198 protein-coding genes, 7 tRNA genes and 3 pseudogenes (1 of these 208 only partly in view) are annotated in these 229,596 nt (G+C 66.3%); 136 read left to right on the forward strand and 72 right to left on the reverse strand.

Features of this window, described 5'->3' with window-relative positions; genetic code table 11:
- From HWX22_RS31780 to HWX22_RS12890, 6 genes are all read left to right on the forward strand, one after another.
- The coding region (locus HWX22_RS31780; protein WP_208456476.1) for a hypothetical protein at nt 1-182 on the forward strand (182 nt) is incomplete at its 5' end.
- 106 nt (nt 183-288) lie between these two features.
- Nucleotides 289-726: a peptidase gene (locus HWX22_RS12870; protein WP_175915764.1), complete on the forward strand. Its 438-nt coding sequence runs from the start codon at nt 289-291 to the stop codon at nt 724-726.
- 264 nt (nt 727-990) lie between these two features.
- Nucleotides 991-1,695 carry a response regulator transcription factor gene (locus HWX22_RS12875; protein WP_006402120.1) on the forward strand — a complete coding sequence of 235 codons (705 nt, stop codon included), beginning with the start codon at nt 991-993 and terminating at the stop codon, nt 1,693-1,695.
- Complete coding sequence (locus tag HWX22_RS12880) at nt 1,692-3,053, forward strand: FecR domain-containing protein (protein WP_175915765.1); 1,362 nt, start codon at nt 1,692-1,694, stop codon at nt 3,051-3,053. The genes HWX22_RS12875 and HWX22_RS12880 overlap by 4 nt, the downstream gene beginning before the upstream one ends.
- A gap of 10 nt (nt 3,054-3,063) precedes the next feature.
- Nucleotides 3,064-5,451 (forward strand): CHASE2 domain-containing protein, encoded by a 2,388-nt coding sequence (locus HWX22_RS12885; protein WP_175915766.1) that lies wholly within the window; start codon nt 3,064-3,066, stop codon nt 5,449-5,451.
- A 37-nt stretch (nt 5,452-5,488) separates the two neighbouring features.
- Nucleotides 5,489-6,103, forward strand: coding sequence for a DUF4136 domain-containing protein (locus HWX22_RS12890; protein WP_059818000.1), 615 nt, complete (start codon nt 5,489-5,491; stop codon nt 6,101-6,103).
- Between the two features lie 59 nt (nt 6,104-6,162).
- Here HWX22_RS12890 and galU read toward each other — a convergent pair whose 3' ends face one another.
- Entirely contained in the window at nt 6,163-7,047 is an 885-nt protein-coding gene (galU, locus tag HWX22_RS12895; RefSeq protein WP_059818002.1) for a UTP--glucose-1-phosphate uridylyltransferase GalU, read from the reverse strand.
- Nucleotides 7,048-7,135: 88 nt separating this feature from the next.
- Nucleotides 7,136-10,003 carry a valine--tRNA ligase gene (locus HWX22_RS12900; protein ID WP_175915767.1) on the reverse strand — a complete coding sequence of 956 codons (2,868 nt, stop codon included), beginning with the start codon at nt 10,001-10,003 and terminating at the stop codon, nt 7,136-7,138.
- A gap of 214 nt (nt 10,004-10,217) precedes the next feature.
- Between HWX22_RS12900 and HWX22_RS12905 the strand changes: the two genes are divergently transcribed.
- Nucleotides 10,218-12,581, forward strand: a complete 2,364-nt coding sequence (locus tag HWX22_RS12905; protein WP_175915768.1) for a UvrD-helicase domain-containing protein — start codon at nt 10,218-10,220, stop codon at nt 12,579-12,581.
- A complete protein-coding gene (locus HWX22_RS12910) occupies nt 12,578-13,375 on the forward strand; it encodes a 5'-methylthioadenosine/adenosylhomocysteine nucleosidase (protein WP_175908202.1) in 798 nt (265 codons plus the stop codon). Before HWX22_RS12905 ends, HWX22_RS12910 begins: the two co-directional genes overlap by 4 nt.
- A gap of 66 nt (nt 13,376-13,441) precedes the next feature.
- Here HWX22_RS12910 and HWX22_RS12915 read toward each other — a convergent pair whose 3' ends face one another.
- The gene (locus HWX22_RS12915) at nt 13,442-14,680 is read right to left on the reverse strand and encodes an MFS transporter (RefSeq protein WP_059524136.1); all 1,239 of its coding nucleotides are present in this window, start codon (nt 14,678-14,680) and stop codon (nt 13,442-13,444) included.
- 398 nt (nt 14,681-15,078) lie between these two features.
- Here HWX22_RS12915 and HWX22_RS12920 point away from each other — a divergent pair, with 398 nt between their 5' ends.
- Together HWX22_RS12920 and HWX22_RS12925 are read left to right on the forward strand one after the other, a co-directional pair.
- Nucleotides 15,079-16,752, forward strand: a complete 1,674-nt coding sequence (locus tag HWX22_RS12920) for a methyl-accepting chemotaxis protein (protein WP_175915769.1) — start codon at nt 15,079-15,081, stop codon at nt 16,750-16,752.
- A gap of 196 nt (nt 16,753-16,948) precedes the next feature.
- On the forward strand, nt 16,949-17,977 hold the full coding sequence (locus HWX22_RS12925; protein ID WP_175915770.1) for an EpsG family protein: 1,029 nt from the start codon (nt 16,949-16,951) through the stop codon (nt 17,975-17,977).
- A gap of 36 nt (nt 17,978-18,013) precedes the next feature.
- On the opposite strand, the gene HWX22_RS12930 is transcribed toward HWX22_RS12925, so the two are convergent.
- Genes HWX22_RS12930 through HWX22_RS12945 form a run of 4 tightly spaced genes read right to left on the reverse strand, consistent with a single transcriptional unit; the run spans nt 18,014 to nt 22,911 of the window.
- On the reverse strand, nt 18,014-18,889 hold the full coding sequence (locus HWX22_RS12930) for an HlyD family secretion protein (RefSeq protein ID WP_047900486.1): 876 nt from the start codon (nt 18,887-18,889) through the stop codon (nt 18,014-18,016).
- 12 nt (nt 18,890-18,901) lie between these two features.
- Complete coding sequence (locus HWX22_RS12935; protein WP_011351756.1) at nt 18,902-19,105, reverse strand: DUF1656 domain-containing protein; 204 nt, start codon at nt 19,103-19,105, stop codon at nt 18,902-18,904.
- Complete coding sequence (locus HWX22_RS12940; protein ID WP_175915771.1) at nt 19,102-21,303, reverse strand: FUSC family protein; 2,202 nt, start codon at nt 21,301-21,303, stop codon at nt 19,102-19,104. The genes HWX22_RS12935 and HWX22_RS12940 overlap by 4 nt, the downstream gene beginning before the upstream one ends.
- Nucleotides 21,304-21,318: 15 nt before the next feature.
- Nucleotides 21,319-22,911, reverse strand: a complete 1,593-nt coding sequence (locus HWX22_RS12945; protein WP_175908210.1) for an efflux transporter outer membrane subunit — start codon at nt 22,909-22,911, stop codon at nt 21,319-21,321.
- A 157-nt stretch (nt 22,912-23,068) separates the two neighbouring features.
- Here HWX22_RS12945 and HWX22_RS12950 point away from each other — a divergent pair, with 157 nt between their 5' ends.
- Both HWX22_RS12950 and HWX22_RS12955 read left to right on the forward strand, forming a co-directional pair.
- On the forward strand, nt 23,069-24,010 hold the full coding sequence (locus HWX22_RS12950; protein ID WP_059818018.1) for a LysR family transcriptional regulator: 942 nt from the start codon (nt 23,069-23,071) through the stop codon (nt 24,008-24,010).
- Between the two features lie 125 nt (nt 24,011-24,135).
- Complete coding sequence (locus HWX22_RS12955) at nt 24,136-24,294, forward strand: hypothetical protein (RefSeq protein WP_175908214.1); 159 nt, start codon at nt 24,136-24,138, stop codon at nt 24,292-24,294.
- Nucleotides 24,295-24,349: 55 nt separating this feature from the next.
- Here the strand turns inward: HWX22_RS12955 and HWX22_RS12960 are convergent, their stop codons facing one another.
- The 4 genes from HWX22_RS12960 to wrbA are packed head-to-tail and all read right to left on the reverse strand — an operon-like array spanning nt 24,350 to nt 27,654.
- Nucleotides 24,350-25,177, reverse strand: a complete 828-nt coding sequence (locus HWX22_RS12960; protein WP_175908216.1) for a metallophosphoesterase — start codon at nt 25,175-25,177, stop codon at nt 24,350-24,352.
- 25 nt (nt 25,178-25,202) lie between these two features.
- Nucleotides 25,203-26,624, reverse strand: coding sequence for an FAD-binding oxidoreductase (locus HWX22_RS12965; RefSeq protein ID WP_175908363.1), 1,422 nt, complete (start codon nt 26,622-26,624; stop codon nt 25,203-25,205).
- Nucleotides 26,625-26,644: 20 nt separating this feature from the next.
- Nucleotides 26,645-27,037, reverse strand: coding sequence for a DUF2069 domain-containing protein (locus HWX22_RS12970; protein ID WP_059818024.1), 393 nt, complete (start codon nt 27,035-27,037; stop codon nt 26,645-26,647).
- On the reverse strand, nt 27,034-27,654 hold the full coding sequence (gene wrbA, locus HWX22_RS12975) for an NAD(P)H:quinone oxidoreductase (RefSeq protein WP_175908218.1): 621 nt from the start codon (nt 27,652-27,654) through the stop codon (nt 27,034-27,036). Before wrbA ends, HWX22_RS12970 begins: the two co-directional genes overlap by 4 nt.
- A 142-nt stretch (nt 27,655-27,796) precedes the next feature.
- Here wrbA and HWX22_RS12980 point away from each other — a divergent pair, with 142 nt between their 5' ends.
- Nucleotides 27,797-29,128, forward strand: a complete 1,332-nt coding sequence (locus HWX22_RS12980) for a YihY family inner membrane protein (protein ID WP_059818028.1) — start codon at nt 27,797-27,799, stop codon at nt 29,126-29,128.
- An 18-nt stretch (nt 29,129-29,146) separates the two neighbouring features.
- Here the strand turns inward: HWX22_RS12980 and HWX22_RS12985 are convergent, their stop codons facing one another.
- Nucleotides 29,147-29,464: an Mpo1-like protein gene (locus HWX22_RS12985; RefSeq protein WP_059524162.1), complete on the reverse strand. Its 318-nt coding sequence runs from the start codon at nt 29,462-29,464 to the stop codon at nt 29,147-29,149.
- Between the two features lie 157 nt (nt 29,465-29,621).
- On the opposite strand from HWX22_RS12985, the gene HWX22_RS12990 reads away from it, so the two are divergent.
- From HWX22_RS12990 to aroC, 3 genes are all read left to right on the forward strand, one after another.
- Nucleotides 29,622-30,083, forward strand: a complete 462-nt coding sequence (locus tag HWX22_RS12990) for a CBS domain-containing protein (protein WP_059524164.1) — start codon at nt 29,622-29,624, stop codon at nt 30,081-30,083.
- A 139-nt stretch (nt 30,084-30,222) separates the two neighbouring features.
- Entirely contained in the window at nt 30,223-32,157 is a 1,935-nt protein-coding gene (locus tag HWX22_RS12995) for an MFS transporter (protein WP_059524166.1), read from the forward strand.
- A 197-nt stretch (nt 32,158-32,354) separates the two neighbouring features.
- The gene (gene aroC, locus HWX22_RS13000; protein ID WP_059524168.1) at nt 32,355-33,455 is read left to right on the forward strand and encodes a chorismate synthase; all 1,101 of its coding nucleotides are present in this window, start codon (nt 32,355-32,357) and stop codon (nt 33,453-33,455) included.
- A 69-nt stretch (nt 33,456-33,524) separates the two neighbouring features.
- On the opposite strand, the gene HWX22_RS13005 is transcribed toward aroC, so the two are convergent.
- Nucleotides 33,525-34,595 carry a LacI family DNA-binding transcriptional regulator gene (locus HWX22_RS13005; RefSeq protein WP_059818029.1) on the reverse strand — a complete coding sequence of 357 codons (1,071 nt, stop codon included), beginning with the start codon at nt 34,593-34,595 and terminating at the stop codon, nt 33,525-33,527.
- 238 nt (nt 34,596-34,833) lie between these two features.
- Between HWX22_RS13005 and rbsK (HWX22_RS13010) the strand changes: the two genes are divergently transcribed.
- From rbsK (HWX22_RS13010) to HWX22_RS13020, 3 genes are read left to right on the forward strand one after another with little or no spacing between them, the layout of a single operon-like run.
- Complete coding sequence (gene rbsK / locus HWX22_RS13010; RefSeq protein WP_175915772.1) at nt 34,834-35,763, forward strand: ribokinase; 930 nt, start codon at nt 34,834-34,836, stop codon at nt 35,761-35,763.
- Nucleotides 35,764-35,821: 58 nt separating this feature from the next.
- Complete coding sequence (locus HWX22_RS13015) at nt 35,822-37,141, forward strand: MFS transporter (RefSeq protein ID WP_175908224.1); 1,320 nt, start codon at nt 35,822-35,824, stop codon at nt 37,139-37,141.
- 44 nt (nt 37,142-37,185) lie between these two features.
- Nucleotides 37,186-38,133 carry a dihydrodipicolinate synthase family protein gene (locus tag HWX22_RS13020; RefSeq protein WP_175915773.1) on the forward strand — a complete coding sequence of 316 codons (948 nt, stop codon included), beginning with the start codon at nt 37,186-37,188 and terminating at the stop codon, nt 38,131-38,133.
- A gap of 117 nt (nt 38,134-38,250) precedes the next feature.
- On the opposite strand, the gene HWX22_RS13025 is transcribed toward HWX22_RS13020, so the two are convergent.
- Nucleotides 38,251-39,924, reverse strand: a complete 1,674-nt coding sequence (locus HWX22_RS13025; RefSeq protein WP_175915774.1) for an electron transfer flavoprotein-ubiquinone oxidoreductase — start codon at nt 39,922-39,924, stop codon at nt 38,251-38,253.
- A gap of 178 nt (nt 39,925-40,102) precedes the next feature.
- Between HWX22_RS13025 and HWX22_RS13030 the strand changes: the two genes are divergently transcribed.
- Entirely contained in the window at nt 40,103-40,879 is a 777-nt protein-coding gene (locus tag HWX22_RS13030; protein ID WP_059533114.1) for an SDR family oxidoreductase, read from the forward strand.
- A 32-nt stretch (nt 40,880-40,911) separates the two neighbouring features.
- Nucleotides 40,912-41,343: a thioesterase family protein gene (locus HWX22_RS13035; protein ID WP_059533112.1), complete on the forward strand. Its 432-nt coding sequence runs from the start codon at nt 40,912-40,914 to the stop codon at nt 41,341-41,343.
- 110 nt (nt 41,344-41,453) lie between these two features.
- Here the strand turns inward: HWX22_RS13035 and HWX22_RS13040 are convergent, their stop codons facing one another.
- Nucleotides 41,454-41,999: a LuxR C-terminal-related transcriptional regulator gene (locus HWX22_RS13040; RefSeq protein ID WP_059447349.1), complete on the reverse strand. Its 546-nt coding sequence runs from the start codon at nt 41,997-41,999 to the stop codon at nt 41,454-41,456.
- Between the two features lie 223 nt (nt 42,000-42,222).
- Here HWX22_RS13040 and HWX22_RS13045 point away from each other — a divergent pair, with 223 nt between their 5' ends.
- Nucleotides 42,223-42,927: a CoA transferase subunit A gene (locus tag HWX22_RS13045; RefSeq protein ID WP_059533110.1), complete on the forward strand. Its 705-nt coding sequence runs from the start codon at nt 42,223-42,225 to the stop codon at nt 42,925-42,927.
- A 1-nt stretch (nt 42,928) separates the two neighbouring features.
- The gene (locus HWX22_RS13050) at nt 42,929-43,570 is read left to right on the forward strand and encodes a CoA transferase subunit B (RefSeq protein ID WP_059533109.1); all 642 of its coding nucleotides are present in this window, start codon (nt 42,929-42,931) and stop codon (nt 43,568-43,570) included.
- A 78-nt stretch (nt 43,571-43,648) separates the two neighbouring features.
- Here the strand turns inward: HWX22_RS13050 and HWX22_RS13055 are convergent, their stop codons facing one another.
- From HWX22_RS13055 to HWX22_RS13065, 3 genes are read right to left on the reverse strand one after another with little or no spacing between them, the layout of a single operon-like run.
- On the reverse strand, nt 43,649-44,362 hold the full coding sequence (locus tag HWX22_RS13055) for an SDR family oxidoreductase (protein WP_175915775.1): 714 nt from the start codon (nt 44,360-44,362) through the stop codon (nt 43,649-43,651).
- 38 nt (nt 44,363-44,400) lie between these two features.
- Nucleotides 44,401-45,411: a polysaccharide deacetylase family protein gene (locus tag HWX22_RS13060; protein ID WP_175915776.1), complete on the reverse strand. Its 1,011-nt coding sequence runs from the start codon at nt 45,409-45,411 to the stop codon at nt 44,401-44,403.
- A gap of 11 nt (nt 45,412-45,422) precedes the next feature.
- Nucleotides 45,423-45,980: an ester cyclase gene (locus tag HWX22_RS13065; protein ID WP_175915777.1), complete on the reverse strand. Its 558-nt coding sequence runs from the start codon at nt 45,978-45,980 to the stop codon at nt 45,423-45,425.
- Between the two features lie 138 nt (nt 45,981-46,118).
- On the opposite strand from HWX22_RS13065, the gene HWX22_RS13070 reads away from it, so the two are divergent.
- The 13 genes from HWX22_RS13070 to HWX22_RS13130 all read left to right on the forward strand — a co-directional run bounded on the left by HWX22_RS13070 (nt 46,119) and on the right by HWX22_RS13130 (nt 59,086).
- A complete protein-coding gene (locus tag HWX22_RS13070; protein ID WP_175915778.1) occupies nt 46,119-47,024 on the forward strand; it encodes a LysR family transcriptional regulator in 906 nt (301 codons plus the stop codon).
- Between the two features lie 131 nt (nt 47,025-47,155).
- Nucleotides 47,156-48,052 carry an alpha/beta hydrolase gene (locus HWX22_RS13075; protein ID WP_059818044.1) on the forward strand — a complete coding sequence of 299 codons (897 nt, stop codon included), beginning with the start codon at nt 47,156-47,158 and terminating at the stop codon, nt 48,050-48,052.
- A gap of 80 nt (nt 48,053-48,132) precedes the next feature.
- Nucleotides 48,133-48,486, forward strand: a complete 354-nt coding sequence (locus HWX22_RS13080; RefSeq protein WP_014897238.1) for a RidA family protein — start codon at nt 48,133-48,135, stop codon at nt 48,484-48,486.
- 39 nt (nt 48,487-48,525) lie between these two features.
- Nucleotides 48,526-50,760, forward strand: coding sequence for a bifunctional (p)ppGpp synthetase/guanosine-3',5'-bis(diphosphate) 3'-pyrophosphohydrolase (locus tag HWX22_RS13085; protein WP_059818046.1), 2,235 nt, complete (start codon nt 48,526-48,528; stop codon nt 50,758-50,760).
- A 97-nt stretch (nt 50,761-50,857) separates the two neighbouring features.
- Nucleotides 50,858-50,934 (forward strand) — tRNA-Val (locus HWX22_RS13090).
- A gap of 271 nt (nt 50,935-51,205) precedes the next feature.
- A complete protein-coding gene (thrS, locus tag HWX22_RS13095; RefSeq protein WP_059691822.1) occupies nt 51,206-53,113 on the forward strand; it encodes a threonine--tRNA ligase in 1,908 nt (635 codons plus the stop codon).
- Between the two features lie 49 nt (nt 53,114-53,162).
- Nucleotides 53,163-53,687, forward strand: coding sequence for a translation initiation factor IF-3 (gene infC / locus HWX22_RS13100; protein ID WP_071734130.1), 525 nt, complete (start codon nt 53,163-53,165; stop codon nt 53,685-53,687).
- Between the two features lie 190 nt (nt 53,688-53,877).
- On the forward strand, nt 53,878-54,075 hold the full coding sequence (gene rpmI, locus HWX22_RS13105; RefSeq protein ID WP_004191477.1) for a 50S ribosomal protein L35: 198 nt from the start codon (nt 53,878-53,880) through the stop codon (nt 54,073-54,075).
- 30 nt (nt 54,076-54,105) lie between these two features.
- On the forward strand, nt 54,106-54,465 hold the full coding sequence (gene rplT, locus HWX22_RS13110) for a 50S ribosomal protein L20 (protein ID WP_004192938.1): 360 nt from the start codon (nt 54,106-54,108) through the stop codon (nt 54,463-54,465).
- Between the two features lie 148 nt (nt 54,466-54,613).
- Nucleotides 54,614-55,627 (forward strand): phenylalanine--tRNA ligase subunit alpha, encoded by a 1,014-nt coding sequence (gene pheS, locus HWX22_RS13115; RefSeq protein ID WP_014897235.1) that lies wholly within the window; start codon nt 54,614-54,616, stop codon nt 55,625-55,627.
- A gap of 95 nt (nt 55,628-55,722) precedes the next feature.
- The gene (pheT, locus tag HWX22_RS13120; RefSeq protein ID WP_175915779.1) at nt 55,723-58,152 is read left to right on the forward strand and encodes a phenylalanine--tRNA ligase subunit beta; all 2,430 of its coding nucleotides are present in this window, start codon (nt 55,723-55,725) and stop codon (nt 58,150-58,152) included.
- A gap of 72 nt (nt 58,153-58,224) precedes the next feature.
- Complete coding sequence (locus HWX22_RS13125) at nt 58,225-58,611, forward strand: integration host factor subunit alpha (protein ID WP_006486093.1); 387 nt, start codon at nt 58,225-58,227, stop codon at nt 58,609-58,611.
- Nucleotides 58,612-58,672: 61 nt separating this feature from the next.
- Nucleotides 58,673-59,086 (forward strand): MerR family transcriptional regulator, encoded by a 414-nt coding sequence (locus HWX22_RS13130; RefSeq protein ID WP_175915780.1) that lies wholly within the window; start codon nt 58,673-58,675, stop codon nt 59,084-59,086.
- Nucleotides 59,087-59,164: 78 nt separating this feature from the next.
- Here the strand turns inward: HWX22_RS13130 and HWX22_RS13135 are convergent, their stop codons facing one another.
- Complete coding sequence (locus HWX22_RS13135; protein WP_175915781.1) at nt 59,165-61,375, reverse strand: hypothetical protein; 2,211 nt, start codon at nt 61,373-61,375, stop codon at nt 59,165-59,167.
- Between the two features lie 360 nt (nt 61,376-61,735).
- Nucleotides 61,736-62,548, reverse strand: a complete 813-nt coding sequence (locus tag HWX22_RS13140) for a tyrosine-protein phosphatase (RefSeq protein ID WP_244135224.1) — start codon at nt 62,546-62,548, stop codon at nt 61,736-61,738.
- Between the two features lie 398 nt (nt 62,549-62,946).
- Between HWX22_RS13140 and HWX22_RS13145 the strand changes: the two genes are divergently transcribed.
- The 3 genes from HWX22_RS13145 (at nt 62,947) to bamC (ending at nt 65,259) form a co-directional block, all read left to right on the forward strand.
- Nucleotides 62,947-63,660: a methyltransferase domain-containing protein gene (locus HWX22_RS13145; RefSeq protein WP_059818059.1), complete on the forward strand. Its 714-nt coding sequence runs from the start codon at nt 62,947-62,949 to the stop codon at nt 63,658-63,660.
- A 172-nt stretch (nt 63,661-63,832) separates the two neighbouring features.
- A tRNA-Pro gene (locus HWX22_RS13150) sits at nt 63,833-63,909 on the forward strand.
- 141 nt (nt 63,910-64,050) lie between these two features.
- Nucleotides 64,051-65,259 (forward strand): outer membrane protein assembly factor BamC, encoded by a 1,209-nt coding sequence (gene bamC, locus HWX22_RS13155; RefSeq protein WP_059691819.1) that lies wholly within the window; start codon nt 64,051-64,053, stop codon nt 65,257-65,259.
- 685 nt (nt 65,260-65,944) lie between these two features.
- Here the strand turns inward: bamC and HWX22_RS13160 are convergent.
- The 3 genes from HWX22_RS13160 to HWX22_RS13170 all read right to left on the reverse strand — a co-directional run bounded on the left by HWX22_RS13160 (nt 65,945) and on the right by HWX22_RS13170 (nt 67,556).
- Complete coding sequence (locus HWX22_RS13160; protein ID WP_059533081.1) at nt 65,945-66,202, reverse strand: hypothetical protein; 258 nt, start codon at nt 66,200-66,202, stop codon at nt 65,945-65,947.
- 136 nt (nt 66,203-66,338) lie between these two features.
- Complete coding sequence (locus tag HWX22_RS13165) at nt 66,339-66,617, reverse strand: hypothetical protein (protein WP_059701473.1); 279 nt, start codon at nt 66,615-66,617, stop codon at nt 66,339-66,341.
- Between the two features lie 222 nt (nt 66,618-66,839).
- Entirely contained in the window at nt 66,840-67,556 is a 717-nt protein-coding gene (locus tag HWX22_RS13170; RefSeq protein WP_059533077.1) for a YdcF family protein, read from the reverse strand.
- Nucleotides 67,557-67,713: 157 nt separating this feature from the next.
- Between HWX22_RS13170 and HWX22_RS13175 the strand changes: the two genes are divergently transcribed.
- A complete protein-coding gene (locus HWX22_RS13175) occupies nt 67,714-68,031 on the forward strand; it encodes a hypothetical protein (RefSeq protein ID WP_059510817.1) in 318 nt (105 codons plus the stop codon).
- A gap of 180 nt (nt 68,032-68,211) precedes the next feature.
- On the opposite strand, the gene HWX22_RS31980 is transcribed toward HWX22_RS13175, so the two are convergent.
- Nucleotides 68,212-68,463: a hypothetical protein gene (locus HWX22_RS31980; protein WP_059533075.1), complete on the reverse strand. Its 252-nt coding sequence runs from the start codon at nt 68,461-68,463 to the stop codon at nt 68,212-68,214.
- A 210-nt stretch (nt 68,464-68,673) separates the two neighbouring features.
- Nucleotides 68,674-69,060 (reverse strand): annotated as a pseudogene (locus tag HWX22_RS13185) (transposase); the annotation flags it as partial.
- A gap of 430 nt (nt 69,061-69,490) precedes the next feature.
- On the opposite strand from HWX22_RS13185, the gene HWX22_RS13190 reads away from it, so the two are divergent.
- The 9 genes and pseudogenes from HWX22_RS13190 (at nt 69,491) to truB (ending at nt 81,540) form a co-directional block, all read left to right on the forward strand.
- Nucleotides 69,491-70,393 (forward strand): LysR family transcriptional regulator, encoded by a 903-nt coding sequence (locus HWX22_RS13190; RefSeq protein WP_059691817.1) that lies wholly within the window; start codon nt 69,491-69,493, stop codon nt 70,391-70,393.
- 64 nt (nt 70,394-70,457) lie between these two features.
- Nucleotides 70,458-71,660 (forward strand): annotated as a pseudogene (locus tag HWX22_RS13195) (pyridoxal phosphate-dependent aminotransferase).
- A 272-nt stretch (nt 71,661-71,932) separates the two neighbouring features.
- Nucleotides 71,933-72,955 (forward strand): SMC-Scp complex subunit ScpB, encoded by a 1,023-nt coding sequence (gene scpB, locus HWX22_RS13200; protein WP_059701467.1) that lies wholly within the window; start codon nt 71,933-71,935, stop codon nt 72,953-72,955.
- Between the two features lie 60 nt (nt 72,956-73,015).
- Nucleotides 73,016-74,719, forward strand: coding sequence for a 23S rRNA pseudouridine(2605) synthase RluB (gene rluB / locus HWX22_RS13205; protein ID WP_175915785.1), 1,704 nt, complete (start codon nt 73,016-73,018; stop codon nt 74,717-74,719).
- Between the two features lie 417 nt (nt 74,720-75,136).
- A complete protein-coding gene (rimP, locus tag HWX22_RS13210) occupies nt 75,137-75,595 on the forward strand; it encodes a ribosome maturation factor RimP (protein WP_014897219.1) in 459 nt (152 codons plus the stop codon).
- A complete protein-coding gene (gene nusA / locus HWX22_RS13215) occupies nt 75,595-77,070 on the forward strand; it encodes a transcription termination factor NusA (protein ID WP_059533060.1) in 1,476 nt (491 codons plus the stop codon). The genes rimP and nusA overlap by 1 nt, the downstream gene beginning before the upstream one ends.
- 91 nt (nt 77,071-77,161) lie before the next feature.
- Nucleotides 77,162-80,083, forward strand: coding sequence for a translation initiation factor IF-2 (infB, locus tag HWX22_RS13220; protein WP_175915786.1), 2,922 nt, complete (start codon nt 77,162-77,164; stop codon nt 80,081-80,083).
- A gap of 112 nt (nt 80,084-80,195) precedes the next feature.
- Nucleotides 80,196-80,594 carry a 30S ribosome-binding factor RbfA gene (gene rbfA, locus HWX22_RS13225; RefSeq protein WP_059533054.1) on the forward strand — a complete coding sequence of 133 codons (399 nt, stop codon included), beginning with the start codon at nt 80,196-80,198 and terminating at the stop codon, nt 80,592-80,594.
- 13 nt (nt 80,595-80,607) lie between these two features.
- Entirely contained in the window at nt 80,608-81,540 is a 933-nt protein-coding gene (gene truB / locus HWX22_RS13230) for a tRNA pseudouridine(55) synthase TruB (RefSeq protein ID WP_175908262.1), read from the forward strand.
- 90 nt (nt 81,541-81,630) lie between these two features.
- On the opposite strand, the gene HWX22_RS13235 is transcribed toward truB, so the two are convergent.
- The 4 genes from HWX22_RS13235 to HWX22_RS13250 all read right to left on the reverse strand — a co-directional run bounded on the left by HWX22_RS13235 (nt 81,631) and on the right by HWX22_RS13250 (nt 86,563).
- Nucleotides 81,631-83,190, reverse strand: a complete 1,560-nt coding sequence (locus HWX22_RS13235) for a DHA2 family efflux MFS transporter permease subunit (protein WP_057924316.1) — start codon at nt 83,188-83,190, stop codon at nt 81,631-81,633.
- Between the two features lie 27 nt (nt 83,191-83,217).
- The gene (locus tag HWX22_RS13240) at nt 83,218-84,435 is read right to left on the reverse strand and encodes an HlyD family secretion protein (RefSeq protein ID WP_059701462.1); all 1,218 of its coding nucleotides are present in this window, start codon (nt 84,433-84,435) and stop codon (nt 83,218-83,220) included.
- 52 nt (nt 84,436-84,487) lie between these two features.
- A complete protein-coding gene (locus tag HWX22_RS13245) occupies nt 84,488-85,984 on the reverse strand; it encodes an efflux transporter outer membrane subunit (RefSeq protein WP_059691811.1) in 1,497 nt (498 codons plus the stop codon).
- Nucleotides 85,985-86,071: 87 nt separating this feature from the next.
- The gene (locus HWX22_RS13250; RefSeq protein WP_059691810.1) at nt 86,072-86,563 is read right to left on the reverse strand and encodes a MarR family transcriptional regulator; all 492 of its coding nucleotides are present in this window, start codon (nt 86,561-86,563) and stop codon (nt 86,072-86,074) included.
- A 346-nt stretch (nt 86,564-86,909) separates the two neighbouring features.
- On the opposite strand from HWX22_RS13250, the gene typA reads away from it, so the two are divergent.
- The 6 genes from typA (at nt 86,910) to HWX22_RS13280 (ending at nt 96,595) form a co-directional block, all read left to right on the forward strand.
- Complete coding sequence (gene typA, locus HWX22_RS13255; protein WP_059533039.1) at nt 86,910-88,736, forward strand: translational GTPase TypA; 1,827 nt, start codon at nt 86,910-86,912, stop codon at nt 88,734-88,736.
- Between the two features lie 317 nt (nt 88,737-89,053).
- Entirely contained in the window at nt 89,054-91,918 is a 2,865-nt protein-coding gene (locus tag HWX22_RS13260; protein WP_059818071.1) for a 2-oxoglutarate dehydrogenase E1 component, read from the forward strand.
- Nucleotides 91,919-92,054: 136 nt separating this feature from the next.
- Nucleotides 92,055-93,332 carry a 2-oxoglutarate dehydrogenase complex dihydrolipoyllysine-residue succinyltransferase gene (gene odhB / locus HWX22_RS13265; protein WP_059691809.1) on the forward strand — a complete coding sequence of 426 codons (1,278 nt, stop codon included), beginning with the start codon at nt 92,055-92,057 and terminating at the stop codon, nt 93,330-93,332.
- Nucleotides 93,333-93,413: 81 nt separating this feature from the next.
- Complete coding sequence (gene lpdA / locus HWX22_RS13270; RefSeq protein WP_057924323.1) at nt 93,414-94,844, forward strand: dihydrolipoyl dehydrogenase; 1,431 nt, start codon at nt 93,414-93,416, stop codon at nt 94,842-94,844.
- Between the two features lie 98 nt (nt 94,845-94,942).
- Complete coding sequence (gene zapE, locus HWX22_RS13275) at nt 94,943-96,040, forward strand: cell division protein ZapE (protein ID WP_059533030.1); 1,098 nt, start codon at nt 94,943-94,945, stop codon at nt 96,038-96,040.
- Nucleotides 96,041-96,184: 144 nt separating this feature from the next.
- Nucleotides 96,185-96,595, forward strand: coding sequence for a transposase (locus HWX22_RS13280; RefSeq protein WP_175908266.1), 411 nt, complete (start codon nt 96,185-96,187; stop codon nt 96,593-96,595).
- Between the two features lie 102 nt (nt 96,596-96,697).
- On the opposite strand, the gene HWX22_RS13285 is transcribed toward HWX22_RS13280, so the two are convergent.
- The 4 genes from HWX22_RS13285 to HWX22_RS13300 all read right to left on the reverse strand — a co-directional run bounded on the left by HWX22_RS13285 (nt 96,698) and on the right by HWX22_RS13300 (nt 102,234).
- On the reverse strand, nt 96,698-97,159 hold the full coding sequence (locus tag HWX22_RS13285; protein ID WP_059818074.1) for a DUF2147 domain-containing protein: 462 nt from the start codon (nt 97,157-97,159) through the stop codon (nt 96,698-96,700).
- Nucleotides 97,160-97,325: 166 nt separating this feature from the next.
- The gene (locus tag HWX22_RS13290; protein WP_175915787.1) at nt 97,326-99,011 is read right to left on the reverse strand and encodes a ShlB/FhaC/HecB family hemolysin secretion/activation protein; all 1,686 of its coding nucleotides are present in this window, start codon (nt 99,009-99,011) and stop codon (nt 97,326-97,328) included.
- 144 nt (nt 99,012-99,155) lie between these two features.
- Nucleotides 99,156-100,505, reverse strand: coding sequence for a collagen-like triple helix repeat-containing protein (locus HWX22_RS13295; protein ID WP_059818077.1), 1,350 nt, complete (start codon nt 100,503-100,505; stop codon nt 99,156-99,158).
- A gap of 40 nt (nt 100,506-100,545) precedes the next feature.
- The gene (locus HWX22_RS13300) at nt 100,546-102,234 is read right to left on the reverse strand and encodes a collagen-like triple helix repeat-containing protein (RefSeq protein WP_175915788.1); all 1,689 of its coding nucleotides are present in this window, start codon (nt 102,232-102,234) and stop codon (nt 100,546-100,548) included.
- A 667-nt stretch (nt 102,235-102,901) separates the two neighbouring features.
- Here HWX22_RS13300 and HWX22_RS13305 point away from each other — a divergent pair.
- The 14 genes from HWX22_RS13305 to HWX22_RS13370 all read left to right on the forward strand — a co-directional run bounded on the left by HWX22_RS13305 (nt 102,902) and on the right by HWX22_RS13370 (nt 116,778).
- Nucleotides 102,902-103,108 carry a Flp family type IVb pilin gene (locus HWX22_RS13305; RefSeq protein ID WP_059533012.1) on the forward strand — a complete coding sequence of 69 codons (207 nt, stop codon included), beginning with the start codon at nt 102,902-102,904 and terminating at the stop codon, nt 103,106-103,108.
- An 87-nt stretch (nt 103,109-103,195) separates the two neighbouring features.
- Nucleotides 103,196-103,696 carry a prepilin peptidase gene (locus HWX22_RS13310; RefSeq protein WP_175908272.1) on the forward strand — a complete coding sequence of 167 codons (501 nt, stop codon included), beginning with the start codon at nt 103,196-103,198 and terminating at the stop codon, nt 103,694-103,696.
- Complete coding sequence (locus HWX22_RS13315; protein WP_059533005.1) at nt 103,693-104,136, forward strand: TadE family protein; 444 nt, start codon at nt 103,693-103,695, stop codon at nt 104,134-104,136. Before HWX22_RS13310 ends, HWX22_RS13315 begins: the two co-directional genes overlap by 4 nt.
- Nucleotides 104,137-104,225: 89 nt before the next feature.
- Nucleotides 104,226-105,161 (forward strand): Flp pilus assembly protein CpaB, encoded by a 936-nt coding sequence (gene cpaB, locus HWX22_RS13320; RefSeq protein WP_059818082.1) that lies wholly within the window; start codon nt 104,226-104,228, stop codon nt 105,159-105,161.
- 64 nt (nt 105,162-105,225) lie between these two features.
- Nucleotides 105,226-106,557, forward strand: coding sequence for a type II and III secretion system protein family protein (locus tag HWX22_RS13325; protein WP_059532999.1), 1,332 nt, complete (start codon nt 105,226-105,228; stop codon nt 106,555-106,557).
- A gap of 60 nt (nt 106,558-106,617) precedes the next feature.
- Nucleotides 106,618-107,892, forward strand: a complete 1,275-nt coding sequence (locus HWX22_RS13330; RefSeq protein ID WP_175908273.1) for a fimbrial protein — start codon at nt 106,618-106,620, stop codon at nt 107,890-107,892.
- A 3-nt stretch (nt 107,893-107,895) separates the two neighbouring features.
- A complete protein-coding gene (locus HWX22_RS13335) occupies nt 107,896-109,263 on the forward strand; it encodes a CpaF family protein (RefSeq protein ID WP_059818084.1) in 1,368 nt (455 codons plus the stop codon).
- A complete protein-coding gene (locus tag HWX22_RS13340) occupies nt 109,256-110,248 on the forward strand; it encodes a type II secretion system F family protein (protein ID WP_059532993.1) in 993 nt (330 codons plus the stop codon). The genes HWX22_RS13335 and HWX22_RS13340 overlap by 8 nt, the downstream gene beginning before the upstream one ends.
- 4 nt (nt 110,249-110,252) lie before the next feature.
- Entirely contained in the window at nt 110,253-111,248 is a 996-nt protein-coding gene (locus tag HWX22_RS13345) for a type II secretion system F family protein (RefSeq protein ID WP_175915789.1), read from the forward strand.
- 18 nt (nt 111,249-111,266) lie between these two features.
- The gene (locus HWX22_RS13350) at nt 111,267-112,109 is read left to right on the forward strand and encodes a pilus assembly protein (protein WP_175915790.1); all 843 of its coding nucleotides are present in this window, start codon (nt 111,267-111,269) and stop codon (nt 112,107-112,109) included.
- A gap of 26 nt (nt 112,110-112,135) precedes the next feature.
- Nucleotides 112,136-112,462, forward strand: a complete 327-nt coding sequence (locus HWX22_RS13355) for a DUF3613 domain-containing protein (RefSeq protein ID WP_059818088.1) — start codon at nt 112,136-112,138, stop codon at nt 112,460-112,462.
- A gap of 11 nt (nt 112,463-112,473) precedes the next feature.
- Nucleotides 112,474-114,513 (forward strand): pilus assembly protein TadG-related protein, encoded by a 2,040-nt coding sequence (locus HWX22_RS13360; protein WP_244135221.1) that lies wholly within the window; start codon nt 112,474-112,476, stop codon nt 114,511-114,513.
- 110 nt (nt 114,514-114,623) lie between these two features.
- Nucleotides 114,624-116,015, forward strand: a complete 1,392-nt coding sequence (locus HWX22_RS13365) for a sigma-54 dependent transcriptional regulator (protein ID WP_059818091.1) — start codon at nt 114,624-114,626, stop codon at nt 116,013-116,015.
- 55 nt (nt 116,016-116,070) lie between these two features.
- The gene (locus tag HWX22_RS13370; protein ID WP_175915791.1) at nt 116,071-116,778 is read left to right on the forward strand and encodes a DUF2968 domain-containing protein; all 708 of its coding nucleotides are present in this window, start codon (nt 116,071-116,073) and stop codon (nt 116,776-116,778) included.
- 83 nt (nt 116,779-116,861) lie between these two features.
- Here HWX22_RS13370 and hfq read toward each other — a convergent pair whose 3' ends face one another.
- Complete coding sequence (hfq, locus tag HWX22_RS13375) at nt 116,862-117,455, reverse strand: RNA chaperone Hfq (RefSeq protein ID WP_175915834.1); 594 nt, start codon at nt 117,453-117,455, stop codon at nt 116,862-116,864.
- 293 nt (nt 117,456-117,748) lie between these two features.
- Between hfq and HWX22_RS13380 the strand changes: the two genes are divergently transcribed.
- A complete protein-coding gene (locus HWX22_RS13380; protein WP_175915792.1) occupies nt 117,749-118,030 on the forward strand; it encodes a PXPV repeat protein in 282 nt (93 codons plus the stop codon).
- Between the two features lie 27 nt (nt 118,031-118,057).
- On the opposite strand, the gene HWX22_RS13385 is transcribed toward HWX22_RS13380, so the two are convergent.
- From HWX22_RS13385 to HWX22_RS13400, 4 genes are all read right to left on the reverse strand, one after another.
- Nucleotides 118,058-118,972 (reverse strand): DUF1571 domain-containing protein, encoded by a 915-nt coding sequence (locus HWX22_RS13385; protein ID WP_175908276.1) that lies wholly within the window; start codon nt 118,970-118,972, stop codon nt 118,058-118,060.
- 29 nt (nt 118,973-119,001) lie between these two features.
- Complete coding sequence (locus HWX22_RS13390; RefSeq protein ID WP_059691796.1) at nt 119,002-120,756, reverse strand: AMP-binding protein; 1,755 nt, start codon at nt 120,754-120,756, stop codon at nt 119,002-119,004.
- 282 nt (nt 120,757-121,038) lie between these two features.
- Complete coding sequence (locus HWX22_RS13395) at nt 121,039-121,857, reverse strand: TetR/AcrR family transcriptional regulator (protein WP_175915793.1); 819 nt, start codon at nt 121,855-121,857, stop codon at nt 121,039-121,041.
- 216 nt (nt 121,858-122,073) lie between these two features.
- A complete protein-coding gene (locus HWX22_RS13400) occupies nt 122,074-123,294 on the reverse strand; it encodes an MFS transporter (protein WP_175915794.1) in 1,221 nt (406 codons plus the stop codon).
- A gap of 281 nt (nt 123,295-123,575) precedes the next feature.
- On the opposite strand from HWX22_RS13400, the gene HWX22_RS13405 reads away from it, so the two are divergent.
- The 3 genes from HWX22_RS13405 to HWX22_RS13415 all read left to right on the forward strand — a co-directional run bounded on the left by HWX22_RS13405 (nt 123,576) and on the right by HWX22_RS13415 (nt 126,612).
- The gene (locus HWX22_RS13405; RefSeq protein ID WP_175915795.1) at nt 123,576-124,118 is read left to right on the forward strand and encodes a GNAT family N-acetyltransferase; all 543 of its coding nucleotides are present in this window, start codon (nt 123,576-123,578) and stop codon (nt 124,116-124,118) included.
- A gap of 115 nt (nt 124,119-124,233) precedes the next feature.
- Complete coding sequence (locus HWX22_RS13410) at nt 124,234-124,860, forward strand: ParB-like protein (RefSeq protein WP_175915796.1); 627 nt, start codon at nt 124,234-124,236, stop codon at nt 124,858-124,860.
- Between the two features lie 24 nt (nt 124,861-124,884).
- Nucleotides 124,885-126,612 (forward strand): SulP family inorganic anion transporter, encoded by a 1,728-nt coding sequence (locus HWX22_RS13415; protein ID WP_175915797.1) that lies wholly within the window; start codon nt 124,885-124,887, stop codon nt 126,610-126,612.
- A gap of 32 nt (nt 126,613-126,644) precedes the next feature.
- Here HWX22_RS13415 and HWX22_RS13420 read toward each other — a convergent pair whose 3' ends face one another.
- The 6 genes from HWX22_RS13420 to HWX22_RS13445 form a co-directional block, all read right to left on the reverse strand.
- Nucleotides 126,645-127,595, reverse strand: coding sequence for a carbohydrate kinase (locus tag HWX22_RS13420; protein WP_175908284.1), 951 nt, complete (start codon nt 127,593-127,595; stop codon nt 126,645-126,647).
- Nucleotides 127,596-127,732: 137 nt separating this feature from the next.
- The gene (locus HWX22_RS13425) at nt 127,733-128,677 is read right to left on the reverse strand and encodes an ABC transporter substrate-binding protein (protein WP_059818101.1); all 945 of its coding nucleotides are present in this window, start codon (nt 128,675-128,677) and stop codon (nt 127,733-127,735) included.
- Between the two features lie 86 nt (nt 128,678-128,763).
- Entirely contained in the window at nt 128,764-129,801 is a 1,038-nt protein-coding gene (locus tag HWX22_RS13430; RefSeq protein ID WP_059532942.1) for a ribose ABC transporter permease, read from the reverse strand.
- Between the two features lie 40 nt (nt 129,802-129,841).
- Nucleotides 129,842-131,395, reverse strand: a complete 1,554-nt coding sequence (locus HWX22_RS13435) for a sugar ABC transporter ATP-binding protein (RefSeq protein ID WP_175915798.1) — start codon at nt 131,393-131,395, stop codon at nt 129,842-129,844.
- Nucleotides 131,382-132,629 carry an ROK family protein gene (locus HWX22_RS13440; RefSeq protein WP_175915799.1) on the reverse strand — a complete coding sequence of 416 codons (1,248 nt, stop codon included), beginning with the start codon at nt 132,627-132,629 and terminating at the stop codon, nt 131,382-131,384. Before HWX22_RS13440 ends, HWX22_RS13435 begins: the two co-directional genes overlap by 14 nt.
- 334 nt (nt 132,630-132,963) lie before the next feature.
- Nucleotides 132,964-133,050, reverse strand: a tRNA-Leu gene (locus HWX22_RS13445).
- Between the two features lie 416 nt (nt 133,051-133,466).
- Here HWX22_RS13445 and HWX22_RS13450 point away from each other — a divergent pair.
- Nucleotides 133,467-134,030 (forward strand): flavodoxin family protein, encoded by a 564-nt coding sequence (locus tag HWX22_RS13450; RefSeq protein WP_059532936.1) that lies wholly within the window; start codon nt 133,467-133,469, stop codon nt 134,028-134,030.
- A 198-nt stretch (nt 134,031-134,228) separates the two neighbouring features.
- On the opposite strand, the gene HWX22_RS13455 is transcribed toward HWX22_RS13450, so the two are convergent.
- The 3 genes and pseudogenes from HWX22_RS13455 to HWX22_RS13465 all read right to left on the reverse strand — a co-directional run bounded on the left by HWX22_RS13455 (nt 134,229) and on the right by HWX22_RS13465 (nt 134,963).
- Nucleotides 134,229-134,315 (reverse strand) — tRNA-Leu (locus tag HWX22_RS13455).
- Nucleotides 134,316-134,425: 110 nt separating this feature from the next.
- Nucleotides 134,426-134,566, reverse strand: a pseudogene (locus tag HWX22_RS13460) (aliphatic sulfonate ABC transporter substrate-binding protein); the annotation flags it as partial.
- A 310-nt stretch (nt 134,567-134,876) separates the two neighbouring features.
- A tRNA-Leu gene (locus tag HWX22_RS13465) sits at nt 134,877-134,963 on the reverse strand.
- 249 nt (nt 134,964-135,212) lie between these two features.
- On the opposite strand from HWX22_RS13465, the gene rnr reads away from it, so the two are divergent.
- The 6 genes from rnr (at nt 135,213) to HWX22_RS13495 (ending at nt 142,434) form a co-directional block, all read left to right on the forward strand.
- Complete coding sequence (gene rnr / locus HWX22_RS13470) at nt 135,213-137,675, forward strand: ribonuclease R (RefSeq protein ID WP_059532933.1); 2,463 nt, start codon at nt 135,213-135,215, stop codon at nt 137,673-137,675.
- A gap of 151 nt (nt 137,676-137,826) precedes the next feature.
- Nucleotides 137,827-138,570 (forward strand): 23S rRNA (guanosine(2251)-2'-O)-methyltransferase RlmB, encoded by a 744-nt coding sequence (rlmB, locus tag HWX22_RS13475; protein ID WP_059467602.1) that lies wholly within the window; start codon nt 137,827-137,829, stop codon nt 138,568-138,570.
- Nucleotides 138,571-138,673: 103 nt separating this feature from the next.
- Nucleotides 138,674-139,546, forward strand: coding sequence for an N-acetylmuramoyl-L-alanine amidase (locus tag HWX22_RS13480; RefSeq protein ID WP_175915800.1), 873 nt, complete (start codon nt 138,674-138,676; stop codon nt 139,544-139,546).
- 107 nt (nt 139,547-139,653) lie between these two features.
- Nucleotides 139,654-140,346, forward strand: a complete 693-nt coding sequence (gene rpiA, locus HWX22_RS13485; RefSeq protein WP_059818109.1) for a ribose-5-phosphate isomerase RpiA — start codon at nt 139,654-139,656, stop codon at nt 140,344-140,346.
- A 283-nt stretch (nt 140,347-140,629) separates the two neighbouring features.
- Nucleotides 140,630-141,346 carry a FadR/GntR family transcriptional regulator gene (locus tag HWX22_RS13490; protein ID WP_059691784.1) on the forward strand — a complete coding sequence of 239 codons (717 nt, stop codon included), beginning with the start codon at nt 140,630-140,632 and terminating at the stop codon, nt 141,344-141,346.
- A 101-nt stretch (nt 141,347-141,447) separates the two neighbouring features.
- Nucleotides 141,448-142,434 carry a Gfo/Idh/MocA family oxidoreductase gene (locus tag HWX22_RS13495; protein WP_175915801.1) on the forward strand — a complete coding sequence of 329 codons (987 nt, stop codon included), beginning with the start codon at nt 141,448-141,450 and terminating at the stop codon, nt 142,432-142,434.
- A 62-nt stretch (nt 142,435-142,496) separates the two neighbouring features.
- Here HWX22_RS13495 and HWX22_RS13500 read toward each other — a convergent pair whose 3' ends face one another.
- The 7 genes from HWX22_RS13500 to HWX22_RS13530 all read right to left on the reverse strand — a co-directional run bounded on the left by HWX22_RS13500 (nt 142,497) and on the right by HWX22_RS13530 (nt 147,859).
- Nucleotides 142,497-143,189, reverse strand: coding sequence for an amino acid ABC transporter permease (locus HWX22_RS13500; RefSeq protein ID WP_059818112.1), 693 nt, complete (start codon nt 143,187-143,189; stop codon nt 142,497-142,499).
- Between the two features lie 122 nt (nt 143,190-143,311).
- Complete coding sequence (locus HWX22_RS13505) at nt 143,312-144,106, reverse strand: cystine ABC transporter substrate-binding protein (protein WP_059691782.1); 795 nt, start codon at nt 144,104-144,106, stop codon at nt 143,312-143,314.
- A 102-nt stretch (nt 144,107-144,208) separates the two neighbouring features.
- Entirely contained in the window at nt 144,209-145,246 is a 1,038-nt protein-coding gene (locus tag HWX22_RS13510) for a quinone-dependent dihydroorotate dehydrogenase (RefSeq protein WP_059532916.1), read from the reverse strand.
- A 178-nt stretch (nt 145,247-145,424) separates the two neighbouring features.
- Nucleotides 145,425-146,255 carry an arginyltransferase gene (locus tag HWX22_RS13515; protein WP_175915802.1) on the reverse strand — a complete coding sequence of 277 codons (831 nt, stop codon included), beginning with the start codon at nt 146,253-146,255 and terminating at the stop codon, nt 145,425-145,427.
- 33 nt (nt 146,256-146,288) lie between these two features.
- Nucleotides 146,289-147,053 carry a leucyl/phenylalanyl-tRNA--protein transferase gene (gene aat, locus HWX22_RS13520; protein WP_059532910.1) on the reverse strand — a complete coding sequence of 255 codons (765 nt, stop codon included), beginning with the start codon at nt 147,051-147,053 and terminating at the stop codon, nt 146,289-146,291.
- An 11-nt stretch (nt 147,054-147,064) separates the two neighbouring features.
- Nucleotides 147,065-147,610 (reverse strand): NUDIX hydrolase, encoded by a 546-nt coding sequence (locus tag HWX22_RS13525; RefSeq protein ID WP_059532907.1) that lies wholly within the window; start codon nt 147,608-147,610, stop codon nt 147,065-147,067.
- A 172-nt stretch (nt 147,611-147,782) separates the two neighbouring features.
- Nucleotides 147,783-147,859 (reverse strand) — tRNA-Met (locus HWX22_RS13530).
- A 215-nt stretch (nt 147,860-148,074) separates the two neighbouring features.
- On the opposite strand from HWX22_RS13530, the gene HWX22_RS13535 reads away from it, so the two are divergent.
- Genes HWX22_RS13535 through HWX22_RS13545 form a run of 3 tightly spaced genes read left to right on the forward strand, consistent with a single transcriptional unit; the run spans nt 148,075 to nt 150,094 of the window.
- Nucleotides 148,075-148,572 (forward strand): heme-degrading domain-containing protein, encoded by a 498-nt coding sequence (locus HWX22_RS13535; protein ID WP_059524536.1) that lies wholly within the window; start codon nt 148,075-148,077, stop codon nt 148,570-148,572.
- 3 nt (nt 148,573-148,575) lie between these two features.
- Nucleotides 148,576-148,914: a multidrug efflux SMR transporter gene (locus HWX22_RS13540; RefSeq protein ID WP_034186989.1), complete on the forward strand. Its 339-nt coding sequence runs from the start codon at nt 148,576-148,578 to the stop codon at nt 148,912-148,914.
- A 31-nt stretch (nt 148,915-148,945) separates the two neighbouring features.
- A complete protein-coding gene (locus HWX22_RS13545; protein WP_175908296.1) occupies nt 148,946-150,094 on the forward strand; it encodes an enoyl-CoA hydratase/isomerase family protein in 1,149 nt (382 codons plus the stop codon).
- Between the two features lie 125 nt (nt 150,095-150,219).
- On the opposite strand, the gene HWX22_RS13550 is transcribed toward HWX22_RS13545, so the two are convergent.
- A complete protein-coding gene (locus HWX22_RS13550; RefSeq protein WP_059524561.1) occupies nt 150,220-150,648 on the reverse strand; it encodes a hypothetical protein in 429 nt (142 codons plus the stop codon).
- Between the two features lie 340 nt (nt 150,649-150,988).
- Here HWX22_RS13550 and ssuD point away from each other — a divergent pair, with 340 nt between their 5' ends.
- From ssuD to HWX22_RS13590, 8 genes are all read left to right on the forward strand, one after another.
- On the forward strand, nt 150,989-152,146 hold the full coding sequence (ssuD, locus tag HWX22_RS13555) for an FMNH2-dependent alkanesulfonate monooxygenase (protein WP_059818122.1): 1,158 nt from the start codon (nt 150,989-150,991) through the stop codon (nt 152,144-152,146).
- A 16-nt stretch (nt 152,147-152,162) separates the two neighbouring features.
- Entirely contained in the window at nt 152,163-152,975 is an 813-nt protein-coding gene (gene ssuC, locus HWX22_RS13560) for an aliphatic sulfonate ABC transporter permease SsuC (protein WP_175908297.1), read from the forward strand.
- Nucleotides 152,972-153,931 (forward strand): ATP-binding cassette domain-containing protein, encoded by a 960-nt coding sequence (locus HWX22_RS13565; RefSeq protein ID WP_175908298.1) that lies wholly within the window; start codon nt 152,972-152,974, stop codon nt 153,929-153,931. The genes ssuC and HWX22_RS13565 overlap by 4 nt, the downstream gene beginning before the upstream one ends.
- Nucleotides 153,932-153,988: 57 nt before the next feature.
- Entirely contained in the window at nt 153,989-154,204 is a 216-nt protein-coding gene (locus HWX22_RS13570; protein WP_006400187.1) for a molybdopterin-binding protein, read from the forward strand.
- Nucleotides 154,205-154,344: 140 nt separating this feature from the next.
- Nucleotides 154,345-154,542: a hypothetical protein gene (locus HWX22_RS13575; protein WP_059467585.1), complete on the forward strand. Its 198-nt coding sequence runs from the start codon at nt 154,345-154,347 to the stop codon at nt 154,540-154,542.
- Between the two features lie 54 nt (nt 154,543-154,596).
- A complete protein-coding gene (locus tag HWX22_RS13580; protein WP_059524526.1) occupies nt 154,597-154,851 on the forward strand; it encodes a hypothetical protein in 255 nt (84 codons plus the stop codon).
- Nucleotides 154,852-154,977: 126 nt separating this feature from the next.
- Nucleotides 154,978-155,964: a tRNA dihydrouridine(20/20a) synthase DusA gene (gene dusA, locus HWX22_RS13585; RefSeq protein WP_244135225.1), complete on the forward strand. Its 987-nt coding sequence runs from the start codon at nt 154,978-154,980 to the stop codon at nt 155,962-155,964.
- A gap of 59 nt (nt 155,965-156,023) precedes the next feature.
- Nucleotides 156,024-156,099, forward strand: a tRNA-His gene (locus HWX22_RS13590).
- Between the two features lie 277 nt (nt 156,100-156,376).
- Here the strand turns inward: HWX22_RS13590 and HWX22_RS32365 are convergent.
- The 3 genes from HWX22_RS32365 to HWX22_RS13605 form a co-directional block, all read right to left on the reverse strand.
- Entirely contained in the window at nt 156,377-156,619 is a 243-nt protein-coding gene (locus tag HWX22_RS32365; protein WP_347879475.1) for a hypothetical protein, read from the reverse strand.
- A 272-nt stretch (nt 156,620-156,891) separates the two neighbouring features.
- Nucleotides 156,892-158,160 carry an acyltransferase gene (locus HWX22_RS13600; RefSeq protein ID WP_175915803.1) on the reverse strand — a complete coding sequence of 423 codons (1,269 nt, stop codon included), beginning with the start codon at nt 158,158-158,160 and terminating at the stop codon, nt 156,892-156,894.
- Nucleotides 158,161-158,778: 618 nt separating this feature from the next.
- Nucleotides 158,779-159,243: a hypothetical protein gene (locus tag HWX22_RS13605; protein WP_059818131.1), complete on the reverse strand. Its 465-nt coding sequence runs from the start codon at nt 159,241-159,243 to the stop codon at nt 158,779-158,781.
- A gap of 317 nt (nt 159,244-159,560) precedes the next feature.
- On the opposite strand from HWX22_RS13605, the gene HWX22_RS13610 reads away from it, so the two are divergent.
- Nucleotides 159,561-159,968, forward strand: coding sequence for a hypothetical protein (locus HWX22_RS13610; protein ID WP_175915804.1), 408 nt, complete (start codon nt 159,561-159,563; stop codon nt 159,966-159,968).
- Between the two features lie 811 nt (nt 159,969-160,779).
- On the opposite strand, the gene HWX22_RS13615 is transcribed toward HWX22_RS13610, so the two are convergent.
- Nucleotides 160,780-161,523 (reverse strand): DUF695 domain-containing protein, encoded by a 744-nt coding sequence (locus tag HWX22_RS13615; RefSeq protein WP_059691771.1) that lies wholly within the window; start codon nt 161,521-161,523, stop codon nt 160,780-160,782.
- Nucleotides 161,524-161,726: 203 nt separating this feature from the next.
- Here HWX22_RS13615 and HWX22_RS13620 point away from each other — a divergent pair, with 203 nt between their 5' ends.
- Nucleotides 161,727-162,035: a phosphatidylserine/phosphatidylglycerophosphate/cardiolipin synthase gene (locus HWX22_RS13620; RefSeq protein WP_175915805.1), complete on the forward strand. Its 309-nt coding sequence runs from the start codon at nt 161,727-161,729 to the stop codon at nt 162,033-162,035.
- Between the two features lie 121 nt (nt 162,036-162,156).
- Nucleotides 162,157-162,630 carry a VOC family protein gene (locus HWX22_RS13625; RefSeq protein WP_059524512.1) on the forward strand — a complete coding sequence of 158 codons (474 nt, stop codon included), beginning with the start codon at nt 162,157-162,159 and terminating at the stop codon, nt 162,628-162,630.
- A gap of 76 nt (nt 162,631-162,706) precedes the next feature.
- Here the strand turns inward: HWX22_RS13625 and HWX22_RS13630 are convergent, their stop codons facing one another.
- Complete coding sequence (locus HWX22_RS13630; RefSeq protein WP_175911305.1) at nt 162,707-163,678, reverse strand: sensor domain-containing diguanylate cyclase; 972 nt, start codon at nt 163,676-163,678, stop codon at nt 162,707-162,709.
- Between the two features lie 82 nt (nt 163,679-163,760).
- Between HWX22_RS13630 and HWX22_RS13635 the strand changes: the two genes are divergently transcribed.
- Nucleotides 163,761-163,937, forward strand: a complete 177-nt coding sequence (locus tag HWX22_RS13635; RefSeq protein ID WP_175911306.1) for a hypothetical protein — start codon at nt 163,761-163,763, stop codon at nt 163,935-163,937.
- 33 nt (nt 163,938-163,970) lie between these two features.
- Entirely contained in the window at nt 163,971-164,189 is a 219-nt protein-coding gene (locus HWX22_RS13640) for a hypothetical protein (protein WP_175915806.1), read from the forward strand.
- Nucleotides 164,190-164,369: 180 nt separating this feature from the next.
- Here HWX22_RS13640 and HWX22_RS13645 read toward each other — a convergent pair whose 3' ends face one another.
- Together HWX22_RS13645 and HWX22_RS13650 are read right to left on the reverse strand one after the other, a co-directional pair.
- Nucleotides 164,370-164,993, reverse strand: coding sequence for a phospholipase D family protein (locus tag HWX22_RS13645; protein ID WP_175911310.1), 624 nt, complete (start codon nt 164,991-164,993; stop codon nt 164,370-164,372).
- Nucleotides 164,994-165,200: 207 nt separating this feature from the next.
- Nucleotides 165,201-165,671, reverse strand: a complete 471-nt coding sequence (locus HWX22_RS13650; protein ID WP_175911311.1) for a helix-turn-helix domain-containing protein — start codon at nt 165,669-165,671, stop codon at nt 165,201-165,203.
- 169 nt (nt 165,672-165,840) lie between these two features.
- Between HWX22_RS13650 and HWX22_RS13655 the strand changes: the two genes are divergently transcribed.
- Together HWX22_RS13655 and HWX22_RS13660 are read left to right on the forward strand one after the other, a co-directional pair.
- Nucleotides 165,841-166,278, forward strand: coding sequence for a PaaI family thioesterase (locus tag HWX22_RS13655; RefSeq protein ID WP_175911313.1), 438 nt, complete (start codon nt 165,841-165,843; stop codon nt 166,276-166,278).
- A 208-nt stretch (nt 166,279-166,486) separates the two neighbouring features.
- Entirely contained in the window at nt 166,487-167,539 is a 1,053-nt protein-coding gene (locus HWX22_RS13660; protein WP_175911314.1) for an NADP(H)-dependent aldo-keto reductase, read from the forward strand.
- 64 nt (nt 167,540-167,603) lie between these two features.
- Here HWX22_RS13660 and HWX22_RS13665 read toward each other — a convergent pair whose 3' ends face one another.
- Entirely contained in the window at nt 167,604-168,890 is a 1,287-nt protein-coding gene (locus HWX22_RS13665; protein WP_175915807.1) for an MFS transporter, read from the reverse strand.
- Nucleotides 168,891-168,925: 35 nt separating this feature from the next.
- Nucleotides 168,926-170,347 (reverse strand): M20 family metallopeptidase, encoded by a 1,422-nt coding sequence (locus HWX22_RS13670; protein ID WP_175915808.1) that lies wholly within the window; start codon nt 170,345-170,347, stop codon nt 168,926-168,928.
- A gap of 165 nt (nt 170,348-170,512) precedes the next feature.
- Between HWX22_RS13670 and HWX22_RS13675 the strand changes: the two genes are divergently transcribed.
- From HWX22_RS13675 to HWX22_RS13690, 4 genes are all read left to right on the forward strand, one after another.
- Nucleotides 170,513-171,466: a LysR family transcriptional regulator gene (locus HWX22_RS13675; protein ID WP_175915809.1), complete on the forward strand. Its 954-nt coding sequence runs from the start codon at nt 170,513-170,515 to the stop codon at nt 171,464-171,466.
- Nucleotides 171,467-171,530: 64 nt separating this feature from the next.
- Nucleotides 171,531-172,658: a tRNA 2-selenouridine(34) synthase MnmH gene (mnmH, locus tag HWX22_RS13680; RefSeq protein ID WP_175911317.1), complete on the forward strand. Its 1,128-nt coding sequence runs from the start codon at nt 171,531-171,533 to the stop codon at nt 172,656-172,658.
- On the forward strand, nt 172,655-173,713 hold the full coding sequence (locus tag HWX22_RS13685; RefSeq protein WP_175915810.1) for a permease: 1,059 nt from the start codon (nt 172,655-172,657) through the stop codon (nt 173,711-173,713). The genes mnmH and HWX22_RS13685 overlap by 4 nt, the downstream gene beginning before the upstream one ends.
- 223 nt (nt 173,714-173,936) lie before the next feature.
- Nucleotides 173,937-174,359: a hypothetical protein gene (locus HWX22_RS13690; RefSeq protein WP_059691758.1), complete on the forward strand. Its 423-nt coding sequence runs from the start codon at nt 173,937-173,939 to the stop codon at nt 174,357-174,359.
- Nucleotides 174,360-174,410: 51 nt separating this feature from the next.
- Here HWX22_RS13690 and HWX22_RS13695 read toward each other — a convergent pair whose 3' ends face one another.
- A complete protein-coding gene (locus HWX22_RS13695) occupies nt 174,411-175,244 on the reverse strand; it encodes an ABC transporter permease (protein ID WP_175915811.1) in 834 nt (277 codons plus the stop codon).
- A 6-nt stretch (nt 175,245-175,250) separates the two neighbouring features.
- The gene (gene nodI / locus HWX22_RS13700) at nt 175,251-176,165 is read right to left on the reverse strand and encodes a nodulation factor ABC transporter ATP-binding protein NodI (protein WP_244135223.1); all 915 of its coding nucleotides are present in this window, start codon (nt 176,163-176,165) and stop codon (nt 175,251-175,253) included.
- 330 nt (nt 176,166-176,495) lie between these two features.
- On the opposite strand from nodI, the gene HWX22_RS13705 reads away from it, so the two are divergent.
- A complete protein-coding gene (locus tag HWX22_RS13705; RefSeq protein ID WP_044843612.1) occupies nt 176,496-176,993 on the forward strand; it encodes a universal stress protein in 498 nt (165 codons plus the stop codon).
- Between the two features lie 90 nt (nt 176,994-177,083).
- Here the strand turns inward: HWX22_RS13705 and HWX22_RS13710 are convergent, their stop codons facing one another.
- From HWX22_RS13710 to lexA, 3 genes are read right to left on the reverse strand one after another with little or no spacing between them, the layout of a single operon-like run.
- Entirely contained in the window at nt 177,084-177,776 is a 693-nt protein-coding gene (locus HWX22_RS13710) for a DUF2939 domain-containing protein (RefSeq protein WP_175915812.1), read from the reverse strand.
- Between the two features lie 29 nt (nt 177,777-177,805).
- Entirely contained in the window at nt 177,806-178,144 is a 339-nt protein-coding gene (locus HWX22_RS13715) for a hypothetical protein (RefSeq protein ID WP_124497513.1), read from the reverse strand.
- A 26-nt stretch (nt 178,145-178,170) separates the two neighbouring features.
- Entirely contained in the window at nt 178,171-178,818 is a 648-nt protein-coding gene (gene lexA, locus HWX22_RS13720; protein ID WP_006754655.1) for a transcriptional repressor LexA, read from the reverse strand.
- A 264-nt stretch (nt 178,819-179,082) separates the two neighbouring features.
- On the opposite strand from lexA, the gene HWX22_RS13725 reads away from it, so the two are divergent.
- The 18 genes from HWX22_RS13725 to HWX22_RS13810 all read left to right on the forward strand — a co-directional run bounded on the left by HWX22_RS13725 (nt 179,083) and on the right by HWX22_RS13810 (nt 202,155).
- Nucleotides 179,083-180,120, forward strand: a complete 1,038-nt coding sequence (locus HWX22_RS13725) for a sulfate ABC transporter substrate-binding protein (protein WP_059818160.1) — start codon at nt 179,083-179,085, stop codon at nt 180,118-180,120.
- 137 nt (nt 180,121-180,257) lie between these two features.
- Complete coding sequence (gene cysT, locus HWX22_RS13730; RefSeq protein ID WP_175911320.1) at nt 180,258-181,154, forward strand: sulfate ABC transporter permease subunit CysT; 897 nt, start codon at nt 180,258-180,260, stop codon at nt 181,152-181,154.
- Nucleotides 181,151-182,098: a sulfate ABC transporter permease subunit CysW gene (gene cysW / locus HWX22_RS13735; RefSeq protein ID WP_175915813.1), complete on the forward strand. Its 948-nt coding sequence runs from the start codon at nt 181,151-181,153 to the stop codon at nt 182,096-182,098. Before cysT ends, cysW begins: the two co-directional genes overlap by 4 nt.
- A 13-nt stretch (nt 182,099-182,111) precedes the next feature.
- A complete protein-coding gene (locus HWX22_RS13740) occupies nt 182,112-183,170 on the forward strand; it encodes a sulfate ABC transporter ATP-binding protein (RefSeq protein WP_059818164.1) in 1,059 nt (352 codons plus the stop codon).
- An 80-nt stretch (nt 183,171-183,250) separates the two neighbouring features.
- Entirely contained in the window at nt 183,251-184,177 is a 927-nt protein-coding gene (locus HWX22_RS13745) for a CysB family HTH-type transcriptional regulator (protein WP_059524472.1), read from the forward strand.
- A 375-nt stretch (nt 184,178-184,552) separates the two neighbouring features.
- On the forward strand, nt 184,553-185,503 hold the full coding sequence (locus tag HWX22_RS13750; RefSeq protein WP_059818165.1) for a sugar ABC transporter substrate-binding protein: 951 nt from the start codon (nt 184,553-184,555) through the stop codon (nt 185,501-185,503).
- Between the two features lie 139 nt (nt 185,504-185,642).
- Nucleotides 185,643-187,256 (forward strand): sugar ABC transporter ATP-binding protein, encoded by a 1,614-nt coding sequence (locus HWX22_RS13755; RefSeq protein ID WP_175911326.1) that lies wholly within the window; start codon nt 185,643-185,645, stop codon nt 187,254-187,256.
- Nucleotides 187,253-188,272: an ABC transporter permease gene (locus HWX22_RS13760; protein WP_059524466.1), complete on the forward strand. Its 1,020-nt coding sequence runs from the start codon at nt 187,253-187,255 to the stop codon at nt 188,270-188,272. The genes HWX22_RS13755 and HWX22_RS13760 overlap by 4 nt, the downstream gene beginning before the upstream one ends.
- A 38-nt stretch (nt 188,273-188,310) precedes the next feature.
- Nucleotides 188,311-189,342 (forward strand): LacI family DNA-binding transcriptional regulator, encoded by a 1,032-nt coding sequence (locus tag HWX22_RS13765; RefSeq protein WP_175911328.1) that lies wholly within the window; start codon nt 188,311-188,313, stop codon nt 189,340-189,342.
- Entirely contained in the window at nt 189,339-190,268 is a 930-nt protein-coding gene (gene rbsK, locus HWX22_RS13770) for a ribokinase (RefSeq protein ID WP_175915814.1), read from the forward strand. Before HWX22_RS13765 ends, rbsK (HWX22_RS13770) begins: the two co-directional genes overlap by 4 nt.
- Nucleotides 190,269-190,545: 277 nt before the next feature.
- Complete coding sequence (locus HWX22_RS13775; RefSeq protein ID WP_175915815.1) at nt 190,546-192,285, forward strand: methyl-accepting chemotaxis protein; 1,740 nt, start codon at nt 190,546-190,548, stop codon at nt 192,283-192,285.
- 509 nt (nt 192,286-192,794) lie between these two features.
- Complete coding sequence (locus tag HWX22_RS13780; RefSeq protein ID WP_059524460.1) at nt 192,795-194,717, forward strand: PrkA family serine protein kinase; 1,923 nt, start codon at nt 192,795-192,797, stop codon at nt 194,715-194,717.
- Nucleotides 194,718-194,842: 125 nt separating this feature from the next.
- A complete protein-coding gene (locus HWX22_RS13785) occupies nt 194,843-196,111 on the forward strand; it encodes a YeaH/YhbH family protein (RefSeq protein WP_059524458.1) in 1,269 nt (422 codons plus the stop codon).
- Nucleotides 196,108-197,787, forward strand: coding sequence for a SpoVR family protein (locus HWX22_RS13790; protein ID WP_059691750.1), 1,680 nt, complete (start codon nt 196,108-196,110; stop codon nt 197,785-197,787). Before HWX22_RS13785 ends, HWX22_RS13790 begins: the two co-directional genes overlap by 4 nt.
- Before the next feature lie 235 nt (nt 197,788-198,022).
- Nucleotides 198,023-199,327 carry an MFS family transporter gene (locus HWX22_RS13795; protein WP_059524454.1) on the forward strand — a complete coding sequence of 435 codons (1,305 nt, stop codon included), beginning with the start codon at nt 198,023-198,025 and terminating at the stop codon, nt 199,325-199,327.
- 458 nt (nt 199,328-199,785) lie between these two features.
- Complete coding sequence (locus HWX22_RS13800; RefSeq protein WP_175915816.1) at nt 199,786-200,601, forward strand: ABC transporter substrate-binding protein; 816 nt, start codon at nt 199,786-199,788, stop codon at nt 200,599-200,601.
- Nucleotides 200,602-200,707: 106 nt separating this feature from the next.
- On the forward strand, nt 200,708-201,430 hold the full coding sequence (locus HWX22_RS13805) for an amino acid ABC transporter permease (protein WP_175911339.1): 723 nt from the start codon (nt 200,708-200,710) through the stop codon (nt 201,428-201,430).
- Nucleotides 201,431-201,432: 2 nt separating this feature from the next.
- A complete protein-coding gene (locus tag HWX22_RS13810) occupies nt 201,433-202,155 on the forward strand; it encodes an amino acid ABC transporter permease (protein WP_175911341.1) in 723 nt (240 codons plus the stop codon).
- A 110-nt stretch (nt 202,156-202,265) separates the two neighbouring features.
- On the opposite strand, the gene HWX22_RS13815 is transcribed toward HWX22_RS13810, so the two are convergent.
- Together HWX22_RS13815 and HWX22_RS13820 are read right to left on the reverse strand one after the other, a co-directional pair.
- Complete coding sequence (locus HWX22_RS13815) at nt 202,266-203,543, reverse strand: M23 family metallopeptidase (RefSeq protein WP_175911344.1); 1,278 nt, start codon at nt 203,541-203,543, stop codon at nt 202,266-202,268.
- A gap of 311 nt (nt 203,544-203,854) precedes the next feature.
- Complete coding sequence (locus tag HWX22_RS13820; protein WP_175911346.1) at nt 203,855-204,520, reverse strand: TetR family transcriptional regulator; 666 nt, start codon at nt 204,518-204,520, stop codon at nt 203,855-203,857.
- Between the two features lie 150 nt (nt 204,521-204,670).
- On the opposite strand from HWX22_RS13820, the gene HWX22_RS13825 reads away from it, so the two are divergent.
- From HWX22_RS13825 to HWX22_RS13890, 14 genes are all read left to right on the forward strand, one after another.
- On the forward strand, nt 204,671-205,858 hold the full coding sequence (locus HWX22_RS13825; RefSeq protein WP_175915817.1) for a MexX/AxyX family multidrug efflux RND transporter periplasmic adaptor subunit: 1,188 nt from the start codon (nt 204,671-204,673) through the stop codon (nt 205,856-205,858).
- A 19-nt stretch (nt 205,859-205,877) separates the two neighbouring features.
- Nucleotides 205,878-209,015 carry a multidrug efflux RND transporter permease subunit gene (locus tag HWX22_RS13830; protein WP_175915818.1) on the forward strand — a complete coding sequence of 1,046 codons (3,138 nt, stop codon included), beginning with the start codon at nt 205,878-205,880 and terminating at the stop codon, nt 209,013-209,015.
- The gene (locus HWX22_RS13835) at nt 209,012-210,478 is read left to right on the forward strand and encodes an efflux transporter outer membrane subunit (protein WP_175915819.1); all 1,467 of its coding nucleotides are present in this window, start codon (nt 209,012-209,014) and stop codon (nt 210,476-210,478) included. The genes HWX22_RS13830 and HWX22_RS13835 overlap by 4 nt, the downstream gene beginning before the upstream one ends.
- Nucleotides 210,479-211,313: 835 nt before the next feature.
- Nucleotides 211,314-211,826, forward strand: coding sequence for a fimbrial protein (locus tag HWX22_RS13840; protein ID WP_059524437.1), 513 nt, complete (start codon nt 211,314-211,316; stop codon nt 211,824-211,826).
- A 122-nt stretch (nt 211,827-211,948) separates the two neighbouring features.
- Nucleotides 211,949-214,402, forward strand: a complete 2,454-nt coding sequence (locus HWX22_RS13845) for a fimbria/pilus outer membrane usher protein (protein WP_175911378.1) — start codon at nt 211,949-211,951, stop codon at nt 214,400-214,402.
- A gap of 61 nt (nt 214,403-214,463) precedes the next feature.
- Nucleotides 214,464-215,165, forward strand: coding sequence for a molecular chaperone (locus HWX22_RS13850; RefSeq protein ID WP_244135226.1), 702 nt, complete (start codon nt 214,464-214,466; stop codon nt 215,163-215,165).
- A complete protein-coding gene (locus HWX22_RS13855; protein WP_175911379.1) occupies nt 215,162-216,184 on the forward strand; it encodes a fimbrial protein in 1,023 nt (340 codons plus the stop codon). The genes HWX22_RS13850 and HWX22_RS13855 overlap by 4 nt, the downstream gene beginning before the upstream one ends.
- Before the next feature lie 328 nt (nt 216,185-216,512).
- Nucleotides 216,513-217,181 (forward strand): RNA polymerase factor sigma-70, encoded by a 669-nt coding sequence (locus HWX22_RS13860; protein WP_059701243.1) that lies wholly within the window; start codon nt 216,513-216,515, stop codon nt 217,179-217,181.
- A 94-nt stretch (nt 217,182-217,275) separates the two neighbouring features.
- Entirely contained in the window at nt 217,276-217,518 is a 243-nt protein-coding gene (locus tag HWX22_RS13865; protein WP_059510746.1) for an MbtH family NRPS accessory protein, read from the forward strand.
- A gap of 45 nt (nt 217,519-217,563) precedes the next feature.
- Complete coding sequence (locus tag HWX22_RS13870) at nt 217,564-218,583, forward strand: TauD/TfdA family dioxygenase (protein WP_175915821.1); 1,020 nt, start codon at nt 217,564-217,566, stop codon at nt 218,581-218,583.
- On the forward strand, nt 218,573-219,424 hold the full coding sequence (locus HWX22_RS13875; RefSeq protein ID WP_175915822.1) for an ABC transporter ATP-binding protein: 852 nt from the start codon (nt 218,573-218,575) through the stop codon (nt 219,422-219,424). Before HWX22_RS13870 ends, HWX22_RS13875 begins: the two co-directional genes overlap by 11 nt.
- Nucleotides 219,421-221,514 (forward strand): Fe(3+)-hydroxamate ABC transporter permease FhuB, encoded by a 2,094-nt coding sequence (gene fhuB, locus HWX22_RS13880; protein ID WP_175915823.1) that lies wholly within the window; start codon nt 219,421-219,423, stop codon nt 221,512-221,514. Before HWX22_RS13875 ends, fhuB begins: the two co-directional genes overlap by 4 nt.
- On the forward strand, nt 221,511-222,311 hold the full coding sequence (gene fhuF, locus HWX22_RS13885) for a siderophore-iron reductase FhuF (protein WP_175915824.1): 801 nt from the start codon (nt 221,511-221,513) through the stop codon (nt 222,309-222,311). Before fhuB ends, fhuF begins: the two co-directional genes overlap by 4 nt.
- A gap of 41 nt (nt 222,312-222,352) precedes the next feature.
- Complete coding sequence (locus tag HWX22_RS13890) at nt 222,353-223,384, forward strand: iron-siderophore ABC transporter substrate-binding protein (protein WP_175915837.1); 1,032 nt, start codon at nt 222,353-222,355, stop codon at nt 223,382-223,384.
- Between the two features lie 214 nt (nt 223,385-223,598).
- Here HWX22_RS13890 and HWX22_RS13895 read toward each other — a convergent pair whose 3' ends face one another.
- On the reverse strand, nt 223,599-225,344 hold the full coding sequence (locus HWX22_RS13895) for a cyclic peptide export ABC transporter (protein ID WP_175915825.1): 1,746 nt from the start codon (nt 225,342-225,344) through the stop codon (nt 223,599-223,601).
- Nucleotides 225,345-225,615: 271 nt separating this feature from the next.
- On the opposite strand from HWX22_RS13895, the gene HWX22_RS13900 reads away from it, so the two are divergent.
- A protein-coding gene (locus HWX22_RS13900) for a non-ribosomal peptide synthetase (RefSeq protein ID WP_175915838.1) crosses the window boundary here: on the forward strand, nt 225,616-229,596 show its 5' portion. 5,709 nt of this gene lie beyond the right edge of the window; the window shows 3,981 of its 9,690 coding nt (coding positions 1-3,981); it begins with the start codon at nt 225,616-225,618; its stop codon lies off the right edge, out of view.

Genomic DNA, 229,596 nt, shown 5'->3' on the forward strand with positions numbered 1-229,596 from the left:
CGGTGTCGGTCAACTCGCGCGTGTCGGGCCAACAACAGGCTCTTTTGCATTGGAAACGCGCCGAAAGCGCTACGCAAGAGCCAGTGCAGACCCTCGTCCAGGCTCCTGTTCCATTGGAAAGCGCTCCTCTGACACCTCTGACAATTCTTAAACCTCGTCGCACGGTCGGCTACGTATACTGACCCGGCCGGTCGTCCGTCTCGGATGGATGCGCCGGCCACGGTACGTCATACGAGGCTGGCACGGGGGCCATGCCTGACGCTACCGTCGTACAAACGGGGAGAGGACATGTCCTTCAGACCAGGGACCATTCGAAATCCGTCCGCAGCGGAATGCGTCGCGCCCGCACGCGCGGCGGGGTTGAGCCGGATCGAGCTCGACCCGCAACGGGATCGCCACGCGCGTGCCGCGCTGGAGGCATATGCCGATTCGGCGGCGGCCGAGATGCCGTGGCTGGCCGAATCGCTCGACGAACGGCTGCGCGGCGCCGCGCAGGACGACGGCGCGGGCCTCACGTATTGCGGCGCAACGATCGAGCGCGTGTTCGATCTCGCGCAGACGTGGGCGGCGAGCCAGCCCGACTACGCGGCGCCGGCGTGGGAGCGCGTGCGCGGCCAGTTGGAGCGGATGCTGGGGCTGCCGGAGGCGTTCCCGGTCGCGCGGCTGCGGCGCCTGTCGACAGACGATCTGGCCGAGCCGAAGGCCGGCAAGGCGGGCCCCGACTAGGCGCGCAATCGCGCGACGGGAAGGATTATTCGAATAAAGGACCGTAGTCCGCGCAATTTCTTGGCGAATTTCATACTACTATGATGAAATCGCCGGTTCGTCCGTGCCCCGTTTTTGAGATATTTCCCCGGGGCGGCCGTGCCGCGCAGGTTGCGCGCTCGGCAAACGACGGCTCGCCGGCCGGTGTCAAAGGCCGCGCGCGTGCTGCGCGGGGTGAGCGCGGGGAGCTGAACTGGACGAATCGTTTTCGATTTGCGGGGTGCTATGAGAATTGCTGTACTGGATGACGATCCGGCCCAGACGGATTTCGTCAGTCAAACGCTGACGGCCGCTGGCCACACATGCTATGCGTTCAAGGAAGGCAAGGCCCTGAAGAAGCGTCTGCAGCGCGAGACGTTCGATCTGCTCGTGCTCGACTGGAACGTGCCGGACATGTCCGGCGAGGAAGTGCTCAAGTGGGTGCGTGCGAACCAGACCGAGCACAGCCTGCCGATCATCTTCATGACGAGCCGCGACGACGAGGCGGGGATCACGCAGATCCTCAACGCCGGCGCCGACGATTACGTGGTCAAGCCCGTGTCGGGCCCGATCCTGCGCGCGCGCATCGGCTCGCTGCTGCGCCGCGCGTATCCGGTCAACGCTGAGGCGACCGTTCGCGAGTTCGACCAGTTCCGCTTCGACGTGAACCTGAAGCAGGCGTACGTCGGCGACAAGGCCGTGAGTCTCACGCAGAAGGAATTCGAGCTCGCGCTGCTGCTGTTCCAGCACCTCGACCGACCGCTGTCGCGCGCGCATATTCTCGATCTCGTGTGGAAGCAGGCGACCGACATTCCGTCGCGCACGATGGACACGCACATCTCGATGCTGCGGACGAAGCTCGGCCTGCGGCCGGAAAACGGCTATCGCCTCGCGCCGATCTACGGCTACGGCTACCGGCTCGAGCGGGTCGGCCAGGGAGAACCGGAGTGACCCAGCGAATCACGCAGCGCACGGCGCGCTTGCGCGCGGTGGCACTGCATGCGGCGTGCGCGGTCGCGTTCGCGTTCGCGGCACAGCAGGCCGTCGCGCAGCCGCCTGCTGCCGTGGGCAAGACGGTCGTCTACCGCACGCAGGCCGGCGACACGTTGTACGACGTCGCCGCGCGCTACTTGCAGGGCTCGGACGACTGGCAGCTGTTGCAGCAGATCAACGGCGTGCCCGCGCCGAAGCGCCTGCAGCCGGGCATCGCGCTGAAGCTGCCCGTCGCGCGTCTGCGCAAGGAAAAGCTGACCGCGCGCGTCGTCGCGGTGCAGGGCACGGCCGAGCGCGCGTCCGGCGACGCATACGCGCCGCTCGTGAGCGATGCGACGCTCACCGAGGGCGACCGCGTGCGCACCGGCGCGAACGGCTTCCTGACGCTCGAACTGGCCGACGGCACGCACATGAGCCTGCCGCCCGACAGTCAGCTCAACCTGAAGACCTTGCGCCGCACCGTGCTGACCGGCACGCTCGATCGCGAATTCGAACTCACGCGCGGCTCGGTCGACAGCGAGGTCACGCACCTGAAGAAACGCGACGACCGCTTCCAGATCCGCTCGCCGTCGGTCGTGGCCGGTGTGCGCGGCACGCGCTTCCGCGTGAACTACGACGCCGCCGGCAACGCGGCGACGCGCGTCGAGGTGCTCGACGGCACCGTCGGCGTCGCGGGCAAGCAGCAGTCGGCCGATCCGACGCTCGTGCATGCGAACTTCGGCAGCGTCTCGACGTCGTCCGGCGCGGTCGGCGCACCGGTGCAGCTGCTGTCGGCGCCCGCGCTCACGCATCCCGACAAGGTGCAGGACGAGCCCGACCTCACGTTCGACATCGCGCCGCTCGAGCATGCGCACGCCTATCACCTGCAACTCGCGCGCGACGCGGGCATGCTGGAGCTGTTCAGCGAAACGCGCACCGTCTCGTCGCGCGCGGTGTTCCGCGAGGTGCCGAACGGTACGTACTTCGTCCGGATTGCCGCGATCGACGACAACGGCCTCGAGGGCATGCCGCACATTTACGCGTTCGAGCGGCGCCTGATGGGGCTCGACGCGACCGCGTCGCCCGGCCCGAACGGCTATGAGTTCCGCTGGTCGCCGAATGGCGCGAGCAACGATGCGCGTTATCGGTTCGTGCTGTCGCGCTCGAAGGACCTGAGCGCGCCGGTCGTCGACCAGATGGGCCTGCAGGCGCACAGGATCACGGTCGCGCACCTGCCGCCCGGCGACTACTACTGGGCGGTGACGGTCGAGGAGTTCGAAGGCGGCAAGTTCTATCAGAAGACGAGTCCGGTCAGCGCGTTCACGTTGTCGCGCTGACCCGCGGTGCATGAAAACCGACTCCGTTTCCCCGCGGCGGCGCCTCGGCCGCCGCTTCCTCATCGAGTGGATCGCGATCGGCTGCCTCGGGATCGCGGTGATCCTCGCATGCGCGTTCGGCCGGTTCTCGTCGAGCGTCGACGGGCTCATCTACGACCGGCTGCTGATGCTGCGCAGCCTGCCGTTGTCACCCGATGTCGTCGTCGTCGACATCGACAACCAGAGCGTGTCCGCACTCGGCCGCTGGCCGTGGCCGCGCAGCGTGCATGCGCAGCTGCTCGACACGCTGGCGCGTGCGCAGCCGGCCGCGGTCGTCTACGACGTGCTGTTTACCGAGCAGTCGCCGGAGGATCGCGCGTTCGCGGACGCAATGACCCGTGTGCCGACCTTCCTGCCCGTCTTGCTGAGCCCGGAGCAGGCGGACGGCACGCGCACCGTCGATCCGCCGGTGGCGGAGCTCTCGGCACGCACGATGGGGCTCGGCCACATCAATCTCGAAGTCGATCCCGACGGCATCGTGCGCAGCGTCGCGCTGTTCGAAAGCGACGGACGCGTGCGCTGGCCGCAACTGATGGTGCCCGTCTATCGTGCGATCCAGGCCGGCCGGCTGCATCCGGTCGGCGGTGTGCCCGGCGCGAATGCGCACGACCTGTCGCGCGACGCGAACGGCGAGGGCCGCTACCTGATCCCGTTCAGCCGCAATACGCCCGCCTATCCGACGGTGTCGTTCGACGACGTGCTCGAAGGGCGCGTGAAACCCGACGCGCTGCGCGGCAAGATCGTCGTCGTCGGCGTGACCGCATCGGGCCTCTTCGATCGCTTCGCGACCCCGGTGTCGGGGGACTTCGGCCCGCTCGCCGGCGTGTACATTCATGCGAACGTCCTCGACATGCTGGCCACCGGCAGCGCGATCCTGCCCGCGCCTCGCGACTGGCTCTTCGCCGCATCGCTGCTGCCGCTCGCCGTGCTGCTGGGCGGTTTCCTGATGCTGTCGCCGTGGCGCGCGCTGCTGCTGACGCTGAGCCTGGCCGCGCTCTCCGTCGTCGCGAGCCTGGCGCTGCTGTTCGAGGCGCGCGTGTGGCTGTCGCCCGCGCCGGCGATCTTCGGGCTGATCGCCGTCTACCCGATCTGGAACTGGCGGCGCCTGGAAATGACGATGTCGCACCTGCGCCGTGAGCTGCAGCGGCTGGCCGACGAGCCGCACCTGCTGCCCGAGGCGCCGCGCACGCGCAGCGTCGGCGGCGACGTGCTCGAACGGCAGATAGCGCTGATGGCGCAGGCCGCGCAACGCGTGCAGGACATGAAGCGCTTCGTGTGGGACAGCCTCGACAGCATGCCGGAGCCGATCTTCGTCACCGACCTGGCCGGGACCGTGCTGATCGCGAACCATGCGGCGAAGCGCTATGGGGCGCGCCTCGCGCTGCCGCTGCCGGAAGGGCGGCCGCTGCGCGCCGCGCTCGGCGAGTTGACCTTCATGAAGACCGTCGACGGCAACGCCGAACACGACGTCACGATCCGCGAACACTGGCCGGCCGCGCTCGACCCGACGCTCGGGGCCGAAGACGAAGCGATGGCGCGCGGCATCGAGGTGCGCGATCGCGACGGGCTCGACCATCTGTTACGCTACGCCCCGTGTACGAATGCGCAGGGCCATGTGACGGGCTGGATCGCCGGCCTCGTCGACGTAACCGAGCTGCATGCGGCCGAGCGGCAGCGCGAGGAGGCGCTGCACCTGCTGTCGCACGACATGCGCTCGCCGCAGTCGTCGATCCTCGCGCTCGTCGAGATCGAGCGCGATCGCGTCGAAACCGACGCGATGCGCGGGCTGCTCGCGCGGATCGAGCGGTATGCGCACCGTGCGCTGTCGCTCGCCGACGAGTTCGTGCAGCTGGCGCGCGCGGAGTCGCAGGCGTACCAGCTCGAACCGACCAGCCTCGTCGACGTGCTGATCGACGCGAGCGACGAAGTGTGGCCGCAGGCGCAGGCGAAGCGCATCCGCATCGAGACCGACGTCGGCGCCGACATGTGCTGGGCGCGTGCCGACCGCTCGCTGATCACGCGTGCGTTCGTCAACCTGCTGAACAATGCGGTCAAATACAGTCCGTCCGACACGGTGATCACGTGTACGCTGACGGTCGAGCATGCATCGAAGCGGATGTTCTGTACGATTCGCGATCAGGGGTACGGCATCGCGCCGGAAGATCAGCGGCATCTGTTCGAGCGTTTCAAGCGATTCCATGCGGGCGAGCGGCCCGAAATCTCGGGCTCGGGGCTCGGCATGGCATTCGTGAAGACGGTCGTCACGCGCCACGGCGGCAGCGTGACGGTCGACAGCGAAGTGGGTGTCGGCACCGCGGTGACGGTGTCGCTGCCCGCGATCGACGAGCCGTCCGCCTGACAGGGCCGGGCACGACGGCAGGCATTTGGGGGAAGTCATGAGAAAGGAATGGGCAGCGACCGCGCTCGCGGTGGCGCTGTTGACGGGTTGCGCCGGCGTCACGACCGGCGTGAGCGCGCTCGGGCAGCCGAACGCGTTCGAGTCCGGTTCGCACGACTACGAGCTCGTTCGCACGGCCGCTCAGGCCGACGATGCCGAATACCGGCAGATCGAGACGCTCGTGCGCGACGAGCTCGCGCACCGCGGCTTCGACGCGCAGCCTGGCCAGGCCGCGCGCTACCGGCTGTCGATCGCGTACGCGACGCAGCCGGCGTCGGTCGCGGCGACGGCCGACCAGTGCGGCGCGGCAAGCAGCGCGTGCGTGACCGTCGACGGGCCGGCGCCGTTCGCGCTGCCGTTCGCGGGCAGCGTGTATCGCCACGTGCTGACGCTGCGTTTCGTCGACGCGAAGTCGGGCGCCGACGTCTATCGCGTGTCGGCGTCGATGCGCGACCGCGATGCGGGCACGCAGCAGGCCGCGCCGACGCTCGTGAAGAGCGCGCTCGCGAAGCTGCCGTTCGAGCAGGGCGACGGCTGGCTCGTGAAGACGAAAAAAGACGACGCGGGCGCGATGCCGGGCGTCGTCTCGGTGAAGTCGGCCGCCGCGCGCTGACGCGCCGGCCGTGAGGTGAGGGCGGGCCGCCGCGCAGGCGAGGCCGGCCCGTGCCGCGTTCAGGCAGCCGGTTGCCCGTTGCCGCGCGCGCGCAGATACGCGTCGAACTCGGCGCCGACTTCCGGGTGGCGCAGCGCGAACTCGACCGTCGCCTTCAGGTAGCCGAGCTTGCTGCCGCAGTCGTAGCGCGTGCCCTGATACTTGTAGGCCAGCACCTGTTCGTCGGCGAGCAGCGCCTGGATCGCGTCGGTGAGCTGTAGCTCGCCGCCCGCGCCAGGCTTCAGCGCGCGCAGATGTTCGAAGATCCGCGGCTTCAGGATGTATCGGCCGACCACGCCGAGGTTCGACGGCGCGACTTCCGGTGCCGGCTTCTCGACGATCGCCGACATCTTGACGATCGATTCTTCCCACTCCTTGCCGTCGACGATGCCGTACGACTTCGTCTCCGACGGCGGGATCTCCTCCACGCCGATCACCGAGCTGTGATAGTGGTCGAACACGTCGACCATCTGCTTCATCACGGGCGGGTTGCCGTCGAGCAGGTCGTCGGCGAGGATCACCGCGAACGGGTTGTCGGCGACGAGCTTCTCCGCGCACAGCACCGCATGGCCAAGGCCGAGCGCTTCCGGCTGGCGCACGTAGAAGCAGTCGACATGGCTCGGCTTGATGCTGCGCACGAGCTCGAGCAGTTTCTCCTTGCCGCGCGCCTCGAGTTCGGCCTCGACTTCGTACGACTTGTCGAAGTGGTCCTCGATCGCGCGCTTGCTGCGCCCGGTCACGAAGATCATCTCCGTGATGCCCGCGGCGATTGCTTCCTCGACGGCGTACTGGATCAGCGGCTTGTCGACGACGGGCAGCATTTCCTTCGGGCTCGCCTTCGTTGCCGGGAGGAACCGCGTGCCGAGACCGGCAACGGGGAATACCGCCTTGGTGACTTTCAACATGATCGAACCTTTATTCCTGTAATCGACTTGTCAGACAGTCTTATGTTCACGTTCCGATTATAGTGAACGCAAACGACCTTACCGTTTGTTACGCAGGCAACCGATCGAGCTGAGCGCGCAGTTTTTCCAGCGTGCTCTGGAATTCGGCGACACGCTTCTGCTCCTGTTCGACCACGGCCGGCGGCGCTTTCGCGACGAACGCCTCGTTGCCGAGCTTCGCGTTGCACTTCGCGATTTCGCCCGTCAGGCGCGCGATTTCCTTCGACAGGCGCTCGCGTTCGGCCGCGACGTCGATTTCCACTTTCAGTACCAGCTTGTTCGGGCCCACGATCGCGATCGGCGCGCCGTGCGCGGCCTGGTCGAGCGTCGCTTCGTCGGCCAGGATCTGCACTTCCGACAGGCGGGCGAGGGCCTGGACGTACGGCGCGAACGAGCGCAGGCGCTCGGCGTCGCCGGCCGCGAGCAGCGGCACCTTGGTCGCCGGCGACAGGTTCATCTCGCCGCGCAGGTTGCGGCACGCGTCGACGATCGCCTTCAGGTCGGCCGCCCATTGCTCCGACGCCTCGTCGATCTTCTGCAGGTTCGCGACCGGATACGCCTGCATCATCAGCGACGCTTCGCCTTCGGCCTTGCCTTGCGGATAACGGCCGGCGAGCGGCGCGACCTTCTGCCAGAGCGCTTCGGTGATGAACGGGATGATCGGGTGCGCGAGACGCAGCACCGTTTCCAGCACGCGCAGCAGCGTGCGACGCGTCGCGCGCTGCTGTTCCGGCGTGCCGTTCTGGATCTGCACCTTCGCGAGTTCGAGGTACCAGTCGCAGTACTCGTCCCACACGAACTTGTAGATGCTGGTGGCGATGTTGTCGAAGCGGTAATCGGCGAAGCCCTTCGCGATGTCGGCCTCGGTGCGCTGCAGGAGCGACACGATCCAGCGGTCGGCCGCCGAGAAGTCGAGGTAGCCGCCGGGGCCGCAGTCGCCCGCGCCGCACACTTCCGGCTTGTCGGCGCCGCAGTCGTGGCCTTCGCAGTTCATCAGCACGAAGCGCGTCGCGTTCCACAGCTTGTTGCAGAAGTTGCGATAGCCTTCGCAGCGCGCGAGGTCGAAGTTCACGTTGCGGCCGAGCGTCGCCATCGACGCCATCGTGAAGCGCAGCGCGTCGGTGCCGAACGCGGCGATGCCGTCCGGGAATTCCTTGCGCGTCTTCTTCTCGATGGTGGCGGCCTGCTTCGGGTTCATCAGGCCCGTCGTGCGCTTCGCGACCAGCGTTTCGAGGTCGATGCCGTCGACGATGTCGATCGGGTCGAGCGTGTTGCCCTTGCTCTTCGACATCTTCTGGCCTTCCGCGTCGCGCACGAGGCCGTGCACGTAGACGGTGTGGAACGGCACCTTGCCGGTGAAGTGCGTCGTCATCATCACCATCCGGGCGACCCAGAAGAAGATGATGTCGAAGCCGGTGACGAGCACCGACGACGGCAGGAAGTGCTGCAGTTCAGGCGTGTCGTTCGGCCAGCCGAGCGACGAGAACGGCACGAGCGCCGACGAGAACCACGTGTCGAGCACGTCCTCGTCGCGCTTCAGCGCGCCGGCATAGCCCTTCGCGGCGGCCTGGGCGCGCGCTTCTTCCTCGTTGCGCGCGACGAACACCTCGCCGTTTTCGCCATACCATGCGGGAATCTGGTGCCCCCACCACAGCTGGCGCGAGATGCACCAGTCCTGGATGTTCTCGAGCCATTGATAGTAGGTGGTCGTCCAGTTTTCCGGCACGAACTTGATCTGGCCGTTTCGCACGACGTCGAGCGACGTTTCGGTGATCGACTTGCCCGGGTTGAACGTGCCTTCCGGTGCCGGCTTCGTCATCGCGACGAACCACTGGTCGGTCAGCATCGGCTCGATCACGACGCCGGTGCGGTCGCCGCGCGGCACCATCAGCTTGTGCGGCTTGACGGAGTCGAGGAAACCCTCCGCATCGAGGTCGGCGACGATCGCTTTGCGCGCGTCGAAGCGGTCGAGGCCGCGATACTGCTCGGGGCCGTTGTCGTTGATCTTCGCGTCGAGCGTCAGGATCTCGATCGGCGCGAGGTTGTGGCGCAGGCCGACCTGGTAGTCGTTGAAGTCGTGCGCGGGCGTGACCTTCACGACGCCCGTGCCGAACTCGCGGTCGACGTAGTCGTCGGCGATCACCGGAATCTCGCGGCCCGTCAGCGGCAGCGTGACGAGCTTGCCGATCAGGTGCGCGTAGCGCTCGTCTTCCGGATGGACCATCAGCGCGACGTCGCCGAGCATCGTTTCCGGGCGCGTGGTCGCGACGGTCAGTGAACCCGAACCGTCGACGAGCGGGTAGCGGATGTGCCACAGGTGGCCGTTTTCCTCTTCGCTCGCGACCTCGAGATCCGACACCGCGGTGAGCAGCACCGGATCCCAGTTCACGAGGCGCTTGCCGCGGTAGATCAGGCCCTGTTCGTAGAGCGTGACGAACACGTCGTGCACGGCGGCCGACATCTTGTCGTCCATCGTGAAATATTCGCGCGACCAGTCGGTCGACGCGCCGAGACGACGCACTTGGCCGGTGATCGTCGAACCGGACTGCTGCTTCCACTCCCACACGCGCTCGACGAACTTCTCGCGGCCGAGGTCATGGCGCGATACGCCCTGTGCGTCGAGCTGGCGCTCGACGACGATCTGGGTCGCGATCCCCGCGTGGTCGGTGCCGGGCACCCACAGCGTGTTCTCGCCGAGCATCCGATGGTAACGGGCGAGGCCGTCCATGATCGTCTGGTTGAACGCGTGGCCCATGTGCAACGTGCCGGTGACGTTCGGCGGCGGCAGCTGGATCGCGAAATCGGGGCGTGCCGGATCGAATGCCGGTGCGGCATAGCCGCGTTTTTCCCACTCCGGCCCCCATTGGGACTCGATGGTGTGGGGCTCGAAACTCTTCGCAAGCGTGCTGTCGCTCATGGTTGGAAATCTGCCGAAAAATGCGTGAATTGGATGCCGAATCTGACAATTATAAATGGATGCACATCGGCCAGCCATCGCTTGCCCGGGCGGGCGGGTCGCGGGGGCGCCCCAACGCGGGCGACGGCAGGCGTCGGAACGGATCGGAAACGGCATCGCGCGGCCGACTTATAATGGCGGGTCCGCATTTTTCTCGCACGTCCGCTGCCGCTCCATGCCCGATCTGCTCGCCAACCTGAACCCTGAACAATACGCCGCCGTCACGCTGCCGAACGAACCGGCGCTGATCCTCGCGGGGGCGGGCAGCGGCAAGACCCGCGTGCTGATCACGCGCATCGCGTGGCTGATCCAGCAGGGTTACGCGTCGCCGGCCACCGTGCTTGCCGTCACCTTCACGAACAAGGCCGCGCGCGAAATGATGGCGCGCCTGTCGGCGATGATGCCGATCGACACGCGCGGCATGTGGATCGGCACGTTCCACGGGCTGTGCAACCGGATGCTGCGCACGCACTGGCGCGACGCCGGCCTGCCGCAGACCTTCCAGATCCTCGACACGGCCGACCAGTTGTCGGCGATCAAGCGGCTGATGAAGGCGGCGAATGTCGACGACGAAAAATATCCGCCGAAGAACGTCCAGTACTTCATCAACAACGCGAAGGAGCAGGGGCTGCGTCCCGACAAGGTCGACGCGTCCGACAACTTCAACCGCAAGTTCGTCGAGCTCTACCAGGCGTACGACCAGCAGTGCCAGCGCGAGGGTGTCGTCGACTTCCCCGAGCTGCTGCTGCGCTGCTACGAGCTGCTCGCGTACAACGCGCCGCTGCGCGCGCACTACCAGGCGCGCTTCAAGCACATTCTCGTCGACGAGTTCCAGGACACCAACAAGCTGCAGTACGCGTGGCTCAAGATGCTCGCGGGCGGCGAGAACGCGATCTTCGCGGTGGGCGACGACGACCAGTCGATCTACGCGTTCCGCGGTGCGAACGTCGGCAACATGCGCGACTTCGAAGACGAATTCCGCGTGCGCAACCTGATCAAGCTCGAGCAGAACTACCGGTCGCACGGCAACATCCTCGACGCGGCGAACCAGCTGATCTCGAACAACTCGCATCGCCTCGGCAAGAACCTGCGCACCGACGCCGGCCACGGCGAGCCCGTACGCGTGTACGAGGCGAGCACCGATGCGCAGGAGGCCGGCTGGATCGTCGAGGAGATCCGCTCGCTGATCAACACCGGGATGTCGCGCAGCGAGGTTGCCGTGCTGTATCGCAGCAACGCGCAGTCGCGTGCAATCGAGCACACGCTGATGACGTCGGGCATCCCGTATCGCGTGTATGGCGGTCTGCGCTTCTTCGAGCGCCAGGAAGTGAAGCATGCGCTCGCGTACCTGCGCCTGATCGACAACCCGAACGACGACACCGCGTTCGTGCGAGTCGTGAATTTCCCGACGCGCGGGATCGGCGCGCGCTCGATCGAGCAGCTCGCGGACGCGGCGCGCCTGTACGACTGCTCGATGGCCGCGGCGATTCCGTACGTCACCGGCAAGGCCGGCACGAGCCTCGGCGCGTTCGCGAACCTCGTCGCGAAGATGCGCGCCGAGACGCAGCAGATGAGCCTGCCGGAGACGGTCGAATACGTCGTGCGCGCGAGTGGCCTCGCCGATTTCTACCAGGGCGAGCGCGAAGGCCAGGACCGCCTCGAGAACTTGCAGGAACTCGTGAACGCGGCCACCGCGTTCGTCAGCGAGGAAGGTTACGGGCTCGATGCGCCGGCCCGCTCGATTCCGCTGCGCGCGGGCGCGATCGCGGCGCCGGAGCTCGGCGTGGACGCGGACGATCCGACGGTCGACGTGCTCGATCCGGCGCCGCTCGGCGACCCCGCGCAGAACCCCGACACGATGACGCCGCTCGCGGGCTTCCTGTCGCACGCGTCGCTGGAAGCCGGCGACAACCAGGCGCAGGCTGGCCAGGACGCGGTGCAACTGATGACGGTGCACGCGGCGAAGGGTCTCGAATTCTCGGCCGTGTTCATCACCGGCCTCGAGGAAGGGCTGTTCCCGCACGAGAACAGCGTGCTCGAATCGGACGGTCTCGAGGAAGAGCGGCGGCTGATGTACGTTGCGATCACGCGCGCAAAGGAGCGGCTCTACCTGTCGTTCGCGCAAAGCCGGATGCTGCACGGCCAGACGCGCTACAACGTGCGCTCGCGCTTTTTCGACGAATTGCCGGAGCACGTGCTGAAGTGGCTCACGCCGAAGGTCGAGGCGGGTTCGCGCTGGGGCGGCCGCTCGGACAACGCCGGCTGGGGGCGCGACTGGTTCGCGCGGCCGGGCGGCGGCAGTCGCGAGCAGGTCGTCGATGCGGCGGTCTCCGCGTCGCTGCCGGCGTTCGCGAACAAGCAGCGCGCGGCCGACACCGGCTTCCGCATCGGCCAGCAGGTATTCCATACCAAGTTCGGCGAGGGGACGGTCACCGCGCTCGAAGGCAACGGCGCCGATGCGAAGGCGCAAGTGAAGTTCAAACGGCACGGCGAGAAATGGCTCGCGCTGGCGGTCGCCAAACTGCAGGCGGTGGAATGATGAGCATCGACATGGTTGAAACGGTATCGACGCGTCCGCTCGGCATTCTGGCCGCGCTGCCCGAGGAACTCGGCGACCTGATCGTCGCGATGCGCGCCGACGGCGTGATGAAGACGATCACGCTCGGCCGCCGCGATTATCACGTCGGCACCGTGCACGGCGCGGCCTGCGTCGTCACGCTCGCGCGGGTCGGCAAGGTCGCGGCCGCCGCGACGGTCAGCGCGCTGATTCACGTGTTCGGCGTGTCCGGCATCGTCTTCACCGGCGTCGCCGGCGGCGTGTCGCGCACGGTGCGCGTCGGCGACGTCGTCGTCGCCGATCTGCTGCTGCAGCACGATCTCGATGCGTCGCCGCTGTTTCCGCGCTACGAGGTGCCGCTGCTCGGCATCACGCGGTTCGCGACCGATGCGGCGCTGACGGCTCGCCTGAAGGCCGCATGCACGCTGTTCGTCGCCGAGGAGGGCGCGCGGTTCGCCGAGCGTTTCGGGCTGGCGGGTGCGACGCTGCACGGCGGGCTGATCATCAGCGGCGACCGCTTCGTGTCGAGCGAGCGGGAAGTCGTCGCGCTGCGCGACGCGCTGCCGGACGCGCTCGCGGTCGAGATGGAAGGCGCGGCGATCGCGCAGGTGTGCGCCGAGCACGACGTGCCGTTCGCCATCGTGCGCACGATCTCCGATACGGCCGACGATCATGCGACGCAGTCGTTCTCGCACTTCCTGTCGGCGATCGCGAGCAACTATTCGTCCGGCATCCTCAAGCGTTTCCTGACGCTGCATGCGACGACGGCGGCCTGAAGCCGCCGTCGTACTTTCCCTTCGAATCGGTCGACCGGCCGCGGCACACATGCCGCGGCCGGTTCGTCACGCCTTCTTGCGCCGGCTGCTTTCGAGGTTCGGCAGGAACACCGTCAGCACGCCGATCAGCGGCAGGAACGAGCACACCTTGTAGACGAACGTGATGCTCGTCGCATCCGCGAGCTGGCCGAGCACGGCGGCACCCACGCCGCCCAGGCCGAACGCGAAGCCGAAGAACAGGCCCGCGACCATTCCGACCTTGCCGGGCATCAGCTCCGTCGCGTAGACGAGGATCGCGGCGAACGCCGACGCCAGCACGACGCCGATGATCACGCTCAGCACGCTCGTCCAGAACAGGTTCGCGTACGGCAGCAGCAGCGTGAACGGCGCGACACCGAGGATCGACACCCAGATCACGTACTTGCGGCCGATCCGGTCGCCGACCGGCCCGCCGATCAGCGTGCCGGCCGCGACTGCCGCGAGAAACACGAACAGGTGGATCTGCGCGGCCTGCACCGACAGGTGGAACTTGTCGATCAGGTAGAACGTGAAATAGCTGTTGATGCTCGCGAGGTAGAAGTACTTCGAGAAGACCAGCAGCACCAGCACGCCGATCGCGGCGAGCACGCGGCCCTGCGACAACGTCGGATGGCCGGCCGCTGCGGCCTTTTTCTTCATCGACGGATGCTTCTTGTACCAGTGGCCGATCTGCGTGAGGACGACCATCGCGACGAGCGCGGCTGCCGAGAACCACGCGATGCTGTGCTGGCCGTGCGGAATGATCACCAGCGCGGCGAGCAGCGGCCCGAGTGCCGAGCCGGCGTTGCCGCCGACCTGGAACAGCGACTGCGCGAGCCCGTGCTGGCCGCCCGATGCCATCCGCGCGACGCGCGACGATTCCGGATGGAACACCGACGAGCCGCAGCCGACCAGCGCCGCCGCCGCCAGCAGCGTCGGGAAGTTCTGCGCGGCCGACATCAGCAGCAGCCCCGCGAGCGTGAAGCCCATCCCGACCGGCAGCGAATACGGCTTCGGCCGCTTGTCCGTGTACAGGCCGACGAGCGGCTGCAACAGCGACGCGGTGATCTGGTAGGTCAGCGTGATCAGGCCGATCTGCGCGAACGACAGCGCGAACTGGCTCTTGAGCATCGGATAGATCGCGAGGATCAACGACTGGATCATGTCGTTGAGCATGTGCGAGAAGCTGATCGCGCCGAGCACGGGGTAGACGGTACGCGGAGCGGGTGGGGCAGACGGCTGGGCTGCGGCTGTCGCGCCGGCGCCCGTATCGAGGCTGGTTTCCATGTGAGCTGAGCGAGTTGAGGTGGCGGGACGCGCTCTGATGGGGATCGGCGCGTTCGAATCGTTGTTGCGTCAAAGAAGTCTAATGTGGCGTATCGAGAATGTCAGGCCAAGTTTTGTCGCGATTCGGACATTGTTGTGACGATTCGGCCATGACGCCGTTTTTTGGCCAGGTATAACGCTGCGGCGCGTCTGCCTTTCGTGGCGGTCGCGCGGGACGAATCGGTGTTTGCCCGGACTCAAGGCGCGCCGATGGCGGCCGTAGAAGGACCAATGACATCACATGCGGCACCGGCCACGAGCCGGGCGAGCGCAGGGCGCGCGGCATGGCGGGCCAGCGCGGGAATGCCGGCCGCCGGAACCGACCTTTCCGGCGGCATGATCAATACGGGGATATATCGATGAAAGCAGCTTCATTGCATCCGCGGCCGGTTGCGGCCGCCGCCGCATCCGACGGAGCCGCCAGGCCAGCCGCACGGCGTGCGCGCGCAGCCCGGCGCGAATCCCGGCCGTGGACGGTCAAGGCGACGTTGCGCGCCGCGTTCGCGATCCTGCTGGCCGGCACGCTCGCGATCGGCGTGTTTTCGCTGTGGCAGATCAGCCGGCTGAACGCATCGATTGCGTCGGTCTACGAGCAGGGGCACGTCGCGAGCCGGGCGGCGGAGGAGGTGCGCGCCGAGGTGCTGCGCGCGAGCCGCGCGCAGAAGATGCTGCTGACCGCCACCACCGCGAAGGAGCGCGACGACCTGGGCGCCGAGGTCGGCGCGGGGCTCGCGTCGATCGGCCAGGCGCTCGCGACGCTGCAGCGATACGCGGATCCGGCCGATGCGGACGATTCCGCGCGACTGCGCGCATTCTCGATGGCGGTCGGCACGTGGAGCGGCCATTTGCGCGATTTCGTCGCGCTCGTGCAGGCGCAGCCGCTCGACCTGTCGCAGATGAACTGGCAGGTCGGCACGCAGGACGTGTCGCTGCTGGTCGAAACCGGCAAGCTCGAGAAACTCGTCGCGATGCTCGTGAAGACGCGCGGCGCGAAGTCGAAGGCGACGCTCGATGCGTCCGCAACGATCTTCTCGTCGTCGTTCGCGATGATCGCGGCGATGACGGCTGCGCTGATCGTGCTGGCGATCGCGATTGCCGAAGGGGTCGTGCGCCGCCTCGCGTCGCAGCTCGGCGGCGAGCCCGCGGAGGCGAAGGCGATCGCCGCCGACATCGCGCGCGGCGACCTCGCACGGCCGATATCGCTCGCCCGGCACGACCGCGACAGCATGGTGCGTGCGCTGTCCGACATGCAGACCGGGCTGGCGGCGACCGTCGGCGAGATCGCCGTCAGCGCCGAGGCGATCGCGGCCGCGTCCGGCGAGATCTCGACCGGCAACCTCGACTTGTCGCGGCGCACCGAGCAGCAGGCCGTCGCGCTCGAGCGCACCGCGGCCAGCATGGAGGAACTCACTTCGACGGTGCGGCAGAACGCCGAGAACGCGCGGCAGGCGAGCGCGCTCGCGGCCAATGCGTCGGCGGTCGCGGAGGCGGGCGGCGAAGTCGTCGGACGCGTGGTCGCGACGATGAGCGAGATCGACGACAGCGCGAAGAACATTCGCGACATCATCGGCACGATCGAGGGGATCGCGTTCCAGACCAACATTCTCGCGTTGAACGCCGCGGTCGAGGCGGCGCGCGCGGGTGAGCAGGGACGCGGTTTTTCGGTGGTCGCGGGCGAGGTGCGGCTGCTCGCACAGCGCGCGGCGACCGCGGCGAAGGAGATCCGTGGGCTGATCGGCGCGTCGGTCGAGCGCGTCGCGAACGGCGCAGCGCTCGCGCACGATGCGGGCCGCACGATGAACGACGTGGTGCGGGCGGTCAAGCGCGTGACCGACATCATCGGCGAAATTTCCGCGGCGTCGGACGAGCAGAGCGCGGGGATCGACGAGATCGGCCGCGCCGTCACACAGATGGATGCCGGCACGCAGCAGAACGCGGCGCTCGTCGAACAGGCGGCCGCCGCAGCGAACGCGCTGGACGAGCAGGCGCAGGCGCTCAAGTTGTTGGTCGGACGCTTTCGCATCGCGGCCTGAGCGTCGCATCGTCCCACTCCGTTGCGGGCCGTCCCGCCCGCGACGCGCAGGCTGGCGGGCTGCTGTCGATCGGTGACAAACCCGGCAGTCGGCCCGCGCGCAATCCCTTACAATGCGCCTCCACATAGCGGGGGCCAGAACCCGCGGCGCATGCGCACCGACTCCGGTGCGACCGCACGCCGAGCGGGTCACAACAATGACGATGACGATTTACCTGACGGGATACCTGTGGATGCTCGCGTCCGCGGCCATCGGCATGCGCACGCGCATGGCCGCGTGGCGATGGCTCGCGGCGGGCATCGCGCCGGCCGCCGCGTTCGCCGTGCTGCGGGGCCGGACGGGCACCGACACGGCGATCTACCTCGACATCATTACCGGCATCTGGAGCGGCAACCTGAAGGTCGTGCCGCGCACGCTCGAACCGGGTTTCGTCTGGCTCGTGCGCGCGCTCGCGTGGCTCGGGCACGATCCGCACATCGCGTTGGCGATCCTGTCGCTGCTGGTCGTCGTCGCGTGCGTCGCCGCGTTCGGCCGGAGCGCCGAGGACGCATGCGTGTTCGCCACGCTGATCTTTCCGTTGTTCTTCTACGACATGGCGATGAGCGGCGTGCGCTACGGCGTCGCGTTCTGCGTCGCGAAGCTCGCATCGGACGCATGGGCGCGCAGGCGGCACGGCGCGTCGTTCGCGTTCGCGGCCGCGGCGACCGTGATGCACGTGTCGGCGGCGCTGCTTGTCGTGCTGCTGCAGGTCGGGCGGTTGCGCATGCTGCGCTATGCGGGGCTGGCGGTCGCGATCGGCGGCGTGCTGTTCGCGATGCATCACGACGCGCTGCTCGCGAAGGTCGGCCTGTATGCGGCGTTCACGCCGCCCGCGCAGATGTCGGGCGGCGCGCCGCTCGTGCTTGCGTTGCTGACGCTCGCTGCCGGCTGGGTGCTGCTGGCGCGCATGCCGCGCACGCTCGTGTTTTTGTTCGTCTGCGAGATCGCGAGCTTCGCGCTCGCGCGGATCAGCTATGCGGGGCTGCGTTTCCAGTGGCTCGTGCTGTTCGCGATGGGCTGTCAGTTCGTGCCGCTGCAGCACGTGCCGGGGATCCGACGCCGGCACGTGATCGTCGCGCTGGTCGTGATCGGCGCCGTCGGCTTCGCGATGCGGCTGCGCAACATGCTCGGCGAATACGGGCTCGGCCCGTCGCCGTTCCTGCCTTACCGGTTCTTCTGGGAATGACGCGGCCGGGCGGGGCGCCGCCCGGCCAGCGTTTCATCACGACTTTTTCTGCTTGTCCGGATCGATGATGACCGTGCAGGTCGTGCCCGCCGACAGCACCACGTCGGCCGGCACTTCGTCGATGCGGATGCGCACCGGCACGCGCTGCGCGAGGCGCACCCAGTTGAAGGTCGGATTCACGTCCGCGACGAGGTCGCGGCTTTGCGGGTTGTCGCGATCGTAGATGCCGCGCGAAATGCTCTCGACGTGGCCCTTCATCACGCCGCCGCTCATCAGCCGCATCTCGGCCGGTGCGCCGACCTTCACGCGCGGCAGCTTGGTTTCCTCGAAGTAGCCGTAGACCCAGAACGAATGGCTGTCGACGATCGCGAGCTTCGCCTGGCCGGCCACCGCGTAGTTGCCTTTGAACGTCTGCAGGTTCGTGATGTAGCCGTCGACCGGCGCGACCACGCGCGTGCGTTCGAGATTGAGCTTCGCGGCGTCGAGTGCGGCGATCGCCTGCTGGTACTGCGCGTCGGCGCTCGATGCGCTGTGCGCGGCGTTCTCGCGGTTTTCCTTCGACACGACGAGCGCGTCAAGGTCGGCACGGCGGGCCGCGTCGTCGCGGCGCATCTGCAGTTCCGCGCGGCGGGCGGCGACGGCCGCCTGCGCCTGCTCGACCGCGATCTGGTAGTGCGACGGGTCGATCTGCATGATCAGGTCGCCCTTTTTCACGAGCTGGTTGTCATGCACGGGCAGTTCGACGATCGCGCCCGACACGTCCGGCGCGACGTTGACGATCTCGGCACGGACGCGCCCGTCGCGCGTCCAGGGATCGTCCATGTAGTGCACCCACAGCGAGCGCCCGATCAGGATCGCGACGAGAAGGATGACGGCGGTCGCGACGAAGCCGAAGAGTTTTCTGAGAATCATGATGGTTCGGAATCAACGGTAAACGGCAAGACTCAGTCCGCCGCAAATGCAGACGAGAAGGCACGCGCGGAACAGCGACGGGTGCCAGACGAGACGGTAGAGGCCCGTGTAGGCGAGCAGGCGGTCGACGGCCCAGGTCGCCAGCGCGCCCAGGACGAACATCAGGACCACCGTGGGCATGTAGGCATCGAGAATGGCGATTTCACGCGGCATCATGACGAGGCTCCTTGTTGGGGACGCACAGGGCGGTTGCGGTTGAGCGGCTCGAGCGGCGATTCCGGATCGAGCAGCGCCGTGCGTACGAAATGCAGATGACTCAGGATGCGCTGCAGCCGATGGCGCTCCTCGCGCGACGGCGTGAACGCATCGAGCGTCTGCCGGGTCGCGTCGATCGCGGCGTTGACCGCGTCGAGCGTCGCGTCGAAGCGCGCCGCGTCCGGCTTGCGGAACAGCGCGGACAGCGCGGTGCGCATCGTCTCGATCGCGCGTCGCCACGGCGTCGTCGGCGCATAGCGCGGGTCGGACGGCAGCGTCGCCAGCTCGGTGCGCAGGTCGAGCGCCGCGTTGCCCGTCTCCAGCACCGCGAACATCCAGCGCAGCGCGTCGCGCTGCACGTCGGGCTGGTCGGCCGACAGCGTGTGCGCCTGATACATCAGGTCGCGCGCGCCGCTCTCGAAGCGCGTGCGCAGTCCGGCAAGCCGTGCGTGGCACGCGGCGACCACCTGATGGCGCAGGTCGGCGAACAGCCGCTTCTTGAGCCACGGCGCGGTCGGCGGAAACAGCACCGCGAACGCGATCGCCGAGACGAGCATCGACAGCACCAGCGCGAGCGCATCGTTCATGAAGCTCATCGGGTCGTAGTGCGTGATGTTGTCGGGGCCGGCGAGGAAGCTGAAGAAGATCAGGTAGCCCATCCCGTAGCCCGCGAGCTTCGGCTTCATCGTCATGAAGATGCCGATCGCGAGCAGCGGCGCGAGGGCCGCGCACAGCAGCGGGAAGCCGTCGATGTGCGGGTAGATGCCGAACGTCAGCAGGAAGCCCGTGCAGACGGCCAGCGCGGTACCCATGCCCATCTGCGCGGACATCGCGGTCGGCCGCGGTGTCGACGACGCGAGCGCGCAGGTGGCCGCGGCCGTCAGCGTCATCGTCACGCCGCTCGGCCACGCGGTCTCGATCCAGAACCAGCCGAGCACCAGGATCACGGTCGCGGTGCGAATCGCCGCGATCACCATCGCCGTCACGTTGGTGCGCGGCTCGTAGCGCTCGATCCAGCGTTCGCGCTCGTGCGTCGCGGTCGACAGCGATGCATAGGTCGCCGCGTATTCGTGCAGATCCGTGATGAAGCGGTACAACAGCTCGGTGGCCGTGTCGAAGTCGAGCAGCGGAAAATCCGGCTGCGTCTCGAGCGCGGCGCGCGTCGCGCGGATGCGGCGCGGCAGCGCGTCGCGCCACGCGAGCAGCTGCTCGGCCGCGAGCGCGGCGTCGGCCGACGAGCGCACCGGTTCGCCATTGCGCGTCAGAAGTGGCGCGATCTCGCGGAAGTACGGCTCGATCGCATCGATCGCGGCCTGCGCGCCGGCCGCGCGCAGCCGGTTCATCAACTGATGCAGCGCGTGAAAGCGGCTCGATACGCTCATGAACTCGCTGTTCAGACGCGCGAGGCGGCCGCTGCGCATCCGCGTGTCCGGATCCTCGAATACGGCCATGCTGCGCGCCGCTTCGAAGCCGACCACGTCCGCGACGAAGCGCGTATGGATGGTTTCGATGTGCGCGCGGTCGAGCTGGCCCGACAGCGCCGCCGCGACGTAGTCGACGAAGCTGCTGAAGCGCTTGCGTACCGTCGTGCGCATCTGCTCGCCGGTGTACTGCGGAAACACCAGCGCGCTGACGACGCCTGCCGACACGATCCCGACCATTATCTCGGCGACCCGCGTCATCGCGCTCATGAACGCGCCGTCCGGGTGTTGCGATGCCGGCAGGCCGATCAGCGCGGTCGTGTAACCGGCGAGCAGGAAGCCGTAGCTGCGGAAGTTGCGGTTGCGCGCGGCGCCGGCCGTGCACAGCGCGACCCACAGCGCGACGGCCAGCAGGAACAGCTGCGGCTGCTGCGGGAACAGCCCGACGAACGTGAGCGTCGCGATCAGCCCGAAGATCGTGCCGGCGACCCGGTAGAAGCTCTTCGCGAGCACCGCGCCGCTTTGCGGCTGCATCACGATGAACACCGTGGTCATCGCCGTCTTCGGCGCCGGCAGGTCGAGCCGCATCGACACGCCGGTCGCGATGAACGCGGCAAGCAGTGCCTTGAACAGATAGAGCCACGCGGCGCCGTCGCTGCGGGCCCAGTCGCCGAACGCGGCGGACCAGGCCGCGAGCGGGCCGGCGGCATGTGTGGAAGCGGGGGAGGAGGCGGACATGGCGGTCGCTCCGCGTTACCGTGCGGCCGGCGCGGCGGTCGCGGCGGCGGTTGCGACCTGCGCGGGCCGGACGGCGGCCACGGCGGGCTTCGCACCCGATGCGGTGGCCGGCGCGGCGGCGCTCGCGGCGGATTCGTCGTGCGGCGGATGGCCGGCCTGAACGTCCGTTTCCGGCTCGACGCCGCCGCCGAGCGCAGCCATCAGCTGCGCGTGCGCGGCGAGGCGCTCCGCGTCGATGCGGGCTGCCGTCTCCTGCGCGCGCAGCAGCTGCTGTTGCGCGACCAGCACGTTCACGTAATCGGTCAGGCCGCGGCGGAAGCCTTCGCGCGACAGCTGGTAGCTGCGGTCGTTGGCGGCCACCGAGCGCGCGGCGTCCTTCTTCTGCGTATCGAGCGAGCGGATCCGCACGACCTGGTCGGCGATGTCCTTGAGCGCGCCGACGACCGTCTGGTTGTAGCGCTCGACGGCCTGGTCGTAGCCGGCGTCGGCCGCGCCGAGTTGCGCGCGCAGGCGGCCGCCTTCGAAGATCGGCAGCGACAGCGCGGGGCCGGCCGTCCAGCCGCCGTTCATCGCGCGCAGGAAGTCGGTGAACGGCGCGGTCACGCCGAAGCCGCCGACCGTCGCGAGCAGATCGATGTTCGGGTAGAACGCGGCTTTCGCGACATCGATGCCCCGTGCCTGCGCGTCGACCGTCCAGCGGGCCGCGACGACGTCCGGGCGGCGGCCGAGCAGGTCGGCCGGCATCGCGGACGGCAAGCCGGCCGGCGCGTCGAGCGACAGGCTCGGCCGCTTGATCGCATCGCCGGCGCCCGGGCCCTTGCCCGCGAGCGCGGCGAGCTGGTGGCGCGCGAGCTGGATCGCTTCTTCATAGCTGTCGATTTGGCGCTCGTAGTCGGGCAGCGTCGATTCGGCCTGGCTGACTTCGAGCTGCGTGCCGAGGCCGGCCTGCAGGCGCTTGCGCGCGAGATCGGCCAGCGAGCGCTGGCGTTCGAACGTTTCGTGCGCGAGATCGAGCAGCGCGTAGTTCATCGACATGCCGACATACGCGCGCACGACGTTGACCTCGAGCTCGAGCTTGGCCGCCCGTGCGTCGGCCGCGGTTGCATGCGCGGTGTCGAGCGCGCGCTCGGTCGCGTTCTTGTCCTTGCCCCACAGGTCGAGGTGGTACGACAGGCCGAGCGTGCCGGTGTTGTTCCACGTGTCGGTGTCGGCGAGCGGTCCGGGCCCGTAGTACACGTTGTCGGGCCAGTGCTGGCGCATCAGCGACAGGTTGCCGTTGATCTGCGGCAGTTCCGCCGAACGGGCCACGCGGGCCATCGCCTGTGCTTCGCGCACGCGGGCCTCGGCGGCCGCGAGGGTGGGGTTGCCGGCCTGCGCGGCGGCGATCCACGCGTCGAGTTGCGGGTCGCGGTACGCGCGCCACCAGTCGGACGCGGGCCAGCCCGCGTCGTGGTCCGCCGCGCGGATGGCGGCACCGGCATCGAGCGTGTTCGCTTCGATGCGCGCGGACTGCGGCTTGTTGTCGCCCATGCTCGCGCATCCGGCCATTATTAATGAGACTGCAAGAACCGCCAGTGCCAGCGTCCCTTTTGTTGCCGGAGACCGCACGATTTTCTCCCTTTCGGATATAGATGAGTCGGATGCGATTATATTTTTCAGTGATTCCTGAATAAATGGACAAGGGTGCAAGTCATTTTTACGAATCCTGAGATAATATTTGTTCGCCCCTGTGCAACAATCCCTCCGGATTCAAACGGGTAATGGGATGGATACGTTACAAAACATGCGGGTATTCGTCCGTGTGGTCGACGCGGGAAGCTTTACCGCGGCCGCCCAGCAGATGAATTCGACTACCGCCTATGCATCGCGCGCCGTGTCGGATCTCGAGGCGCACCTCCGCACGCGCCTCCTGAACCGGACGACACGCCGGATCGCGCTGACCGAGGCAGGCGAGCGCTACCTGCAGCGCTGCGAGCAAATCCTCGCGTACGTCGAACAGGCCGAAGCCGAAGCGGGCGACGCGCACGCGCGCCCGTCGGGCAAGCTGAAGGTCCATTGCTTCACGAGCCTCGGGCAGCACTACCTGGTGCCGGCCATCGCGCGCTATCGGCAGCGCTATCCGGACGTGCACGTCGAACTGACGCTCGCGCAGCGGATGCCCGACCTGCTCGACGAGGGGTACGACGTCGCGATCGTCGTGGGCCGCGACCTGCCCGATTCGGGGCTGGTGTCGCAGCGGCTCGGCGAGAGCTACAGCGTCGTGTGTGCGTCGCCGGGCTATGTCGACGCGCACGGCGTGCCGCGGACGCCCGCGGATCTCAAGCAGCACGTCTGTCTCGGGATGGTCGCGCCGGGCTTTCACTTCGACGAGTGGTCGCTGTCGGGGCCGCACGGCGACGAGGTGATTCCGATCACGGCGCCACCGTTCCGCGTGAACGTCGCCGAGGCGCTCGCGGTGGCCGTGCGGGAAGGGATGGGGATCGGCGGGTTGCCGCTCTATTCGGCGATCGGCGGGCTGCGCAGCGGACACATCGTGCGCGTGATGCCCGAATACCGGTCGCACGTGATGAACATCTACGCGCTGTATCCGTCGCGCCAGTACCTCGACGCGAAAATCCGCACCTGGGTCGATTTTCTGCGCGATGAGTTGCCGGCCACGCTCGAAGCCGACGAAGCCGCGCTCGCGCAGTTCACGGCTGCGACATGAGCGCGCGGTCGAGCCCGATCTGACGAGATTTGTCCTTCGCGCAACATTTTTTTACCCTCGGACGGCGGACAGTTTGATACTGTTCAAATCAGAGAGATTTGGATCTGCCCATACCCGGAGTCGCAATGGATACGCAACTGATGATCGGCCTTGGAGTTCTGCTTGGTGCGGCTGCCGCCGCCGCGGCGACGCGCGATCTGCTGCGCGCGATGAAGGCACGGATGAAGCCGGCGCCGGTGCGGGTACGCCCGTCGGCGAACGGATCGCGCCGCGCCGATCGCTGATCGGGCGGCCTTTCGGATCGGGAGGGCCGCATCACGCGGCCGGATGGCCCGGCGCTCAGCCGAGCTCGACCACTCTGTCCCACGCAAACGCGGGATTTTCCAGTTCGCCGGTGCGCCGGTGGATATAGCCGCGCGGGTTGCACACCACGCGCGTGCCGCTGTCGGTCACGTAATCGAATGAAGTATGCGTGTGGCCGTGGATCCACAGGTCCACGGGCGGCCGCACGAGTTCCGCCATGTCCGTGACGAATCCCGCCGACGCCAGGTCTTCCGCGTAACGCTCGGCGAGCGAGCGCAGGTGCGGCGCATGATGGGTGACGACGATCGTGCGGCCGTCGAACGGCGTCGCGAGCCGTGCTTCCAGCCACGCGCGGCCTTGCCGGTGCAGCGCGATCGCGTCGGCCGGCGTGAAATCCCGCTCCGGCGCTTCCGCCGCATGCAGTGCCGCATTGTGCGGCCACGTCACCTGGATCAAGCCCTTGAAATCGAGCATCACACGCATGCCGGCGTCGATCGCGCGTGCGATGCTCGCCTCGTCGGCGCCGAACAGCGAGAAATCGGACCACAGCGTCGTCCCCAGCACGCGAAAGCGCTGTGCCGGATCGACGTACACGCCGTTGTTCAGGTAATGCACGTTGTCGATCGCCTGCGCGGCGTCGCGCATCGCGGTTTCGAGCGCGCCGAATTCCCCGTCGTAGTACTCGTGGTTGCCCGGCACGTAGATCACCGGCACGTCGGGGGCGAACGTTTCGGCGGCCCAGCGCAGGCCTTCCGCGTGATTGTGGATGTCGCCGGCCAGCACGACGAGATCCGCGTCGGCATGTGCGATCGTGTCGGGCTGGTTGCTTTCGAGATGCAGGTCGGACAGGACGCGGACTCTCATGAACATCGCTCCGGGGTGGGGGGCTTCAGCGCAGGACCTTGCCGGGATTCATCAGCCCGCGCGGGTCGAGCGCGGTCTTCAGCGTGCGCATGAGCGCCGTTTCGACCGGCGACTTGTAGCGCTGGGCGTCGTCGATCTTCAACTGGCCGATCCCGTGCTCCGCGCTGATCGTGCCGTGGTGACGGTGCACGTTGTCGTAGACGATGCGATTGATCGGTTTCTGGAATTCCGCGAGGAACGCCTTCGGGTCACCGCCTTCGGGCGTCTGCACGTTGTAGTGCAGGTTGCCGTCGCCGAGGTGGCCGAACGTGACCATCCGCGCGCCCGGCGCGGCTTGCTGGATTGCTGCGTCGGTTTCGTCGATGAAGCGCGCGATCGACGAGATCGGCACCGCGATGTCGTGCTTGATGTTCAGTCCTTCGTCGGCCTGCGCGAGCGGGATGTGTTCGCGCAGGTCCCAGAACGCACGCGACTGCGCGAGATTTTCCGCGACCACCGCGTCGACCACGAGCCCGGCCTCGAACGCCTCTTCCATCAGTTTCTCGAACAGCGCGCGCGCATGCGTTTCGCTCTCGTTGTCCGACAGTTCGAGCAGCACCGTCTGCGCATGCGTGCGGTCGAACGGGTAGCGCAGTTGCGGATAGTGCTTGCCGACGAGCTGCATGCAGAAGTCGGACATCAGCTCGAAGCCGGTCAGCAGCGGGCCGGCCGCGCGCTGCGCGAGCGCGAGGAAGTCGAGCGCCGCGTGCGGCGACTCCAGCGCGGCCAGCGCGGTGACCTGCGCGGCCGGCAGCGGATGCAGCTTCATCACGGCGGCCGTGATGATGCCGAGCGTGCCCTCCGCGCCGATGAACAGGTCGCGCAGGTCGTAGCCCGTGTTGTCCTTGCGCAGACCGCGCAGGCCATCCCAGATCTCGCCCTGCGCCGTCACGACCTCGAGCCCGAGGCACAGCTCGCGCGCGTTGCCGTAGCGCAGCACCGCGGTGCCGCCCGCGTTGGTCGACAGGTTGCCGCCGATCGTGCAGCTGCCTTCGGCGGCGAGGCTCAGCGCGAACAGTCGGCCGCCTTCGCGGGCGCGTGCCTGCACGTCGGCGAGGATCACGCCGGCTTCGACCGTGATCGTGTTGTTGTGCGGATCGAGCGCGCGCACGCGGTTCAGGCGCGCGAGGCTCAGCACGGCCTGGCCGCCGCTTGCGTCAGGCGTCGCACCGCCGGCGAGGCCCGTGTTGCCGCCCTGCGGCACGAGCGCGACGCCATGCGTGTTCGCGAGCCGGACGAGCGCGGCGACTTCGGCCGTATCGGCAGGTTTGAGCACCGCGCACGCGCTGCCTTTGTAGCGGCGGCGCCAGTCGGTCAGGAACGGCTCGGTGTCGTGCGGATCGGTCAGCACGTAGATGGCGCCGATCGCGTCGCGGCAGGCGGATACGAAGGCTTCGGAAGAAATCATCACGTTCGGTCGCGTAAGGGTCAGGACGCGGCGCGCTGCCGCTTCGCCGCGCGCTTGAACGGCGCGACGTACACGAGCGCTGCCACGAAGAAGCCGACGGCGAGCGCGGTCTCGCACCAGCCGAGCGTCGCGGACAACCCGCGGTCGGACATGCCGCGCACGATGCCTTCGGCGAAATAGACGAGGATCAGCATGCTCGCCCACTGCATCGTATAGATGTTACGCCGCCACACGCCGGGCAGCGCGAGCGCGAGCGGCACGGCCTTGAGCATCAGCGCCGAGCCGCCCGGGCGCAGCGGCGCGAGCCACAGTTCCCACGCGAGCGACAACGCGATCAGCGCGACGAGGCACGTGGCCGCGGCCAGCGCGTAGCGCGGCCGGGCGGTGACGGCGGGGCGGGCGGGCGCGTTCATGCGGCTTCGGTGGCCTGGGCGGCGGACAGGGCGGCCGCCGCGCGGGCGAGCCGCACGCCGAGCGCGGCCGCGAGTGCCTTTTCGTCGGCCGACAGCCCTTCGGCCGCGCTGCGATCGTGCTGCGACACGTGCGATGCGCCGTAAGGGGTGCCGCCGGTGCGCGTCGTGCTGAGCGCGGATTCCGTGTACGGGATCCCGACGATCATCATCCCGTGGTGCAGCAGCGGCAGCATCATCGACAGCAGCGTCGATTCCTGGCCGCCGTGCAGGCTGCCGGTCGACGTGAACACGCAGGCCGGCTTGCCGGTCAGCGCGCCCGACAGCCATTGCGGGGTCGTGCCGTCGAGGAAATACTTGAGCGAGGCGGCCATGTTGCCGAAGCGGGTCGGCGAGCCGAGCGCGAGGCCCGCGCATTCCTCGAGGTCGCGGAGTTCCGCGTAGGGCGGGCCGTCGTCGGGGATGTCGGGGGCGGTGGCTTCGCAGACCGTCGAGACGGGCGGCACCGTGCGGATGCGGGCCTGCATGCCGGGCACGCTGTCGATGCCGTTCGCGATCGCGAGCGCGAGATCGCGCGTGGCGCCGTGACGGCTGTAGTAGAGGACGAGAATGTCTTTCATGGGCGGCGGAGCCGCGTGCGGCCGCGCGCATGCCCGGTGCAGTCGGCCCCTGCTGGATCGAGCGGCTATTATAGGGGCTGAAGTCGTCGCGCAGCGCGGCGGCGGCGCGCCATCGCGCGCGCCATCGAGAAGGAGAAGCCGTTTGCCGAAGTTGAGCGTCGATCTCGACACCCTCAAGCGCCTCGCGCAGTTCGCGGCCCGGCGCAGCGCCGAGGATCGCATCCCGCAAGTGGCGGGCAGCCTCACGTTCACGACGATGCTGGCACTCGTGCCGCTCGTGACGGTCGCGTTCGCGCTGTTTACCGCGTTCCCGATGTTCGCATCGTTCCAGATCTCGCTGCAGGGGTTCCTCGCGGATCACCTGATGCCCGCGCAGTTCAACGTCCAGATCTTCAAGTACCTGAACCAGTTCGCGTCGAAGGCCAAGGGGCTGACGACGGCCGGCCTGATCGCGCTCGTCGTCACGTCGGTGATGACGATGATGACGATCGAGTCCGCGTTCAACCTGATCTGGCGGGTGCGCAAGCCGCGGCCGTTCGCGCAGCGCGTGCTCGCGTACTGGGCGCTGATCACGCTCGGGCCCTTGCTGTTTGGCGTGAGCCTGTCGATCTCGTCGTACTTGTTTACGCAGTCGCTGGCGTTCACCGGCGCCGCGCCGTCGACGTCGATCGTCGAATGGCTGCTCGCATTCGTGTCGCTGCCGCTGACCGTGCTCGCGTTCACGTTGCTGTACGTGTATTTGCCGAACTGCACGGTCGCATGGCGCGACGCGGTGATCGGCGGGCTGTTCGCGGCCATCGCGTTCGAGCTCGCGAAGCGCGGCTTCGGCTATTACGTGCGGCGCATTCCGACTTATACGGCCGTATACGGCGCGTTCGCGGCGCTGCCGGTGTTCCTGTTATGGGTGTACCTGAGCTGGTTCATCGCGCTGCTCGGTGCGATGGTGGCGTCCGCGCTGCCGGCGATTCGCGTCGGCCAGTTCCATCGCATCCACTATCCGGGCAGCGACCTGCTCGACGCGCTCGAACTGCTGGCGAGGCTGGCCGAGGCGCGCGCGGTCGGCAAGGCGGGCTATACGGCGATGCGGCTCGCGACCATGTTGCGCTGCGACATGGAAACCGCGCAGCGGCTGCTGCTGACGATGGAGGAGCGGGAATGGATCGCGCGGCTGGAAAGCGGCGAACTCGCGCCGAGCTACATCCTGCTGGCGAATCCGGAGCACCTGACGCTGGCTCAGCTGTTCGACGTGCTCGTGATCGACCGCACGGAGCTGACCTACCAGCTCCAGCGCCGCCGCAGCCACGTCGAAGGGGCGGCATTGCTCGAGGTGCTGTCGAACGACCGGTTCGACGTATCGCTTGCGTCGCTGATCGCCGAGCACCGGCTCGCCGGCGTGCCGCCGGCGGAGACCGTGCCGGGGCCCGTGCCCGGCGGGGCGCCCGACCCGCACGCGCGGCCGCCGAAAACGGCGTGACGCGCCACCGGGCGGGCGTTACAGCGGGATCTTCCCGGTGCAGATGTCCTTGAACATCACCCAGTCGCCCATCAGGCTGTAGATCGGGTGCCGGAACGTGGCGGGGCGGTTCTTCTCGAAGAAGAAGTGTCCGACCCACGCGAATCCGTAGCCGCACACGACCGCCGCCGGCAGCCACGGCCAGTGGCCCGTCGCGATCGCCATCGCGACGCAGCCGATCACGCCGAGCGAGCCGATGAAGTGCAGCCGCCGCGACGTGAGGTTCTGATGTTCGTTCAGGTAATACGGGTAGAAGTCAGCGAAGCTGGCGAATTGATCCGTATGCGTATGCGCCATGGCCGTCTCCTCGGGCCGCTGTCGATGGAGTCATTGTGCGGCGGGCGGCTCGCGTCCGCAAGCGGGGCGGCCGCGCCGCGCGGGCCCGCGCTTTCCTTTTGACAGGCTTTCCGATAGGATCGAAAGCGGATTTGCATTCAAGCATGAGGGGACTACGATGCGCGTCAGCGATATTCTGAAAGTGAAGGGCAACACGCTGTTTACGGTGACGCCCGATAAGCCGCTGCGCGAAGCGGTCGATACGATGGCCGAACACGATATCGGTTCGCTCGTCGTGATGGAGTACGGCGATCTCGTCGGGATGCTGACGTTCCGCGAGATCATCCTGCGCCTCCACGTGAACGGCGGCGCGATCGGCGACGTGCAGGTGCGCAAGGTGATGGACGAGCCGCTCACGTGCACGCCGGAAACCGACGTCAACGAAGTGCGCCGGATGATGCTCGAGCGCCACGCGCGCTACATGCCGGTGCTCGACAAGAAGGTGCTGATGGGCGTCATCTCGTTCTACGACGTTGCGAAGACGGTCGTCGAGGCGCAAAGCTTCGAGAACCGGATGCTGAAGGCGTACATCCGCGACTGGCCGGAATCCGAATCGGAAGCCGAAGCGCAGAAGCCGTGAAACACGTCGCGCCCGGTGCCATGACGCGCGGGCGCTGCCACTCGGCGCACGGCGGCGCAGGTTCAGCCTGCGCCGCCGTTTTTTCGACAACAACACAAGGCCCGCGCAGCTTCGCCCAGACGATGCGCGCGTATTCCGCATGAGCGATCACACGCAAGTCTCTTCCGCGTCGCGCGGCGAACGGCGCGCCCACGCGTCGCAGTTCGACCTGTTGCGCCAGCGCCGTTTCGCGCCGTTCTTCACGACCCAGTTCCTCGGGGCTCTGAACGACAACGTGTTCAAGATCGGATTCACATCGCTCGTCACCTATCACACCGCGCGTTTCTCCGGCGTCGACGCGAAGACGGCCGCGTTCCTGATTTCCGCGATCTTCATTCTGCCGTTCGTGCTGTTCTCGGCCACATCCGGCCAGATCGCCGACAAATACGACAAGGCGACGCTCACGCGCTTCGTGAAGACCTTCGAGATCGTGCTGATGCTGGTCGGCGCGGCCGGCTTCGTCACGCACAGCGCGACGCTGCTGTATCTGTGCACGTTCATGATGGGGATGCACTCGACGCTGTTCGGCCCCGTCAAGTATTCGTATCTGCCGCAGCATCTCGGCGACCACGAACTGGTCGGCGGCAACGGCCTCGTCGAGATGGGCACGTTCATCGCGATCCTCATCGGTACGATCATCGGCGGAGCGGCCGCGGGCATCGAAGGCAACGGTGAACGTGTGCTGGCCGTCAGCGTCGTCGTCATCGCGCTCGCGGGACGGCTCGTCGCGCAGCGCGTGCCGCCGACGCCGGCGCCGCAGCCCGATCTCGTGATCAACTGGAACCCGTTCAGCGAGACGTGGCGCAACCTCGGGCTCGCGCGACAGAATCGCACCGTGTTCCTGAGCCTGCTCGGCATCTCGTGGCTGTGGTTCGTCGGCGCGACGTTCCTCACGTCGTTCTTCAATTTCGCGAAGGACGTGCTGTCCGCGAGCCCCGATGTCGTCACGGTCCTGCTCGCGACGTTCTCGGTCGGGATCGGCCTCGGCTCGCTGCTGTGCGAGCGGCTGTCGCAGCGGCGCGTCGAGATCGGCCTCGTGCCGCTCGGCTCGATCGGCATCAGCGTGTTCGCGATCGAGCTGTATTTCGCGAGCCGCGCGCTGCCGTCGCCCGGGCATCTGCTGTCGGTCGGGGAATTCCTGGCCGGCGCGCGCCACTGGCGCATCCTGGCCGACCTGTTCCTGCTCGCGATGTTCGGCGGCTTCTACAGCGTGCCGCTGTATGCGCTGATCCAGAGTCGCAGCGCGCCGACCCATCGTGCGCGGATCATCGCCGCGAACAACATCCTGAATGCGCTGTTCATGATCCTGTCGGCCCTGATGGCGATGGGGCTGACCAAGGCCGGCGTCGACATCCCGGGCCTGTTCCTCGTCACCGCGCTGTTGAACGTCGTGGTCGCGACGTACATCTACCTGCTCGTTCCGGAGTTCCTGCTGCGCTTCGTCGCGTGGGTGCTGGTGCACACGTTCTACCGGATTCGCCTCGTGCATGCGGAGCGGATCCCGGAAGACGGCGCGGCGGTGCTCGTATGCAACCACGTGAGCTACGTCGATGCGCTGGTGCTGGCGGCCGCGAGCCCGCGGCCGATCCGGTTCGTGATGGATCACCGGATCTTCAAGACGCGCTTCGCGAGCTGGGTGTTCCGGCATGCAAAGGCGATTCCGATCGCGCCGCGCCACGAGGATCCCGACATGCTCGCACGTGCGTACGACGCGTGCGAGGCCGCGCTGAAGGATGGAGAACTCGTGTGCATCTTCCCGGAAGGCAAGCTGACCAAGACGGGCGACATCAACACGTTCCACCACGGCATCACCGAAATCCTGAGCCGTACGCCGGCGCCCGTGATTCCGATGGCGTTGCGCGGGCTGTGGGGCAGCTATTTCTCTCGTCATACCGATGCGCGCATGCCGCGACCCATCAAGCGCGGCGTGATGAGCCGGCTGACGCTCGCGGTCGGCGAGCCGATCCCGGCCTCGGTCGCGACGCCCGAGGCGTTGCAAGCCGCGGTGACCGAGTTGCGCGGCGCGCGAAAGTGAGCAGGGGCGGGCCCGGCGGCTCGCGCCGGGCCGCCCGCGCGGCCGGCCCGTGTGGTCTGAACGGTTCACACGGCCCGCGGGCACGGGACGGCTGGCATAATAGCGGTTTACTTCCTTTTCTCGACCGGCAAACGATCGGCCTGCCAGCGGTCCCGGCAGCGCATCGGTTTGTCCAATTCTCTTTGGGCGGTTCCATCATGTCCGGCAATACCCTCGGCACGCTTTTCACTGTCACGACCTTCGGCGAATCGCACGGTCCCGCGATCGGCTGCGTGATCGACGGCTGCCCGCCGGGAATGGGGCTGACCGAAGCCGACATCCAGATCGAACTCGATCGCCGCAAGCCCGGCACCTCGCGGCACGTGACGCAGCGCCAGGAGGCCGACGAGGTCGAGATCCTGTCCGGCGTGTTCGAAGGCGTGACGACCGGCACGCCGATCGCGCTGCTGATCCGCAACACCGACCAGCGCAGCAAGGACTACGGCAACATCGTCGAGACGTTCCGACCCGGCCATGCCGACTACACCTACTGGCAGAAATACGGCATCCGCGACTACCGCGGCGGCGGTCGCTCATCCGCGCGCCTGACCGCGCCGATCGTCGGCGCGGGCGCGGTCGCGAAGAAATGGCTGCGCGAGCGTTTCGGCGTCGAGGTGCGCGGCTACATGAGCGGTCTCGGCGAGATCGACGTGCCGTTCGTCGACTGGTCGCACGTTCGCGAGAACCCGTTCTTTTCGCCGAACGCGGCGGTCGTTCCGGAGCTGGAAGCCTACATGGACGCGCTGCGCAAGGACGGCGATTCGATCGGCGCGCGCATCGACGTCGTTGCGTCCGGCGTGCCGGTCGGCTGGGGCGAGCCGGTATTCGACCGGCTCGACGCGGACATCGCGAAGGCGATGATGAGCATCAACGCGGTGAAGGGCGTCGAGATCGGCGCGGGCTTCGACAGCGTCGCGCAGCGCGGCTCGGTGCACGGCGACGAACTGACGCCGGCCGGTTTCGTCGGCAACCATGCGGGCGGTGTGCTCGGCGGGATCTCGACGGGGCAGGACATCACCGTGTCGATCGCGATCAAGCCGACGTCGAGCATCCGCACGCCGCGCCGTTCGATCACGAAGTCCGGCGAAGAGGCGACGGTCGAAACCTTCGGTCGTCACGACCCGTGCGTCGGCATTCGCGCGACGCCGATCGCCGAGTCGATGCTCGCGCTGGTGCTGATCGACCATGCGCTGCGCCATCGCGCGCAGTGCGGCGACGTCGAGACGCCGACGCCGAAGATCGCGGGCAGCGCGACCTGAGGCAGCGGGGCCGGCAAGCGCCGGCTCGATCGATTCGATGCGAAACGGGGCGCCTGAGGCGCCCCGTTTTCATTGAGCCGCCGAATTCGGCGGCGCGGCCGATTCGCGCACCCGCAGTTCCGGCAGTATCGCGTAACCGGGCCCGGTTTCGCCGTGCTCGAGTGCGTCGAGCAACGCGCGGGCGGCCTTGCGGCCGATTGCGTCGGTGTCGACCCACATCGTCGTCAGCGCGGGCCGGATCTCGCGAGCCAGCGCGACATCGTCGAAGCCGGTGATCGACAATTGCGACGGCACATCGAGGCCGATCGCCTGCGCTTCCAGCAGGGCGCCGAGCGCGAGTGCGTCGTTGCCGCAGATCACGGCCGTCGGGCGCGTCGCCCCGCTGTCGGCGATCGCGCGCAGGCTCGCGCGCCCGAACGCGATCGTGGCGGGGCCCTCATGCTGGTGGATCGGCCGGACCGCGAGCCCGCGCGCGGCGAGCGTGTCGTGGATGCCGCGCAGGCGGGCCTGCACACGGTCGTTGTCCGCCGAAGGCTGCATGATGATCGCGAAATCGCGATGCCCGAGGTCGAGCAGGTGCGTGGTCAGTCGTGCGAATGCCGCACGGTTGTCGAAGCCGATGCAGCAGTGCGGGCTGTCGTCGCGGTAAGCATAGGTGACGACATACGGCACCCGATGCAGGTCGAGCAGTTCGAATACTTCCGGCGGATAGGCTTCGCCGACCAGCGACACGGCTTCGACGCCGCGCGACAGCATCGCGCGCACCTGCGCGAGCGCCTGTGCCGGGTCGTAATTCGAGCAGCCCAGGAACAGCGTGATGCCGTGCTCGGCCATGACCGCCTGCATGCCCGCTACCTGCGACGCGAACACCTGGTCGTCGAGCGTCGGGATGATCGCACCCGTGATGTGAGTGCGCGTGGAGGCGAGTGCTCGGCCGGCCGCGTTGGGAATCCAGTTCAGCGCGCGTGCCGCGTCGCGCACGCGCTGCTGCACGTCGGCCGAGACCTTGCCGGGATCGTTGTACACACGCGAAACGGTCGCGGTCGACACGCCGGCGAGTTTCGCGACATCCCCGAGCACCGATCGGCCGCTGCCGCGGCGTGCGCGAGTCGTGCCGCCGCTGGATGAGGGCATACTCATCGGTCATCCTCGGGCGCGGCTGCCTCGCAGGCGTCGCGCGTGGTCAAAAACGCCATCGTTTACCCTCGATTCATCGTGGTCCCGCTTGCATTCCCGGTGACGCCTGTGCGAATGTAAGCGCTATCTTGATGCCATTCCGTATTATGTCAGACACAGGTTGCATCCGCATTGTGAAATTTTCGTCGACGATGGCCGCTCCGGCTATTTTGTTTGTCGCAAATGTAAGCGGTTACATCGAATGAAGAGTCACGCAAAGTCCCCTCGAATCGCGGTCGTCGGCAGCATCAACGTCGACCTCGTCACGCATGCGCCACGGCTGCCCGTGCCGGGCGAAACGCTGCTCGGCACGGCGTTCCGGACCGTTCACGGCGGCAAGGGGGCGAACCAGGCGGTGGCGGCGGCCCGTCTGGGTGCATCGGTCGCGATGATCGGCTGCGTCGGCGACGACGCGTTCGGGGCGCGCCTGCACGACGCGCTGGCGGCCGAACGCATCGACGTGGCGCACCTGCACCGGATCGACGGCGAGGCAACCGGCGTCGCGACGATCACGGTCGATGCGCACGGGGCGAACAGCATCGTGGTCGTGCCCGGTGCGAACGCGCGCCTCGATGCCGAATTGATCGACGAAGCGCGCGACACGATCGCCGGTGCGGCGCTGATGGTGTGCCAGCTCGAGGTGCCGATCGAGACCGTCGCGCGCGCGATCGGCAGTGCGATCGCGCATCGCACGCCAGTGCTGCTCAATCCGGCGCCTGCACGGCCGCTGTTCGACGCATTGCTGGCGCGGATCGACTACCTCGTCGTCAACGAAACGGAAGCGGAATCGCTGACCGGCATCGCCGTCGGCGACGACGCCTCGGCGGTGCGCGCCGCCGAGGCGCTGCGCGCGAAAGGCGTCGGCAACGTGCTGGTCACGCTGGGCGCGCGCGGCGTCTGCTGGCGCGGCAGCGCGGGGAACGGCCGCCATCGGGCCATGGCGGTGGTCGCCGTCGATACGACGGCGGCCGGCGACACCTTCGTCGGCGGATTCGCGGCCGCCCGGGCGAGCGGTGCGTCGATGGACGACGCGATCGCGTTCGGCCAGCGTGCTGCCGCGATCAGCGTCACGCGCCACGGCGCGCAGACGTCGATTCCGACACGCGAGGAAGTGGAGAGCATGGCGGTATAGATTCCGCGACGACGGAAGGCGCGGGCAGACACCCGCCTATGACATGGAGACATTCGAAATGAACGAAGACCAGGCTGTTCCGACTGCGCCGCCACGTATCCGGCGCGGACAACGTATCGCGCTCGCGCTGCTGATGGCGAGCGGAATCGTCAACTATCTCGATCGCGGCACGCTGGCCGTCGCGAGTTCGGCAATCCGGAACGATCTCGGGCTGTCGCTCTCGCAGATGGGGTTGCTGCTGTCGGCGTTCTCGTGGAGCTATGCGCTGTGCCAGTTTCCGGTCGGCGGGCTCGTCGATCGCATCGGGCCGCGCCGGCTGCTCGGCATCGGGCTGATCGTCTGGTCGTTCGCGCAGATGGCGGGCGGCCTCGTGTCCACCTTCGGCTGGTTCATCGTCGCGCGCATCGTGCTCGGCATCGGCGAGGCGCCGCAGTTCCCGTCGGCGGCGCGGGTGGTGAGCAACTGGTTTCCGTTGCGCGCACGCGGTACGCCGACCGGGATCTTCAACGCGGCATCGCCGCTCGGTACCGCGCTCGCGCCGTTGCTGCTGTCGGTGCTCGTCGCGTCGTTCGACTGGCGCTGGGCGTTCTTCATCACGGGGGCACTCGGTCTCGTGGTCGCCGTCGTCTGGTTTGCGTCGTATCGCGATCCGGCGCGTGCGCAATTGACCGCGGCGGAACGAGGGTATCTCGATGCCGATGCGCAGACGACCGTCGCGGCCCCCAAGCTGACCTTCGCCGACTGGCGCAGCCTGTTTTCGCACGGCACGACCTGGGGCATGCTGATTGGCTTCTTCGGTTCGGTGTATCTGAACTGGGTCTACCTGACCTGGCTGCCGGGATATCTGACGATGGAGCGTCACATGAGCCTCATTCGCACCGGGTTTGCGGCATCCGTGCCGTTCCTGTGCGGGTTCGTCGGTTCGCTCGTTGCCGGCTGGCTGTCGGATCTGGTGACGCGCCGCAGCCGCTCGCCGGTCGTGAGCCGGCGCAATGCGGTGGTCGTCGCGATGCTCGGCATGGTCGCGTTCACGATTCCGGCTGCGCTCGTGCAGAGCAATACGGTCGCGCTCGCATGCATTTCGGTCGTGATCTTTCTCGCCAATGCGGCATCGGCATGTTCGTGGGCGCTCGCGACGGCGGCCGCACCGCCGAGCCGTGTCGCATCGCTCGGCGCGATCCAGAATTTCGGCGGCTTCATCGGCGGTGCGCTCGCGCCGATCCTGACGGGTGTCATCGCGCAGAAGTGGTCGTTCGTGCCGGCGCTGCTGACCGCGGCGGCAATCGCCTTCGCCGGCGCGATGGCTTACCTGCTGCTGGTGCGCAAGCCGATTCCCGAGCAGTCCGCGAGTGCCGCGCGCGGAGCGCTGCCGGCCTGAGGCCGCCGGCTACCCCCTGTATTCACTGAAGGAAGGAGAAACAGATGCAATCACATCAGCAGGCGAGCACGACCATCGAAGGGATCGTGCCGGTGATGCTGACGCCGTTCGACGATGCCGGCGCAATCGACTACGCGGGCCTCGAACGACTCATCGAATGGTATCTGGCGCACGGCTCGGATGCGCTGTTCGCGGTCGCGCAATCGAGCGAGATGCAATTCCTGAGTCTCGCAGAACGTGCGGAACTTGCGCGTTTCGTGGTCGAGCGGGTGGCCGGGCGTGTGCCTGTCGTCGCGTCCGGGCACGTCAGCGAAGATCTGGACGCGCAGGTCGCCGAGCTGTGCGCCGCGGCGGAATCGGGTGCGCAGGGCGTCGTGCTCGTGACCAACCGCCTCGATCCACAGCGCAAGGGCAGCGCCGCGTTTCTCGATCATCTTCACAAATTGCTCGCCCGATTGCCGACGGATCTGCCGCTCGGCTTGTATGAATGTCCGGCGCCTTATCGGCGATTGCTGTCCGATGACGAACTGCGCGCGTGCATCGACACGGGCCGCTTCGTGATGTTGAAGGACGTGAGCTGCGACCTGGAGACGGTGAAGCGGCGCGTTGCGCTGGCCGCGGGCTCGCCGATGAAGATCCTGAATGCGAACGCCGCGATCGCATGGGATGCGATGAAGGCGGGCTCCGCCGGTTTCAACGGCGTGTTCACCAACTTCCATCCCGATCTGTATCGGTGGCTGCGCACGCAGGGCGACTCGGATCCGGTGCTTGCCGACGAGTTGTCGACGTTCCTGGTGCTCTCGGCGGTGTCGGAAGCGCTTGGCTACCCGGCGCTCGCGAAGATCTACCATCAACGGATCGGCACGTTCGGATCGATTCGCTGCCGTGCGATCGACTACGACGTGCGCGAGCGGTTCTGGGCACTCGACGCGGTGCTCGACAAGATCGTGTCCGGCACCGAGCATTTCCGTCGGCGGATTGCGGCGCGTTAGCGCCTCCGGTTCGGGGCGCGGTTCGGTGCGGCAATCGCGCGCCCGGTGGCGGGCAGGGCGGCGTCGAATGCTGACGGGACGAAAAAAACGCCGCGCAAGGCGGCGTTTTCCGGCAGGTTACATGTTCGGGTAATTCGGCCCGCCGCCGCCTTCCGGCGTGACCCACACGATGTTCTGCGTCGGGTCCTTGATGTCGCAGGTCTTGCAGTGCACGCAGTTCTGCGCGTTGATCACCAGCCGGTCGCTGCCGTCGTCGTTCTTCACGAACTCGTACACCGCCGCCGGGCAGAAGCGTCCCTCGGGCCCCGCGTACGTACGCAGGTTCACGTTCACCGGCACGTTCGCGTCCTTCAGCGTCAGGTGCGCCGGCTGGTTCTCCTCGTGGTTCGTGTTCGAGATGAACACCGACGACAGCCGGTCGAACGTCAGCTTGCCGTCCGGCTTCGGATACTCGATCGGCGTGCATTGCGACGCCGGCTTCAGCATCTCGTGGTCCGCATGCTTGTGATGCAGCGTCCACGGCACGTTGCCGCCCATCACCTTCTGCTCGAGCCCGACCATCAGCGTGCCGAGGTACAGCCCCTTGGCCATCCACTGCTTGAAGTTGCGCGCGCGGTACAACTCCGTATGCAGCCACGATTGCTTGAAGGCGTCCGGATACGCGTTGAGCTCGTCGCTCTGACGGCCGGCCTGCAGCGCGTCGAACGCGGCGTCCGCCGCCAGCATGCCGGTCTTGATCGCCGCGTGGCTGCCCTTGATCCGCGATGCGTTCAGGAAGCCCGCGTCGTCGCCGATCAGCGCGCCGCCCGGGAACACCGTCTTCGGCAGCGACAGCAGGCCGCCGGCCGTGATCGCCCGCGCGCCGTACGACACGCGCTTGCCGCCTTCGAGAAACGCGCGGATCGACGGATGCGTCTTGTAGCGCTGGAATTCTTCGAACGGCGACAGGTACGGGTTCGTGTAGCCCAGGCCCACCACGAAGCCGACCACGACCTGATTGTTGTCCATGTGATACAGGAACGAGCCGCCGTAGGTGTCCGACTTCAGCGGCCAGCCGGCCGTGTGGATCACGAGACCCGGCTTGTGCTTCGCGGGATCGATTTCCCACAGTTCCTTGATCCCGATCCCGTACGCCTGCGGATCGGCGTTCGCGTCGAGCTTGAACTTCGAGATCAGTTGACGGCCGAGGTGGCCGCGGCAGCCTTCGGCGAACAGCGTGTACTTCGCGTGCAGCTCCATGCCGAGCTGGAAGTTCTCGGTCGGCTCGCCGTCCTTGCCCACGCCCATGTTGCCAGTGGCGACGCCCTTCACCGAGCCGTCGTCGTTGTAGAGAATCTCGGCAGCGGGGAAGCCGGGGAAGATCTCGACGCCCAAGGCTTCCGCCTGCGCGCCGAGCCAGCGGGTGACGTTGCCCAGCGAGATCACGTAGTTGCCGTGGTTCTTGAAGTTGTCGGGCAGCGCCCAGTTGGGCGTCGTGACGGCGCTCTTCTCGGACAGGAACAGGAAGCGGTCTTCCGTCACCTCGACGTTCAAGGGCGCGCCCTGTTCCTTCCAGTCGGGGAACAGTTCGGTGATCGCGCGCGGGTCCATCACCGCGCCCGACAGGATGTGCGCGCCGATCTCGGAACCCTTCTCGAGCACGCACACGCCGATCTCGGTGCCTTTCTCGGCGGCCAGTTGCTTGAGCCGGATCGCCGCCGACAGCCCGGCGGGGCCGCCGCCGACGATCACGACGTCGTATTCCATTGATTCGCGCGGGCCGTATTGCTCGATGAGGCTTGCGGGGGTCATTGGCGTTCCTCTAACCGTTAGAATGCTTTTATTCGGGAGCGTATTGTCTGCGAAACGAAACGCTTGCCGCAACAGCATGCGCGTAGATTAGCACGATCGTTCTATTTTTTGTGCTAGGGTTATGCTGCGTGGGACAGGGCGCCCGCGGCGGCGAAACGACATCGAAAGGGGATGTGCAATGGGTCGATCGATCAATCTGGAAGGCAAGGTCGCGCTGGTCACGGGCGCATCGAGCGGCCTCGGGCAACGCTTCGCACAGGTGCTGTCGCAGGCCGGCGCGAAGGTCGTGCTCGCGAGCCGCCGCGTCGAGCGCTTGAAGGAATTGCGCGCGGAAATCGAGGCGGCGGGCGGTGCCGCGCACGTCGTGTCGCTCGACGTCACCGACGTGCAGAGCATCAAGGCGGCCATCGCGCACGCGGAAACGGAAGCCGGCACGATCGACATCCTGGTGAACAATTCGGGCGTCTCGACGATGCAGAAGCTCGTCGACGTGACGCCGGCCGATTTCGAGTTCGTGTTCGACACCAACACGCGCGGCGCGTTTTTCGTCGCGCAGGAAGTCGCGAAGCGGATGATCATGCGCGGGAACGGCAACGGCAAGCCGCCTTACCGGATCATCAACATCGCTTCGGTGGCCGGGCTGCGCGTGTTTCCGCAGATCGGGCTGTATGCGATGAGCAAGTCGGCGGTCGTGCAGATGACGCGTGCGATGGCGCTCGAATGGGGCCGCCACGGAATCAACGTCAACGCGATCTGTCCGGGCTATATCGATACCGAAATCAATCATTACCTGTGGGAAACCGAGCAGGGCCAGAAGCTGCAGTCGATGCTGCCGCGCCGGCGCGTCGGCAAGCCGCAGGATCTCGACGGGCTGTTGTTGCTGCTCGCGGCCGACGAGTCGCAGTTCATCAACGGCTCGATTATCTCCGCCGACGACGGCTTCGGCCTCGCCTGAGTGGATGACATTCAGCAACAAAGAAGACTGCAATGAGCGAATATTCCCCCGTATTTGAAATGTCGATGCCGATCCGCTGGGGCGACATGGATGCATTCGGCCACGTGAACAACACGGTCTATTTCCGCTACATGGAACAGGCCCGGATCTCGTGGTTCGAGCAACTCGGCATCGCGGGCGGCAACGGTGAGGGGCAGGGGCCCGTGATCGTCACGGCGTCGATGGAGTTCCTGAAGCAACTTCACTATCCGGGCGACGTGATCGCGAGGATGTCGGCCGCGAAGCCCGGCCGCAGCAGCTTCGACACTGGTTTCGAGCTGACGCGCGCGGACGATCCGGAGCACGTCTATGCGCGCGGCAACGCGCGCTGCGTATGGGTCGACTATGCGCTCGGCAAGTCGGTGCCGCTGCCGCAACTGCTGCGCGACACGATCGAGCGCGCGCTCGCGGCGAAGGTCGGCTGAGCGCGGCGGCACCGAAGCCGGCGCTCGGGCGCCGGTGTGTCGCCATTTCCCGTTGAAAATCTCCGGAATCGGCCGCTTCACGCGGCCGATTGCCATTCCGGGGGGGGCTTTTACTGGCCGAGCAGGCGCTGCAGCAGTTCCGGCGTATTGTTGGTGCCGTACTTGCGCATCAGCCGCGCCCGATAGATGTCGACCGTGCGCGAACTGATGTCGAGCACGCGCCCGATCTGCTTGCTGGTCTTGCCGGTCGCGAGCTGCGCGGCGATCTCGCGCTCGCGCGGCGTCAGCTCGACGGCGACGCGGCGCGTCGCGCTCAGGTCCTCGAACGTCCAGACGCCGGCTGCGAGCGGTGCGGTGCGGTCGAGCGCGCGGCCCGTCACGTGGCACCAGAACAGCTCGCCGTCGGCTCGTTTCATGATTCTGTCATCGGCGTAGGTGCCGTTCGCGATCATCACGCGCGAGATGCGCTCGCCGATGCGCTGGAATTCGTCCGGCGACGGATAGAGCACTTCGTACGACTTTCCGATCAGGTCGGCCCGCGCACAGCGGAAGATCGACGCGAGCGCGTCGTTGCAGTCCTCGATCACGCGGTCGCGCGACATCACGAGGCCGAGCGGCGCGAGGTGAAAGGCAGTCTGGTAATCGAGAGCGGGCATGGCGCAGGCAAGCGGAGGCAAACGCTTATGTATTTTTGCGTATTGTGCCGCATCCGCGCCGCATCGTACCCTTTCAGGCATCTCGCGGCGCCTTGTCGCGATATAAAAACAGCGCGCTTCGACGCAGGTATCGCCGTGCATGCATAGAATGATGCGGCGGGCTTGCGGCCCAGTGGGCGCGTGAACCGGTTTTGCTGGTTTCCATAGAGGAAGGGACATACAGATGAACAAAGTCTATCCAAGCGCGGCTGCCGCGCTGGAAGGGATCGTCCGCGACGGACAGACCTTCGCGGTGGGCGGCTTCGGCCTGTGCGGGATTCCCGAGGCGCTGATCGCGGCGCTGCGCGACTCCGCCGTCAAGGGCATCACCTGCATCAGCAACAACGCGGGCGTCGACGGCTTCGGTCTCGGCCTGCTGCTGGAAACGCGCCAGATCAAGAAGATGATCTCGTCGTACGTCGGCGAGAACAAGGAGTTCGAGCGCCAGTACCTGGCCGGCGAACTCGAGCTCGAATTCACGCCGCAGGGCACGCTCGCCGAGAAGCTGCGCGCGGGCGGCGCCGGCATCCCCGCGTTTTTCACGAACACCGGCTACGGCACCGTGATCGCGGAAGGCAAGGAAACGCGCCAATTCGGCGATCGTCATTACGTGCTCGAGCCGTCGCTGACGGCCGACGTCGCGCTTGTGAAGGCGTGGAAGGCCGACAAATCCGGCAACCTGATCTATCGCCGCACCGCGCGCAACTTCAACCCGATGTGCGCGATGGCGGGCAAGATCACCGTGGCGGAAGTCGAGGAGATCGTCGAGAACGGCACGCTCGATCCGGATCAGATCCATACGCCGGGGATCTTCGTGCAGCGCATCGTGTTGAACGCGACGCCCGAAAAACGCATCGAACAACGCGTCGTACGCGCGAAAGGAGACTGACATGGCCTGGAATCGTGACCAGATGGCCGCGCGCGCGGCGAAGGAACTGCAGGACGGCTTCTATGTGAACCTGGGCATCGGTCTGCCGACGCTCGTCGCGAACCACGTGCCGGCGGGCGTCGAGGTGTGGCTGCAGTCGGAAAACGGCCTGCTCGGCATCGGCCCGTCGCCGACCGAGGACGAAGTCGACGCCGACCTGATCAACGCCGGCAAGCAGACCGTCACGACGCTGCCGGGTTCGTCGATCTTCTCGTCGGCGGATTCGTTCGCGATGATCCGCGGCGGCCACATCAACCTCGCGATCCTCGGCGCAATGCAGGTCAGCAAGACGGGCGACCTCGCGAACTGGATGATCCCGGGCAAGATGATCAAGGGGATGGGCGGCGCGATGGACCTCGTCGCGGGTGTGAAGCGCGTCGTCGTGCTGATGGAGCACGTCGCGAAGGGCGACCAGCACAAGATCCTCGACGAATGCAATCTGCCGCTGACGGGCGTCGGCGTGGTCGACCTGATCATCACCGATCTCGGTGTGATCGAAGTGACGCCGAATGGCCTGAAGGTGCTCGAGCTCGCCGACGGCGTGAGCGTGGAAGAGATCCAGACGAAGACGGGCGCGCCGCTCGATGTGAGCGCGGTCGCGTAAGCGCTGGTTTACCGGCGCGACTCTCGACGCCCCGCGTTCCGCGATGGAACGCGGGGCGTTTTGTCATGGCCGCATACGCTACGCGATTGCACCACCGCCGTCGATCAGCACCGTCGAGCCGGTCGCATAAGGCGTTGTCGCCAGATACACGATCGCATTCGCGACGTCCTCCGGCTGGCCCACGCGGCGTGCCGGAAGGCGCTGCGCGGCGCCCGCGTACATCGCGTCGCGCGCATCGGGCGCGAGCTTGTCCCACAATGGCGTCGCGATCAGGCCGGGTGACACGGCATTCACTCGAACGGGTGCCAGCTCGAGTGCAAGGCCACGGGCGAGCGCCTCGAGCGCCGCGTTGATCGCGCCCTGCAGGACCGACGATGCGTTCGGCCGTACGCTGAGGTAACCCGACACGAACGTCAGCGAGCCGCCGGGCGCGATATCGATCGAGCGTGCGACGCGGTATGCGCCCCAGAATTTGCTGTCCATCGCGGCTTGCGCGTCGGCAAGCGGCAGCGCGCGGACCGGGCCCGTCGCCGTCTTCGCGGCCGAAATCACGACGTGGTCGAACTGGCCGGCGCGCGCGCAGAACGCATCGACGGCCGCCGTATCGGTGATGTCGAGCACTTCGGCGCGGACTTGCGCGCCCGGCGCGACATCTGCATTGAACCGGGCCGGGTCGCGCGATGCAATCGTCACGACAGCGCCATGTTGTGCGAATGCTTTCGCGGCGGCGGCACCGATGCCGGAACTGCCGCCGACGACGAGTATCTTCTTTCCGTGGAGTGAATCGTTCATGGTGGTCCTTCCGAGGTGATGAGGTGAGCGCAATCCGGTCAGATCGTTTCGGCTTCGCGCAACGTCGACGGGCTGTGCAGGGCAAAGCGGGCAATGTCGTCCTTGCGCATGAAGGCAACGCCCGGATGCGATCGAGCGTAGTGCAGGAATGCGTCCCACGCACGGACCATCTGCGGCGTGCCGCTGATCCGGTCGTGCGCGCTGATCGACATCAATCGCCGCCGCTGTCCGGCTTCCGCGTACAACTGGTCGAAATCGAGCTTGATCTGATCGAGGAACATCGTCGGCGAATAGTTGCGGCCTTCGATCAGCAGGATGTCGTTGTTGCGCAACGTGTACGGAACGACCGCGAAATCGCGACCGTCGACGGTTTCGATGAAGGGCTCGTCGCGGCTGACGTCGTCGATGTGATACAGGTAGCCGAGTTCCTGCAGCAGCGGCAGCGTGTTCGGTCCGCGCCGCAGCCAGTTGCAGTTGTAGCCGATCGGGCGCCTGCCCGTCACTGCTTCGACCATGTCGCGGGCTTCGGTGAGGAAGCGGCGCTCGTCGTCGCGATTCATCGCGAACTGCGATCGCCAGGTCGGGCCGTGCGCGGCCGCTTCGTGGCCGCGCGACACGATCTCGCGTGCCAGTTCGGGATGCCGGCGCGCGGCCTCTCCGATCATGTGCGACGTGACTTTCACGCCATGCCGGTCCCACAGGTCGAGAAGGCGCGGAATGCCTTCGCGGTAGCCATATGCGAACCACGTGGCCGACGCCAGATCGACCGGCACCGATGACGGGAATTCGACGGACGGGAACGGGCTATCCGCGCCCTTCGGCGGTTGTCCGCCGGCCTCGAACTGCATCGAGATCGAGATGACGAGGCGCGTGTCGTCCTGCCAGAACCCGCCGGTACCTGCCGATGCCGGGCCCGGTGTCGGGGCGGCCGTTGCCGACCCGGAGGCGCCCGCGGCCATCGCGATGCCGGCTGCCAGCCCGGCGCCCGCTTGTGCAAGAAACGTGCGGCGAGCCGGATGCGTTGTCGAACCGTGATTGCGGTGAGTCATCGTTTCCTCCGTCAGCCGACGAGCCCGAGCTGACGCATCAGCGTCAGGTTGTCCTCGATGTGCCAGTTTTCCGCTATCCGGCCATGGTCGATCCGGTAGATATCGGTCGCGATGAAGTCGATCGCCTGTCCGTTTCCGGTCGTTCCATTGAACGTGCCGGTGAAATGTCCGCGAAAGTGCAGGTGCACGACGACACGGTCGCCCGCCACGATCATCTGTTCGATGTCGCAGTGCAGGTCCGGGATGGCCGTACGCATCGTGCTGGACGCCGCGAGTGGTCCCGCTACACCTTGCTCACGACCGGCCGGCAACGTTCGGTCGACGAAATCGGCCGCGAGTGCGGCGCGGGCGAGGGCGGCATCACCGGTATTCCAGAAGGTGCCGTAGCGACGCGCGGCGAGGATTTGCGCACGTGCCTGCGTAGCCGGCACGTCGGCCGCGACCGTCAGGCTGTGCGCATCGAGAAGGTCGGCGGCGCGGGATACCGCAGGCGACAGCGCAACGACGCAGGCCGCTGCAGCGATGACGCGGCTGATCGGGCGTGCGATCGAAGGAAAGGGGATCGGCATGGTTTCGGGTGTCCTCTGGATGGCGTCGTGGGGCGACGCGGTACAGGTATGGTAGGTTTCCGTTTCGAGCTGAAATACGGGGAAAAGGCGAATGGATTATTCGAAAAAAGGAAAGGTCGACGCAGGGCAGGTGCCGCGATGCTGATCGACGATCTCCCGGCGCTCGATACGTTCGCGAGAATCGTGTCGGCCGGCAGCCTGTCCGCAGCGGCGCGCGAGCTTGACTTGTCGCTGTCCGTCGTCAGCAAGCGGCTCGCGCATCTCGAGTCGCAACTGGGCGTGCGTCTGCTGCACCGGACGACGCGGCAGCAGACGCTGACCGACGACGGGGCGCAGTTCCATGCGCAGGTGCTGCGCATCCTGGCCGAGGTCGATCGCGCCGAAACGCTGATGAGCGACCGTCGCGGCACGGTCAGCGGCGTGCTGCGCCTGACGGCGCCCGGCGAGCTCGGCCGGCTGCGGATCGCGCCGCTCGTCGCGGCGTTTCAGCGGCAACATCCGGAGCTGATCGTGCAACTGATGCTGACCGACACAATCGTCGATCTGCTCGCGCAGGACATCGACGTTGCCGTGCGGATCGGCAGCCTTGCCGATTCGACGATGATCGCGCGCGAACTGGCGCCGAATCATCGCGTGCTTTGCGCGTCGTCGAGCTATCTCGCCGTGCACGGGCTGCCGGCTCATCCGGCCGAACTTCGTGCACATCGATGCATCGTGATGGGCGACCAGCCTCGTACGGAGTGGCGGTTCGACGGTGCACAGGGCGCAGTGACGGTCGAAGTGACGGCCGCGCTGCTGACGAACGACGGCGGTGCGGCTCGTACGTTGGCATTGGAGGGCGCGGGCATTGCGCTGAAGTCGATCTGGGACGTCGGTGCCGATCTCGAGGCCGGCCGGCTCGTGCGTGTGTTGCCGACATTCGCGGCGCCTGCGGCACCGCTCCATGCCGTCTATCCCGGCGGCCGTCACGTGCCGCTGCGCGTGCGGGCGTTCGTCGATTTCCTGCGCGACCAGTTGCGCGAGACGTGGCGCCGCAGTGCGTGAGCGGTCGGGAAGATGCGTCGGATGACCGCGGCCGCGTCACGGCCCGTCGTTGCGAAGCGGTTTACAATCGTTCGCATCGGGCGGCGCGAGTGTTGCCCGCCGCACCGCCCCCGTTCGACAGGATGCCAACGATGCCAACAACCTCAGCGAATCCTCCGGTTCCCCGTCAGCGACGTGTGCAGTGTGCGAGCGCCGCCGGCCTTCACCACGTCGCCTATACCGAATGGGGCGACCCCGCCAATCCTCGCGTGCTGGTCTGCGTGCACGGCCTGACCCGTTCGGGGCGCGACTTCGACCGGCTTGCCGCCGCGTTGTCCGATACGTATCGCGTCGTCTGCCCCGACGTCGTCGGGCGCGGACGCTCCGACTGGCTCGCCGATCCGCGACTTTATGCGATTCCACAATATGTGGCCGACATGGTCACGCTGATCGCGCGGCTCGACGTCGAGTCGGTCGACTGGTTCGGCACGTCGATGGGCGGCCTGATCGGCATGGCGCTCGCGGGGCTTCCCGGTTCGCCGCTGCGCCGGATGATCGTCAACGACGTCGGCCCGCGCATCGAGCCCGATTCGCTGACGCGCATCGGCGAATACCTCGGCGTGCAGCCGCGTTTCGCGACCGAACAGGAGGGCATCGACTATCTGACGTCGCTATCGCTGCCGTTTGGCGCGTTGACCGACGACGAATGGCGCGAGATCAACGGGCCGTTGCTGCGCGAGCTGCCCGACGGGGGGTGGACGATGCGCTACGATCCGCGCATCGCCGAGCCGTTCAAGGCGACGACGCCCGAGCTGGCTGCGCTCGGCGAGGCCGCGCTGTGGCGCGCGATCGAGACCACCGACGCGTCGCTGCTCGTCGTGCGCGGCGAGCGTTCCGACCTGCTGTCGCGCGACACGTTGGCGGAGATGGTGCGTCGCGGCCGGCACGTGACGCAGGCCGAGATCCAGGGCGCGGGCCATGCGCCAGCGTTCATCGGCGATGACCAGATTGCGCTTGCCCGCCGGTTTTTCGTCGAAAGCGACGCATAAACGCGTCATAATATGCGGTTCGGCGGCACGCGGGCCGCGTCGTCGCCGATTCTCACCCACTCATACGACCGGAACATTCCATGGCAGTCATTCGTCACCACGTCGGAGCGCGTCTCTCCGAAACCGCGATCCACAACGGTACCGTGTATCTGGCCGGCCAGATCGCCGAAGACACCACCCAGGACATCAAGGGCCAGACGCGCGAAGTGCTCGGCCACATCGACCGCCTGCTCGCCGAAGCGAACAGCGACAAGGCACATCTGCTGTCGGTGCAGATCTACATTTCGGATCTCGCGAACTTCGAGGGCATGAACGCGGAGTGGGACGCGTGGGTCGCGCAGGGCAATACGCCGCCGCGCGCGACCGTCGAGGCGAAGCTCGCGGATCCGGCGCTGCTCGTCGAGATCGTCGTCGTCGCCGCGCAACGGAGCTGAGCGAAGCGTTCCGATGACAGCAATGCGCCAGGCCGTGCGATGACCGAGTCCGTTTCCGCTTCTTCAGTCGCAGCACCGTCGTTCGACGACGTGCTCGCGTTCGTGCGCGAGCGTGCCGGTGACGCACGCCTGTCGTCGGGCGAGCTGCTGGCCGATCACTCGGCGGGCACGGCGTCGATCATGCGCACGCTGAACGTCGATCCGCACGCGATGCAGGCGGCCGCGCTGTTCGTGCTGACGCCGCACCTGAGCGATCCCGAGCGGGAGCTGACCGAACGATTCGGCGAAGAGGTCGCGCGGCTCGTATCCGACGTGCGCAAGCTGCTGCGGCTCGGCACCGTGAGCCTGCGCGCCGCGCAGAACGCAATGCCGGACGCCGGGCGCGACGCCGCCCAAGAGCGGCGCACGCAGATCGAGGCGTTGCGCAAGATGCTGCTTGCGTTCGCGCAGGACATCCGCGTGGTGCTGATCCGGCTGGCGTCGCGGTTGCAGTCGCTGCGCTACTACGCGGCGGCGAAGATCGATCCGCCGCCCGACGTCGCGCGCGAGACGCTCGAGATCTATGCGCCGCTCGCGAACCGTCTCGGTATCTGGCAACTGAAGTGGGAGCTCGAGGACCTCGCGTTCCGCTTCGAGGATCCGGTCACGTACAAGCGCATCGCCAAGCTGCTCGATGAAAAGCGCATCGAACGCGAGGCGTACGTCGCGCAGGCGATCGAGCGGCTGCAGCACGAGCTGGCGGAAGCGCACATCCCGGCCGACGTGAGCGGGCGGCCGAAGCACATCTACAGCATCTGGCGCAAGATGCGCGGCAAGGAGCTCGATTTCTCCGAGCTGTACGATGTGCGCGCGTTCCGCGTGATCGTGCCGGACATCAAGGATTGCTACGCGGTGCTCGGCATCGTGCATCACCTGTGGCAGCCGGTGCCGAAGGAATTCGACGATTACATCTCGCGTCCGAAGCCGAACGGCTACAAGTCGCTGCATACGGTCGTGATCGGTGACGACGGCCGCGCGTTCGAAGTGCAGATCCGCACGCAGGAAATGCACCGTTTCGCGGAGTACGGTGTCGCCGCGCACTGGCGCTACAAGGAGGCCGGCGCGCGCGGCTATGGCGGCCAGTTCTCGGCGAGCGACAAGTACGACGAGAAGATCGCGTGGCTGCGCCAGCTGCTCGCGTGGAAGGACGACGTTGAGGACGGCACGGAAGTATCCGGCGACCAGGCGTGGGCCCAACTGCGCGAGACGTCGCTCGACGACGACCACATTTACGTGCTGACGCCGCAGGCGCGGGTGATTGCGTTGCCGCAGGGCGCGACGCCGGTCGATTTCGCGTACCACCTGCACAGCGAGCTCGGCCATCGCTGCCGCGGCGCGCGCGTCGACGGTGTGATGGTGCCGCTGAACACGGCGCTCGCGAACGGCCAGACGGTCGAGATCGTCGCGGTGAAGGAGGGTGGGCCGTCGCGCGACTGGCTGAACCTGCAGCTCGGCTACCTGAAGAGTCCGCGTGCGCGGCAGAAGGTGCGTGCGTGGTTCAACTCGATCGAGCAGGAAGAGAACATCGCGCATGGTCGCGCGCTCGTCGAAAAGACGCTGCAGCGCGAGGGCAAGACGTCGGTCAATCTCGACAACCTCGCCGCGAAGCTCGGCTTCAAGTCGCCCGAGGAGCTGTTCTCGGTCGTCGGCAAGGAAGAATTCAGCCTGCGCAACGTCGAGCATGCGCTGTCCGATGCGCCGCCGCCCGAGCATGCACCCGAGGCGCCCGCCGATTTCGAGAAACGCAGCAGTGGGGCGAGTGTCGCGCATGGCGCGTCGACCGGCGTGCTGGTGGTCGGCGTCGATGCGCTGCTGACCCAGCTTGCGCGCTGCTGCCGTCCGGCGCCGCCGGACCCGATCAGCGGCTTCGTGACGCGCGGCAAGGGGATGTCGATTCACCGCAGCGACTGCCCGACGTTCCGGCGCATGGCCGAACGGGCGCCGGAGCGCGTGTTGCAGACGACCTGGTCGGCCGACGTGCTGGGCGGCCGTGGCGTGTCCGTCTATCCGGTCGATCTGATGATCGAGGCGAGCGACCGGCAAGGCTTGCTGCGCGACATCTCCGAAGTGTTCGCACGCGAGAAGATGAACGTGGTGGGCGTGAAGACGCAGAGTCGCCGGAATGCGGCATTCATGCAGTTCACGGTCGAGGTGTCGAATTCCGCGCAGGTGCAGCGCGCGTGCACGCTGCTCGGCGAGGTGCCGGGTGTCGTGCGGGCGGGGCGCAAGACGTGACGTCCCTATAAATGGGGTTGGAGCGCGATCATTTTGCTGCGACCGCATAAAAACGCTTGCCAAGTGAACGATAGCCCCATATAATTTTAGCTTCTCTAGGCTCGTAGCTCAGCTGGTTAGAGCACCACCTTGACATGGTGGGGGTCGTTGGTTCGAGTCCAATCGAGCCTACCAACGAATTGAGAATGCCCGGTTTCCGGGTGTTCGATGCAGTAAATAACTCAACGCGAACAAGGCGAATACGGTTATGACACCGCGAACGTTGACCGAAACCTTTTCGGAGCGACGCTAGTCGAGGAACCCTTTCGCCCTTTCAGTTTGAGTGAAGTATCGAATGCGGCCCCTCGAAAGCGGGGCCGCATTTTTTTTGTCGCGAAATTTTCGCGCGTGACTTTGATATCGCGTGCTTGGTCTGCCGCCCACTGTCGGCATCACGGAGATTGCTATGGTTTCGATACGCTTGCCTGACGGCTCAGTTCGACAATACGAGCATCCGGTGACAGTTGCCGAGGTTGCGGCCTCGATCGGTCCCGGCCTTGCGAAGGCTGCGCTTGGTGGCAAGCTCGACGGCGAGCTGGTCGATACGTCCACGGTCATCGATCGCGATGCGTCGCTCGCAATCGTCACGGACAAGGATGCCGACGGTCTCGACATCATCCGTCACTCGACCGCGCACTTGCTTGCCTACGCGGTGAAGGATCTGTATCCGGATGCGCAGGTGACGATCGGTCCGGTGATCGACAACGGCTTCTACTACGACTTCTCGTATAACCGCCCGTTTACGCCCGAAGATCTGGAAAAGATCGAAAAGCGCATGCAGGAACTCGCGAAGAAGGACGAGCCGGTGACGCGCCGCGTCGTGTCGCGCGACGAGGCGGCTGGCTATTTCCGCAGCCTCGGCGAGAAGTACAAGGCCGAAATCATCGAATCGATTCCGCAAAGCGACGAAATCAAACTGTACTCGCACGGCGGCTTCACGGACCTCTGCCGCGGCCCGCACGTGCCGTCGACCGGCAAGCTGAAGGTCTTCAAGCTGATGAAGGTCGCGGGCGCGTACTGGCGCGGCGACTCGAAGAACGAGCAGTTGCAGCGCATCTACGGTACGGCCTGGACGAAGAAGGAAGATCAGGATCAGTACCTGCACATGCTCGAGGAAGCGGAAAAGCGCGACCACCGCAAGCTCGGCAAGCAGCTCGACCTGTTCCACATGCAGGAAGAATCGCCGGGCATGGTGTTCTGGCATCCGAAGGGCTGGGCGTTGTGGCAGCAGGTCGAGCAGTACATGCGCCGCCGCGTGAATGAAGCCGGCTACCAGGAGATCAAGACCCCGATGATCATGGACCGTTCGCTGTGGGAGGCGTCGGGCCACTGGCAGAACTACCGCGAGAACATGTTCACGACGGAGTCGGAGAAGCGCGACTACGCGATCAAGCCGATGAACTGTCCGGGGCACGTTCAGGTGTTCAAGCACGGCCTGCGCTCGTACCGCGACCTGCCGCTGCGCTACGCGGAATTCGGTTCGTGCCATCGCAACGAGGCATCGGGCGCGCTGCATGGCCTGATGCGCGTGCGCGGCTTCGTGCAGGACGATGCGCACATCTTCTGTACGGAAGATCAGATCATTGCGGAGTCGATCGCGTTCAACAAGCTCGCGATGAGCGTGTACGGCGATTTCGGCTTCGAGCACATCGACATCAAGCTGTCGCTGCGTCCCGAGCAGCGCATGGGTTCCGACGAAACGTGGGACCGTGCCGAGCAGGGGCTGCGCGAAGCGCTGACGGCCTGCGGCCTGTCGTGGGAAGAGCTGCCGGGCGAAGGTGCGTTCTATGGACCGAAGATCGAGTACCACATCAAGGATGCGCTCGGCCGTTCGTGGCAATGCGGCACGCTGCAGCTCGACATGATGCTGCCGGAACGCCTCGGTGCCGAGTACGTCGCGGAAGACAACAGCCGCCGCCGGCCCGTGATGCTGCACCGTGCGATCGTCGGTTCGATGGAGCGATTCCTCGGCATTCTGATCGAGCACCACGCTGGTGCAATGCCGGTCTGGCTCGCGCCGTTCCAGGCAATTGTGCTCAATATCGCCGAAAGTCAGGCGGAATACGCACAATCTCTGGCCCAAACGTTGCAAAAACAAGGGGTTAGAGTGGCGGCCGATTTGCGCAATGAGAAGATTAGCTATAAAATACGCGAGCACACGCTGGAAAAGGTGCCTTATCTCCTCGTCGTGGGCGATAAGGAGCGTGATGCGCAAACGGTAGCCGTGCGTGCCCGTGGCGGCGTCGATCTTGGCGTTATGCCGATCGAAGCCTTCGTTGAGCGTCTGCAGGAAGACCTGCGCTCGTTCAAGTAACCGCCCTGGCAGCGCGGCTCGTTTTTTTAATTTTTAGAGGAAACGTAACATCGCTACTGATAAGTCGTCGCATCGCATCAACGGTGAAATCACTGCGCCGGAAGTGCGTCTGGTCGGGATCGAGAACGAACCGCTCGGTATCGTAAAACTCGCTGATGCTTTCCGTAAATCGGAAGAGCTGGATGTTGATCTGGTGGAAATCGCGCCGCAAGCGGTTCCGCCGGTCTGCCGTCTGATGGACTACGGCAAGTTCAAGTATCAGGAGTCCAAGAAGCAGCACGAAGCCAAGCTGAAGCAGAAGGTCATCCAGGTGAAGGAAGTCAAATTCCGCCCGGGTACCGATGACGGTGACTACAACGTCAAGCTTCGCAATCTCGTGCGCTTCCTCGAAGAGGGCGACAAGACGAAGATCACGTTGCGTTTCCGCGGCCGTGAAATGGCTCACCAGGAGATCGGCATGCGGATGCTTGAGCGTCTGCGCACGGATCTCGAGGAAGTCGGCCAGGTCGAGCAGATGCCGAAGATGGAAGGGCGCCAGATGATCATGGTGCTCTCGCCGAAGAAAAAGAAGTAACGGGCCCGCGCGCATGCCGCGCAGGTTCGAAAGTGGTTCGGTGCGTTGCCCGGTCAGGGCGGCGCGCCAACAATGACGGCGGCTGCGCAAGTGGTTCGCCGTACACAAGTGGACTGGGTTTCGAAGGGCGGGTCAAGGGCGCAAGCCAACCGCACACCCATCGCCATCAAATAAACTGGAGTTGTTCGTCATGCCTAAGATGAAGACCAAGAAGAGTGCTGCAAAGCGCTTCGTGGTGCGTCCGGGCGGTACCGTCAAGCGCGGTCAAGCCTTCAAGCGTCACATCCTGACCAAGAAAACCACGAAGAACAAGCGTCACCTGCGCGGCGCAACGGCAGTTCATGATTCCGATCTGAACTCCGTCCGCGCAATGCTGCCGTTCGCGTAACCCCTCAACTGATACTCCAAGGAGAGAAACATGCCTCGAGTCAAACGTGGGGTAACCGCACGGGCCCGCCACAAGAAGATCATCAACCTGGCCAAGGGTTATCGCGGCCGTCGCAATAACGTCTACCGCATCGCCAAGCAGGCGGTGATGCGCGCTGGTCAGTACGCGTACCGCGATCGCCGCAACAAGAAGCGTGTGTTCCGCGCACTGTGGATCACGCGTATCAACGCGGCAGTTCGCCAGCACGACATGACCTACAGCGTGTTCATCAACGGCCTGAAGAAGGCGTCGATCGAACTCGACCGTAAGGTCCTGGCCGACATGGCGGTGTTCGACAAGGCTGCTTTTGCTGCGATCGTCAAGCAGGTGAAAGCCGCCGTTGCAGCCTAATTGCGAAATTAGCACTGCGTGGTTAGTTGCAGCGATGTTCCGGTAGTTTCGGCCGCTGCAGCGAAAACGGGGCTCTTCCGAGCCCCTTTTTTGTTTGGCGGGCAGTTTCGCTCGCCAAGACCGAATGACGTTGGAAATGATGGGATCTATGGATCTGGACCAGATTGTCGCCGACGCGCAGCAGTCCTTTGAACAGGCTGCCGACATCACCACGCTCGAAAACGAGAAAGCACGATTTCTCGGCAAGTCGGGTGCGCTGACCGAGTTGCTCAAGGGCCTCGGCAAGCTCGATCCCGAAGCACGTAAGACCGAAGGCGCACGCATCAACGTCGTGAAGCAGCAGGTGGAAGCCGCGCTGACCGCACGCCGCCAGGCGCTCGCCGATGCGCTGCTGAACCAGCGCCTTGCCGCCGAGGCGATCGACGTCACGCTGCCGGGTCGCGGCGCCGGTGCAGGCAGCCTGCACCCCGTGATGCGCACGTGGGAGCGCGTCGAACAGATTTTCCGCTCGATCGGCTTCGACGTAGCCGACGGTCCCGAAATCGAGACCGACTGGTACAACTTCACGTCGTTGAACAGCCCGGAGAACCATCCGGCGCGTTCGATGCAGGACACCTTCTACGTCGAAGGCAAGGACGCCGACGGCCGCCAGCTGCTGCTGCGCACGCACACGAGCCCGATGCAGGTGCGTTACGCGCGCATGAACCGCCCGCCGATCAAGGTGATCGCACCGGGCCGTACGTATCGCGTCGACAGCGATGCGACCCACTCGCCGATGTTCAATCAGGTCGAGGGGCTGTGGATCGACGAAAACATCAGCTTCGCCGACCTCAAGGGCGTCTATACCGACTTCCTGAAGAAATTCTTCGAGCGCGACGACATCCTCGTGCGCTTCCGTCCGTCGTATTTCCCGTTCACGGAACCGTCGGCCGAGATCGACATGATGTTCGAGCACGGCAAGAACGCCGGCAAATGGCTCGAGATCTCGGGCTCGGGGCAGGTGCATCCGACCGTGATCCGCAACATGGGCCTCGATCCCGAGCGCTACATCGGCTTTGCGTTCGGCAGCGGCCTCGAGCGCCTGACGATGCTGCGCTACGGCGTGCAGGATCTCCGGCTGTTCTTCGAGAACGACCTGCGTTTCCTGCGCCAGTTCGCATAACGCACGCGCCGCGCCGACACGTGCCCGCGCATGCCCGCCGGACGTTTCCGACGGGGGCCGGGCGCCGATCTAACCTGTTTCGAACGTAGACATCCATGCAATTCCCTGAATCCTGGTTGAGAACCTTTGTCGACCCGCAGCTGACGACCGACGAACTGTCGCACGCGCTGACGATGGCGGGGCTCGAAGTCGAATCGCTGAGCAAGGCTGCGCCGCCGACGTCGAAGATCGTCGTCGGCCGCGTGCTCGAAGTCGTCAAGCATCCGGATGCGGACAAGCTCAATGTCTGCCAGGTCGACGCCGGCACCGGCGCGACGCTGAATATCGTGTGCGGCGCACCGAACGTGGCGCCCGGCATCAAGGTGCCGGTCGCGCTAGTCGGCGCGGAATTGCCGCCGGCGGAAGAGGGCGGCAAGCCGTTCGCGATCAAGCTGTCGAAGCTGCGCGGCGTGGAGAGCCAGGGGATGCTGTGCTCGGCGCGTGAGCTGAAGCTGTCCGAGGACCACAGCGGCCTGCTGATCCTGCCGGAAGACACGCCGGTCGGCCAGGACATCCGCGATACGCTCAATCTCGACGACACGATCTTCGAAATCAAGCTGACGCCGAACAAGGCCGACTGCCTGTCGGTGTTCGGCATCTCGCGCGAGACGGCCGCGATCACCGGCGCGCCGCTGACGCCGGTCGACATCCGTCCGGTGCGCGTCGAGCTCGACGAAACGCTGCCCGTGCGCATCGCCGCCCCCGATCTGTGCGGCCGCTTCTCGGGTCGCGTGATCCGCGGCGTGAACGCACATGCGAAGACCCCGCAATGGATGGTCGAGCGCCTCGAGCGTTCGGGCCAGCGCAGCGTGTCGGCGCTCGTCGACATCTCGAACTACGTGATGTTCGAGCTCGGCCGCCCGTCGCACGTGTTCGATTTGGACAAGATCCACGGCGGTATCGAGGTGCGCTGGGGCAAGCGCGGCGAGTCGCTGAAGCTGCTGAACGGCAACACGGTCGAGCTCGACGAAACGGTCGGCGTGATTGCGGACGACCGTCAGGTCGAAAGCCTCGCGGGCATCATGGGCGGCGACAGCACGGCCGTCACCCTCGACACGACCAACATTTACCTGGAGGCCGCGTTCTGGTGGCCGGACAGCATCCGTGGCCGCGCGCGCAAGTACAACTTCTCGACCGATGCGGCCCATCGCTTCGAGCGCGGCGTCGATTATGCGACGACCGTCGAACACGTCGAGCGCATCACGCAGCTGATTCTCGAGATCTGCGGCGGCAAGGCCGGCCCGGTCGACGACCAGGTAGTGAACCTGCCGCAGCGCGCGCCGGTGAAGATGCGCGTGTCGCGCGCGAACCGCATCATCGGCGTGAAGATCGACGCCGACGAGATCGCCAACATCTTCACGCGCCTGCGCCTGCCATTCGAGCGTGACGACGACGCATTCCTGGTCACGCCGCCGTCGCATCGCTTCGACATCGAGATCGAGGAAGACCTGATCGAGGAAGTGGCGCGCATTTATGGCTTCGAGAAGATTCCGGCGCGCCCGCCGGTCGCGACCAGCGAGATGCGCGCGACCAACGAGACGCGGCGTTCGATCCACGATATCCGCCACGCGCTCGCGGCGCGCGACTACGCCGAAACGGTCAACTTCAGCTTCGTCGATGCGGAGTGGGAGCACGACTTCGCCGGCAACGACAACCCGATCCGCCTGCTGAACCCGATCGCGAGCCAGCTGTCGGTGATGCGTACGACGCTGTTCGGCAGCCTGATCTCGGTACTGCGCCACAACCTGAACCGCCGCGCGGATCGCGTTCGCGTGTTCGAGACGGGCCGCGTGTTCCTCGCCGATCCGTCGGTGAAGGCCGGAGAACTGACCGTCGAAGGCTATACGCAGCCGAAGCGTGTCGGCGCGCTCGCATACGGCCCGGCGGTCGACGAGCAGTGGGGCGTCGCGACCCGCGCAGTCGATTTCTTCGACGTGAAGGGCGATCTCGAGGCGCTGCTCGCGCCGGCCGCCGCGCGCTTCGTGAAGGCCGAGCATCCGGCCCTCCATCCGGGGCGCAGCGCGCGCATCGAGGTCGATGGCCGCGCGGTCGGCTGGATCGGCGAGCTCCATCCGCGCCTGATGCAGAAGTACGAGCTGCCGCACGCGCCGGTGATGTTCGAAATCGACGCGGATGCGCTGATCGCACGTGCGCTGCCGGCCCCGACCGACGTGTCGAAATTCCCGCCGGTGCGGCGCGATATCGCGGTCGTGGTCGATCAGGCGGTCGAGGTTCAGGCGCTTTTCGACGAAATGAAGAAGGCGCTGGCCGAAGACGCCTGCCGATTCGTTCAGAAGGTTGTACTCTTCGACGAATTTCGTGCAAAATCAAATACTTCCGGTGGTCTCGCCGCGCACGAGAAGAGCCTTGCCTTCCGCGTGACGCTGCAGGACGCGGCTGGCACGCTACAGGACGAGGTCGTCGATCAGGCGATCCAGACGCTGGTCGAGCGGATGGCTCGTGCTGGTGCCCGCCTGCGCGGCTAAGGAGAGGGGCCGTCCGTTTGAGGGCGGCGCTTCCCCATCGTGAGTTTTGGTTTAACGCGCTGTATGGCAGATATGAACGACATGACCTCGAGTGAATTCGAAGCCCTCCTGACGGCGCAACGCAGTGCCATGAACCGCGACGCTTCGGCGCCGGCGTCCACCGAGACGCCGACGCTGACGAAAGCGGAACTGGCGGAGCTGCTGTTCGACAGCGTCGGGCTGAACAAGCGTGAAGCGAAGGACATGGTCGAGGCGTTTTTCGAAGTGATCCGCGACGCGCTCGAGAACGGTGAAAGCGTCAAGCTGTCGGGGTTCGGCAACTTCCAGTTGCGCGACAAGCCGCAGCGTCCGGGCCGCAATCCGAAGACGGGCGAGGCGATTCCGATCGCGGCTCGCCGGGTGGTAACCTTCCACGCGAGCCAGAAGCTGAAGGCGCTGGTCGAAAACGGCGCGGAGTAACGCCCGCGCGCTGACGTCTCCGCGCGGCCGCCGCGCACCCTTTACCGACGGTTAACCGACGATGACCACTACGGTTGAGAAAGTCGTCTTGCCTCCGATTCCCGCGAAGCGCTACTTCACGATCGGTGAAGTCAGTGAGCTGTGCGGGGTCAAGCCGCACGTACTGCGTTACTGGGAGCAGGAATTCACGCAGTTGCGACCGGTGAAGCGACGTGGCAATCGCCGGTACTACCAGCATCACGAAGTGCTGCTGATCCGGCGGATTCGCGAGTTGCTGTACGAACAGGGGTTCACGATCAACGGGGCGCGCAACCGGCTCGATTCACCGGCCGGCGAGCGTGCTGCAGGCGCCCCGGTCGAGCCCGACGTGCCGGCCGCCGATGCGCGTGCATCGGGCAAGCCGGGGGCAACCGTCGACGTGATCGCGCTGCGGCAGGCGCTCCTCGACGTGATCGACGGACTGAAGCACGACTGAGCGCGACGCTCGGATCGACACGAAGCCCGGTTGGCGAAGCGCCACCGGGCTTTTTTCATGCACGCGTGCCTGCCCGGATCAGCGCGATGCGAGCGGATTCGGCTTGCCCATGTCGACGACCAGCGTGCCGTCCGGCAGCATCCGCACCGAGCCTTGCGCGACCTGGCTGCGGTAGCTGTACAGGTCGAAGCGCATCGGGCCTGCCTCGGCCGAGTTCCGGATCAACGCGCGCACGTTCAGTTCCAGCACGTTGAACATCTTCATGTCGCCACCTTCCATCCACATGTAGCTCGGCGCGTCGATCTGCGGCCGCTTCGGCATGGGTGCGTCGGCAACGCGCCGGAACGTGAGGCGCAGTCCGTCGCGTTCGACCGTGGCCTGGCCGAGCTTGCCGTTCAGCACCGGCGGCGGAAAGACGGTGTACTGGTCGAGCACGAGCGTGTCGCCGCGCAGTTCCGCGCCGCGGCGCTGCAGCGGCGTCAACGACGCGAGCTCGATGCCGAGCGAGCGAAGCAGCTTCGCCTGCGGGATGCCGACCACCGATACCTGCGACGGCCGGAACGCCAGGTGCCGGTCGTCGAGCACCGAAAGCGAGCCCTTCATGTCGGTCGGCAGCCACACGCCGGGCACGTGATTCCAGAGCTTGATGCCGCCCTGGACGCGCAGGTCCTGATCGTCCGCGCTCAACTGCAGGTCGTTCAGCGAGCGCGGCGAGTAGTCGAGCAGGTAGTTGTTGAAGAGCGCCGACATCGCCTTCCACGATTCGACGACCGTGCCGCCGAGGATGCGGATGTCGTACTGATTGGGATCGTCGAGGTCGACCGGTTCGCCCGGCCGTTTCGCGACGAGCTGGACGTCGAGATCCTCGACGTGGAAGCCGATGTCGCCGGACAGGTTGAAGTCGACATTGTGCAGATGGATCGTCGGGTTGCGGTTCGACACGTGCCGTTCGTTGAACGGGATGGCCGACGAGCGCCGCATCGCAACTTTCTGCATGCCGGGCTGCGCCGTGCCGGCTGCGAGTGCAAACGCTTCCCAATGCTGGCGCGAGTCGTGCAACGCGGCCTGCTGCGCGGCGAGGAAGCTGTCGTTCAGGCGAGCGGCCGCGTTGCCGAGCGCGGCACCGCTCGCGGGGCCCGTGTACGACGGCATCCGGATCGCCATCGCGCCGCTTTCGTCGAAATTGAAATAGCCGGCCGATACCTGGTCGCGATAGTGATACAGGTCGAAGACGAAATGCTGGTCACGCTTGGTCGGATCGACGGGGCCGATCAGGATGTCGGCATTCATCGGCATCGAGCGCATGAACTTCACGTCGCCGCCGCGGATGTACATCGCCTGTTGCGGCGCGTTCGCGGGCAGCGCGAAGCCGGCGTGCGAGCCGTCGTCGAGCGTCAGGTCGAGGCCGGCTGGCGTCACGCGCAGCGCGGTGATCCTGATCTTCAGCCGCGGCGGCGGCATCAGCTTGTCGACCGACATCACGAGGTCGTCACCGGCGAGCCGCGCGATCGGCGTCTCGACCTTCAGCAAATCGGCCATCTTCACGTTGGCCGCGCGCATCACCGGCTGCGCGTTGATGCCCGACACAAGTACGCCGGTCGGGTGGAATACGAGCTGGCTGCCGTCGCGGATCGTGAGCGTGCCGGTCAGCGAGAACGGCACCCAGCCGTCGCGCTGCATCTCGCCCTGCAGATGGATCACGCCGTCGCCTGCCGACACGGCGAGCTTGCGTAGCGGCGCGTTGCGGTAACCGAAGATGTATGTGTTGAAGAGGGCGGTCAGCTTCGCGTTGTCGAGCGTGACCGTGCCTTCGTGCACGTCGATCTCGAAACTCGTCGGATCGTCGAACACGATCGGCGCGCCGGCCTGCGTCGGCACGAGTGTCGCGGACAGTTGATGGATGAAGAAGCCGAGGTTGTTGACGATGCGGAAATCGACGTCGCGCAGGAACGTCATCGCACCGTTCTGGCCCGAGTCGCGCAGCGTGAACGGGCGCGGCTGAGTGAGGCTGAGCGACGCGAGCGACGGCACCGTGCGCGCGATCTGCTGTTCGCGGGCGAGGCGTTCGGCCTTGGTGCGCTCAATCTTCGTCGATGCGACAGACGTGTTGCCGTCGCGCTGCGCGGCCGGTTCCGCGCAGCCGGCGCAGAGCAGCGCGAGCGCAAGCGCGCCAAGGCCGAACGCACGAGAGGTGCCCGGTGAAACCGACGCGGCCGCGCGTCGCGGGCTGGCCATCCAGTCGAGAAATGCCAAAGGCGTGCGATGGCCGCGCCGGACCGCATTCCGCATCGTCTGTCTCCATGTCTTGTCGTGATCGGCGAGGGCGCACGGCCGTTGCGCGGCGCGGACGTCGATGCCGTGCAGTGTGGCATAGCGCGCTAGAGCGGCGTAACCAAACAGCGGGCGTCCGGGCAGGACCGGTCGGCGCGCGACGGGACAATGGATTCGCGGCGGCGGGGCGGAAAGATCAAACGGTCGTTTGGTTTTTCGGTCGAGGCGGGCGGCGCGCGTTGCGCCGGATCGACAAACCCGGCGTCGGCGTTGGCTGGCGCGGAGTGACATGCCGGATGAAGGCGATGTCCGATCCGGGGTGCAGGCGGCGGGCGGGAGTGGCTGACGCGCCACCGCTTTCGCCGCCTGCACGACCGATCAGACCAGCATGCTCCGCCGGATTGCATTCTGCGTCGTCTGGTCCAGCTGCAGGCCGTTATCGATGTACGACGTCATCGAGCCGTACGATGCGACAACCTGGTCGAATGCCGCCTGCAGATAGGTCGCTTGCGCGCTCTGCAACGCGGCCATCATGTCGGCCGCATCCTGCCCGCCGCTTTTGCGCGCCTGTGCGACATAAGCGGCGATCTCCGACGCGCTGTAGACGTTGGTCAGCAGATAGTCGGCGAGGATCGTCTGCCGTGGGACATCGAGGATCGTGTGCAGAATGGCCGTCGCCCAGCCGGTGCGATCCTTGCCGGCCGTGCAGTGGAAGACCAGGTTGCCACCGGACGCGGCAAAGCCGGCGAATAGCGTGTGGTAACTCGTCCGTGCCGTTTCCGACGTCACGAACGCCCGATACATGCTTTGCATGAAGGCCGTGGCAGTCGCACCGTCGGTCGGGAGCGCACCAATACTGGCGACGCCGAGCACGTTGAGGTTCTGCCAGGTGGCGCCGGCCAGCGGCACATCCGGCTGCGCGTGGATCTCCGCGGTCGTGCGCAGGTCGCATACGTGCGTGATGCCGAGCGTATCGACCGTTGCGAGGTCGGCCGCCGACAGCGCGAGCGCGGACGACCGGTAGATCGCGCCTTTCTTCATCGCTGCACCACTCGCGGTGGCATAGCCCGTTCCGTCCGGTCCCCCGGTGTCACGAAAGTTCGCTGCCGAACCGAGCCTGGGCGTCGTGACGGGGGCGACCGCGATCGAATCGCCGCCGCACGCGGACAGAAGAGGCGTGCCTCCCAGCATGATGCCGATCGTGCCGGCACCCAGCCGGAGAAAGTGTCGACGGGAAATGTCGCTTTTCTGAGTCATTCACTGGCCTTTGTCTGAGACGGTGACGGGATGTCGCAACCGCCGTTGCGATCGAAACCGCCGCCGGCGTGCCGCGCAGCGCGGCGAAGCGGAGATGTGCCATATCGATCGGCATGCAGTCGGACGATGTGCCGTGCGCGTTGATCTCGCACCGGGCAAGCGCACGGTAGCGATCCGCGACGAATCGGCCATCGTCCTTTTCGATTAAGGCGCGACACAGGTTGCCCGTGCGAATCGCGCAACTTGCCGTACGTGCGACGGCGGCGGCGCGGTAAGATCGGCGTCAGTGGCTGGATGGATCAAAGCATGGTGGCCGACACGGGGGAGGCGTCATGGATCTGAAGGAGCTCGACGTATTGGGAGCGGATGTAGGCGATCACTGGTACTACGCGTCGAAGGCGAGCGCGATCCGTCGGTTTCTGGGCACGTCGGACGCGAACCGCATACTCGACGTCGGTGCTGGCTCGGGTTTCTTTTCGAAGCATTTGCTCGAGCGCACGCAGGCGACGGAAGCATGGTGTGTCGATACGAGCTACGCCGACGACACCGACGGGGAGGCGGCCGGCAAGCCCGTCCATTTTCGCCGGGCCGTCGATCGGTTCGATGCCGATCTCGTGTTGCTGATGGATGTCCTCGAGCACGTCGACGACGATGTCGGCTTGCTTGCCCGCTACGTGGCGGGTGCGCCGAAGGGCAGCCGGTTCCTGATCACGGTCCCCGCGTTTCAGTTCCTCTGGAGCGCGCATGACGATTTTCTCGAGCACAAGCGCAGGTATACGCTCGATGGTCTCGAGGATGTCGCGCGTCGTGCGGGGCTGGAGGTCGAGCGCGGCGCCTACTACTTCGGCCTCACGTTCCCGCTCGCGGCGGCATTGCGACTGAGCGAGCGGGTGCGTCGGCAACCGCGCGAACCGGCGTCGCAGTTGCGCCGGCACCGTCCGGTCGTCAACGGTTTGCTCAAGCTGATCTGCCGCGCCGAGTTGCCGATGTTCCGGTTCAACCGGATGGCGGGCCTCACGGTCATCTGTGTCGCACGCCGGCCGTGAGCATGGGGCGGATCGCATGGCCGGACCGTGGCATGGCGGGATGCGCGTTGCCGCCCGTGTCGAAGCCGGCTTGCCCCGTTGGATCATGTCGCAAAAAATTTCGCAGGAACATGCACAAAATGCATGCGACCCGTTCTAAAGCGGCCAACTGTCTGTTATAATTTTTTTCTTTCGGGGCGTAGCGCAGCCTGGTAGCGTACCTGCATGGGGTGCAGGTGGTCGGAGGTTCAAATCCTCTCGCCCCGACCAGACAAAGAACCCGCGTCAGTTCAGGCTGACGCGGGTTTTTTCTTGCCGGTCGCTTTTTTGCACATCCCGGCGCGGCCCCGGTAAAATGCAAGGTTGATCCACGGAAAGCGCCGTGATTTAGCGGAAGAGGATTCCCCGAACATGACTGATCTTCGTCTTACCATGCGGTTCGCTGCAGTGCTCGCCACCGGCGCGCTCGTTGCCGGTTGCGGTACGTCGTCGCCCACGAAAGTGGACTACAAGAGCGATTCCAAATCGAAGGAAGCGTCGCTCGCAGTGCCGCCCAACATGCTCGACGAGACGGCCGATCAGCGTTCGCTGCCGCCACAGGGCGGAGCGACTTCCCTGTCCGCACTTCAGCAGGTCCAGCACGCGGCGCCCACGACGGACACCGTCGCGCCCGCCGTGGCCGGCATGCATATTCAGCGCGACGGCACCGAGAGCTGGCTCGTGATCGACGGCAAGAAGCCCGCCGACATCTGGCCGCAAGTTCGCCGTTTCTGGCAGGAGCAGGGCTTCCTGCTCGTCGTCGACCAGCGCGATAAAGGCGTGATGGAAACCGACTGGAACGAAACCCATCCGCAGATCAACGACGGCCTGATCCGCAGCGTGATCTCCAAGGCGATGGGCAATTCGTACGTGACGGCTGAGCGCAACAAGTACCGCACCCGCCTCGATTCGGCGCCGAACGGCGGCACCTACGTGTTCATTAGCCAGAAGGGCATGCGCGAGGCGATCACCGGCGCGAACAACGATTCGAGCAAGTGGGAAGCGAAACCCAACGATCCAGCGCTCGAGACCGAATACCTGAAGCGGCTGATGGCGGTGCTCGCACAGAACGAGCAGCGCGCGAAGAACGGTGAGCCGCCGATCGCGAACATCAACGACAACACGGTGCCGAAGGACAAGAAGGCGGATACCGACGCATCGAAGGCCGCCGCCGCGGCGATCGCTGCGCAGAACGTCGCGCGTACGTCGTCGCAAGCGAACGACGTCGATTCGGCCGCGGTGCCGTCCGAAGTCACGCTCGGCGAACCGTATGACCGGTCGTGGCTGCATGTCGGCCTCGCACTCGATCGCGCGAACTTCACGGTCGACGATCGCGATCGCACGAAGGGGCTGTATTTCGTGCGTTATGTCGATCCGAAGGATCTGAGCTCGGCCGAGCAGGGCTTCTGGAGCCAACTGTTCCACGGCAAGAAGGAAAAACAGGCGAAGCAGTATCGCGTCAACGTGAAGGCGCTGACGCCCGACCAGACGCGTGTGGCAATCGTCGACGACTCGGGTGCGATCGATACGTCGGGCCCGGCCCGGCAGATCATGGGGCTGCTCGTGAATCAGCTGCGCTGATCGCGGTTCCCCCCGCTCTTCGAAAAAGCCCGCCTTCCGGCGGGCTTTTTTCATGGTCGCGCGCGTCTGCCGATTCTGGCATGTGCGGGACGTTCGCCCCCCTCCGTCGTGACGTTACGTAACATTCGCGCGTTACGGCGGAAGAACGGGTGTTACATCACCGTGGCCTCGGAAAATATCCTTATGGATCAATGGCATATTTTCGAAAGTGCGCCTGGCACGCAAACTGCTTTATAAGTGCGAATCGTTAGGACAGGGAGGATGGCGTCAGAGACCGGGCAGGCGTCGCGAGCGCCCGATCAACGGTTTCGACGCCTCAGACGCCGGCGCTGCGAGCGTTGGCGTAACCGATGACGATCCGCGCCTCGCGCGGATCTCGATGGCCCCGTCGCCTATCCTCGTAGGGCGACGGTTTCGCCCGCGCTTCTTCTGAAGCGCGGGCAATTTTTTTGGTGGGGCCGCAATGCGACACATGGTGATCCGGCGCGTGCTGGATTCGCTGATTCGCAATCTTTTCTGAATTGGGGGCTGGCGCGATTCGCCGAGCGCCGGGACGGCCAGGTGGCTTTGGCTGTGCATGCGCGTGCCGCCGCGCACTGAGTTGATCGGTCCGGGATCCGCGTGCTGTCGAAGCCCGCGTGAGCAGGGTGGTGCGGCCGGACACGTTGCCGGCCGCTGCGGCGCGTCAGTGCGACGCGCTGGGTACGTCGAGAATCAGGATGATCGTCCAGTCGGCGTCGCCGTCGTGGTGATACTGACGTTCGGCGACGATAAACGGTTGCTGCTTGCCTTGCGGACCGAGGAAAATCACATCGCCCTCCATCGGCAGGCACTCGATCGGCGGCAGCGCGAGGAAGGCGTCGTCCGAGCCGCGCGGCATCAGTTGCTTGATCTTGCGAGTGGCTGCGTCGGTCCACTCGATGTCGAGTTGAATGTTGCTCATGCTGTCCTCCGCACCGGGGTGCGCACGGGTGGAAAATTTCGGTGCGCGACTTTAGCACAGCGCGCAGGCGCCGCAACCAAAAAAGCCGAACCCGGTTGCCCGGATTCGGCTTTTCGCTTGTGCGGTGCCGCCGAACTTACTGGCTGGCAGCGTCTGCCGGAGCGGCCTTGGCGGCCTTCTTGCCAGCCTTCTTCGCTGCCTTGTGGTGAGCAGCCTTCTTGCCGTGGTGCTCTTCCTGCATCGCCGGCTGTGCAGCCTCGGCTGCTTGCTGCTGTTGCAGTGCCTGTGCGCGCTGCTCGATCTCGGCGATCTTGGCCGGGTCGGTGATGGTCTGGATTTGCGTGCTCTCTTGCGCATACGCTGCGCCAGTCAGCGCCGACATCGCGACCAGAATAGCCAGGGACGTCTTCTTCATTGCTTTACCTCCGCTAAGTGGTGATGAACCCGAATGTTGCCGTTTTGTCTGGCGACTGCAATCGAGTGCGTGTCGAGTGTAACAAAAGTGACGGATCAATGTGCACCGGATCGGTGTGCAGCGCAAGGCCCCGTTGAAGTCGCGCAACACTTCCTGCATTCCGTCATGCGCATGCCATCCCGCGCGGCGCAGTCGTTTTCGCCTTCGCTGCACGCGTCGCCATCAAAACCAGCCGAGCCATCGGTAGACGTGGAACTGCGCGATGCCGATCAGTTCGTGCAATGCCTGATTCGCATCTTCCAGGTTGTGCCAGCGGGGCAGCCAGCCCGTTTGCGCGCGCCGGCGATTGGAATAAACGGGCTGCGGATCGATGCCGAAGCGGCGGAAATCGAGCAATGCGCGACGCATCTGGTAGGACGATGCGACGAGAATGCGCGAGTCGTCATGTTGTGAGCGTAGTATAGAAGCGGTGAATTTCGCATTTTCGTAGGTGGTACGGCTGTCCGGCTCGAGAACGAGGTCGCCGGGAGCGACGCCTTCCGCGATCAGGCGGCGCCCGTAGACCGCCGCCTCGGTTTCGCCGTGATGTTGAGGGTCGCCGCCCGACATCACCACGGTGCAGCGGGTGGCCTGCTCGCGGCACGTGCGATAGAGCGCCGCGGTCGTACGGATGCGTGCTTCCCCGTCGGGCGGCGGCCGCAGGCCGGTGTCGCTGCGCCGTGTGCCGATGCCGATGATGATCAGTGTGGTGCGGCCGTGCATGTCGGGGCGCTCGACCGGCGTCACGCCCGCCTCGGTCCATGCGATGAGTGGCGCGGTGAGCCAGCCTGTCGCGAGCAGCCAGAGCAGCGCGACGCTCGCGATCGCGATGAGTCTCCGCCGCTTGCGGAAGAGCATGAAACCGATGAAGAGAAGTACAAATGAATCGAACAGAATCAATTTGATTGGGGTATGGTGTCTTTTTATGGACGGCTGACGATCCGGCCCTGACGCGACGCCGAACGTCGGCCCCCAGAATCGGTGGCGGTATCGGCGGGCGGAGCTCCCGCCCGGCGCGCCGCTTCGCATTGTCGCTGCACTTTAAGAAAGAATCGAGATGGCCACGTATTCCAACGAAGCGGTGCTCGACGCATTGAGACGAGTGCAGTACCGCCAGGTACCGTGGGCGCGCCGCCCGGGCGTGTTCGAGTATCTTCGGTCGCTGGGGCTGATGGACACGGTCAGGCAGAAGACGGTTGCCCCCGCGCCGGGTTTCCATGCGCCGGTCGACATCGCGGTGCTGACCGATAGTGGTCGGGCCGAATGCGCGCGCCTCGAGCGCGACGAGAAATTACTCTCCTGGACCGATCGCCGTATGGACGACTACGCGTTAAGCGAAGCGAGCGCCGTGGCGATTCTCGAAAGCCGCCTGTAGCGGCGCACTCCTGACCTCGCGCCGTCGCCGGCGGCATTCAAAAAAAAGCCCGTATCGCGAGGATACGGGCGTACCGGATACTTTTGCTGTTGCCACGCTGTGCTCATGGCAACGGATGTGACTCGTCGTATGTCGAGCAGTTCCCGGATTCGGGAATTTTCTTTGACGAAATCCTGTGGACTACGGATGACGCGGCAGATCTGTCGGCTGCGAGCCGATGCGCGCGCGTGCGTTGCTGGCGATGTCGCCGCGCAAATCGCCGCGCGGCACGGTTTGTCGATTGAGCGACGTGGCGGGCGGTTGCTGGCGAAGGGTGTTTCGGTGATCCTGCTGGCGGTGAGGCGGCTTCGCGCGATCGTCGGCGTGAGCGGGGGCGGTCAACGCCAGCGAAATGACAATGCCGCATGCGACGAGCAGTGACATTGTTTTCATGGCGGGGCTCCCTTCAAGCCATCGGCGTGGCTTGTTGATATGACGCTAAGGTAAGCGCGGGAGTGCAGGCTTGCTGTAAATAATAGTAAATAGTTGTATCGCGGCACGACAGCGGTAATCGACGACGACGCGGGCGCCGCGCAAAGCGCGTGGCGCCGAAAGAAACCGGGCGGCCTAAGCCGCCCGATCGAGCATGCGTTACGCCATCTTCACGGGGGCGCGCCAGGATTCCGGATTGGTCCAGAAGGCGCCGCGCAACCGGTCGCGGCTCGGCGGTGCAGGCGGCTTCGCCGCGCTTGCCCCGATGCGCCCGCGCAGCGAGATCTGGCGGCCGCTTGTGCCGAGGCGCTTGACGATTTCGGCGAGCGTCCCGTCTGCCTGCCATTCGTCGAAGCGACGGCGGCAGGTCGGCGGCGACGGATAGCGACCCGGCAGCTTCGACCAGCCTTCACCGGTCGACAGTACCCACAGCACGGCGTTTACCACCGAGCGGGCCTCCACGCGGGGGCGGCCGCGCCGTTCACTGCGTGCGGGTTCCGAGCAAAACAGACCTTCGACCAGCGCCCACTCGTTATCTCTCAAATCGTCGAACAGCATCATGTCCTCACCTCAGCGAAGCTAACTCCGGTGCGCTGCCCTGCGCCGCGCACTCTTCAAGCACTCGAGCGTCGAGTGCCGGGTGGGGGCGTCCGGTTGACCGGCAGCGGCGTTTCTGCCTTCCGTCCGACTCGACCTGCGCCCTGTGCGTCAGGTAAAGCACGATGCGTGCCACGTCGGAGGCGATTCCCTTGAGAGCCGCTTGGCAGCGGGCTAACGGCTAAGTCAGCTAGGGGCGTATAAGACGCCAAAATAACCCGTCAGCAAATCAGGACAATCACCAATCTTGTGCAATTCGCCCGCGCCACGTGCGTTTCCGTGGATATTGCACCGCAGCGAAACATGTGCGGCCGGTGCGGCATTCGTCAATCGACGCTGATTTCGTGCATTAAAATCGTGCATCGATATCGACGATTGATGAGGTGAGGGGATGAACGTTACGCTGCGCCAGCTTCGCGTATTCATCGAGGTTGCGCGGCTCCGGAGCTTCAGTCGCGCGGGTGACGAGATCGGACTCACGCAGTCTGCGGTCAGCCGTTGCGTGCGCGAACTCGAGGCCGAGCTCGGACTGAAGCTGATCGACCGGACGACCCGCGACGTGCAGTTGACCGACGTCGGGGGGAACCTGATCGCGAGTGTGTCCCGCCTGATCGACGATCTCGACGACACGCTGCGCGAAATTCGCGAGATCGGCGAGCAGCGGCGCGGGCGCGTGATCGTCGCGGCGAGCCCGACGATTGCGTGCCGGCTGATGCCGCGCGTCGTCGCGGCCTGCGAGCGCCAGTTTCCGTTCGTCACGCTCGGCCTGCGCGACGACGTGCAGAGCGACGTGCTGCGAAAGGTGAAGTCGAGCGAGGTCGATTTCGGCGTCGTCATCGGGCCGCTCACCGTTGCCGATCTCGTGTGCGAACCGTTGATGACCGACTCGTTCTGCCTGGTCGCGCGCGCCGATCACCCGCTCGCGGCGCGGGCCGAGGTGCCCTGGACGGCGCTCGATGGCGAGCGCCTCGTCCTGCTCGACCATGCGTCCGGAAGCCGGCCATTGATCGACGCCGCGCTGGCAGCCCATCGGGTGAACGCGACGGTCATGCAGGAGCTCGGGCATTCGGCGACGGTATTCGGGCTCGTCGAGGCCGGCGTCGGCGTGAGCGTGCAGCCGTGGCTGTCGCTGCCGCTGCCGGCGGGATCGTCGCTGGTCGCGCGGCCGCTGACGCCGCGTACCGAGCGCACCGTCGAGCTGGTGCGCCGCCGCGACCGGTCGCTGTCGCCGGCCGCGCAGGCGATCTGGGAACTCGTGCGCCAGATGCCGGCGCGGGCGGAAGACCTCGATTGAGGGTGCCGATGCGGCGCGCACGCCGGTACACTACGCGGATCGTGTTCCTCGGTGGCGGTTCTCGATGACGTATTCCGCAGATGTCGGCCCGGCGACGGGCGAGCCGACGGCACGCAGCGCGGTCCGCGCGTTGCGTCCGTCGCTGATCAGGGAAGTCGCGAACGCCGGCTTCGGTGTGCCCGACGTACTGCCATTCTGGTTCGGCGAATCCGATCGCGTGACGCCGGCATTCATTCGCGACGCGGCTGCCGCGGCGCTGCGCGACGGCGCAACCTTCTACACGCACAACCTCGGCACGGTATCGTTGCGCAACGCAATTGCGGCCTATGTGAGCGCGCGTCACGGCGCGACCGGGGCCGATGCGATCGCCGTGACGAGTTCGGGCGTGAGCGCGCTGATGCTGGCCGCGCAGCTGCTGGTCGGTCCGGGCGATCGCGTCGTCGCGGTCACGCCGCTCTAGCCGAACCTCGTTGAAATCCCGAAGATTCTCGGTGCACAGGTCGAGCGCATGCCGCTCCGCCATGGCGATGAGGGCTGGGGGCTCGACATCGACCAGCTGCTCGCGGCGCTGACGCCCGGCACGCGAATGCTGTTCGTGAACTCGCCGAACAATCCGACCGGCTGGACGATGTCCCGCGACGACCAGCGGGCCGTGCTCGCGCATTGCCGGCGTCACGGCATCTGGGTGGTCTCCGACGAGGTGTACGAACGGCTCGCGTTCGGCGCGGACGGCGCGCCGTCGTTTCTCGACATTGCGTCGCGCGACGAGCGGGTCATCGTCGTGAATTCGTTCTCGAAGGCCTGGGCGATGACGGGCTGGCGGCTCGGATGGCTGGTCGCGCCGGCGTCGATCATGGGCGATTTGTCGAAGCTGGTCGAATACAACACGTCGTGTGCGCCGGGTTTCATCCAGGCCGCGGGGGAAGTCGCGCTGCGCGACGGCGAATCGTTCGTGCAGTCGTTCGTTGCGGCGCTGCGTGGCGCGCGCGACCACCTGGTCGCCGCGCTGCGCACGTTGCCGGGCGTCGATGTGCCGCCTCCGCCGGGCGCGATGTACCTGTTCCTGCGCCTGCCGGGCGCTGACGACAGTCTCGCATTCTGCAAGTCGCTGGTGCGCGAGGCCGGGCTTGGGCTGGCGCCGGGGCGCGCGTTCGGCCCGGAGGGGGAAGGGTTCGTGCGCTGGTGCTACGCGTGCGATCCGGTGCGGCTCGACGCAGGCGTCGAGCGCTTGCGGGCGTTCCTCGCGCGCGGCGCGGGCCTGCGTTGAAGCGGGGGCGGAGCTGCTGCGGCGTGCGGGCGACGGGCCGTTCGGCTCATCTTTACGCACCGGGCAATTTTGCGTAAGATGGCGCTCAGTCACGCGGTTCCGTCGTTGAGCCGTGCTGTTCCGTCCGGTTTGGGCCTGGCTTGAAGTTGGTTCGCCGCCCCCGGTTCGTGCTCCCATCAATATGACCGATCAGAATCGGGCGAGCGCGTCTTCCGTTCCTTTCGTCTGTTTGTTGATCCGGTTCGTTTGACCACAGGGTCTGGCCTAGCTGCATGAATACCCAAGAGGCGAAGATCGTCCTCGAGACTGCCTTGATCTGCGCGCAAGAACCGCTGAAACTCGGCGATTTGCGCAAGCTCTTTGCCGACGGCGTGTCGGCTGACACGGTCCGCACGTTGCTCGAAGATCTGAAACAGGATTGGTCCGGCCGCGGTGTCGAACTGGTGGCGCTGGCAACCGGATGGCGCTTTCAGAGCAAGCCGGCGATGCGCCATTATCTGGACCGGCTGCATCCCGAGAAGCCGCCGAAATATTCGCGCGCGGTGCTCGAAACGCTCGCGATCATCGCGTATCGGCAACCCGTCACGCGCGGCGACATCGAAGAGATTCGCGGCGTCACGGTCAATACGCAGGTGGTCAAGCAGCTCGAGGACCGCGGCTGGATCGAGGTGATCGGGCATCGCGACGTGCCGGGGCGTCCGGCGCTGTACGCGACGACCAAGCAGTTCCTCGACGATCTCGGCCTGAAGGCGCTCGACGACCTGCCGGCGCTCGAGGAGCCGGCCGCGAACATCGAGGCCGCGCTGCTCGCGCAGCAGGCGATGGACTTCGATGGCGACGCGCCGGTAGCGGACGCGGTGCCGGAAGCCGGCGAAGCGGCGGCCGACGTGTCGCACATGCAGCCGGATGAATTGCCAGGCGACGCCGCAGCGGAAGGTGCGGCGTCGCAGGAAATGCCGAACCGCGATACGCTGGAAGCTGATCGCGTTCAGATGGAACAGGGCGGCGCCGAAGTAGCGCCGGCCGGCGAGCAGCCCGAGCCGCTGCGCGCGGAAGGGAACGAGGAAGATCGCAAGCCGGCCGCCGACGCGGTTGCCGGAGACGGAGCGGAAGCGGCCGGCGACATGCCGGGCGAGCCTGGCCACGCTGACGCCTCACGCTCCCGTCCCGCGGACGGCGAACTGCTGGACGATACGTCCGACAGCCTCGCCGATGCCGTACGCAGTGCCAGCGCGCCCATCGGCGCCGACGCACTGCCGGACGACGAAGCAGAACCCGAACAGCGCCGCGCCTGATCGCGGCCGACTTCTTGCCGCGCCCGAGCCGGGCGCGAGACCTGACATTTTGAGGTTGTTTTGACTGATATCCACGATATTGAATCGTCCGCGCCTGCCGTGCAGGCCGCGCGTGCCGACGATGCGCCGGAGCAGGATGCTCCGGCCGCGGGTGGTGACGAGCGTCCCCGCCGCGGCCTGCGGCGCGGCCCGCGCAGCCTGATCGCGCGCCGCCGTGCGGCGGCCAAGTCGAAGGGCGATGGCGAGTCGCAGGGCGGCGAAGGCGCGGATGCGCAGCCGGTCGCGGAAGCTCAGCCCGCACGCGCGCCGCGCAAGGAAGGCGTGGCCAAGGGCGGTCGCAAGCCGGCCGGCAAGCGCGAAGGTGCGGCCAAGGGTGCCCAGGGCGGGCAAGGCGGCCAGGCGCGGCGCGGCGGTTCGGCGAAGGCCGAGGGCGGCGCAGCGAAGGCCGACGGCGACGCGGCGTCGCAGGACGACCTGTTCGCCTATGTGACGTCGCCGGCGTTCGATGCGGACAATTCGGCCGGCGGCAGCGGCGTACGTGCGCCGATGCTGCGTCGCGGTCGCAGCCAGCCGACGAACAAGCGCGTGCTGTCGCCGGACGACGACGCGCCGAAGCTCCACAAGGTGCTGGCGGAAGCCGGCATGGGCTCGCGCCGTGAAATGGAAGAACTGATCGTCGCCGGCCGCGTGTCGGTGAACGGTGAGCCCGCGCACATCGGCCAGCGCATCATGCCGACCGACCAGGTCCGCATCAACGGCAAGCCGGTCAAGCGCAAGCTGCCGAACAAGCCGCCGCGCGTGCTGCTGTACCACAAGCCGACGGGCGAGATCGTCAGTCACGCGGACCCGGAGGGTCGTCCGTCGGTGTTCGATCGCCTGCCGCCGATGAAGACGGCGAAATGGCTCGCGGTGGGTCGTCTCGACTTCAACACCGAAGGTCTGCTGATGCTCACGACGTCGGGCGATCTCGCAAACCGTTTCATGCATCCGCGCTACAGCGTCGAGCGCGAGTATGCGGTGCGCGTCGTCGGCGAACTGTCCGAAGGGATGCGGCAGAAGCTGCTGCACGGCGTCGAACTCGATGACGGCCCGGCGAACTTCCTGCGCATCCGCGACGGCGGCGGCGAAGGCACGAACCATTGGTATCACGTCGCGCTGGCCGAAGGCCGCAACCGCGAAGTGCGCCGGATGTTCGAGGCGGCCGGCCTGATGGTGAGCCGCCTGATCCGTACGCGTCACGGTCCGATTCCGCTGCCGCGCGGCCTGAAGCGCGGTCGTTGGGAGGAGCTCGACGAAGCGCAGGTGCGCAAGCTGATGGCGACCGTCGGCCTCAAGGCGCCGTCCGAGGAAAAGGGCAAGCGCGGTGGTGGCGGGCAGGCTGAGCGGCGCCAGCCGGATCCGATGCAGACGTCGATGGGCTTCATCGGCCGCGAGCCGGTGCTGACGACGCATGGTCAGCTCGATCAGCCGCGTCGCGGTGGTGGTCGACGTGGCGCCCCGGGCTTGCCTGGCCTGAGCGGCTACGGCAGCCTGCCGGTTTCGCCGTCGGGCTACGGCAACCGCTCGGGTGGCGGTCGCGATGTCGATGGCAATCGTGCGTCGTATGGCGCCGGCCCCAAGCGTGAAGGCGTGGGCGGCAAGCGCGGCGGCGGCAAGGGCGGCAACCGCAATCCGAACGGCAATCGCGCCGAAGGCGCCGGCAACGGTGGCGGTGGTACGCGCGGCGGCCAGCGTCCGCAGCGTAATCGCTCACGCGGTCGCTGAGCGTTTCCGGCGGTCGGCGGCGTGACGCCGCCGGTGTGCCGACAATATCGACGCGAGTCGGGTTGCGTCGGCACCTCGCGTTGCGTGGTTTGCTTTTGACTGTATATATACGCGCTGCCGGATTGTGCCGCCTGGTCGGACAGTCCGGTTTCGCATTTTTGGTCGGTAAAGGCGGGCTGGACGCTGCTTTTACCGGCTGGCTTGGCGTTTGCGCCAAAAATCGCTATAATCGCGGAGTCGCTGGGCGTACGGATTCAATGTGCGGCTCAGGTGCGACCACCAGTAAGAAGATGGGCGTTCCGCCCATTTTTTTTTGCTGAAACGGTTAGGCATCTCGGGTAGCACTTCCTGCGCCGGCTAAGGCGCGCGCCCGCGGGTGAATCGCGAGCGGCGGGCGCGAACACCTGAGAGGACACTGTGCAACTGACGGAACTGATAGAAACCACGGTCACCGGGCTCGGCTACGAGCTGGTGGATCTCGAGCGCACCGGGCGCGGCATGCTTTGCATCTATATCGATCAGCCTGCCGGCATCTCGCTCGAAGATTGCGAAAAGGTCACGCGTCAGCTCCAGCACGTCTTGACGGTCGAAAACATCGATTACGAACGGCTCGAAGTCTCGTCCCCGGGGCTCGACCGCCCGTTGAAGAAGCTGGCCGACTTCGAGCGCTTCGCCGGCAGCGAAGTTTCCGTGACCTTGAAAAAGCCGCTGGACGGGCGCAAGACGTACCGGGGCATTCTGCACGCGCCGAATGGCGAAACGATCGGTTTGGAATTTGAGAGGAAGAAGGGCGAGGCAGCCATGCTGGATTTCACGCTGGCCGATATCGACAAAGCCCGCCTGATTCCGCAAGTTGACTTTAGGAGCCGCAAATAATGAGTCGCGAAGTGTTGATGCTGGTGGATGCGCTGGCGCGCGAGAAAAACGTCGACAAGGATGTGGTGCTGGGCGCCCTCGAGGCTGCGCTCGCGTCCGCTTCCAAGAAGCTGTTCGACGAAGGCGCCGAAATCCGCGTCCATATCGATCGCGAAAGCGGCGAGCACGAAACCTTCCGTCGCTGGCTCGTCGTGCCCGACGAGGCAGGCTTGCAGGAGCCGGATCGCGAGATCCTGCTGTTCGAAGCGCGTGAGCAGAACCCCGACGTCGAAGTCGGCGAATTCATCGAGGAGCCGGTGCCGTCGATCGAGTTCGGCCGTATCGGCGCACAAGCCGCCAAGCAGGTGATTCTGCAGAAGGTGCGCGATGCCGAGCGCGAGCAGATCCTGAACGATTACCTCGAGCGCGGCGAAAAGATCATGACGGGCACGGTGAAGCGCCTCGACAAGGGCAACTTCATCGTCGAATCGGGCCGTGTCGAAGCGCTGCTGCGCCGCGACCAGCTGATCCCGAAGGAAAATCTGCGCGTGGGTGACCGCGTGCGTGCATACATCGCGAAGGTCGACCGCACCGCGCGCGGCCCGCAGATCGAACTCTCGCGCACCGCGCCCGAGTTCCTGATGAAGTTGTTCGAGATGGAAGTGCCGGAAATCGAGCAGGGCCTGCTCGAGATCAAGGCAGCCGCTCGCGATCCGGGCGTGCGCGCGAAGATCGGCGTGATCGCCTACGACAAGCGGATCGATCCGATCGGCACCTGCGTCGGCATCCGCGGTTCGCGCGTGCAGGCCGTGCGCAACGAGCTCGGTGGCGAAAACATCGACATCGTGCTATGGTCCGAGGATCCCGCCCAGTTCGTGATCGGCGCGCTCGCGCCGGCAGCCGTCCAGTCGATCGTCGTCGATGAAGAAAAGCACTCGATGGACGTCGTCGTCGACGAAAACGAGCTGGCTGTCGCGATCGGCCGCAGCGGTCAGAACGTTCGCCTTGCCGGCGAGCTGACCGGCTGGCAGATCAACATCATGACGCCGGACGAATCCGCCCTGAAGCAGGGTGAAGAGCGCGATCGACTGCGTTCGCTGTTCATGGCGCGTCTCGACGTTGACGAAGAAGTTGCCGACATCCTGATCGACGAAGGCTTCACGAGCCTCGAAGAGATCGCTTACGTGCCGCTCAACGAAATGCTCGAAATCGAGGCGTTCGACGAGGACACCGTGCACGAGCTGCGCAACCGCGCACGCGACGCACTGTTGACGATGGCGATCGCGAACGAAGAAAAGGTCGAAAACGCAGCGCTGGATTTGAAGGGCCTCGACGGCGTCACGCCGGAGTTGCTCGCGAAGCTGGCCGAACACGGCATGCAGACGCGCGACGATCTCGCCGAGCTGGCTGTGGATGAACTGGTCGACATGACCGGGATGGAAGAGGATGCCGCTAAGGCGTTGATCATGAAAGCACGTGAACACTGGTTCCAGTGAGAAATGACCATGGCGCACTGATTTGATGGCGGCCGTATGGCCTGACCCGATGCTAACCGCAAGGAATCGGTCCTTGCACTAAGAGGAATGAATGGCGAGTAACAACGTAGCCCAATTTGCCGCGGAACTGAAAATGCCTGCTGGTGTGCTGCTCGAACAGCTGCAGGCAGCGGGCGTCCAGAAAGCGAGTGAAGACGATGCGCTGTCCGAGGCGGACAAGGCGCGTCTGCTCGATCATTTGCGCAAGTCGCACGGCGCAACCGACGGCGACAAGCGCAAGATCACGCTGACCCGCAAGCATACGTCGGAGATCAAGCAGTCTGACGCGACGGGCAAGGCTCGCACCATTCAGGTCGAGGTCCGCAAGAAGCGTACGTTCGTCAAGCGCGACGACGTGGCCGAGGGTGCGGAACAGGGTCAGGCGCAGGTTGCCGAAGCGGATGACGATGCGGATCTGAAGCGTCGCGAGGAAGAAGCGCGCCGCGAGGCCGAGCTGCTCGAAAAGCAGGCGCAGGAACTGCGCGAGCGTCAGGAACGCCTCGAGCGCGAGGAAGCCGAGCGCCGTGCCCGCGAGGAAGCGGCCGAAGCCGAGCGCCGTCGTGCCGAGGAAGAAGCAGCGGTGAAGCGCGCCGCTGCCGAAGCCGCAGCGGCACAGCAGGCTGCTGCCCAGCAGGCCGCCGAAGCCCAGCAGGAAGCAGCCGGTGCGCAGTCCGCGCAGGACGAAGCGCGCGCGGCCGCCGAACGTGCGGCCCAGCGTGAAGCGGCGAAGAAGGCCGAGGACGCTGCCCGCGAGGCGGCCGACAAGGCGCGGGCCGAGCAGGAAGAGATCAGCAAGCGTCGCGCGGCGGCAGAAGCCGAGGCGCGCGCGATCCGCGAAATGATGAACACGCCGCGCAAGGCCGTGGTCAAGGCAGTCGAGCCGCCGAAGCCGGTGGAACCGCCGAAGCCGGCCGAAGCGAAGGGCACGCTGCACAAGCCGGCCAAGCCGGCAGGCGCAGGCGCGCAGGCACGTCCGGCCGTGAAGAAGCCGGCCGGCGCAGCGCCGGCGACGACGCAGGCGCCGGCAGGCGCGGGCGACCGCAACAAGAAGCCGGGTGGCGGCAAGGGCGGCTGGCAGGACGACGCGGCCAAGCGCCGCGGCATCAAGACGCGCGGCGATTCGAGCGGCGGTGTCGACCGCGGTTGGCGCGGCGGCCCGAAGGGGCGCGGCCGTCACCAGGACAGCGCATCGACGTTCCAGGCGCCGACCGAGCCGATCGTGCGTGAAGTGCACGTGCCGGAAACCATCTCGGTTGCCGATCTCGCGCACAAGATGTCGATCAAGGCCTCCGAAGTCATCAAGGTGATGATGAAGATGGGCCAGATGGTCACGATCAACCAGGTGCTGGACCAGGAAACGGCGATGATCGTCGTCGAGGAACTGGGCCACCGTGCGGTTGCCGCGAAGCTGGACGATCCGGAAGCACTGCTGGTCGAAGGCGAGACCGGTACCGATGCGGAGCAACTGCCGCGTCCGCCGGTCGTCACCGTGATGGGTCACGTCGACCACGGCAAGACCTCGCTGCTCGACCACATCCGCCGCGCGAAGGTTGCAGCGGGCGAAGCGGGCGGCATTACGCAGCACATCGGCGCATACCACGTCGAAACGCCGCGCGGTGTCATCACGTTCCTCGATACGCCGGGTCACGAGGCGTTCACGGCAATGCGTGCACGCGGCGCGAAGGCGACCGACATCGTCGTGCTGGTGGTGGCTGCGGACGACGGCGTGATGCCGCAGACGAAGGAAGCCATCGCTCACGCGAAGGCGGGTGGCGTGCCGATCGTCGTGGCGATCAACAAGATCGACAAGCCGGAAGCGAACCCGGACCGCGTCAAGCAGGAACTGGTCGCGGAAGGCGTCGTGCCGGAAGAATACGGTGGCGATTCGCCGTTCGTGCCGGTGTCGGCGAAGACGGGTGCCGGTATCGACGACCTGCTCGAGAACGTGCTGCTTCAGGCAGAAGTGCTGGAACTGAAGGCACCGGTCGAGGCGCCGGCCAAGGGCATCGTGATCGAAGCGAAGCTGGACAAGGGCAAGGGCCCGGTCGCGACGATCCTGGTGCAGTCCGGTACGCTGAACCGCGGCGACATCGTGCTGGCAGGCACGGCTTATGGCCGCGTGCGTGCGATGCTCGACGAGAACGGCAAGCCGACGAAGGAAGCCGGCCCGTCGATCCCGGTCGAAATCCAGGGTCTGTCGGAAGTGCCGGGTGCGGGCGAGGAAGTGATCGTGCTGCCGGACGAGCGCAAGGCGCGCGAAATCGCGCTGTTCCGTCAGGGCAAGTTCCGCGACGTCAAGCTGGCGAAGCAGCAGGCCGCGAAGCTGGAAAGCATGCTCGAGCAGATGGGCGAAGGCGAAGTGCAGAACCTGCCGCTCATCATCAAGGCGGACGTGCAGGGCTCGCAGGAAGCACTCGTGCAGTCGCTGCTCAAGCTGTCGACCGACGAAGTGCGCGTGCAGATCGTGCACAGCGCGGTGGGCGGCATCAGCGAAAACGACGTCAACCTCGCGACGGCATCGAAGGCGGTCATCATCGGCTTCAACACGCGTGCGGATGCACAGGCGCGCAAGCTGGCCGAAGCGAACGGTATCGATATTCGCTACTACAACATCATCTACGACGCAGTGGATGAAGTGAAGGCCGCGATGTCGGGCATGCTGGCGCCGGAGAAGCGCGAAGTCGTGACGGGCATGGTCGAGGTGCGTCAGGTGTTCAAGGTGCCGAAGGTCGGTACGGTTGCCGGCTGTATGGTCACCGACGGTATCGTCAAGCGCTCGTCGTCGGTTCGCGTGCTGCGCAACAACGTCGTGATCTTCACGGGCGAACTCGAATCGCTGAAGCGCTTCAAGGACGACGTGAAGGAAGTCAAGCAAGGCTTCGAATGCGGTATGTCGGTGAAGAACTTCAACGACATCATCGAAGGCGACCAGTTCGAAGTCTTCGAAGTGACCGAAGTCGCACGTACGCTGTAATCGTCGCGAATCGGCTCGTGGGCGGGGCAGGCTTGGGCCTGTCCCGCCCATTTTCATGGTGGCGTGCCAGCGGCGCGCCGCTTTATCCTGATAAACGGATCACGGATCGATCATGTCCAGGAAACGTACTTCCCCCAATCGCAACGTTCAGATTGCAGACCAGATTCAACGCGATCTGTCCGAACTCATCATGCGCGAGGTCAAGGACCCGCGCATCGGCATCGTGACCATCCAGAGCGTGGAGCTCACGCCGGACTATGCGCACGCGAAAGTCTATTTCACGGCGCTCACCGGCGATCCGGACAAGACGCAGGAAGCGCTGAATCACGCGTCGGGTCACCTGCACAACCTGCTCTTCAAGCGCCTGCATATTCATACGGTGCCGACGCTGCATTTCCATTACGACCAGACGATCGAAAAAGCGGTGGAAATGTCGCGTCTGATCAAGGAAGCCAACTCGACGCGCGCGAAGGACGACGACGAAGCCGACGCGCCCGCGAAGGACGAGTGAGCGCGCGCCCCCCATGAAGACTGCAGCTCCTCAGCGTCCACGCGTGCCGCGGCGCGCGCTGGACGGCGTGCTCCTGCTGGACAAGCCGGTCGGCCTGTCGAGTAACGACGCCCTGATTCGCGCGAAGCGCCTGCTTCTCGCGAAGAAAGCCGGCCATACCGGCACGCTCGATCCGCTGGCCTCGGGGCTGTTGCCGCTGTGCTTCGGCGAGGCGACGAAGTTCTCGCAGGACTTGCTCGAAGCGGACAAGACCTACGAAGCGACGATGCGTCTCGGCGTGCGCACGACCACCGGCGATGCCGAAGGCGACGTGCTCGACACGCGCGTCGTCGAATGCGACCGGACGGCGGTGGAGGCGGCACTCGCGCACTTTACCGGCGAGATCGTGCAGGTGCCGCCGATGTATTCGGCGCTCAAGCGCGACGGCAAGCCGCTGTACGAATATGCGCGCGCGGGCCAGACCGTCGAACGGGAAGGCCGCAACGTGACGATCCATGCGCTCGATCTGCTGGCCTGTGACCTGCCGGACGTGACGTTTCGGGTGACTTGCAGCAAGGGGACGTATGTACGCACGCTGGCGGAGGATATCGGCGAAGCGCTCGGCTGCGGCGCGCATCTGACGATGCTGCGTCGCACGGGCGTCGGCGCGCTGACGCTCGAACATGCGGTGACGCTCGACGCGCTGTCCGACGCCGCCGAAGCGGCGCGCGACGCGTGGCTTCAGCCGGTCGACGCGCTGCTGTCGACGTTTCCGCTGGTGCGTCTCGACGAAGCCTGCGCGAAGCGGTTCCTGCACGGCCAGCGTCTGCCGCTGTCGGCGCTCGATTCGATCGACGCGGCGGAGGGCGAGCGTGTGCGCGTGTACGACGCGGCACGGCTGCTCGGCGTGGCTCGCAAGGCCAACGGCGTGCTCGCACCTGAGCGCCTCGTCGTGACGGCAGCGTGATGCGCGGCGCGCAAGCGCCGTCGGCATGAAAGAAAGCCCGGTCGAAATCGACCGGGCTTTTTGTTTGGCGTGTGCGTTCGAGCGCGGTGCTCAGTGTGCAGCCGACGCCGCCGCACCCGCATCGCCGCCGCCCGCGCGTTCGGGCTTCGTGATCCAGATCAGTCCGATCAGCAGCACGAAGATCGCCGCGGAGATGTAGAACAGGTCGTTCACGCCGAGTTGCGCGGCCTGCTGCGTTGCCATGTTGTTGATGAGACCGTGCGCCTGATCCTGCGTCAGCCCGAGGTTGCCCATCTGCGTGACGGCCTGGTTGAACGTCGGATTGTACGGGTTGGTCTGCTCGACCAGTTGCGCGTGGTGGAAATTGTTCCGGTGGTCCCACGCGGTCTGGAAGATCGAAGTGCCGATGCCGCCGCACATGATCCGCACGAAGTTCGACAGGCCCGATGCCGCGGGAATGCGGTGGCCGGGCAGGCCGGACAGCGTGATCGACACGAGCGGGATGAAGAAGCCGGCCATCGCGATGCCTTGCACGAGCGTCGGCAGCGTCAGCGACCACTCGTCGACGCCGGTCGTGTAGCGCGAGCGCATCCAGAAGCACAGCGCGAACGTCAGGAATGCGGCGGTCGCGATATAGCGTGGGTCCGTGCGCGGCAGGAACTTGCCGGTCAGCGGCGACAGCAGGATCGCGAACAGCCCGACGGGCGCCATCACGAGGCCTGCATCGGTTGCCGTGTAGCCGATCTGGGTCTGCAGCCACAGCGGCAGCAGCACGAGGTTGCCGAAATAGAGCCCGTAGCCGACCGCGAGGGCGATCGTGCCGCCGGTGAAGTTGCGCATCCGGAACAGCGACAAGTCGACGACCGGATGTTCGGCGGTCAGCTCCCAGATCACGAAGAACGCAAACGATATGACCGCGATCAGCGCGAGCGCGATGATCGTCGTCGACGCGAACCAGTCGAGATCCTTGCCCTTGTCGAGCATGATTTGCAGCGAGCCGACCCACAAGACGAGCAGCGCGAGGCCGACGCCGTCGATCGGCGCGCGACGCACCGTGGATTCGCGCGTGCGATAGATCGACCAGGTGGCCAGCGCGGCGGCAATGCCGACCGGGATGTTCACGTAGAAGATCCACGGCCACGAATAGTTGTCCGAAATCCAGCCGCCGAGGATCGGGCCCGCGACCGGTGCGATCAGCGTCGTCATCGACCATAGCGCGAGCGCCATCGGCGCTTTCGCGCGAGGGTAGCTCGACAGCAGCAGCGATTGCGACAACGGAATCATCGGCCCGGCGACCGCGCCCTGGAGCACGCGCGACGCGAGCAGGAACGGCAAGCTCGGCGCCAGCCCGCACATCCACGACGAGATGACGAACAGGATGATCGACGCGAGGAACAGACGAACCTGCCCGAAGCGGTCGGTCAGCCAGCCGGTCAGCGGCACGGAGATCGCGTTCGCGACGGCGAACGACGTGATGACCCACGTACCCTGGTCGGACGATACGCCGAGGTCGCCCGAGATGGTCGGGATCGCGACGTTCGCGATGGACGTGTCGAGCACGTTCATGAACACCGCGAGCGATACCGCGATCGTTCCGAGCACGAGTTGCCCGCCCTGCAGGGGCGGGTGGGAGACAGGAGCCTGTGCCATGTCGGTAGTTTTCCGGAATCGGAGCCGTTACATCATCTTTGCGGTGCCGTTCGACTTCGCCGCGGCCGGTGCCGGCGCGTTGCCGCCGGCATTCTCGGCGATGATGCGCGCGATCTCGGCGTCGGCTTCGTCGCCGTACTTCGCGAACACGCTGGTCTCGTAGACTGTGTTCTTTGCGTTGACCAGCTGGTCGCCGCGCTCGTCCTTGATGTCGACGTCGACCTGCATCGACAGGCCGATGCGCAGCGGGTGCTTCTCCAGGTCCTTCGGATCGATCTCGATACGCACCGGCAGGCGCTGCACGACCTTGATCCAGTTGCCCGTCGCATTCTGCGCCGGCAGCAGCGAGAACGCCGAACCCGTGCCGGCCGAGAAGCCGACGACCTTGCCGTGGTAGACGGCCGACGAGCCGTAGATGTCAGCGGTCAATTCGACCGGCTGGCCGATGCGCATGTGCTTGAGCTGAACTTCCTTGAAGTTGGCGTCGACCCACACAGCGTTCAGCGGCACGACCGACATCAGCGGGTTGCCCGGCGACACGCGCTGGCCGACCTGCACCGAGCGCTTCGCGACATAGCCGGTGACCGGCGCGGGCAGCACGTTGCGCGCGTTCGCGAGGTACGCATCGCGAACTTTCGCTGCCGCGGCCATCACGTTCGGGTGCGATGCGATCGTCGTGTTCGCGGTGAGTGCGCGGTTCGAGGCGAGCTGCTGCTGCGCCGCGTCGACCGACGCCTGCGCGGCGCGCACCGCGTCGCGCGCGTGGGAGATTTCTTCCTGCGATACGGCGCCCGTTTGCGCGACGGCCATCCGGCGGCGCAGATCGTCCTGCGCCTTCGACAGGTCGGACTGACGCAGCGCGACTTGCGCGCGGTACTGGTCGTCGTTGACGAACAGGCCGCGCACCTGGCGTACCGTCTGCGCGAGGTTGGCCTCGGCCTGCTGCAGCGCGACCTGCGAGTCGGCCGGATCGAGCACGACCAGCGGATCGCCGGCCTTGACCGTCTGCGTATCGTCGGCCTTCACGGCGATCACGGTACCCGTGACCTGCGGCGTGATCTGCACGACGTTGCCGTTCACGTACGCGTCGTCGGTCTCTTCATGGAAGCGCGCGACCAGGAAGTAGTACAGACCGTACGCGATGGCCGCGATCACGATGACCGCGATCAGCAGCGTCATCATCCGTTTGCGCTTCCCGTTGTTCTGCGCCTGTGCGCTGGCGGCGTTTTGTTGAGGGTCGCTCATGGCGATTTTCTCCGTCCGTTATTTCGAGTGTCTGCGTAGTGGTGGCGCCGGATCAGTTGGCGGCCTGTTTTGTCTGCTTGTCGGCGTCGGGCGCGGCGAGCCGCGTGCCGGTCGCGTCGAACCCGCCGCCGAGCGCCTTGATCAGCGCGAGCTGCATGTCGCGCCGGCGCATCTTCAGGTTCGTCACCGTCTGTTCGGACGCGAGGCGGTTGCTGTCGGCGGTCAGCACCTGGAGCTGCGGCGACAGGCCGGCCTTGTAGCGGATCACGGCAAGGTCGTATGCACGCGTCGACGCGTCGAGCGCACGCTGCGCGTCGTCCATCTGGCGATCGACCGCGCGGATCGACGCGACCTGCGTCGCGACGTCGTTCAGCGCGCTGATGAGCGTCTGGTTGTAGTTAGCGACCGACAGGTCGAAGTCTGCATAGCGGCCCTTGAGCTGCGCGCGCAACGCACCGGCATCGAAGATCGGCAGGTGGATGGCGGGGCCGAACTGCGCCTGGCGGCTCGCGAAATTCAGGAATTTGCCCCAGCCGAACGCGTCGAAGCCGAAGCCGGCAGCGAGGTTGACGTCGGGGAAGAATTCGGCCTTCGCTTCCTTCACGTCGTGCATCGCGGCCTCGACCTGCCAGCGCGCGGCGACGATGTCGGGACGGCGCGACACGAGGTCGGCCGGCAGGTTGCCGGGCAGTGCGACTTCGCCGGTCGGGTTCATCACGGGCGCGGCGATCTGCAGCCCACGGTCCGGCCCCTTGCCGAGCAGCGCGGCGAGTTGGTAGCGCACGGTCGTGATCTGGCCGTCGAGGTCGGACAGCGACGCCTGGGTCGTCGCGATGTTGCCCCGCGCGGTCTGGCGCTCCACGTTGGTGTCGAGGCCGGCCGATACGCGGCCGTCGGTGATCTTGCCGACCGTCTGACGGTTGGTGATCTCGCGCTGCGCGATGTCGCGCAGCGCATACAGTTGCGCAAGCGAGTTGTAGGTGCGGGCGACCGACGACGCGAGCGTGATGCGCGCCTGCTGCATGTCGGCTTCGGCGGCTTTTTCCTGCGACACGGCCGTATGCAGGCGCTCGCGATTCTTGCCCCACAGGTCGAGATCCCACGACGCGCTCGCGAGCGCGTTGTTCTCGCTATACCACTGGCCGCCGTACGGAGGCGGGAACAGCGCATTCGACGAATACAGCTCGCGCGTCCACGAATAGCTGGCTTCGGCCTTCGGCATCAGGTTCGAGCGCGACGATTCGATGTACGACGACGCCTTCGCGATGCGCGCCTGTGCCTGCGCGATCGACGGGCTGCCCTGGAGCGCCTCGTCGATCAGCTTCGGCAGCTGCGGATCGCCGAACTGGTTCGCCCAGTCGAGTGCCGGCCACTGGCCGCCCTGGGCGGGCAGGCTCTGGGCGGTTTCGAATTGCGACGCGGGAGCGATCTGCTTGTCGCTCTTGATGCCGATGTAGTTTGCGCAGCCCGCCAGTGCCAGCGCGGCGACCGCGGCGGCAACGGCGGCGCGGCACGACCCGGCGCGCACGGACAACGGGGAAGATTTCATCGCGCTGTTCCCTGACTCGGAATGAATGATGGACACTGCAAGGATTTCCTTACATTAATCTGTCGAAAGTAATTGTTATGGCAACTATTACGTGACGCTACCGCCGGCGGTCTCGCAATAGTTGCTGAGAATGCGGCGCAGCATGCTCTTCAGGAACCCGACTTCTTCAGGCGTAAAACCGTCCAGCAATTGGTCCAGCACGCTGCGGAACACCGGCGGCAGCCGCTCTGCCAGCGCGCGGCCTTCGTCGGTCAGCTCGAGACGCACGACCCGCCGATCCTCGATGCTGCGCACACGGGACAGCAGGCCGCGCTTCTCGACGCGATCGAGCAGGCGCGTGACCGCGCTCGCGTCGATCCCGTATTCCCGGGCGAGCTCCGCGGCCGTCGAGCATTTGCCGACCGCGATCATGAACAGCATGCTCGCCTGTGTGCCCGTGATGCCGAGCTCTTCCTGCGTGCGCTGTGTGACGAGGTTGGTCATCACCGATTTCACGCGCGACATCAGATAACCGACGCTGTCGTTCATCTGATACGAGGACAGCGGCGAAACAGGCGATTGGGAAGGAGAATCCGACATAAAACCCTGAAGCTGCAATAGTTGACTAGGCAGCAGTATAGGCACAATTGCTTGCCGCGGCAAATGTTAATCGAACGGGCGAGGGCGCGCTCCGCGTCCCGAAATTCCCGTGTCGTCGTCAGGGTTTTCGGTTTGCCGTCGGCGGTGTCGACCGGTCGATCTGCCGGCTCGATTTACCCGTCTGCGACGAGGACAGGGAGGCGTCGTTTGCTGCGTTGCAAAGGCAGTCCGGCTTTCGACATCCTCACGTGCTATAATTTGCGGTTTCAAAGCTGCAACGCGCGCGCACGTGTCCCGGTGACTGACGAGCGTGCGCGTTTGCGCGTTCAACGATTTCCAGGTTTCTATGACCCGCGCCCTTCGCAACATCGCCATCATCGCTCACGTCGACCACGGCAAGACCACGCTCGTCGACCAACTGCTCCGCCAGTCCGGCACCTTCCGCGAGAACCAGCAGATTGCCGAGCGGGTGATGGACTCGAACGACATCGAAAAAGAGCGCGGGATCACGATTCTCGCGAAGAACTGCGCGGTCGAATACGAAGGCACGCACATCAACATCGTCGACACGCCGGGGCACGCGGACTTCGGTGGCGAGGTGGAGCGCGTGCTGTCGATGGTCGACTCGGTGCTGCTGCTGGTCGACGCCGTTGAGGGTCCGATGCCGCAAACGCGCTTCGTCACGAAGAAGGCGCTCGCGCTCGGTCTGAAGCCGATCGTCGTCATCAACAAGATCGACCGTCCGGGCGCGCGGATCGACTGGGTCATCAACCAGACCTTCGATCTGTTCGACAAGCTTGGCGCGACCGAAGAGCAGCTCGACTTCCCGATCGTCTACGCATCGGGCCTGAACGGCTACGCGTCGCTCGATCCGGCAACCCGCGAAGGCGACATGCGTCCGCTGTTCGAGGCGATCCTCGCGCACGTGCCGGTTCGCCCGGCCGACCCGGAAGCGCCGCTGCAGCTCCAGATCACGTCGCTCGACTTTTCGACGTACGTCGGCCGGATCGGCGTCGGCCGCATCACGCGAGGTCGCATCAAGCCGGGTCAACCGGTCGTGATGCGCTTCGGTCCGGAAGGCGACGTGCTGAACCGCAAGATCAACCAGGTGCTGTCGTTCAAGGGCCTCGAGCGCGTGCAGGTCGAGTCGGCGGAAGCCGGCGACATCGTGCTGATCAACGGTATCGAAGACGTCGGCATCGGCGCGACGATCTGCGCGGTCGATACGCCGGAAGCGCTGCCGATGATCACCGTCGACGAGCCGACGCTGACGATGAACTTCCTCGTCAACTCGTCGCCGCTGGCCGGCCGTGAAGGCAAGTTCGTGACGAGCCGCCAGATCCGCGACCGCCTGATGAAGGAACTGAATCACAACGTCGCGCTGCGCGTGAAGGATACCGGTGACGAAACGGTGTTCGAAGTGTCGGGCCGCGGCGAACTGCACCTGACGATTCTCGTCGAGAACATGCGCCGTGAGGGCTACGAGCTGGCCGTGTCGCGTCCGCGCGTCGTGATGCAGGAAATCGACGGCGTGCGGCACGAGCCGTACGAGCTGCTGACCGTCGACGTCGAGGACGAGCATCAGGGTGGCGTGATGGAAGAGCTCGGTCGCCGCAAGGGCGAAATGCTCGACATGGCGTCGGATGGCCGCGGTCGCACGCGTCTGGAATACAAGATCTCGGCGCGTGGCCTGATCGGCTTCCAGAGCGAATTCCTGACGCTGACGCGCGGCACCGGCCTGATGAGCCACATCTTCGACTCGTACGCACCGGTCAAGGACGGCTCGGTCTTCGAGCGCCGCAACGGCGTGCTGATTTCGCAGGACGACGGCGCTGCCGTGGCGTACGCACTGTGGAAGCTGCAGGATCGCGGCCGCATGTTCGTGAAGCCGGGCGATGCGCTGTATGAGGGCATGATCATCGGTATCCACAGCCGCGACAACGACCTCGTCGTCAACCCGATCAAGGGCAAGCAGCTGACCAACGTGCGTGCGTCGGGCACCGACGAAGCCGTGCGTCTCGTGCCGCCGGTCCAGATGTCGCTCGAATACGCGGTCGAATTCATCGACGACGACGAACTCGTGGAAGTGACGCCGCAGTCGATCCGTCTGCGCAAGCGCTTCCTGAAGGAGCACGAGCGTCGCCGCGCGAGCCGCGAAGGTGCGGTCGACTAAGCATCGGCTGTTCCCGTGCATGACGAAAAAGGCTGCCTTCGGGCGGCCTTTTTTGCATCTGCGCAGTGTGCAATCGGGCGGGTTGCAAAACACTGTTCCCGCGAGTCGCGGCAATCCGGCGAAACCCCGTCGCGCGGTGCTTTCAGCCGCATTTCGCCGTGAACTTCGGTATCGGTTCTGTGATATGCTGCGCGCACGCAAGTTTTAGGTCCTTCCAAGCAAGACTTGATTCGCAATCCGCTAAACGGTCAGGCCGTGTCGCGGAAGGTTGAGTAACCCGCTATTTCTCGAGAAGCTCGAAGAAAGGTGAGCGTAAAATGTCAGATGTAATGAAGCAGTTTCAGCTGAACTCCTATCTGTTCGGCGGCAATGCTTCGTACGTTGAAGAACTGTACGATGCATACCTCAACAATCCGGCATCGGTGCCGGAGAACTGGCGAGAGTATTTCGACGCGCTGCAGAACGTGCCTGCAACCGACGGCTCGAACGCCAATGACGTTGCTCATTTCCCGATCGTCGAATCGTTTGCCGAGCGTGCGAAGGCCAATGCCTTCATCCCGCGCGAAAGCACGAGCAATCTGGCGACCGCGCGCAAGCAGGTCCACGTCCAGTCCCTCATCAGCGCATATCGCTTCCTCGGCTCGCAATGGGCCAATCTGGATCCGCTGAAGCGTCGCGAACGTCCCGCCATCCCCGAACTCGAACCCGCGTTCTACGACTTCTCCGAAGGCGACCTCGACCAGACGTACAGCGCAAGCAACCTGTATTTCGGTTTCGACCAGGCTTCGCTGCGCGACATCGTCAAGGGCCTGCGTGACACGTACTGCGGCACGATAGGCGCCGAATACATGTACATCAGCGATCCGGAGCAGAAGCGCTGGTGGCAGGAGCGCCTGGAATCGACCCGCGCGACGCCGTCCTTCTCGATCGACAAGAAGAAGCACATCCTGAATCGCCTGACGGCAGCGGAAGGCCTCGAGCGCTATCTGCACACCAAGTACGTCGGCCAGAAGCGCTTCTCGCTCGAAGGCGGCGAAAGCTTCATCGCGGCGATGGACGAAGTCGTCCAGCACGCAGGCAAGACCGGCGTGCAGGAAATCATCATCGGCATGGCGCACCGCGGCCGTCTGAACGTGCTGGTCAACACGCTGGGCAAGATGCCGGCCGACCTGTTCGCCGAATTCGAAGGCAAGCACGTCGACGACCTGCCGGCAGGTGACGTGAAGTACCACAAGGGCTTCTCGTCGGACGTGTCGACCGAAGGCGGTCCGGTCCACCTGTCGCTCGCGTTCAACCCGTCGCACCTCGAAATCGTGAACCCGGTGGTCGAAGGTTCGGCGAAGGCACGGATGGACCGCCGCGGCGACGAAGACGGCCTGCAGGTGCTGCCGGTGCAGATCCACGGTGACGCGGCCTTCGCTGGCCAGGGCGTCGTGATGGAAACGCTGAACCTCGCGCAGACGCGCGGTTACGGCACGCACGGCACGCTGCACATCGTCATCAACAACCAGATCGGCTTCACGACGTCCGACCCGCGCGACGCGCGCTCGACGCTGTACTGTACCGACGTGGTCAAGATGATCGAAGCGCCGGTGCTGCACGTGAACGGCGACGATCCGGAAGCCGTCGTGCTCGCGATCCAGATCGCGATCGACTACCGGATGCAGTTCCACAAGGATGTCGTGATCGACATCGTCTGCTTCCGCAAGCTGGGTCACAACGAGCAGGACACGCCGGCGGTCACGCAGCCGCTGATGTACAAGAAGATCGCGCAGCACCCGGGCACTCGTGCGCTGTACGCCGAGAAGCTCGTGCAGCAGGGCGTGATCACCGCCGAAGACGCCGACAACTACGTGAAGGCGTACCGCAAGGCGATGGACGACGGCCACCACACCGTCGATCCGGTCCTGTCGAACTACAAGAGCAAGTATGCGGTCGACTGGGTTCCGTTCCTGAACCGCAAGTGGACGGATGCAGCCGATACGGCCGTGCCGCTCGCCGAACTGAAGCGCCTCGGCGAACGCATCACGACGGTCCCGGAAAACTTCAAGGTCCACCCGCTCGTCGAGCGCGTGATCAACGATCGCCGCAACATGGCGCGCGGCGACCAGCCGCTCGACTGGGGCATGGGCGAACACCTCGCATTCGCGTCGCTCGTCGCATCGGGCTACTCGGTGCGCCTGACGGGCCAGGACTCGGGCCGCGGCACGTTCACGCACCGTCACGCGGTGCTGCACGACCAGAACCGCGAACGCTGGAACGACGGCACGTACGTGCCGCTGCAGAACATCGCCGACGGTCAAGCGAAGTTCACGGTGATCGACTCGGTGCTGTCGGAAGAAGCGGTGCTGGGCTTCGAATACGGTTACTCGACCGCCGAGCCGAACACGCTCGTGCTGTGGGAAGCCCAGTTCGGCGACTTCGTCAACGGCGCGCAGGTCGTGATCGACCAGTTCATCTCGTCGGGCGAAGTGAAGTGGGGCCGCGTGTCGGGTCTCACGATGCTGCTGCCGCACGGCTACGAAGGCCAGGGTCCGGAACACTCGTCGACGCGTATCGAGCGTTTCCTGCAGCTGTGTGCCGATCACAACATGCAGGTCGTTCAACCGACGACGCCGGCACAGATTTTCCACCTGCTGCGTCGCCAGATGATCCGTCTGTTCCGCAAGCCGCTGATCGTCGCAACGCCGAAGTCGCTGCTGCGCCACAAGGAAGCGGTGTCGGACCTGTCGGAACTCGCGAAGGGTTCGTTCCAGCCGGTGCTGGGCGAAACCGACGGCGGCATCGACGCGAAGAAGGTCAAGCGCGTGCTGGCGTGTTCGGGCCGCGTGTACTACGACCTCGTCGCGCATCGCCGCGAAGCGAAGGCGAACGACGTCGCGATCATCCGTATCGAGCAGCTGTATCCGTTCGCGCACAAGCAGTTCGAAGCCGAAATGAAGAAGTACGAGAACGCGACTGAAGTGGTCTGGGTGCAGGACGAGCCGCAGAATCAGGGCCCCTGGTTCTACGTCGAGCACCACCTGAAGGAAGGCATGAAGGAAGGGCAGAAGCTGGCATACAGCGGCCGTCCGGCTTCGGCCTCGCCGGCGGTTGGCTACTACGCGAAGCACTACGAGCAGCAGAAGGCCCTCATCGAAGGTGCGTTCGGCCGCCTGAAGAGCGCATCGATCGCGAAATAATCGACGTCAAGCGAAACGGGAAGGCGCGCAGCGCTTTCCCGTGTCTTTTGGCCCGCCGGGCGCGTCGCGCGCCGCATCGGCCGAAGGAATCGCACGAACCTCGTCATTACCCAGATTAAGCATCCAGGAAAATCACATGGCTATCGTAGAAGTCAAAGTCCCCCAGCTTTCGGAGTCGGTTTCGGAAGCCACCATGCTGCAGTGGAAGAAGAAGCCGGGCGAAGCAGTCGCGCAGGACGAAATCCTGATCGAACTCGAGACCGACAAGGTCGTGCTCGAAGTGCCGGCACCGGCCGCGGGCGTGCTCGCGCAAGTGCTGCAGAACGACGGTGACACGGTCGTCGCCGACCAGATCATCGCGACGATCGACACCGAAGCGAAGGCAGGTGCTGCCGAAGCAGCGGCGGGCGCCGCCGAAGTGAAGCCGGCCGCAGCACCCGCTGCAGCCGCACCGGCAGCACAGCCGGCTGCCGCGGTTGCATCGAGCTCGGCAGCCGCATCGCCGGCCGCAGCGAAGCTGCTGGCCGAGAAGGGCCTGTCGGCAGGCGACGTCGCCGGTTCGGGCCGCGACGGCCGCGTCACGAAGGGCGACGCGCTGGCCGCAGGCAGCGCACCGAAGGCTGCTCCGGCCGCCGCACCGGCGAAGACCGCCGCTGCAAAGCCGTCGCTGCCGGAAGTGAAGGTGCCGGCGTCGGCCACGACGTGGCTCAACGATCGTCCGGAACAGCGCGTGCCGATGTCGCGTCTGCGTGCGCGTATCGCCGAGCGTCTGCTCGAGTCGCAGCAGACCAACGCGATCCTGACGACGTTCAACGAAGTCAACATGGCTCCGGTCATGGAGCTGCGCAACAAGTACAAGGACAAGTTCGAGAAGGAACATGGCGTGAAGCTCGGCTTCATGTCGTTCTTCGTGAAGGCGGCCGTGCATGCGCTGAAGAAGTTCCCGCTCGTGAACGCGTCGATCGACGGTAACGACATCGTCTATCACGGTTACTTCGACATCGGTATCGCCGTCGGCTCGCCGCGCGGCCTCGTGGTGCCGATCCTGCGCAATGCCGATCAACTGAGCCTCGCGGACATCGAGAAGAAGATCGCCGAATTCGGCCAGAAGGCGAAGGACGGCAAGCTGTCGATCGAGGAAATGACGGGCGGTACGTTCTCGATCTCGAACGGCGGCGTGTTCGGCTCGATGCTGTCGACGCCGATCATCAACCCGCCGCAGTCGGCCATCCTCGGCGTGCACGCGACGAAGGAGCGCCCGGTCGTCGAAAACGGCCAGATCGTGATCCGTCCGATCAACTACCTGGCACTGTCGTACGACCACCGGATCATCGACGGCCGCGAAGCCGTCCTGTCGCTCGTCGCGATGAAGGATGCTCTGGAAGATCCGGCACGCCTGCTGCTCGACCTGTAAGCCGAGTCTCACTGCATTGACCCGCTCCGCACGCTCGCGTACACGCGCGACCGTGCGGGCGTACAAGTAGAAAGGATTGTCATGTCCAAGGAATTTGACGTCGTCGTGATCGGCGCCGGCCCCGGCGGCTACATCGCCGCGATTCGCGCCGCGCAGCTCGGCAAGACCGTTGCCTGTATCGAGAAGTGGAAGAACCCGGCCGGCGCGCTGAAGCTCGGCGGTACCTGCCTGAACGTCGGCTGCATCCCGTCGAAGGCGCTGCTCGCCTCGTCGGAAGAGTTCGAGAACACGTCGCATCACCTGGCCGACCACGGCATCACGGTCGACGGCGTGAAGATCGACGTCGCGAAGATGCTCGGCCGCAAGGATGCGATCGTCGAGAAGATGACGAGCGGGATCGAGTTCCTGTTCAAGAAGAACAAGATCACCTGGCTGAAGGGCCATGGCAAGTTCACCGGCAAGACCGACGCCGGCGTGCAGATCGAAGTGAGCGGCGAGGGCGAGGCCGAAGTCGTCACCGCGAAGAACGTGATCATCGCGACGGGCTCGAAGGCGCGTCACCTGCCGAACATCCCGGTCGACAACAAGATCGTGTCGGACAACGAAGGCGCGCTGACGTTCGACTCGGTGCCGAAGAAGCTCGCCGTGATCGGCGCAGGCGTGATCGGCCTCGAACTCGGCTCGGTGTGGCGTCGCCTGGGCGCCGAAGTGACGGTGCTCGAAGCGCTGCCGGCGTTCCTCGGCGCAGCCGACGAAGCGCTCGCGAAGGAAGCGGCCAAGCTGTTCAAGAAGCAAGGCCTCGACATCCATCTCGGCGTGAAGATCGGTGACGTGAAGACGACGGCGAACGGCGTGTCGATCGCTTACACCGACAAGGACGGCAACGCGCAGACGCTCGACGCCGACCGCCTGATCGTGTCGGTCGGCCGCGTGCCGAACACCGACAACCTCGGCCTCGAGGCGATCGGCCTGAAGGCGAACGAGCGCGGTTTCATCGACGTGGACGACCACTGCCGTACCGCGGTGCCGAACGTCTATGCGATCGGCGACGTGGTGCGTGGCCCGATGCTCGCGCACAAGGCGGAAGACGAAGGCGTGCTGGTCGCGGAAGTGATCGACGGCCAGAAGCCGCACATCGACTACAACTGCATTCCGTGGGTGATCTACACGTACCCGGAAATCGCATGGGTCGGCAAGACGGAACAGCAACTGAAGGCCGAAGGCCGCGAGATCAAGTCGGGCAAGTTCCCGTTCTCGATCAACGGCCGCGCGCTCGGCATGAACGCGCCGGACGGTTTCGTGAAGATGATCGCGGACGCGAAGACCGACGAACTGCTCGGCGTGCACGTGATCGCCGCGAACGCGTCGGACCTGATCGCGGAAGCCGTGGTGGCGATGGAGTTCAAGGCGGCGTCGGAAGACATCGCCCGCATCTGCCATCCGCACCCGTCGATGTCGGAAGTGATGCGCGAAGCGGCGCTCGCCGTCGACAAGCGCTCGCTGAACAGCTGAGCGAGATATAGCGCCGGTCGACCATCGGCCGGCGCAGCCGTCTCATGACGAAGGCGGGCGGGGTTTCCCGTCCGCCTTCGTTTTTTCCGGTTTGCCCGATGAACGTCACCGAATACTACACGCGCGAACTGACCACGCGCGGCTATCAGTCCGATCCCGCCCAGCGCGCGGCCGTCGATCGCCTGCAGTGCTGTTTCGACGAGTGGGTCGAATACAAGGCACGTCGCTCGAACGCGTTCAAGAAGCTCATCAATCATCCGGACCTCCCGCGCGGCGTCTATATGTGGGGCGGCGTCGGTCGCGGCAAGAGCTTCCTGATGGACAGCTTCTACGCGGTGGTGCCCGTGCAGCGCAAGACGCGCCTGCATTTCCACGAATTCATGCGTGAGGTACACCGCGAACTCGAGGAGCTGAAAGGGCAGGCCGATCCGCTCGACGAGCTCGCGCGACGCATCGCGAAGCGCTATCGGCTGATCTGCTTCGACGAATTCCACGTGTCGGATATCGCGGACGCGATGATCCTGTACCGGCTGCTCGATCGCCTGTTCAACAACGGCGTGCAGTTCGTGATGACGTCCAACTACGATCCCGACGATCTGTATCCCGACGGCCTGCATCGCGACCGCATGCTGCCGGCGATCGCGCTGATCAAGCAGAAGCTCGACGTGCTGAACGTCGACGCGGGCGTTGACTATCGCCAGCGCACGCTCGCGCAGGTGCAGATGTACCACACGCCGCTCGGCGCGGATGCCGATCGCGAACTGCGTCATGCATTCGCGAAGCTCGCCGCGGTGCCGGACGAAAGCCCGATCCTGCATATCGAGAAGCGCGAGCTGAAGGCGCTGCGCAAGGCCGACGGGGTCGTCTGGTTCGATTTCGCGACGCTGTGCGGCGGCCCGCGTTCGCAGAACGATTATCTCGAGCTTGCCAGCCGCTTCCATGCGATCGTGCTGTCGGAAGTGCCGCAGATGTCGCCGCGGATGGCGTCCGAGGCGCGGCGCTTCACCTGGCTCATCGACGTGCTGTACGACCACAAGGTCAAGCTGCTGATGTCCGCGGCGGTACCGGCGGAGCAGTTGTACGTCGAAGGGCCGATGGCGAACGAATTCGCGCGCACGGTTTCGCGGATCGTCGAGATGCAGTCGAAGGAATACCTCGAGACGCCGCGCCGCATCGTCGATACTTCGCTGACCTGATCGCGGTTTTCGGCAAATGACGGACTTCAAACGTCAATTCCGGTTAAATTATCGCGATCTCGGGGTAATTTCGGATTTGTCTTATATTCATGGTTGAGGGCTGTCGATATCGTTGAGTCATGGTTCCTAAGGCTGGAGATGTCCATGACACCGTATCGCGATCTGACCGACCATGAGTGGCGCTGCGTCGTACCGCTTCTGCCCGAAATGCAGCCGCGCACCGAGTTGCGCGGCCGTCCGTTGGCCAACACGCGCGCCGTCCTGAACGGCGTACTCTGGGTGATTTACAGCGGTGCGACCTGGTCCGCGATGCCGCGTCGCTACCCGTCGTACCAGACGTGCCATCGCCGCTTCAAGGTGTGGCACGAGACCGGCACGTTGATGCAGGTGATGCGCGAGCTGTATGGCGACGCCGGCGTGAATTTGTGCAAGGAGCTGGCCACGCGGATGCGCAAGCACGCGCAGTCGAAGGCGGCGGAGGTGCGCAGTGCTGCGGCGCCGGCGTATCGTGCACCGGGCAGCTATGCGGCGGATGCGCTGAAGCGCGCGGCATGATGCCGGTCGAATTCATTCGCGCCCGCATCAAAACAAAATCGGCCTGACGACATCGTCGCAGGCCGATTTTTCATTACGTTGCGCGTATCGACGCGCGTCGCGTTATTGCGCGCGAACCCAGGTCTGCGACCGGCCGAGCAGCGACACGCCGATATAGCCGCGCACGACGAGCTTCTGGCCGCCGTCTTCCAGCGACATCTTGCACTTGTAGACCTTGCCGTTTTCCGGGTCGAGGATATTGCCGCCGTCCCAGTGGTCGCCGTCCTTCTTCATCGCCTTGATGATCGTCATGCCCTTGATGAGTTGATCCTTGCGCTCGTCCGTGCATGCGGTGCAGCGGCGATCGGGCGTGTCGTTGGCGCCGAGGCCCTTGACGACCTTCCCCGCCAGTGAGCCTTCGCCGTCATCGGCGATCTGCACGAGCGCCTTCGGCTGATGCGTGTTGTCGTCGATCGTCTGCCACATGCCGACGGGGCTGTCGGCTTGGGCGAACGTAGGGGCGGCGCAAGCGAGCAGCGCGCTTGCAATTGCCAGCGTGCGCAACGGGCGGGTCAGTTGAATCATCGTCTTCCTCCTTGTTTCATGTCGTATTCGATGCGCTCGCACGACCGTCTGCATGGGGCGGTGGCATGTTGCGAGCTTTGCCAGAATACGTGAAACCGCGCGCTGCGTTTGATAGAGGGGGCTCTAATCCAAACGGCCCGCGCGACGCGGGCTGTTTGGTGACCGATCAGTTGAGCTGATACGAGAACGCGGCATTCACGCGCGGGCTGCGCGATGCGCTTTCAACCGGCGCATCGCCGACCGGCTTCGCGATATTCAGGTCGAGACTGTAGTAACGGCTGTCCGTAAACCGCACGCCGATACCGACCGACGACAGGCGGCTCGGCGACGGCGTGCCGGTATGCAGATACACGCGCGCCATGTCGTACGCAATGTACGGCGTAATGGATTTCATATACGTCCAGCCCGGCGTGAATCCGCGGTTGACCTCCAGCGACATCCCCCAGCCCGAGTCGCCGGACGTTTCGCCGGGCTGGTAGCCGAGCGCATAGCGCGTCGAACCGAACGAGATCTGCTCCGACGTCGGCAGCGAGTCGGGGCTGTACTGGCCGGTCAGCGAGACCGACGTGCCGATTTTGAACGGCCATTCGTTGGTCTGCGTGAAGGTTGCGCCGGTGCGCACGAACGTCAGCGAGATCGGGCTGTCAACCGATGTCGTGTTCGAGCCGATCGTGATGTCCTGCGATTTCGACGCGCCGAGAATGTTGAAACCCTTCGCGACGTTGACGCTCAGCTTCTGTACCTGCTTGGCCGACACGCTCGTGTAGTCGAGCTGCATTTGCAGCACGCGGACCTGCGAGCGCGTGTCGATGCTGTTGCCGCTGATCTTGTTCTGGTAACGGTCCTCGTTGTGCGACGCATAGCCCGACACGGTGCCGAGCAGGCTGCGCTGGTTGTTCAGCAGCAACGGATAGGATGCCGAAAGACTGAGCTTCTCGTTCTTGACCGTACGTTCGACGGTCGACGGCAGGCCCGGGTTGTCGGTCGGCTTGCCGCGATACGTGCTGGCATCGAGGCGCGTGACCAGCCCGCTGCTGCCGACCGGCACCGCACCGCTGAACGCGACGTAGGTTTGCTTGTCGCGTCCGGGCGGCACCAGCGCGGAAATGCTCAATTGCTCGCCGAACGACGTGAGGCCGTTCTCCGTCGCGGTGATGAGGCCCTGGACGCCGGGGTGATTGAAGTCGATGCCGGTGCTGATGTTGAATGCCTTGCGGTCGACGGCCAGTTCGAGCGTCGTGGCGCCGTCGGTCGTTTGCGGCGGCGGCACGTTGGCCTTCACCGTCACGCCGGGCAGGAGGCCGAACGTGTTCACGTAGCGTTCGAACGTCGCGCGGCGCAGCGGGCGATCGGCCGTGATGTGCGCGGCGATCGCGCGGATTTTCGATTCCATCGCGCCGGGCTTGCCGGTGACCTTGACGTCCGACACATAGCCTTCGACGACCGTGACGCGCACGACGCCGTTCTCGAATGTCTGCGCGGGAATGAACGCGAACGACAGCGCATAGCCGCGATCCTGATACAGCTTGGTCACGCCGTTCGCGGTTTCGATCAGTTCGCCGATCGTGATGTCCTTGCCGACGAGCGGCGTGAAGCGACGCGAGATTTCGTCGAAAGGCACGGACTTCACGCCTTCGACCTGGAACGTCGTCGGCGTCAGGTGCCGCGACAGCAACTCCTGCAGTTGCGGTGCCTGCGGCGCGACCTGCACGGTGACGCTCGGGCCTTTCTGCGGTGCGTTGATCTGGGGGAGGGAATCGAGCGGGTTACCTGCCGCGCGCGTCTGTGCTTGTGCCGTGCCTGCTGCCGCGATGGCGAGCAGCATCATCCATCTGTCGAGTCTGGATTTCATTGTTCTTCCTCGTAGGCCTTGCTTTTCGTCTTCTTTCTAATGCAGGCGCGCGACACCAGGGTGTCGCGCGCCGCTTGCCGCATTGCCGGTTGTGTTTGTACGGCCGCGCCTCATGCTCCGGCTGCAAAGGCGCGACCGTCCTCCTTACTTGCCAACGCTACCCAGCGTGCCCAGCAACCCCGTTACCGGCGCGAGGAGCCCCGTCGAGCTGCCCGACGATGCCGTCCCCGTCGCGCCGCCAACGAGCGACGTGACCGGTGCGAGCGGATTCGACGAAGCCCCGGACCCCGCCGCACCGCCGACTGCTCCGGTGACAGTATTCAGCAAACCGGTGACGGGCGCGAGAGGGTTTGCCCCGCCTGCGCCACCCGTTGCGCCGCCGAGCGTGCCCGTCAGCGTCGACACGAGACCGGTGACCGGTGCGAGCGGGCTGCTGCCCGAGCTGCCCGTTGCGCCACCGACTGCGCCGGTGAGCGAACCGAGCGGCGTCGAACCGAGACCGGACAGCAGGCCGCCGAGCGGGTTCGTCGAGCTGGAGCCCGACGACGAGCCGTTCTGTACGTTAGCCGTCGAGCCACCGACGAGGCTCGTGATCAGGCCGGGGATCGGCGCCGCGCCGTTCGGCCCGTTCGGGTTCACGAGGCCGCCTGCATTGGTCACGGTGTTGCCGACCGCGGTGACGAGCTGGCCGACATCGCCGACGAGCGGCTGATTCGACGTGCTGCCGACCTGCTTGCCCGCCGAGCTGATTGCGCCGCCGATCTGGCCCAGCAGGCCCGACACCGGTTGTCCGAGACCCGTGGTCGTGCCGACCTGCTGCGTGACCTGGCCCGCGGTGATCACCAGCGGCGTGATGGCCGAGCTGAGCGGCTGCGTCACTTGCTGCACGGCGCCCGACGACAGCGTCGAGCCGATCGTCGTGCCCGCGGCCGACAGGCCGTTGGCGACCGTGTCGAGCACGGTGCCGACCGGCGTCGTGACGGGGGCGAGCGGTGCGAGCGGACCCGTGCCGAGCGCCTTGACCGTCGAGCTCAGCCCGGACACGGTATTGCTCGTCGCGCCGACGACATTCCCGAGGCCGGCGACCGTCGTGCCGACGGGATCCTTGATCGAGCCGGTCTGTCCGAGCCCGTTGCTCAACGCATCGGCGGCCGCGTTGATGATCGTGCCGGTGCTCGAGACGGTGCTGCCGACGCCCTTCGTCACGCCGTCGCCGAGACCCGGCAGGCTGACGTTGCCGATCGTGCTGCCGAGATCCGTTGCGGTCTGGCCGACCGTGCTGACAGCGCCCTTGGTGCCGGTGGACGAGCCACTGGTGCCGCTCGTGCCGCTGGTACCGCTCGTGCCGCTGGAGCTGCCGCCGTTGCTGCTGGTCGGCGGCGTGCTGACGCTGTTGCCGCCGCAGGCAGCCAGCAGGCACGCCGCGGCGAAGGCGGTGAGGGGCACGCGCCACTGGCGCAGGACGACCGTCGTGATGGAACGTTGCTGGGACATGATGGACTCCTCGCTGTCTTGTCGATGAATGGATGTTCGATTACTTGCCGTGCGTGCCGCCGAGCAGGCCGCCGATCAGCGACGTGACAGGCGCGAGCAGGTTCGAGCCCGAGCCCGAGTTCGTGACACCGCCCGTGCTGCCGCTCAGTGCCGGTACGCCGACCGTGCTGGTGACGGAGGACACGGCGCCCGTCACGGGGGCGAGCGGGTTGCCGGCGCCTGCGCCGCCCGTTGCGCTGCCGAGCGCGCCGGTGACCGTGGAGACCAGGCCCGTGACCGGCGCGAGCGGACCACTGCTGCCGCCGGCCACGCCGCCGAGTGCGCCCGTGACGGTGGAGACAAGGCCGGTGACCGGCGCGAGCGGACCGCCGCTGGTGCCGCCCGCCGCGCCGCCGAGTGCGCCGGTGACGGTGGAGAGAAGGCCGGTGACCGGCGCGAGCGGACCGCCGCTGGTGCCGCCCGTCGCGCCGCCGAGTGCGCCGGTGACGGTCGAGACGAGGCCCGTAACCGGGGCAAGCGGACCGCCGCTGGCGCCGCCCGTCGCGCCGCCGAGTGCGCCGGTGACGGTCGAGACGAGGCCCGTAACCGGGGCAAGCGGGCCGCCGCTGGTGCCGCCCGCTGCACCGCCGAGCGTGCCGGTGACCGTCGTGAGGAGGCCCGTGAGCGGCGCGAGCGGGTTGGTTGCGCCGCTGGTGCCGCCCGTGAACAGGCCGCCGACAGCCTTCACGGTATTGCCGGTCGACGAGACGGTGTTGCCGAGGCCGGTCGTGACGGGGTTGCCGCCCGTCGATGCGATCAGCGCGCCGCCCTGGTTCAGGCCGTTGCCGATCGTGCCGAGCAGCATGTTGAGCGGGGCGCCGAGGCCGGTGGCCGTCCCGATCGTCTGCGTCGTCTGACCGACCATCGTCGTGATCGGCGTGATCGCCGAGCTGACCGTCTGCGTGACCTGCTGGATCGGGCCGGTCGACAATACGTTGGACAGCGTGGTGCCGCCGTTCGATACGGCGTTGCCGACCTGCGTCACGAGGCCACCGACGGCGCCGGTGACGGGCGCGAGCGGCGACAGCGGGCCGGTGCCGAGGCTCGTGACCAGGTTGCCGGTTTGCGTGACGGCGCCACCGAGCTGGTTCACCACGCCGCCGGTGCTGGCGACCGTGACGCCGATCGGGTCCTTCGTCGCGCCGAGTTGGCCGAGACCGTTGCCGAGGCCATTGCCGAGCGCCGTTACCGCGCCGCCGACGTTCTGCACGATGCCGCCTGCCGCCTGCGTCGTGCCCGGGTTGACGCCGGGCAGCGACTGGCCGGCGATCACGGAGCCGAGGCCGGATACGGTGCCGCCGAGATTCGTGACGAGATTGCTGCTGCTTGCGAGGACGGTTCCCACCGCGTTCGACGACACACCGGAGGTGCCGCTCGTGCCGCTGCTCGTTCCACTCGTGGTGCCGCTGGTGCTGCCGCTCGTCGAACCGCTCGTCGAGCCGCTCGTGCTGCCGCTGGTCGAGCCGCTGGTGCTACCCGACGTGCTGCCGCTCGTCGAACCGGACGTGCCGCCCGAGGTGCCGCCGCCCGACGTGGAGATCGAATCGCCACCGCCCGAGCTGGAGCCGCCGCTGAGCCCCTTGCTGATGGAGCCGGAGCCGCCGCACGCGGAGAGGGAAAGCATGGCTGCCACGGTGGCCGCGATCATTGTCGTCCGGAGCGTGCCATGAGGGATAACCTGAATGTCCATTTCGTCCTCGCATTGAAGCTGATGTTGTGTTGAGTGATGCGCGGATTACTCTGCAACTGTCGTGCCATTTCGATGGCCGACAGTTCGATGATTGGTTTTAAACGAGGCAATTCCTTGTCGGAAAAGGGATTTAGGCAAATTGAAAGATTGTTGAATCTGTTTAAGGGCAGTCAAATGAGAACGGTTTCGGCCGTTTCGTAACGTAACGTCACAACATTGGCGTTACGCGTGCGGCGTAACGTGAGGGGCGGGCAGGGCTGGCGGGCGGTCTGATTGTTTTACTGGTGGATTAGGTGTGCACATCTAACCTATCGTAAATCCTATGTGTAAATCGTACCGAAACACCGTACAAATACGTTGTGCTCCCGGAAAGTTTTTTCGGTTCGGTCTTAAAAGAGGTTGGAAGTTAAATAGGAACGGATATAGAATCCGGAGCAGGTGTAAGGAAATGTACAGTTCGGTACACGACGTTCGAGGAGGGTCACTATCGCGAATGTTAACTTGCATCAAATTGTGATACGCACCCCTCGGGGTGACATATAAAGAAAGCGCACTCGGCTGTCGTTTCACATGTGTAACGAACGGCGCGAGGCAAGGGCCAGATATACGGGGACGCACAACGTATAAAAGGCCAAAGAACGTACACACAGGCACGAGGAATTAAAAAATGAAAGCACTCATCAAGCGCTTCCTTAAGGAAGAAGACGGGGTTACCGCGATCGAGTATGGTCTGATTGCGGGGCTGGTCGCTGTCGCCATCATCGCCGGTGTATCGTCGCTCGGCACCAATCTCAATTCGATGTTCTCGACCATCGGCACGTGCGTCAGCACGGTCGGTAGCTCGGGCACGGCCGCGGCGTGCAAATTGGGTTAAGCAGTCCCAATCATTGTCTTTCGGCGTGATATCGGGCGGCTTGCTGCGGCGAGCCGCTCAACTTATATCCGCGACCGGTCTGGCGCGATGGCATATCTATTTTCTATCGGGGCGTTCCTGGCCTGGGCAGTGCTCGTCACGGCCAGTGATATTCATTCCCGGCGTATTCCGAATTTGCTCGTTGTCGGCGGGTTGGTCGCCGCATTTGCAAGCGCCTTTTACGGTGCAAATCCGTTCGGCATCGGACGCGTCCAGGCGCTGTTCGGCACGTTCGTCGGTCTGGTGGGCCTTCTCCCGTTCTTTTTCCTGGGGGTGATGGGCGCGGCCGACGTGAAGGTGTTTGCCGTCCTCGGCGCGTGGTGCGGCGTTCATGGCCTGATGTGGCTCTGGATCGCCGCAAGCCTTGTAGCGGGGATTCACGCGCTTGCCGTGCTGTTGTTGTCTCGCACGCCGCTCGGTACGTTGTGGCGGCGTGGCGCACCGGCGTCGACGATCGGTCGATATCGCGCGACGCCTTATGGCGCGTGCCTTGCAATCCCTGCGGCTGTATGGCTCGTCTGCCTCGTCGCGGGTGGGAGCGTGCGATGAAGCGGCAGAGAAAGCGGTGCGGATACGGGCGGCAGCGCGGAGCGACTGCAGTCGAATTCGCAATCATATTTCCGCTTTTCTTCGTGATCTGCTACGGGATCATTTGTTTCGGAATGGTTTTCGTGATTCAGCAAAGTTTGACGTTCGCCGCCAGTGAGGGCGCGCGCGCGGCCTTGAATTACGCCCCGGATTTGACGACGCGAACCGCGAAGGCGCAGGCGACCGCGAAAGACGTCGTCGGCTGGCTGAATATCAGCGCGCCGAATGTCGTGGTGAAGGCACCTGCATGCAAATACGACGCGTCGCTGTATTGCCTGTCGGTAACGGTGAGCTATTCGCCGCAAGCTTGGGTAACGACCATGCCCTTCGTGGGCACCATTCTGACCCAACCGCTGACAAGCACGGCAGTCGTCCAGATTTCGCAGTCGTTGCTTCAATGAGTTGCGCATCGCGACGAGGCGGTTTTTTGTCGTGTTAATTGTCAGACAAAAAGATTTGCACGGACCTTATCCGGTATCCATACGACAACATGGCCAATAACGTAACGAAGATCATCGCGGGGCTGCTGATTGCGATCGCCGTTCTGCTCGGAATCTACGCGTGGATGCTCGGGCGCAGTTCGTCTAGTCCTGTCCCGGCGCAACCGGCAGCGGCCGCGACCCCGGTGCCGGTCGTGGTCGCGACGCGCACGCTGTCGGTCGGTCAGCCGATCGCCGCAGACGCGTTGAAGATTCAGCCGACCGCACCAGCGCCGGCAGGGGCGTTTTCCGATCCGGCCACACTGGTCGGTCGCGTACCGGCGCGCGACATTCCAGCATCGGCACCCGTCGTCTCGGGCGCACTGGTGTCGGGTCTTGCCGAGGACGTCGAGCCGGGCGAACGCGCAATCGCGGTTCGCGTCGACGAGACCAATGCGGTCGGCAACCGCCTTCGGCCCGGTAATTTCGTCGACGTGTTCCTGAACCTGAAGCGGGAAGGAGGTGGCGCGATGTTCGACGGTGAAGTCTCGCAGACGCAGGCACGGCTCCTGATGTCGAAGGTTCGCGTGCTGTCGTTCGGCGATGCGACGCCGGATCGCGACAGCGGCAACAACACGAACGGCAGCAATGGCCAGCCGAGCAACACGCGCATCGCGGTACTCGCGGTGCCGACCGCGCAGGTCGATGCGTTGACTCTCGGCGAGGCGAGCGGCCGGTTGACGCTCGCGCTGCGCAACCCGCGCGACGACGAGCTCGCGACGCAGACGGTGGCGGTGCGCACGGACAACAAGCTGTCGCCGTCGGCGCTTGCCGCGGCCGGCGTATCGCTGCAACAGCTGTCCGGCACGTCGAGGACCGCAGTGGCCAACGTGAACGTGCCGCCGCTGCCGTCGCGCTTGCCGCCGGCGATGCGACCAGGCGGCAGCGGGGGCGGGGGCAGCATCGAGGTGATCCGCGGCGGCCGGTCGGAAACGGTCGCGTATTGAACAACATCGATGGAAATCGATATCGGCGACGACAAGTAAAGGCCGTGCGACGGTCCAACAAACAATGAAAAACACACTGATTGCATTCGCGATTGCGCTCTGGACCCTGACATTCGCCTCCATTGCAAGCGCGAGCGGCACGATCGAGCTCGCCGTCGGCGCGCAGCGGCAGATTTCCGCCGGCCACGCGCTGCAGCGGGTCGCCGTCGGTGATCCGGCAATCGCCGATGTGCTGATCATGAAGGGCAGTCGTTCCGGTTCCGTGCTGCTGACCGCGAAAGCGCCGGGCGCGACGAACGTGATGTTGTGGGAGCGCGGTCGCGACGAGCCGACGGTGTGGAGCGTGGAAGTCGTCGACGCGGCGGCGCAAGCGGTACTCGACGGTTCTACGCCGCAGGTGAAGGCGTACGGCGGGACGTCGGTGCTGCGGGGAACGTCGGCATCGCTCGATGCTCACGAACGGGCCGCGGCGGTCGCCAAAAACATGAGCCCCAAAGGCACGGTGATCGATCGCTCGACGCTGGCCGGCAAGAACGTCGTGCAGGTCGATGTGCGGGTGGTGGAATTCAGCCGTTCGGTGCTCAAGCAGATCGGCTTCAATTTCTTCAAGCAGAGCAACGGCTTTTCGTTCGGTTCGTTCGCACCGGGCGGCGTGCAATCGTATAACGGCGCAGCGGGCCCGGGCACGGGCTCATACATTCCGACGCTCGGCGCGCCGGTCGCGTCAGCGTTCAACCTGGTTGTGAACGCAGCAGGACGAGGCATCTTCGCCGACCTGTCGCTGCTCGAAGCAAACAACATGGCGCGCGTGCTCGCGGAGCCGACGCTCGTCGCGCTGTCCGGTCAGAGCGCCAGCTTCCTCGCGGGCGGCGAGATTCCGGTGCCCGCGCCGCAGGGACTCGGCTCGACCGCGATCCAGTGGAAGCAATACGGCGTCGGGCTGTCGCTGACCCCGACGGTGCTGAGTCCGAGCCGGATCGCGCTGAAGGTCGCACCGGAATCGAGCCAGCTCGACTTCGTGAACAGCGTGACGATCAGCGGCGTCGCCGTGCCGGGGATCACGACGCGTCGTGCCGATACGACGGTCGAACTCGGTGACGGCGAGAGCTTCGTGATCGGCGGACTGATCGATCGCCAGACATTGTCGAACGTGAGCAAGGTGCCGCTGCTCGGCGACCTGCCGATCATCGGCACGTTCTTCAAGAACCTGAACTACCAGCAGAACGACAAGGAATTGCTGATCATCGTGACACCGCATCTCGTCGCACCGATCGCGAAGGGGGCGGTACTGCCTGCGACGCCCGGCGAGTTGTCGGAGCAGCGTGACGGGCCGGTGTGGCGATCCTATCTGGGCGGTGCGGCGTCGCCGGATGCGGCACCGGGGTTTTCGAAATGAATCTGAAGCATTGCGCGTCGCGGCACGTCGCTACGCCATGCGTAATCGGGGGTGTTCGACATGAATGCACGAACCCAATCATTGTGTGAACCCGCCGTGACCGACTACTTCGTTTGTGCGTCGACAAAGGAAGCGCATGTGCGCTGGTTGGCCGATACGCTGGTTTCGGCCGGTGCGGTCGAGGCCGCGTCGCTGGAACCGGGTGTGCTGGCACAGCGCATCACCGGGCTCAATCCGGCCCTCGTGTTCATCGACTTCTCCGAACGCAGCGAAGCGGCGAGCGTCGCCGCGGCCACGGTACGTGCGGTGCATCCGGGGTTGCCGATCGTCGCGCTCGGCTCGCTCACCCAGCCGGAGAGCACGCTCGCCGCACTGCGTGCGGGCGTGCGCGACTTCATCGACGTATCGGCATCGGCCGAGGATGCGCTGCGAACGACGCGTGGATTGCTCTCCCACGTCGGCGAGCCGACGAGCCGCCACGGCAAGGTCGTCGCGTTGCTCGGCGCGCGCGCGGGCATGGGCGTCAGCACGCTTGCCGCGAATCTCGCGGTCTGGCTGCAGAAGCGGGCGCTCGGCCCGGGCGCGACGGGCGGCCCGGACGGCGGCGCGCCGGCCGGGCGCCAGACCGCGCTGATCGACCTGGGGCTGCCGGCCGGTGACGGCGCGCTGTTCCTGAACACGCGCTGCGAATTCCATTTCATCGATGCCGTGCAGAATCTGCGCCGCATCGATCGCACGTTCGTGAACACCGCGCTCACGCGACACCAGAGCGGCGTCGCACTGACGACGCTGCCGCCGGACCTCGGCGGACTGCGCGATGTGTCCTATGCGTCGTGCATCGGCTTGCTGAACCGTTTCCGTGCATTCTTCGACCAGCAGGTCGTCGATCTCGGCGGGTTCTCGAATCGGGAGTTCGTCACGCAGATCGCGGCATCGGCCGACGAGGCGTGGCTTGTCTGCGATCAGGGCGTCGCGTCGATCGTTTCGGCCGCCGACCTGCTCACCGGGTTGCGCGATGCGGGCGTCGATACCGATCGCGTCAAGCTCGTGGTCAACCAGTACGATTCCGCGCTGGATCTGATGCCCGGTCAGATCGCCGAGCGTCTCGGGTTGTCGTTGGTGGGCACCTTGCCGGCACGTCGCGTCGCGATCGGCCATGCGGCAAACCAAGGACGCCTCATCATCGACGCGGCGGAGCGCGATCCGTATGTGCGCGCACTCGAATCCCTCGCCACGCGGCTGCCCGGCGTATCGGGCGTGGCGGGCGCGTCGCGCGCGGCGCCCGGCCTGTCGGCGCTCAAACGCTTCATTCAACCCTCGTCCAAGCGGTCATAACCGATGGCACACGACATTCAATTCGCCGACGGCGCAGCGCCGTTCTCCCAGACGCAGCAATTCCACGACATCAAGAATGCGGCGCACGAGCACCTGCTGACGCGTATCGAGGAACTGGGCGCCGAGTTCGGCCGATGGTCGCGCCAGGCGATCAATCAGTTCGTCGATCTCGAGATCGACAGCTTCGTCCGCCTGCGCCGCATTCCGCTCAACGAGAACGAGGTGCGGGCGATCGCCGAGGCCCTGACGAAGGAACTCGCCGGCTTCGGACCGATCGAGGACCTGCTCGCGGATCCGGCGGTCGAGGACATCCTGATCAACGGCTACAACGACGTGTACGTGTCGCGGCACGGGATTCTCGCGAAGCTGCCTGTGCGTTTCACCGATAACGCGCATTTGCTGCGGATCGTGCGCCGGATCCTCGCGCCGATCGGGCGTCGTCTCGACGAATCGAACCCGATGGTCGACGCGCGACTGCCCGATGGCGGCCGCGTGAACGTCGTGATCGAGCCGCTGTCGATCGACGGACCGATCGTGTCGATCCGCAAATTCCGCAAGGATCCGCTCAAGCCCTCGGACCTGCTCGGCAATGGCACGTACAACGACGAGATCGGCGCGCTGCTCGAGGCGGCGGTCGAGGCACGCTGCAACGTGCTCGTGTCGGGCGGCACGAGTTCGGGCAAGACGTCGCTGCTCAACGCGCTCGCGTTCCACATTCCGGAGGCCGAGCGCGTCGTGACGATCGAGGATACGGCGGAGCTGTCGCTGAACCACCCGCACGTCGTGCGGCTCGAAAGCCGTCCCGGCGGATTCGACGGCAGCGGTGTCGTGACGATTCGCGACCTGCTGCGCAACACGTTGCGGATGCGTCCGGACCGGATCATCGTCGGCGAAGTGCGCGGCGGTGAAGTGCTCGAAATGCTGCAGGCCATGAACACGGGCCACGACGGCTCGATGGGCACCGTGCACGCGAGTTCGCCGCGCGAGTGCCTGTACCGTCTCGAGATGCTCGCCGGGTTCGCCGGCTTCCAGGGGACCGAGTCGAGCTTGCGTCGCCAGATCGCGAACGCGATCGATTTCATCGTGCAGATCGGCCGGCTGTCGAATGGACGCCGCCGGATTCTGTCGATCACCGAGGTGACAGGGCTGTCCGACAACATCATCGCGACGCAGGAGCTGTATCGCTACGAAGCGCGCGTGACGCCGGAAGGCGAGGAAATCGATCACTGGGAATCGCTCGGCATCCATCCGCATTCGCCGAAGCTTGCGCGCTTCCGCCAGACGCTGACGAACAGCGCGATGGGCGGGGGCGGTTTCGGTGGCGGCTTTGGTGGCGGCGGTTTCGGCCGCGGCGGGGGCTTCAATGTATAGCGCGATGATCTGGGTGCTCGCGGTCGCGATGCTGTGCGTGGCATCGGCACTGATGCTGTGGCGACATGCGGAAACCCGGCGCGTGCGCACCGATGCGAAGCGCTTCATCGACAGTCGGCTCGAACCCGGCGTGCGCGTGGCGGCACCGGCTGCACGATCGGCGGCATCTGCCGCGTCGCGGGCCGTGTCGTCGTCCGGTGGCGCGCACAATGCCGCGTCTCGTGCTTTCTGGGCGCACTGGTATGCGCTCGCAACGGAGTATCTGACCAACCTCGTGAACCGTGCGGGGATCGAAGGCGCACGCGGCAAGGCGATCGTCGCGCTGGCCGCTCTCGCCGCGGTGGCGGCAATCGCGGGCAGCCGCGGCGGCGTGCTTGCGTGTTTCGCGGCGCTTGCGTGCGGCGGCGCGATCTTCGGTGTCTGGCTCACGTCGCGAATCCAGAAGCGGCGACTGAAAATCGTCCGGCAGATCCCGTCGTTTCTCGACGGGATCGTGCGACTGGTGACGCTCGGCAACAGCGTGCCGGCCGCATTCCAGGCCGCGCTGCTGACGACGGAGGAGCCGCTGCGGGGGTGTCTCGATCACGTGTCCCGGATGCTGCGCTCGGGTGTCGAGATCGATCGCGCGATGCTTCACATCGCCAAGATCTACCGGACCGAGGAGTTCGAATTGCTCGGCTCGGTACTGCGGTTGTCGGTCAAGTACGGCGGTCGTGCGGACGTCATGCTGGAGCGGATGGCCGTCTTCATGCGCGACCTCGAGCAAGCGGAGCGCGAGCTGACGGCGATGTCGGCGGAAACGCGGCTGTCGGCATTCGTGCTCGTGATGTTGCCGATCGGGATCGGCAGCTTTGTCGTGATGACCAATCCGAAGTACCTGGAAGGGATGTGGAACGATCCGAGCGGGCAAATGCTCCTCATGTTCGCGTTCCTGGCGCAGGTTGCGGGTAGCGTATGGCTGTATCGAATGGCTCGACTCAGGTGATGCGATGACAGCAACTCAGATCGGATCGGTCGCACTGGCACTTGGCGCGCTGGGCGTGCTGTTGTTTGGAATGATCGCGTTGTTGCGTGCGAGTGCCGCGTCGCGTGCAGAACGTGCGCTGGCCGATGCGCTCGATCAGCGCATGGCGGCGCTGGAGGCAGCCAAGGCGCGCACCGCGGCGGACGAGGTTCCATCCGCGAAACAGGACACGCGCGGGCGCGAGCGCATCGAGCGCATGCTTGCGCGATTCTCGGCAACAGGGATGCGCTGGCTCGATACCGGGTTCGGCAAGCACGTCGTCGCGGAAGAGGACCGTCGTCTGCTCGAGCAATGCGGTTACGTCGACGCGCGTACGCGCGGGCTGTTCCTGATCGCGCGAATTGCCTGCGGGATCGCGTTGCCGTTGCTGTTCGCGATATTCGCGAGCGGACGAACGACGAGAGGATTCTGGATGATCGGGATGTTCGCCGCATTCGGGTTCGGCTTCATGCTGCCGAAGCTCTACCTGCAGCGTCGTGCCGCCGCGCGGCGCCAGAGTGTCATCGACGAACTGCCGTTGCTCGTCGATATGCTGCGCTTGTTGCAGGGCGTTGGATTGTCACTGGATCAAAGCCTGCAGGTCGTGACGAACGATTTCCGCGGGATGATGCCGGTGCTGTCGTCGGAGGTCGGAATCGCACAGCGTCAATTCGCAGCGGGCCGCACGCGCGAGCAGTCGATGCAACGGTTGTCGAGCGGATTCGACAACGAGGACTTGCGCGCGATCGCGCGGCTGATGGTGCAGGTCGACAAGCACGGCGGCGCGGTTCAGGAGCCGCTCAAGCAGTTCGGCGACCGGCTTCGGGAAACGCGCCGCGCGATGCTGCGCGATCGGATCGGTCGGCTGACCGTAAAGATGACCGGTGTGATGGTGGTGACATTGCTGCCCGCACTGCTGATCGTGACGGCCGGACCGGGGTTGTTGGCCGTGATGCGTGCGCTGACGGCGCATCATCATTGACGGACGGAAGGAAAGACGATGAAGCGGATCGGCGGAATGGCGAGGCACGCTGGCGTGGTGGCGTTGGTAGTGCTGCTCGGCGCATGTGCGACCAAGGAGGGCGGGTACGGCGTGAACGCGCAGGCAGAACGCGCGGCGCTGATTCAGGCGGCCGACCAGAAGCAGGCGGTGCCGGATACGCCTGCGATGTATCTCGGTCTGATCCAGCGGATGCAGGCGCAGGGCCTCTATTACGCGTCGCTCGCGCACATCGACGCTTACGACAAGGCCTACGGCGTGTCGCCGGACACGATTCTGCTGCGCGCGGACGCGCTGCGGATGACCGACCAACCGGCTGCCGGCGCGGCTGCGTATACGCAGTTGCTGAAGACGCCGCTGGCCTCGCGTGGTTACCGGGGGCTGGGATTGATCGCCGGTGCGGCCGGTGATTTCGGTCTGGCTGTACAGGCACTGACGCAGGCGTCGGAGCTTGCGCCGACCGACGCGTCGCTGCTGTCCGATCTCGCTTATGCGAAATTGCGTAACGGCGATGTGGTCGGCGCGCGGGTGCCGTTGATGAAGGCAGCGGAACTGGATCAACGCAATCCGAAGATCGTCAGCAACCTCGCACTGTATCTGCTCGCGTCCGGGCGCACGCAGGATGCGCAGCGACTGATGAATCAGCAGCGTCTACCGGCGGATATCCGCAAGGACATCATTGGCGATGCCGCAAAGATTACGGCCGCGGCGCGTGCACAGCAGCGTGCGGTCGCGACGCCGCCGGTGGTGTCGCGGCACGCCGCGACCGCGCCGATCACGCCGATGGCGAACAATTTCGGCTATGACCAGACCGTGCCGCTGCTGCAACGGTTTGCACAATGAACAGAACGAACAGGCGGGGGAACGACATGAACAACAATGCTCGTCGGAACATGCATGCGGGGCGCGTTGCGATGCTGGCGGCGGTCGCCTGCATGGCGCTGGGAACCGTCACCGCATACGCACAGCAGGATGCGGCACCGGTGGCGTCCGACGTGGGGCGCTCGACCAGGGACTGGCTCACGATGCAGGGCGAAAATCGGGCGGCAGCTCCGACGCAACCGTTGCTTGGCGACGTCGCGTCGTTGATCTACCAGCGTTATCTCGATTCGTTCAAGAACAAGATTCCTGAGTCGATGAGCACGCAGCTCGGTTCATCAGGTGGCATGTCGGGTAACGGACAGGGTGCGCAGTAAGCGAAATGGCGATGCGCGCGGATCAATCACGGGTGGGGCGGCGACACGGTACTGACGGGCCGGCGGGGCAGCGTCAGCGCGGCTCCATCGCGATCATGGCGGCGATCTGGCTGTCGGTTGCCGTCATCGTACTCAGCGGGATCGACATCGGCCGCTTTTATTCCGAACGACGCCATATGCAGGCGGCTGCCGATCTGGCCGCGCTCTCGTCGGTCATGAAAGCCAGCGCGGATACGACCTGTTCGGCGGCGAAGACGGCGGCCCAGCAGGTCGCGAGCCCTTCGGCGAATTCCGTACCGGCAAACGCCACCATTTCCGTGACGTGCGGCGTGTGGACTGCGCCTCAAACCAGTGGCGGTGCCGCGCTGTTTACGCCGACCGCGGGCGACCCGATGAACGGTCAATGCGGCGGCTTGTCGGCAGGGCCGGCCGGATCAACGACCGGACAGTCGGCCAACGCCGTGTGCGTGAGCGTTTCCGAACCGGTGACAGGCTTTTTCCGCGGCGGAAAGTCGATCGGTGCGTCGGCCATGGCGAAGAGCACGCCGACCGATACCTTTACGCTGACCACGTCGCTCGCCGCATTGAATGGCGGGCTGGCCAATCAATTGCTCCAGACGCTGACCGGTTCGCCCAAATCGTTGAGCCTCAATGCTGTCGATTATCAGGGGCTGGCGCAGGTCAACCTGAAGCTGGCGGGCATTCTCGCCAATTTGCCGGTCGGCTCGAGCACGGCCGTACTGAACGGCTCCGTGACCCTTGGTCAGTTGGCCAACGCGGTGGTGCAGGCGGCGACCCAACAGAACCTGGTGGGCGCGAACCTGAACGTGCTGAATGCGATCGTCGCCGCGCTTTGTTCCGGCAGTGTCTGCGGCGGGCCGCAGATCGCGCTTAACCAGCTGGTTTCGGCCGCGGTGGCCAACGGCAGCTCTGCAGTCGACGCCAGCGTCAACGCGCTCGGACTGTTGTCGACCGCGTTACAGGTCGCGAACGGCACGAATGCCGTTGCCATCCCGAGCATCACTGTCCAGACGCCGACCGCGCTCGCGCCGCTGCTGAACGCGACGGTGTCGGGTTCCGTATCCCTCGCCGGAACGCCGCCGGCCACCGCGAGTGGGCCGCCCGGACCGTCGAATTGCGGGACGTCGAATTGCTTGACCAATACGTCGACAACGCAAGGGAACGTGTTCCTGAATACGTCGATATCGCTGCTGTCGACGTGCTCGAACGGATCGCTGGTCTATCCGGGGGGCACCTGCCCGTCAGGCAATGCGACGCCGCTGGCCGCCGTGAAACTGCCGATTACCGCGTATGTCGCGCCGGCGAAGGCCGGGCTCGCCTCCGTCACCTGTTCCGCGAACGGTACGAAGAGCGCGACGGTGAACGTGCAGACCGGGGTGGTCGCCGTCTATATCGGTGGGACGGCGAATACGCCGATCAACCTCAATGCGTCCAGCGGTTATGTTCCGAACGGCGGCGCATCGCCGATCACGTTGGTGTCCGTCAACTTGCAGAGCCTGCTGAATCTGCTCAACCTCGGCGGCTTGACATCGGCGCTGACAACGTTGCTCAGCGTCGCCACGCTCGGACTCCTCAACGTGAACGACATCTCGGTCAACGTCAATTTGCAGCCCGGCCAGTTGACGGTTCCGGTCGCCAATCAAAATCCGACGTCGCTGGTGTTCACCTATCCTGGGCCTGGATCATCCGCGTCGCCGAGTCCGGCATCGCCGTACATGCTTTCCGTGGGAACCGATCAGTTCCTGTCGCCCGCGGTTCAGGGTATCGCCAACGGTGGTCTGACGCTGTCACTGTCTGCCCCACAGGGCAGTCTGGCAGGATTGCTGGCCGGTATATTGAATCCCGTGGTGAGCCTCATCACCGGGCCGCTTCTGACCGCACTGGCGAGCACACTCGTTCCGCTCGTCCTGCAACCGATCGATTCCCTGCTGACGTCGGTCACCGGCTTGCTCGGCTTGAGTCTTGGGAACGCCTATGTCACAAATACACCGGATTCGATCAAATGCGGCAATCCGATGCTCGTGCAATGAAAACCGCGGCGTCCACTTGCGTCGGGAGCGCGGGCAGCGCTTCGGCCCATGCCCCACGCCTGACCCGCAGTGCCGCATCACTCGTCAATAACCGTAGCCGCACCTGAATCATGAGAACCACCTCCGCAATCGCAGAACTCGACCTGTACGTCTGGGAAGGCAAGGCGGACATCGTCGACCGCGTTGCCCGCTGCATGGCGAGCTTCGACGTCGAAGTGATCCGCGCCGACAATGCGGAAATCTCGCCGGAGCGCGCCGCGTTGCGGCCGTCGCTCGCGATCATCAGCGTGACGATGATCGAAACCGGCGCGGCGTTCCTGCGCGACTGGCAGGCCAACATCGGCATGCCGGTCGTCTGGGTCGGCGCGGCGCGCGACCACGACGCGTCGCAGTATCCGCCCGACTATTCGCACATCCTGCCGCTCGACTTCACCTGCGCCGAACTGCGCGGGATGATCGGCAAGCTCGTCACGCAGCTGCGCGCGCACGCGGCCGATACGCTGCAGCCGTCCGAACTCGTCGCGCACTCGGAGTCGATGCAGGCGCTGCTGCATGAGGTCGATACGTTCGCCGACTGCGACACCAACGTGTTGCTGCACGGCGAAACCGGCGTCGGCAAGGAACGTATCGCGCAATTGCTCCACGAAAAGCATTCGCGCTACCGGACCGGCGAATTCGTGCCGGTCAACTGCGGCGCGATTCCGGACGGCCTGTTCGAGTCGCTGTTCTTCGGGCACGCGAAGGGTTCGTTCACCGGCGCGGTTGTTGCGCATAAAGGCTATTTCGAACAGGCGGCGGGCGGCACGTTGTTCCTCGACGAAGTCGGCGACCTGCCGTTGTACCAGCAGGTCAAGCTGCTGCGCGTGCTGGAGGACGGCGCCGTGCTGCGGGTCGGCGCGACGACGCCGATCAAGGTCGATTTCCGTCTCGTCGCGGCCAGCAACAAGAAGCTGCCGCAGCTCGTGAAGGAGGGCCTGTTCCGCGCGGATCTTTACTATCGGCTCGCGGTGATCGAGCTGAGCATTCCGTCGCTGGAAGAGCGGGGCGCGGTCGACAAGATCGCGCTGTTCAAGTCGTTTGTCGCGGAGGTGGTGGGCGACGAGCGGCTCGCGCAGTTGTCCGACCTGCCTTACTGGCTCGCGGACGCGGTGGCGGACAGCTATTTCCCCGGCAACGTGCGCGAACTGCGCAACCTTGCGGAGCGCGTCGGGGTGACGGTGCGGCAAACGGGCGGCTGGGATGCCGCGCGACTGCAGCGGCTGGTCGCGCATGCACGCAATTCGGCGCAGCCGGTGCCGGTGGAGAGTGCGGCAGAGGTCTTCGTCGACCGCAGCAAGTGGGACATGAACGAGCGCAGCCGCGTGATCGCCGCCCTCGACGCAAACGGTTGGCGGCGCCAGGATACGGCGCAGCAGCTCGGCATCAGCCGGAAAGTCCTGTGGGAAAAGATGCGCAAGTATCAGATATTCGACGAAGAGCCCGAGACTCGCGAAAGCGAATAATTAATGAGATAAAATCGCGCTGAATTACAACGACACGGGCGGGGAATCGAAATTCATGAGCCATATGACGGGGTTGGGGCGGGCGTGTGTGTTGCTCGCCATGATGGGAGGCATGCAGGGCGCGTTCGCGCAGGGGTTGGCCGGCAATGCATCGCCGGCGGTGCAGCAGGCGTCGGCGCCGGTGGCGGCGATCCCGGTGATCGATCAGCAAGCTCAGACGTCGGTACAGCCGCAGGCGGGCGAGACGACCGGGCAGAGCACGGTCGACGAACTGCAGCGCCAGATCCAGGCGCATTCGCTGACGGAAATGCGCACCAGCTATAACGGCAGCTACGGCGCGAGCCTGCTGTTCAGCGTGAAGGACGGTTCCTATTTCGTCGCGCTGTTCCAGCAGAAGGCGTTCTGGCGGGTGATCAAGACTTACGACGAAACGCGGGCCGAGACGATCTATCGCGATTTCTCACGTCAGGCGGAACGGCTGGCCGTCAACGAACTGCGTGCGGCGAAGCTGGAATCGCAAAAGGCGCAGATGGACCGGCAGATCGAAGTCACGCAGGAACGGGCGCGGCGTCTGCAGGCGGACATCTCGATCGCACGCGAGCAGCAGGCAGCGGTCGCGGATCGCCAGAAGAGCGTCCGCACCGAAACGGCGGCGTTGCAGGCGCAACAGGCGCAGCTTCAGTCGCAACTGCGCGCATTGCAGCAGCAGGTGCGTTCGCTGCAGCGCGAGGCCGACGCAGGCTTGCCGACGACGGCGCACTGAGCGATCACGGCATGGCCGGTGCGGCGACATGCCGCGCCGACCCACCAGAAAAAAGGGCAAGCCGCTTGGCTTGCCCTTTCGTTTTACTGGCCGTCCGGCACGATTCGCCGGCGGCGCGTGACGATCACCGGCCCGTTGCCGCCGCGTGCGTCGGACGGCGACGTGTTGCCCGATGCCTCGCCGGCGTCGCGCGGTGCGCCGTAGCTTTCGCGCGGTGCGCCGTAGCCTTCGCGGGGCTCGCGCGGCGCGCCATAACCCTCGCGCGGTTCGCGCGAGCCATAGCCTTCGCGCGGTTCACGGGAACCGTAACCTTCACGCGGTTCGCGCGAGCCGTAGCCGCCGCCGTCGCCGCGCGATTCGCGGGCGCCGCCGTGCGAGCCGTACGGGCTGTGGCCGCCGCCTTCGCGGCCGCCCGGCCGACCGCCGGTACGCGGGCCGCGGGGGCCGCCGCCGCCCGGGCGCGAGCCGCCCGTGTCGAGCTGGATCGTGGAAATCGCACGCTTGTAGATGCCTTGCAGACCCACGGGGGTGCGCAGCATCACCAGGTACTGGTCGAACGACTCGATACACCCCGTCAGACGAATGCCGTTGACGAGATAGATTTCAACACGCTTACGTTCCTTGCGCGCCGAATTGATGAAGTCGTTTTGCGGATGGGATTCTGCGGGATTGGCCATTGAGGTGCGGCAGGAGCCTGCGTCAGAGAATATGTTGTGCGTGTGTGGCGTGGTTGCCCACCAAGTGTTTGGCGGGATTTTACCCTGTTCGTTCCACCAGTGCGCAGTCGCGATTGTGTCGAACCGTAACCCACTATAGACGTTCCCGTGCATTTTCGCGATTCGGTCGAATGGCTAATGCCGTTTCGTTACGTCGCGTTACGACTCTCGCAACGGCGTAGCACCTGGCGGCGCGCGGCGCGATTACATTCGACGCGCGTGCCGGGCTGGCCGGCGGATCCGGGAAGGGGAACATGAACAAGAGGGGATTGGCGGTGTGGATCGGGGGTGTGGCGTTGCTCGCTTCCGGCAGTGCAATGGCGGGACACGTCGACCTGTCGGTGGGCATCGGCGTGCCGGTCGCGCCGGTCTATGTCGAGCCGGCACCGGTCTATGTGGCGCCGCAGCCGGCGGTGGTCGCCTATCCGGGTTACGGATACGGCTACTACGGCGAAGAGGACGACGACGGTTACCGGAAATGGCGCAAGCACTATTACAAGCATTGGCGCAAGCATCACGACGATGACGACGATTGAGCGCGACCTGCGCGGCGCCGGTGACGTTCAGAACGCGTAATCCGGATTCTTCGGGTCAAACGCGGATTCGTCGAGCGTCACCGGCGCGATTTTCTCGATGACGATTCGTTCGAAGATCTTGCCGTCGTTGTCATACGATTCGACGGTCCTGAAGTACGGCGCGTGCAGGTCGAGCCCGAGGGTTTCCTTCTTCGCGTAGAACTGCGGGCGGCCGGTCGGCGTCTCGTAGGTGAGCGCGACGACGCGCACGCCGCCGATCGTCTTCGCTTCCACTTGCGTCGGCCGCTGCACGCCGGCTTCCTGGTATTTCTTTCCTTCGGTCAGGTACAGGTTCGTGATGAACTCGGTGCCGAGATCCTTAACCTGGTGATTCGACTGCGCGCGTGCGAGTGCGCCGTCGAGCGCCGTCCACAGCGGAATCTTGCCGAGCAGGCCGCCGAGATGGCCGTACATCTCGTCCTTGCGCTGGGTCGTGTCGTAGATCGTCTCCTGTCCGGTATGCGCGCCGCCCGGCAGCCATTTCGCATACACCCGCAACGGTTCGCGGGTCGTCTTCACGAGCATGCGGTCGGGCGTGTCGGACCATTTCCCGCTGATGCGCTCCTGGCGCACCATCGTGAACTGGTACGACGGATAGCCATTGGGACCGTTGCGGATATAGAGCGGGACGGCGAGCGGATCGAGCGTCTTGAACAGCGCCGTGAGCGTCGCGTCGTCAAGTTGTGCGAGCGTGCCGCGCTGGGCGGCCGTGCGCAGCCAGCGCGCCTGCTGCGCGACCGGCTCACGCGTGACCTTCGCCAGGTCCGCCGGCAGTGCGGCCTCCTGGGCCGCGCTCGCGGCGGCGGCGGTTTCCTGCGCATGCAGGCCAGCTTGCGCGAGCGACAGCATGCACGCGACGGCCGCGGCGGCGTGCCGCGTGCGGCGCTTCGTTCCTTCGTTCATCGACAGCGTCTCCCGGGGCGATGGATCGTTCAGCCTTGCTTCGCGGCCTTGAGCTTGGCGAGTTCCTCGTCGCGCAGCGCGCGGCGCAGGATCTTGCCGACGTTCGTCTGCGGCAGCGCGTCGCGGAATTCGACGAACTTCGGCATCTTGTAGCCGGTCAGGTTCTTGCGGCAATGCGCGAGCACGTCGTCGACCGTCAACGTCGGGTCGCGGCGCACGACGAAGACCTTGATCCGTTCGCCCTGGACTTCGTCCGGGATGCCGATCGCGGCGGCTTCGCTGATGCCCGGATGCATGACCAGCACTTCCTCGATCTCGTTCGGATACACGTTGAAGCCCGAGACGAGGATCATGTCCTTCTTGCGGTCGATCAGGCGGATGAAGCCGCGCTCGTCCATCACGCCGATGTCGCCGGTGCCGAGCCAGCCGTCGGCGTCGATCACCTTCGCGGTCTCGTCGGGCCGCTGCCAGTAGCCGCGCATCACCTGCGGGCCGTGCACGCACAGCTCGCCCGGCTCGCCGACGGCGGCCCAGGTGCCGTCCTCGCGCCGGAAGCGCACGAGCGTCGACGGGGCGGGCAGGCCGATCGAGCCGCTGAACGCGGCCATGTCGGTCAGATCCACCGGATTCATCGTGACGATCGGCGAGCATTCGGTGAGCCCGTAGCCTTCGACGACCGGCCGCCCCGTGACCTCCTGAAAGCGCTCCGCGACCGCGCGCTGCATCGCCATGCCGCCCGCCATCGCGAGCTTGAGCTTGGAGAAGTCGCGCTTGCGGAATTCCTCGTTGTCGAGGAACGCGTTGTACAGCGTGTTGATCCCGGTGATTCCGGTGAATGTCTCGTTGCGGATGATCTTCATCACCATGTTCATGTCGCGCGGATTCGCGATCAGGATGTTGCGCCCGCCGAGCCCCATGAAGATGAACGCGTTCACCGTCAGCGAATAGATGTGATAAAGCGGCAGCGGCGTCAACACGGTCTCGACGTCGCCCGAGACCTGGTCGGCGATCCACGCCTTGGCCTGCAGCAGGTTCGCGATCAGGTTGCCGTGCGTGAGCATCGCGCCTTTCGCGACGCCGGTCGTGCCGCCCGTGTATTGCAGGAACGCGAGATCGTCGCGTGTCGTCTGCACCGGTTGCGGTTTGCCGCGTGCGCCGAGCGCGAGGGCGGCGCGCAGCCGGATCGCCTGCGGCAGGCTGTAGGCCGGCACGAGCTTCTTCACATGCTTCAGCACGAAATTGATCAGGCGTCCTTTTGCATTGAAGCCGTCGGCGAGCAGGTCGCCGAGCGCGGTGACGACGATGTTCTTCACCTGCGTTTCCGGCAACGCGTCCTGCAGCGTGCGCGCGAAGTTCTCGAATACGACGATCGTCTGCGCGCCGCTGTCCTTCAGCTGGTGCGCGAGTTCGCGCGCGGTATAGAGCGGGTTGACGTTGACGACGATCGCGCCGGCCTTCAGCGTTCCGAACAGCGCGACCGGGTACTGGAACGTATTCGGCAGCATGATGGCGACGCGGTCGCCCGGTTTCACGCCGGTGCTTTGCAGATACGACGCGAACGCATCGACTTTTTGCGCGAGCGTGCGATAGGTCATCGATGCGCCTGCGCTCACGTAGGCGACGCGCTCGGCGAAGCGCGTCGTGCATTCGTCGAAGAATTGCACGAGCGATGCGTATTGCGTGACGTCGATTTCATGCGGCACGCCGGGCGGATACGAGGCGTACCAGATGCCGTCGGTGTTCGGCGGGAGCTGGGCCGCTGCGGTTGCTGCGGATGAGGACATGACGTGTCTCCGGTGTCGACGAGCGTTAGCGCTTCAGCGCTTACGCTCGTCCCATGCTTTGCGGTCGACGAGCGTTAGCGCTTCAGCGCTTACGCTCGTCCCATGCTTCGCGGTCGACGAGAGTTGACGCTTCAGCGCTAACTCTCGCCCCATGCTTTTTCGTCGACGAGCGCAAGCCAGACTTGGCTCCCGCCGCATGACATTCGTTCGGCCCGGGCCAGCGTGTCAACGCCGGCCCGGGCCGCCAAAATCGTGAATCGCCGCCTGCGCGGCCTCGTGCGATCAACTCGCCGATTGCACCGTCGCCGGATCGGCGGCCGGCGCGCTCGACGGCAGCCCGAACGCCTCGCTCGCACCCGCATCGTCGAGCACGGCCGCGAAGATCGACAGCTGCGCGCTGTCGGGCATCGGCGCCTTCAGCGCGGCGACGATCAGCGAGGACAACCGCGCGATCATCTGCACGTCGTTCATCGTGCGGCCTTGCGAGAATTCGTCGATGAGGCTTTCGGTTTCGGCACCGGCCAGTGCGCCGGACAGCGCGCCGATCGCGAAGTGCAGCCGCCAGCCGAGCTCCGTGCGCGGCAGGTGCGGCAGCGCGCGCTGGAATGCGTCGAAGAAGCGGCCCGCGACGCTCGCGTAGTGCGCGGTCAGGAAGTTGCGCACGAACGGCGACGGGTCGGTATACGCGCGGCCGATCAGCCGCAGGAACGCGGGGCCGCCGCGCTCGGGGTCGCGCGACGCCTTCAGCGCGGGAATGAACATCGCGCCGAGCACGTGCTCGCAGGTGATGTGTGCACCGAGCTGCGCATCGAAGCGGTCGAGGATGCCGAGACGTTCCTGGTTGAGCTGATCGAGCCGACGCGACAGCATCGCGTGGATCAACGCTTCCTTGCTGCCGAAGTGGTAGTTGACCGCGGCGAGGTTCACCGCCGCGCGCGACGTGATCTGCCGCATCGACATCGCTTCGAAGCCATGTTCGATGAACAGGTCCTCGGCCGCATCGAGAATGCGCGCCTTCGTCCCGCCGGTCTGCCGATTTCCGGATGACCGCGTCCCGGACGGCCGTCCCGCCGACGGTCGCCCCTCCTGACTGACTGCCATGTCCCGCCTCCCAATGCCGGTCGCCCGGCCGCGAACAGGTGATTTGATTATCGGATTCAAACAGCCGTTTTTATTAAGATAAAAAAACGCGGGCGGCGCGGGCAAGCGAGGAATCTGGACAAATTCCTCTAGTTCGATGTGCGAATGCGGAAAGTCTGTCGCGCGGCCCCGGCGGGATGGGGCGCGCGCGATGGTGCGATGCGGCAATGCGCAGGCTCAGCCGATGGTGCTACGCGTATTGACCGATTGCGTCATGTCGATGCCGCGCCGTTCGCGGCTGAACAGGATCAGCACGGCGATCACGACGGCCACGATGCCGGCCACGAGCGCCAGCGCGAAACCGTAGTTGTTGCCCTGGGAAACCGCGAGCGACGCCTGCATCGTCGCGTTGCCGGACGCGAGCAGGTTGCCGAGCTGGTAGACGACGCCGGGGAACGTCGCGCGAATCTCGTCGGGCGAGATCTCGTTCAGGTGGACGGGGATCACGCCCCACGCACCCTGTACGGAGATCTGCATCAGGAACGCGCCGGCGGCGAGCGCGACCGGGCCGCTCGAGAACGCCCACAGCGGCAGCACCGGCAGCGCGATCAGTGCGGCGACGAAGATCGCGCGACGGCGGCCGATCTTCTCCGAGATCGCGCCGAACGACAGGCCGCCGACGATCGCGCCGATGTTCAGCACGATCGTGATCCACGACACGGTATGCGGATCGAAGTGATGCTGTTCGCGCAGGAAGGTGGGGTAGAGGTCCTGCGTGCCGTGCGAGAAGAAGTTGAACGCGGTCATCAGCACGATCGCGTAGATCGTGAGTTTCCAGTTCTGCTGGATCGTGGCCGCGAGACTCGGCCGCGGACGCTTTTCCATCTGCTTCCAGGCCGGCGATTCGGGCACGTGCGTGCGCACATACAGCACGAGCAGCGCGGGCAGCACGCCGACCATGAACATGCCGCGCCAGCCGATGTACTGGTAGAACAGGCCGAACACGACGGACGCGAGCAGGTAGCCGCTCGGATAGCCGGCCTGCAGCAAGCCCGACACGAAGCCGCGCGCGTGGGTCGGCACGGTTTCCATCGTCAGCGCGGAGCCGACGCCCCATTCACCGCCCATCGCGATGCCGAACAGCGCGCGCAGCGCCAGCAGCGCGGCGAGGCTCGGCGCGAAGCCCGACGCGAGTTCGAGCAGCGAATAGCACGCGATGTTGACCATCAGCGTCGGACGGCGGCCGAATCGGTCCGCGAGCCGTCCGAAGATCAGCGCGCCGATCGGGCGCATCGCGAGCGTGAGCGTCAGCGCAAACGCGACCGCGGGAATCGTCGACGCGAATTCGGCGGCGATGTCCTTCAGCACGAAGACCATCAGGAAAAAATCGAACGCGTCGAGTGTCCAGCCCAGGTAGGCGGCGATCGTGACGTTGCGTTGTTCGCGGGTCCAGCTCATGTCCGAGGTCTCCTCGTAGGCTTGCGCGCTCACGATCCGCTGGCGGATGCCGGCCCGGCTTGCGCGCGGTGCGGGGGCATGGATCGAGTGTAGGCCGCGGCACCGTACGATGCGGGGTGCGATAACCGCGAATCGGGAATAATCCCTATGAAATGGATTGTTGAGAAAACGGAAATGAGCGTGCGCGAGACAGGCGACAGGCATCTGTATCATTCCGGAAGGCTTTTTGTATCAGTCATGTAATGTGCGCGACGCGCATCGCTATCGAATCAGGAGTCCCGATGACCGAACCATCCGTTGCCGCGTTGCCCGTCCTGGAGACCGGGCGGCTGTGGCTGCGCCCGCGCGTGCTGGCCGATCTCGACGCGAGCATCGAGATGGATCGCGATCCCGAGGTCACGCGCTACATCGCGGGCCCGTGGCACGACCCGGACGAACATCGCCGCTTCGTCACGCATCGGATCACGCGCGCGTATCCGCCGGGCCTCGGCTACTGGTCGATCTTCGAGAAGGCCGCGCCCGATGCGTTCGTCGGATGGATCCTGCTGATTCCCGACTATGCGGGTGGCGCGCGCGACGTCGAGATCGGCTGGCGGCTCGTGCGTGCCGCGTGGGGGCGCGGCATCGCATGCGAGGCTGCCGCGGCCGTCGTGCGTCATGCGTTCGACACCGTGCGGCTGCCGCGCGTGATCGCCGATATCGCCGAGGCGAACAAGGGGTCGCTGAACGTCGCACGCAAGCTCGGGATGCGGCGCGTGAGCGTCGTTCACGACGGGATTCCTTACGTGCGCCACCGTCTCGAGCGCGACGACCTGCGTACATAGTGTTGCGTCCGGTTGTCAGAGATGGTCAAGCACAGGCACATCGAGGCCGTGACGTATTAACGGCTCGTCAGATCAGGAGTATCGTTGCCGGAAATTCGTAACATGGGGTACGACCATGGCACTCGGCAACGACGTTCATCTCATTCCCGTCCAGCTCGACGCACTGCGTCCGACGCAAATGACGGTCGGCTATCGCGAAGTGAAAGCGAAGCGCAAGCACTGGAAGACGCTCGACAAGCGCGCGCGCAAAGCCGCGATCGAGTCGCACTGGTTTCCGGCCGTCCTCGGTCCGGGCGGGCTGCACTACATCACCGATCATCACCACCTCGGCCTCGCGCTGATCGAGGAAGGGGAGACGCGTGTGAACGCGATGCTGCTGAAGGATCTGTCCTGGCTCGACGACACGATCTTCTGGCGGATGATGGAACACAACCAGTGGGTGCATCCGTTCGGCGCGGACGGTTCGCGTCGCGACTACGCACATCTGCCGAAGGCGCTGACGGGGCTCGAGGACGATCCGTACCGGAGCCTTGCGGGCGAGCTGCGCACGGCCGGCGGCTACGCGAAGGATGCGACGCCGTTCAGCGAATTCCTGTGGGCCGACTACCTGCGCCAGCACGTGACGCTCGACCAGATCCGCAAGAACTTCTCGAAGGCGCTCGACCTCTCGCTGCGCCATGCGCACGAGCAGGACGCGCGCTATCTGCCCGGCTGGTCGGGCGTCATTGCCGTCAAGCCCTGATACGCGCCTGGTGCCTGCCACTTCATGACGACCGTCCCGCCCCGTCCGGATGCCGGCCCGCAGCATCCCGAGCATTTCGCTGCACTCGATGCGGCAACGTCGCCGCCCATGCGGCGCATCGGCCTCGATGCGCTGGCCGGCGTATCGATCGCCGGGCTGCTGATTCCCGAGGCGGTCGCGTACGCGGGTCTCGCCAACCTGCCGCCGCAGGCCGGTCTCATCGCGCTGCTGTCGGGGCTTGTCGTCTATGCGCTGACTGGCAGCAGTCGCTTTGCGATCGTGTCGTCGACATCGTCGTCGGCGGCCGTGCTCGCCGCGACCGTGCTGGCCGAGTCCGGGATGGCGCTTGCCGCGCAGCTCGCGCTGGCGGCCGCGCTCGTCGCGATGACCGGCGTGCTGTTCATCCTGGCGGGCGCCGCGCGACTGGGCGGCATGTCGGATTTCGTCGCGCGTCCGGTCCTGCGCGGTTTCACGTTCGGCCTGGCGCTGACGATCGTCATCAAGCAGTTGCCGAAGATTCTCGCGATCTCCGTGCAGCACAGCGACGCGCCGCATGTCGCGCTCGAGCTCGTCACCGGCGCGCCGCATGCGAACCTCGCGAGCGTCGCGCTCGGCGCGACCGCGCTCGCGTTGCTGTTCGTGCTCGGCCGGCGCTCGCGCGTGCCCGCGACACTGGTCGTGATCGTGCTGTCGATCGCGGCCGGGTATATGGTCGACTGGCAGCACTACGGGATCGCGATCGTCGGGCACATCGATTTCCGGCACATCGAATTCGGCCTGCCGCATCTCGACCGCAATGCATGGATGCAGACGGTCGAACTTGCTTTCGCGCTGATGCTGATCCTGTATGCGGAGTCGTACGGATCGATTCGCAACTTCGCGCTGAAGCATGGCGACAGCGTGTCGCCGAACCGCGACCTCGTCGCGCTCGGCTGCGCGAACCTCGTGTCGGGGCTGCTGCACGGGATGCCGGTCGGCGCCGGCTATTCGGCGACGTCCGCGAACGAGGCGGCCGGTGCGCGGTCGCGTTTCGCGGGCTTGTGGGCGGCCGGCGTGGTCGCGCTGATCGTGTGGCTGCTGCTGCCGCAGCTTGCGCGCACGCCGGAGCCCGTGCTCGCGGCGATCGTGATCTTTGCGGTCAGCCACTCGCTGCATCCGACGGTGTTCCGGCCGTACTGGGTCTGGCATCGCGACCGGCTCGTCGTGATCGCCGCGTTGCTCGCGGTGCTCGTGCTCGGCGTGCTGCACGGCCTGCTCGCGGCCATCGGCGTGAGCCTGCTGCTGACGCTGCGCAAGTTGTCGGAGCCGAACGTGAGCGTGCTCGGCCGGTTGCGCGACGGGCACGACTTCGTCGACGTCGCGAATCATGCCGATGCGAAGCCGGTGCCCGGCGTGCTGATCGTGCGGCCCGAGGCGCAGCTGTTCTTCGCGAACGCGGACCGGATGCTCAATCGCGTGCGTGCGCTGATGAAGGCCGCGCCCGATACGCGTACCGTGCTGCTGAGTCTCGAGGAAACGCCGGACGTGGACGGCACGACGATCGAGTCGTTGCGTACGTTCGCGGCCGAATGCGCGGCCCGTGGGCTGCAGTTCGCGATCGTGCGGCTCAAGGAGCACGCGCTGCATGCGCTGCGCCGTGCGGCAGATGAGACGCTGCGCGACGACGAGATGTCCGAACTGAGTGTCGACGAGAGCCTGCAATTGCTGCAGGCGCGCGGTAATGGCGGAAAGGGCGCGCAGGGCGGTGCGTGACGAACGCGCCGTCCAGCGCGTTCCGGTGCTGTCTAGTCCGATAGCGCGGCGTCGGCCGCTTCGGCAGCCACGGGATTTGCCATGACCTCTGCCACCTCGGCAGCCGTCGGCGCATACGCGCCCGCGTGCGCGCAGGCGACCGCCGCGCACGCTGCCGCGTAGCGCAGATGTTCGGCGGCCGATGCGCCGGGGCGCGTGAGCTGGCTGGCGAGCCAGCCACCGATGCTGGCGTCGCCGCAGCCGACGGTATCGGCGACCTCGGTCGCGAACGCCGGTTGGAACAGCGCGGAATCGCGATGCAGGAGTTGCATGCCGGCCGCGCCGCGCGTGACGAGCACGCTCGCATCGGGCGCCCACGCGCGCAATTGTGCGAGCGCGGCGGCTTCGTCGAGTTCGGGGAACAGGCCGCGCAGATCCTCGTCGGAAACCTTGATCCAGTCGGCGAGACTTGCCAGCCGGCGCAGTGTGGCGCGATACGACGGCGCGGCCATCGGCGCGCGATAGTTTGGATCGAACGAGATTCGTTTGCCGGCGGCGCGTGCAGCCTGCACGACGTCGATCAGGCGCGACGCAAGCGGCTCGCGCACGACGCCGAGCGAGCCGACGTGCACGATCTCGGCCGCGTCGAGCGCGCCGTCGGGCAAGTCGGCCGGATCGAACGCGAGGTCGGCGCTGTTTTCGCCGATGAAGAAATAGTCGGGTGGCTGCTTCGACACGACCATCGCGAGCAGCGGCGCACGATCGACCTGCCGGATGAAGCGCGGGTCGAGCCCGGCATCAGCGCTCCTGCGCATCAGTTCGTCGCCGAAGATGTCGCGGCTGACCGTGCCGGCGAAGGCGGTCGGCACGCCGAGCCGCGCGCCGACGCGCGCCACGTTCCAGCACGAGCCGCCGGCGACGCTGCGCCAGTGCTGCGCGTCGTCGCGGATGAAATCGGTCAGCGCTTCGCCGAATACGATCAGGCGGGGGAGCGTCGTCGTCATGTCGAAAACCTTGTGCCGCGGCGTGTCGCGCGGCGGTGCAGCGGTTGAGGTGAGCGGACGGGCAGGGCCGGGCGCCGCGCGCGGCGATACGGCGGCGTGGCCCGGCACCGCCCGGGATCGCGGGTGGCGTCGCGCGATCAGCGCGGGCTGCTCCAGCCCTTGTAGCCCTTCACGTTGTCGCGCGTGACGAGCGTCGGCTCGATCAGGATCATCGGGTTGGCCGGCTTCTGGCCGTTCATGATCCCGTAGCCGACGTTGACGGCCTGCTGCGCCATCGCCCACGGGTCCTGGCTCGACGACGCCTGCACGAGCGTGTTGGACTTCAGCGCCACCTCGATGTCCGGCGCACCGTCGACCGACGTGATCACGATGTTCGGGCGATTCAGCTGCTTCGCCGCGAGATCGCTGCCGATCGCCTGCGGGTCGTTGATCGTGAACACGCCGTCGAGCTTCGGAAAGCGCGTCAGGTAGCCTTGCATCGCGTTCATCCCGCCTTCGCGCGAGCCCTTGCCGTCCTGGTCGCTCGACAGCAGCTTGATGCCCGGGTTTTTCGCGAGCACGGCCTTGCAGCCGTTCACGCGATCGATCACGGCCGACACCTGCGGGCCGTTCTCGATGATCACGTTGCCCTTGCCGCTGAGCTTCTTCGCGAGGTAGTCGCACGCCAGCTCGCCGGCCTTCACGTTGTTGGTCTGCACGGTCGCGTTCGCGCCGGCTGCCGCGACGTCCACCGCGACGACCGTGATGCCGGCCGCCTGCGCCTTCTTCACCGCCGGCTCGATCGCCTTCGGATCGGTCGCGTTGAGCAGGATCATGTCGACATGCGCGGAGATGAAGTTGTCGATCTGCGTGAACTGCTTGTTCAGGTCGTAGTCGGCGGAAACCGCGGTGACCTTCGCGTTCGGGTTGAGCTGTTTCGCGCGCGCTTCGGCGCCTTTCACGATCGTGACGAAGTACGGGTTGCCGAGCGACCCGACCGTGACGCCGATCGATTTCAGCGGCTTGTCGGCTGCGTGGGCGGCGGTGGCGCCGAAGGCGAGCGCGCAGGCGATGGCGGTCAGGGCGGCTTTGTGCTTGAACATGTCGTTGTGTCTCCGGAAGGTCCGTTGGCGGACGGGCGCAGGAGGACCTGCCTGCGCCCTGATGGTTGAATGGTGAGGAATCCGTGTCAGGTACGGGCCGAGTCGCGCTGGCGATAGCGATCGAGCGCGACGGCGCCGATGATCACGAGCCCCTTGATGATGTATTGCCAGATGTCGGATACGCCGAGCAGCACGAGACCGTTGGTCAGAACCGCGATGATCAGCGCACCGATCAGCGTGCCGACGATCGAGCCGACGCCGCCGACGAAGCTCGTGCCGCCGAGGATCACCGCGGCGATCGCATCGAGTTCGTACGACTGGCCGAGCTGCAGGCCGTTGGCCGCATAGAGCCGCGCGGCCGACATCACCGCGCCGAGACCCGCGAGCAGACCCGACGCGGCATACACGAACAGCTGGATCGCCCGCACGTTGATGCCCGACAGGCGCGCGGCTTCAGGGTTGCCGCCGACCGAATAGATCCGCATCCCGAGCACCGTGCGGCGCAGGATGAACCAGGACAGCGCGATCACCGCGCACGCGATCACGACGAGCCAGGGCACGCCGAGGATCGTGCCGTTGCCGATGAACGCGAACGGCAGTTGCGGGTTGAAGACGGTCGTGTCGTTGCCGATCAGGCGGGCGACCCCGCGCACGGCCGTCATCGCGCCGAGCGTGACGATGAACGGCGGCAGGCGCAGGAACGAGATCAGGCCGCCGTTGATCGCGCCGAACACGAGGCCGACCGCGAGCGCGATCGGCACGCCGAGCCAGCCCCAACCGGGGATGGTCGACGCGAGCAGCGCGGCGACGGCCGATGCGGCGAGCACCGAGCCGACCGACAGGTCGATGCCGCCCGTCAGGATCACGAAGGTCATGCCGGCGGCGAGCACGATGTTGATCGAGGCCTGCTGCGTGACGATCGACAGGTTCTGCAGCGTGAAGAAGCCGTCGGTCAGGAAACCGAAGCCGATGCACAGAACCAGCAGCACCGGCAGCATGCCGGCGGTGCGCATCAGCGATTGCATGCGCGCGCGATGATCGGCGCCGCGCATCAGCGGCGTACGGTTGGCCACCGGATGGGCCGTCGCGGAAGCGAGGTTCCGCTGCTTGGTCGGGTTGATCATGTCGGTACCTGGACGTAAGAGGGAGATGAAGGGGCCGTGGTCAGTGCGCGTCGGCGAGTTCGGCCTGCGAGCCGGTGGCGAGCGCGATGATCGCTTCCTGCGTGATGGGCGTGTGCATGTGGCCGCCGAGTTGGCCGGCGATCTCGCCTTCGCGCATCACGAGCACGCGATCGGCGACACCGATGATTTCCGGCAGCTCGCTCGAGATCACGATCACGCCGACGCCCGCACGGGCCAGTTCGTTGATGATCCGGTAGATCTCGGATTTCGCGCCGATGTCGACGCCGCGCGTCGGTTCGTCGAGGATCAGCACGCGCGGCTTCGTCTCGAGCAGGCGCGACAGCAGCACTTTCTGCTGGTTGCCGCCCGACAGCGCGCCGACGTTCACGTTCGCGTTCGGCACGCGGATCGACAGCGAGGCGATCGCATCGCGCGCGCGTTCGGCGCCGCGTGCGAGATCGAGCGCGCCGAGCCGGGCGTCGCGGTTGCACACGGAGATGTTGATGTTGTCGCGCACGCTCATGTCCAGGAACAGGCCCTGGCGCTTGCGGTCTTCCGTCAGGTAGACGAGGCCCGCGTCGATCGCGTCGCGCGGCGAATGCGCGCCGAACGTCCGATCGCCCAGCTTCACGACGCCGCGCGTGCGCGGTTCCGCGCCGAAGATCAGCCGCGCGAGCTCGGTGCGGCCCGCGCCGACGAGCCCGGCGATGCCGAGCACCTCGCCCGCATGCAGGTCGAGGCTGCAGCCGCGCACGCGGTCGCCGTCGGCGATGTCGCGTACCGACAGCAGCAGGTGGCCGGGGTCGTACGGCGCATGTTCCTTCTTGTAGAAGCCGGAGATGTCGCGGCCCACCATCATCGCGACGAGCCGCTCGGCCGACAGCGATTCGCGCTCGAGCGTGCCGACGTACGCTCCGTCGCGCAGCACCGACACGCGGTCGGACAATTCATAGATCTCGGCCATCCGGTGGCTGATGTAGATGATCGCGAGACCTTCCTCGCGCAGCTGGCGGATCAGGCCGAACAGGTGCTCGGTCTCGCGCGACGACAGCGGTGTCGTCGGTTCGTCCATCACCAGGATGCGTGCGCGGGTGTGCACGGCGCGCGCGATTTCGACGAGTTGCTGCTCGGCGATCGACAGCGTGCCGACGAGCATGTCGGGCCCGAACGGGGCGCCGAGACGTGTGAGCACGTCCTGGCAGCCGCGCGCCATCGCCGCGCGGTCGATGGTGCCCCAGCGCCGGTTGCCGCGCCGCAGTTCGCGGCCGACGTAGATGTTTTCCGCCACCGTCAGGTTCGGTGCGAGGCACAGCTCCTGGTAGATCACCGCGACGCCCGCATCACGCGCGGCAAGCGGGCCATCGACGTCGATGCGCTCGCCGTCGATCAGGATTTCGCCGCCGGCGTCGGCGCGGTACGCGCCCGACAGGATCTTCATCAGCGTCGACTTGCCCGCGCCGTTCTCGCCCATCAGCGAGTGGATCTCGCCCGGATAGACGGTCAGGCTGACGTTGTCGAGCGCGCGCACGGCCGGGAACGTCTTGCTGATCCGGCGCATCTCGAGCAGCGGCCGGGGCGACTCAGAACGCGACATGGTTGACCTCCTGCGATTCGGTGCGGGCGCCCTTGAGGATGCCGGCCCGCGGGGAGAAGTTGAAGAACATCGGCAGCGTCGCGGCGCCGATCGCACCGGCGTCGGCGCCGAACGTGCCGCGCACGAGCGTCGGCGTGCCGCGCGCTTCCGGCGCGGTGGCGACGAGCGCCGCGCGCAGGCGGGTCGTCAGCGCATCGAGCAGGCCGGCGTCGGTATCGGCATCGAGCACGACCACCGGCGCATCGACGACGCACAGCACCGCGCGCAATGCCGGGGCGAGTGCGTCGACGCAGTCGTCGATCCATTCGTCGACCGCCGGCAGGCCGCGCGCGATGCAGGCCTCGAGATCGGCACGGTTCTCGACCGTCTCGCCGTGATGGCGCAGGTGGCGCACGAGCGCATGCAGCGATGCGCGGGCGAGCAGGATGTCCCACGGGCCGCGCGGCGGCGGCGCGGAGGCCAGCCGGCTCGGCGGGACGGGAATCACGGCGATGTCGCCGGCATTGCCGGTCACGCCGCGCAGGCAGTCGCCGTCGATCGCGATGCCGCCGCCGATCGCCGGACCGATGAACAGGTAGACGAAGTCGTCGCACTGCCGGCCGTACCCGTAGAACAGTTCGGCGATCGCGGCCGCGTTGCCGTCGTTTTCGCCGAACACGGGCAGCGACAGCGTGCGCCCGAGGTCGCTCGCGAAGTCGACGTCTTCCCATGCGCGGAACGTGTCGGGCGCGAGGCCGAGCTCGCGCATCCATGCGCCGAGGTTGTACGGTTGCGCGACGCCGACGCCCGCCAGGCGCGCGCGCTCATGCGCGGGAAGCAGATCCTGCATCGCATCGATGTCGCGTCGCACGATGTCGAGCACGTCGGCGGGCGGGGGGAGCAGCGTGTCGTGGGAGCGGCGGCCGAGCACGTCGCCCGCGAAATTGACGAGCGCCGTCTCGATGCGCATCCGGTCGAGATGAACGCCGATGCCGAACGCGCCGCGCGGATCGAGGCGGATCAGCGATGCCGGCTGGCCGCGCTGGCCTTCGGTGCGGCCGGCGAACGCAATCAGCTTCGCATCGGCGAGCGACGCGATAATGCTGCCGACCGCCGTGCCCGTCATGTTCGCGAGACGGGCGAGATCGGCCTTCGATGCTCTACCCGCACGGCGCAGCGTCTTCAACAGCAGGCGCTCGTTGTAACGGCGCACGTTGGCCGAGTTGCTTCCCTGGCCGATGTGCGGGCTTCTCATGGCGTCTCCTTCCATGGGCGCGTCGGTTGCGACGCATTAAATAAATCACGTTGATTTATTTAACCGCGTGAGCGGCGGCGTGTCAGCCTAGGGAAATCCCGGTTTTTGCCTCTGGGGCGGGGATCGATGCTGGTGGGCAAGGCTGGGGGCGGATCACGGGTGGCGAAGTGATTGTCTCCGCGCACGAGGCTGGCGTGGAGTCGGCACTCGGTGCGTGTTGGCGGGCTGGGGTGAGTTGCGCTGCGGCCGCGGCGAAAGCGGAAGCGCGCCCGCAGGGATTCTGGAGCCGGAAATGAAAAAAGGCCGGCATAGAGCCGACCTTTTCAAAAACAGATGGTGCCCAGGAGAGGACTCGAACCTCCACGATGTTGCCACCGCTAGGACCTGAACCTAGTGCGTCTACCAATTCCGCCACCTGGGCACGTTTCGCTTTGCTGCATCGCGAAAGACCGCAATTATAGCGTGACTGAAGGGCGTGTCAACAGATTTTTGCGCGATCGTTTGGACCGGTGAGAAAAAGGGCGCGCCTGATTCGTCGCGTCTGAAGACATTGACCGGTCGATGCGGGTGCGAGGAATTACTGCCGGAAAGGATCGAGCAAATTTCCTGAATGCGCATTCACGTTTGTCGCCGGAGAAATTATTGTCGACGACATCCTGTCGTGCGCGCTGCCCCCGCGGCTACAGGATGCGATCGCAACGATTGCCCGTGTGCATCGCGCAACGCCGATACGCAATGACGCGTGCGGCACCTCTGGGTGGGTCGCTTGTATCGCGATTTTTATGTTACTGTAACGGTAACGTTTATTGCGGAACGGTCCGCGTCAAGGAGTTCGTCATGTCTGAAATTGCAGTGGTTTTTCACAGCGGCTACGGCCACGCAGCCGTTATTGCGGACGCAGTTGCTCGCGGCGTCGAGAAAGTCGATGGCGCGTCGGTCAAGTTGATCCCCGTCGACGCGATCGACGAACACTGGGAGTACCTGGAGCGCGATGCGAAGGCGATCATCTTTGGCTCGCCGACCTACATGGGCAGTGCGTCCGCTCAGTTCAAGGGCTTCATGGATGCATCGTCGAAGCATTGGGGCAAGTGGCGTGACAAGCTGGCGGCCGGTTTCACGGTGTCGGCTTCGCAAAGCGGCGACAAGCTCTCGACGCTGCAACAACTGGCGGTTTTCGCTGCCCAGCATCAGATGCTGTGGGTCAGCCTCGGCCTGATGCCCGGCAACAACAGCAGTGCGGGTTCGGTCAACGATCTGAATCGGCTCGGGTCGTTCCTCGGTGCGATGGCGCAGGCAAATGCGGACGAGGGCGGCGATGCGATTCTCGAGAGCGATCGCAAGACGGCGGAAGTGCTGGGCGAGCGTGTCGCGATTGCCGCGAAACGCTGGAACGGCGCCTGACGTCGACAGCCGGGCGGGTCTTGATGGGTCGTCCGTTTCTGGAAAGCGGAGGGGGTGCTTGGTAACGCGGGCGGTGCCCCCCGAGCCGCGCTTGCAAGCGCAGCGTTTCGAACCCTCATGCAAAGCGCGCAGTGCTTTGCGTCCTTCCGAGCCTGAAAAAGAAAAAGGCCGGCTAAAAGCCGGCCTTTCTTAAATAAGTGGTGCCCAGGAGAGGACTCGAACCTCCACGGTGTTGCCACCGCTAGGACCTGAACCTAGTGCGTCTACCAATTCCGCCACCTGGGCACGTTTCGCTTACTGCGATGCGAAGACCGCTATTCTAGCGTGTCTTGAAAGCCTGTCAATACAATTTATGCGACGGCCATAAAAATTTCGCGCGTCGCATGTTCGGGGCGTCACGCGCGGATCGGATTTGCACGCGTTGCCGCGAAATTCCTGCGCAGCGCATCAGCTGTGTCGACGCGGGTATGCAGCAAACCTGCTGCGCGAAACGTATCGGCGATCTTCTGCTGCTCACCGACGTTCTGAGGGACTACGGAATCCTCACGGCGGGATTCGTGTCGACCGATGCGCAGCGTGTATGGCGAATTCTCGGCGTGCGCCGGGATGCCGGCGGCCGGCATCGCGCGTGCGAACGTGCGGCGGGTGCATCGACGTCATGGATCGCGTTCCTCGCTGGATTCGTTGAAAGCAAGACGGCTAACGTAGTACCAACGGGGAGGGCAATCGATCACCGATCAATTCTGCTATCAATCGGCGTGACGAGCATATGGCGCGGCCAGCGCGCGTAATGCGGGGCTTGAAATGAAAAAAGGCCGGCATAAAGCCGACCTTTTCAAAAACAGATGGTGCCCAGGAGAGGACTCGAACCTCCACGATGTTGCCACCGCTAGGACCTGAACCTAGTGCGTCTACCAATTCCGCCACCTGGGCACGTTTTGCAGTAGCTGCTTGCTGCAAAGAAGCGAAATTATAGCGCCCCAATTAATTGTGTCAACACTTTTTTGCGATGCACCGCAAACCGGCCGCTGCGGCGCCCGCACGCGGCATTCGCGTCATTTGGCGGCACAGGCGGGTGATAGAATGATCCGCCGCCGTCACTATAGAACTGTCTGACGGACACTTCTATGTTGATGCCGTGCACCATCAGTCAACGCAACGAGAACAATCATCGACAAACCCTTGAGCAAATATCCGTACCCCATTCCGAGCCGTGAAGAAATTCTCGGCGTGCTGCGTACGAGCGACGCGCCGCTGGCAGCCAACGACATTGCCGAAGCGTTGTCGATCAAGCGCCAGGAGCGCGAAGGGTTCTTCCGGCGTGTCGCCGCGATGGAACGCGACGGCCAGATCCGCCTCGACAAGCGCGGCCACTATCAGCTTACCCATCCGTCGAATTTCGTCGCCGGCCGCGTGCAGGGGCATCGCGACGGCTACGGGTTCGTGATCCGCGACGACGGCCAGGACGACCTGTTCCTGCCGAACGGCGAAATGCAGAAGGTCATGCACAACGACCGCGTGCTCGCGCGAATCGTCGGCTACGATCGCCGCGGCCGCCCGGAAGGCCATGTCGTCGAAGTCACCGAGCGCGCGAACAAGCGCGTGATCGGCCGCCTGCTCAACGAGAACGGCGCGCTGATCGTCGCACCCGAAGACAAGCGCATCGGCCACGACATCCTGATCACGCAGAACGTGAAGAAGGCAAAGGTCGGGCAGGTCGTCGTCGTCGAATTGACCGATTTCCCGAGCCGCCATTCGCAACCGCTCGGCCGTGTCGTCGAAGTGCTCGGCGACATCGACGATCCGGGCATGGAAATCGAGATCGCGGTGCGCAAGTACGGCGTGCCGCATGAGTTCAGCCAGCCGGCGCTCGATGAAGCCGCCGCGCTGCCCGACAAGGTGCGGCCGGCCGACCTGCGGTTCCGCGTCGATCTGCGCGACGTGCCGCTCGTGACGATCGACGGCGAGGACGCCCGCGACTTCGACGATGCCGTCTACTGCGAGCCGACCAAGGTCGGTCGCGGCGACGGCTACCGCCTGATCGTCGCGATCGCCGACGTGTCGCACTACGTGCAGCCGGGCAACGGCCTCGATGCCGACGCACTGGAACGCAGCACGTCGGTCTATTTCCCGCGCCGCGTGATCCCGATGCTGCCGGAGAAGCTGTCGAACGGGCTGTGCTCGCTGAATCCGCAGGTCGACCGCTGCGTGCTCGCGTGCGACATGGTGATTACGGCGCGCGGTGAGATCAAGGCGTACCAGTTCTATCCGGCGGTGATCCATTCGGCCGCGCGCCTGACGTACACCGAAGTCGCGGCCGTGCTGTCGAATACGAAGGGGCCGGAGGCCGCGCGCCGCGCGGACCTGCTACCGCACCTGCAGGATCTGTACGGCGTCTACAAGGCGCTGTTCGCCGCCCGCCAGAAGCGCGGTGCGATCGATTTCGACACGACCGAGACGTACATCGTCTGCAACTCGCAGGGCAAGATCGAACAGATCGTGCCGCGTCAGCGCAACGATGCGCACAAGCTGATCGAGGAATGCATGCTGGCCGCGAACGTCTGCGCGGCCGACTTCCTGAAGCGCAACAAGCACCCGGGCCTGTATCGCGTGCACGCAGGCCCGACGCCGGAGAAGCTCGAGAACCTGCGCGCGTTCCTGCGCGGCATGGGCCTGTCGCTCGGCGGCGGCGACAAGCCGCATGCGAGCGACTACGCCGCGCTGATGGCGCAGATCCGCGACCGGCCCGACGCGCAGATGCTGCAGCCGATGCTGCTGCGCTCGATGCAGCAGGCCGTCTACAGTCCGGACAACATCGGTCACTTCGGTCTCGCGTATGAGGCGTACGCGCACTTCACGAGCCCGATCCGCCGCTATCCCGACCTGCTCACGCACCGCGCGATCTACTCGATCCTGTCGGGCAAGAAGTACGTGCCGAAGGCACCGGAAGGTTTCGAGCTGAACACCGCGCTGTCGCCGCGCGCCCGCGCGATGCAACAGGCCGACGACGAAGCGCGCGGCCGTTCGCGATCGAACACCGCGATCTGGGAAGAACTCGGCCTGCACTGCTCGGCGAACGAGCGGCGTGCCGACGAAGCGTCGCGCGACGTCGAGGCCTGGCTCAAGTGCTACTTCATGCGCGACAAGCTCGGCGAGGAGTACGGTGGGATGGTGAACGGCGTCACGTCGTTCGGCATCTTCGTGCAGCTCGATACGCTGTTCATCGAAGGGCTCGTGCACGTCACGGAACTCGGCTCGGATTACTTCCAGTACGACGAGATCAAGAACGAGCTGCGCGGCGAGCGTACGGGCATCCGCTATCGCCTCTCCGATCGTGTGCGCGTGCAGGTGAGCCGCGTCGATCTCGACGCGCGCAAGATCGATTTCCGCCTCGTGCGCGACACGCCGGTGAAGGCGCCGCGTACGGTACCGGCACCGGCTGTCGCCGGTAACGGTAACGATCGCGGCGGCCCGCGCGTGCGCTCGTTGCCGCCGGTGGAGGAAGCCGCGCCGCGTCGCAAGAAGGCGGCGAGCGCGCCGACCGTCGCGGTGAAGGAGGCGCGTGCCGCGCGTGCCGCGAAGAAGAAGGGCGGCGTGGCGGCGAAGACGGCCGCGAAGAAGGTACACGCCCGCAAGAAGTATTGAGCGTTCGGGGCGGTGCATGCACACGCCCCTGCAGTATCGAGAGACGCCGCGTTCTACCGGTCACCGGCCGGCAACGCGGCGCTTTCCTTTTCCATGGATCGCGGCTGCGCCCATCGCGCGGCCGCACGTTTGATCGAAGGTTGTTCCAGTCATGTCACGTCTGAAGGTTCTTTACGGTTTTCATGCGGTGACCGCACGTTTGCGGCACGATGCGTCGACGGTTGCGGAGGTGCTGTACGACCAGACGCGCCGCGACCGCCGCATGCAGGACTTCCTGCACGCCGCGAAGGAAGCGGGCGTGCGGCTGATCGCAGCCGACGAAACCCGCCTGTGGGGCCTTGCGCATACCGAGCGCCACCAGGGCGTCGTCGCGCGCGTCGAGGACGTTCCGCTCGCGCAGAACCTGTCCGAGCTGCTCGACGGCATCCAGGGCCCGGCGCTGCTGCTGGTGCTCGACGGCGTCACCGATCCGCACAACCTCGGCGCATGCCTGCGCGTCGCCGATTCGGCCGGCGCGCATGCGGTGATCGCGCCGCGTGACCGCGCGGTTGGCCTGAACGCGACCGCGGCGAAGGTCGCGAGCGGCGCGGCCGACACGGTGCCGTACATCACGGTGACGAACCTCGCCCGCGCGCTGCGCGAGCTGAAGGAGGCAGGCGTGTGGATCATCGGCACGTCGGACGAGGCACCGGGGACGTTGTACGACACGAAGCTCGACGGCCCTGTCGCCATCGTCATGGGTGCGGAGGGCGAAGGCATGCGCCGGCTCACGCGCGACACCTGCGACGAAGTGATGAGCATCCCGATGGCCGGCAGCGTCGAAAGCCTGAACGTGTCGGTCGCGAGCGGCGTGTGCCTGTACGAAGCGGTGCGGCAGCGGCGCGTGAAGGGCTGACACGGGCTGACGCACGCGGCCTCGCGCGATGCGCGGGCCGTCACGACCCGAACGACGTGTGCCGCGATTGCGCGCGGCACGCGGCTCCCGGAACTCGCGGACCATGACCCTGTTTCGCCTCGGCGCATCGTGCGCCATCCTCGGCCTGCTGGCCGCCTGCGCATCGCCGTCGCTGGTCGGGCGCGGCACCTACTACGCCGATACGAGCCTGCAAGCGCGCGGCGCCGATTCGCGGATCCGCTTTCTCGTGATGCATTACACCGAAAGTGACGAAGCGAAATCGCTGCGCACGCTGACGGGCGATTCGGTCAGCGCGCACTATGTCGTGCCGCCGCAACCACGCATCGAACACGGGATGCCGGTCGTCTACCAGCTCGTTCCCGAATCGAAACGCGCATGGCATGCGGGTATCAGCGAATGGCAGGGCACGACCGAGCTCAACGCGGCGTCGATCGGCATCGAGAACGTGAATCGCGGCCCGCTCGATCCGCAAAACCGCACGTGGCAGCCGTATCCGCCCGAACAGGTCGATGCGCTGATCCGCCTGTCGAAGGACATCGTCGCGCGCTACGGAATTCCGCCGACGCGCGTGGTCGGGCACAGCGACATCGCGCCACAACGCAAGATCGATCCGGGGCCGCTGTTCCCGTGGCATGCGCTCGCGCAAGCCGGCGTCGGCGCGTGGCCGGACGATGCGACCGTGGCCGCGCGACTGGGCGGCCGCGATCCGCACGCGCTCGTCGACGTGCGGGAATTGCAGCTGAAGCTTGCACGCTACGGCTATGACGTGCCGACCGACGGCGTGCTCGACGCGCGCACGCAACGCGTATTCGCGGCGTTTCAGATGCATTTCCGGCCATCCGACTATGCGGGCAACCCGGACGCTGGGACCGATGCGATCGCGCAAGCGTTGCTCGACAAGTATTTTCCCGGCACGCCGCCGGCCGAGGACGGTGCCGTAACCGGCGCGCCCTGACGATCGATCGGCGCGCGAGGCGCCGCAATACGCGCCGAAAAAGCCCGGGTCGTCATCCGAGTCCGGTAAACTGCCGGTTTTCCGCAATCCCGCTGTATTCCCACCCCATGACTCAAGACGAACTCAAACGCCTGGTCGGCCAGGCGGCCGCCGATTATGTGATCCAGAACGTGCCGGAAGGCGCCGTGATCGGCGTCGGCACCGGCTCGACCGCGAACTGCTTCATCGACGCGCTCGCGGCCGTTAAATCGCGCTACCGCGGCGCCGTGTCGAGCTCCATCGCGACGACCGAACGCCTCAAGTCCCACGGCATCAAGGTGTTCGACCTGAACGAGGTCGAATCGCTGCAGGTGTACGTCGACGGTGCCGATGAGATCGACGCAAGCGGCGCGATGATCAAGGGCGGCGGCGGTGCGCTGACGCGCGAGAAGATCGTCGCGTCGGTGGCCGATACGTTCGTCTGCATCGCGGATGGCAGCAAGCGCGTGCCGGTGCTCGGCGCATTCCCGCTGCCGATCGAAGTCGTGCCGATGGCGCGCACGGCGATCGGCCGGCGCCTGACCGCGCTGGGCGGCGTGCCGGTGCTGCGCGTGACGAAGGACGGCACGCCGTACATCACCGACAACGGCAACGAAATCATCGACGTGAAGGGGCTGCAGATCGCCGATCCGCGCGGTTTCGAAGCGCAGGTGAACGCATGGCCGGGCGTCGTGACGGTTGGCCTGTTCGCCGAGCGCGGCGCGAATCTGTGTCTGCTCGGCACGGCAAACGGCGTTGAGACGATCGTTTATCCCGATTAATCGAAACTGAATGAGAAGCAGTCCGTAATGGCGTCAGGATGCCGTAATGGATTGCATGTTTAAATTCGACCGAAAGCCCGGCCCGGCAAGCGCAGCGCGCTTCCCGGGCTTTTTTTGAAGCCTTATAAATCACCACGTCAAAAAGAGGGATAACCCTGTCAGGTGTTTACCAGATAGCGAAATATCCCCGAACTCATCAACTTATAGATCATAAGAACAGTCGTAACCAGGGCCGGCGGAACTGCGGAGCAGGTGTTCGCAAATCGACGCACGGGGAGGTGTCATGGAGCAGGGCAAAGACCGGTCACTGGTCGCCAAAGTGATGGATGGGCTTGTCGCGGGTATCGTCGAAGACAAGTACGGCGGCATTTTGCCGCCGCAGGACGTGCTGTCGAAAGAGTTCGACGTGAGCCGTACGGTGATGCGCGAAGCATTGTCGATGTTGCTTGCGCGCGACATGCTCGACGTGCGTCCGAAAGTCGGTACGCGCGTTCGACCGATGCGCGACTGGCGCATGATCGATGAAGACGTGGTGAGCTGGCGGTTTCGTGCGAAGCCGGATCCGCAGTTCATGCGCGACGTCATCGAATTCCGGATGCTGATCGAACCGCGCGCGACCGCGCAGGCGGCCGTTCGTGCGACGGCGGTCGACATCGCGGGCATTCGCGAGGCATTCGAAGCGTTCAAGGTGTTGCAACCGGGCGACCCCGGATACGACACGGCGGACGAGCTGCTGCACACGCGAATCGTTCAGGCGAGCGGCAACCAGTTCTTCCAGCAGATGGCGGCCATCGTGCGCGGTGCGGTGCGTCTCGTGAATCCGCGCGTCGCGCAGAAGGACGGTGCGCACGACGTCGCGGTGAAGGCGCATGCGCGCGTCGTCGACGCGATCGAACGCCGCGATCCGCGCGAAGCCGAAGCGGCATCGCTCGCGCTGATCGATTTCAGCGCCGACGAGATTTCGCGCGATTTCTCCGTCGACGTGCCCGTGCGCGCCTGAATCGGCGCGCGTCGCTTATCCGTGCGCCGGCGGGCCGTTTATCATGACGGCCGGCCGGCAGCGTGCCGGCCCCCGTCATACGACCGACACGGAAGATCCGGATGAACGACCTCGACAACCGCCCGGTGCGCTTCGGCATCGTCGGCGCAGGCAGCATCGCACGCCGATTCGCGCAAAGCCTCGCTCACGTGCCGGGTGCCACGCTCGCCGGCGTATGGGCACGCCGCGCCGACGCGGCAACCGCCTTCAGCGACAGCTGCGGCGGCACGCCTGCCGCCAGCCTCGACGCGCTCCTCGCGAGCGACATCGACGCGATCTATATCGCGACGCTCCACGACAGTCACGCGCACTACGCGCAAGCGGCGCTCGCCGCCGGCAAGGCCGTGCTGTGCGAAAAGCCCGCGACGTTGAACGCGACGCAACTCGACGCCGTGCTGGATGCGGCACGCGCTGCCGGACGGCTCTTCATGGAAGCGATGAAGCCGCCGTTCTTTCCGTTGTATCGTCAGTTGCGCGCGCACCTGCACGACGACCCGATCGGCGAAATCCGGCTCGTGCGCGCGGGCTGCGCATCGTCGTCGGTGCCGGACGATCATTCCGTCTATCGACTCGACCGCGCCGGCGGCGCGCTGCTCGACATCGGGATCTACGAAGCGTTTCTCGCGGTCGACTGGCTCGGCGCGGCGGTCGACGTGCAGACGCTTGGCCGCATCGGCGCGACGGGTGTCGACGTGTTCGCGAGCCTGAACAGCCGTCACGCGAACGGCGGCATCGCGCAGCTCTTTTGTGGGCTCGACGTGATGGGACGCGGTGACGCGCTGATCGCCGCCGCAGGCGGGCACGTGACGATTCACGAGAAGTGGTGGAACCCCGAGCGGGCGACGATCCGCTATGCGGACGGACGCACGGTCGAACTCGATGCGCCGGCCGACGGCGGCGGCCTGAACTACGAGACCGCACATTTCTGCGACCTGCTGCGCGCCGGCGAGCTCGAGAGCCCGATCATGACGCACGACCACTCGCGCCGAATGATCGCGATGACCGACGCCGCACGTGCGGCACTCGGCGTGCGCTATTCGGGCGAGTAAGCGGAAAGGAAGAGAAGGCGGGAGCCGGGCGCGCGATCGCGGCCCGGCGAGGGATTCCGTGTTCAGTGCCGCGCGGGCAGCGACAGGCGCTTTTCGTACCAGCGCTGGACCCATTCGAGAATCTGACACAGCACCCAGTAGACAGCGGCGGCGGCCAGGTACAGCGGCAGCGGCTGGTAGGTCGCCGCGATCACTTCCTGCGCGCTGCGCAGCAGTTCGGTCACGGTGATCACCGACACGAGCGACGTGTCCTTGATCAGGCTGATCAGGCTGTTCGACAGGCTCGGCACCGCGATGCGCAATGCCTGCGGTCCGATCACGTAGCGCAGCGTCTGCCCCCACGACAGCCCGAGGCTGTATGCGGCCAGCCATTGGCCGCGGGCAATCCCATTGATCGCGCCGCGCATGCTTTCCGACATGTAGGCGGCGACGTTCGCGGACAGCGCGATCACGCCGGCGGGCGTCGGATCGAGCGAGATGCCGAGGCTCGGCAGCCCGTAATAGATGACGAAGATCTGCACAAGCAGCGGCGTGCCGCGCATCAGGCTCACGTATGCGCGTGCGAGCCACGCGAGTGCGTTGACCCAGATGCGTTCGAAGCCTTCGAGCGCCTCGCTTTGCCGGATGCCCATCATCGCGAGCACGACGGCGCCGAGCAGGCCGAACACCATCGACAGCACGGCGAACTTGACGGTCAGCACGGCACCCTGGGCGAGCACTGGCAGCGATTGGACGAGCAGGGACGTTGTCGACATGGAATACGAAGCGAATGCGTGCGCGAAAGCGCAATCATAAACCGGACCGATAAAACAAAGGGCGGCATCGTTTCGGATGCCGCCCTTTCCGGCCCGCCGTCAGGCGGGAAACAGAGGCGTGCTTACTTGATCGGCTTGGTCACGTCGATGCCGAACCACTTGTCCGAGATCTTCGTGAACGTGCCGTCGGCTGCGAGTTGCGTCATCGCGTCGTCGATCGCCTTCTGGAACTTCGGGTTGCCCTTCTTGAACGGGATGCCCGACGGGTTCGCCGAGCCGACGTTTGCGCCCGGGCGCAGCGGCAGCTGCGAGTTCTTCGTCAGGTACGCGAGCATCAGGCGGTCGTTCAGCGCTGCGTCGAGACGGCCGGCCGCGAGGTCGCGCAGGTACTCGGGCGCGCCCGGGTACGTCTTCACGTCGACGCCGGGCACCGACTTCGCCATGTCCATGTAGTTCGTGCCGAGCGCGACGCCGAGCTTCTTGCCCTTCAGGTCCTCGAGCGACTTGAACTCGCGCGTGTCGTCCTTGCGCTGGATCAGCTGCGCGGACGAATACGTGTATGCGGGCGAGAAGTCGAGCGTTTCCTTGCGCTTGTCGGTGATGCCGACCTGGTTGGCGATCACGTCGAACTTGCCGGCCTGCAGGCCCGCGATGATGCCGCTCCATTCGGTCGTGACGAACTCGGCCTTCACGCCGAGCTTCGCGGCGACGGCCTTCGCGATGTCGACGTCGAAGCCGACGAGTTCGCCTTGCGGGTTCTTCGAGTTGAACGGCGGGAACGTACCTTCGAGGCCGACGCGCAGCGTGCCGCGTTGCTTCACCTGGTCGAGGAGGTCGGCCGCATGCGCGGTGGCGGCAGCGAACGACGTGCCGATCAGGCCGGCGACCAGCAGCTTCTTCAGCAGCGAAATTTTCATCGTGTGGGCTTCCTTGCCCCAGCGGGGCGCTTGATTCTGAATGTGAGGCCGATCATAGCAAAAATACAATCGGCTGCTAAATATCGTTTGTTTATGGCTATATTACGCGGCGCGATCGCGTGCGATCGCCTTCACGCATTCGGCGACGAGCGCGGGCCCGCGATAGATGAAGCCCGTGTACAGCTGGACGAGCGACGCGCCGGCCGCGAGCTTCGCGCGTGCGTCCTCGCCCGAGAAGATGCCGCCGACGCCGATGATCGGCACCGCGCTGCCGACTTCGGCATGCAGCTTGCGGATCACTTCGTTCGATGCGTCGAACACCGGGCGGCCGGACAGGCCGCCGGCCTCGTCGGCGTGCGGCAGGCCCTGCACGGCTGCGCGCGACAACGTCGTGTTGGTGGCGATGACCGCTTCGATCTTGTGGCGCAGCAGCGTGTCGGCGATTTCCTTGACCTGCTCGTCGTCGAGATCGGGCGCGATCTTCAGCGCGAGCGGCACGAGCTTGCCGTGCAGGTCGGCGAGGCGCTGCTGCTTGTCCTTCAGCGCGGCGAGCAGCGCATCGAGCTCGCCCGCGCCCTGCAACTGGCGCAGGTTCTTCGTGTTCGGCGACGAAATATTGATCGTCACGTAGCTCGCGAACGGATACACACGCTCGAGGCAGTAGAGATAGTCTTCCGCCGCGCGTTCGATCGGCGTGTCGGCATTCTTGCCGATGTTCAGGCCGAGGATGCCGCGATAGCGGGCCGCCTGGACGTTCTTCACGAACTGGTCGACGCCGTGGTTGTTGAAGCCCATCCGGTTGATCAGCGCTTCCGCCTGCGGCAGACGGAACATCCGCGGGCGCGGGTTGCCCGGCTGCGGCCGCGGCGTGACCGTGCCGACCTCGATGAAGCCGAAGCCGAGCGCCGCGAGGCCGTCGATGGCCGCGCCGTCCTTGTCGAGGCCGGCGGCGAGGCCGACCGGATTGCGGAACGTGAGCCCCATCACGGTGCGCGGCGCATCGGGCACGCGGGACGACAGCGCGCAGGCGAGGCCCGTACGGCCGGCCGCGCCGAGCGCGCGCAGCGTGAGGTGGTGAGCGTCTTCCGCATCCATCTTGAACAGGGATGCGCGGGCCAGCGGATAGAGGGAACTGAACACGGGAATTGGGCGGACAGCCGGAATGAATGACAACCCGCTATTTTACCGGGAGTTGCGCGGCACGGGCGGGCTTCGCTTCGTAGCGGCCCGCGGCGACGGTTGCCGCGCCGCGCGCCAGCCGCTTCATGAGCGGGACGGGCGCTCGCCGCTCGCGAGCAACCACGCGGTGACGTTTACGTCAGCCCGACCCGGAATGTCCACCGGGCAGCGGCGCGCGGGCGAGTGCCGCGTCGACCGGCGGCAGGTCGACCCGATCCGGATCGAGTACTTTCCAGCGGCCGTCGAGCAACCCTTCCAGCGGATGGAAGTTTGCCTTGTAGGCCATCTTCGGGCTCTCGCGGATCCAGTAGCCGAGATACACGTACGGCAGGCCGAGGCTCTTCGCCTGCTCGATCTGCCACAGGATGTTGTACGTGCCGTAGCTCGCGTGTTGGTCGTCCGGCTCGAAGAACGTGTAGACCGACGACAGCCCGTCGCCGAGGATGTCGATCATGCTGACCATGCGCAGCTTGCCGGGCTCGCCGCCCGGCGCGTCGAGATCGCGGAATTCGACGAGGCGCGAATTGATCCGGCTCTGCAGCAGGAACTGCTCGTACTGGTCGCGGCTGTCGCGATCCATGCCGCCGCCGGCGTGGCGCGCCGACTGGTAGCGCATGTAGAGCGCGTAGTGCTCCTCGTCGTAGTGCAGCGGCGAGACCGTCGCGACGAGCGCGCGGTGCCGCTTCCACATCCGACGTTGCGTGCGCGACGGCGTGAACGCGCCGACCGGCACGCGCACCGGCACGCAGGCTCGGCAGCCGTCGCAGTATGGACGATAGGTGAACACGCCCGAGCGCCGGAAGCCGGCCTTCACGAGTTCGGTATAGATGTCGGAATTGATCAGGTGGCTCGGCGTCGCGACTTGCGAGCGCGCGACGCGGCCGTCCAGATAGCTGCACGGATAGGGCGCCGTTGCATAGAATTGCAGCGCCGAAAGCGGTGAAAGCGGCAGCTCAGTCGGGTGAGTCATGGGCAGCTCTCGATGCAGGGAGGGAGTGCCGCGCTAGCGCTCGATCCCGGAGGGGGCGGCCGGTTCTGCAGGGCCCGTCAGCGCGGCGAGCGCGCGCTTGTCGAACTGCCACGGAATCGGCGGTTCGGCTACCGCGCGGCGCACGTGAGCGACAAAGGCCTTGCGTGCGATCTCGCGGCCGCCGAGCGACGCTAGATGCGACGTATTCTGCTGGCAGTCTATCATCTCCAGCCCCTGCTCGCGAAGATGGGCGACGAGCGTCGCCAGTGCGATCTTCGACGCATCCGTGGCATCCGCGTACATCGATTCGCCGAAGAACATTCGTCCGAACGCGACGCCGTATAGGCCGCCGACGCGGCGCCCGTCATGCCACGTCTCGATGCTGTGCGCGTTGCCGGAACGATAGAGCGACGTATACGCGTCGATGATTTCGGCCGTGATCCAGGTGCCGCGCTGCCCGCGACGCGGCGCCTGCGCGCACGCGCGCATCACGCCAGGAAAGTCGTGGTCGACGCGCACTTCCCATGCGGGGTCGCGCAGCACGCGCCGAAGCGTCTTGCGCAGCGACGGGGACACCTTGAATTCGGCTGGCACGAGGACCATCCGCGGGTCGGGGCTCCACCACAGCACGGGTTGACCGTCCGAATACCACGGGAAGATGCCGCGCAGGTAGGCCTCGATCAGTCGCGACGGCAGCAGGTCGGCGCTCGCGGCGAGCAGCCCCGGCGCGCCGGTCGCCGGACCGAGCGCGCGTTCGATGGGCGGAAACGGATCGTCCGGGCCGAGCCAGGGGACCATGGGGCGCGGGCTCAGCCGTTGCGCAGCGAGCGGAAGATATCGCCGGTATGGACGCCGTAGTCGCCGGCGGCGCGATCGGCGAAAAAGAAGCGCAGCGTCTGGCTGACGGTCGGGAACGCGATTTCGTCCCAAGGAATGTCGGCTTCGTCGAACAGCTTGACTTCAAGGCTTTCCTCGCCGGCCTCGTAAGCCGGATCGGTGAGCCGTGCCAGATAGAACAGGTGGACCTGATGCACGTGCGGCACGTTCAGCAGCGTGAACAGGTTCTGCACCTCGACGCGTGCGCCGGCCTCCTCGAGCGTTTCTCGCGCGGCGGCCTCGGCCGTCGTCTCGCCCATCTCCATGAAGCCCGCCGGCAGCGTCCAGAAGCCGTAGCGCGGTTCGATCGCGCGGCGGCACAGCAGCACCTGATCGCCCCAGACTGGCACCGTGCCGACCACGTTACGCGGATTCTGGTAATGGATCGTGCCGCAGTGATCGCAGACGAAGCGCTCACGGTTGTCGCCCTGAGGAATGCGCGCGATGACTTCGTGACCGCAGACGGAGCAGAATTTCATGTCGAGTGGAAGGGACGAGGTGATGCGAGTGTATCACCGGGGCGGGGCATTCTTGAACGCGCGCGCATGCGTGCGGCGTGCGGCGCGTAGCGCAACGTGCGATGCGCGGAATCGGGCGCCGAAAAACAAAAAGCCCGGCGTTGAGCCGGGCTTTTTGCATGAATCGGGACGTTGGTTGCGGGGGTAGGATTTGAACCTACGACCTTCGGGTTATGAGCCCGACGAGCTGCCAGACTGCTCCACCCCGCGTCCGTCGAAGAAATGAATTATATGGACTAACCAGAATGCTTGCAAGCACTTTCTGACAATCGCGTCGCAATCGCCGGCGGGGCGCTTGCAGGGCCGGTACGGCAGGCGCGTGAGCTAGAATCGAGCGGTTTGCTTGTGTCGTTCATTCCTGCAGCGGAGTCGCGCGCGAATTGCGTCGGTGCCGTTGCAACACTCACTACTGCATCGACGGATTCATGGACATCGCTCACGATCTGCAATCGATCGGCGCGCAGGAACAGGCGCTCGTGTTTCCCCATTTCGACCCGGCTCGTGCCTGGGCGCTCGGCAACCGGATGCATGCGCTCGCGACGTCGCGCGGCCATGCGATCGCGATCGACATCGTCACGTTCGGCCAGCCGCTGTTCTATGCGGCGCTCGCCGGTGCGACGCCCGACAACGCCGACTGGGTGCGCCGCAAGCGCAACGTCGTCGCGCATTTCCGCCGCAGCTCGTATGCGATCGGCCTGCGCATGCAGCAGGCCGGCGCCACGCTCGCCGACAAGCACGGACTGCCGATCTCGGAATATTCGCCGCACGGCGGCGCGTTTCCGCTGACCGTCGCGGGGGCCGGCGTGATCGGATCGATCACCGCATCGGGCCTGCCGCAGCGCGCGGATCACGAGTTCGTCGTCGAAGCGCTGTGCGCCGAGCTTGGGCAGAACTATGCCGTGCTGGCACTTGCAAGGAGCTGAGCGATGCAGCTTCCGGGTTACGCATGGCTCGCGATCGCGATCGTCGCGGAAGTGGTCGGCACGTCCGCGCTGCGCGCGGCGGACGGCTTCACGCGCTTCTGGCCGTCGGCGCTCGTCGTGGCCGGTTACGGCATCGCGTTCTACTGTCTGTCCCTCACGTTGCGCACGATGCCCGTCGGCATCATCTATGCCGTGTGGTCGGGTGCCGGCATCGTGCTGATCACGCTCGTCGCGATGCTGCTCTATCGCCAGGTGCCGGACCTGCCGGCCGTGATCGGCCTCGGGCTGATCATCTCGGGCGTCGTGGTGCTGAACCTGTTCTCGAAGATGCAGGCGCACTGAGCGTGCGCCCGCGATACGCCGGATGGCTCACATGACCGATTCCATTTCCGCTTCCGCGGAATCCGCCCAGCCCGACGTTCGCGCGTATGTCGCGAACCGCATCGGCTATCTCGAACTGAACCGGCCGAAGGCGCTGAATGCGCTGTCGGTGGGAATGATCCGGCTGATGCAGCAGGCGCTCGATGCCTGGCGCGACGCCGCCGACGTGGTCGCCGTCGTCGTGCACAGCCCGCATCCTCGCGCGTTCTGCGCGGGTGGCGACGTGCGCTTCTTCCACGACGCGTGGCAGCGCGGTGACCGCGATGTGGTCGACACGTTCTTCATCGAGGAATACACGCTCAACCATACGATCTTCACCTATCCGAAACCGTACATTGCGCTGATGCACGGTGTCGTGATGGGTGGCGGCATGGGCATTTCGCAGGCGGCACGGCATACGGGCGGCCTGCGTGTGGTCACCGACTCGACGAAGATGGCGATGCCCGAAACGCGCATCGGCCTGTTTCCCGATGTCGGGATGGGCTGGTTCCTCGCGCGCACGCCGGGTGCAATCGGCCGCTATCTCGCGGTGACCGGCGCGACGCTCGACGCGGCCGGCGCACTGTATGCACAGCTCGCCGACGTGTACCTGCCCGATGCCGCGCTGCCGGCGCTGTTCGATACGCTGCGCAGCGCGCGCATCGACAGCGGTGCGCAGGCCGTCGCGTGCGTGGCCGACGCGGCCGCGTCGCACAAGGTCGTGCCGACGCCTGACACGTCGGCGCTGGCCGACGCGCGCGTCGGGATCGATCGTCATTTCGCGCGAGCCGATATCGGCGCGATCCTCGCATCGCTCGACGCGGAGCAGGATTGCGCCGCGGTCGACGGATGGGTCGAGAAGGCGACCCATGCGATGCGCAGCCAGCTGTCGCCGCTGTCGATGGCCGTGTCGCTCGAAGTCGTCGAACGGGCGCGCGGGGCGACGATGGCCGATTGCCTGCGGCGCGACCTCGACCTCACGCGTTCGACGTTCGCGCACGGCGATGTGATCGAGGGCGTGCGCGCGCTGATCGTCGACAAGGACCATCAGCCGGCCTGGCGCTTCAAGTCGATCGCCGATATCGACCGCGCCGACGTGCTCGCGATGTTCGACAGCCCGTGGACGCCCGACACGCATCCGCTGCGCAATTTGAAGGACTGACGCACCGCGGTTTCGACGCGAAAAGCAAAAAGGCCGCCTGCATTGTGTGCAGGCGGCCTTTTCATTCGAGGATGCCGATCCGGCTCGGCGGGCAGTGGGCCGGGGGCCTCGCGGCAAGACGTGCGTTATTCGTCGCCGGCGTCGTCCGACATGAACGCGCGCATGAACACGAGCGCGCCGAAGCCCCAGACCGCGTTCGCTGCGAAACCGGCGGCGAGCACCGGCATCATGTTGCCCGACGGCCAGATCCCGCGCAGCGGATCGATCGCGAACACGCGGGCGGCCGTCAGCACGATGCCGCCGAACACCAGCGCGCCGATCCACGGCGCCTCACGGTCCGGCGTCACGCGCAGCAGCCACGCCATCGGAATTGCGCAGCACGCGCTGATCAATGCGTTCGCAACAAATTCAGGAATGCCGAGCGGCGCGAACGGTTGTGTGGAGAAGCCGGCGGCGGCGATCAGGTCGGCCGTATGCAGGAGCGCGAGCGTCGCTTCGCGAAAGAAGAGGGCGGCCAGGAAGCCGGACAGGAACGGCAGGATGACTTTCTGCATCGATGAGTGCATTGCAGGCGCGGCCGGCGGGGCCGTCCGCGCGAAGTTATTCGGATAGGTGCGTCATTATAGGGCCCGGCCGACGCGATATTCGCTGGAGCGTCGTGCTAATCACGAAAGCGGAAAACCTAAGCTCAAAAAAATCGTTCCAAAGCCCTGCAGCGATCCATAGACTGATTTCCCAGAAACAGCCGTGCAATCGCGTACTCGCCCGCGGCACGGCCTGACCGGCGAGCCATCCCGATTCGAACGCACACCATGCATGCGTCGCTCATTCGCGACGCGAGCAGGGCCTCGTTTTGTCCAGATTCCGGCAAGAACAGTCAAGCAGGAGCAGCAGATGAACGTTTTCTGGTTTATTCCCACGCACGGCGACAGCCGTTACCTCGGCACCGCTGAAGGCGCGCGCGCCGCGGATTACGATTATTTCAAGCAGATCGCCGTCGCGGCCGACACGCTCGGCTATGAAGGCGTGCTGCTGCCGACCGGCCGTTCCTGCGAGGATGCGTGGGTCGTCGCGTCGAGCCTGATTCCGGCGACGCAGCGCCTGAAGTTCCTGGTCGCCGTGCGTCCCGGCATCGCATCGCCCGGCCTCGCGGCGCGGATGGCCGCGACGTTCGACCGTCTGTCGGGCGGGCGTCTGCTGATCAACGTCGTGACCGGTGGCGATGCCGCCGAGCTCGAAGGCGACGGACTGTTCGCCGACCACGACACGCGCTACGAAATCACCGACGACTTCCTGAACATCTGGCGCGGGCTGCTGTCCGCGTCGCACGACAACGGCGGGTTCGACTACATCGGCAAGCACCTTCAATCGAAGGGCGGCAAGGCGCTGTATCCGCCCGTGCAGCGCCCGCATCCGCCGTTGTGGTTCGGCGGATCGTCGCCGGCCGCGCACGCGATCGCCGCCGATCACATCGACACCTATCTGACCTGGGGCGAGCCGCCCGAGGCCGTCGCGAAGAAGATCGCCGACATTCGCGCCCGCGCCGAGGCGCGCGGCCGCAAGATCAAGTTCGGCATCCGCCTGCACGTGATCGTGCGCGAGACCGAGGACGAAGCCTGGCGCGATGCCGAGCGCCTGATCAGCCGTCTCGACGACGAGACGATCGCGCGTGCGCAGAAGGCATTCGCGAACATGGATTCGGAAGGCCAGCGCCGGATGGCCGCGCTGCACGGCGGCAAGCGCGGCGGCCGTGAGGCGCTCGAGGTGTATCCCAACCTGTGGGCCGGTGTCGGTCTCGTGCGCGGCGGCGCGGGTACCGCGCTCGTCGGCAACCCCGAGCAGGTCGCGGAACGCATGCGCGAATACGCGGATCTCGGCATCGAGACGTTCATCCTGTCCGGCTATCCGCACCTCGAGGAGTCGTACCGTTTCGCCGAGCTCGTGTTCCCGCTGATCAAGGGCAAGGGTGCGGCGCGGGCGTCCGGTCCGCTGTCGGGTCCGTTCGGCGAGATCGTCGGCAACAACTACCTGCCGAAGGCGAGCCAGAGCTGAACGAAGGAGGTGTGTGATGACAACGAAAACGTCGACGACCGGCGCGGCCGTGGCCGCCCGCACCTGGCGCGGCATCGCGCCGTGGCTCGTGCCGCTCGCGCTGCTGGCCGCATGGGAGGTCGGCGCGCGCGTCGGCTGGCTGTCGACCCGCGTGCTGCCCGAGCCGGTGGCGGTCGTGCGTGCCGCGTGGTCGCTCGTGACGTCGGGCGAGATGTGGGCGAACGTCAAGGTCAGTACCTGGCGCGCGCTGTTCGGCTTTGCGATCGGCGGAGGCGTCGGCCTGGCGCTCGGGCTCGCGACCGGCTTGTCGAAAGCAGCGGAGGTCGCGCTTGATTCGACGATCCAGATGATCCGCAACATCCCCGCGCTCGCGATGATTCCGCTCGTGATCCTGTGGTTCGGCATCGACGAGAAGGCGAAGCTGTTTCTCGTCGCGCTCGGCGTGTTCTTTCCGGTCTACATCAACACGTATCACGGGATCCGCTCGGTCGACGCGAACCTGATCGAGATGGCGAAGAGTTACGGCGTGCGCGGCTTCGCGCTGTATCGCGACGTGATCCTGCCCGGCGCATTGCCGTCGATTCTCGTCGGCGTGCGCTTCGCGCTCGGGCTGATGTGGGTGATGCTGATCGTCGCGGAAACGATCTCCGCGCAGTCGGGCATCGGCTACATGACGATGAACGCGCGCGAATTCCTGCAAACCGATGTGGTGGTGGTCGGCATCCTGCTGTATGCGGTGCTCGGCAAGCTGGCCGACGTGCTGGCGAAATGGATCGAGCGCGTGACGCTGCGCTGGCACCCCGCTTATCAATCTGGAGCAAAAGCATGAATGCGACGACTTCGGCGGCTGCCTACGGCCCGCTCGCCGGCGCAGACCTCGAGGTCGAACTGGCGCAGGCACGCGTGACGGACGACGACGCACGTCATGCGGCGATCGTCGATCGGGACGGCGGCGCATCCGTCGTTCCGCTTGCCCGGCGGCGCACGGGCGGCCCGATACAGGACGACGCGGTGACGCTGTCGGGCGTCAGCAAGCGCTTCGGCACGCGCACCGTGCTCGACAACGTCGAACTCGGCATCGCGCGCGGCAGCTTCGTCGCGATCGTCGGCCGCAGCGGCTGCGGGAAATCCACGCTGCTGCGCCTCGTCGCGGGACTTGAGGCGCCGAGCAGCGGTGCGCTCGTGACGCGCGGCGAGGGGGGCGGCACGCTCGACACGCGAATCATGTACCAGGATGCGCGATTGCTGCCGTGGAAGACCGTGCTGCAGAACGTGATGCTGGGCCTGGGTCGCGGGGCACGCGATCGGGCGCGCGCGGTGCTCGACGAAGTCGGGCTCCTTGAGCGCGCGAACGACTGGCCCGCGCAGTTGTCGGGCGGCCAGCGGCAGCGCGTCGCGCTCGCCCGAGCGCTCGTGCACCGACCGCAACTGCTGCTGCTCGACGAGCCGCTCGGCGCGCTCGACGCGCTGACCCGTATCGAGATGCATGCGCTGATCGAGCGTTTGTGGCGCGAGCACCGGTTCACCGCGCTGCTCGTCACGCACGACGTGCAGGAAGCCGTCGCCCTCGGCGACCGGATCCTGTTGATCGAGCAAGGTCGCGTCGCTCTCGATCAGCCGGTGCCGCTCGACCGGCCGCGTGCACGCGCGTCGGCCGCGTTCGCGGCGCTCGAAGATCGCGTACTGCAACGCGTGCTCGCCGGCGGGCAAGGTGGTGCCGAGCAGGGCGCGGCACATGAGGTCGATCACGTACGACCGGTCGGGCAGATTCGCTGGGCCGTTTAAATCCGGGCGGCACCGGCCGCCCGCTCTCAGACTTTTTTCTTCGGAGCGATCAACCCGATGAGCATCACTGCAATCAACGTGCGTAACCAGTTCAAAGGCAAGGTGAAGGAGATCATTCGCGGGCCCGTGGTCTCCGAGGTCGACGTCGAGACGCCGTTCGGCATCGTCACGTCGGTGATCACGACGCGTTCGGTCGACGAACTTGAACTGAAGGTGGGCGCGGAAGTCGTCGCGCTCGTGAAATCCACTGAAGTGTCGATCGCGCGCCTCTGAGCGTGTCTTCGATGCCGGGCGCCGCGGGTGAGCCATCCGGCCATCCGTCGCGCCCGGCATTTTCGTCGCGCGTTTGCCTCGGTATTCGCCGTCCGGACGAAGTGCTAGGATGGAACGACACCGACGCCGGAGGCCAACGCATGACCCCCATCCTTTCTCCCGAAGCCATCGAGGCGCTGAAGTGGATCGACCAGTTCGGCGACACCCGGCCGGTTCCCGCCGCGTTCGACGATGTCGTCTATGCGTTGCTGAACGAAGGGCTGATCTATCAGGCGGCGGCCGACCGCGTCGACCTGACCGCCGACGGCAAATCCGTTTTGTCTAACGAATACGATTGAGCGCACGGCGCCGGCTGCCGAGGCGGCCCGGCGTGCGTCGCCACGGAGCGAGCGATGGAACCGAGAGGCAGCGATCTCGGCGATTTCAGCGAGCCGTACCGCGGCTATGAGATCGAAGTGAAGACCGAGCAGGTGTGGGACGGCGAGCATGCGCACTACCGCGTGCTGCAGGGCGCGGCCGTGCGGATTGACTGGCGGCTCGTGAAAGTCGACGGGATGCTGCTGACCGAACGCCGCGTGATCGAGCGCGTACTCGAGGAGGCTCGGCGGGCCGTCGACGCCGAACTGGGCGAGGGCGGCCCGGTCTAGTCAGGCTGCCGGGCCGGCCTGGTCGCGTTGCGGTAAAATGTCGGGTTGTTTCCCGCGCCGCTTGCTGCCCCGAATTCCATGTCCGCTTCGTCCTCGCTTCCTCCCCGCCGAGTTTCCGTGGCGCCCATGCTCGACTGGACCGACCGTCATTGCCGGTCGTTCCATCGCACGCTGACGCGCGACACGTGGCTGTATACGGAAATGATCACGACGGGCGCGCTGCTGTTCGGCGACGCCCAGCGGCATCTCGCGTTCACGCCGAACGAATCGCCGGTCGCGCTGCAGTTGGGCGGCAGCGAACGGGACGATCTCGCGCGTGCCGCGAAACTCGGCGAGCAGTGGGGCTATGACGAGATCAACCTGAATTGCGGCTGTCCGTCCGAGCGCGTGCAGCGCGGCGCGTTCGGCGCGTGCCTGATGAACGAGCCGCAACTCGTTGCCGATTGCGTGAAGGCGATGCGCGATGTGGTGTCGGTGCCGGTCACGGTCAAGCATCGGATCGGGGTCGACGCGGTCGAGGACTATGCGTTCGTGCGGGACTTCGTCGGCACGGTGGCTGAGGCCGGCTGCGAGACGTTCGTCGTGCACGCGCGCAACGCGATCCTGAAGGGGCTGTCTCCGAAGGAGAACCGCGAGATCCCGCCGCTCAAGTACGACTATGCGTATCAGCTGAAGCGCGATTTCCCATCGCTGGAGATCGTGATCAATGGCGGGATCAAGACGCTCGACGAAGTCGCGCAGCATCTCGAACATGTGGACGGCGTGATGCTCGGCCGCGAGGCATATCACAACCCGTACGTGCTCGCGGGCGTCGATGCGCGCTTCTATGGGTCGAGTGCGGCGATGCCGACGCGCGAGGAGGCCGAGGCGAAACTGATCGAATACTGTGCGGCGGAACTGAAGCGCGGCACGTATCTCGGCGCGATCGTCCGGCACGCACTCGGGCTGTATCGCGGCGTCGCGGGTGCACGCGGCTGGCGTCGCGTGCTGTCGGACAACAAGAAGCTCGCGCGCGGCGATCTGGCCGTGTTCGACGAGGCGCGCACGCATCTGAACGACGCTCTCGAAAATTTTGAAAAAAATGCTTTGCAAGACGGAAAAGTCTTCGTATAATCTTGTTCTTCGCTGCTGAACACGAAACGAAACAGCGAAGAAACAAAGCAGTAACAGTGGTGGCTGTAGCTCAGTTGGTAGAGTCCAGGATTGTGATTCCTGTTGTCGTGGGTTCGAGTCCCATCAGCCACCCCACCGAATGCATTAACAAAACAGGCGCTTAGGCGCCTGTTTTGCTTTGCGGGGGACAACTCGGGGACAATAGCGTCGATTCGAGCCTCGCCATCTCTAGAGCGTTCTGCTCACCATCCATCCATTTCGCGTACGTTGTCAGGAACATCCCGATGCTGTGCCCGAGCTGTTTCGCGCAAAAGGCTGAAGTCATTCCTGCCATCAGCATTGCCGTCGCGTAGCGATGCCGCATGTTGTACGCGCGGCGGTAGCGCATTCCGAGCCGTTTCAGAATCGGCGCTCAGAAACTTCGCCGGAATGCGCGCTCGTCTTCCCAACGGATGTTGTACCGCGGATCATGAAAGATTGCGGCGCCGGCGATCTGAGTGAATGAGTGCTGACGTGTCAACGCAGCTATGGCCCGGCTGTTCAGGAGAACCGTTCGGGCGACCGCTGTCTTGGTCCGATCCTTGTGCTCGCCGCGGACCAGTGCTTCGGCAACACGGATGATTTCATTCTGCAAATCCACCTTCAGCCGCTGCAAGCCGAAGATGTTCGCGGACTACCCCATTGGCTGCGGTTACGGCTGCTAATGCGGCAACTCGATTGTATCGCCGCCGTGCGTGACGCACACGAATTCGATCGACACGCTGTGTCGCATGCCTTCAAACGGGCGGGACCGTCACCGGAGAAGCGGTGTAGGACGGTACAGGCCGAGATCGCCTCGGCAGCAGGCACGAAGACATGCATGAGGGGCGAGCGTGGAAAGCCACCGACACCTTCCGGCATCCCCTTGCACCGGGGCAGGCTGTCGCGTCAACGACGTGGTATTTCTCGTTCCATGGGGCGTTGTCGAGTGCTGACCATGGAGCTTGTCAATTGCATCACCTTTTGAGCGAGGCGGATTGATTTCTGGTCGACTGCCCGTCCAAAAAGTGCTGCCGCGCACAGGGAAACCAACGTGCCAATAGATGTTGCGCCGAAAAACGCCATTAAGTACCCGTGGGGGTGCAGCCACGAAAATACAGCGCACCCGAGTGTCAGCAAAATCGAGAAGTGGACCAGGTACAGGCTGAATGAGACTTTACCGAGCCACTGCGGTACTTTGCTTGAAAGCAAACTGCGCATTGCAGGCCACAAAAAAACACCGGAAAAAAGGAGAAGTGCGCTTATCTCGCATTGGAGTTGGAATGGATCGAGCGCGTGCATGATCGGCAGACTTCGGGTGAGTTCATGTACCGCCTGTATGGTGCCGGTCGTTGGCATGCACGCGGCTACACATCCGGCAAACAACAAAATTGCTCCGGCGATCGAGCGGGCACGAGAGGTTGTCGGCCGGCTCGATCGGCTGATCAGACAGCACGCAAAGCCAACCAGGAACAGCATCAGGAAGCTGGTGCCGGACAAGACAAAAAGCGTGAGCATTGCGACCCACGTCCACCACGCGGACAAATTCCGAATGAGAATCGTGATGATAAGGAGAACCATGGATCCCCAGAATTCCAGATGCAACGTCCAGAGAGGCGGGTTGACTGCTCCGACCATGGGGGTCAGCAATGCGGATGAAGTGAAAGCGGGAAAGGCGGAGAACACCGAGGCTTGACCATACCCGACGATCATCGAATTGACGATGACGTCCTTCATGAGCAAATGGAGGTCTGGCTGCGCTTCCCATTGTTGATGCAGCCACGATGACATCGATATGTCTACCGCTTGCTGCTTGACTGACCTGAACATGAACATCAGAACACCTGCCAGCAGAACTGATGCCAGGACGGGAAGGTACAAGCGGACGCACCGCTTTACTGCCAATGCAACCACGGGCGCTCGAGAATCGAGGAAGGAGTTCGCGAGTACGAAGCCGCTCATGATGAAGAACACGTATACGGCCACGTATCCCTGTACGAGGAGGAATGCGGGGGAGTTTGTCGCCAGCGTCTCCCATTTGTAATGTTCCGGGACGCCGGCGCGTGCAAACGCCGGCAAGAATGCCGCGCAGTAGTGGAGAAAGACGACCTGCAGAGCAGCGATACCCCGGAGACCGTCTAGAAATTCGTATTTTGGCGCCTTGTGTTGTGTCGTCATCGTCAAGAATTTTCAATGTCCGGGGATTCTACACGGCAAGAGAATGTGATCTATAACGCGCCTCATGCCCGTCATCGATTCATTTCATGGAACTGGCCGAACACGGCGCGATGCTGCTGAGTGACGTCACGTCACGCGCGCGTCGGCATCCCGGAAACGCCGAGCCGATCGCAATTCCGCGAAGCAAGGCGGTCGTCGTGGGCGGGTCCGTCACCCCCGCAAATTGGCGGAATAGGCCAGCGACTTGGCGTGAATCACCAACGCTTAACATGCTTACATTCGTGTAATGTGATGACTTCCTCGTGCCCTCAGCTTTGCAGGGCCGTTCGGTCCCGACAACCCGGAAGGCGTCGGGACATTTTTTTTGCCCGCATCGCTGTCGTGCGACATCGCTCGCGACGCATGATTGCCGCACTTTCCCGGCCTCAATTACACATTGGTGAGCGGACCTGCGCGTGCCGGCAACCCGAACCGTCACGCTGCGCAGCGCGACGTCATATGACGCGGAGCGCATCGCTCGCGTGTGTACGTTGAACTGACAGAGCGCACATGGCCGTGTATCCTCCCGGCGGCATATTCGTCACGACCCGTTCAGCACAGGGTCGGGCGTCGCGTCCGTTATTCGCCGCAATACCGCACGAGCAAATCCGCCTCCGTTTCATGCACCTCGACCGGCAGGCTCGTCGCTCCGGCATACGCCAGATAGCGCGCGCGATGCTGACCGTTCCGGAACGACGCGACGCCGACTTTCGACAGGCCCGGAATGCCGAGCAGCGTCCGCGTTCTCGTCTCGCGAAAGGTGATGAAGGGCATCTCGGGAATACGGGGTTCGGCCGGGTCGAGGAAAGCGCGGATGCCGGCGGCCTTGCCGGGCGCCCAGTATTCAACCGAAGGCAGCACATAATCGGTCGTGTCGCGATCGGCGCAGGCGAGCAACTTCGTCAGGTCGACCGTCACGACGCGATGGCGCGAGTCGTCGGAGGCGAATACCCGCTTGAGATGCGTGGAGGCATAGGCGGCATGTCCCGAAAGCGGGATGATCCAGACATCGACACCGTCATGTTGTGCCCGGGCGAGTGACATTGTTTCCTTGGGTGTGGCAAGCGATTATTGTGGCCCGAGTGTAGCAGCGCGACCGCGGCCACGGAGCAGGCGGATACTCGGAATCGACAGGGCAAAATCGTGCGCGAAAAACCTCGGCGCGGAATCGATCGCGCAACGGATACCGGACGGGACGGCGGTGTATTTTCAGTCGAGATCGACAGCTCGCGAGAATATCGCGATACTGCCTGCCGGAATGACTTGCAGCCCCGAATTCACACAAGATTCACGCAGCGCGTGACGCCGGACTGGCGCCGCGCATCATAAGAACCGGGAGGGCGGATTGGCCGGAGAAAGTCATGTCACCGGAACTTGAGATCGAATATCTCGATTACCGCTTCACGTCGACACTCGAAACGCGGGAACCGGGGCGGGTCGCCGTGGTCGACTGGCAACTGGATTCCATTTCGCGAGGCAAGACGTTCGCGTGGGTCGTGCTCGACCGTTTCCTGAAACGCAACGATTTCGCTGACGAGGATGACGCGCGCGCCAATATCGTCGACTGGCTGGAGCAGCTGGTCAGCCCGAAGGGCGCGCCGCTCGTCGAAATTCCCGCGGCGCAGGCGGCTGCCGCCGGTGCTGCAACCAGGGCGGTCGACAGCGATACTTCAACCGCAGAAGTCGTCAGCGATGTCGTCGTTGAAATCGTCAGCGATCTCGACTGGATCGACATGATTGCAGGATGGTTCACGGCCGACCCGGAGTAACGTCAGGTTCGCGCCGTTCCAAAGCGAGTGATTTCGATCGTGAAACGTCGTGTCACGAAAATCCGGAAAGAAAATCCGCTCATTCAAGGAAAGGCGGAATGACGCAACTTTGACGAGGCGCGCGTTGCCGGAGATTGACGCGCGATTAGAAAATCGCCGATATAAATCAAAAAATCCGGACTCGAAACATAAAAGGAAGAGCGCTGCTGACTGCCGGCGTAATCGTCGCCGCCGTCATTCAGGTCGACGATTGCCTCACGAAGGGCGGCAAGGCCGTGCGCGTGCTCGCGACGCCCGTCCCGCTGGCGGCCGACGGCGTGATGATGATCGGTGCCATCGTGTCGTTTCCGTGATCGTCGTGATCGCCGCACCGGCCGCCGGCGTCGCGCTCGGACCGTGACGTGCCGCACGCGGGACCAGGCACGCGAGCTTTCCGCTTGAAAGGGTGAGTTGCCGCACAGACGGTCGCACTAGCCACGATCACAATCTGGCCGGTTGACCGTTCTACCCCGGCCCGGTCAACCATTTCCCCGCTCGCTCGCGCAGGAGCGGGGGCTTTTTCCCCGCACGACGCATGCAAGTCGCGTCGGCGGAAACGGACAGGCGTTCGGCAGGCGGCGTTTCGCGCCACGGCATCCGTTCGCCTGATCCGCATGAATCGCTTTCCTCGTGCCTGGGCGGTTGCCTGGGCCCATCGCCGGTTACGGCCGGCGATGCCTTGGTCCCGGCGGCGCGCCGTCGCGCTGCCGGGATGCTTTTTGTACCGGACCCGTCAAGGTCCGACACGCGCGCAACGCACGTGCCGGCGGGGTCAGCCCGCCTGCTCGACGCTGGTTTCCCAGCCGTCGTATTCGCCGCCGAGCGAACGCACCTCGCGATTGATTTCGAGCGTATGGCGCGTGATGTCGGCCAGCGCCATCGTGCCTTCGTGCGCAAACCGCACGGCCGATTTGCCGTCTTCGGTCGGCGCGACCGATTCGACCAGATAGCCTTTCGACTCGGCCCAGTCGGCGAACTGGTGCGCATCGCTCGGTTCAGGGAAGTAAGCCCAGTGCATCACGCGCCGGCTCACGTCGCTCACGTCGCCTTTCTGCCGCAGCGCCTCGAGCACGCGCATGTCGCGCATCAGTTGCCAGTCGTCGTCGGTCGGGTAGAGCGTGCGCCAGTACGTTTCCTTGTCCGGATCGTCCTGGAATGCGTACTGAAGCGCGTAGGTCGTGCGCTCGGCCAGCGAGTCGACGATCTCGCCCGCGGTTTCCTCGTCGAACGGCACGTAGAACAGGAAATCCTGATTGCCGTCGACCGTGATGCGGCCAACCTGCACGCCGTTTTTCGCGGTCACTGCGGCGTCCAGCAGATCTTCGATGTTTGTGAGACCGGCGAACTCGTCGCTGCTCGGCAGGCCGTCGGGTGTCGGATGCTCGAGCGCGACACGCACGCTGAGCAGCGACGTGCGCGGATCGCTTTCGGCGATTTCCGCAAAGCCGTGATTGAAGCTGATGAAGGCCTGATGGTCGCCCATTCTGGCAGGGAAGGTTCCCCAGGCGTCGGTCATGTGTTTCTCCCGTGCACGATTGTCTGTTGACGGTTGCAAAGCGTCCCAATGTATCATCGAAAATCGCGTTGGCCGAAGCCGCGTGCGGGGATGATCGTGCGTCAGGCTGGCCTGGTGGCGGTTGAACTCGCGGGCTGTCGCGCCATCATCGGCTTCCGTCGTCCGGCGTTCGTCCGGCCGCAACCGTTTCGAAGGAGATCCCGATGTCGATGTTCGCGGTGAATGGTGTCCGAATCGACGTGCGCAGCGCACGTGTGACGCACGTGCGCTGGGCGGCCGTCAATCCGGCGGACAGGTCGTGGGCGGCGACGCCGAGCGAGGCGTCGGTGGCGGAAGTTGCGCGCGCGCTTGCGGCCGGCGACGACGTTCGCGCCGTATTCGACGAAGCGGACGGGACGGTGGTGGGGCCGAGACTGAAGCGCGTGCTTTATCGCGACGCGTCGGAAGGGATCGAACTCGACATCGATGCGACGAGCGAGTCGCGTACGTTGCGTGACCTTCCGCAGATCTGAGAAAAAAATATCCGCAGGCGTGTCGATTTCGGTCGAGTCCGTCCGTCGTAGCATCGGAGGCGTGCGCATCGTGCGTCCGTCCCGATTTCCGACTCGATAACCGACTGAAGGAGCGACATCCATGGCCACGTCCGTCAACCCGATCCCGGAAGGGATGCGCACGCTGACCCCGCATCTGATCTGCGCCGGCGCAGCCGCCGCCATCGACTTCTACAAGCGTGCGTTCAACGCGACCGAACGGTTTCGCCTGCCGACCCCGGACGGCCGGCTCGCGCACGCGTGCCTCGCAATCGGCGATTCGACGCTGATGCTCGTCGATGAAATGCCGGAGCACGGCGCACTCGGGCCGAAGACGCTGAACGGCACGCCGGTCTGCCTCCACCTGTTCGTGCCGGACACCGATGCGGCGATCGCGCAGGCCGTCGCGGCCGGCGCGACCGTCAGAATGCCGGCCACCGATATGTTCTGGGGCGATCGCTACGGCCAGGTAGAGGACCCGTTCGGCCATCGCTGGTCGATCGCGACCCACCAGCGCGACTTGACGCCCGAGCAGATCGCGGAAGCGATGGCGAGTGCGCCGCCGTGCGGAAGCTGACCGAACGGCGCATATCGGATCGAGCGCGGCTGGCGGCAGCGGCGGAGGCGCGTATCGGCGAGCAGTTGATCCGCGCTCAGGCGCCGGCGGCCTTGCCGCGCTGCTTGTCCTCGTACATGCGGCGATCGGCCGATTCGAGCAGGTCGGCTACCGCACGATGTTGCGCGGGATCGTATGCGACGTAGCCGACACTGAACCGGATCGCATAGCCGCGTGCGTCGGCCGCGTTGCGCAGCGCGAGCGCCTGCGTGACGCGCTCGATCGGCTCGCCGACGTCGGCCGGATCGCTGGCGCTCAACAGCACGACGAATTCGTCGCCGCCGAGTCGGGCGATCACGTCGCTGTCGCGCAGCGCACCGGTCAGCGTGTCCGCGAAGGCCATGAGCGCGCGGTCGCCTTCGGCATGGCCGAAGCGGTCGTTGATCGCCTTGAAGCCGTTCAGGTCGAAGAACAGCAGTACCGCGTGCCGGCCCATGCGCTCGCACAGGCTCAGCACGTGGCGCCCGAGAATCTCGAAGCCGCGCCGGTTCGTCAGTTGGGTCAGCTCGTCGGTCGTCGCGAGATGCAGCGCCGCGATTTCGCGTTCGGTCATGTGCGCGAGATCACCGAGCAGCGCGAGTTCGTCGACGGAGAGGTCGCGCGGCCGCGTGTCGATCAGGCACAGCGTGCCGACGGGTGCGCCGTTCGGCGCGGCAAGCGGCCGGCCCGCATAGAAGCGGATGCCGGGCTGGCCGGTGACGAGCGGATTGTCGTGGAAGCGATCGTCGTTGCGCGCGTCCTGGATCACCATCGTTTCGTCGGCGAGCAGCGCATGTGCGCAGAACGAGACGTCGCGCGAGGTCTGCGTGGCGTCGAGGCCCGGATGACTCTTGAACCACTGGCGATTCTCGTCGACGAGGCTGACGAGTGCGATCGGAACGTCGAACAGCCGGCGCGCCAGGCGCGTGAGGCGGTCGAACCGTTCTTCCGGTGGCGTGTCGAGGATCGACAACGAATGAAGCGTCTCGAGCCGGGCCGCCTCGTCGACCGGTTTGGAAGCAATCTGCATTGGCCTTTGTCTCTGGTCCCGGCTGCGAAGCCGGTCATCGATCGTCTGGATGTCGCTCGGAGCGTGCGAAAGCCGTCGGCGCATGCTTGCCGAACTCGCCGCGCATGCCGAACAGTATCGCGCATTCGCCATCGCGCTGCACGTCGTGTTGTGCGGCGTTGCCATGTCGATGCGACACGAACGCTTCACATGTCATGCGTCGCTGCGGGACAAGCAATTTGAGGCCCGGCGGCTCAAGCTCTCCGGTGCGATGCCGTAAACAGGGCAAGATCAATCGCTCATCCACCGCACCATGGCCCGAATTCTCTACGCGGGATATCTCGCGTTGGCGCTGTATCTGCTCTATCCGATGATTCAGAACCCGCTGACCTTCAGTACGGACTGCGTACTCGGTGCGCTGCCGGGCGGGACTCGCGATCGACCGAAGCCTTCGGCCAGCGATGCGCATGCGCATGCGAGCCGGTGTGCCGCGACCACGCAGATCGCGGAGCGGTCGGCCGACATCCACTGATTTCATCAACCGATTCCACCGATCGCGGCGCCGTCGCGCCCGGTGTGCAGGCCATTCGGCCAGGTTGACCGGCATGCAATGCGCACCGATCATCGACGACATGACGGCGCGAATGCACGCAACGATGCGCGTCGGCCGCGCCGCATGCGAACGGCGCGTGGTGATCGCATGCGCGAAGGGTCAGTACGACGAGCGGTACGGCGTACCCTGGTCGAAGCGGCTTTGCCAATGCGCAAGGTAGCGCGACGCGAGTTGCGGATTGTTCCAGACCACGACGACGTTTTCGGAATTGCGGCTGGCTGCCGAGGCACTGTAGTTGAAAGAGCCCGTCTCGACGTGCTCGGCATCGACCACGACATACTTGTCGTGGTGGATCGCATAGGCGTCGATCGTGCGTGTGGGAATGCCCGCGTTGACGAGCAGGTTCAGTGCCTGCTTGCTGCTCTTCGCGCGATTGCCCTTGTCGTCCACGACGACCGCGACATTCACGCCGCGCCGCTTCGCGGCGAGCAGCGCGCGCGTGACGGGCGGCGACGTGAACGAGTAAGCGGCCACGCGAATCGAGGTGCGTGCGGCGCCGATTGCCTTCAGGACGAGCGCCTCGGCACCGCCGTCGGGCGAGAACGCAGATTCGACGACCTGCGTTGTGGGCGCCTCATGGGTCGGGGCCGGTAGAAGTTGCGCGATGAAGTCGATCGCTTGCTGCAGCAGCGATTCGGTTTGCGTCTTGCCGAAGGCGGCGAAGGGCGTGGCGAGCAGGGAAGCGGCGAGGCAGGCAGCAGCGAGGCGTTGGCGCGACAACATCTTGGACAGCGAATGGTTTTGAGACAGCGGGCCGTGAGTGTAACGCAGACACGGCGGCGCGGTCACGCCCGGATGTGAATGCGCGACATCGTGTGATAGTCCGGCGCGGTCGACGTGATGACGTTCATCGTGTCGAGCGGTATCTGCATCGGCTCCGTGATCGTGCGGCGCTGCCATGCGCGCTCGACCCTCGCTACGCGCCATGCGTCAGTCGGCCGCCTCGCGTGCGATCCATCCGGGCCCGGGCTCCGGCTGCACGTCGTGCGCATCGAGCGGCTCGCCGCATGCCGAGCACACCGCGACCGCATGCATCAGCTGACCGCAGGTGCGATGACGCAATTGCACCGGCGGCCCCTGGCCGTCGTCCTTCCAGCGATCGCCCCATGTCATCAGCGCGAGCAGGGCCGGGTAGAGGTCGAGGCCTTTTTCCGTCAACCGGTACTCGAAACGCGGCGGGCGCTCCTGATACGCGCGCTTGACCAGCACGCCTTCGTCGACGAGGCGAGCGAGCCGCTCGGCCAGGACGTGGCGCGTGAGGCCCAGTTGCGTCTGGAACGAATCGAAGCGGCGGCAGCCGAGAAACGCGTTGCGCAGGATCAGCATGGTCCACCGATCGCCGAGCACGGCGAGCGTGCGCGCGACCGAACAGTTCAGCGTGCCGATGTCATCCCATTTCATGATCGAGTCTCGTGCGACGGTTCAGCGAAGGAGCGGGTTCGATTATAGAACTTGCCTTCGGTTGCAACGGGCGGTGGCTGCGTTGACAAGCCCGGTGCGGTTGTCAATAATCAGTTCCAATTTAGAACTTACTCGCGCGGCAACGCGCTTTCAATCAGGAGACAACCCGATGAATCCGCTTTCCCTGTCCGGTCTGGAACTGCTGCGCGCGGCGGCGGCGGGCGATCTGCCGCTCGCGTCGATCTCGGAAACGATCCCGATGCGGCCGCTGGGTGTCGAGCTCGGCTACGTGAAGATGTCCGCGCGTGCGGACGGCCGGCACCTGAATCCGCTCGGTGGCGTGCACGGCGGGTTCGCCGCGACGGTGCTCGACTCGGTCACGGGCTGCGCGGTGCATTCGATGCTCGACGCGGGCGTCGGTTACGGCACGGTCGACCTCCACGTGAAAATGCTGCGCCCCGTGCCGCGCGACGTCGACCTGGTCGCGGAGGGACGCGTGATTCACCTGTCGCGTTCGCTCGGCGTGGCGGAAGGCACGCTGAAGACGCCGGACGACAAGATCGTTGCGCACGCATCGGCAACCTGCTTCATTCAGCGGCCGCAGTGACGCAGCGGGCCGGCGTCGTTACGCCGGCCCGGTTCGTCCGGCATGATCCGGACCGCGGCCGCGCCCGCGCCCGCGAAGGCCGCCTTACCCCGAATGAGCGACGTCGACCGCACATCGCAGGCGGCCTGTAAGCGAACGCACCGGCCATCTGAAGCGTTCGTTTCAATGTGATAGCGTTCCTGCTTTCCACTGACGCGACAGGAACAGCATGGAATACCGCACACTCGGCAATTCGGGCATCGAGGTCAGCCTGATCGGTCTCGGCACGATGACGTGGGGCGAGCAGAATTCTGAACGCGACGCCCACGAGCAGATCGATTACGCGCTCGGGCAGGGCGTCACGCTGATCGATGCCGCGGAAATGTACCCGGTGCCGCCGAAGCCCGATACGCAGGGGCGCACGGAGCAGTACATCGGCACCTGGCTCGCGCAGCATCGGGCGCAGCGCGACCGAATCGTGCTCGCGACGAAGATCGCGGGCCCGGCGCGGCAGCCGCACAATCCGCGTCATATTCGCGGCGAAGGCAACCAGTTCGACCGCAAGAACCTGACCGAGGCGCTCGACGGCAGCCTCAGGCGCTTGCAGACCGACTATGTCGACCTGTATCAGCTGCACTGGCCCGATCGCAGCACGACGACGTTCGGCCGCCCCGCGTATCCGTGGGTCGACGACGCGTACACGGTGCCGATCGAGGAAACGCTGGGCGTGCTCGCGGAATTCGTGAAGGCCGGCAAGGTCCGCGCGATCGGCGTGTCGAACGAAACGCCGTGGGGCGTCGCGCAGTTCCTGCGCGCGGCCGAGAAGCTCGGCTTGCCACGCATCGCCAGCATCCAGAATCCGTACAGCCTGCTGAACCGCACGTTCGAGAACGGCCTGTCCGAGTTCACGCATCGCGATGGCATCGGCCTGCTCGCGTATTCGCCGCTCGCGTTCGGCTGGCTGTCCGGCAAGTACGAGAACGGCGCGCGTCCGGCCGGCGCGCGCATCACGCTGTTCGAGCGCTTCCAGCGTTATAGCAAGCCGCAGGCCGTCGAGGCGACGTCGCGCTACGTCGCGCTCGCGAAACGGCACGGGCTGTCGCCCGCGCAGCTCGCGCTCGCGTTCGTCAACAGCCGGCCGTTCGTGCGCAGCAACCTGGTCGGCGCGACGTCGCTCGCGCAACTGAAGGAGAACATCGGCAGCATCGACGTGACGCTGTCCGACGAGATCCTCGCCGAGATCGACGCGCTGCACGAACGGCAGCCGAACCCGGCGCCGTAAACGGCGAGCGGCCCGCGCGGCACGGTGCCGCGACGGGCCGCGTCCGACGCGCATTGCCACAGGGTCAGCGCATCCCGAACCGCGTGCGCGCGACCAGCAGTGCCACGAGACTCAGCACCGCGCAACCCATCAGGTACAGCGCCGGCGACAGCCGATTGCCGGTCGCGCTGATCAGCCATGTGATCACGAACGGCGCAAAGCCGCCGAACAGCGTGACGCCCGTGTTGTAGCTGACGGCGAGGCCGGTCGCGCGGGTCTGCGACGGAAACAGTTCGGCCATTAGCGCCGGCAGCGCGCCGCAGTACGTCGCCTTCAGCAGCCCGATCCAGATCAGCGCCGCGAGCATCGTCGCGAACGACGCGTGACGCGTGAGCCACACGAACGTCGGCCATACGGTGGCGAGCATCAGCACGGCCGCTGCCGCCATCACGCGGATCCGCCCGGTGCGGTCGGACAGATGGCCGACGAGCGGTGTGACGAGCGTCAGCACGAAGCCGGTCGCGAGCGTCGCCGCGAAGCCCGTCGATGCCGGCAGCCCGAGCTGCTTGATCGCATACGTCGGCATGTACAGCACCATGTAGTTGATCGCGGTCGAGATCACGAGCACCCCGATCGCCAGCAGCACGCGCATCTTCTGGTCCGCGAACAGCTCGCGCACGGGCGCTTCGGAGCGCGCCTGCGTCTTGAACTCGACCCCCTCGTCGACGTAGCGGCGGATGTAGAGCCCCACCGGGCCGATCGCGAGGCCGAACAGGAACGGTACGCGCCACCCCCAGCTTTCGAGTTGCGCGACGCTCAGCGTCGACGTCAGCAGCGCACCGAAGCCCGATGCGAGCAGTGTCGCGAGGCCCTGGCTCGCGAACTGCCAGCTCGACATGAAGCCGCGCCGCTGCGGCGCGTGTTCGACGAGGAACGCGGTCGAGCTCGCGAATTCGCCGCCGGCGGAAAAGCCCTGCATCAGCCGCGACAGCATGATCCCGAGCGGCGCGAGGATGCCGATCGATGCATAGGTCGGCATCAGCTCGATCAGCAGCGTGCCGACCATCATCATCCCGATCGACAGCAGCAGCGATGCCTTGCGGCCCGCGCGGTCCGCGTAGGCGCCGAGCACAAAGCCGCCGATCGGCCGGATCAGGTAGGAGAGCCCGAACGTGCCGAGCGTGAGCAGCAGCGACGTCGCCTCGCTCGTCGTGGGGAAGAACAGCTTGGCGATCGTCACCGCGAAAAAGCCGTAGACGATCAAGTCGAACCATTCGAGTGCATTGCCGATCGACGCGGCGAAGATGATGCGCCGGATCTTCGCGGCGCTGGGGCGCGCGGCGTCCTGCGAGGTCAGGGTGGTCGTATTCATCGTGTGAGCAGGTCCCGAGAAAGGGGCGAAGCGCGTTACAGGGCGGCGCCGGCCGCGGCGGGTGCCGCGCGGCGAACGGGCGGCGCGGCCTCGCCGAGATCCCAGAAGAGGCCGGCCATCATCTGCAGTCCCTCGCGCACGACGCTCGCGAGCAGGTGCTCGTCGGGCGCGTGCTGCGAGCACGCCGGATACGAGTGCGGCACCCACAGCGTCGGCAGCCCCAGCGTATCGGCGAACACTTCGTTCGGCAGCGTGCCGCCGAGGTTCGGCAGGATCGCGGGCTTCTTGCCGGTCGTGCGCGCGAGCGACGCGACAGCCCAGCGGACCCACGGATCGTCCGGCGGCAGGCGCGTCGCCGGCGCGCCGCGTTCGACGTCGATCTCGATGTCGGCGAAGCCGTGCGCATCGAGATGCGCGCGCAGATGCGCATGCAGCGCTTGCCAGTCGGTGCCGACTACGAAACGCAACTGGCAGTGCGCGTATGCGACGGGCGGAATCGCATTGACCGGGTGATCGGGATTGCCGGCCTTGAACGCGAGAATCTCGAACGTATTCCAGCCGAACACGCGCTCGGCGGCCGAGAGGCCCGGCTCGCCCCAGTCGGCGTCGAGCGCCGGATCGCCGGGGCCGCCGCCGACGGACAGGTCGGCGAGCGCGGCGCGCACGGCGGCCGGGATCGGCGGCGGGCGCAGCCCGGCGACGCGGATCGCGCCGCGCGCGTCGACGACGCTCGCGAGCGCGTTCGCGAGCACGGTCGCCGGGTTGCGCAGCAGGCCGCCCCAGTTGCCCGAGTGATGGCCGCCATCGCGTGCGCGCAGGCTCAGCTTGAAGTTGACCGAACCGCGCGAGCCGAGGAACACGGTCGGCCGTTCGGCGGTGAGGCGTGGCCCGTCGGACGCGATCAGCACGTCGGCCGCGAGCGCGTCGCGCTCCTGGCGGCACAGTGCGTCGAGGCCCGGCGACCCCGTTTCCTCGCCCATCTCGATCAGCAGTTTTGCGTTGAAGCCGAGCCGGCCGCCGCGCGCGGCGAGCACGCTCGCCAGCGCGGCCAGGTTGATCGTGTGCTGGCCCTTGTTGTCGGCACTGCCGCGGCCGTACCAGCGATCGCCGTCGACGGTCAGCGTCCACGGCGACAGCGGTGCGCGCCATTGCGCGTCGTAGCCGCGCACGACGTCGCCGTGACCGTAGACGAGCACGGTCGGCAGCGCGTCGTCCTCGTGGCGCGACGCCAGCAGGAACGGGCCGCCGCCGTCGACGGGGTTCTCGACGATGCGCGACGTGAAGCCCAGACGCGCGGCCTCCGGCGCGATCTCGTCGGTCAGGTAGGCGCGCAGCGCGGCGCTCGAGCCGCTGTCCTGGCTTTCGGTGCGCAGGCCGACGCGGCGGCTCAGGGTCGTGAAGAACGCGCCCGATTCGAACTGGGTCAGCGCGTGCTGGATGGCGGCGGTACGGCTCAAGACGTGTCTCCTGTATCGGTTTTCCGGTGGGTGCGGGCGCGCACGGCCGAGAGTGCGATCGATTCTAGAAAGCCGTTTTTTTTGTCACAATGATCGAATTTCGAACATTTCTTTGCCGAAAAGGCAAAGCGGAGCGGCCTCGGTGACGGGCCCGGGGACAGAACAATGGCGGCTTTCCTGCATGGTCTTGCGTTGCGGTATTTCGTCGAAGTGGCGCGCACGGGGTCGATCAGCGACGCATCCGCGAGGCTGCACGTGGCCGTCTCGGCGATCAGCCGGCAGATCGCGAAGCTCGAGAGCGAACTCGGCGCGCCGCTGTTCGAACGCCGGCCGCGCGGGATGGCATTGTCGGAGGCCGGCGAGCGGCTGCTGGGCTTCGCGCAGCGCAGCCTGCTGGAGGCCGAGCATGTGATGAAGGAAATCGGCGGATTGGAGGCGCTGCACGGCAGCCTGTTGAAGATCGCCTGCTCGGAAGGGTTCGCGATCGATTTCCTGCCGGGCGCGCTCGCGGGCTTCAAGGCGCGCCACCCGGGCGTCGATTTCTCGGTGTGGGTCGTGTCGCCGGCGGAGGCGACACGGCGCGTGCGCGACGGCGATGCCGACATCGGTCTGACGTTCAGCCTGGCGCCGGAGAAGGGCGTGCGTGTCGAACACACGGAGCGTGCGCCGGTCTTCGCGCTCGTGCGGCGCGATCATCCGCTCGCGGCGCGCGACTCGGTGTCGCTTGCCGATGTCGCGCGGCATCCGCACGTGCTGCCCGAGGCCGGTACGACGGTGCGCCAGCTGATCGACATCGCGTGCGTGCTCGACGGGCTCATGCTCGAGCCGGAACTGACCAGCAACAACACCGCGGCGATGTACCGCTACGCGCAGCGTACCGGCGCGGTGATGTTCACGGGGCTGCTATCGGTGCGGGACCGTTTCGACGCGGACGGCTTCGTCGTCTTGCCCGTCACGAATCCCCAGCTACGCGAGCGCAGCATCCAGGTGCAGACCATGGCGGGGCGCGATCTGCCCGCGTCGGTGCGCGCGTTTCGCGACCATCTGATCGACGTGATGAGCAGCGCGTCGCCCCCGCCGGTTGCCGTGCACGGCCCGAGACGCCCGGGCATGAGATAATCGCGAATCCGCCTTCCGTGCCCGTGCGGCTCGCCGAGCCGCATCGCCCCTGTTCGACGCCAAATTGAAGAACCTGATTGTCACCCTCGATCGCGCCGGCGAGTTCGACGAGATCATCGACGTGCGCACGCCGCTCGAGTTCGCCGAGGATCATATTCCCGGCGCGCTGAACGCGCCCGTGCTCAGCAACGAGGAGCGCGTGATCGTCGGCACGATGTACCGCCAGGTGTCGCCGTACGAGGCGACGCGCGTCGGCGCGGCGATGGTCGCGCGCAACATCGCGCGCCATCTCGACACCACGTTCGCCGATCGGCCGCGCAACTGGCGGCCGTTGATCTACTGCTGGCGCGGCGGCAAGCGTTCCGGTTCGATGACGACCTGGTTCAACCTGATCGGCTGGCAGGCGCGCCAGCTCGAGGGTGGGTACAAGTCGTACCGCCGCTCGGTATGCGCGACGCTCGATACGCTGCCGACGCGGTTCCGCTACATCGCGCTCGTCGGTCACACGGGCTGCGGCAAGACGCGGCTCCTGAACGCGCTGCGCGACGAAGGCGCACAGACGCTCGATCTCGAGGCGCTCGCATGCCACCGCGGCTCGCTGCTCGGTGCGTTGCCGGGGGTGCCGCAGCCGACGCAGAAGTCCTTCGATTCGAGGCTCGTCGGCGCGCTCGAGCGTTTCGACCCCGCATGGCCCGTGTTCGTCGAATCGGAAAGCCGCAAGATCGGGCTCGTGCAGCTGCCGCTCGCGTTGCTGGACGCGTTTCACGCGGGGCCGTGGGTGCAGGTCGAGGCAGCGCACGACGAACGTATCGCTTTCCTGCTCGAGGATTACGCCCATCTGTTCGACGAGCCGGCAGTGTTCAAGGCGCAGCTCGAACGGCTGATCGGCCTGCACAGCCGTGAAGAGGTCGCGCGCTGGAGCGCACTGATCGATGCGAACGAGCGCACCGAACTGTTCCGCACGCTGATCGACAAGCATTACGATCCCGCCTATGCGCGCACCTATCGTTCGTCGCACGACAAGCCGAATCGCGCACTGACGTTCACTTTCCGGCCGAACGCGGCCGACGGGCGCCACCAGGCGCGCGCGCTGCTCGACGCGCTCGCGCAGGCGGGACTGCCGGCATCGCCCGCCGCCGGCGCGGCGGCGCGAGCCGACATCGACAACAACCCTACGATCACCACACGATGACGACCACACGCACCCAACCCAGTCCGGCGCTCGGCTGGATGACTTTCCTGCTGATCGCGGTCGCGGGACTGTTCTACGTGAAATGGTTCCCGTATTACAACAAGGCGTTCGTCGCCGCCGAGCATCATTCGATCGGCCAGTCGATCCTGATGGGCACGTCGGCGAGCGCGCCCGAGCCGTCGCTGAAGGCGGCGCTCGACTACGCGTGGGCGTACGGCAAGGCGATCTGGCAGGCCATGGTGCTCGGTCTGCTGCTCGGTTCGGCCGTGCAGGCGCTGCTGCCGGCGCACTGGGTCGCGCGCGTGCTCGGCCGCACGGGCTTCGGCAGTGTCGCCGCGGGCGGCCTGCTGTCGCTGCCCGGCATGATGTGCACGTGCTGCGCGGCGCCGGTCGTCGCGGGCCTCCGCGCGCGGCACGCGTCGCCGGGCGGCGCGGTCGCGTTCTGGCTCGGCAACACGGTCCTGAATCCGGCCGCGCTGGTGTTCATGGGCTTCGTGCTCGGCTGGCACTGGAGCGCGCTGCGGCTCGTGCTCGGCGTCGCGATGGTGTTCGGGATCGGCTATCTGCTGAACCGTATCGCGCGTCCCGAGGATCGCAGCATCGACGATGCGCAACTCGCCGCGCTGGTGGCCGAGCAGGCCGCCGCGGGCAATCCGTTTGTCCGCTGGATGAAGCTGCTCGCACGCATGGCCGTGCGGCTCGTGCCCGAATACATCGTGCTCGTGCTGCTGCTCGGCGCGGCGCGCGCGTGGCTGTTCCCGCATATCGGCCCGGACATCGGCAATCATCTCGGCTGGATCATCGCGTTCGCGGTCGCGGGCACGTTGTTCGTGATCCCGACGGCCGGCGAGGTGCCGATCATCCAGGCGATGCTGTCGCTCGGCATGGGCGTCGGCCCGGCCGCTGCGCTGTTGATGACGCTGCCGCCAATCAGCGTGCCGTCGCTCGCGATGCTCGCGCGCTCGTTCAAGCCGTACATGCTGGTGATCGTCACGGGCCTCGTCGTCGTGTTCGGGATCGTGAGCGGGCTGCTCGCGATCGCGTTCGGGTTCTGACGGACACGCGGGCGGAACGGCGATCGGGCGCGACGGCCGGACAAGTCCGGCGCGTGTGCCCGGTCGGAGCGCGGGGCGCGACATGCCCGGCTGCCGGCGACCGGGCCTGTGCGATGGCAGCAGTGCCGCGCGCCGACCGATCCCGCCGCGCGACCGTCGTATTCATCCGGCGCCGCCGCTTCACGCGCGCGGTGCCCTTTACAAGAAGCAAACAGGAAAACGCATGACCCAACCGAAGATTCATCCTCGACTCGAAAAGGCGCTGACGCGCGGCGATCTCGCGATCCGCCAGGCCAATTCCGCGCGGGCGACTGCCGTGCTGAACGCACTCGGCACGATGATCATCGAAGCCTCCGCCACGATCGGCGTCGAGGCCAGCATCGACATTCCGCAGGGCGACCGCATTTACGATCCGGTGAACGGCCTGTGGCCGCAGAAGATGCTGGTGTCGTTCGACGGTCCGGTCGACGAGGCCGACGCGGAAGAGCTGCGCGCGGTCTATCTCGTCGCCGACGATCCGGGTACGCAGTTTCGCGTCGAATGGCATCGCGCGGACGGCAAGCTCGGCCGCCAGGAAGGCGGTCCGCTGGCGACCGTCGCATTCCTGACCGACGTCGAGATCCCGTGGAGCGACGACGACGAGTAACGTCGTCGCCATTTCATCGCAGCATCGCGCGGTCGCCGTGCGCCCCGGCCGTCAGCGCATCATCCGCCGCCGGAACAGCCACGCGGAGACCACGAATCCGCCGACCGCATAGCCGGCGAGCACCGCGAGATGCAGGCCGACGTCCATCGCCGGCCGGCCGAGCATCGCGGGGCGGATCAGTTCGACCGCGTTCGCGAGCGGCAGCATGTGCGCCGCATGCTGCGCGACCGGCGGCAACTGCGTGATCGGGAAGAACACGCCCGACAGCAGCAGCATCGGCGTCAGCACGAGCGTCTGATAGAACATGAAGAAGTCGTAAGACGGCGCGAGCGCGGTGACGATCATCGCCGTGCTCGCGAACGCGAGGCCGGCGAGTGCGATCACGGGCAGCGCCGCGAGCATCGACGGAAACCGCGCATAGCCGAGCAGGCCCGCGACGAGCATGATCGCGACGCCGGACAGCAGCGCCTTGCTCGCCCCCCAGACAATCTCCCCGAGCACGATGTCGCCCAGCGCGAGCGGCGTGTGCATGATCGCTTCCCAGGTGCGCTGCACGTGCATTCGCGAGAAGCCCGAATACATCGATTCGAAGCTCGCGGACATCATCACGCTCGAACCGACCGTGCCGGCCGCGAGGAACGCGATATACGACACGCCGTCGACGTGGCCGAGCATCAGGCCGAGCCCGAACCCCAGCCCGAACAGGTAGATCATCGGATCGGCGAGGTTGCCGAACAACGAGGCGAGCGCGAGCTTGCGCCACACGAGGTAGTTGCGTCGCCACACGGCAATCCAGTTGGTGGCATTCGCGGGCAACGCGATCGCGAAGCGTGATTCGCGTGGCGGTGCGGACGGCGCGGCGGCGGAATAGTTGCGTACGTCCATGATCGATCAGTCCTGCATTTCGCGGCCCGTGAGCCGCAGGAACACGTCCTCCAGATTGGCCGGACGATGCAGATAGCGCAATCCCGTGCGACCCTTGAGTCGCGCACTGAGCGGCTCGGGATCGGTCACGTAGCAGAACAGCGTCTCGCCGCTGATCTCGGTGTGCTTCGCGAACGGCGCCAGTTCGTCGCGCAGCGCGACCGGCTCCGGCCCGTAGATCTCGATCACGTCGCAGCCGATCTCCGATTCGATCAGCGCGTGCGGCGCGCCTTCGGCGATCTTGCGGCCTTCCTCGATCACGCACAGCCGGTCGCACAGGCGCTCGGCTTCCTCCATGAAATGCGTGGTGATCAGGATCGTCTTGCCGCGCGCGAGCAGCGACCGCAACCGCTCCCACATCAGGTGCCGCGCCTGCGGATCGAGACCCGTCGTCGGTTCGTCGAGCACCAGCACGTCGGGATCGTTGACGAGCGCGCGTGCGAGCGTCAGACGGCGCTTCATGCCGCCCGACAATTCGCCGACCTTCGCATCGCCCTTGTTTTCCAGCTTCGCGAATTCGAGCAGCGGTTGCACGAGCGCGCGTGCGGCGTGTGCCGACATGCCGAAATAGCGGCTGAACACGAGCAGGTTCTCGCGGACCGTAAAGTCCGGGTCGAGGTTGTCGAACTGCGGGACGACGCCGACGCGCTGGCGCGCATGTCGCGCGCGTGACGGAACCGGCTCGCCGCAGAGTGAAATGGTGCCGGCGTCGGGATACGCGAGGCCGAGCAACATCTTCAGCGTGGTGGTCTTGCCGGCGCCGTTCGGCCCGAGCAGGCCATAGCATTCGCCAGCCTGCACGTGGAAGGACAGGTCATTGACGACAAGCTTGTCGCCATAGCGCTTTTCGACGTTCCGGAAATCGATCGGTGCAACGGACATGGGCAGGTTGTCGTTGTAATCAGCGGACGCGGACGCGTTTCGCGGCCGGTCGGACGGGCATGCCGGCCGGCGAACGGATCGGATGAATGCGTGTCACATGGGCATGACCGAGGCAAACGCACGTCGACGGCACGAACGGGCCATTCTAGTGCATCGGCTGCGTCTCTTCAGGGCGGCCCCGCGCGGCACGGTGCATGCGCGCACGGATCGTGCACCGCATCATCGCCGACGCGCCCGGCGTGGCGAATCAGCGTTTTCCATCCCTTGCGTCCGGAATTGCGGCGCACCATGATGAGTGCATAGGGTACGTAGTCGCGACAGGGAGGTTTCATGGCTAGCTACAACAAGATTCTGCTGTGCTACGACGGCACGCTCGAAGGACGCAAGGCATTGCGGTGCGGTGCCAATCTCGCGCTGGACCTGAAGGCGGAAACGCATTTGTTGTCGGTCGTCGACATGCGCTCGAGCATCGCGCAAAGCGCCGGGCTGCTGACCGACGTCGCGTGCGGCCGCTTCGAGGAAACCGCGCGCGAGATCCTGCAGGAGGGCGTGAACTGGCTGCGCGAGCGCGGCGTTCAGGCGGAAGGCCATTTCGCATTTGGCTATCCGATCGACGAAATCGCGAATCTTGCGACGGAATTGAAGGCCGACCTCGTCGTCGTCGGCCATCGGTGCCGTAGCGGGTTGTCGAGATGGTGGATGGGGTCGGGCAACACGCAACTGCTCGATCGCGTGAACTGCAGCATTCTGGTCGCATGTTCGTCGGCGGAAGAGCAAAAGGCCGAGATCGCACGCGAACGCGAAGCGGCCACCGCGAGCGGCAAGTAATGCAATGATCGTGAGACCGGCCGGGTCGTACTGCGATTCGTGCCGGCCGCGTGCCGTGCCGCTAGCGGCAGCTACGCCGAGTGCGGCCGCTCAGGCGTGCAGGTCGATCGCCGACAGCTTCCACGAGAACAAGCCGAAGCGGTGGAAGATCGCCGCATAGCGCGTGCCGTCGGCGCGGCGCTGGTAGGTCACGACAAATTCATCGATATTCCGGTAGCCGGCGCTCGTTTGCTGCGGATGACCCGCCTCCCCGGAGCTGGCGGGCGCGATGGCGGGCGTAGCTGCGGCCGACGCGGGGGCATTGCCGCTCGGCGCGGGTGCGTTCGCCGGATTGACCGGCGGCGCGGCCGGTGCGTTGCCAGGCGCAGCGCCTGATGGCGGGCCCGACCATTCGGGCGGCCGTTCGCCCGGATTGCCGCGCGGGGGAACGCCGCTCATCAGCGCCGCTACACCTTCCGGTGTCGCATAGGCATCGACCAGCGGGCCGATCAACGCAGACCCGATCAGCGCGCCAATCACCGCGAACGGATTGTCCTTCTTCACCGCGTCGATCCGGCGCATCAACTCTTCCGTCACCTGCTGCTTCAGGCTGATGCGCAGCGACGGAAAATCGACATATTCGCTGACCGCTTGCGCATCGCGCGCGTCGATCGCCGATTTCAGGCGACCGAGCGCGACGTACGGCGATGCGTACGCGTAACCGATCGCCATCAGGACGGCGACGGCCAGCACGACAATCAGCAAGGGCTTGAGCCGCCACGCGCGGCCCGAAGATCCAGTCACGATGCCTCCGGTGCGGACAGGTTCCGCAATCAGAGACCGCCGTGCGTGGCCGATCGTTCCTCGGCGATGCAGCGATCGATCATCCGGCACACGGCATCGATCGTCCCGACCATGATCAGGCGCGACCGGCCGTGATAGACGCGCACGGGCGCACGGCGCGCCGGCTCCGCGTGATTCAGGCCGGCGTTCAGCGAAACCCGCGCGAACGCGGGAAGCGCTGACGGCAGCAGCGACGCCTGCCGTTCAACTGCGACTTCTTGGCTCACCACGGGCGCCGTGGCGGACAGCGGCGCGCAGGGCGTGCGGCCGCGCAGGTGACGCAGGCGGCCGAATTGACGGAAAGGCAGCAGACGGGAAAGGCGTTCCATGATGTTCTCCTCAGCGAGACCGATTGTCAGAGTTCGCCCGAGCGGATCAGCCCGACGGCGATGCCTTCCAGCGCGAATTCCGCGCTGCCGGCCTTGACGAAGATGTTTTCGTAATCCGGGTTCTCCGCGATCAGCTCGAGGCCGCCGGGCCGGCGCATCAGGCGCTTGACCGTGACGTCGTCGCCGAGGCGCGCGACGATGATCTGGCCGTCCTTCGCTTCCGTGCGCTTCTGCACGGCGAGCAGGTCGCCGTCGAGAATGCCGGCGTCGCGCATCGACAGGCCGCGCACCTTCAGCAGGTAATCGGGCTTGCTGGTGAACAGCGCGGGATCGCACGCGTAATGCTGCGAGATGTGCTCCTGCGCGAGGATCGGGCTGCCGGCCGCCACGCGGCCGACGAGCGGCAGCGACAGTTGCATCAGGCCGGCGTGCGGCAGCGTGAACTGGTGCGGGGCGTCGTCGATGCCGAGCAGGCGGATGCCGCGTGACGCGCCGGCGGCCAGCTCGATCACACCCTTGCGCGCAAGCGCACGGAGGTGTTCCTCGGCCGCGTTCGGCGAGCTGAAACCCAGCTCTGCCGCAATCTCGGCGCGCGTGGGCGGGAAACCGGAGCGCTCGATCGCGCGGCGGATCAAGTCGAACACTTGCTGCTGACGGGCGGTGAGTTTGGTCATGGCTGAACTGTATGGATAGACAGTGAGCTGTATTTTTATACAGTACTTCGCGAATTTCAAGTGTTACTTGAGGTTCGACGCGATCGCGCCGGTTCCGGCGCGATTTCGCGACGCCCGGACGCCGGTTTGTCCGCCGCAACCGTCCGTCCCGTCTGCGTTAGCACTTTTGAGTATTAAAAAATGAAGAACGATTATTTTTAATCATGTAGCCCGTTCGCTAGACTGGCCCGACATCGCAAGACCGACAACACTGGAGAACCAAGGATGGCGAAGCGCAATACGGGGCTGGTGGGCGGAGTGGGCCGCCTGATCGCAACACTCGCGCTGGGCGCGGCGGCAGCGCTGGGCGTGGCGACGCACGCCCAGGCCGATACGACGTTCCTGAACGTGTCCTACGACCCGACGCGCGAGCTGTATCAGGACTTCAACCAGGCGTTCGGCAAGGAGTGGAAGGCGAAGACGGGCGAGACGGTCAACTTCAAGCAGTCGCACGGCGGCTCGGGCGCGCAGGCGCGCTCGGTGCTCGACGGCCTGCAGGCCGACGTCGTGACGTTGGCGCTCGCCTACGACATCGACGCGATCGCCAACAAGGGGCTCGTCAACAAGGACTGGCAGAAGCGCCTGCCGGACAACGCATCGCCGTACACGTCGACGATCGTGTTCCTGGTGCGCAAGGGCAACCCGAAAGGGATCAAGGACTGGGACGACCTGACCAAGCCGGGCATCTCGATCGTCACGCCGAACCCGAAGACGTCGGGCGGCGCGCGCTGGAATTATTTGGCCGCATGGGCATACGCCGTTCACAAGCCGGGCGGCAACGAGCAGAGCGCGAAGGAATTCGTGACGAAGCTCTACAAGAACGCGGGCGTGCTCGACTCGGGCGCGCGCGGCGCGACGACGAGCTTCGTGCAGCGCGGGATCGGCGACGTGCTGATCGCGTGGGAAAACGAGGCGTTCCTGTCGATCAAGGAATTCGGCACGGACAAGTTCGAGATCGTCGTGCCGTCGGTGAGCATCCTGGCCGAACCGCCCGTCGCGGTGGTCGACAAGGTGGTGGACAAGAAGGGCACGCGCAAGCTGGCCGAGGCCTACCTGAATTTCCTGTACAGCCCGCAGGGCCAGGAAATCGCGGCGCGCAACTACTACCGCCCGCGCTCGAAGAACGTGCCGGCGGAGCTGACGAAGCAGTTCCCGAAGCTGAAGCTGTACACGGTCGACGACACGTTCGGCGGCTGGACGAATGCGCAGAAGACGCATTTTGCGGACGGCGGCGTGTTCGACTCGATCTACAAGCCGCAGTAACGCCACGCAGCAACAAGCCATAACGACAGCGGCGCGCCACGAGAGCGCGCCGCATCCCCGACGGCCCGCCGGCGCGACTCCCCGCGCCGGCGTTTGCGTCGGGCCCATGAGCAGCAACGACCCAGCAAGAGCATCCGATGACGACGTACACCTTTCGCAAGCCGAGCGCGCTGCCCGGTTTCGGCGTGACGCTCGGCATCACGGTGGCCTATTTGAGCCTCGTGGTGCTGATTCCGCTCGCCGCCACGTTCCTGAAGACCGCGACGCTGTCGTGGGACCAGTTCGTCACCGCCGTCGCGTCGCCGCGCGTGCTCGCGTCGTACCGGCTGACGTTCTCCGCCGCGCTCGGCGGCGCATTGATCAACGCCGTGTTCGGCTTTCTCGTCGCGTGGGTGCTGGTGCGCTACACGTTCCCGTTCAAGCGCCTCGTCGACGCGATCGTCGATCTGCCGTTCGCGCTGCCGACGTCGGTCGCCGGCATCTCGCTCGCGGCCGTCTATGCGACCAACGGCTGGGTCGGCCAGTATCTCGCGCCGTTCGGCATCAAGATCGCGTTCACGCCGATCGGCGTGCTGGTGGCGCTGACCTTCATCGGGCTGCCGTTCGTCGTGCGCACCGTGCAGCCGGTGCTCGAGGATTTCGAGCGCGAGCAGGAAGAGGCCGCCGCATGCCTCGGCGCATCGCGCTGGCTGACGTTCCGCCGCGTCGTGCTGCCGGCCGTGCTGCCGGCGCTGCTCACCGGCTTCGCGCTGGCGTTCGCGCGCGCGCTCGGCGAGTACGGCTCGGTCATCTTCATCGCCGGCAACGTGCCGATGAAATCCGAGATCACGTCGCTGCTGATCATCACGAAGCTCGAGCAGTACGACTATGCGGGCGCGACCGCGCTGGCGGTCGTGATGCTGGTCGTGTCGTTCCTGATGCTGCTGTTGATCAACTCGCTGCAGTGGTATCTGCAGCGCCGCACGAGCAAGGGCGCGAGCGGCCCCGCGCCGGCGACCGTCACCGTTGCCGCAGCAGCAGGAGGCCAGCAATGACCCAGGAGTCCAACGCCGTGCTGAACGACCCGTCCGTCGCGCGCGTGCGCGCCGCGAAGCAGCTCGACCCCGTCAGCGAGCCGCGAGCCGTGCGCTGGCTGCTGATCGGCGTCGCGCTGACGTTCCTTGCGTTCTTCCTCGTCGTGCCGCTCGCCGCGGTGTTCTTCGAGGCGCTGCGCAAGGGCGTCGGCTTCTATCTCGAATCGCTCGCCGATCCCGACGCATGGTCGGCAATCAAGCTGACGCTGACCGTCGCCGTGATCGCGGTGCCGTTGAACCTCGTGTTCGGCGTGTGCGCATCGTGGGCGATCGCGAAGTTCGAATTCCGCGGCAAGGCGTTGCTGACCACGCTGATCGACCTGCCGTTCTCCGTGTCGCCGGTGATCTCGGGCCTCGTCTACGTGTTGCTGTTCGGCGCGCAGGGCTGGCTCGGGCCGTGGCTGCAGGACCACGACGTGCAGATCATCTTCGCGGTGCCGGGCATCGTGCTCGCGACGATCTTCGTCACGTTTCCGTTCGTCGCGCGCGAGCTGATTCCGCTGATGCAGGCGCAGGGCACCGACGAGGAAGAGGCCGCGCGCGTGCTCGGCGCATCGGGCTGGCAGATCTTCCGGCGCGTGACGCTGCCGAACGTGAAGTGGGGCCTGCTGTACGGTGTGATCCTGTGCAATGCGCGTGCGATGGGCGAGTTCGGTGCGGTGTCGGTCGTGTCGGGCCACATCCGCGGCGTGACCGACACGATGCCGCTGCACGTCGAGATCCTGTACAACGAATACAACTTCGCGGCGGCGTTCGCGGTGGCGTCGGTGCTGGCGCTGCTCGCGCTCGTCACGCTCGCGCTGAAGCTGCTCGCCGAACGTCACCTCGCCGCCGAACTGGCCGGCGCACGCGATGACGTTCCCGCTCATGCCGGCCCCGTCGCCGCCATTTCGTCGAAATCGTAAAGAGGCAACCAGAATGGGTATTACCGTCCGTCACCTTCAGAAGCGCTTCGGCGATTTCACCGCGCTCGACGATGTGTCGCTCGACTTTCCGCCGGGCGAGCTCGTCGCGCTGCTCGGGCCGTCGGGCTGCGGCAAGACCACGCTGCTGCGCGTGATCGCGGGCCTCGAGCACGCGGACGCCGGCCAGGTCGTGCTGCAGGGGCTCGACGTCGCGTCGGTCGGCGCGCGCGATCGCCAGGTCGGCTTCGTGTTCCAGCATTACGCGCTGTTCCGCCACATGACCGTGTTCGAGAACGTCGCGTTCGGGCTGCGCGTGAAGCCGCGCCGCGAACGGCCGTCCGAAACCGTGATCCGCGAGAAGGTGCACGAGCTGCTGAAGCTCGTGCAGCTCGACTGGCTCGCGCAGCGCTACCCGTCCGAGCTGTCGGGCGGCCAGCGCCAGCGGATCGCGCTGGCCCGTGCGCTCGCGGTCGAGCCGAAGGTGCTGCTGCTCGACGAGCCGTTCGGCGCGCTCGACGCGAAGGTGCGCAAGGAACTGCGCGGCTGGTTGCGGCGCCTGCACGACGACCTGCACATCTCGACGATCTTCGTCACGCACGACCAGGAAGAGGCGCTGGAAGTGGCCGACCGGATCGTCGTGCTGAACCGCGGCCACGTGGAGCAGGTCGGCAGCCCGCAGGACGTCTACGATCATCCGCAAAGCGCGTTCGTCTACGAGTTTCTCGGCGCAGCGAACCGGCTGCCCGGCACGGTCGCCGGGCGCGGCTTCGTCGCCGAGGGGGCGGCTGCGCCGATCGCGGTCGACGCCGATTTCGCGGGCCCCGCGAACGCGTACGTGCGACCGCACGACCTGCAGCTGTGGCCGGCCGGCGACGGCCATCGCGACGGCATCGCGGTCGACGTGCGCCGCGTGATCCCGCTCGGCGGCTCGGTGCGCGTCGAGCTCGAGGCCCGCACGGGCGGCGCACTCGAAGCGGAACTCGATCGCGACGCGTGGCGCGCGCTCGCGCTGCAGGTCGGCGACGGCGCGACGGCCGTGCCGCGCGCGGTCCGCGTATTTCCCGCACACTGACGCCCGAGCCCGGTAAAGAGAAGAGGGCGGATACCGCTCCGGATCCACATTCGAACAACGACAGCCCAAGAGGCATACCCATGAATTTTCAGCAATTGCGTTTCGTGCGCGAAGCCGTGCGCCAGAACATGAACCTGACGGAAGTCGCGAACGTGCTGTACACGTCGCAGTCGGGCGTGTCGAAGCAGATCAAGGATCTCGAGGATGAACTGGGCGTGGACATCTTCATCCGGCGCGGCAAGCGGCTCACGGGGCTCACGGAGCCCGGCAAGGCCGTGCACCAGCTGATCGAGCGGATGCTGCTCGACGCGGAAAACCTGCGCCGGGTCGCGCGCCAGTTCGCGGACCAGGACAGCGGCCACCTCGTCGTCGCGACGACGCACACGCAGGCGCGCTACGCGCTGCCGAAGGTGATCCGCCAGTTCACCGACGTGTTCCCGAAGGTGCATCTCGCGCTGCGACAGGGCAGCCCGCAGCAGATCGCGCAGATGATCCTGAACGGCGAAGCCGATCTCGGCATCTCGACCGAGGCGCTCGACCGCTATCCGGACATCGTCACGTTCCCGTGCTATTCGTGGCACCACACGGTCGTCGTGCCGAAGGGGCATCCGCTCGTCGGCCGCGAGAACCTGACGCTCGACGAAATCGCCGAGTACCCGATCATCACGTATGACCAGGACTTCACGGGCCGCTCGCACATCGACCAGGCATTCGCGCAGGCCGGCGCCGTGCCCGACGTCGTGCTGACCGCGATCGACGCGGACGTGATCAAGACCTACGTCGAGCTCGGGATGGGGATCGGCGTCGTCGCGGCGATGGCCTTCGATCCGCAGCGCGACACCGGGCTCGTCGCGCTCGACACGCAGCACCTGTTCGAGGCGAGCACGACGCGCGTCGGGTTGCGCAAGGGCGCGTTCCTGCGCGCGTATGCATACCGGCTGATCGAGATGTTCGCACCGCACCTGAACGAAGCCGAAATCGCCTCGCAACTGCGCGAAGTGGCCTGATCATCGAGCACATGATGTTTCGGGGGCAAGGCAGGCGCCCGCCGGACGACCGCGACGAAGCGGCGCCGCCGCACCCCGAGTAACGCGCCGCAATCGGAGCGCGCAACCGCGCGCTCCGAATAAACCCTTAAATATTGATCAGACGGGTTGCGCGTCGACCCGAAACGGTACAGCATAGCCTTCACTCCGCCGGCGTCCCCGCCGGCGGTGGCGCGTCGACGACAGCACGCGCCAGGCAGTCGGCCGTCTGCCTCGCTTCCATTCCGTGGTACCGACAAGCAGCATCGATGGCCAATGCCCGGGTAGTGTGGCGCAAACGTTTGCTCACATTAAAACAACAGTCCGGCCCTTTGGGCCAGTCGCCAGGAGATGTGTATGAATGTCCGCTTTCGCCGTCGCTTCCTGACCGCCGCGCTTGCCGCCGTCGCGGTCGTCGCCGCACCGGTCGTCCATGCCCAATCGGCAGGCAAGCCGAAGGTCGCGCTCGTGATGAAGTCGCTCGCCAACGAGTTCTTCCTGACGATGGAAAACGGCGCGAAGGAATACCAGAAGCACAACGCCGGCCAGTTCGACCTGATCACGAACGGGATCAAGGACGAGACCGACACCGCGAACCAGATCCGCATCGTCGAGCAGATGATCGTGTCGAAGGTCGATGCGATCGTGCTCGCGCCGGCCGATTCGAAGGCGCTCGTGCCGGTCGTGAAGAAGGCGGTCGACGCGGGCATCATCGTCGTGAACATCGACAACCGGCTCGATCCCGACGTGCTGAAGTCGAAGAACCTGAACGTGCCGTTCGTCGGCCCCGACAACCGCAAGGGCGCGCGCAAGATCGGCGACTACCTCGCGAAGCGGCTGAAGGCGGGCGACCAGGTCGGCATCATCGAAGGCGTGTCGACGACGACCAATGCGCAGCAGCGCACGGCCGGCTTCCAGGATGCGATGAAGGCGGGCGGGATGAAGGTCGTGTCGGTGCAGTCGGGCGAATGGGAGATCGACAAGGGCAATGCGGTCGCGTCCGCGATGCTGAACGAATACCCGAACCTTCGGGCGCTGCTGTGCGGCAACGACAACATGGCGATCGGCGCCGTGTCGGCCGTGCGGGCGGCGGGCAAGCAGGGCAAGGTGCTCGTGGTCGGCTACGACAACATCAACGCGATCAAGCCGATGCTGAAGGACGGCCGGGTGATCGCGACCGCCGACCAGTACGCGGCGAAGCAGGCCGTGTTCGGCATCGACACGGCGCTCAAGGCGATCGCCGAGCATCGCAAGCAGGCCGACATGACCGGCGTGGTCGAGACGCCGGTGGATCTCGTGACGAAGTAACGCCACGCCGCCACGGCCGCCGCGCTCAAGAATCCGGGCCGGCGGCCGTTATCCGGAGTGAGCGCGATCACGGCCACTGCAAGCACTTGTGAGCGTCATACCCGCGCGCCGCGTGCGCGCGGCCGCAACCAGGATCGCGATGGAACCGACCTTCCAACCCTCCCGTTCAGCCGTTCCCGTGCTGTCCGTCTCCGGCGTGGGCAAGACCTACGCCGAACCCGTGCTCGCCGACGTCACGCTGACGCTCGCGCCGGGTGAGGCGCTCGCGCTGACGGGCGAGAACGGCGCAGGAAAGAGCACGCTGTCGAAGATCATCGGCGGGCTCGTCGACCCGACGACCGGCACGATGCAGCTCGGCGGCCAGGCCTATGCGCCGGCGAGCCGCACGCAGGCCGAGGCGCTCGGCGTGCGCATGGTGATGCAGGAGCTGAACCTGCTGCCGACGCTGACGGTCGCCGAAAACCTGTTTCTGAACCGTCTGCCGCGACGCTTCGGCATCATCGATCGCGCGCGGCTGCGCGACGACGCGCGTGCCGCGATGGCGCAGGTCGGGCTCGACGCGGTCGACCCCGATACGCCGGTCGGCGCGCTCGGCATCGGCCACCAGCAGATGGTCGAGATCGCGCGCAACCTGATCGGCGACTGTCGTGTGCTGATCCTCGACGAGCCGACCGCGATGCTGACCGCGCGCGAGGTCGAACTGCTGTTCGAGCAGATCGACCGGCTGAAGGCGCGCGGCGTGGCGATCGTCTACATCTCGCACCGGCTCGAGGAGCTCGCGCGCGTCGCCGAGCGCGTCGCGGTGCTGCGCGACGGACGGCTCGTGCATGTCGGCGACATGGCCGCGACGACGTCCGACGGGCTCGTCACGCTGATGGTCGGTCGCGAGCTCGGCGAGCACATCGATCTCGGCGTGCGCCATATCGGCGCGCCGCGACTCGTCGTGTCGGGCATGACGCGCGGCACGGCCGTGCAGGACGTGTCGCTCGAAGTGCGCTCGGGCGAGATCTTCGGCATCTCCGGGCTGATCGGCGCGGGGCGCACCGAGCTGCTGCGGCTGATTTACGGCGCGGATACGCCGGACGCCGGGATGATCGCGGTCGGCGATCCGCTGAAACCGGCGCACATCGGCTCGCCCGTCGACGCGGTGAAGCACGGCATCGCACTGATCACCGAGGACCGCAAGGGCGAAGGGCTGCTGCTGTCGCAGTCGGTCACGTCGAACGTCTCGCTCGGCCAGCTCGACCGGCTCGCGCGCGGCGGCATCGTCGATACGACGCGCGAGACGGCGCTCGCCGAGCGGCAGATCGATGCGTTGCGGATCCGCACGCACGGCGCCGCGCAGGCGGTCGGCGAACTGTCGGGCGGCAATCAGCAGAAGGTCGTGATCGGCCGCTGGCTCGCGCGCGACATGGGCGTGCTGCTGTTCGACGAGCCGACCCGCGGGATCGACGTCGGCGCCAAGTTCGAGATCTACACGCTGATGGGCGCGCTCGCCCGCGAGGGCCGTGCGCTGGTGGTCGTATCGAGCGACCTGCGCGAGCTGATGCTGATCTGCGACCGGATCGGCGTGATGTCGGCCGGCCGCATGACCGCCGTGTTCGAGCGCGGCAACTGGACCCAGGATGCGCTGCTGGCCGCGGCGTTCGCCGGCTTCGGCCGCGAAGCGCTGCCGGACGGCGTGCGGCATCCGGATGCGGAAGGCGCGCCGCGCGCGGCTTCCGGCACTTCGACCACAGGACAACAGCAATGACCCAGCCTCCCGTATCCCCGAGCGACGCAGGCGCGCAGCAGACCGTGACGGGGCGCCGCGCGCGCACGCTGTCCGGCACACGGCTCGGCGTATCGAACTATCTCGGGCTCGCCGGCGCGCTCGCCGCGATGATCGCGCTGTTTTCGGCGCTGAGTTCGCATTTCCTGACCTACGATACGTTCAGTACGATCGCGAACCAGATCCCCGATCTCGTCGTGATGTCGGTCGGGATGACCTTCGTGCTGATCATCGCCGGCATCGACCTGTCGGTCGGCTCGGTGCTCGCGCTGGCCGCGTCGATGGTCAGCGTGGCCGCGCTGAAATGGCAGTGGGGGCCGCTGCCGGCCGCGCTGATCGGGATCGCGGTCGCGACCGCGACGGGCTCGCTGACGGGCGCGATCACGGTCGGCTGGCGGATTCCGTCGTTCATCGTGTCGCTTGGCGTGCTCGAGGCCGCGCGCGGCGTCGCATACCAGCTGACGAATTCGCGCACGGCCTACATCGGCGACGCGTTCGATTTCCTGTCGAACCCGATCGCGCTCGGCATCTCGCCGGCGTTCCTGATCGCGGTCGCGGTGATGATCGCGGCACAGTTCGTCCTGACGCGCACCGTATTCGGACGCTATCTCGTCGGAATCGGCACGAACGAAGAGGCGGTACGGCTTGCCGGGGTTAACCCGCGTCCGTATAAAATCGTCGTATTCGCACTGATGGGCGCGCTCGCGGGGCTCGCGTCGCTGTTCCAGATCTCGCGGCTCGAGGCCGCCGATCCGAACGCGGGCGCGGGCGTCGAGCTGCAGGTGATCGCAGCCGTCGTGATTGGCGGCACGAGCCTGATGGGCGGGCGCGGTTCGGTGATCAGCACGTTCTTCGGCGTGTTGATCATCTCCGTGCTGGCCGCGGGGCTGGCGCAGATCGGCGCGAACGAGCCGACCAAACGGATCATCACCGGGGCGGTGATCGTGGTCGCGGTCGTGCTCGACACGTATCGCAGCCGGCGCGCGCGCGCCCGGTAGAACTACTACACGGAAAGCAGACCAGAGAGAAACGGGAAATGGCGACGATCAAGGATGTGGCAGCCATGGCGGGCGTGTCGTTTACGACCGTCTCGCACGTGGTGAACAATTCGCGGCCTGTGTCCGCGGATGTGCGTGCGAAGGTCGAGGGCGCGATCCGCGAGCTGAATTACGTGCCATCGGCCGTGGCGCGCTCGCTGAAGGCGCGCTCGACGGCGACCATCGGCCTCGTCGTGCCGAACAGCACGAATCCGTACTTCGCGGAGCTTGCGCGCGGCATCGAGGACCAGTGCGCGGCCAACGGCTATTGCGTGTTCTTCTGCAACTCGGACGACGATCCCGTGAAGCAGCGCAACTACCTGCGCGTGCTGCAGGAAAAGCGCATCGACGGGCTGATCGTCGCGTCGGCCGGCGAGGACACGGTGCTCGCGCAGACGCTTGCGGACGCGCATGCGCCGCTCGTCGTCGTCGACCGCAACATCGAGGGGCTCGCGGCCGACCTCGTGCAGATCGACCACGAACGCGGCGCCTACCTGGCGACGCGTCACCTGCTCGAACTCGGGCACGCGAAGATCGGCTGCATCACCGGGCCGACCGACACGGCCGTCAGCGCAATGCGCGTGCACGGCTTCATCCGTGCGATGGCGGAGCGCGGGATCGACATCGTGCCGGGCGCGATCGCGGAAAGCGATTTTTCGTGCCTCGGCGGTTACCACGCGGCATCGCGGTTGTTCGAGTCGGTGCATCCCAGCGCGATTTTCGCGGGCAACGACCTGATGGGCGTCGGCGCGCTGCGCGCGGCGGCCGAGCGCGGCATGCGCGTGCCGGACGACTGCTCGATCATCGGCTTCGACGACATCGAATTCTCCCGCTACACGTATCCGGCGCTGTCGACGGTCGGCCAGTCGGTGCGCGCGCTCGGCGAAATGGCCGCGCAGACGCTGATCGAGCGGATCGGCGGCGGCTCGACGGCCGCGCCGAGCCGTCGTCGCGTCGTGTCGCCGCGCCTCGTGCTGCGCGAATCGACGGCGATCTACCGCGAGCCGGCCGCGCCGGGCGGTCGCCCATGACGGCGCGTGCGGCGGGCGCCGGCCGCGTGACGGTGGTCGGCAGCCTCAACATGGATCTCGTCGTACGGGCGCCGCGGCTGCCGCTGCCGGGCGAAACGCTTGCCGGCCATGCGTACGCGCAGGCCGCGGGCGGCAAGGGCGGCAACCAGGCCGTCGCGGCGGCGCGGCTCGGCGCGCAGGTCGTGATGATCGGCTGCGTCGGCGCGGATGCGCACGGTACCGCGCTGCGGGCCGGCCTCGAGGCCGAAGGCATCGACTGCTCGCGGCTCGCGACGAGCGCGACGGCGTCGACCGGTGTCGCGCTGATCGTCGTCGACGACGCGAGCCAGAACGCGATCGTTATCGTCGCGGGCGGCAATGGCGAAGTGACGACCGATACGGTGGCGCGGCACGAGGCCGCGCTTGCCGCGACCGACGTGCTGATTTGCCAGCTCGAGACGCCGCCGGACGCCGTGTTCGCGGGGCTGTCGGCCGGGCGGCGGCTCGGCTGCACCGTGGTGCTCAATCCGGCGCCGGCCGTGGCGCCGCTGCCGGACGGCTGGCTGCCGCTGGTCGATTACCTGATCCCGAACGAAGTGGAAGCAGCCGCGCTGACCGGGCTGCCGGTGCGCAATCCGGCCGAGGCGGAAGCCGCAGCGCGTGCGCTGCACGCGGCCGGCGCGCGCAACGTGCTGATCACGCTCGGCGCGCGCGGCGTGTTCGCGCTGACGGCCGACGGCGCGGCGCGCCATTATCCGGCACCCGTCGTCAAGGCAGTCGACACGACCGCGGCCGGCGATACCTTCATCGGCGGTTTCGCCGCGCGGCTCGCGGCGGGCGAGGCCATCGACACGGCCATCCGCTTCGCGCAACGTGCGGCGGCGCTGTCGGTCACGCGCGCAGGCGCGCAGCCGTCGATTCCTACCCTCGCCGAACTGGCCGAATAGGGCTGGATCGCGCATCCCGGCCGGCGCATGCGGAAGCAGGCGCCGGCCATTTTCCCCCGATTGCCCGATCGAGATGCCTGCCACGCGCTTTCGCGAGGCGGGCCTGCGATGCTTCGACCCCATTGTTCAGAAATCTGTAATGAACTAACGAATTGCTGAAAAAAATGACGTAAATACCATCAAGCTGCGCAACATCCGGTCGTAAATACATCAGGACGAAACGCTGTTTCGAAAAATGGGCCTTGCCCGTTCATGACGACGCAATACAGGAACAATGATGGTGATCGGAAACCTGACGATACGTGCACGCATCGGTTTGACGATGGCGTTTCTCGCGATACTGCTGGGGGTGATCGGCGTGCTGGGCGTGTACGGGATGACGCGTTCGAACGACGCGACGCGCGAGATTTTCACGAACCAGATGCCGAGCGCGGTCGACGTGGCCGTGGCCGAAATGTACGCGGCGCGCGAGCGCCTGGCGCTCGATCGCGCCGCGCTGCTGGTGGGGACGCCGGAATCGGCTGCGGCGGTGGAGCGTAGCCGCGCGATGCGCGCACAGTCCGATGTGTGGTGGAAAAAGTACCTTGCGCTGCCGCGCGATGCGGACGAGGATCGTCTCGCGCAGGACGTCGCCGCGAAGCGGCAGGCGCTACAGCGCGGTTGCGACGCGTTCGGCGGCCTTGTCGCGACGGGCGACCACGACCGGATCGGCGAAGGCGCCAAGCAACTCCAGACGCTTTACAACGATCTCTCGGTGGCGAGCGAGGCGCTGCGCAATTTCCAGTTCAGCGCCGGGCAGTCGAGCTTCGATCATTCGGAAGCGACGTTCGATACGCTGCGCGTGGTGTCGATCGTGCTGCTGGCGGCTGGTCTGGTTGCTGCGGTGCTGTCGTGGTTGACGCTCAGCCGTGCGATCGGCCGTCCGCTCGCGGACGCGCTCGCGCATTTCGACGCGATCGCCGCGGGCGACCTGCGCCGCTCGATCGTGGTGCAGCGGCGCGACGAAATGGGCCAGCTCCTCGACGGTCTCGCGAAGATGCAGCGCGGGCTGGTCGACACGGTGCGCACCGTGCGCGGCGGCAGCGAGTCGATCGCGACCGCGGCGCGCCAGATCGCCGCCGGCAACATCGACCTGTCGTCGCGCACGGAAGAGCAGGCGTCCGCGCTGCAGGAAACCGCGTCGAGCATGGAGCAGCTGACCGGCACTGTGAAGCAGAACGCGGACAATGCGCGGCAAGCAAGCTCGCTGGCCGCGAACGCGTCGGAGATTGCAAACAAGGGTAATACGGTGGTCGGCCAGGTGGTCGGCACGATGGGCGAGATCAACGACAGCTCGGCGAAGATCGCGGACATCATCGCGATCATCGAGGGAATCGCGTTCCAGACCAACATCCTGGCGCTGAACGCGGCGGTCGAAGCCGCGCGCGCCGGCGAGGAAGGCCGCGGCTTCGCGGTCGTCGCGGGCGAGGTGCGCAGCCTCGCGCAGCGTTCGTCGAGCGCGGCCAAGGAGATCAAGGCGCTGATCGACGCGTCGGTGGAGCGCATCCGGACCGGCTCGACGCTGGTCGACGAAGCCGGGCGCACCATGAGCGACGTGATCAGTGCGGTGCAGCGCGTGACGGACATCATGGGCGAGATCGCGGCGGCCTCCGAGGAGCAGAGCGGCGGCATCGACCAGGTCGCGCGCGCGGTCGCACAGATGGACGAGGTCACGCAGCAGAACGCCGCGCTCGTCGAGGAAGCGGCGGCCGCCGCGCAATCGCTCGACGAGCAGGCCGCGCGCCTGCGCGAAACGGCGTCGGTGTTCCGGATCGACGACGATGCGGCGAAGCCGGCAGCCGCCGTTGCGCGTCAGGCGCCGCGCGCGGTGGCCGCGCCGGCAGTCGTGCCGGTATCGCCACCCGCACCGGCCGTGGCGCGCAACGATCGCGACGCTGCGCCGAAGCGCAAGCCGGCGGCCGCTGCACCCGCACCGGTGGCTGCGTCTGCCGGCGCCGACGACTGGGAAACGTTCTGAGTCGCGCGCACCGCGCATCTATCCCCATTTGGCAGCACACGACGCCCGCGACATGCGGGCGTCGTCGTTTCGGCGATCGGTGAAATGTGACAGCGCGCGTGAACGTGCGTGCGTCGCCGCGCGTTGCATGTGCGCATCCGCGCTACGGGTATCTCCGGACGATGCGAGAAAAATTTGTAACGGTGCGCGCAGCGTGTCGTCGAAAACGTCTGCTCGAACGTCTAGGGATGAAGGGGAGAGTGAAGGGCGCGGCGACGACGGCGGAGGCATCCAACGCACGAGACGTTCCGATGCTCGACGAGACGCGGAGGATGCAGTTTCTGCGGCTCGGGAGATCGATTGTAAAGCGTCGAAATGCGTTGTCCAAGCGGTGTTGTCGAGAATGACGAACTTCATACGAAGAGTTCGTGAAAAAAAATAAGAAAGGGTTTAGGATGAATTCGAACGCGCTTGCTTCTGCGCAGTCATAGAAGGCAGGCACGTCTTCAGACTCAGGCGAGGGAGGTAGCATGGATATTTACAGCAGCTTCGCGAACCGCTTCGAAAAAACGCGAGAGGAAGAGTTCTCGCTGGAGGAGTACCTCGCGCTCTGCAAGAACGATCCGTCAGCGTACGCCACGGCTGGCGAACGCATGCTGGCTGCAATCGGGGAACCGGAACAAGTCGATACCCGCAACGACCCGCGCCTGTCGCGGATCTTCGCGAACAAGGTTATCAAGGTCTATCCCGCGTTCCGTGAGTTCTACGGAATGGAGGAAGTGATCGAGCAGGTGGTCGCGTACTTCCGCCACGCTGCGCAAGGGCTCGAAGAAAAGAAGCAGATTCTCTACCTGCTCGGGCCGGTGGGCGGCGGCAAGTCGTCGATCGCCGAGCGTCTGAAGCAACTGATGGAGCGCGTGCCGTTCTATGCGCTGAAGGGTTCGCCCGTCAACGAATCGCCGCTCGGGCTGTTCGACTACGACGAGGACGGCCCGATCCTCGAAGAGCAATACGGCATTCCGCGCCGCTACCTGAAGAGCATCCTGAGTCCGTGGGCCGTCAAGCGCCTGCACGAATACAACGGTGACATCCGCCAGTTCCGCGTGGTGCGCCGCTTTCCGTCGATCCTTCGGCAGATCGGCATCGCGAAGACGGAGCCTGGCGACGAAAACAACCAGGACATCTCGTCGCTCGTCGGCAAGGTCGACATCCGCAAGCTCGAACAGTACGCGCAGGACGATGCCGATGCGTACAGCTATTCGGGCGGCCTGTGCCTGGCGAACCAGGGCCTGCTCGAATTCGTCGAAATGTTCAAGGCGCCGATCAAGGTGCTGCACCCGCTCCTGACCGCGACGCAGGAAGGCAACTTCAAGGGCACCGAAGGATTCGGCGCGATTCCGTTCGACGGCGTGATCCTCGCGCACTCGAACGAGTCGGAGTGGAAGGCATTCCGCAACAACCGCAACAACGAGGCACTGCTCGACCGGATCTTCGTCGTGAAGGTGCCGTACTGCCTGCGCGTGTCGGAAGAGACGAAGATCTACGAGAAGCTGATCCGCAATTCGTCGCTGGCCGAAGCCGTGTGCGCGCCGGGCACGCTGAAGATGATGTCGCAGTTCTCGGTGCTGTCGCGCCTGCACGAGCCGGAGAATTCGAGTCTGTTCTCGAAGATGCAGGTGTATGACGGCGAAAACCTGAAGGACACCGATCCGAAGGCGAAGTCGTATCAGGAGTATCGCGATTACGCCGGCGTGGACGAAGGGATGACGGGCGTGTCGACACGCTTCGCGTTCAAGATCCTGTCGCGCGTGTTCAACTTCGATTCGAGCGAGGTCGCGGCGAACCCCGTGCACCTGATGTACGTGCTCGAACAGCAGATCGAACGCGAGCAGTTCCCCCCGGAGACCGAGCAGAAATACCTGTCGTTCGTGAAGGACGTGCTCGCGTCGCGCTATGCGGACTTCATCGGCAAGGAGATCCAGACGGCTTACCTCGAATCGTATTCGGAGTACGGGCAGAACATCTTCGACCGCTACGTCACGTATGCGGACTTCTGGATCCAGGATCAGGAATTCCGCGATCACGATACGGGCGAAAGCTTCGACCGCGCCGCGCTGAATGCGGAACTGGAGAAGATCGAGAAGCCGGCCGGGATCAGCAATCCGAAGGATTACCGCAACGAGATCGTGAACTTCGTGTTGCGCGCGCGGGCGGCGAACGCCGGGAAGAACCCGGTGTGGACGAGCTACGAGAAGTTGCGCGTCGTGATCGAGAAGAAGATGTTCTCGAATACCGAGGAACTGTTGCCGGTCATTTCGTTCAACGCGAAGGGGTCGGCGGAGGAGCAACGCAAGCATGAGGACTTTGTGAACCGGATGGTCGCGAAGGGCTATACGCCGAAGCAGGTGAGGCTGCTTTGCGACTGGTACCTGCGCGTGCGCAAGTCGTCATGACGCGCGCGGTACCGCGCCCGTACGGCGAGTCCGTACGGGCACCTTCAGAGGCGCCGCCCGCATGACGGCAGACGGCATGCGCGGCGAGTGCCCCGGCAGATCGAATTTCGAGCGGGAGACCGGGAGTGCTTCATCAAATCATCGACCGCAGGCTGGCCGGCAAGAACAAGAGCATCGCCAACCGCGAACGCTTTCTGCGTCGCGTCAAGAACTACATTCGTCGTGCCGTGTCCGACGCGGTGCGCGACCGTAGCATCAAGGATATCCAGAGCACGCAAAGCATCACGATTCCGCGCAAGGACATCGCCGAACCGAATTTCCGGCATGCGCCTGGCGGGCGTCGCGAATACGTGCACCCGGGCAACGAAGACTACGTGCGCGGCGACAAGATTCCGCGTCCGCAGGGCGGCTCGGGCGGCGGCGGCAGTCAGGCGAGCAACGAGGGCGAAGGGCAGGACGACTTCGTGTTCGAGTTGTCGCGCGACGAATTCATGCAGTATTTCTTCGACGATCTCGAACTGCCGCGCCTCGTGAAGACGCACCTGCTGACGGTGCCGAGCTGGAAGAACGTGCGCGCGGGCTGGTCGGCGGAAGGCACGCCGAACAACATCGACGTCGTGCGCTCGCTGCGCAGCGCGCTCGGCCGGCGCATCGCGCTCGGCTCTCCGCTCGTCAACGAGTTGCGCGAGCTGGAGGCGCAGCTCGAGGCGCTGAAGATCGACCCGGAAGACCGCCGCGCGGAAATCGCGACGCTCGAGGCCGAGATCCATCATCTGAAGGGGCGCATCTGGCGGATTCCGTTCATCGATCCGTTCGACCTGCGCTACATCAACCGCGTGAAGCAGCCGCAACCGTCGAGCCAGGCCGTGATGTTCTGCCTGATGGACGTGTCGGGCTCGATGGACGAGCAGCGCAAGGATCTCGCGAAGCGCTTCTTCATCCTCCTGTACCTGTTCCTGAAGCGCAACTACGAGCGCATCGAGGTCGTGTTCATCCGTCACCACACGCGTGCCGAGGAAGTCGACGAAGACACCTTCTTCCATTCGACCGAAAGCGGCGGCACCGTCGTGTCGAGCGCGCTCGAGCTGATGCGCAAGGTGATGAACGAGCGCTACTCGCCGACGGAATGGAACATCTACGGCGCGCAGGCGTCCGACGGCGACAACTGGACCGACGATTCGCCGAAGTGTCGCAAAATCCTGGAAGAGGATATCCTCACCAAGACGCGTTACTTCGCGTATATCCAGGTCGCGCCCGAAGAGCAGAACCTGTGGCTGGAGTACGCGCAGCTGGCGTTGTCGCAGCCGCATCTCGCGATGAAGAAAGTCGAATCGGCTGCGGACATTTACCCGGTGTTTCGCGAATTGTTCGAAAAGCAGGTGGAAATGTCATGACGACCCGCCATCTGCACAACGAGTCGCGCGGCTACGCGCCGCGCCCTTCCGGCGACGACACGGCCGGCCCTGCCGCATCGCAGCAAAGCGGCCGGACCGAGCCGGCGGCGCCGGCCGCCGACTTGCCCGCTGCCGGGCAGAAGGAAGCGCGTATGAACGTGGCCGAACGCAAGCCGCTGCCGTGCCCGTCCGACTGGACCTTCGAACTGCTCGAGGAATACGACACGCACATCTCGCAGGTCGCAGAGCAGTACGAGCTCGACATCTATCCGATCCAGCTCGAACTGATCAGCGCCGAGCAGATGATGGATGCGTACGCGTCGGTCGGGATGCCGGTCAACTATCGCCACTGGTCGTTCGGCAAGCACTTCCTCGCGACCGAGAAAAGCTATCGTCGCGGCCAGATGGGGCTCGCCTACGAGATCGTCATCAACTCGAATCCGTGCATCGCGTATCTGATGGAAGAGAACACGATGACGATGCAGGCGCTCGTCATCGCGCACGCGGCGTACGGGCACAATTCGTTCTTCAAGGGCAACTACCTGTTCCGGCTGTGGACCGACGCGCACGCGATCATCGATTATCTCGTGTACGCGAAGAACTACGTCGCCGAATGCGAGGAGCGCTACGGCCTCGATCGCGTCGAGGAACTGCTCGATTCGTGCCATGCGCTGATGAACTACGGCGTCGACCGCTACAAGCGGCCGCAGAAGCCGTCGCTGTCGAAGGAGGCCGCGCTGCGGCGCGAGCGCGAGGCGTATCTGCAGTCGCAGGTCAACGAGCTGTGGCGCACGCTGCCGGGCAAGAAGCCCGAGCAGATGGAGGAGCAGGAGGAACGCTATCCGCCGGAGCCGCAGGAGAACCTGCTGTATTTCGCGGAGAAGAACGCGCCGCTGCTCGAGCCGTGGGAGCGCGAAGTGATCCGCATCGTGCGCAAGATCGGCCAGTACTTTTATCCGCAGCGGCAGACGCAGGTGATGAACGAAGGCTGGGCGACGTTCTGGCACTACACGCTGCTCAATACGCTGTACAACCAGGGCAAGCTGGAAGACGGCTTCATGATGGAGTTCCTGCATTCGCACAGCAACGTGGTCTATCAGCCGCCCGTCACGAAGCCGTACTACAGCGGGATCAACCCGTATGCGCTCGGCTTCTCGATGATGAGCGACATCCGGCGGATCTGCGAGGCGCCGACGGAAGAGGACTACAAGTGGTTTCCGGAGATCGCGGGCACGCCGTGGCTGCCGGCGATGCACTACGCGATGCGCAACTTCAAGGACGAGAGCTTCATCGCGCAGTACCTGTCGCCGAACCTGATCCGCGAAATGCGGCTGTTCTCGGTGCTCGACGACGACATGCGCGATTCGCTCGAGGTATCGGCGATCCACGACGAGTCCGGCTACCAATACGTGCGGCAGGCGCTGTCGCGTCAGTACGACATCCATCACCGCGAGCCGAACATCCAGGTATGGGCGGTGAACACGCGCGGCGACCGCAGCCTCACGCTGCGCCACTTCATGACCGACAACCGCCATCTGTCGAACGACAGCGAGGAAGTGCTCAAGCACATGGCGCGGCTCTGGCAGTTCGACGTATTCCTGGAAAGCGTCGACGAGGCCGGTACCGTGCGCAAGCGCTACGAGTGCCGCTACGTGCCGCCGGAGGTGCGTGTCTGAGCACCGAGACCGGGAATAGTTTGCACCGGACGCCAGCCTCGCGGCTGGCGTTTTCATATGACGAACGGGTGGCGGGAGAAAATTTTTCTACATCCGGACGAACCCGGAAAGCCCGTTACTTTACATTTCGCTAAAATCCCGTAGCGCCGTGCGCCGGAACCGGTGCCACGTGCGACCGCACGCGGCGGCTCCCAGCCGTCTCGCCCAGAAAGCACTAAAAGGAACAGACCAACCCATGGACGTCCAGACCGACCAAGCTGCGCTGTCCGCGCATGACACCCGGCGGCGCGTGTTCGCCATCGTCGGCGCCTCGTCGGGCAACCTCGTCGAGTGGTTCGACTTCTACATCTACTCGTTCTGCGCGCTGTACTTCGCACCGGCGTTCTTCCCGAGCGGCAACACGACGACCCAGCTGCTGAACACGGCCGGCGTGTTCGCGGCCGGCTTCCTGATGCGTCCGATCGGCGGCTGGCTGTTCGGCCGCATCGCCGACCGTCATGGCCGCCGCACGGCGATGATGATCTCGGTGCTGATGATGTGCGGCGGCTCGCTCGTGATCGCGGTGCTGCCGACCTACGCGCAGATCGGCGCGCTCGCACCGGCGCTGCTGCTGGTCGCGCGTTTGTTCCAGGGCCTGTCGGTGGGCGGCGAATACGGGACGAGCGCGACCTACATGAGCGAGGTGGCGCTGAAGGGCCGCCGGGGCTTCTTCGCGTCGTTCCAGTACGTGACGCTGATCGGCGGCCAGCTGTGCGCACTGCTCGTGCTCGTGATCCTGCAGCAGACGCTGTCGGGCGACGAGCTGAAGGCGTGGGGCTGGCGCATTCCGTTCGTGGTCGGTGCGGCGGCTGCGCTGATCTCGCTGTACCTGCGTAAATCGCTCGACGAGACGTCGACGAGCGCATCGCGCGACAAGAAGGATGCGGGCACGATCCGCGGCGTGTGGCAGCACAAGGGCGCGTTCTTCACGGTGGTCGGCTTCACGGCCGGCGGCTCGCTGATCTTCTACACGTTCACCACGTACATGCAGAAGTACCTGGTGAACACGGCCGGCATGCATGCGAAGACCGCCAGCAACGTGATGACCGTCGCGCTGCTCGTCTACATGCTGATCCAGCCGGTGTTCGGCGCGCTGTCCGACAAGATCGGCCGCCGCACGTCGATGATCCTGTTCGGCGCGTTCGCGGTGATCGGCACGGTGCCGCTGATGCACGCGCTGAAGACCGTGACGAGCCCGACGGCCGCGTTCGTGCTGATCACGATCGCGCTTGCGATCGTCAGCTTCTACACGTCGATCAGCGGCCTCATCAAGGCCGAGATGTTCCCGCCCGAAGTGCGCGCGATGGGCGTCGGCCTGTCGTATGCGGTCGCGAACGCGATCTTCGGCGGCTCGGCCGAGTACGTCGCGCTGTGGTTCAAGTCGATCGGCAGCGAGGAAACCTTCTACTGGTACGTGACGGTGCTGTGCGCGATCTCGCTGATCGTGTCGTGGCGGATGCGCGATCCGAGCAAGGAAGGGTATCTGCGTCACGAACCGTGATCGGCGGGGCAGCCTCGCGAGGCTGCCCGCATCGACCGGCAACGTGCAACGGGACGGCGCTCCGCCACACAGGCGGCGCGCCGTTTTTTTCATGCGCGCCGTCTTCGCATGGACACGCGCAAGCGCATCGCGGGACGCGCGATATCGATATCGGAATCGCTTCGTTGTCCGTCGCGAGCGATGCCTTTATTCTGAACCCGTAGTTCGTGTGACACCTCCTTGACTGGGATTCGCGCCCGCTGCCTGCAGCGGGCGTCTTTTTTTCCGAAGCGCGCCGTGGCGCACGCCGTCTCAAGCGTCATCACGAAACCCGCAGAGCAAAGCACCAATTGTTGGTTCGGAATCGCCGCACGCGCTGATACGTTAGCGGCTTCGCGACGACACACTCCGTCGCGATGTTCCTCGAACCGGCCGCCGCGCGATCCGCGGCGGCCTTCATGACAAACCAGGTCGTGCTCATGAAACTCCACACTCTCGCTACGTGGCTCTTCGGGGCCGCGCTCGTCACGGCCGGCACGGTCGCGCACGCGGACCGCCTCGACGACATCAGGAAGGCCGGCGTGCTGCGCGTCGCGACCTTCGACAGCAATCCGCCGTTCGGTTATGTCGACGGCAAGAGCAACCACATCGTCGGCCTCGACGTCGACTATGCGAAGGCGCTGGCCGACAAGCTCGGCGTGAAGCTGCAGCTGCAGCCGACCAATCCCGCGAACCGCATTCCGTTCCTGACTTCCGGCAAGGTCGATCTGGTGCTCGCGAACTTCACGATCACCGACGAGCGCGCGAAGCAGGTCGACTTCAGCATCCCGTACTTCTCGTCGGGCCAGCAGTTTCTCGCGAAGAAGGGCGTGCTGAAATCGGCCGACCAGCTGAACAGCCTGCGCGTCGGCGCGGACAAGGGCACGACGAACGAAATCACGCTGCGCGAGAAATTCCCGAAGGTGACGATCGTCGCATACGACGACACGCCGTTCGCATTCGCCGCGCTGCGCGCCGGCAACGTGCAGGCGATCACGCAGGACGGGCCGAAACTGATCGGCCTGCTCGCGAACGTGCCCGACAAACAGAACTACGAGATCCCGGCGTTCACGATCTCGAATGACTACATGGGCGTCGGCGTGCCGAAGGGCGAGACGCGCCTGCTCGGCTTCGTCAACGACACGCTGAAGGGCCTCGAGGCAAACGGCCGCGCCACGCAGATCTACGACGCGTGGTTCGGGCCGACGACGAAGACGCCGCTCACGCGCATCTTCCGCATCGGCGACAAGACCTGAGTCGCACGCCAGGTGCGCCGCGTTCCGCCGCCGGCTACGCCGGTGCGCACGGATCGCGGCGCTTTCCGTTTCTTTTCGATCGCGCGCTTCGCGCCCGCACCACGGCATGCTCGGGTTGGCTCCCAAATATCTGTCCTGGCTCTGGCAGGGCTTCCTGCTGACGCTCGGCCTCGCGGCCGCGTCGGCGCTCGCCGCGACCGTCGGCGGGCTGCTGCTCGCCGTCCTGCGGCATGCGCGCGGCAAGGTGCCGCGCACGCTGGCGGCCGGTTATGTCGTCGCGTTCCGCAACACGCCGCTGCTCGTGCAGTTGTTGTTCTGGTATTTCGGCGTCGCGTCGTTGCTGCCCGAAACGTGGGTCGCATGGCTGAACGCGCGCCATCAACTCAGCGCGGGCCCGTTCACGCTCGCGTGGCCGTCGTTCGAGTTCGTCGCGGGCTGGTTCGGGTTGAGCGCGTACACGGCCGCGTTCGTCGCCGAGGAATGCGAAGCCGGGCTGCGCGGCGTGCGCCGCGCGCAGCATGACGCGGCCGCGGCGCTCGGCCTCACGCCGATGCAGTCGCTGCGCTACGTGGTGCTGCCGCAGGCCGTGCGCATCGCGCTGCCGCCGTTGTTCGGCCAATACATGAATCTCGTGAAGAACTCGTCGCTCGCGATGGCGATCGGCGTCGCCGAGCTGTCGTATGCGTCGCGGCAGGTCGAGACGGAGACGTTCAGGACCTTCGCTGCGTTCGGTGTCGCGACCGTGCTGTACATCGTCGGGGTGGCCGCGATCGAGGCCGGCGCATATGCGGCCACGCAATGGCGTGACCGGCTCGGGGCGGGGCGCTGACGATGGACATCTCGCTGCTGCTCGACAACCTGCCGTACCTGCTCGTCGGCGCGTTCCCGGACGGCCCGCTCGGCGGTGCCGCGCTGTCGCTGGTGCTCGCGATCGCGTCGGCGATGGCGTCCGCGGTGCTGGGCGTGGCGCTCGGCGTCGCGATGGCGCTCGCGCGCGGCCCGCTGCGCGTGCTGCTGCTCGCGTTCATCGGCTTCTTCCGTGCGATTCCGGTGCTGATGCTGATCTTCTGGACGTATTTCCTGATGCCGATGCTGCTGCACATGGACGTGCCGGGGCTCGCGACGGTCGTGTGCGCGCTGGCGCTGATCGGCGGTGCCTATCTCGCGCATGCGGTGCATGCGGGCATCGTCGCGGCCGGCGACGGGCAGTGGCAGGCGGGGCTGTCGCTCGGACTCACGCGCTGGCAGACCGTGCGCTACGTGCTGCTGCCGCAGGCGATCCGGATCATGACGCCGTCGTTCGTCAACCAGTGGGTCGCGCTCGTGAAGGACACGTCGCTCGCGTATATCGTCGGCGTGCCGGAATTGTCGTTCGTCGCGACGCAGGTGAACAACCGGCTGATGGTGTATCCGGCGCCGATCTTCCTGTTCGTCGCGGCGATCTATCTCGTGTTGTGCACGTCGCTCGACGGCGCGGCGCGCTGGCTGCTGTCGCGTCGTCCGCGTGCGAAGCGCCTCGCGCGCGCGGCGGAGCGCACGGAGCCGGCGCGGTGACGGCGGGCCGCATGCGATGAATGCGACGCACGCGCGGTGATGAGGCGTGGTCGCCCGCGTCGTCGCCGCTCGAGCGGCGACGGACGTGCTGATGCTTCGGCGCGTCAGCCTCAGGACGCGCTGTAGTGCGTATCGAAGACCGCGCGCAGCGTCGACGGACCGGCCGCGAAGTCGCCCCACAGCGGGCCGTCGGTCTGCGCGAATGCGAACGGCGTCGTACTGATCGACGCGAGGCGGAAGCGCCATTGCGCCGCTTCCTGGCGGAACGCGGTGAGCTGCATGTCGGACAGCCCCGTCTGCGCGCTTGCGAGCGTGACGAGCGGATCGACCGGATCGTTCGCGACGCGCACCTCGAAGTGCAGGTGCGGCCCGGTAGCGGCGCCGGTCATCCCGACCGAGCCGAGGCGCTGGCCCTGCTTCACGGTTTCACCGGTCTTCAGCCCGCGCGCAAACGCGGACAAATGCGCGTAGTAGGTCGAATAACCGTCCGCGTGATCGACGATCACGTAGTGGCCGTAGCCGCCCGGATCGGTGCCGACGAACGACACGACGCCATCGGCCGCCGCATTGACGGGCGTGCCGGACGGCGCGGCGAGGTCGACGCCGGTATGGAACGCCATCGCCTGCGACAGCGGGTGGACGCGTTCGCCGAAGAACGAACTGATGCGCGTCCATTTGACGGGCATCGTGAACGCCGCTGCTTCGAGCGGCGCGCCATCGAGCGTGTAGTACGCGCCGTGGTCGGCGCCCGGCGCGCGGAACCAGATCGCGCCGAACGTGCGGCCCGCGACGCGCAGTTCGAGCGCGGTGAGGTGCGGCGTGCCGTTGTTGGTGTCGTACGCGACGCGGTAGTAGTCGCCGCGCTGGGCGCTGGCGCGCATCGCGACCTTGCCGGTGACGAGATCGCCGAGCTGGATGCGCACCTCGGGCGGCACGTCGAGACGGTTCAGCGTATCGGACAGCGTGAGTTCGATGTCGCCCGCGCGCATTCCGTGTTGCTGTTCGGGCGCCGCGAACTGGAACAGGTTCGTATAGCCGAGCATGTCGTTGCGATGCGCGCTGAGCGGCGCGAACAGGCCCGGCTGCAGGCTGCGCTCGCCGCGTTCATCGAGTTCGTTGCGCTCGCCGATCGTGCGCGCGAGTTCGCTCGTCACGAAATGCTGCGCGGTGGGAAACGGCGTGTCGGACAGCACGCGCTGCGGCAGCGCGGCCGTGCCCGAGTCGACGGCGCCCGGCAGTTGCGAGACGGCCGGCAGCGCGGCGGCGAGACCGAAGGCGGCGAGGGCGCCGAGCACGGCGGCCGGCACGAGCGCGCGCACGAGGCGCTGCGCGCGGCCGGGCGCGAAAGCATCAGGGGTTGCGGCAGGCTTGACCAAGGGTGTCCACATCCAGGAAAGCGGTTCAAAGAGGTGTGGGCGGGAGCCATCGGCGGCATATCCGTCGGGTGGCGACGGGGCGGGCGACGGGCGTGCAACAAAACAGGCCCCGCCAGGGGCCTGTGTCGTTTCCGTTCGACCCAACTCGCGGGCAGACCCGCTTCGAACGGCGGCGTGAACTTTCCGGGTCGCACCCGGATTATCACGAAGACGCTAAAGAAAGATGACAGCGTCAGTCTACCGATGTTCCGCGAAACGTTAAAAATTTTAAAGAGGGTCAGCGCATTCGTTTCGCACTGCGGTAAATCGGGTTAAAGCAGCATTTATTGCGCGGCTTTGGGTTCGGCTGGCAATTTTTGCGCGCGCACGCGCAACGCGGCAGATGTCCGGACGGCGTCGAAGCCCGCGTCGAGCATCGCTTCCGCGTCGGCCCACAGATTGCCGCGCAACCGGTTGGTCCAGATCATCGACGCGAACACGCCTTCGAGCAGCGACACGAGATAGACGGCCGCCAGATGCACGTCGAGATCGGCGGCGAGTTCGCCGGACGCGATCGCGCGGCGCAGCAGCGCCTTGGTGATGCGCAGCATCTGCAGTTCGAGCAGCATGCGGCGCCGCTGCAGCGCGCCGTTTTCCTCGCTTTGTTCGCACTTCGTATAGAGGATCACGAGCACGCGCTGCATCGCGCCCGGCTCGCCGCATTGCTGCAGGTAGTGCGACGCCGCGCGGCGCAGCGTGGCGAACGCGGGGAGGTTGTCGACCGCGTCGAAGCCTTCCGACGTGCGCGCGAACGCGCGGTCGCACATCGCGAGACACACTTCCATCTTGTTGCGGTAATGGCCGTACACGGCGCCCCGCGACATTCCGGCGGCCTCGGCGAGGTCCGCCATCGCGGTTTGCGCGACGCCTTTTTCGAGCAGGACGAGCTCGGCGGCGTCGAGGATCCGGTGCTTGATGGCGAGCGATTCTTCCCGGGTCTTGCGGGCCATGTCGTGAATTTCCTTACAGTTCGCTGTCGTTTTATTGAGACAGTAAGGCGGCCCGATTGCAACCGCCTGTATTTAATCAGTCGTGACTGATTATAATCGGCCACCCTGAGCCGCCGCATTGTATCGGCGGCGAACGATCCGAGGTCATACATGAATAACAAACGCTCCCTGGGGCGCCGCCTTCGGCTGGCGTCGTTCGCGCTCGCGGCCATGCTGCTCGTGACCGGATGCGGAAAGGGCGAACAGGACAAGGCGCCGGAGGCCATTCAACGCGCGACGGTCGTCACGGTGCGTCCGACGGCCGTGCCGATGACCGTCGAATTGCCCGGCCGGCTCGACGCGTATCGGCAAGCGGAAGTGCGCGCGCGGGTCGCGGGCATCGTCACCGCGCGGACTTACGAAGAAGGCCAGGAAGTGAAGCAGGGCGCGGTGCTGTTCCGCATCGACCCCGCGCCGCTGAAGGCCGCGCGCGACGCCGCACAGGGCGCGCTCGCGAAGGCGCAGGCCGCCGCGCTCGCCGCGAGCGACAAGCGTCGCCGTTACGACGACCTGGTGCGCGACCGCGCGGTCAGCGAGCGCGATCACACGGAGGCCGTTGCCGACGACACGCAGGCGAAGGCCGGCGTCGCTTCGGCGAAGGCCGAGCTCGCCCGCGCGCAACTGCAGCTCGACTACGCGACCGTCACCGCGCCGATTTCGGGCCGCGCGCGGCGCGCGCTCGTCACCGAAGGCGCGCTCGTCGGCCAGGACCAGGCAACGCCGCTCACGACCGTCGAGCAGCTCGATCCGATCTACGTGAATTTCTCGCAGCCGGCGGCCGACGTCGATGCGTTGCGTCGCGCGGTGAAGAGCGGGCGCGCGACGGGCATCGCGCAGCATGACGTCACGGTGACGCTGCTGCGCGCCGACGGCACCGCGTATCCGCTGAAGGGCAAGCTGCTGTTCAGCGATCTCGCGGTCGACCCGACCACCGATACCGTCGCGATGCGCGCGCTGCTCCCGAATCCCGAACGCGAACTGCTGCCGGGCGCGTACGTGCGGATCGCGCTCGACGCGGCCGTCGATCAGCGCGCGATCCTCGTGCCGCGCGATGCGCTGCTGCGCACGGCCGACCGCACGTCGGTGCGCGTGGTCGGCGCGAACGGCAAGGTGCAGGACGTCGAGGTCGTCGCCGACCGGATGAGCGGACGCGATTGGCGCATCACGCGCGGCCTCGCCGGCGGCGAGCGCGTGATCGTCGACAACGCCGCGCAGTTCGCGCCCGATACCGCCGTCAAGCCCGTCGAGCAGGCAACGCCGACGAAGGCCGCGTCACAGGCGGCCGCCCGTCAAACCTGACCGGTTCACCGAGACCAACATGGCACGTTTCTTCATCGATCGCCCCGTCTTCGCGTGGGTGATCGCACTCTTCATCATGCTCGGCGGCGCGTTCGCGATACGCGCGCTGCCCGTCGCGCAGTATCCGGACATCGCGCCGCCCGTGGTCAGCATTTATGCGACGTACCCGGGCGCGTCCGCGCAGGTCGTCGAGGAATCGGTGACCGCGCTGATCGAGCGCGAGATGAACGGCGCGCCGGGGCTGCTCTATACGTCCGCGACCAGCAGCGCCGGCGCGGCGTCGCTGTACCTGACGTTCAAGCAGGGCGTCAACGCCGATCTCGCGGCCGTCGAGGTGCAGAACCGGCTGAAGACGGTCGAGGCGCGGCTGCCCGAACCCGTGCGGCGCGACGGCATCCAGGTCGAGAAGGCCGCCGACAACATCCAGCTCGTCGTATCGCTGACGTCGGACGACGGCCGGATGACCGACGTGCAGCTCGGCGAATACGCATCGGCGAACGTCGTGCAGGCGCTGCGCCGCGTCGACGGTGTCGGCCGCGTGCAGTTCTGGGGCGCCGAATATGCGATGCGGATCTGGCCCGACCCGGTGAAGATGGCCGGGCACGGCCTCACTGCGTCGGATATCTCGTCGGCCGTGCGCGCGCACAACGCGCGCGTGACGATCGGCGACATCGGCCGCAGCGCGGTACCGAACAGCGCGCCGATCGCCGCGACGGTGTTCGCCGACGCGCCGCTGAAGACGCCGGCCGACTTCGGCGCGATCGCGCTGCGCACGCTGCCGGACGGCGCCGCGCTCTACCTGCGCGACGTCGCGCGCATCGAGTTCGGCGGCAACGACTACAACTATCCGTCGTACGTGAACGGCAAGGTCGCGACCGGGATGGGCATCAAGCTCGCGCCGGGCTCGAACGCGGTGGCCACCGAGAAGCGCGTGCGCGCGACGATGGACGCGCTGTCCGCGTATTTCCCGCCGGGCGTGAAATACCAGATCCCGTACGAGACGTCATCGTTCGTGCGCGTGTCGATGAACAAGGTCGTCACGACGCTGATCGAGGCCGGCGTGCTGGTGTTCCTCGTGATGTTCCTGTTCATGCAAAACCTGCGCGCGACGCTGATTCCGACGCTCGTCGTGCCGGTCGCGCTCGCGGGCACGTTCGGCGTGATGTATGCGGCCGGTTTCTCGATCAACGTGCTGACGATGTTCGGGATGGTGCTCGCGATCGGCATTCTCGTCGACGATGCGATCGTCGTCGTCGAGAACGTCGAGCGGCTGATGGTCGAGGAGGGGCTCGGGCCGTACGACGCGACCGTCAAGGCGATGACGCAGATCAGCGGCGCGATCGTCGGCATCACGGTCGTGCTGACGTCGGTGTTCGTGCCGATGGCGTTCTTCGGCGGCGCGGTGGGCAACATCTATCGGCAGTTCGCGCTCGCGCTCGCGGTATCGATCGGCTTCTCGGCGTTTCTCGCGCTGTCGCTGACGCCCGCGTTGTGCGCGACGCTGCTCAAGCCGGTGTCCGGCGACCATCACGAGAAGCGCGGCTTCTTCGGCTGGTTCAACCGCTTGGTCGCACGTGCGACGCAGCGTTATGCGGCACGCGTCGGCACGATGCTGAAGAAGCCGGTGCGCTGGCTCGTCGTGTACGGCGCGTTGACGGCGGCGGCCGCGCTGATGCTCACGCAACTGCCGACCGCGTTCCTGCCCGACGAGGACCAGGGCAACTTCATGGTGATGGTGATCCGGCCGCAGGGCACGCCGCTCGCGGAAACCATGCAGAGCGTGCGCGAGGTCGAGTCGTATGTTCGCCACAACGAGCCCGCCGCGTACACGTTCGCGCTCGGCGGCTTCAACCTGTACGGCGAAGGGCCGAACGGCGGGATGATCTTCGTCACGCTGAAGAACTGGAAGGAACGCAAGGCCGGGCGCGATCACGTGCAGGCGATCGTCGCGCGCATCAACGAGCGCTTCGCGGGTGCGGCGAACACCACGGTGTTCGCGATGAACTCGCCGGCGCTGCCCGATCTCGGTTCGACGAGCGGCTTCGACTTCCGGCTGCAGAATCGCAGCGGGCTCGACTACGCGACGTTCAGTGCCGCGCGCGAGCAACTGCTCGCGGCGGGCGGCAAGGATCCGGCGCTCGCCGACCTGATGTTCGCCGGCACGCAGGACGCGCCGCAGCTCAAACTCGACATCGATCGCGCGAAGGCGTCGGCGCTCGGCGTGTCGATGGAAGAGATCAACACGACGCTCGCGGTGATGTTCGGCTCCGACTACATCGGCGACTTCATGCACGGCACGCAGGTGCGCCGCGTGATCGTGCAGGCCGACGGGCTGCACCGGCTCGATCCGGACGACGTGAAGAAGCTGCGCGTGCGCAACACGCGTGGCGAGATGGTGCCGCTCGCGGCGTTCGCGACGCTGCACTGGACGCTCGGGCCGCCGCAGCTCACGCGCTACAACGGCTATCCGTCGTTCACGATCAACGGTTCGGCCGCGCCGGGGCACAGCAGCGGCGAAGCGATGGTCGCGATCGAGCGGCTCGCCGCGAAGCTGCCGGCCGGCATCGGCCACGCGTGGTCGGGGCAGTCGTTCGAGGAGCGGCTGTCGGGCACGCAGGCGCCGATGCTGTTCGCGCTGTCGGTGCTCGTCGTGTTTCTCGCGCTCGCGGCGCTGTACGAAAGCTGGTCGATCCCGTTCGCGGTGATGCTGGTCGTGCCGCTCGGCGTGATCGGCGCGGTGCTCGGCGTCACGCTGCGCGCGATGCCGAACGACATCTATTTCAAGGTGGGACTGATCGCGACGATCGGGTTGTCCGCGAAGAACGCGATCCTGATCGTCGAAGTCGCGAAGGATCTGGTCGCGCAGCGCATGTCGCTCGCCGACGCCGCGCTCGAGGCCGCGCGCCTGCGCCTGCGGCCGATCGTGATGACGTCGCTCGCGTTCGGCGTCGGCGTGCTGCCGCTCGCGTTCGCATCGGGCGCCGCGTCCGGCGCGCAGATGGCGATCGGCACCGGCGTGCTCGGCGGCGTGATCACGGCGACGGTGCTCGCGGTGTTTCTCGTCCCGCTGTTTTTCGTGAGCGTCGGTCGTCTGTTCGACGTCGGCCCGCGCCGGCGCGGCGGATCGCAACCGGCGACGATGGAGGGTTCGCAATGACGTTTTACCTGAAGGCGTGCGCGACGCCGCGGGCTCGGGTCGCGCTGGCCGCGGCACTCGCGTTCGCGCTCGCCGGCTGCTCGCTCGCGCCGCGCTACGAGCGGCCGGCGGCGCCGGTGCCGGCCAGCTACACGCCGGTCGATGGCGACACGCCGCAGGCGGTCGAGGCGGCTGCGTCCGCCGATGCCGCGCTGCTCGACGACTGGCGCGCATATTTCACCGATCCTGCGCTGCAGGCGTGGATCGACGCGGCGCTCGCGAACAACCGCGACCTGCGGATCGCGGCCGGCCGGCTCGACGAAGCGCACGCGCTGTACGGCGTGCAGCGCGCGGACCTGATGCCGTCGGTCGACGCGAACCTCGGCTACGAACGCACGCGCCAGTACGACCCGGTCGTGCGCGAGAGCGCGGTGAGCGGGCTGTATCGTGCGGGCGTGGGTGTCAGCGCGTACGAGCTCGACCTGTTCGGCCGCGTGCGCAACCTGTCCGACGCGGCGCTCGCCGAGTATTTCGCGACGGCCGACGCGCAGCGCACGGTGCGTATCGGCGTGATTGCCGAAGTCGCCGGCGCGTATGTTTCCGAACGGTCGTTGCGCGAGCAACTGGCGCTGGCGCAGCGCACGCTCGACGCGCGCGAGCGCATCGCCGCGCTCACGCAGCGCCGCTACGCGGCCGGCACGAGCGACGCGATCGAGTTGCGTTCGGCCGAGATGCTGGTCGCATCCGCGCGTGCGTCGCAGGCCGCGCTGCAGCGCGAACACGCGCAGTCGGTGCGCGCGCTGCAATTGCTCGCCGGCGATTTTGCACGCACCGTGCCGGCCGACGGCACCGCGTTCGACACGCTCGCAATCGCGCCGGTGGCGCCCGGCGCGCCGAGCGCGCTGCTCGAACGGCGGCCGGACATCCGGCAGGCCGAGTCGCGGCTCAAGGCCGCGAACGCGCAGATCGGCGCCGCGCGCGCGGCGTTCTTCCCGCGCATCGCGCTGACGACCGATTACGGTTCGGTCAGCGATGCGTTCTCGAGCCTGTTCGCGGGCGGCACGAGCGTGTGGACGTTCGCGCCGCGCATCACGCTGCCGATCTTCGCGGGCGGCCGCAATCGCGCGAATCTCGACGTCGCAAACGCACGCAAGCACATCGCGGTCGCCGAATACGAGAAGACCGTGCAGACCGCATTCCGCGAAGTGGCCGACGCGTTCACCGCGCGCGACTGGATCGATCGCCAGCTCGCCGCGCAGCAGGACGTCTACGCGGCCGACGGCGCGCGGCTGAAGCTCGCCGAGCGCCGCTATGCGGGCGGCGTCGCGACGTATCTCGAACTGCTCGACGCGCAGCGCAGCACGTACGAGTCGGGGCAGGAGCTGATCCGGCTCAAGGAGCGCAGGCTCGCGAATGCGATCGCGTTGTATCGCGCATTGGGCGGCGGGTGGGCGCCGGCATTCGCCGCGGCGGCCGCCGTGTGATGCTTCCGGCCGTGCCGGGCGGCGATGGCGCATCGCGAGATGCCGTCGCTCCCGGTTGGCATCGCCTTTGTCGGGGTACCGGCAGAGATCGCCGACGCGTGACATCCGCGCTTCGTCTTCCACGTTTTTCTCCTGGCTGTCGAGCCGAAGGCCCGCCTTCGACTCGACACGCATCCCGGCCCGAGCATGCCGGACTTCCTTCTTTCCGATCCCGACCAATCCGCTGAAAAGTCGTCTGCGCATCGTCGCGCACGTGTGCCGAATGTCGTGGTGACGCACGGCACGACACGCGACTTTTAATCCGGGATTGACGATTCGATTAATTCAGGTATTGCGAATAATGCGGGGCGACAAAGTGTCGCGGTAAAACGTTTGTGCGAATTGCGCAATCGTTTGCGCGAAAATTTCAGATGACGAAAATCGCTCGTTAATTTCCTGTCAGTTGAAAATCGACGATTGCTATCGTTGCGGTCGAACAACGATGGCGGGATTGGACAGAATTTTGTCTTTCCCGGCTGGCGATATTGAAAAGCCTTGCCCGACAAGGCGAAGTGGGGCGTCTGCATTCGAGAAAAAGAAATGTCTTTAATTTTCAGTCGGTTCCAGAAAATTAAAAAGGACTTCGGATGAAAATATCGGAATTGTGAATTTCGGGGAAAGAGTGCGTTTGAAGATGGGTGAATTGAAGATTGTCATGGGCGATTTGACAATGATTTACAGAATTCTTTCATTCCTATCTCGATAATGCCGCCTCGTGACGGACGGGAGCCAACCACACGCTGCCTTTTGTATCCGCCACGTCGTCATTCCCTTTGCAATTCACACGGAAAACGTCATGAAAAAATCCCTCCTGACCGCTGTCGCACTCGCAGCCCTGTCCACCTCGGCCTTCGCAGAGGGCACCGGCACGATCAACTTCACGGGCGAGATCGTCGCGGGCGCATGCGGCATCGATTCGGGTTCGGTCAACCAGACCGTGAACCTCGGCAAGGTGCCGACCCACACGTTCAAGCAGGCCGGCGACAAGTCCACGCCGACCAACTTCGACATCAAGCTGACCGACTGCGACACGAGCATCGCGCAGAACGCGTACTTCACGTTCACGGGCACGTCGAGCGCGGGCCAGCCGAAGCTGCTCGCCACGATCGGCTCGGCGACCAACGTCGGCATCCGCCTGCAGTCTGCGTCGGGTGAATACCTCGACAACGGCGCGGAGCAAAAGGCACCGACCGTGCTGCAGAACGGCACGAACGTCGCACGCTTCGCGGCAATGTACGAAGCGACGGCAGCCGGCGTGACGCCGGGTACCGCCGACGGCGTCGCGAACTTCACGGTTCGCTACCAGTAAGCGTCCGTACCGGAGAAGGGGTGCGCGCACCCTTTCTCCGTCCTCGTTTCCTTCCCGCTTCCTTTTCCTCGGACTTCCGGTAGCGCCGCGTGCGAATCAGACATTCCTTCCTTTGCGTCTCCGTGCTGGTGGTCGGCAGCCAGAGCCATGCGACGGAATTCAATTCGTCGTTCCTCGACATCGACGGCACGAACAACGTCGACCTGTCGCAGTTCTCCCAGGCCGACTTCACGCTGCCGGGCGAATACATGCTCGACGTGCAGGTCAACGACCTGTTCTACGGGTTGCAGGCGATCCAGTTCATCGCACTCGATGCGTCCGGCGCCGGCAAGCCGTGCCTGCCGCCGGAACTCGTCGCGCAGTTCGGACTGAAGCCGTCGCTCGCGAAGGACCTGCCGCGCTTCCAGGGCGGCCGTTGCGTCGATCTCGGCGCGATCGAGGGGGCAACCGTGCGCTACCTGAAGAGCGACGGACGCCTCAAGATCACGATTCCGCAGGCCGCGCTCGAGTTCACCGATTCGACCTATCTGCCGCCGGAGCGCTGGTCCGAGGGGATTCCGGGCGCGATGCTCGACTATCGCGTGATCGCAAACACGAACCGCAGCTTCGGTGCGGGCGGCGCGCAGACGAATTCGATCCAGGCCTACGGCACGATCGGCGCGAACTGGGATGCGTGGCGTTTTCGCGGCGACTACCAGGCGCAGTCGAACGTGGGCAACACGGCGTACGCCGACCGCACGTTCCGCTTCAGCCGGCTTTACGCGTTTCGCGCGCTGCCGTCGATCCAGTCGACGGTGACGTTCGGCGACGACTACCTGAGCTCGGACATTTTCGACACGTTCGCGCTGACCGGCGCGTCGATCCGCAGCGACGACCGCATGCTGCCGCCTTCGCTGCGCGGCTATGCGCCGCTGATCTCGGGTGTCGCGCGCACCAATGCGACCGTGACCGTGTCGCAGGCGGGGCGCGTGCTCTACGTGACGCGCGTGTCGCCGGGCGCGTTCGCACTGCAAAACATCAACACGAGCGTGCAGGGCACGCTCGACGTCGCGGTCGAGGAAGAGGACGGCAGCGTGCAGCGCTTCCAGGTGACGACGGCCGCGGTGCCGTTCCTCGCGCGCACCGGACAACTGCGCTACAAGGCCGCCGTCGGCAAGCCGCGGCAGTTCGGCGGCGCAGGCATCACGCCGTTTTTCGGCTTCGGCGAAATCGCATACGGCCTGCCGCTCGACGTCACGGTGTACGGCGGCTTCATCGCGGCATCGGGCTATACGTCGATCGCGCTCGGCGTCGGCCGCGATTTCGGCACGTTCGGTGCGGTGTCGGCCGACGTCACGCATGCGCGTGCGCGGCTGTGGTGGAACGGCGCGACACGCAACGGCAACTCGTACCGCATCAACTATTCGAAGCACTTCGACGGGCTCGACGCGGACGTGCGCTTCTTCGGCTATCGCTTTTCCGAACGCGAGTACACCAACTTCGCGCAGTTCTCCGGCGACCCGACCGCGTACGGCCTCGCCAACAGCAAGCAGCGCTACTCGGCGACGATGTCGAAGCGCTTCGGCGACACGTCGACCTATTTCTCGTACGACCAGACGACCTACTGGGCGCGCTCGTCCGAGCAGCGCGTGGGCCTCACGCTGACGCGCGCGTTCTCGGTCGGCGCGCTGCGCAACCTGAACGTCAGCGTGTCGGCGTTCCGCACGCAGAGCGCGGGCGCGAGCGGCAATCAGTTTTCAGTGACGGCGACGCTACCGATCGGCGGCCGCCACACCGTCACGTCGAACCTGACCACGGGCAGCGGCAGCACGAGCGTGAACGCGGGTTACATCTACGACGATCCGGACGGTCGCACCTACCAGGTCAACGCAGGCGCGACCGACGGCCGCGCGGCAGCGAACGCGAGCTTCCGCCAGCGCACGTCGACGTATCAGCTGACCGCGCAGGCGTCCACGCTCGCCAACGCGTATGCGGCCGCGTCGCTCGAAGTCGACGGCTCGTTCGTCGCGACCCAATATGGCGTGTCCGCGCACGCGAACGGCAACGCCGGCGATACGCGCCTCCTGGTCTCGACCGACGGCGTGCCCGACGTGCCGCTGTCCGGCACGCTCACGCATACCGACTCGCGCGGCTATGCGGTGCTCGACGGGATCTCGCCGTACAACGTGTACGACGCGACCGTCAACGTCGAGAAGCTTCCGCTTGAAGTGCAGGTGTCGAACCCGATCCAGCGCATGGTGCTGACCGACGGCGCGATCGGCTTCGCGAAGTTCAACGTCGCGCGCGGCAGCAACCTGTACCTGACGCTGACCGACGCGGCCGGCAAGCCGCTGCCGTTCGGCGCGTCGGTGCAGGACGCGGCGAACGGCAAGGAGCTCGGCATCGTCGGCGAGGGCGGTGCGGCGTTCCTGACGCAGGTTCAGCCGAAATCCGCGCTCGCGGTGCGCGCGGGCGAGCGCACGTTGTGCACGGTGGACGCACTGCCCAACCAGCTTCAACTCGAAGGCACGCCGATTCCGGTGACGTGCCAGACGCCCGGCGAGTCGCATGCAGCGGCCGCACGGGCCGAACGATGATTTCACGGATCCAGCGATGAACCCAGCTTTCTCTCTTTCCTTCCTGCGACGCGCGTCGTGCATGCTGGCCGCGGCCGGCGCGCTGGCGGCCGGTGCCGCGCACGCGGCGATCGTGCCGGACCGCACACGCGTGATCTTCAACGAAGACGAACAGGCCGCGATCGTCACCATCACGAACAAGAGCACGACGTATCCGTATCTCGTGCAGTCGTGGCTGGAGGACGCGAAGGGCAACAAGATCACGTCGCCGCTGATGGTCGTCCCGCCGCTGCAGCGCGTCGAGGCGAACGAGCGCAACGTGCTGCGGATCGCCAGGTTGCCGGGCACCGCGCTGCCGGCCGATCGCGAATCGGTCTTCTACCTGAACATCCGCGAAGTACCGCCGAAGTCCGATACGCCGAACACGCTGCAGATCGCGCTGCATACGCAGATGAAGCTGTTCTACCGGCCGAAGGCCGTGCAGCCGGCGCGCGACGAGGACTGGACGCTGCCGATGACGCTGCGCGTCGATGCGGGGGCGCACAAGCTCGTGTTCGACAACCCGACGCCGTACCACGTGACGGTGGTCGAGGTGACGGCGGGCGCGCAGAAGACGCCGGTGCCGATCGAGCCGGTGATGGTGAGCCCGATGAGCACGGCCGACGTACCGTTCAAGGCGGCGACGCCGTCGACGCTGTTCGTCACGCACATCGACGATTACGGCGGCCAGGTGGCGGTCGAATATGCGTGCGACGCCGGTGCGTGCAAGAGCGTGAAGCGATGAGCGGCGCGATGCGCGAACGGCGGTTGCCGGCGGCGTGGCTGCGCTGGCTCGTGCTCGCATTGCTGGTCGCGGCGGCGCAGCCGGCGTGGGCATTGCGATGCCTGACGAACAGCGGCGCGACCTCGCTGACCGAGCCGATCGGCGGCGTCGCGTCGTATCCGACCGACGCACCGGACGGATACGTGATCTGGGTGTCGCCGGTCCGCACCACGTCGGGGTATTGCTACAAGGACCTCGGCGATTCGGACAGCTTGAAAGTCGTCGACAACATCTATTTCTACGCGAACCCGAATCGCACGAACCCAGCCGCGTGGGGGCTGGAAATCGGCATCCGCTACAAGGGCATCGACTACTTCGACAAGACGAGCAACCGCGGCGGCGGGGTGTTCACCGGCTATTCGGTGCCGCCGTGCAGCAGGTACGACTTCGATCGCGGGCGTTGCCAGCAGACCCGCATCAGCATCGACTACCAGGTCGTCGTGCGCAAGAAGGGCAACTGGGTCCAGCCGCCGAGCGATATCTACACGGTATTCCAGTTCGACGGCGAGTTCGGGCTGAATGCGTACAACCCGAGCTTCCAGTACCGCCTGAGTGGCCTGCGCAACCTCAAGCCGACGCCGTGCTTCGTCGACGTGCTCGTGACGCCCGAACCGGGCATCGTCAATTTCGGACAGGTGCAGGCCGTCGGCAACGGCTTCATGCCGGCGGTGCCGCGCAAACGGTTTTCGTTGTCGTTGACCAAGAAATGCAACGTGGCGGTACGCGTCGACGGGTACTTCGAAACGAGCTATCCGGTTCAGAACGGCTTGCTGGTGCCGGCGAAGGACAGCAATTTCGGGATCGGCATCGAGGACAGCCAGGGCAAGGCCATTCCGTTCAACCAACAGTTCAACCTCGCGCAGTTTCCGTCCAACGTCATGAACCAGAGCGTATTGATGGACGCGGTGCTGAAGTCGTTCGGGCCGCCGAAGATCGGGCGGTTCGATGCGACGGCGACGATTCGGTTGTTCATCTACTGACGCGATCGGCGCGAGCGCGGCTCGACGCACGGCACGTACATCATGAAAAAACGCCGGCATGCCGGCGTTTTTTTCAGACTCGCGGCGCGCAGCTCGAAGCGTTCGGCGACACATTTCGTGATGTGCAATGCGCTTCGGCAGCGGCCGGGGCATTCCGTGGTGTCTTCGCCGAGATCCTGTCGTTCGGCCTGTCCAGTTCGCCAAAACACGGATTCCGCCAATTGATCAGACAAATCCTGATAACTGGAAGGGACATTCGGTAATCGGATTGAGAATGATTTGCGTTTACGTTAAATTGCGCTATCTCGAAATCTGACGGAGCAGATCGATGGCTATGGCGGAAGTGCTCGAACGACCGGCAGCGGCAACGGCGAACCCGTTCCTCGGCAGTTATCCGGACCGGCCGTCGCGCCCCGCGCCGCGTGCGCGCCGTACCGCCGAGCCGCATGCGCAGGGCGCGCTGCTCGACGTGCTGATTTCCCATCGCGCGATGCTCGTCAACGTCGCGCGCGGCTTCGTCGGTTGTGCGAGCCGCGCCGAGGACGTCGTACACGACGTGTTCGTGAAGCTCGTCGAATTCCCGAACCAGGACGCGGTTCGCCAGCCGGTCGCGTACGTGACGCGGATGGTGCGCAACGCATCGATCGACGCATGCCGCCGGCAAAGCCTCGAGAACGTCTATCACACGGAAGAGGACGACGGCTTCGACGTGCCGTCGCCGGAACCGACGCCCGAAGCCGCGCTGATGACGCGCGACACGCTGCGCCGCGTGTGGGCCGCGCTCGACGACCTGCCGGCGCGCAGCCGCGCGGCGTTCGAGATGGTGCGGCTGCGCGAGGAAACGCTGCAGACCGCGGCGCGCGCGCTGAACGTGTCGCAAACGCTCGTGCATTTCATGGTGCGCGACGCGGAGCGGCACTGCGCGGAATGCCTCGACGCGTGCCATCGCGGCGACGCGTGTCCGGCGTTCCTCGGCGGCCGCGCGCGGCGCCGGTAAAAAAACGCGCCGGCCAATCGTCTTCAAGACAGGAGCGGCCGATCCGACGATTCGCCGCTTCGCCTCCCTCAACCGCCTCCCGCTTTTTTCGATCATGACGCAAGCCACGACGCCTTCCGCCGACACCGACGACCTCGTCTACACGGTCGTCATCAACGACGAAGAACAGTATTCGATCTGGCCGACGTTCCGGCCCGTGCCGGCCGGCTGGCGCGAGGTCGGCGTGCGCGGCCCGAAGGCCGACTGCCTCGCGCACATCGAGACCGTCTGGACCGACATGCGCCCCGCGAGCCTGCGCCGCGCGATGGACGGCGATCGCGCGACGCGCGCGTCGTGACCCGCTGCGCCGCGTGCGCGGCGCGCCACCTGAAGAGGACGTTGCATGACCTTGCTTTCGTTGCCGACGCTCGACGACCTGCGTATCGAGCCGGGGCTGCCCACCGTCGTGTCGCCGCGCGGCGCCGACGGCATGTCGATCGACGAGATCGCGCCGCTCGCGCATGCGATCGCGGCCGACACGCTCGAACGGGCGGGCGGTGTGCTGTTCACGGGCTTTCACGTGCCGTCGATCGATGCGTTCCAGCAGTTCGCGGCGTCGTTCGGCGATCCGCTGATCGGCTACGAATACGCGTCGACGCCGCGCAGCCAGGTCGAAGGCGCCGTCTACACGTCGACCGAATACCCGCCGCATCGCGCGATTCCGCTGCACAACGAGCAGTCGTACACGCGCGAGTGGCCGCTGCGGATCTGGTTCCATTGCGCGCTCGCGGCGCCGAAGGGCGGTGCGACGCCGATCGCGGACAGCCGCGCCGTCTATCGCGCGCTCGATCCGGCGCTGGTGGCGCGCTTCGAGCAGCGCGAGCTGCTGTACGTGCGCAATTTCGGCCAGGGGCTCGACCTGCCGTGGCAGCAGTCGTTCGGCACGAACGAGCCGGCCGAGGTCGAGCGGATGTGCGCGGCGCGCGGAATCGAATGCGCATGGCGCACCGATGACGACGGCGAACTGCTGTTGCGCACGCGCGAACGCTGCCAGGCCGTCGCGCGCCATCCGCGCACAGGCGAGCGCGTGTGGTTCAACCAGGCGAACCTGTTTCACCTGTCCGCGCTCGACGACGACATGCAGGAAGCGCTCGTCGACGCGGTCGGGCTCGAGAACGTGCCGCGCAACGTGTATTACGGCGACGGCGCGCCGCTCGAGGCCGACGCGCTCGCGGAAATCCGCGGCGTGCTCGATCGCCAGCGCATCGTGTTCCCGTGGCGGACGGGCGACGTGCTGATGCTCGACAACATGCTGACCGCGCACGCACGCGACCCGTTCGACGGGCCGCGCAAGGTGGTCGTCGCGATGGCGCAAAGTTATACGGTCCCGCGCGCGGCCGAACGGAGGACCGATGACGCGTAGTCCCGCCGCGCTCGCCGCGCGCGGATTGACGGTGGGTTATCGCGACCATGTCGTGATCGACGGGCTGGACCTGTCGATCGCGTCCGGCCGCGTGACGGCGCTGTGCGGCCCGAACGGCTGCGGCAAGAGCACGCTGCTGCGCACCCTCGCGGGCCTGCAGCCTGCGCGTGCGGGCCACATCGACGTGAACGGCACGCCGCTCGCGTCGTTTCGCCGTCGCGCGCTCGCGCGCGAGCTGACGATGCTCGCGCAGTTCAACCAGATTCCGTCGGGGCTGACCGTGCGCGAGCTGGTCGCGTACGGCCGCTACGCGTATGGCGGTTTCCTGCGCGGGTTGTCGCGCGCCGACCATGCGGCGATCGACGAGGCGCTCGACACGAGCGGCCTCGCCCGCGACGCCGAGCGTGACGTCGGCGCGCTGTCGGGCGGCGAGCGGCAGCGTGCGTGGATCGCGATGGCGCTCGCGCAGCAGGCGCCGATCGTGCTGCTCGACGAGCCGACGACCTATCTCGACATCCATCACCAGCTCGACATCCTCGACGCGCTGCGCGCGCTGAACCGCGCGCGCGGGCTGACGATCGTGTGGGTCCTGCACGACCTCAACCAGGCGGCCGCGTACAGCGACGACATCGTGCTGATGCGTGCCGGCCGCCTCGTCGCGCAGGGCTCGCCCGACGCGATGCTGGAACCGGCGCGGCTGCGCGCGGCGTTCGGCGTCGACATGCTGAAGCTCGCGCATCCGCAAACGGGCGCGCCGATGTGCGTGCCGGCCTACGGGCCGCCGGCATCCGGCACGGCGGGCGCGTTCGATCGCGCCGTTCAACGGGATATCGCCGTATGACGACGTTCGCGATGCGCAAGCGGCTCGCGGCGAGCGGGCAGGGCGCGGCATCCGGCCGCCGTGCCGGCGCGCTCGCGTTCGGCCTCGTCGCGTTGATCGCGGCGCTGGCCGTGTTGCGCGTTGCACCGGACCTGCGCGTATGGTGGAACGCGGTGCCCGGCAGCGACGCCGCCGCGCTCGCGGGCGTGTTCCTGTTCGACCTCAACCTGCCGCGTGTCGCGGCCGCGCTCGTCGCGGGCGGCTGCCTCGGCATCGCGGGCGCGCTGTTCCAGTCGCTCACGCGCAACCCGCTCGCGTCGCCCGACCTGCTCGGCGTGACGGGCGGCGCCCAGCTCGGCCTGCTCGCGGCGATGCTGGTGCCGGCGCTCGCCGGTGTCGCGTCGGTGCCGCTGCTGTTCGTGTGCGGGCTGATCGCCGCCGCGTGCGCGATCGTCGCGGCGGGCGGCTGGCGCGCGACGCCGCTGCGGCTCGTGCTCGCGGGCAGCGTCTGCATGCTGCTGTTCGCGGCGCTGTCGACGCTCGTGCTCGCGTTTTTCGAGCAGAACATCGCGGGCGCGGCGTTGTGGACCAACGGCAGTCTCTATCAACCCGGCGCGACCGGGCTCGCGCTCGCCGCGCGCTGGCTCGTCGTGCCGCTGCTGGCGCTGCCGTTCGTGATCCGGCCGCTGAATCCGCTCGCGCTCGGCGACGAGGCGGCGGCCGCGGCCGGCGTGCGCGTCGACGCGGCGCGGCTCGCCGCGACGATCGTCGCGGTCGCGTTCACGAGCGTGGCCGTCAGCGTCGCCGGCCCGCTGTCGTACGTCGGGCTCGTCGCGCCGAACCTGCTGCGCCAGGTGCGCGGCGCACGCGCGGCCCGGCTCGGCGTGCTGGTGCCGCTGTCGGCGCTCGCGGGCGGCGCGCTCGTGCTCGTCACCGACAGCGCGGTGCTCGCGTCGGGCCTTGACGCGACGCTGTCGACCGGCGTCGCGATCGCGCTCGTCGGCACGCCGCTGATGCTCGCGATGATCCGGCGCGGCGCCGCATGGTCGGGCGTGCTGCAGGCACAAGCCGAACGCGCGGCCGGCAGCGGGTCGACGCGGATGGTCGCCTGGCTCGAACGGCTCGGCTGGCCGCTGCGCACCGCGTTGTTCGTCGCGGCCGGCGTGCTCGTCGTGTTCGTCGGCGTGTCGGCCGGCCCCGAATGGCTATCGCCGGCGCGCTGGTCCGCCGCGCTGGCGGGTCACGATGCCGTCGCGCGGATGCTGATCGACCTGCGCATGCCGCGGCTGCTGTGCGCGCTCCTCGCGGGTGCGTTGCTGGCCGCGAGCGGGGTCGCGATGCAGAGCGTCGTGCGCAACCCGCTCGCGGGGCCCGAAGTGCTCGGCGTCACGCAGGGCGCGGGGCTCGTCACGCTGTTCGCGTTGTCGACGTGGCCGCTGATGGGGCACGTGACGCTCGGCGTGGCCGCGTTGATCGGCGGTGCGCTGTCGCTCGCGATCACGCTCGTGCTGAATCACCGGCATCGTTACGCGCCGCTCGCGGTCGCGCTGACCGGCATCGTGATCGGCGCGTTGTGGACCACGCTCGCGCAATGGCTGATCACGCAGGAAAGCGTGCAGCCCGCGCGCTTCGTCGTGTGGCTCGTCGGCGGCACCTATGGCCGCGGGTGGGGCGAGGTGTCGATGCTGCTGCCGTGGTGCGTGCTCGCGGTCCCCGTATTCGCATGGCTCGCGCGGCCGCTCGACATGCTCGCGCTCGGCGACGACCAGGCGGCCGCGCTCGGCCTGCCGGTCGCCGCGCTGCGGCCGCTCGCGCTGACGATCGCGACGCTCGCCGCCTGCGCGGCCGTCGCGGCGGTCGGGCCGGTCGGCTTCATCGGGCTGATGGCGCCGCACGTCGCGACGATGCTCGGCGCGCGCCGGCACCGCACGCGGCTGTGGCTTGCGGCCGCATGCGGCGCGCTGATCCTCGGGTGCGCCGACCTGGCCGCCCGCACGGTCGTCGCGCCGCGCGAAGTGCCCGCCGGCGTGCTGACCGCACTGATCGGCGCGCCGTATCTGCTCGGGCTGCTGATCCTCGAGGGGCGCCGCGCCCGGCGCGCGGGGCGATGACGCCGGCGCTCGACGGTGCACGCGCCACGCGCTTTTCCGCGTTCGCGCCCGAACCGTTTGCCGAGCATCTCGACGCGGTGTGGCTCGGGATGCCCGACGACGCGCACGCGCCGGGCCGGATCGTCGTGCCGGTCGGCGCGCTGCCCGATCATCGCGATGCGCTGCTCGACGCGATGGTCCGTCACTACGGCGGCGATCCGGCGCTGCACGCGCGTGCGCTGATGTCGCAATGGAGCAAGTACTACTTCGGCCGCGCGGTGCCTGCCGGCGTGGTCGCCGCGCTGACGCTGGGCCGGCCGCTCGACATGGCGCCGGAGCGCGCGTTCGTCGCGCTCGACGACGGGATGCCGGCCGCGCTGTATTTCGCGCCGGACGCGCTCGGCGCGCCGTGCGTCGCGCCCGCACCGCGCTACGCGGGGCTCGTCGCGCATCTCGGCACGGTGATCGACCTGCTCGCGGCGATGGGCCGCGTCACGCCGCGCGTGCTGTGGAGCAACGCGGGCAACCTGCTCGACTATCTGCTCGACACGTACCGTTCGCTGCCATGCGCGGCCGATCCCGCTCGCGATGCCGACTGGCTGTTCGGCGCGTCCTGCGTTGACGGCGAGCCGAATCCGCTGCGCCTGCCGGTGCGCGACGCCGTGCCGCGCTCGCCGCTGCTGCCGACGCCGTTTCGCGCGCGCCGCGTGTGCTGCCTGCGCTATGAAATACCTGGAGAAACGCAACTGTGTGGAAGCTGCCCGCTGCTATTGACGATGGACGACGCGGCGCTGGCCGAGCAGGACGCGATCCGGTGACGCCGGCACCGCATGCCGGCCGTCGCCATGCGCTCGGCGCACTGGCCGCGCTCGGCGCCGCATGCTGCGGCGCGCTGGCCGCGCTCGGCGCCGCATGCTGCGGCGCGCTGGCCGCGCCGGCCGCCGCGATCGCGAACGACGCGCGCGGCGGGCAGGGCGGCATGCCTTCTCAACCGGGCCGCTTGCTTGCCGGCAACCCCGTCGTATCGCAGGCGAGCGCGACGATGCCCGTGCGGCCGCAACGCGTGGTCGCACTCGACTTCATGTTCGCCGAAAGCGTGATCGCGCTCGACATCGTGCCGGTCGGCATGGCCGATACTGCGTTCTATCCGGGTTGGCTCGGCTACGAGAGCGACCGGCTCGCGCACGTGACCGACATCGGCTCGCGTCAGGAGCCGGGGCTCGAGGCGATCGCCGCGGTGAAGCCCGACCTCATCATCGGCGTCGGCTTCCGGCATGCGCCGATCTTCGCCGCGCTCGACCGGATCGCGCCGACGATCCTGTTCCAGTTCAGCCCGAACGTGTCGGAAGACGGCGTGCCCGTCACGCAGCTCGACTGGATGCGCCAGATCTTCCGGACGATCGGCACCGTGACCGGGCGCGAAGCGCGCGCGAAGGCGGTCGAAGCACAGCTCGACGCGGGGATCGCGCGCAACGCATCGCGGCTCAGGGCGGCGGGACGCGGCGGCGAACGCATCGCACTGCTGCAGGATCTCGGGTTGCCCGATCGTTACTGGGCGTATACCGGCAACAGCACGTCGGCGGGCCTCGCGCGCGCGCTCGGGCTCGACCCGTGGCCGAAGAAGCCGACGCGGGAAGGCACGCTTTACGTGACGTCCGCCGATCTGCTTCGGCAACGCGATCTCGCCGTGCTGTTCGTCACCGCGACGGGGATGGACGTGCCGCTGTCGTCGAAACTCGATTCGCCGGTGTGGCGTTTCGTGCCTGCGCTGCGTGAGCACAGGATCGCGCTCGTCGAACGGAACATCTGGGGGTTCGGCGGCCCGATGTCGGCGCTGAAGCTGGCCGACGTGATGACCGATACGCTGCTGAAGCTGCCGGCCGTGCGCTGAACGCGCGGCTTGTCGTTCGGGGGCAGGGCAGCGCGTGAACGAAAGTCGCGCAGGCATTCGCTTGTCGCGGCATCCCGGCGGCGGCACGCATAGTCCCGTACACCGAACGATATTTCCTTTCGCCTTTTCCGGTTCGTTTCCGCTCCGCCGAACCGAACACGGACTACCTGCGCGCCACATTCGCCGCGCGCGGGCAGTCCGTGCTCACGCATGCTTACGCGCTAAGCGCATCGACGCCATCCCGTGCGCGTGACCGCGCCGGTGTCGTGTCGCTGACGATCTGTCCGTTGTCGAGCTTCAGCAGGCGGTCGGCGAGATCGAAATAGCGATCGTCGTGCGTGATCACGATCACGGCCTTGCCGCGCGCGCGCAGTTCGGGCAGCAGCTGCTCGTAGAACACCGCCTTGAACGACGGATCCTGGTCGGCCGCCCATTCGTCGAACAGGTAGAACGGACGGTCTTCCAGATACGCGACGACGAGCGCGAGCCGCTTGCGCTGCCCGGTCGACAGCGCGCGGTTCGAGAACGCGCCGTCGACGACCTTCACCTTGTGATCGAGCGCGAGCTTCGCGACCAGCGCGTTCGCGCGCGCATCGGCCTGCGCACGCGCCGGATCGTCGGGATCGACGATGCCGAGCAGCGCATCGAACAGGTGGAAGTCGTTGAACACCGCGCTGAAGCGTTGCCGGTACGCGGCGCGCTCGCGCCAGCCGATCGTCCGGCCGTCGACCTCGAGCGCGCCTTCCTCCGGCTCGTAGAGCCCCGTCAGGACCTTCGCGAGCGTCGTCTTGCCGCTGCCGTTGCCGCCGACGATGAACACGAGCTCGCCCGGCCGGATCGTCAGGTCGATCGGCCCGATCCGGAACATCCGTTCGTCGCGCTCGTGGAAATACGCGTGCGTGACGCCGCGCAGCGTGACGGCGCCGGCCGGCGGCACGTCGGGGGCGTCGCTGGCGGGCGGCACCGTGCGCAGCGCGCCGAACTCGGCCATCACGCCCTCGATGCGCCCGAGCGACACGCGCGCCGCATTGACGGTCGGCAGGTTGTTCAGCAGCCCGTCGAGCGGCACCAGCATGAACAGGAACACGACGACGTAGCCGGCCGCCGTGCCTGCATCCGCATGCACGCCGAGCTGCGGCCAGAACGCGGCTGCGCCGAGGAATACGTAGAACAGGAAGATGATCCAGCCGACGCCGACCGCATATGCGCTGAACGCGCGGCGGCGATGGTCGCGCACCTCGCCGATCGCCGCGCCGAGCTGGCCATCGACGAACTGGCGCGCGCGCGCGTCGTGCAGCTTCAGTTCCTTCGCGCCGGAGAACAGCGAGCCGAGATAGCCGAACAGGCGATCCTGCGCCTGGCCGGCCGCCTCGAGCGACGCGATCGCGCGGCGGTCGCCGGTGTGATAGCCGAGCGAGCCCGCGACGATCGCGGTCAGCGCGAGCAGGCACACGGGCCACGACAGCCACGCGAGATAGCCGAGGCAGCCGAACACGATCGAGCCGTGCATCACCAGGTTCGGCAGCGCGAAGAACAGCATCGACACGTTGGTCGCGTCGTCGGTCAGCACCGACTGCACGGGCGCCGCGCCGATCCGCTCGATGTCGCGCAGCTCGGCCGCGCCGACGCGCCGCGCGAGATGCACGCGCAGCCGCGCCATCGTGTCCTGCGACAGCCGGGCGAACAGCGTGCCCGACACGATGCGCGTGACGAGCGCGATCACCGCGCACAGCGCGAAGCGCCACGCGAGCGACGCGTCGGCCGCGCCGGGCGTCGCGAGCGCGCGGTTCAGCGTCGCGACGAGCAGCACGCTCGCGACGCCGTTGAGCACGCAGGCGACGAGCGCCAGCGCGAGCGATGCGCGGCTTTCGCGCAGCAGCGCGAGGATCAGGCGGGCCGCGGGGCGGCCAGGGGAGGCGTCGAGGGACGGCGGGGAAGCGGGCTCGTGGGCGGCGGTCATCGGCAACGTCGGTAAATGAAGGGCAGGCAAATATGCGGAAACGGCGAGATTGATGCGAAAGCAGCGCACCGGACGGGCCCGGTCGCGGCTTTCCTCCCTGATAGACGAACGGGCCGCGCAAATATTTAGCTGTGCCTTCAAAAAATGCATCCGTTCTGGCTTTGCGCGCAAAACGGTAAAAAATCGGCCGCGCCGTTCGTCACACCAGTGAAGCCGCCCCATGCGGCCCCGAGACTTGGCCGAAGCGGCCGGACCGAAGGACTTCACGCACATGACGAGTTTCCCGACTGCGCTGCATCACCGAATTCGCGAACTGGCGCGCTGCGCGCCCGACGCGCCCGCGCTCGCCGCGCCTTTCCAGAACGACCTGCGTCTGTCTCGCGGCGCGCTCGACGCGCGTGCGTCGCATCTCGCCCGCCAGTTGCGCGCGGCCGGTGTCGGCGCGGAAGTGCGGGTGGGCGTCTGCGTCGAGCGCTCGTGCGAGCTGTTCGTCGCGCTGCTTGCCGTGCTGAAGGCGGGCGGCGTATTCGTGCCGCTCGACCCGCGTCATCCGGCCGCGCGTCTGGACTGGATCGTCCGCGATGCGCAACTGCGCCACGGGATCGTCGACGCGGCCGGCCGCGCGGCGCTCGGCGCGCCGTTCGAACACGCGTTCGACGCGATGTCCGCGGATGCGGCGGCCGCCGCCTTCGTCGACGACGAGGACGTACCGGTGCATCCGCGCTCGGCGGCCTACATGATCTATACGTCGGGCTCGACCGGCATGCCGAAGGCGGTGGTCGTCGAGCACGGGCCGCTCGCCGCGCATTGCGACGCGCTCGCGGCGGCGCTGCCGGTCGAGGGCGGCGACCGCCTGCTGCATTTCGCGTCGGTCAATTTCGACGCGGCGCACGAATGCTGGCTCGCGCCGCTCGCGGTCGGCGCGAGCGTGACGATTGCGCCGCCGCAGCCGTTCGCGCCGGACGCCGCCCATGCGCTAATGGTGAGTGAATCCATCAGCGTCGCCGCGTTTCCGCCCGCGTATCTGCGCGAATTCGCGGCCGTCGCCGCGCGCGACGGCGTGCCGCCGGCGTTGCGCGTGCTCGCGTTCGGCGGCGAGGCGCTGCCGCAACAGGCATTCGAATTCGTGCGCCGCACGTTCCCGTCGGTTCGCCTGATCAACGGCTACGGGCCGACCGAGGCCGTGATCTCCCCGATGCTGTGGCCGGTCGAGCCGGGCGAAATGCCGGTGCTGGCCGATGACGATGCGTATGCGTCGCTGCCGATCGGTCGCGCGATCGGCCCGCGCATCGCGCGCATCGATGGCGGCGAGTCCGGCGAACCGGGCGAGGGCGGCGAGCTGCTGCTCGGCGGCGTATGTCTCGCGCGCGGCTATCACGGCCGCCCGGCGCTGACGGCCGAACGCTTCATTCCCGATGCGCACGGCGAACCCGGTGCCCGCGTGTACCGCACCGGCGACCTCGCGCGTCTGCGCGCCGATGGCGCGTTCGATTATCTCGGCCGTCTCGACGACCAGGTCCAGGTGCGCGGCGTGCGTGTTGAGCCCGCGGAAATCGCCGCGTGCTTGCGCGCGCATCCGGCGGTGGCCGACGCGGCCGTGATCGCCGAAACCGGCAACGGGCCGACGCGGCTGATCGCGTGCGTCGCGCTGCACGCGGCCGCCGACGATGCGGCGCTGAAGGCGCACGTGGGCGCGCAGTTGCCCGCCGCTTGGCAGCCGCACCGGTTCGTGCGCTGCGACGCGCTGCCGTACACGCTGAACGGCAAGATCGACCGCGCCGCGCTACGCGAGCGCATCGCCGCCGCCCGCGACACCGAACGGCCCGCGGGCGACGCCCCGCGCACGCCGACCGAGCAGCAGATCGCCGGCCTCTGGCAAACGCTGCTCGGCCTCGACGCGACGCCGTCGCGCGACGACCGCTTCTTCGTGCTGGGCGCCGATTCGCTCGCCGCGATGCAACTTCAGGCCGCGATCCGCGCCGCGTTGCGCGTGAACCTGCGGCTCGACACGCTGTTCGCCGATCCGGCGCTGGCGGAGCTGGCCGCGCACGTCGATCGCGCGGAACGCGAAACGGGCGCGCCGCTGGCCGCGATTGCCGCACGCCGCGCGCCGGCCGATTCCGCCGCATCGAGCGCCCCGTACGTCGACCGCACCGCATCGCTCGCACAGCAGCGCTTCTGGGTGCTCGCGCAAACGCGCGACGCCAGCACCGCGTATCACATCGCCGCGCACTGGACGATCGACGGCGTGCTCGACCGCGCCGCATTGCAGCGCGCGCTCGATCACGTGATCGAACGGCACGACGCATGGCGCACGACCCTCGTCGACAACGACGACGGCATCGTGATGCAGCGCATCCATGCCCGCTTGCCGGTCACGATCGCGACGCTCGACTTGCGCGACCAGCCGCCGGCCGCGCGCGACGCGCAAGCCGCGCGCCTCGCCGAGCGCGACGCCGGCACGCCGTTCGATCTGTCGAACGGGCCGCTGCTGCGCGCGACGCTCGTCGCGCTCGCCGACGACCGCCACCGCCTGCTGCTGACCGCGCATCATGCGATCACCGACGGCTGGAGTTCGCGCTGCGCATTCGACGAGCTGTCGGCTGCGTACCGCGCGTATGCGGAAGGCCGCGAACCGTCGTTGCCGGCACTGCCGATCCAGTACGCCGACTACGCGGACTGGCAGCGCGACATGCTCGCCGGCGGCGAAGGCGAGCGTCAGCTCGACTACTGGCGCGGCGCGTTGCGCGACGTGCCGGGCCCGCTCGCACTGCCGGTCGACCGCCAGCCCGGCGCGACGCGCACGCTGCAGGGCGCACGCGTGTCGGTCCGCCTGCCCGACGCGGTCGCTGCCGACGTCCGGCGTCTCGCGCGCGACGCACAGGCCACGGTCTTCACGGTGCTGCTGGCCGCGCTCGACGCATGGCTGTCGCGCGTGACCGGCGAGACCGACGTGGTCGTCGCGGTGCCGGTCGCGCATCGCCAGCGCCCGGAAACGCGTGCGCTGCTCGGGCTGTTCCTGAATACGGTCGCGCTGCGCGTGCGGGTGGCGCCGACGCTGCCGTTCCGCGCGCTGGTCGACGCGGCACGCACGGCGGCGCTCGATGCGGTCGCGCACCAGGACGTGCCGTTCGAGCGCGTCGTCGATGCAGTGAAGCCGCCCGTCAAGCGCGGCGACGAATGGCTGCGCGTGAAATGCGCGCAGCAGTTCGATGCGCGGCACGACAGCGTGCTGCCGGGCGCGACCGCGGTTGCGACGCCGGGGCCCGATCTCGCCGCGCGCTTCGACTTCGCGCTGGATTTCACCGACGACGCGCACGGCATCGAACTGGTCGCCGCCTATGCGACCGACTGCATCGATGCCGGCACCGCGCGCGCGTGGCTCGACAGCTATGCGGCGCTCGTTGCGTCCGCCGCGCATGAACCGCATCGCACGACAGCCGCGCTGCCGTGCGATGCGTCGCCGGTGTCGCGCCAGCCGCGCGACGGCCGCGCGCTGAACGTCGAACACGCCGACATCGTCGCCGCCTTCGCGCGGCAGGCTGCCGCGTATCCCCATCGCGTCGCGCTCGCCGATGCGTCGGCATCGCTGACGTTCGCCGAGCTCGACGATGCGTCGAACCGCATCGCGCATGCGCTGAAGCTGCGCGGCGCGACGGCAGAAGCACCCGTCATCGTCTGCATCGAGCGTTCGGTCCGCTTCGTCGTCGGTTTGCTCGGCGCGCTGAAAGCCGGCGCGCTGGCCGTGCTGCTCGACCCGGCTCAGCCGGCCGCACGCGTCGCAGCCGCGGCCGCCGATTGTGGTGCACGCTGGGCGCTCGTCGCGCAGGGTCGGGATGTGGCCGCGTGGCCGGCCGGCAATGCCGCGCAGCCGCTCGATGTCGACGCGCTCGCACAGGACGCGACGCTCGCGCATGCGGCCGGCATCCGCGTCGCGCCGCATTCCGAGCAGGGCGCCTATCTGATCTACACGTCGGGTTCGACCGGCACGCCGAAGGGCGTCGTCGTGTCGCACGGCGCACTGGCCGACTACGTACAGGGGATGCTCGACGAACTCGCGTTCGCACCGGACGCATCGTTCGCGATGGTGTCGACCGTCGCCGCCGACCTCGGCCACACGACGCTGTTCGGTGCGCTGTGCGCGGGCCGCACGCTGCACCTGCTGCCGGCCGCGTGCGCGTTCGATCCGGACCTGTTCGCACACGAGATGCGCCGCCGCGACGTCGGCGTGCTGAAGATCGTGCCGAGCCAC

The sequence above is a fragment of the Burkholderia sp. BCC1638 genome, assembly GCF_902833195.1.
GTDB classification, from domain to species: Bacteria; Pseudomonadota; Gammaproteobacteria; order Burkholderiales; family Burkholderiaceae; genus Burkholderia; species Burkholderia diffusa.

Bases quoted from the DNA above. Each gene is read 5' to 3' on its own strand.
- HWX22_RS13605 (WP_059818131.1), bottom strand. From the start codon at position 159,243: ATGTCACTCGCCCGGGCACAACATGACGGTGTCGATGTCTGGATCATC.
- HWX22_RS13335 (WP_059818084.1), top strand. From the start codon at position 107,896: ATGGCACACGACATTCAATTCGCCGACGGCGCAGCGCCGTTCTCCCAG.
- HWX22_RS13165 (WP_059701473.1), bottom strand. From the start codon at position 66,617: ATGAAGAAGACGTCCCTGGCTATTCTGGTCGCGATGTCGGCGCTGACT.
- HWX22_RS13125 (WP_006486093.1), top strand. From the start codon at position 58,225: ATGAACGACATGACCTCGAGTGAATTCGAAGCCCTCCTGACGGCGCAA.
- HWX22_RS13045 (WP_059533110.1), top strand. From the start codon at position 42,223: ATGAACAAAGTCTATCCAAGCGCGGCTGCCGCGCTGGAAGGGATCGTC.
- HWX22_RS12990 (WP_059524164.1), top strand. From the start codon at position 29,622: ATGCGCGTCAGCGATATTCTGAAAGTGAAGGGCAACACGCTGTTTACG.
- HWX22_RS13250 (WP_059691810.1), bottom strand. From the start codon at position 86,563: ATGTCGGATTCTCCTTCCCAATCGCCTGTTTCGCCGCTGTCCTCGTAT.
- rbsK (WP_175915772.1), top strand. From the start codon at position 34,834: ATGAAGAGTCACGCAAAGTCCCCTCGAATCGCGGTCGTCGGCAGCATC.
- HWX22_RS13610 (WP_175915804.1), top strand. From the start codon at position 159,561: ATGTCACCGGAACTTGAGATCGAATATCTCGATTACCGCTTCACGTCG.
- HWX22_RS13350 (WP_175915790.1), top strand. From the start codon at position 111,267: ATGAAGCGGATCGGCGGAATGGCGAGGCACGCTGGCGTGGTGGCGTTG.
- HWX22_RS13050 (WP_059533109.1), top strand. From the start codon at position 42,929: ATGGCCTGGAATCGTGACCAGATGGCCGCGCGCGCGGCGAAGGAACTG.
- HWX22_RS13345 (WP_175915789.1), top strand. From the start codon at position 110,253: ATGACAGCAACTCAGATCGGATCGGTCGCACTGGCACTTGGCGCGCTG.
- HWX22_RS13515 (WP_175915802.1), bottom strand. From the start codon at position 146,255: ATGACTCACCCGACTGAGCTGCCGCTTTCACCGCTTTCGGCGCTGCAA.
- nusA (WP_059533060.1), top strand. From the start codon at position 75,595: ATGAGTCGCGAAGTGTTGATGCTGGTGGATGCGCTGGCGCGCGAGAAA.
- HWX22_RS13025 (WP_175915774.1), bottom strand. From the start codon at position 39,924: ATGACCCCCGCAAGCCTCATCGAGCAATACGGCCCGCGCGAATCAATG.
- HWX22_RS13030 (WP_059533114.1), top strand. From the start codon at position 40,103: ATGGGTCGATCGATCAATCTGGAAGGCAAGGTCGCGCTGGTCACGGGC.
- HWX22_RS13145 (WP_059818059.1), top strand. From the start codon at position 62,947: ATGGATCTGAAGGAGCTCGACGTATTGGGAGCGGATGTAGGCGATCAC.
- HWX22_RS13690 (WP_059691758.1), top strand. From the start codon at position 173,937: ATGACCCAACCGAAGATTCATCCTCGACTCGAAAAGGCGCTGACGCGC.
- HWX22_RS12935 (WP_011351756.1), bottom strand. From the start codon at position 19,105: ATGATGCCGCGTGAAATCGCCATTCTCGATGCCTACATGCCCACGGTG.
- HWX22_RS13875 (WP_175915822.1), top strand. From the start codon at position 218,573: ATGACGCGTAGTCCCGCCGCGCTCGCCGCGCGCGGATTGACGGTGGGT.
- HWX22_RS13005 (WP_059818029.1), bottom strand. From the start codon at position 34,595: ATGAGTATGCCCTCATCCAGCGGCGGCACGACTCGCGCACGCCGCGGC.
- HWX22_RS13365 (WP_059818091.1), top strand. From the start codon at position 114,624: ATGAGAACCACCTCCGCAATCGCAGAACTCGACCTGTACGTCTGGGAA.
- HWX22_RS12970 (WP_059818024.1), bottom strand. From the start codon at position 27,037: ATGAACGCGCCCGCCCGCCCCGCCGTCACCGCCCGGCCGCGCTACGCG.
- HWX22_RS13435 (WP_175915798.1), bottom strand. From the start codon at position 131,395: ATGTCGCGTTCTGAGTCGCCCCGGCCGCTGCTCGAGATGCGCCGGATC.
- HWX22_RS13840 (WP_059524437.1), top strand. From the start codon at position 211,314: ATGAAAAAATCCCTCCTGACCGCTGTCGCACTCGCAGCCCTGTCCACC.
- HWX22_RS13370 (WP_175915791.1), top strand. From the start codon at position 116,071: ATGAGCCATATGACGGGGTTGGGGCGGGCGTGTGTGTTGCTCGCCATG.
- HWX22_RS13760 (WP_059524466.1), top strand. From the start codon at position 187,253: ATGACCCAGCCTCCCGTATCCCCGAGCGACGCAGGCGCGCAGCAGACC.
- HWX22_RS13035 (WP_059533112.1), top strand. From the start codon at position 40,912: ATGAGCGAATATTCCCCCGTATTTGAAATGTCGATGCCGATCCGCTGG.
- HWX22_RS12905 (WP_175915768.1), top strand. From the start codon at position 10,218: ATGCCCGATCTGCTCGCCAACCTGAACCCTGAACAATACGCCGCCGTC.
- HWX22_RS13775 (WP_175915815.1), top strand. From the start codon at position 190,546: ATGGTGATCGGAAACCTGACGATACGTGCACGCATCGGTTTGACGATG.
- HWX22_RS13725 (WP_059818160.1), top strand. From the start codon at position 179,083: ATGGCGAAGCGCAATACGGGGCTGGTGGGCGGAGTGGGCCGCCTGATC.
- HWX22_RS13750 (WP_059818165.1), top strand. From the start codon at position 184,553: ATGAATGTCCGCTTTCGCCGTCGCTTCCTGACCGCCGCGCTTGCCGCC.
- HWX22_RS13540 (WP_034186989.1), top strand. From the start codon at position 148,576: ATGCAGCTTCCGGGTTACGCATGGCTCGCGATCGCGATCGTCGCGGAA.
- HWX22_RS13240 (WP_059701462.1), bottom strand. From the start codon at position 84,435: ATGAGCGACCCTCAACAAAACGCCGCCAGCGCACAGGCGCAGAACAAC.
- thrS (WP_059691822.1), top strand. From the start codon at position 51,206: ATGGTTTCGATACGCTTGCCTGACGGCTCAGTTCGACAATACGAGCAT.
- HWX22_RS13245 (WP_059691811.1), bottom strand. From the start codon at position 85,984: ATGAAATCTTCCCCGTTGTCCGTGCGCGCCGGGTCGTGCCGCGCCGCC.
- aroC (WP_059524168.1), top strand. From the start codon at position 32,355: ATGTCCGGCAATACCCTCGGCACGCTTTTCACTGTCACGACCTTCGGC.
- HWX22_RS13300 (WP_175915788.1), bottom strand. From the start codon at position 102,234: ATGGACATTCAGGTTATCCCTCATGGCACGCTCCGGACGACAATGATC.
- HWX22_RS13420 (WP_175908284.1), bottom strand. From the start codon at position 127,595: ATGACGACGACGCTCCCCCGCCTGATCGTATTCGGCGAAGCGCTGACC.
- cpaB (WP_059818082.1), top strand. From the start codon at position 104,226: ATGGCCAATAACGTAACGAAGATCATCGCGGGGCTGCTGATTGCGATC.
- HWX22_RS13040 (WP_059447349.1), bottom strand. From the start codon at position 41,999: ATGCCCGCTCTCGATTACCAGACTGCCTTTCACCTCGCGCCGCTCGGC.
- HWX22_RS13830 (WP_175915818.1), top strand. From the start codon at position 205,878: ATGGCACGTTTCTTCATCGATCGCCCCGTCTTCGCGTGGGTGATCGCA.
- HWX22_RS13695 (WP_175915811.1), bottom strand. From the start codon at position 175,244: ATGGACGTACGCAACTATTCCGCCGCCGCGCCGTCCGCACCGCCACGC.
- HWX22_RS13780 (WP_059524460.1), top strand. From the start codon at position 192,795: ATGGATATTTACAGCAGCTTCGCGAACCGCTTCGAAAAAACGCGAGAG.
- HWX22_RS13480 (WP_175915800.1), top strand. From the start codon at position 138,674: ATGACCCTGTTTCGCCTCGGCGCATCGTGCGCCATCCTCGGCCTGCTG.
- HWX22_RS13020 (WP_175915773.1), top strand. From the start codon at position 37,186: ATGCAATCACATCAGCAGGCGAGCACGACCATCGAAGGGATCGTGCCG.
- HWX22_RS12900 (WP_175915767.1), bottom strand. From the start codon at position 10,003: ATGAGCGACAGCACGCTTGCGAAGAGTTTCGAGCCCCACACCATCGAG.
- HWX22_RS13315 (WP_059533005.1), top strand. From the start codon at position 103,693: ATGAAGCGGCAGAGAAAGCGGTGCGGATACGGGCGGCAGCGCGGAGCG.
- HWX22_RS13620 (WP_175915805.1), top strand. From the start codon at position 161,727: ATGTCGATGTTCGCGGTGAATGGTGTCCGAATCGACGTGCGCAGCGCA.
- HWX22_RS13085 (WP_059818046.1), top strand. From the start codon at position 48,526: ATGACCGAGTCCGTTTCCGCTTCTTCAGTCGCAGCACCGTCGTTCGAC.
- HWX22_RS13425 (WP_059818101.1), bottom strand. From the start codon at position 128,677: ATGTTCAAGCACAAAGCCGCCCTGACCGCCATCGCCTGCGCGCTCGCC.
- HWX22_RS13190 (WP_059691817.1), top strand. From the start codon at position 69,491: ATGAACGTTACGCTGCGCCAGCTTCGCGTATTCATCGAGGTTGCGCGG.
- truB (WP_175908262.1), top strand. From the start codon at position 80,608: ATGAAGACTGCAGCTCCTCAGCGTCCACGCGTGCCGCGGCGCGCGCTG.
- HWX22_RS13535 (WP_059524536.1), top strand. From the start codon at position 148,075: ATGGACATCGCTCACGATCTGCAATCGATCGGCGCGCAGGAACAGGCG.
- HWX22_RS13675 (WP_175915809.1), top strand. From the start codon at position 170,513: ATGGCGGCTTTCCTGCATGGTCTTGCGTTGCGGTATTTCGTCGAAGTG.
- HWX22_RS13630 (WP_175911305.1), bottom strand. From the start codon at position 163,678: ATGCAGATTGCTTCCAAACCGGTCGACGAGGCGGCCCGGCTCGAGACG.
- HWX22_RS12885 (WP_175915766.1), top strand. From the start codon at position 3,064: ATGAAAACCGACTCCGTTTCCCCGCGGCGGCGCCTCGGCCGCCGCTTC.
- cysW (WP_175915813.1), top strand. From the start codon at position 181,151: ATGACCCAGGAGTCCAACGCCGTGCTGAACGACCCGTCCGTCGCGCGC.
- HWX22_RS13745 (WP_059524472.1), top strand. From the start codon at position 183,251: ATGAATTTTCAGCAATTGCGTTTCGTGCGCGAAGCCGTGCGCCAGAAC.
- HWX22_RS13640 (WP_175915806.1), top strand. From the start codon at position 163,971: ATGGCCCGAATTCTCTACGCGGGATATCTCGCGTTGGCGCTGTATCTG.
- HWX22_RS13790 (WP_059691750.1), top strand. From the start codon at position 196,108: ATGACGACCCGCCATCTGCACAACGAGTCGCGCGGCTACGCGCCGCGC.
- HWX22_RS13565 (WP_175908298.1), top strand. From the start codon at position 152,972: ATGAATGCGACGACTTCGGCGGCTGCCTACGGCCCGCTCGCCGGCGCA.
- HWX22_RS31980 (WP_059533075.1), bottom strand. From the start codon at position 68,463: ATGAAAACAATGTCACTGCTCGTCGCATGCGGCATTGTCATTTCGCTG.
- HWX22_RS12875 (WP_006402120.1), top strand. From the start codon at position 991: ATGAGAATTGCTGTACTGGATGACGATCCGGCCCAGACGGATTTCGTC.
- HWX22_RS13175 (WP_059510817.1), top strand. From the start codon at position 67,714: ATGGCCACGTATTCCAACGAAGCGGTGCTCGACGCATTGAGACGAGTG.
- HWX22_RS13290 (WP_175915787.1), bottom strand. From the start codon at position 99,011: ATGAAATCCAGACTCGACAGATGGATGATGCTGCTCGCCATCGCGGCA.
- HWX22_RS13660 (WP_175911314.1), top strand. From the start codon at position 166,487: ATGGAATACCGCACACTCGGCAATTCGGGCATCGAGGTCAGCCTGATC.
- HWX22_RS13160 (WP_059533081.1), bottom strand. From the start codon at position 66,202: ATGAGCAACATTCAACTCGACATCGAGTGGACCGACGCAGCCACTCGC.
- HWX22_RS13390 (WP_059691796.1), bottom strand. From the start codon at position 120,756: ATGTCCTCATCCGCAGCAACCGCAGCGGCCCAGCTCCCGCCGAACACC.
- HWX22_RS13385 (WP_175908276.1), bottom strand. From the start codon at position 118,972: ATGAACGAAGGAACGAAGCGCCGCACGCGGCACGCCGCCGCGGCCGTC.
- HWX22_RS13340 (WP_059532993.1), top strand. From the start codon at position 109,256: ATGTATAGCGCGATGATCTGGGTGCTCGCGGTCGCGATGCTGTGCGTG.
- HWX22_RS13395 (WP_175915793.1), bottom strand. From the start codon at position 121,857: ATGGCAGTCAGTCAGGAGGGGCGACCGTCGGCGGGACGGCCGTCCGGG.
- HWX22_RS13305 (WP_059533012.1), top strand. From the start codon at position 102,902: ATGAAAGCACTCATCAAGCGCTTCCTTAAGGAAGAAGACGGGGTTACC.
- HWX22_RS12930 (WP_047900486.1), bottom strand. From the start codon at position 18,889: ATGATTCTCAGAAAACTCTTCGGCTTCGTCGCGACCGCCGTCATCCTT.
- HWX22_RS12890 (WP_059818000.1), top strand. From the start codon at position 5,489: ATGAGAAAGGAATGGGCAGCGACCGCGCTCGCGGTGGCGCTGTTGACG.
- HWX22_RS12870 (WP_175915764.1), top strand. From the start codon at position 289: ATGTCCTTCAGACCAGGGACCATTCGAAATCCGTCCGCAGCGGAATGC.
- HWX22_RS12910 (WP_175908202.1), top strand. From the start codon at position 12,578: ATGATGAGCATCGACATGGTTGAAACGGTATCGACGCGTCCGCTCGGC.
- HWX22_RS13360 (WP_244135221.1), top strand. From the start codon at position 112,474: ATGCGCGCGGATCAATCACGGGTGGGGCGGCGACACGGTACTGACGGG.
- HWX22_RS13440 (WP_175915799.1), bottom strand. From the start codon at position 132,629: ATGAGAAGCCCGCACATCGGCCAGGGAAGCAACTCGGCCAACGTGCGC.
- HWX22_RS13055 (WP_175915775.1), bottom strand. From the start codon at position 44,362: ATGAACGATTCACTCCACGGAAAGAAGATACTCGTCGTCGGCGGCAGT.
- HWX22_RS13820 (WP_175911346.1), bottom strand. From the start codon at position 204,520: ATGGCCCGCAAGACCCGGGAAGAATCGCTCGCCATCAAGCACCGGATC.
- HWX22_RS13815 (WP_175911344.1), bottom strand. From the start codon at position 203,543: ATGTGGACACCCTTGGTCAAGCCTGCCGCAACCCCTGATGCTTTCGCG.
- aat (WP_059532910.1), bottom strand. From the start codon at position 147,053: ATGGTCCCCTGGCTCGGCCCGGACGATCCGTTTCCGCCCATCGAACGC.
- HWX22_RS12965 (WP_175908363.1), bottom strand. From the start codon at position 26,624: ATGATTTCTTCCGAAGCCTTCGTATCCGCCTGCCGCGACGCGATCGGC.
- HWX22_RS13800 (WP_175915816.1), top strand. From the start codon at position 199,786: ATGAAACTCCACACTCTCGCTACGTGGCTCTTCGGGGCCGCGCTCGTC.
- HWX22_RS12940 (WP_175915771.1), bottom strand. From the start codon at position 21,303: ATGTCCGCCTCCTCCCCCGCTTCCACACATGCCGCCGGCCCGCTCGCG.
- HWX22_RS13070 (WP_175915778.1), top strand. From the start codon at position 46,119: ATGCTGATCGACGATCTCCCGGCGCTCGATACGTTCGCGAGAATCGTG.
- HWX22_RS13080 (WP_014897238.1), top strand. From the start codon at position 48,133: ATGGCAGTCATTCGTCACCACGTCGGAGCGCGTCTCTCCGAAACCGCG.
- typA (WP_059533039.1), top strand. From the start codon at position 86,910: ATGACCCGCGCCCTTCGCAACATCGCCATCATCGCTCACGTCGACCAC.
- HWX22_RS13355 (WP_059818088.1), top strand. From the start codon at position 112,136: ATGAACAACAATGCTCGTCGGAACATGCATGCGGGGCGCGTTGCGATG.
- HWX22_RS13065 (WP_175915777.1), bottom strand. From the start codon at position 45,980: ATGCCGATCCCCTTTCCTTCGATCGCACGCCCGATCAGCCGCGTCATC.
- rpmI (WP_004191477.1), top strand. From the start codon at position 53,878: ATGCCTAAGATGAAGACCAAGAAGAGTGCTGCAAAGCGCTTCGTGGTG.
- HWX22_RS13570 (WP_006400187.1), top strand. From the start codon at position 153,989: ATGAGCATCACTGCAATCAACGTGCGTAACCAGTTCAAAGGCAAGGTG.
- HWX22_RS13635 (WP_175911306.1), top strand. From the start codon at position 163,761: ATGCTTGCCGAACTCGCCGCGCATGCCGAACAGTATCGCGCATTCGCC.
- HWX22_RS12950 (WP_059818018.1), top strand. From the start codon at position 23,069: ATGGATACGTTACAAAACATGCGGGTATTCGTCCGTGTGGTCGACGCG.
- HWX22_RS13600 (WP_175915803.1), bottom strand. From the start codon at position 158,160: ATGACGACACAACACAAGGCGCCAAAATACGAATTTCTAGACGGTCTC.
- HWX22_RS13850 (WP_244135226.1), top strand. From the start codon at position 214,464: ATGCTGGCCGCGGCCGGCGCGCTGGCGGCCGGTGCCGCGCACGCGGCG.
- HWX22_RS13330 (WP_175908273.1), top strand. From the start codon at position 106,618: ATGAATGCACGAACCCAATCATTGTGTGAACCCGCCGTGACCGACTAC.
- HWX22_RS13430 (WP_059532942.1), bottom strand. From the start codon at position 129,801: ATGATCAACCCGACCAAGCAGCGGAACCTCGCTTCCGCGACGGCCCAT.
- HWX22_RS13825 (WP_175915817.1), top strand. From the start codon at position 204,671: ATGAATAACAAACGCTCCCTGGGGCGCCGCCTTCGGCTGGCGTCGTTC.
- HWX22_RS13575 (WP_059467585.1), top strand. From the start codon at position 154,345: ATGACCCCCATCCTTTCTCCCGAAGCCATCGAGGCGCTGAAGTGGATC.
- HWX22_RS13860 (WP_059701243.1), top strand. From the start codon at position 216,513: ATGGCTATGGCGGAAGTGCTCGAACGACCGGCAGCGGCAACGGCGAAC.
- HWX22_RS13645 (WP_175911310.1), bottom strand. From the start codon at position 164,993: ATGTTGTCGCGCCAACGCCTCGCTGCTGCCTGCCTCGCCGCTTCCCTG.
- ssuD (WP_059818122.1), top strand. From the start codon at position 150,989: ATGAACGTTTTCTGGTTTATTCCCACGCACGGCGACAGCCGTTACCTC.
- rlmB (WP_059467602.1), top strand. From the start codon at position 137,827: ATGTCACGTCTGAAGGTTCTTTACGGTTTTCATGCGGTGACCGCACGT.
- pheS (WP_014897235.1), top strand. From the start codon at position 54,614: ATGGATCTGGACCAGATTGTCGCCGACGCGCAGCAGTCCTTTGAACAG.
- HWX22_RS13310 (WP_175908272.1), top strand. From the start codon at position 103,196: ATGGCATATCTATTTTCTATCGGGGCGTTCCTGGCCTGGGCAGTGCTC.
- HWX22_RS13325 (WP_059532999.1), top strand. From the start codon at position 105,226: ATGAAAAACACACTGATTGCATTCGCGATTGCGCTCTGGACCCTGACA.
- HWX22_RS13835 (WP_175915819.1), top strand. From the start codon at position 209,012: ATGACGTTTTACCTGAAGGCGTGCGCGACGCCGCGGGCTCGGGTCGCG.
- HWX22_RS12960 (WP_175908216.1), bottom strand. From the start codon at position 25,177: ATGAGAGTCCGCGTCCTGTCCGACCTGCATCTCGAAAGCAACCAGCCC.
- HWX22_RS13655 (WP_175911313.1), top strand. From the start codon at position 165,841: ATGAATCCGCTTTCCCTGTCCGGTCTGGAACTGCTGCGCGCGGCGGCG.
- HWX22_RS13260 (WP_059818071.1), top strand. From the start codon at position 89,054: ATGTCAGATGTAATGAAGCAGTTTCAGCTGAACTCCTATCTGTTCGGC.
- HWX22_RS13525 (WP_059532907.1), bottom strand. From the start codon at position 147,610: ATGAAATTCTGCTCCGTCTGCGGTCACGAAGTCATCGCGCGCATTCCT.
- zapE (WP_059533030.1), top strand. From the start codon at position 94,943: ATGAACGTCACCGAATACTACACGCGCGAACTGACCACGCGCGGCTAT.
- HWX22_RS13550 (WP_059524561.1), bottom strand. From the start codon at position 150,648: ATGCAGAAAGTCATCCTGCCGTTCCTGTCCGGCTTCCTGGCCGCCCTC.
- rpiA (WP_059818109.1), top strand. From the start codon at position 139,654: ATGACTCAAGACGAACTCAAACGCCTGGTCGGCCAGGCGGCCGCCGAT.
- HWX22_RS13650 (WP_175911311.1), bottom strand. From the start codon at position 165,671: ATGAAATGGGATGACATCGGCACGCTGAACTGTTCGGTCGCGCGCACG.
- galU (WP_059818002.1), bottom strand. From the start codon at position 7,047: ATGTTGAAAGTCACCAAGGCGGTATTCCCCGTTGCCGGTCTCGGCACG.
- HWX22_RS12955 (WP_175908214.1), top strand. From the start codon at position 24,136: ATGGATACGCAACTGATGATCGGCCTTGGAGTTCTGCTTGGTGCGGCT.
- scpB (WP_059701467.1), top strand. From the start codon at position 71,933: ATGAATACCCAAGAGGCGAAGATCGTCCTCGAGACTGCCTTGATCTGC.
- HWX22_RS13060 (WP_175915776.1), bottom strand. From the start codon at position 45,411: ATGACTCACCGCAATCACGGTTCGACAACGCATCCGGCTCGCCGCACG.
- cysT (WP_175911320.1), top strand. From the start codon at position 180,258: ATGACGACGTACACCTTTCGCAAGCCGAGCGCGCTGCCCGGTTTCGGC.
- HWX22_RS13405 (WP_175915795.1), top strand. From the start codon at position 123,576: ATGACCGAACCATCCGTTGCCGCGTTGCCCGTCCTGGAGACCGGGCGG.
- HWX22_RS13415 (WP_175915797.1), top strand. From the start codon at position 124,885: ATGACGACCGTCCCGCCCCGTCCGGATGCCGGCCCGCAGCATCCCGAG.
- dusA (WP_244135225.1), top strand. From the start codon at position 154,978: ATGCTCGACTGGACCGACCGTCATTGCCGGTCGTTCCATCGCACGCTG.
- HWX22_RS13810 (WP_175911341.1), top strand. From the start codon at position 201,433: ATGGACATCTCGCTGCTGCTCGACAACCTGCCGTACCTGCTCGTCGGC.
- lexA (WP_006754655.1), bottom strand. From the start codon at position 178,818: ATGACCAAACTCACCGCCCGTCAGCAGCAAGTGTTCGACTTGATCCGC.
- HWX22_RS13400 (WP_175915794.1), bottom strand. From the start codon at position 123,294: ATGAGCTGGACCCGCGAACAACGCAACGTCACGATCGCCGCCTACCTG.
- HWX22_RS13865 (WP_059510746.1), top strand. From the start codon at position 217,276: ATGACGCAAGCCACGACGCCTTCCGCCGACACCGACGACCTCGTCTAC.
- bamC (WP_059691819.1), top strand. From the start codon at position 64,051: ATGACTGATCTTCGTCTTACCATGCGGTTCGCTGCAGTGCTCGCCACC.
- HWX22_RS12995 (WP_059524166.1), top strand. From the start codon at position 30,223: ATGAGCGATCACACGCAAGTCTCTTCCGCGTCGCGCGGCGAACGGCGC.
- HWX22_RS13295 (WP_059818077.1), bottom strand. From the start codon at position 100,505: ATGTCCCAGCAACGTTCCATCACGACGGTCGTCCTGCGCCAGTGGCGC.
- HWX22_RS13715 (WP_124497513.1), bottom strand. From the start codon at position 178,144: ATGGAACGCCTTTCCCGTCTGCTGCCTTTCCGTCAATTCGGCCGCCTG.
- HWX22_RS13490 (WP_059691784.1), top strand. From the start codon at position 140,630: ATGGAGCAGGGCAAAGACCGGTCACTGGTCGCCAAAGTGATGGATGGG.
- HWX22_RS13795 (WP_059524454.1), top strand. From the start codon at position 198,023: ATGGACGTCCAGACCGACCAAGCTGCGCTGTCCGCGCATGACACCCGG.
- HWX22_RS13665 (WP_175915807.1), bottom strand. From the start codon at position 168,890: ATGAATACGACCACCCTGACCTCGCAGGACGCCGCGCGCCCCAGCGCC.
- HWX22_RS13135 (WP_175915781.1), bottom strand. From the start codon at position 61,375: ATGCGGAATGCGGTCCGGCGCGGCCATCGCACGCCTTTGGCATTTCTC.
- HWX22_RS13495 (WP_175915801.1), top strand. From the start codon at position 141,448: ATGAACGACCTCGACAACCGCCCGGTGCGCTTCGGCATCGTCGGCGCA.
- ssuC (WP_175908297.1), top strand. From the start codon at position 152,163: ATGACAACGAAAACGTCGACGACCGGCGCGGCCGTGGCCGCCCGCACC.
- nodI (WP_244135223.1), bottom strand. From the start codon at position 176,165: ATGTCCGTTGCACCGATCGATTTCCGGAACGTCGAAAAGCGCTATGGC.
- HWX22_RS13500 (WP_059818112.1), bottom strand. From the start codon at position 143,189: ATGTCGACAACGTCCCTGCTCGTCCAATCGCTGCCAGTGCTCGCCCAG.
- HWX22_RS13380 (WP_175915792.1), top strand. From the start codon at position 117,749: ATGAACAAGAGGGGATTGGCGGTGTGGATCGGGGGTGTGGCGTTGCTC.
- odhB (WP_059691809.1), top strand. From the start codon at position 92,055: ATGGCTATCGTAGAAGTCAAAGTCCCCCAGCTTTCGGAGTCGGTTTCG.
- HWX22_RS13130 (WP_175915780.1), top strand. From the start codon at position 58,673: ATGACCACTACGGTTGAGAAAGTCGTCTTGCCTCCGATTCCCGCGAAG.
- HWX22_RS13140 (WP_244135224.1), bottom strand. From the start codon at position 62,548: ATGCTGGGAGGCACGCCTCTTCTGTCCGCGTGCGGCGGCGATTCGATC.
- hfq (WP_175915834.1), bottom strand. From the start codon at position 117,455: ATGGCCAATCCCGCAGAATCCCATCCGCAAAACGACTTCATCAATTCG.
- HWX22_RS13855 (WP_175911379.1), top strand. From the start codon at position 215,162: ATGAGCGGCGCGATGCGCGAACGGCGGTTGCCGGCGGCGTGGCTGCGC.
- HWX22_RS12985 (WP_059524162.1), bottom strand. From the start codon at position 29,464: ATGGCGCATACGCATACGGATCAATTCGCCAGCTTCGCTGACTTCTAC.
- HWX22_RS13895 (WP_175915825.1), bottom strand. From the start codon at position 225,344: ATGACCGCCGCCCACGAGCCCGCTTCCCCGCCGTCCCTCGACGCCTCC.
- HWX22_RS13625 (WP_059524512.1), top strand. From the start codon at position 162,157: ATGGCCACGTCCGTCAACCCGATCCCGGAAGGGATGCGCACGCTGACC.
- HWX22_RS13740 (WP_059818164.1), top strand. From the start codon at position 182,112: ATGGGTATTACCGTCCGTCACCTTCAGAAGCGCTTCGGCGATTTCACC.
- HWX22_RS13505 (WP_059691782.1), bottom strand. From the start codon at position 144,106: ATGAAAATTTCGCTGCTGAAGAAGCTGCTGGTCGCCGGCCTGATCGGC.
- HWX22_RS13705 (WP_044843612.1), top strand. From the start codon at position 176,496: ATGGCTAGCTACAACAAGATTCTGCTGTGCTACGACGGCACGCTCGAA.
- HWX22_RS13755 (WP_175911326.1), top strand. From the start codon at position 185,643: ATGGAACCGACCTTCCAACCCTCCCGTTCAGCCGTTCCCGTGCTGTCC.
- HWX22_RS13075 (WP_059818044.1), top strand. From the start codon at position 47,156: ATGCCAACAACCTCAGCGAATCCTCCGGTTCCCCGTCAGCGACGTGTG.
- HWX22_RS13685 (WP_175915810.1), top strand. From the start codon at position 172,655: ATGACGACCACACGCACCCAACCCAGTCCGGCGCTCGGCTGGATGACT.
- HWX22_RS13580 (WP_059524526.1), top strand. From the start codon at position 154,597: ATGGAACCGAGAGGCAGCGATCTCGGCGATTTCAGCGAGCCGTACCGC.
- HWX22_RS13615 (WP_059691771.1), bottom strand. From the start codon at position 161,523: ATGACCGACGCCTGGGGAACCTTCCCTGCCAGAATGGGCGACCATCAG.
- fhuF (WP_175915824.1), top strand. From the start codon at position 221,511: ATGACGCCGGCGCTCGACGGTGCACGCGCCACGCGCTTTTCCGCGTTC.
- infB (WP_175915786.1), top strand. From the start codon at position 77,162: ATGGCGAGTAACAACGTAGCCCAATTTGCCGCGGAACTGAAAATGCCT.
- lpdA (WP_057924323.1), top strand. From the start codon at position 93,414: ATGTCCAAGGAATTTGACGTCGTCGTGATCGGCGCCGGCCCCGGCGGC.
- rbsK (WP_175915814.1), top strand. From the start codon at position 189,339: ATGACGGCGCGTGCGGCGGGCGCCGGCCGCGTGACGGTGGTCGGCAGC.
- rbfA (WP_059533054.1), top strand. From the start codon at position 80,196: ATGTCCAGGAAACGTACTTCCCCCAATCGCAACGTTCAGATTGCAGAC.
- HWX22_RS13410 (WP_175915796.1), top strand. From the start codon at position 124,234: ATGGCACTCGGCAACGACGTTCATCTCATTCCCGTCCAGCTCGACGCA.
- HWX22_RS13805 (WP_175911339.1), top strand. From the start codon at position 200,708: ATGCTCGGGTTGGCTCCCAAATATCTGTCCTGGCTCTGGCAGGGCTTC.
- wrbA (WP_175908218.1), bottom strand. From the start codon at position 27,654: ATGAAAGACATTCTCGTCCTCTACTACAGCCGTCACGGCGCCACGCGC.
- HWX22_RS13280 (WP_175908266.1), top strand. From the start codon at position 96,185: ATGACACCGTATCGCGATCTGACCGACCATGAGTGGCGCTGCGTCGTA.
- HWX22_RS13450 (WP_059532936.1), top strand. From the start codon at position 133,467: ATGTCTGAAATTGCAGTGGTTTTTCACAGCGGCTACGGCCACGCAGCC.
- HWX22_RS12915 (WP_059524136.1), bottom strand. From the start codon at position 14,680: ATGGAAACCAGCCTCGATACGGGCGCCGGCGCGACAGCCGCAGCCCAG.
- HWX22_RS13870 (WP_175915821.1), top strand. From the start codon at position 217,564: ATGACCTTGCTTTCGTTGCCGACGCTCGACGACCTGCGTATCGAGCCG.
- HWX22_RS12920 (WP_175915769.1), top strand. From the start codon at position 15,079: ATGAAAGCAGCTTCATTGCATCCGCGGCCGGTTGCGGCCGCCGCCGCA.
- pheT (WP_175915779.1), top strand. From the start codon at position 55,723: ATGCAATTCCCTGAATCCTGGTTGAGAACCTTTGTCGACCCGCAGCTG.
- HWX22_RS13015 (WP_175908224.1), top strand. From the start codon at position 35,822: ATGAACGAAGACCAGGCTGTTCCGACTGCGCCGCCACGTATCCGGCGC.
- HWX22_RS13765 (WP_175911328.1), top strand. From the start codon at position 188,311: ATGGCGACGATCAAGGATGTGGCAGCCATGGCGGGCGTGTCGTTTACG.
- fhuB (WP_175915823.1), top strand. From the start codon at position 219,421: ATGACGACGTTCGCGATGCGCAAGCGGCTCGCGGCGAGCGGGCAGGGC.
- HWX22_RS13235 (WP_057924316.1), bottom strand. From the start codon at position 83,190: ATGGCACAGGCTCCTGTCTCCCACCCGCCCCTGCAGGGCGGGCAACTC.
- HWX22_RS13545 (WP_175908296.1), top strand. From the start codon at position 148,946: ATGACCGATTCCATTTCCGCTTCCGCGGAATCCGCCCAGCCCGACGTT.
- HWX22_RS12925 (WP_175915770.1), top strand. From the start codon at position 16,949: ATGACGATGACGATTTACCTGACGGGATACCTGTGGATGCTCGCGTCC.
- HWX22_RS13285 (WP_059818074.1), bottom strand. From the start codon at position 97,159: ATGATTCAACTGACCCGCCCGTTGCGCACGCTGGCAATTGCAAGCGCG.
- rplT (WP_004192938.1), top strand. From the start codon at position 54,106: ATGCCTCGAGTCAAACGTGGGGTAACCGCACGGGCCCGCCACAAGAAG.